Source organism: Actinoplanes sp. CA-051413 (genome assembly GCF_050955795.1).
GTDB lineage: Bacteria > Actinomycetota > Actinomycetes > Mycobacteriales > Micromonosporaceae > Actinoplanes.
Genome location: NZ_CP192100.1, coordinates 5,417,120 through 5,636,667 on the forward strand (window position 1 = coordinate 5,417,120; position 219,548 = coordinate 5,636,667).

The following is a 219,548-nucleotide window of genomic DNA, read 5'->3' on the forward strand; positions in this document are numbered from 1 at the left end:
CCGGGTCCGCGCCCTGGTGATCGATGCGGTGGTCGATCCCGTGGCCTGGTCCACCGGGCACGGCCGCGATGCCCGTACCGTGCCGGTCGGCACCCGGATCGCCAGCGCCGACGGCGCCGGCCGGACCCTCGGCGAGTTCTTCCGGCTGTGCGACGCGGCCGGGCCGGACTGCGCCTTCTCCGGCGACGCGAGCAAGCGGTACGCGCAACTGGCGCACCGCCTGCGCGGGCACCCGGCGACCATCGTCGACCCGTTCTCCGGCGAGAGCTACACCTTCACCCACAGCGACCTGATCGCCACCACGCTGGGCGCCCTGTACAGCCCGCAGATCTGGCCCGACCTGGCCTTCTTCCTCGACGCCGTGCACGATCAGCTGACCCCGGCCGTCCTCGGGCAGCGGCTCGCCACCGTCCGCGCCGGGCTCGGCCTGGCCGCCCAGCCGCAGGAGGAGTATCCGAACGACGTCGAGGGCTCCCCCGGCGTCACCTGTTCCGACACCGTCAACCCGCGGTCCCTGGCTGACTGGCAGCGGTCCGCGGACCGCGCCGAGCAGCGCTACGGCTACTTCGGCCGGATCTGGAACTGGGCCTGGAGTGCCTGCGGCTCCTGGCCGCGCACCGCCGGACAGGACCGGCACCTCGGCCCGTGGACGGCCCGGACCGCGGCGCCTGTGCTGGTCGTCGGCAACTACTTCGACCCGGCCACCCGCTACCAGGGCGCTGTCGCCGCGTCCCGGCTGCTACCGAATTCCCGGCTGCTGTCCTACGCCGGGTGGGGGCACGGCGCCTACTTCATCGCCGGCAACACGTGCGTGGACACGAAGGTGACCCAGTATCTGCTGACCAGCCGGGTGCCGGCCGCGGGCACCGTGTGCCGGCCGGAGGGCTCGCCCTTCGACCCGGCGCCGGCCTCGGAGCTGAGCGCGTCCGCCGCGTCCGCGCTCAGCTCCGTCGTGGTGCCCGAGGCCGTCCGCCGGTCGTTCAGGACAACGGCTGGGTGAACCGGATCGCGTTGCCGAAGGGGTCGCGCAGGCCGCAGTCGATGCCGTACGGGCGCTCGGTGGGCTCGTCGGTGAACTCGACGCCGAGGCCCTTGAGGGTCTCGTAGGTCTTGCGGCAGTCGTCGGTGCTGAAGATCAGGTTACCGCCGGTGGCGCCCTTGCTCAGCAACTCGCGGACCTGCTGGGCGGTCTCCTCGGACATCGAGGGACCGCCCGGCTTCTCCAGCAGGATCTGGCGTTCCGGGCGGCCCGGGACCTGCACGGTGAGCCAGCGCATGAAACCGAGGTCGACGTCGGAGCTGACCTCCAGGCCGAGCTTGCCGACGTAGAAGTCGAGGGCCTCGTCCTGGTCCAGGACGTAGATCTGGGAATGGGTGATCGCGGTGAACATGGTCCTCACGCTAGCGGCCCGGCCGGGGCGGAACTTCTCCGAAACTGCTCACTCGGCCGGGTCCACACCTTGGTGAAGCACGTGGGCACGCCGGTCGCCGTGACCTGCCGGCGGTAGTCGCGCGGCGACCGGCCGACGATGTCGCGGAAGGTGCGGCTGAACGTGCCCAGGCTGCCGAAGCCGACCCGGAAGCAGATGTCGGTCACGCTCTCGCCGGTCTCGCGCAGCAGGAACATCGCCCGCTCGACCCGGCGGCGTTGCAGGTAGCGGTGCGGCGTCTCACCGAAGGTGGCCCGGAACGTCCGGGTGAAGTGCGCCGGCGACACGTGGGCGATCCGGGCCAGGGCGGCGACGTCCAGCGGCTGCGCGTACGCGCGGTCCATGGCGTCGCGGGCCCGCAGCATCCGGCGGTTGCTCTGCTCGACAGCGCGGCTCACGAGGCCATGACACCACGGATCACCGGCCGGGTCAGCCCTTGCTCTCCGTGACGGTCGTCGCGGTGACGGTGCCCTCGGTGTCGGCGGTGCCCTGGACGCTGACCGTGTCACCGGCCTTGAGATCCTTGAGCTTGCCCTTGGTGGCGCTCTGCACCGTCGTGCCGGCGCCGGTCCGTACGGTCACCACCTCGCCGTCCGCCTTCTCGACGTAGACGGTGGTGCCGTTGACCAGCTTGACCTTGCCGGTCGTCGGTCCCGCGGCGGCCGGCGCGGCCGCGGTGGGGGCCGCACCGCCGCCGAACGCTCCCCCGGGGAAACCGCCGGTCCGGGCGCCGGTGCGGCCGGCCGTCGCGGCGGCGGTGCCGGTGCCGTAGTGCTTCTGCACCTCCAGGCCGCCGAGGAAGCCGCCCAGCAGCAACGCGAACGCGCCCAGCACCAGCGTGCCGCGGTTCCACCAGCGCCGCGGGGCCGCCTTGGCGAGCGCACTGGCCAGGCCGTCGTCGCGGTCGTCGAACGGCTCCGGGACGGCCGGGACGGCGGACAGGACGGCGGTGTCGTCGGAAGAAGGGGTCACGGGGTCCTCACTCGTAGCGCAACGCGTCGATGGGGCGCAGCCGGGCCGCCCGGCTGGCGGGCAGGCCGCCGAAGAACAGCCCGATCGCGATGGACACGCCCAGGGCGAGCCCGACCGAACTGGGCACGATCACCGGTTTCACGCCGACGATGGAGAAGCTGCTGCCGATCAGGGCGGCGGCGACGCCGAGCGCGCCGCCCAGCACGCTCAACAGGGTCGCCTCGATCAGGAACTGGGTCAGGATCACCCGGCGGGGCGCGCCCAGGGCCTTGCGGATGCCGATCTCGCGGGTCCGCTCGGTGACGGTGACGAGCATGATGTTGGTGATGCCGATCCCGCCGACGAGCAGGCTGATCGCGGCGACGGCGCCGAGCAGAGTCGTGAAGGTGTCGGCCATCTCGGTCTGGGTGGCGAGCAGCTGCGAGGCGTTCTGGATCCGGTACGGCGTGGTGGCCCCGGCGGACACGTCGAGCCGCTGGTTCAGGATCGTGGCCACCTGCGACTGCACGGCGTCCACCCGGTCCGGGCTGCGCGCCTGCACCAGGATCGAGGTCAGGGCGCCGTACCCGGTGAGCACCTGGCGCACCGCGGACAGCGGGGCGATCGCGGTGTCGTTGCCGTCCTGGAAGCCCGTCGAGCTCTTCTCGGCCAGCACGCCCACCACCGTGAACAGTGCGCCGCCGACGGTGACCTGCTTGTCCAGCGGATCGGTGCCGGGGAAGAGCTCCTCGGCCGCGGTCCGGCCCAGCACCACCACCCGGCGGCCCTGGGCCTCGTCGTCGGCGGTGAAGCCGGCGCCGGTGCCGACCGGCGTGTTGGAGGACGCGAACCAGCTCGGCGTGGTGCCGACGAACTGGCTGACGTCGTGGTCGGTGCCCTCGTAGGTCAGCGTCGCGGCGGCGCTGACCACCGGCGAGACGGAGGCGACGTCCGGGGCCAGCGCCGGGTCGATCAGCGCGTCGGCGATGGTGGTGGTCAGCGCCGTGCTGGTGGAGCCACCACGGCCGGCGCTCATCACGGTGATGGTGTTGGTCCCCAGCGCCTCGATCCGCTGGTTGATCGCCTGCGCGGAGCCGTTGCCGACCGCCACCAGCAGGATCACCGCCGCGACCCCGATCAGGATGCCCAGCATGGTCAGCGCCGAGCGCAGCTTGTTCGCCGACAACCCCCGCAGCGCGAACCGGACGACGTCGTAAAAACTCATCGGCTGTGCCGTCCCTGCAGGGCGCCGACCGGGATCCGGTCCAGCGGCGACTGGCGTACGTCGGTGACGATCCGGCCGTCCACCAGGCGCACCAGCCGCTTGGCGCGGTCGCCGACCTCGGGCTCGTGGGTGATCAGCACGATGGTCCGGCCGGCCGCGCTGAGCTGGTCGAAGACCTCCAGCACGTCGGCGGTGGAACGGGTGTCCAGGTTGCCGGTCGGCTCGTCGGCGAGCAGCAGGGCCGGCTCGGTGACCAGCGCCCGGGCCACCGCGACGCGCTGCTGCTGGCCGCCGGAGAGCTGGTTGGGCTCGTGCCGGGCGCGGTCGGCGAGCCCGACGACCTCGAGGGCGGCCATCGCGCGCTCCCGGCGCTGCCGCGGTCTGACCCCGGCGTACGCCAGTGGCAGCTCCACGTTGGCCACCGCCGAGGTCCGCGGGATGAGGTTGAACGCCTGGAAGATGAAGCCGATGAGCCGGTTACGGGCCAGGGCCAGCTGCCGGTCGGCGAGCCGGCTGACGTCGACCCCGTCCAGCCGGTACGAGCCCGCGCTGGGCACGTCCAGCGCACCCAGGATGTTCATCAGGGTGGACTTGCCGGAGCCGGACGAGCCCATGATGGCCACATAGTCGCCGCGTTCCACCAGCATCGAGACGCCGCGCAGGGCGTGCACGGTGGCTTCGCCCGAACCGTAGATCTTCGTCAGGTCAGAAACCTCGAGTACCGGGCGGCTCATCGGGTGCCCCGGCCCGTACCGCCGCCGGCGGGGAAGCCGCCGCCCGGCGCGCCGCCGGGGAAGCCGCCCGGAAAGCCGCCGGTGGTCCCGCCGGTCGTGGTGCTGGGTGTGGTGATCACGACCTGCTCTCCCGGGGTCAGCCCGGAGGTGACCTGGGTGGCCTGGTCGCCCTCGAGGCCGATCTCCACCGCGCGGACCTCCTGGACCCCATTGGCCAGCACGGTGACGGTGTGCCGGTTGCCGACCGTGGTCACCGCGGCCGCGTTGACGTAGACCGCGTCGCTGACCTCGCCGGTGACCACCGAGACAGAGACCGTCTGGCCCGGTTTGGCCCCGGTGGGGACCTTGTCGAGGCTCAGCGTGACGCCGTAGGTGACGACGTTGTTGGCCGTGGTGGCCTGCGGGTCGACGGCGACCACCTTGGCGCTCTGCCGGGTGCCGCTGAGCGCGTTCCAGGTGACGGTGGCCGCCTGCTTCTCCTTGAGCTTGGTCGCGTCGGCCTCGGCGAAGGCGGCGGTGACCTGGAGCTTGCCCAGGTCGGCGAGGTCGATGAAGCCGCTGCTCGACGAGCTGGCCGAGGAGGAGGACGACGACGAGGAGCCGGTGGTGGAGGAGCCGCCGCCGGGTGCGCTGCCACCGGAGGACGACGAGGAGGACGAGGTCGACGAGCCCGACGACGAGCTGCCGAGCGTCCCGTTGACCGCGACCACGGTGCCGGCCATCGGCGCCTTGAGGGTCGTCCCGGCCACCGCCGCCTCGGCCTCGTCCACGGCCAGCCCGGCCTGCGTGACCTCGTTCTGGGCCGACGAGGTGTCGGAGCCGGCGTCCTCGGCGCGGTCCAGCGCATCCCGGGCCGCGTCCAGGTCGGCCTCGGCGGCCGCCAGGGTCCGCCGGGCGGCGGCCGGATCGACCTTGGCCAGCACCTGACCCTTGGTCACCTTGTCACCGACCCGGACCGAGATCGATGTGACGGTGCCGCCGGTGGTGAAACTCGCGCTGGCCGAGCTTGCGCTCTCCAGAGAGCCGTCGGCGGTGACGGTGGCGGTGACGGTGCCCTGCTGGACGGGTACGGACCGCACGGACGCGGCGGCCGCGTTTCCGGTGTCCGGACCGGACACGATCTCGTACGCCCAGAAGGCACCGGCGACGAGCGCGAGGACCAGGACGGCGTTGATCGCCACCGAGGGACGGCGCAGGGAACCCAGACGGGGCGCAGGCATGACGGACACTGTGGCGACACCTGCTCGGAGGAGCTTCGGGGTTGGCTGGGAGCCACCTCGGAACCCGCGTCAGCCGGCGTCGGCATCCGAGGTGGGCAGCAGGACCCGGAACGTGGCCCCGCGACCCCGGGGCGGGTCGAGCTCGACCCAGCCGCCGTGACCGCGCACGATCGCCGCGACGATGGACAGGCCCAGCCCGGAACCGCCGCCCCGGCCCCGGCTGCGGCTCGAATCGGCCCGGTAGAGCCGTTCGAACACCCGCGGGGCGTGCTCGGCGGGCACCCCCGGGCCGTCGTCGCCGACCTCCAGAACCGCCAGCGGTACGCCGGTGACGACCGTCCCCGCGTGCACGGCTCCGGGCGCCGGCCGGTGCCCGGCGACGCGTCCCACCCGTACGGTGACGCGGGCCCCGGCCGTGGTGTGCTGCAACGCGTTGGCGACCAGGTTGGTGGCCACCTGGCGCAGCCCGTGCTCGTCGCCCAGCACCGTCGGCGGCACGAACGTGTCCGAGTCGTCGTCGAGGGCGGCCAGGCGCACCGGGCGGTCCGGCATCCGCGCGTACGCGTCTCTGATCGTGTCGGCGGCGATCTCCAGCAGGTCCACCGGGCGCAGCACCGGCGGCCGTTCCAGGTCGAGCCGGGCCAGCATCAGCAGGTCCTCGACCAGGACACCCATCCGGCCGGCCTCACCCTCGATCCGGCTCATGGTCTCGTCGAGCTGCGGGCCGGGCGGGGCGCCGCCGCGCCGGTAGAGCTCGGCGAAGCCCCGGATGGACGTCAGCGGGGTCCGCAGCTCGTGCGAGGCGTCCGCGACGAACTGCCGCAGCCGCTGCTCGGAGGCCGTACGGGCGGAGACCTCGGCCTCGATGCGGGCCAGCATCAGGTTGAGCGCACCGCCGAGCCGGCCCGGCTCGGTGTGCGGATCGGTGTCGGCCACCCGGCCGGAGAGGTTGCCCGCGGAGATGTCGGTGGCCAGGCGTTCCATCTCGGTCAGCGGCCGCAGCCCGAGCCGCACCACGAACGCCGCCCCGGCGCCGAGCAGCACCAGGACCAGCACGGTGACCCCGGCGTCGATCAGCAGCAGCCGGTCGCCGGTCTCCTCCACCTCGACCAGCGACGATCCGATGACCGCCACCCCACCCGTGTCGGCGACGGCCACCGCGAGCAGCCGCCAGTCCGCACTGCCGTCGGATGCCGCCACGGTGTACGGCCGCCCGGTGTGCGCGTGGGTCAGCACCTCGGCCAGCGGCGCCACCGCGGGCCGTTGCGCCTCGGCGACGGAACTGCGGTCCAGGTCGAGCGTTCCGGCCGGCGTGTAGACGTAGACCACCGAGTCGGCGCCGAGGCGCAGCTGCCGGTTGCGGGGCGTGGCGCCGTTCGGTGGTGGCAGGGCCAGGCGCTGCGACCCGGCGAACGGGCGGGACATGGCGACCAGCTGCTCGTCGATGCGGTCCTGCAGGTAACCGCGGATCAGCACCAGGCCGGCCACGTTGGCCACGATCAGGGCGATCGCGGCCAGCGCGCCGACGACCAGCACGAGCCGGGAGCGCAGGGTCCAGTGGCCCCACCGCCGCGGACGCCAGCGGAGCCCGGCCCTCATGGCCTGCTCACTCCTCGCCTGCTCACTCCTCGCCGCCGCGGGGCAGGCGCAACGCGTACCCGACGCCGCGGACGGTGTGGATCAGCGGCGGATCGGTCTTGTCGATCTTGCGGCGCAGGTAGTACACGTAGGACTCGACGATGCGCCCGTCGCCGCCGAAGTCGTACTTCCAGACCCGGTCCAGGATCTGCGCCTTGCTGACCACCCGGCCCGCGTTGATCAGCAGGTACTTCAGCAGGTTGAACTCGGTCGGCGAGAGGTCCACGAGCCGGCCGGCCCGGCGCACCTCGTGGGCGTCCTCGTCGAGCTCCAGGTCGGCGTAGCGCAGCACCCCGGCGTCGCCCGGCACCAGCTCGGGCCGGCTGCGCCGCAGGATCGCCCGGATCCGCAGCACCACCTCCTCCAGGCTGAACGGCTTGGTCACGTAGTCGTCGGCGCCCGCGGTGAGCCCGGCCACCCGGTCCTCGACCGCGTCCCGCGCGGTCAGGAACAGCACCGGGGTGGCCCGCCCGGAGGCGCGCAGCCGCCGGGCGACGTCGAAGCCGTCCAGGTCGGGCAGCATCACGTCGAGCACCACCAGGTCCGGCTCGAAGTCCTCGACCGCGACCAGCGCGCCGTGCCCGGACTCGGCGACCCGCACGTCGAAGGCGACCAGCCGCAGTGTGGCGGAGAGCAGCGCGGAGATGTTGGGCTCGTCGTCGACGACCAGGACCCGGGTCGCCCGGGCGGCCGGCGGATCGCTGAGGGCCACGGAACCGCGGTTATCGGAATGCACCGCAAAGGAATATCAGCGCTTCCTTTGAATTGCGTATGAATCCGCTAGGAGGGAGCTGGGCCGCAGGGCGCTCACCAGCTGCGGGCCACCGCGGCGCCCTCGGCGAGACCCGAGGTGATCTCGGTGTACTGGTCGCCGCGCAGCCCCACCCCGACCTTGACCCGCTGTCCCGCGCGCAGCACCGTGCCGGTGTCACCGGCGATGTCGTGCACGGCGGTGCTCGGCAGCCGCAGCACATCATCGGCCGAGCCGGTGGTGACCCGGACCGCGGCGCTCTGCCCGACGAGCAGGTCCTTGGGGGCGTCGGTGAACGAGAGCAGCACGCCGTAGCGGACCATCGTGCCGTCGTCGGTGCCGACCGGGTCGACCTGCACCACCGTCGCGCCGAAGTCCTTGCCGGCCCGGTCGGCCAGGGTCGCGGTGGCTTTCTGGGCCACCGCCAGCCGGTCCGCGTCGGCCTCCGGGAAGTCGGCGCTGATCTGCATGTCGAAGACGTCGGCCAGGGTGAGGAAGGCGCTGCCCCCGCTGACCTGGCTGCCGACCTTGCCGGCGACCGACAGGATCCGCCCGGCGATCGGCGCGGTGATGGTGGTGCCCTCGAGCCGGTCCTCGGCGGTCTGCAACGCCACCTCGGCCTGGTTGACCCGCTGCTGGGCGCTGAGCACCGGGTCTCCCCCGCCCCCGGAATTCTGGCCCCCGGAATTCTGGCCGCTTGAGTTCGCGCCGCCGCCCTGGGCGCAGGTCGTCGCGGCGCCGCCCGGCCGGGCCGGCGCGGTGGTGCGGGCCGGCCCGGCGGTCCGGGTGGGAGACGCAGTCCGGGTGGGAGAGGCGGTCCGGGTCGGTGCCGCGGTACGGGTCGGGGTCGGTGCAGTCGTCGCGGCCGGTGCCGAGGTACGGCCGGCGGTCGGTGTCACGCTAGCCGTGGCGGTCGGCGGGACGGCGTATGCGGCCGGCTGCACCCCGCAGGAGTCGGAGCTGGCTGTGGCGCTCTCCTTGGCGTCGGCCAGGGCATCCTGCGCGTCGGCCAGCGTGTCCTGCGCGGAGTCGACCGCCTCGGCCGCATCAGTGTCGTCGATAGAGGCGAGTTCCTGCCCGGCCGTCACCACCGTGCCCGCCCGGACCTTGACGCTCGCCACGGTGCCGTCGACCGCGAACGAGAGGCTGCGGGTCTGCGCCGGCTCGACGGTGCCGGTCGTGGCCACCTCGGTCGTCACCGCGCCCCGGTCCACCTGCACCGTGCTCACGGCGGCCGGCCGCTCGTCCGCGCCCTCGGTCAACGCGCGGGTCACTCCGGCGGCCAGCAGCAGGGCCACCACGACCCCGGCCACCAGCCACGCCCACCGCCGGTTCACTCCGCGCCAGGCGGTCAGGCCGTTACCCATGGTCGGGAAGTGTTGCCGCACGTCCTCGCCGCCGGCTCGGTCCCACCTCGGAGTTGCCTCGGAGCCGGGCCGCACTCTCATAGCTGATTCCGAGGACGGTCGGAGGTTGCGGCGAGGTCAGCGGTCTTGTCTGGACCGTCGTGTCCGCTTGAACGAGGAGAGAGACCGTGCCGCAGCTCAGAATCACGTCCCCCCGAGGCATCGCCGGGCTGGTCGTCGCATCCGCGGCGCTGCTGTTCTCCGTGGCCGCGTGCGGCGGCGGGTCGGACGGCACCCCGGCCACCGGAGGTGACAACCAGGACGGCGGCGGGCGCAACACCGCCTTCGCCGCGTACACCGAGTGCCTGGCCAAGAACGGTGTCACGATCACCATGCCCTCCGGCGGCCCCCGGGTCCGCCCCTCGGGCGGCCCGTCCGGCATGCCGCGGCCCTCGGGCAGTGCCCGCCCCGGTGGTGGCGGCTTCCCGGGTGGCGGCTTCGGCAAGCCCGAGGGAGTGGACGACGCGACGTGGGAGAAGGCGCAGCAGGCGTGCGCCTCGGTGCTGCCGAGCGGCCGACCGGGCGGCAACGGCCGGAGCAACGGGATGAGCGCGGCCTACCGCAACTGTCTGAAGGACAACGGCGTCACCCTCGGTCAGGGCGCACCGGCCACGAACGACCCGGCCGTCCAGAAGGCGGTCGAGGCCTGCCAGGCGCTGGCCCCCACCGCGAGCGCCGCTCCCCCGAACTGATCGCGCGGTCCCCCACGATCGGACCGGCGTCGCCCCGTGCGGCGCCGGTCCGGTTCAGTAGGCCGGTAGGGAATCCCGCAGGTCGCTCCACCGCTCGGCGAGCTGCCGGCGGCGGCAGGCGACCAGATGACTGGCCAGGATGGCCGCCAGCCCGCCGCGGACGCAGACGTCCGCGCCGGCGGTCAGCACGGCGGCGACCAGCTCGGCCGGGGCGTCCTCGTCGACCAGCGCGACAACCCGGGTACGGCCCGGCAGCAACGCCCGCGCGGCCAGCACATCGGCCTCGGTGGCCCCGCTGAACAGGACGATCTCGCCGGGCCGCACCCCGTCCAGGTTGCCGGGATAACGCAGCACCCACCCGGCCGGCAGGTGCGCCCGCAACGCGGCGACCCGGCCCCGCTGCCCGAGAACGGCGACGACCGGACTGCGCCGCAGCGAGTTCAGATCGGGCACCGGCACCGCGGTGGAGTTCGGGGTGAACGTACGGTTGGTCTCGTTCCGGTTCAGCTGCACAAGCATCTCAATGACCCCCAGGTCTCGCTCTTCGCGTGCTACCTCTCACCCAACGCTGTCCGCCTGGGCCGGCCATGTGCCCAGCCTGTGCGTCTGTTGTCAGTGCGTAGGGTGGCGGCCGTGACGAAGATCGTGGTGTGCGGGCTGGGCGGGACCATCGCGATGACGGCGACCCCCGATGGCGGGGCCGCACCGGCTCTCAGCGCCGGCGACCTGGTCTCGGCGGTGCCCGGAGCGGCCGCGCTGGGGCTCGACCTGGCGCTTGTCGACGTCGCGAACGTACCCAGCGCCTCCCTGCGCCCGGCGGACATCGTGGCGCTGTCGCGGCGGATCAGCGACCTGCTGACGGGCGGGGCGGACGGCGTGGTGGTCACCCAGGGCACGGACACGCTCGAGGAGTGCGCGTACCTGCTGGATCTGCTGCACGAGCGGCCGGAACCGGTGGTGGTGACCGGGGCGATGCGTCCGGCGCTGGTGGCCGGGGCGGACGGGCCGGCGAACCTGCTGGCGGCCCTGACGGTCGCAGCCGACCCGGAAGCGCGCGGGCGGGGTGTGCTGGTGACGTTCGCGGACGACATCCACGCGGCGGCCCGGGTCCGCAAGACGCACACGACCAGCGTGGCGGCCTTCGTGTCGGCGACGGGCGGGCCGGTGGGACAGGTCGTCGAGGGCCGGGCGCGGTTCTTCGCAACGGCCGGGCGCCGGGTGGTGCTGCCCCGGCCGGACGGGGACGTGCTGCCCCGCGTACCGCTGATCGTCGCGGCCCTGGGGGCCGACGCGCCGGACCGGGATCTCGAAGCGGACGGGCTGGTGGTGGCCGCCCTCGGGGCCGGGCACCTGCCGGACTGGTGGGCGGAGCCGCTCGCGGAGCTGGCGGGGCGGATGCCGGTGGTGCTGGCGTCGCGGACGCTGGCCGGGCCGGTGCTGACCGGCACCTACAGCTATCCCGGGTCCGAGCGGGACCTGATCGGGCGGGCGCTGATCCCGGCCGGCTTCCTCGATCCGGCCAAGGCCCGGATCCTGCTGCTCGCCGTCCTCGCCGGAGGCGGCGGTCCGGAGCGCGTCGTGGCTGCATTCGCCGAGGCCGGCTGACGCCCCGGGGGCTGCGGCCGGTCAGGCGGACTCGCGCTGGACCACCTGGACGATCCCGGCCAGCTCGGACGGCGGGACCGGGCGGCCGTTGATCGCCGCCAGCACCGTCGTGGCCAGGTGGGCGGCCACCGCCGCCTGGTCGGTGGTCACCGTGGTCAGCGCCGGTACGGCCAGCCGCGCCGCCGGGATGTCGTCGACGCCGATGACCGCCAGGTCCGCCGGGGCGTGCAGGTCCAGCCGGCGCATCCCGGCCAGCACCGCCATCGCCACGTCGTCGTTGTAGGCGCACACCGCCGTCACGCCCTCGTCGTGCCAGGCCCGCACGGCCGGTGCCGCCGCTTCGGCGTCCAGGGGCACGACGCGGACCGACGGCTCGGCCACTCCCCGGGCGGCGCAGGCCAGCCTCGTGCCCTCGAGGCGGGGCTCGGCGAAGATGCGCACCCGGTCGTCGTCCGGGTAGGCGTACCCGATGGTGGTGTGCCCGGCCGCGACCAGGTGTTCCGCCTGCAGGCGGCCGACCCGCTGCTGGGGCACCTCCAGCTCGCGGCGCGGGGAGGTGCTGCGGCCGAGCAGGCCCACGACCAGGGCGACCCCGGCCGCGCGCATGGCGTCGATCTCGGCCGGGGAGAAGTCGGTGAACGCCAGCACCGCGGCCGGGGTGATCGCCTTCCACAGGTCCGCGATCGGCCGGTCCGCCTGGCTGCCCGGGTGCGCCACGAAGGTCATGCCGCTGCGGGCCAGTTCGGTGGAGAGGTTGCCGAGCAGCGTGCCGACCTCGGGGCCGATCGGCCAGTCCGGCAGCAGGCACAGCACGACGTCGGAGCGGCCGGTGCGCAGGGCCCGCGCGGCCGCCGAGGGCGCGTAGCCGAGGCTGGTCGCCGCGTCGATGACCCGGCCGCGGGTGGCTGCCGAGATGGTCTGGTGCGGGGTGTCGTTGAGCACGTAGCTGACGGTGGCCCGGGAGACCCCGGCCAGCTTCGCGACGTCGGCGCTGGTCACCCGGCGGATCGTGCTGTCTGTCATGACGGACACCTCTTGCCGTGCGCGGCCGCTGCCGTTTACGTTACTGATACGAGCAAGTTACACGTGTCAGCTCCCCCTGGCGAAGAGGCTTCCATGACCACAGCACCCGCGTCCGAGCACGCCGCGCTCCTCAAGTCCCTGGATCTGCCGGCCAAGGTCGCGCTGCTCACCGGCGCCACCTCGTTCACCCTGGCCGCCGAGCCGGCCATCGGCCTGAGCGAGGTGCGCCTGTCCGACGGGCCCACCGGCGTACGCGGGCTGAAGTTCAGCGGTGGCCGCATCGTCGCGCTGTTCCCCAACGCCACCCTGCTGGCGTCCTCCTGGGACGAGAGCGCGCTGGAGGAGACCGGGCGACTGCTCGCCGAGGAGGCACTGGCCCAGCAGATCCACGTGGTGCTCGGCCCGACCATCAACCTGCACCGCACCCCGCTGGGCGGCCGGCTCTTCGAGGCGTACTCCGAGGATCCGCTGCTGACCGGCCGGCTGGCGGCCGCGTACGTACGCGGAATGCAGGCGCACGGCGTCGGCGCCACCCTAAAGCACCTGGTGGCCAACGAGAGCGAGACCGACCGCAACACCGTCGACAGCGTCGTGGACGAGGCGACGCTGCGCGAGCTGTACCTGCTGCCGTTCGAGATCGCCGTCACCGACGCGGACGCCTGGTCGATGATGGCGGCCTACAACGACGTGAACGGCCAGGCCGCCACCGAGCAGATCCACGTCAACAACGAGATCGTCAAGGGCGAGTGGGGCTACCGCGGCCTGATCATGTCCGACTGGTTCGCCACCCGCAGCGCCGGCCCCGCGGCCAACGGCGGCCTCGACCTGGTGATGCCCGGCCCGCGCGGCCCGTGGGGCGACGCGCTGGTGGCCGCCGTACGCGCCGGTGAGGTCGACGAGGCGGTGATCGACGACCACCTGAGCCGGCTGCTGCTGCTCGCCGAGCGGGTGGGCGCCCTGGGCACGCCGCGGGACTACCCGGACGGCCTGCCCGCGCCGGACAGCGCTGTCCGCAAGGAGCAGCTGACCCGGCTGGCCGCGCGGGGCATGACCGTGCTCAGCAACGACAACGCCGTCCTGCCGCTGGAACCGGCGCAGAGCGTGGCCCTGATCGGCCGGCACGCCGTCGAGACCATCGACATGGGCGGCGGCTCGGCCCAGGTCAACCCGCCGTACCAGGTGAGCGTGGCCGAGGGCCTGAGCGCCCGGCTCGGCGACCGCGTCACGGTGGTCGACGGCGTCGAGGTCCGCACCAAGCCGGTGCCGGCCCGGGGCGGCTTCCTGGTCGACCCGATCACCGGCGAGCCCGGCATCCGGGTCACGCTGCTCGACGCGGACGGCAACGAGCTGGAGCAACGGCACGCGGCCAACGCCACCACCATGGTCGGCATGGACGACGACTTCACCGGCACCGTCGCCACCGCGGTCCTGCACGGCCGGATCACTAGGGCCGGCCGGGTCGAGCTCGGTGTCCTCGGCGTCGGCGACTGGTGGATCCGGGTCGGCCACACCGAATCGCGTCCGGAGCTGCGCGTGTCCGGCAAGGGCTTCGGCGAGGAGGTGCTCACGCCGCCGCTGCACACCCAGCTCTACGAGGTCGGCGAGGGCGAGCTGCTGGAGGCGACCGTCACCCTGCTCAACGGCGACCAGTTCGCCGGGGCAGGCCTGTTCGGGCTCATCGGCCACAAGGCCTCCCGGGAGACCGTCGACGTGATCGACGACGCGGTCCGGGCCGCCGCCGGCGCCGACGTGGCGGTGGTCGTGGTCGGCCTCACCGAGGAGCAGGAGACCGAGGCGGTCGACAAGAGCACCCTGAAGCTGCCGGGCGCGCAGGATGCCCTGATCGAGGCGGTGGCCGGGGCGGCCCGCCGTACCGTCGTGGTGGTCAACGCGGCCACGCCGGTGATCATGCCGTGGCTGTCGCGGGTCGACGCCGTGCTCTGGGCGGGCCTGCCCGGCCAGGAGGGCGGCCACGCGATCGCGGCGGCCCTGCTCGGCGAGATCGAGCCGGCGGGCCGGCTCGTCACCACGTTCCCGGCCGCCGACGGCACGTCACCCGCGTGGTCGGTCACCCCGGTCGACGGCAAGCTGGAGTACGCCGAGGGCCGGTTCATCGGCTACCGCGGCCACTACGCGGGCCGGGCACCGGCGGCCCCGGCGTTCTGGCTGGGCCACGGCCTGGGCTACAGCACCTGGGAGTACGCGGACGCCCGGCTGATCTCCGGCGAAGCCCCGGCCGTGACGGTGACGGTGACGAACACGGGTGCCCGGGACAGCCGCGAGGTCGTGCAGGTCTACTTCCAGCCGGCCGGTCCCGACGAGCCGGTGCGCCTGGTCGGCTGGCAGGGCGTCGACGTCCCGGCGGGCGGCTCGACCCGGGTGACGGTCACGCCGGACGCCCGGATGTGGCGCCGATGGGACGCCGCGGCCGGAGCGTGGGACTCGGTCGGCGCGGGCGGCGAACTGCTGATCGCGCGGGGTCTCGGGGACATCCGGGCCACCGTCGAACTGCCGGTCAGCTGAACTGCAGCATCATCCGGTCCTGATGCCCGGACCAGCTCAGGGCCAGCCGCCAGCAGCCGGCGGTGGGCAGCTGGATCGAGGAGGGGCCGGGGCCGCCGGGGACCTCGCGGGTCACGGTGGTGGTCGTGCCCTCGAGGGTCGCCTCGATGACCAGCGGCTGCACCGGCTCCTGCGGGAGCCGGGAGACCCAAAGGATCTTCGTGCCGTCCTGCGGATCGGCGGAGGAGGCGGGCGGGTACTTGAAGAGCACGGCGAGCAGGTCGCCGTGCTCACTGAAGACATGGGGTACGCCGGAACCGTCGTCGCTGAACCCGGCCCTGGCCCAGACCGGCAGCGCGTCACGGGTGACCTCCGACCGGCACGGCCCCGGGGTGGGCGATGCCGTCGGTGCGGTGGCCGCGCTGCTGCCGGACGTGCATCCCGCCGTCGCCAGCAGGAGACTCGCGGCGGTGAGCGCCGCCCAAACCATCCGTCGCATGGTCACCCCTGGAGTGTGAGCTTTCCACGAGTGACACCGCGAGATGCCCCGCGGGTTCCCGCTCGCATCGCCCGGCCCCGCCAGGCGAGGCCCGGCCGGGCGTGGGCCCGGCGGGGTCCGGGACGGGCTCGTCGTGGTCAGACGGTGGCCGGCACCGGGCGGCGGGCGCGGCGCTCGGCGGTGAAGCTCAGCGCCGCCAGCCCCAGCCCGGCCGCCGCCAGACCCACCCCCACCCAGGTCGGGGCGAGGTAGCCGTAGCCGCGCGCGATCACCACCCCGCCCAGGGCCGCCCCCAGGCTGTTGGCCACGTTCATCGCGGACTGGTTCACCGCCGCGCCCATCAGCTGCGCTCCCGGGGCCACCGCGATCAGCCGGGCCTGCAGCGCCGGGCCCAGGAACAGGCTGGTCGCGCCGATCAGGAACGCCCCGGCGAACAAGCCCGGAGCCGTGTCCGCGACCAGCCCGAAGAAGATCACCGCGGCGATCACCGAGCCGAAGCCGATGAGCATGCTGCGCCGCAGGTTCCGGTCGGCGAACCAACCGCCCAGGGCGTTGCCGACGGTCATGCCGAGCCCGACCGCGACCAGCACCCACGGCACGGTGCTCGCGGCCAGGCCGGTGACGTCGGTCGTGACGGGCGCGATGTAGCTGTCCACGGCGAAGAAGCCGGCGAAGCCGACCGCCGCGGTGGCCGCCACCAGCCAGACCTGCGGCTTGCGCAGCGAACGCAGCTCGGCCCGCGGTGAGCCGTCGGCCACCGCGGCCACCGCCGGCACGATCATCAGCACGGCGACCAGGGTCGCCCCGAAGACCAGGGCGATGACCAGGTACGCGACCCGCCAGCCGGCTGCCTGCCCGAGCCGGGTGACCAGCGGTACGCCGACCACGTTGGCCGCCGTCAGCCCGCTGAGCACGGCGGCGTACCCGCGGGCGGCGTTGCCGGGGCCCATCAGGGTGGCCGCGAGCAGGCCGGCCGCACCGAAGTAGGCCCCGTGCGGTAGCGCCGCCACGAACCGCGCGACCAGCACCAGCTCGAACGTCGGCGCGATCGCCGACGCGACGGTCCCGGCCGCGAACAGCACCAGCAGGCCGAGCACCAGCTTCTTGCGGGGTACGCGGGCAGTCAGCGCGGCGATCGTCGGCGCACCGACCACCACCCCCAGCGCGTACGCGGTGATCGTCCACCCCGCCTGCGCGACCGCGTCGGGCGCCGACCGGGCGTACTCCGCGGGCAGCAGGTCGCGTGCCACTTCGGGCAGCAGGCCCATCGCGGCGAACTCGGTCAGCCCGATCGCCACCCCGCCCAGGGCCAGCGCGAGCAGGGCGGCCCAGCGGTGCCTACGGCTCAGATCTTCCACGAGCGCCGACTTTAGCAACGCCGTTGCGTAATAGGGTGTCGACATGGCGGACCTCACGTTCCTGCGCGGCTACAACGAGGCCCTGGTGATGGCCGTCGCCCGTACCCGGCCGGCGTTCGAACGCGCAACAATTGCCGATGCCACCGGACTGACCCCGCAGGCGGTGTCGAAGGTGCTGGGCCGGCTGGTCGAGCACGGCCTGATCGCGCCCGCGGGCGTGCGCCGACCGGCGATCGGCAAGCCCGCCGGTGTCTACGAGCTGGTCCCCGGCAGCCGGTACGCGATCGGCGCGCACGTGGCCCGCCGTACCCTGCGGCTGGTCCTCACCGACCTGGCCGGCGCGGTCCGGCACTCGGTGGTGACTCCCCTACCGGCGGATTTCACTCCCGGGACGCTGCTGGACGAGCTCACGGCCGGTGTGGACCGGATCGCCGCCGCGCACAAGCTCGGCGCGCGGCTGACCGGGGTGGGCATCGGCATGATCGGGCCGCTGGATCACGCCCAGGGCACCGTCCGGGACGCCCACCGGTTGCGGCACTGGCACGACGTACCGCTGCGTGAGCTGGCCGAGCAGGCCCTGGGCCGGCCCGTGCACCTGGACAAGGACGTCACGGCCGGGGTCACCGCCGAGGCGTGGCGGCGCGGCCCGGCCTTCCGGGACGCCGCCCTGATCATGGTGGAGTCGGGGGTGGGTGCGGGTCTGTGGCTGGGCGGGGCGGCCCATCGCGGGTCGCACACGAACGCGGGCGAGTTCGGCCACACAGTCATCGAGCTGTCCGGCCCGCCGTGCGTGTGCGGGCGGCGGGGCTGCCTGGAAGCGGTCCACGACCGGGCGGTGGCGGACGGGGACATCCGGGCGGCCGCGCGGGTCCTGGCCGTCGGCATCGTCAATCTGGTGCAGACCCTGGACGTGGCCCACGTGGTGCTGGCCGGCGCGGACCTGCTCACCCACGCGGAGATCTACCGGGCCGAGGCCGAGGCGGCGATCCGTACGCAGGTGCCCCGGGCCGACTGGCAGACGGTCAGGATCACGCTGTCGAGCCTCGGCGCGGACGTGATCGCGGCCGGCGCCGCGATGCAGGTCCTGGACTCCCGCTACGGCATCCCGGACCTGGCCCCGCTGGAGTCGGCGGGCGCCCGGCCACCTCACTCAGGCTGAGCGGACCGGGGTGCGGCGCGGATGTGTGCCCGTTCGCCCTGCCGTCCGACGAGGCTGAGGAACTCGACGGGCCCGGAGCTGGTGGCCCCGAACCAGTGCGGGGTGCGCGTGTCGAACTCGGCGGCCTCACCGGGCTGCAGGATCAGGTCGTGCTCGCCGAGGACCAGGCGCAGCGTGCCGTTCAGGACGTACGCCCAGTCGTAGCCCTCGTGGGTGCGCAGGTCCGGCTCGCGGTTGTCGTCGCCGGCCGGCAGGACGAACTTGTACGCCTGGATGCCGCCCGGCCTACGGGTCAGCGGCAGCACGACCGACCCGTCCCCGCCGGCGATGGGCCGCAGGTTGACCCGCGGATCGCCGGTCAGCGGCGCGTCGACGAGCTCGTCGAGCGTGACGCCGTGCGCGCGGGCGAGCGGCAGGAGCTGCTCCAGCGTCGGGCGGCGCAGACCCGCCTCCAGCCGGGACAGCGTGCTGACGGAGATGCCGGTCTCCTCCGCGAGCGCGGTGAGCGTGATGTCGCGGCGCATCCGGAGCTGCTTCAGCCGGGGCCCGACGGCGTCGAGGGTGCGGTCCAGTTCCTCATCCATGGCCCCAGTTTTCCATTCGGCAAAGATCTTTGCACATCCGCTTGGTCACACCGCACGCTCACCGGTATGGAATTCGACAGGGACTATTGGGAACACCACTGGCACCAGGCGCACCAGAGCACACCGGACCCGCACCCGTACCTGGCCCGCGAGACGAGCGGCCTGATCCCCGGCACGGCGCTGGACGCCGGGTGCGGCACCGGCGCCGAGGCGGCCTGGCTCGCGTCCCACGGCTGGCAGGTCACCGCGGCCGACATCTCCGCCGCCGCCCTCGCCGGCGCGGCCGAGCGCGCAGCCGCCGAGAACGTGCGATGGGTCCAGGCCGACCTGACCACCTGGCACCCGGACCTGCGGTTCGATCTGGTCACCACCCACTACGCGCACCCGGCGATGCCGCAGCTCGCGTTCTACCAGCGCATCTCCGACTGGGTGGCGCCCGGCGGCACCCTGCTGATAGTCGGCCACCTGCACTCCTCGGCAGCACCGGGACACGGGCACCACCCGCCCGCCGAGGCAGCGGTCAAGCTCGCGGACATCACCGCAAGCCTGGACAGCGCCCAGTGGCACATCGCGACCGCCGAGGAACACGTGCGTACGGTCAGCGACCACCCCCTCCAGGACGTCGTCGTCCGCGCCACCCGGCGGTCCGGACGATGAGCGCCACCGGCACGACGATCCACGACCCGCGCCGCCGCCGGGCGATCCTCGTCGCGGTGTGCATCGCCCTCATGGCGGTCATCGCCTCGGTCTCCGGGCTGAACGTCGCGCAGCAGGAGATCGCGGTCGCGTTCGACGCCTCGCAGAGCACCGTCCTGTGGATCATCAACACGTACACGATCAGCCTCGCCGCGCTGCTGCTCCCGCTCGGTGCCCTGGGCGACCGCTGGGGGCGGCGGCCGGTGCTGCTGGCCGGCCTGATCGTCTTCGGCGCGGCGAGCGCGGTGGCCGGCCTGGCCCCGTCCACCGAGGTCATGATCGTGGCCCGGCTGCTCAGCGGCGTGGGGGCCGCGATGATCATGCCGGTCACCCTGGCCGTCATCACCTCGACGTTCCCGGACGAGGAACGCTCCAAGGCGATCGGCGTCTGGACCGCGGTCGCCGGCGGTGGCGGCATCCTCGGGATGTATCTGTCGGCGGTCCTGGTCGACCTGGCCGACTGGCGGTGGCTGTTCGTGTTGCCCGTCGCGCTCGTCGCGGTGGCCGTCGCCCTGACGCTGCGTTCGGTCCCGGACTCCCGCGAGGAGTCGGCGCACAGCTTCGACATCGTCGGCTCGCTGGCCTCCGTGGTCGCCGTGGTCGGCCTCGTCCTGGTCCTCCACGAGGGCCCGGTACAGGGCTGGACCACCCCGGTGACACTGGTGAGCCTGCTGATCGGCGTCCTCGGAACAGTCGGCTTCGTTGCGTGGGAACTGCGCCGGACGGCTCCGCTGCTGGACGTGCGACTGTTCCGCGAGCGTGGCCTGGCCGGTGGCTCGCTGGCGCTGCTGACGGTGTTCGGCGTGCAGGCCGGGATCTTCGTGGTGCTGTTCCCGTTCCTGCAGGCAGTGCTCGGCTGGTCCGGCCTGCGGTCCACGCTGGCGCTCATGCCGATGGCAGCGATGATGATGCTGGCCTCCGGACTTGCCCCGCGGATGGCCGCCCGCCTCGGTGGCCGCTCGACGATGGCGACCGGCATCCTGCTGGGCGGCGTGGGGCTGGCCCTGATGGCCACCTCGGTCTCCATCGAGGACGGCTACCTCTCGGTGCTGCCCGGAATGCTGGCCATGGGACTCGGCATGGGCCTGACCCAGACGCCCGCCACCGAAGCCATCACGTCCGCCCTGCCCCGCGAACGCCAGGGCGTCGCGTCGGCGCTGAACGATGTCACCCGGGAATTCGGTACGGCACTCGGTGTCGCCCTGCTCGGAGCGGTCCTCTCCGCCGGCTACCGCAACGCCGTCGATTCTCGGCTCGCCGCAGTCCCGGCCGATGCAGCCGGCACCGCCCGCGAGGGCATCGCCAACGCCCTGGCCGCCGCCGACAGCGCCGGTAGCCAGGCGCCGGCGTTGATCCGGGCCGCCCAGGAGTCCTTCGTGGAGGGTTGGCAGCAGGCCATGTGGGCTGGAGTCGGCGTCATGGCGGTGCTGTTCGTCTACGTCCTGGCGCGTGGACCGCTACGCACCGCGCCGGCCGGTCCGTCACCCGCAGCGGCTCCGTCGAGCGACGCGGTCGGCCGATGAGCCTGGCTCACCGCGCCGAACGCCGCCAAGGCCGGCCGGGCTCACCGCGGCGAACGCCCACAAAGGCCAGCCGGGTTTACCGCGGCGAACGCCCACAAAGGCCGGCCGGGCTCACCGCGCCGAACGTTCACAAAGGCCGGCCGGGCTCACCGCAGCGAACGCCGCCAAGGCCGCCCGGGCTCACCGCGCCGAACGCCGGCAAGGCCAGCCGGCCACGCTCACCGGCTGCCAGCCATGCTGATGCCGGCCAGCACCCGCCGGAACGCGGCGACATCCCCGGTCACCCGCACCTCCCCCGCGTCAGTCAGCTCCCGTTCCCCGACCAGGAGCGCAACCAGCGTGGCCGTATCAGTCTCCACAGTGGTCTCCGCCGCGGCCTGACCGGCGCTGACCTCGACGCGCTCCCCGGCGATCCGAGCGACGTAGGACCGTTCGCCCAGGTGCACCTGGAGCGTCGTGGCCCAGTCGTCGGTCGCGCGGTAGTAGGTCCGCAACGTGAGCATGGCCGACACGGCGCTCAGGTGTCCCGCCGGCGCGAGCGGGGAGCGCAGCGCCCAGGAACCGAGGGCGACCAGGATCGGCTCGTCGTCTACGGGGCGGCAGGCGCAGCGGGAAGCGCGGTGGCGCAGGCATTCGCCGCCGAAGGAGCCATGGTCCATCTGGCCGGTCGCAGGCCGGAGGCGCTCCGGAAGGTCGCCGCGAAGATCGCCGGACGCACGGAGATCGCTCAGCTGGACGCGCTGGATCCAGCGGCGGTGGACCGCGATGTGCGCGACGTCGTGGACCGGCACGGGCGGCTGGACGTGTCGATCAACCTCATCTCGGTCGACCACGTGCAGGGCGTGCCTCTCGTCGACATGTCAGCCGATGACTTCGCCCGCGGCCTCGACGCCCGGGCGCGCACCCACTTCATCACGGCGACCGCGGCCGCCCGGCCCATGACCACGCGCGGTGGCGGGACGATCCTCATGCTGACCGCGAGCCCGGACCGCACCGGCATCCCGATGGCCGGCAGCTTCGGGGTGCAGTGCGCGGCCGTCGAGTCGCTGAGCCGGGCGCTGGCGGTCGAGCTGGGCCCGTACGGGGTGCAGGTCGCCTGCCTGCGGTCCGCGGGCTCACCGGACGCCGGCGGCGTCGACCGGGTCTTCGACGTGCACGCCCGCAACGCCGGCACGACCCGCGAGGACTTCGACGCCGCCAAGGCCGGCCGGACGCTGCTGCGGCGCCTGCCGAGCCTGGCCGAGGTCGCTCAGGTCGCGGTGTGGCTGGCCAGCGACCGGGCCGCCGCGGTCACCGCCTCGATCACCAACGTGACCTGCGGCGAACTGCTCGACTGAGGCCGGCGCTCAACCGTTCCAGGTGTCGATGACCTGGTTGCCGTGCTCGAACCCCAGCGTCGACAGGGTCGCCGTGCCCAGCTTCAGCAGCCCGCCGCCGCTGGCCGGCAACCCGATCCACCGGGCGCCCGCCACCCGCAGCGAGTGCCCGTGGGCGATCAGCGCGACGTCGCCCTGGTCCAGGAAGGTGCGGGCGTGGGCGAGCACCCGGTCCAGCCGCTCGCCGACCTCGGCCGGGGACTCCCCGCCGGGCGCGCCGTCGGTCCACAGCGACCAGGCCGGGCTGGTCTCGCGGATGGTGGCGCTGGTGATGCCCTCGTACTCGCCGTAGTTCCACTCGGCGAGGTCCTCGGTGGTCTCCGTGACGGCCAGGCCGGCCAGCTCGGCGGTGCGCAGGGCCCGCTTGCGCGGGCTGGAGATGACGGCCGCGAAGCTACGGCCGGCCAGGCGCTCACCGGCGACCCGGGCCTGCTGCTCCCCCGCTTCGGTCAGATCCAGATCCGTGTACGAGGTGTGCTTACCAACCGCACTCCACTCGGTCTGCCCGTGCCGGATGAGCACGATCTCCGCCATGACGCCCCCTGTTCGCTCCCGCTTGTTCCTACCCCACCCACGCCCCATCCATCCCGCCGCCAGGCCGAAGACCGCCGGCCCGCACCCACCGACCGCGCCGCGCCCGGGCCGGCGGCGGGCCGGTGGGCGCGGCCATCCGCCGGCCATGCACGGACCTGGCATTCGGCGGGAGCGACGGTCAGTGCCATGCAACCAGGCACGACCGCCGTCAGATCTTGATCTCAGATCTTGATCTCAGCGATGACGAATCTCAGCCGCCGGCCAGCAGATCCTCGAACGAGGTCGTGAGCGCGAACGGGTCCTGGACCGTCACCGGCTCGCGCCGGTCGATCTCGCGGGCCAGTTCGCCCGCCGCCCGGCTGATCCGGCCGCGCAGCTGGCCCTCACTCTCGTCGCCACCCCAGTCCTCCGACGCGGCGTAGACCGCCGTCGGCACCGGGACGGCCCGCAGGTAGGCGAACATCGGCCGGACCGCGTGGTCGAGCGCCAGCGAGTGCCGGGCCGAGCCGCCGGTGGCCGCGATCAGCACCGGCTTGTCGGCCAGGGCGTCCTGGCCGAGCACGTCGAAGAACGACTTGAACAGGCCGCTGTAGGACGCGTTGAAGATCGGCGTGACCGCGATCATCGCGTCGGCGGACTCGACGGTGTCGAGGGCTCGCTTCAGCGGTGCCGGCGGGAAGCCGGTGAGCAGGTGGTTCATCAGGTCGTGGGCCAGGTCGCGGAGTTCGATCACCTGGACCGACAGCTGGACGCCGAGGCCGGCGGCCGCCGTCACCGCCGCCGCGGACAGGCGGTCCGCGAGCAGGCGGGTGGACGACGGCTGGCTCAGCCCCGCCGAGACCACGACGAGGGTGCGCTGCTTCATGCCTGCACCTTCTCCTTCGTCTCCGCCTGCGCCGCTTCGAGCAGCGAGACGTGGGTCGGCGCGTCCGGCACGTGGGCCGGCTTCAGCGCGGCGAATTCCTTGCGCAGCACCGGTACGACCTCCTCGCCGAGCAGGTCGAGCTGCTCCAGGACCGTCTTCAGGGGCAGCCCGGCGTGGTCCAGCAGGAACAGCTGGCGCTGGTAGTCGCCGGCGTAGTCGCGGAAGCCCAGCGTGCGGTCGATGACCTGCTGCGGGCTGCCCACGGTCAGCGGCGTCTCCCGGGTGAAGTCCTCCAGGCTCGGGCCGTGGCCGTAGACCGGCGCGTTGTCGAAGTACGGCCGGAACTCCTTGACCGCGTCCTGGCTGTTCCTGCGCATGAACACCTGGCCGCCGAGGCCGACGATGGCCTGGTCCTCGGAGCCGTGGCCGTAGTGGGCGTAGCGCTCGCGGTAGAGGGCGACCATCCGCTGGGTGTGGTCCTTGGGCCAGAAAATGTGGTTGGCGAAGAAGCCGTCGCCGTAGAAGGCGGCCTGTTCGGCGATCTCGGGGCTGCGGATCGAGCCGTGCCAGACGAACGGCGGGATGCCGTCCAGCGGGCGCGGGGTCGAGGTGAACGACTGCAGCGGGGTGCGGAACTTGCCCTTCCAGTCGACGGTGTGCTCACGCCAGAGGCGGTGCAGCAGGGCGTAGTTCTCGACGGCCAGCGGGATGCCGGCGCGGATGTCCTTGCCGAACCAGGGGTAGACCGGGCCGGTGTTGCCGCGGCCCATCATGAGGTCGACGCGGCCGTCGGCGAGGTGTTGCAGCATGGCGTAGTCCTCGGCGATCTTGACCGGGTCGTTGGTCGTGATCAGCGTCGTGGACGTGGACAGCAGCAGCCGCTGCGTACGCGCGGCGACGTGGCCGAGCAGGGTGGTGGGCGACGACGGCACGAACGGCTCGTTGTGGTGCTCACCCAGCGCGAAGACGTCGAGACCGACCTCCTCGGCCTTCTCCGCGATGGCGACGATGGCCTTGATCCGCTCGTGCTCGGTCGGCTGCCGCCCGGTGGTGGGGTCCGGCGTGACATCGCCGACGGTGAAGATCCCGAACTGCATGACCGCTCCTGAGCTCCGGGGCGGGAGCTGACGTCCCGCACTGCCCCGCACAACGCCTTTGACTCGTCAACTATTTCAGATTCAAAGAACTTGGGGGAAGTGGGGTCCCGGTCACACCGCGCGCGGAACCGCCCGGCGGCCGGCCGCGTCGGTGACGGTATGAAACTGCGTCTTTCGAGCCTGCTCACCGTGATGCTGCTGAGTCTCGGCCTCGTTGTGCTGGTCTCCCCCGCCCCGCCGGCCTGGGCCTGCTCCTGCGTGTCCTTCGATGAACAGGACGAACGGGCCGAACTGATCGTCGTCGGCACGGTCACCGACGTCTCGGACAGCGGGATCCGGATGACGGTCGAGTCGGTCGAGAAGGGCGCCGCGGCGGCGGACAACCTGCGACTGAAGGTGGGCCGCGGCGAGGCGAGCTGCGGTTACGACTTCCGGGCCGGCGGGCGGTACCGGGTGAACTCGGTCGACGGTGCCACCGGACTGTGCACCGGCGTCAGCCCGTTGCCGGCCGCTGTGTCCGTACCCCCGGCGGCCGCGCCCGTGGCCGCGCCCGTCGCCGAGTCCTCGGCCTGGGGGTGGTGGCTCGCGGCCGGGGCGGGGGTGGCCGTCCTCGCCGCCGGGCTGGTGATCGCCCGGCGGCGAGGTTAGCTCAGCGGCCCTGCAGGCGCTTCACGTTGTCGCCGAACGTCCAGCCCTTGGAGCCGTCCCAGTTGGCCGACCAGGTCATCAGGCCCTTGAGGCTGCCGTTGAAGCTGTTCCACGACTGCGTCACCAGCGCCGGCGTCATGTAACCGCCGCCCGCCCCGACCTGCGCGGGCAGGCCGGGGACCTGCTTGTCGTACGGGACCCGGATCGTCGTGCCCTGGATGACCAGGCCGTTGTTCAGGCAGGTGGTCTGGGCGACGAAGCCCTGCACCGTGCCGGCGCCGTACGAGTCACCGGCGCAGCCGTACATGCTGCCGTTGTAGTACTGCATGTTCAGCCACCAGAGCCGGCCGTTGTCCGCGTACTTCTTGATGATCGGCAGGTACGAGCCCCAGATCGAGCCGTAGGTGACGCTGCCGCCGGTCACGTACGCGGTCTCCGGCGCCATGGTCAGCCCGAAGTTGGCCGGCATCCGCGCGAGCACGCCGTCGATGATCCGGATCAGGTTGGCCTGCGAGGCCGACAGGGTGGTGATGCTGCCACTGCCGGTCAGCCCGGTCTCGATGTCGATGTCGATGCCGTCGAAGTTGTACTGCTGCAGGATCGGCACGATCGTCGTCACGAACCGGTCGGCGACCGCGCTGGAGCTCAGGTCGATGCCGGCCGCCGCGCCGCCGATCGACATCAGCAGGGTCGCGCCGGCGGCCTTGGCCGCGCACATCTCGGCCGGGGTGGAGACCTTCACACCGGCGTCCATGCCGTTCTCCCACAGCACCGTGCCGTCGGAGCGGATCACCGGGAACGCCGCGTTGATGACGTTGTAGCCGTGCTGGCCGAGCCGGCTGTCGTTGATCGGGACCCAGCCGAAGCCGGGGTGCACGCCGTTGCTCGCGCCGTCCCAGTTCTCCCAGTAGCCGACGAGCACCTTGCCGGCCGGCCGCGACTTCACCGCACAGGTGGAACTGCCGGGCGGCGGGGTCGTGGGCGGCGGGGTCGTCGGCGGCGGAGTGGTCGGTGGCGGGGTCGTCGGGGGCGGGGTGGTGGGCGGCGGGGTGGTCGGGGTGCCGCCGGTGCACGAGCCGAGGTCGCGCCAGAGGGACGGGGTGGCGGCGGGGTTCCAGCCCGCTCCGGCGTACGCCGTGTGCGTCACCAGGGCCGAATAGAGCTTGCCGGCGTAGGTCACCTGGGTGCCCGCGGTGTAGGTGTTGCCCTCGGCCCACGCCGGTGCGGAACAGACCACCGCGGCGGCGCGCACCGGAGCGGCAGTCACCGCCGCCATGCTGCTCGGTGCGAGGGCCACGGCCGTCGCCATGGTCACGGCCGCGCCGGTTACCAGCGCGACAAGGGTACGACGTCTGCTCATGGCCGCTCCTGACCCATCGATGACCTGCCCGGTCCCCCACATCTTCACGGTGATGAACTTAAATATCAAGGATTGTTAACAGAGAAGCAGATCGCCCGAGTGGGCGACGCCCGTTGGGGTGGTGGTCCAAGATGTAAGGAAACCGTGCTGCGCGGCGCGTGCTATCGCCCGCGCCATGTCGTAAGTTGCACCGCAGAACTCGGGGTGTACCGAGGTACTAGAGTGGAGTAGGTCGCCTTCTCGGGGCAGCTTCCACGACCGCGACCGCTACCATCGCCGGAGGAAGTCTCGTGCCCATACGGGATCCGCGTTTCGACTCGGCGATCGACATCGCGCCGCCGCGGGTCGATGCCGAGCCGTCGGTCAATGCCGACTACCCGTGGGACGTCTTCGACTCCGCCGCATACTTCGAGCACAACTACAGCTCCCTGCGCAGCGACGACGAGCAGATCATCGACATCGTCGCCGGCTTCTTCCAGAAGAACGAGCAGCGCCGGTTGAGAGCCCAGGCCATCGACGTCGGTGCCGGCGCCAACCTCTATCCGGCGCTCGCGATGCTGCCCTTCGCCGCCGAGCTGACGCTGTGCGAGCGCGGCTTCTCCAACCGGCAGTGGCTCGAGGCCGAGATCCTCACGCCGCACCCGTCCTGGTGGCAGTTCTGGTCGCACATGAACGCCGGACGCGCGGCCTACCAGCCGATCAAGAACCCGTTCGATCTGCTCGGCCGGCGCGCGCAGGTGACCAAGGGCAACATCTTCAGCCTCCCCGCCGGCAGCTACGACATGGGCACGATGTTCTTCGTCGCGGAGTCGATCACCAACCGCGAGCCCGAGTTCGTCCGCGCGACCCGCTCGTTCGTCAATTCGCTGAAGCCGAGGGCGCCGTTCGCGGCCGCGTTCATGCGCAACTCCTCCGGCTACCGGGTCGGCAACCGCAGTTTCCCGGCGTGCTCGGTCGACGAGGACGACGTCCGGGCGGCGCTGGCCCCGGTGGTGGCCCCCAATGTCACCATCCAGACAGTGGAAAGCAGAAGCCTGCGCGACGGCTACTGCGGAATGATGGTGGCCACCGGCTTCAAGAAGGCGTAACCAGACCCACGGACGGGTAGGTGACGGCGCACCGATGCAGATCCAGCCACGTCAACAGCTCCTCGACATCTGGCGGGCCATCGCCCGCGTCTCCTATGCGGACGGTGGCTGGCGCTTCGGCGGCCGGGACGGTGCGAATTCCATCAGCGACGCCGAGCAGCTGCTGTGTCTGATGGCGCCCGCGACGGAGATCCCGATCTTCCGGCTGGACAATCCCGACGCGGCCAACCGCGACGTGCTCGACGCGCTGGACGCCCTCGGTGAGGACATCCAGGTGCCGCAGCGGTTGATGGAGGCCCTCACCGCGTACATCAAGCGCTACACCGCGCCCGACGGCACGCCGAGCTTCTCCGGCGGCTCGTACTTCCTGCCCGAGTTCGAGGGCGAGGAGATCAAGATCGAGCAGCGCGAGCTCGACGTGGTGGACTCGTTCTCCATCTCCGTGACGCTGATGCTGGCGATCCTCGGCTTCACCCAGGTCTTCCGGCAGATCGTCAGCCGGCCGCAGCTCATCGAGCAGGTGACCGAGCTGGAGGAGCGGGCCAGCCAGCGCCTCACCGCGGCGATGGTGGGCCTGCTGCGCAGCTTCTCCGTCAATGTCTTCCCGGCCGACAAACCCTACGGCCGCGAGCTGATCCGCACGGTCAACCAGGAACGCCGCCCGACCCTGCAGGTGGTCGAGGAGCTGCGCGAGGCCCTGCGGGAGATCAACGCCCGGCTCCGCGACGACGTCACCATCGGTTCCGGTGCCGCCGAGGGCAGCGAGCTGGACCTGCCCAACCGGCTGTTCGAGTGCGGCTGGAGCTGGGGGCTGGTCAGCGACGCCCCGCAGATCGAGACCACCTCCGACGTCGGCGTGCAGCGGGCCGGCGTGGCGCAGAACGCCCCCTATCTCTACTTCACCACCGTGGCCCTGGACGCCATCCAGGCGCTGTCCTCGGAACGCACCCGGCTGCTCGGCCTGCTGGACGAGGCCCAGCTGAAGCTGGCCCAGGCGTTGCAGCTGCGCTTCGAGCTGACCCGCTCGTACTGGGCGACGGTGGCCACCTTCGGATCCGGCCGGTGGCCGCTGGAGGACCTGCCCTGGCGCACCACCGACGGTGTGGAGTTCGACTACTTCAGCCTGCTGGTCAGCGGCATGGTCGTGCAGAACATGGTCGCCGTACGCGCCACCAACGCCGACCTCACCCGGGTCGCGGGCGTGCTGGACGAGCTGGCCAACCGCAGCCGCATCACCCGCCGCTCCTCGGAACGCGAGTCCGCGCTGGACGTGCACCACCCCGGCCTGCGCTTCGTGCTGGAGGGCAGCGAGAGCGTCGGCGGGCCCCGGCTGGCCTGGACGGTCGCCGACATCTCGCCGCTGCTGCTCAAGCGCACGCTCAACCTCGCGAGCCTGCTGTCGGACGGCACGTCCCGCAGCCGGCTGCTCGACCTCTCCGGCGAGCTGTGGAAGCACCTGCAGGAACGGCTCATCGCCGAGGGCTCGCAGCACGGCCTGTGGGACCAGCCGGCCGGCGCCTACCCCCAGCTCAACGTGAAGATGACCGAGGCCTCCTGGTACTACACCAAGCGGGTGGTCGACTGCCTGGTCACCGCGGCCCGGGTGATCAACGAGCCGCCGCTGCGCAGCGAGGTGCTGGCCCAGCTGGCGGCCGAGCTGCTCAACGAGGCCGACCACCTGTACGACCGGGAGCGGCTCAACGGCTCGACCTACAGTGGACAGTCGCTGCGCGAGGAGCTCAAGCAGATCGGCGTGGAGCTGGAACGGGCCCGGACCGTACGCCGCGAGCGTCCGGGCGTGGCCGTCGCGGTGACCCAGGAGGTCCTGCGCCGCCTCGATCACCTGTCCGCGGCCCGCCGGGCCACCATCGGACGCAGCTGACCATGCTCGTCTTCGCGACCTCCGACAAGGGCGGGACCGGGCGTACGGTCACCAGCAGCAACGTGGCCTACCGGCACGCCCTGCAGGGCGGCGACTGCTGCTACCTGGACTTCGACTTCGGCTCCCCCACCTCCGGCGCGATCTTCGACCTGCCCGGCGCGTTCGCCGGGGTGCCGGAGGAGGGCCTGCACAGTTATCTGGTGGACGGCGTTGCCGCGCCCCGGCGGATCGACATCTGGTCCGAGTCCGAACGCGACGTGCTGCGCGGCCGGCCCGCGGGGGCCGGCCGGCTGACGCTGTTCCCGGGCGACCGCGGCAGGGGCGAGTTCCAGGCCCACCCCGGCATCGTGGAGCGCTGTATCGACCTGCTGGTCCGCGCGGACGAGGAGTTCGACCTGGTCATCGTCGATCTCAGCGCCGGACGGTCGTACGCGACCGAGATCGTGCTCGCCGCGACCGCGACGCTGCCCGACGTCGAGGCCCGCTGGCTGGTGTACCACCGCTGGACCCGGCAGCACATCATCGCGGCGAGCGGCCTGGTGCACGGCAAGCAGGGCATCCTGGAGTCCGGCGCGCAGCACGGCCACGACCTCTCGGCGCTCAAGGACGCGATCCGCTTCGTCCGTACGGCGGTGGTCGACCTGGCCTCCCCCGACCAGGCCGGCCTGCGCCCCGAGCAGCTGGCCTGGCTCGACGTCTGCAACGGGCGCCTGCAGGAGCTGGCCAGCCGGCACAAGGTCGGGCGCACCACGGTCCTGGGAGAGATCCCCCTCGACCCGGTGCTGCAGTGGCAGGAGCAGCTGCTGTCCGACGACGACGTGTGGCTGCACCGCACGGCCAACCAGCGCACCGTCGACGCCTTCGACACGCTGGCGAAGAAGGTCGTGGACGACTCCGCCTGGATCGGGCTGTGACCGCCTACGACGGCGTGTTCATCGAGCAGAGCGCCACGCCGGTGGTACGCCGGGTCCCGCTCGCGCATCTGTCCATCGAGCTGGGTCACCTCTACATGGACGACTTCACCGCCGGCCGCGCCCGCCTGGCGGCGCAGTTCGAGGCAGTACGGCCGTGGGCTGACGCCGCGCGGGGGGCGTGCGCCGAGGAGCTGGGCCAGCGGCCGTCCCGGGTGAGCACTTGTTTCCTCATCGACGACTACTTCACCCGCTTCAGCACACCCCCGGCGGTGATCGGCGACCTGGTCGAGGCCGCGCAGGCGGCGGGCGTCGAGATCGACTACGTGGCCCGCGAATCGGGGTGCGCCACCGCCGACGGCGTCGACGTGGCGACGCTCGTACGCCAGCACCTGGTGGCCGAGCCGCCCGAGGGTGACAACGGCAGCCGGCCCCCGACGGCTGTGAGTGGCTGGCTGAGCAACGGCGAACGCGGTGGCGCGGCGCCGGGGTCGGCGATGGCGGCCCCGCGCGCGTGGCGGCCGCCCCGGCAGAGCGCGGTGCGGAACCACTCCATCTTCGTCGACATCGAGCTGTGGAACGGGCCCGCGGATCAGCCGTACTGGTCGTGCCCGTTCCTGGCGGCCGTCTGGCAGCTGCAGCGGCTGGGACTGATCCGGCACCTGGGCGAGCCGGTCGGTGACCCGCAGCTGATGAGCGTGGCCGACGTGCCGGCCGAGTGGGAGCGGATGCCGGCCGTCGTGCAGCTCAACCCGCGGGCGGCGCCGTTCCGGGCGTACCGGACGTTCACCGCGATGGCCGCCCGGTTCCTGCCGATCGAGCTGGCCGTGCGCACGATCCTGGGCCAGGTGGCGGTGGACGCCACGGTCGCGGAGCAGGTGCGGGAGCGGGCCACGGGCGAGGGGATCGACCTGCCCGGCGAGGTCGTCGACCGGATCCGTTACGCGTTCCTGTAGGGCATCGGTCCGCCGTCGGCGCCGCGCGAGACCTCCCACAACTCGCGGAAGAGCTGCGCGCACTCCTTGACCCGCGAGTCGGTCAGCACCAGGCGGGTCTCGGCGATCTGGGCGTGTTTCGGGTCGGCGGTGGTGGTCGGGTTGGTCTCGTACGCCAGGGTGTCGTCGAAGATGATCAGGTCGCGGACCTGGACCCGCAGCGGTGGCGGCACCGCCGCCCGGTCCAGCAGCCGCACGTCGATGCGCATCTCCCGCTGCTCCTCGCAGGCCCGCCGGATGGCCGGGTCGTCGGCCATGGCGGGCGAGTCCAGCACGAAGATGCGCCGGACCCGCTTGCCGCTGCCGGCGGCGCGCCGCTGGGCGTCGAGATACCGCTGGCCGATCTCGCTCTGCCAGAGGTCGTGGTCGACGGCCGTCATGCTGATCGCGTCGATGCTCATCGTGGCGGTGCGGGTCAGGCCCAGCAGCCAGTCCCGGTCCTCGCCGTAGTAGGTGACCGTGCCGCCCTCGGCGAGCTGCTTGAGGAAGTCCGAGGTCTCCCTGATCTTGTTCTGCACGAAGTGGTAGACGATCGGCGGGGAGGCCGGCGAGATCTGCGTCGAGTTGCGCACCAGCTGGGTGACCAGGTCGGTCTGCAGCGCCGACGCCTCGATCAGTCCGAAGAGCTCGGTGGCCTCGCTGATCTCGGAGAAGGCCGAGCCGACCAGCGCCCGCATCTCCGTCATGCCGTCCTTCTCGAGCTGCTCCACCGCCGCGAGCCGGTTCTCGAAGTCGACCAGGAACCGCAGGATCAGCGCGATGCCACCGATCAGGATGGACAGCGTGATCTGCACGTGCTGCGGCTGGTTGAGCGCGTTGGTGATCAGGAAGGTCGCGCCGCCCAGGCCCACGGTCAGCAGCGCCTTGCGGGTGACACTCGAATGCTCGGACGACTGTCCGACCAGCGACATCACCGCGGGCCTGCCGCAGCCAACGCCGTGACCGCGCCGACCGAGAGCTGGTCGCGGATGCGGCGCACCAGGGTGTCCCACTGGCGGCTGAAACCAGGCCGGCGGTCCAGGGCGGCCCAGACGGCGGCCGAGATCTCGTCACCCCGGGCGGCGGGCATCCACAGATGCAGCAGATAGTCGATGGCCGGCAGCAGGCGTTCCAGGGCGGCGCGGCGTTCGACGGCCCCGATGGCGCTCTTGCCGACAATCTCCAGCAGTGTGCTGAGCAGCCAGTCGTGCAGGGCGACGTCCTCGGCGAGCGCGGTCAGCTCCGGCACCGGCGGCGGCTGCTGTTCGCCGGGCACCGACAGCTCCAGCAGGCGCAGGTCGTCGGACCGGACCGAGTAGCGGACCCGCGGCGTGGCCGCCGTGCCGGGATCGAACCGGGCCGTCCAGCGCAGCCGCGTCCGATTCGCCCGCAACCGCACGGTGCCGCCGCGCGAGGCCGAGCGCTGGACCCGGTCGGCCACCCGGCCGGCCATCGCACCCAGGTCGAGGGAGTCGCCCGGCCGGTCGGGCCCGCCGAGCGCAGCGGCGACCTCGTCCCATCGGGTACGGCCGAGCGTCTCGATGACGCCCGGACGGGTCAGATAGTGCGACCACGGCTGCCGGGCACTGCCGTCGCCCCGGACCAGCGTGGTCACCGCGGAACCCTGCACGACATGGCCGCCGGTGATCGCGGCCCGTTGCAGGGCGGTGCCGACGCCGCGCACCCGCCGGGAGTCGGCCGCCGCACCCAGTCCACAGTCGACCCCGACGGGTATCTCCGGGGAACGCGCGTACGCGATCGGGCGGTGGGACACCAGGACCGGCTCGCCGACCACGAGGTCCACCAGGCGGCGGGCCTGGTCGGCGGTCACCGGGTCGGGTGCCCGGAGCAGTCCGGTGTGCACCTCGCCCGCGATCAGCATTCGGCTCCCCCATGCACGGCGGTGCGGAGCACCAGGGAGACACCGGACGGCGCGCAAGGGTCAGCGGTGACCGATGACTCCCCAGCGGCGCGGCCCCGTGCCACGCGTGTCGCCAGCCTGTCGATTGCACCGCATCCGATCCCGGAATGCAACACGCTCAGTATCCGGAATCGAACAGCCGGTAGAGTTCGCTAGCACCTGACGGGCGGGCCGGACAACCTTCGCAGGCCATTGTCCGCAATCGCCGTACATTTACGTTCCTCGACGGGACAACGGCCGATACCCGGTTAGCGTCGGACGATGACCTCTGCCCGACCCGATGTCCTGACCATCGGCGCCGGTGTATCAGGCCTGACCACGGCCGTCCGGCTCGCCGAGGCGGGACTCCGCGTCCAGATCCGCGCGCAGCGCAGACCCGAACAGACCACCTCGGCCGCGGCCGGGGCGATCTGGGACCCCATCTACGCCAACCATCCGCTCGTGCTGAGCTGGAGCACCCGCAGCTACGACGTCTTCCGCGACATGGTCCACGCGGGCCGGCCGGAGGTGCGGCTCGTGCCCGGCGTGGAGGCCTCGCGCCGGCGTATCCCGTCCCCGGACTGGGCGCACGACCTGCCCGGCTTCCGTGAGTGTGCCGCCGCCGAGCTGCCCGGCGGTTTCGCCAGCGGCTGGCGCTACACCGCGCCCATCATCGACATGCCGCCGTACCTGGCCTATCTGGAGCGGCGGCTGGTGGCCGCGGGCGGGACGGTGGAGATCGGGCACGTGCACTCGCTCGACGAGGGGCCCGCGCCCGTGGTGGTCAACTGCAGCGGGATCGGCGCGCGTGAGCTGGTGCCCGATCCGGAGGTCGAACCGATCCGCGGCCAGCTCGTAGCGGTCCGCAATCCCGGGGTGCGGGAGTTCTTCGCCGAGCACACCGAGGAACTGGAGGAGATGACCTACCTGCTCCCCCAGGGCGACGTGCTGCTGCTGGGCGGCAATGCCGACAAAGGACAGAGCGACCCGGAGCCGGATCCGGAGGTGGCCGCCGGGATCATCGCCCGGTGCGCCGGGATCGTGCCCGCCATCGCCGAGGCCCCGGTGCTCGGGCATCGCACCGGCATCCGGCCGCAGCGGCCGGAGATCCGGCTGGAGCACGTCGACCTCGGCGGACGGCACGTGGTGCACAACTACGGGCACAGCGGGGCCGGGGTCAGCCTCTCGTGGGGCTGCGCCGACAGCGTGCTGGAGATCGTCCGGACCCTCGTCTAGAGCCAGCGGACCTGGGCGGGCAGGCCGACGAAGGCCGCGTACGGCTGGAGGGCCTCCTCCGCCCGGGCCCGCTCGGCCGGTCCGAGGTCGATGAGCGGCTGGATCTCGACGGTCACTGCCTTCCTGCCCAGGGTGCGGGTCCAGGTGCCGACCACCCGGCCGCCGCGGACCAGGGTGGAGCGGAAGATGCCGTTGCCGCCCGGGACGACCGCGGCCAGGTGCTCGTCGTCCATCATCAGTGAGCGGTCCTTGTAGCCCAGGACGTACTCGTCGAAGCCGGGCAGCGCCGCCCAGTCGTCGGCCACGTCGGCCGGCGTGGTGTCGAGCAGGGCCGGATCGGCGACCATCTCGGTGCCGTCGACCTGGACAGTGGTGAGCTGGTCGCCGGCCGCCGCGATGCCCGCCCGGGTGTCGGCCATGGTCAGGCCGGTCCAGCGGGCGAAGTCAGCCCGGGTCGCCGGGCCGTGGCTGCGGAAGTAGCGCAGCGCCATGATGCCCAGCGCCTCGGTGCGCTCCGGCCGGTTGGGCTCGGGTGCCCACTCGTCGAGCAGCACGAACGTCTGCTCCTTGCCGATGTGCGGGGCGATGCAGGAGACGCCTTTCTGGCTCGCGTACCAGAGGAGGTGGTAGCCCATCTGCGGGCCGAGCTCGACGCCTGCCTCGGCGAGGGCCGCCAGGCACTCGGCGCGGGTCAGCCGGTGGCCTTTCAGGGCCGTGGCCAGGACCTCGACGCCGTGCTCGGCCGTCGCCTCGGACAGGCCGATGGTCTCGCGGCGCTTCGCCGCCCCGGCCAGGGCGCGCACGCCCATCAGCTCGAGCATCCACCGCGCGTCGGCCGGCGGCACCAGGTGCACGGTGCCGCGCATCGGCCACGTGCGGATCGCCTCGCGGCGCTCCAGGGCGGCCGTGACGTCACCGACCGTCCAGCCGGGCAGGCGCACGCCCAGCGACCACAGGCCGCTCGCCATGTCCTGCGCCTGCATGGCGCCGAACCACTCGACCACCCCGGCGACGTCCGCGACCGGGTGCGGCGGGGTGAGCAGCAAGCTGCGCATGCGCAGGGCCAGCGCCTGCGTCGTCGTCAGATCCACAGACGCAGCTTAGGGCGCCCCTCCGACAGAAAGGGGCGCCCCAGCGATCAGCGGCCGCGCTGGGTGCGGTAGCGGGCGATGAGCGTGTCGGTCGAGGAGTCGTTCTCCGCGCCCGGGGCCTCGGCCGCGGTCAGCAGCGGTGCGAGCTGGTTGGCCATGACCTTGCCCAGCTCGACGCCCCACTGGTCGAACGAGTTGATCTGCCAGATGGTGCCCTGGGTGAAGGTGATGTGCTCGTAGAGCGCGATGAGCTGGCCCAGCACCGACGGGGTCAGCTTCTCGGCCAGGATGGTGGTGGTCGGGTGGTTGCCCGGCATCACCTTGTGCGCGACGATCTCCGCGGCCACGCCCTCGGCCTCGATCTGCTCGGCGGTGCGGCCGAACGCCAGCGCGCTGGTCTGGGCGAAGAAGTTCGACATGAACAGGTCGTGCATCTCGCCGGTGTCGTGGTTGGGCACGGCGAAGCCGATGAAGTCGGCCGGGATCAGCTTGGTGCCCTGGTGGATCAGCTGGTAGAAGGCGTGCTGGCCGTTGGTGCCGGGCTCGCCCCAGAAGACCTCGCCGGTCTGGAAGTCCACGGCGGAGCCGTCCAGGCGGACGTGCTTGCCGTTGCTCTCCATGGTCAGCTGCTGCAGGTACGCCGGGAAGCGGTGCAGATACTGCGAGTACGGCAGCACGGCGTGCGACTGGGCCCCGAGGAACGTGTCGTACCAGACGTTGAGCAGCCCGAGCAGGGCCGGCACGTTGCGCTCCAGCGGCGTGGTGCGGAAGTGCTCGTCCACGGCGTGGTAGCCGGCCAGCAGCTCGCCGAAGCGCTCCTTGCCGATCGCCAGCATCACCGACAGGCCGACCGCCGAGGGCAGCGAGTAGCGCCCGCCGACCCAGTCCCAGAAGCCGAACATGTTCTCGGTGTCGATGCCGAAGTCGGCCACCCGCTGGGCGTTGGTGCTGACCGCGACGAAGTGCTCGGCCACCGCGCTCTGGTCGCCGCCGAGCCCGGCCAGCAGCCAGTTGCGGGCCTCGGTGGCGTTGGTCAGCGTCTCCTGCGTGCCGAACGTCTTGGACACGACCACGAACAGGGTGGTCGCCGGGTCCAGGTCGTGGGTCTTGGCGTACAGGTCGGTGGGGTCGATGTTGGAGATGAAGCGGCACTCCAGGCCCGCGTCGGCGTACGCCTTCAGGGCCTCGTACGCCATGACCGGCCCGAGGTCGGACCCGCCGATGCCGATGTTGACGATCGTCTTGATCCGCTGCCCGGTGGCGCCGGTCCACTCGCCCGAGCGGACCCGGTCGGTGAACGCGCCCATCCGGTCCAGCACCTCGTGCACGTCGTGGGCGACGTCCTGGCCGTCGACGACCAGAGTGGCCTCCCGGGGCAGCCGCAGCGCGGTGTGCAGCACGGCCCGGTCCTCGGTGACGTTGATGTGCTCGCCGGCGAACATGGCCGCCGTGCGCTCGCGCAGCCCGGCCCGCTCGGCCAGCGCGACCAGCGCGGCCACGACCTCGTCGGTGACCAGGTTCTTGCTGTAGTCCACGTAGAGGTCCGCCACCTGGGCGGTGAGCCGCTCGCCGCGCCGTGGATCACTGTCGAACAGTTCGCGCAGGTGCACACTCGAGAACTTCTCGGCGTGCCCCTGCACTGCCTGCCATTCGGCGCTGTCGGAAACGTGTTCGCTCATTGCCTTTGACTCCCGCCTGGACCAGAACTATCGCGTTCATCGTGGCACGGATCGAAGCGGCTCGCCGCGAACTGGAACCGTTCAGAACGCGTACGGTCCGAATCGGCCCCAGGCGACGAAGGCCGCCAGCAGCAACAGCACGATGCTGGGCGCCATGCCCTTGTAGTCGTTCATCCGGGCGTGGGTGATGGCCGCGCCGATCATCACCAGCACCAGGCCGAGCGCGGCCAGCGGGACCAGGATCGGGGCGATGTCGAGGGCCGCGGGCAGGATCAGACCGATCGCGGCGAGGGCCTCCACGGCGCCGATGGCCTTGACCGCGCCGGGCGAGAACAGGTCGACCCACGCCATGCCGGCCTTCTTGAGCTCCTCCTTGGGCCGCAGCACCTTCATGATGCCGGAGGCGAGGAAGACGGCAGCCAGCAGACCGGCGACGATCCACAGCACAGTGTTCATGGAGAGCCCTTCGAGAGTTGAACGTTCTAGTGAACCGTAGGCCCTGGAACTTGAACGGTCAACCCAAAGTGACGTGAACGTTCAGCTACGATGGCCGGGTGGGCGACGAGGTGAACTGGCTCGATGAGCAGCAGCTACGAGCATGGAAGAGCTTCGCCGCGCTCATGGTCGTCCTGCCGGCCACGCTCGACGGCGAGATGCAGCGCCTGGCCGGCATCACCCAGTTCGAGTACGGCGTCATGGCCGGGCTGTCCGAGGCGCCCGGGCGCACGATGCGGATCAGCGCCCTGGCGGAGTTCGCCCAGGGCTCGCTGTCGCGGCTGTCCCACCTGATCAAGCGGCTGGAACGGCGCGGCTGGGTGCGCCGCGAGCTGGACCCGGCTGACGGGCGCTACACCAACGCGATCCTCACCGACGAGGGCTACGCCAAGATCGTGCAGATCGCGCCGGAGCACGTGGCCGGCGTGCGCCGGCTGGTCGTCGACACGCTCACCCCGGCGCAGCTGCGCCAGCTGGGCGAGATCAGCGAGCGGGTGCTGCGCGGCATCGCGCCGGGAAACTGCCCAGGACCCCAACGGTACGGCGAACGGGCCTGACAACCGCACCACCGGGCGCAACGGGTCCGACGACTCCCGGCGGCGCGCTACCAGGCGCGCCGCCGGCTGGTCGTCAGGCGGTTGCGGCGGCTGCGGCTCGGCCGGCGGTGCGGCCGGAGAACAAGCAGCCGCCCAGGAAGGTGCCTTCCAGGGAGTTGTAGCCGTGCATGCCCCCGCCGCCGAAGCCCGCCACCTCGCCGGCCGCGTACACGCCCGGCAGGGGTGAGCCGTCCGCCTGCAGGACCCGGGCCGAGAGGTCGGTGTGCAGGCCGCCCAGGGTCTTGCGGGTCAGGATGTTGAGCCGGACCGCGATCAGCGGGCCCGCCGCCGGGTCCAGCAGCCGGTGCGGCGTCGCCACCCGGATCAGCCGGTCGCCGCGGTAGCGCCGGGCCCCGTGGATGGCGGTGACCTGCGCGTCCTTGCTGAACGGGTTGGTCATCTCGCGGTCGCGGGACTCGATCGTGCGGCGTACCGCATCAAGCTCCAGAGCCGGGCCGTCGCTCTCCGCGGCCAGTTTGTTCATCCCGGTGACCAGCTCGTCCAACCTCGGTGCCACGACGAAGTCGGCGCCGTGCTGTTTGAACGCCTCCACCGGCGGGGTCGCGCCCGCCCGGACCCGGCCCAGCACCTGCCGGATGCTCTTGTTGGTCAGGTCGGGGTTCTGCTCCGAGCCCGACAGCGCGAACTCCTTCTCAATGATCTTCTGAGTCAGCACGAACCAGCTGTAGTCGTAGCCGGTGGCCATCAGGTGCTTGAGCGTGCCGAGGGTGTCGAAGCCGGGGAACAGCGGCGCCGGCAGGCGGCGGCCGGTCGCGTCCAGCCACAGCGACGACGGACCGGGCAGGATGCGGATGCCGTGCTCCGGCCAGATCGGGTCCCAGTTGCGCAGGCCCTCGACGTAGTGCCACATCCGGTCCGGGTTGACGATGCGCCCGCCGGCCTGCTCGGTGATCCCGAGCATCCGGCCGTCCACGTGCGCCGGGACGCCGGCGACCATCCGCTTGGGCGGGGCCCCGAGCCGGGCCGGCCAGGCCTTGCGGACCAGGTCGTGGTCGCCGCCGATGCCGCCCGACGTGACGATCACCGCCTGCGCCTCGTACGCGAAATCGCCGGTCTCCTCCCGCGAGCTGGACTCGCCGCGCCGGACCCCGCTGGCCGCCAGCGTGCGTCCCCGCACCCCGGTGACCACCCCGCCGGTCTTGACCAGGCCGTCCACCCGGTGCCGGAAGCAGAAGCGGACCAGGCCCCGCTCGGCCGCCGCGCGCACCCGGCGCTCGAACGGTTCGACCAGGCCGGGCCCGGTCCCCCAGGTCAGGTGGAAACGCGGCACCGAGTTGCCGTGCCCCTCGGCGGTGCCGCCACCGCGTTCGGCCCAGCCGACCACGGGGAACAGCCGGTGCCCCATGGCCCGCAGCCAGGCCCGCTTCTCGCCGGCGGCGAAGTCCACGTACGCCCGGGCCCACTGCCGCGGCCAGTGGTCCTCCTCGCGGTCGAACGCGGCGCTGCCCAGCCAGTCCTGCCAGGCCAGCTCGACCGAGTCGCGCACGCCCATGCGCCGCTGCTCCGGCGAGTCGACCAGGAACAGGCCCCCGAACGACCAGAACGCCTGCCCACCCAGGCTCTGCTCGGGTTCCTGGTCGAGCAGCAGCACCCGGCGGCCCGCGTCGGCGAGCTCGGCGGTCGCCGCCAGCCCGGCCAGTCCCGCCCCGACCACGATCACATCTGCGTCCATACCCTCACGCTAGGCATCACCGTGCCAAGATGGTGGTCCACCGAGGCGGATTCCTGCCCGAGCTTTATCACCGGGGTGACAAACCGTGCCGGACGCCTTCCTCGACATCGAGCCGCGCGTCGCGGAGCTGCCGGCCGGCGTCGGCGAGCGGTTGCAGGCTGAGCGCGCCGGGTTGCGCGAGCGGGTGCTGCGCACGATGCGTACGGCGATGAGCGTTCAGGGCCGGTCGCTCACCGGTGGCCAGGGGCGCGGCCTGACGCTGGGGGTCGAGACGGCGGTGGACGCGTTCGTCGGGGCGGTGGCCGAGCCGGCCCGGGAGCTCGCGGGTCCCCGGACGGTGTTCGTCGGGCTGGGCCGCACCGAGTTCCGCGAGGGTCACGACATCGACGCGCTGCGCTCGATCCTCACCCTGGGCGGTCGCGCCATCTGGGCGTACCTGGTCGAGCGGGAGCTGCCCCCGGCCGTGCTGTACGTGCTGGCCTCGGCGTTGTTCGGCTTCATCGACGCGCTCGCCGGGGCGGCGGCCGAGGGCTACCTCGACGAGCAGCGCCAGCACGGCCGCGACTGGGACACCACCCGGCGCCGGCTCATCACGCTGCTCGTGCAGCCGGACCCGCCCGGCGGCGCGGCGATCGCGGCCGCCGCGGACGCGGCTCGCTGGCCCGTGCCGGCCTCGGTGGCGGTGGTCAGCGTGGAGGGCACCGACGGCGAGCAGCTGGCCCGGCGGGCGGGCAGCGGCACGATCGCCACGGTCATCGCCGACGCCACCCGGCTGATCCTCCCCGAGCCGGCGACCCCGAGCCGGCTCGCGCACCTGACGGCCGCGCTGGCCGGGCAGCGGGCGGCGCTGGGACCGGCGGTTCCGCTGGGTGAGGCCCGCTTGTCGTACCGGTTGTCGCGCCGGGCCCTGCAGTTGCAGCAGGAGGGGATGCTGCCGGCCGACGCACTGCTGCACTGCGACGAGCACCTGGTCACGCTGGTCACGGCGTGGGAGCCGGGGCTGAGTGACCGGCTCGCCGCGCGGTGGCTGGCGCCGCTGCAACCGTTGGCCCCGGCGGACCGCGAGGTGCTGTCCGCGACCCTGCTGGCCTGGTTGCGGGCCCAGGGTCAGGTGCTCGCCGCGGCGGCCGCGTTGCCGGCGCACCCGCAGACCGTGCGGTACAGGATGCGCAAGCTCCGGCGGCTGTTCGGCGACACGCTGGACGATCCGGACGCGCGGCTGGCGCTGCAGATCGCCCTGCACCAGCAGCGCCTGGACGCTCGCGTATGCAGCGTGGAGTCCCGGGGATAGCCCGCGCGGCACTGCACCGGTTGACTGATCACATGTACACACTGAGGGTGGCGGCACTCCTGGCGGCGACCATGACCACCGGACTGATGGCGGGCGTCTACGGCCTCTACCAGCACACCGTCATGCCGGGGCTGGGCAGCACCGACGACCGCACGTTCGTCGGGGCGTTCCAGGCCGTCGACCGGGCCATCATCAACCCGTGGTTCATGACCGGCTTCGTCGGGGCGGTGCTGTGCACGGCCGCGGCCGCCGGGCTCAACACCGACCGGCGCCTGCTGCCGTGGCTGCTGGTGGCGGTCGCCCTGAACGCCGTGGTGGCAGTCATCACCGTGGTGGTGCACGTACCGCTCAACGACGCGCTCAAGGCGGCGGGCGACCCGGACCGGATCACCGACCTGGCGGAGATCCGCGAACGCTTCGACGCGGCCCGCTGGACGACCTGGAACCTGGTCCGCGCGCTGGCCACCACGGCGGCGTTCGGCTGCCTGTGCTGGGCTCTGGTGGTGCGCGGGCAGGTCCGCTGACGTCAGGCCGGGACGGCCAGTGCCCGCGCCAGGCCTTCGGCGAGCACCCGGCCCGCCTCGGTGGCGGGCAGCGGGCGGGACAGGAAGAAGCCCTGGGCCAGGTCGCAGTCGAGTTCCCGCAGGATCGCCAGCTGGGCGGCGTCCTCGATGCCCTCGGCGACGGTGCTCATGCCGAGGCTGCGGGCCAGCCGCACGATCGTACGGACCAGCGCCTCGTCCTCGCGGTCGCCGCCGAGCCGGTCCACGAAGGAGCGGTCGATCTTCAGGACGTCCATCGGGAAGCGGCCCAGGTACGCCAATGATGAGTAGCCCGTACCGAAATCGTCCATCGCCAGGGTGACGCCCAGCGCCTTCAGCCGCTGCAGCTGGGTGAGGTTCTCGTCGGTGTCGGTGAGCAGCACGCTCTCGGTCATCTCCAGGCACAGCTGGTCCACCGGCATGCCGGTCTCGGCGAGCACCTCGGCGACCATCTCGGACAGGTCGCCGTGCTCGAACTGCCGTACCGACACGTTGACGGCCATCTTGAGCCGCCGGGTGCTGCCCGCGCCCCAGGCCACCGCCTGCCGGCACGCCTCGGTCAGCACCCAGCGGCCGAGCGGCACGATCAGGCCGGTCGCCTCGGCGATGCCGATGAAGTCCAGCGGGGACACCATGCCGCGGGTCGGGTGGTGCCAGCGGACCAGCGCCTCGAAGCCGACGATCTCGCCGGTGCGCAGGTCGACGGTGGGCTGGTAGTGCAGCGCCAGTTCCCCACGTTCCAGGGCGAGGCGCAGGTCGGCCTCCAGCTCGAGCCGCTGCACGAGGCCCGCGAGCATCTCCGGGTCGTACGCGGCCAGCCCGGCGCCGCCCGCCGCCTTGGCCCGGTACATCGCCAGGTCGGCGTTGCGCAGCAGTTGATCGATGTCGCCGGCGTCGGTGCCGCAGGCCAGTCCGATGCTGACCGCCACGCGCAGGTCCCGCTCCCCGACCCGTACCGGTTCCTCCAGGGCCGCCGCGATCCGCCCGGCGACGCTCTCGGCGTCGGCGCGCGCGGTGGGCGACTCGATGACCACGCCGAACTCGTCGCCGCCGAAGCGGGCCACGGTGTCGCCGTCGCGTACGGCGGTGCGCAGCCGGGCGGCGATCTGCACCAGCAGGGCGTCACCGGCGGCGTGCCCGAGACTGTCGTTGATCTCCTTGAAGCCGTCCAGGTCGAGCAGCAGCACGGCGACGCCGCAGCCAGCCGGGTCCCGGGCCAGGGCCTCGAGGGTGCGCTCCCGGAACAGCGCCCGGCTGGCCAGCCCGGTCAGCGCGTCGTGGTACGCCTCGTGCACGAGTTGTTCCTGCAGCTCGGTGGCGTCGTGGATGTCGCGGGTGTTGAGCACGTAGCCGCGGACCGACGGGTCGTGCACGAGGTTGGTGATCGTCATTTCAGCGAGCCGGATCCGGCCGTCGCGATGCCGCAGCGGCACCTCGGCCACCACGACGCCGAGCGGCTGGTCGCGGACCGATTCCAGCGCGGCGGCGATCCGGGGCGCGGCGCGGCGCCCGGCCACGTCGAGCAGCCTGAGACCGAGCAGCATCGAGGCGGGATAGCCGAAGATCCGTTCCACCGACTCGCTCTGGAACCGGATGGTCGAGTCGGCGTCGATCACCGCGACCGACTCGGAGCTCTGCATCACCAGCGCGCGGAAGCGCAGCTCACTGGCCTGCAGGTCGGCGGTGCGCTCGGCCACCCGGGCCTCCAGGTGCCGGGTCAGGTGCCGGTTCTCCAGCAGGGTCAGCAGCTGGCGGGCGATGATCAGCACGATGAGCAGGGTGCGGCAGCCGGCGAAGAACGGGTCCGCCTCACCGGACACGGCATAGTGGACGACGCTGCACGCCAGCGCGGTGAGCACGGCCGCGTACGGCAGCAGGATCGCGAACGACTGCCGGTCGCCCGGGTCGTCGCCGTCCGGGCCGGGCTCGTCCGTACCGGTGCCTGAGCGCAGCGCGGCCAGCAGGACCAGTGCGAAGCCCGCGAACCAGCCGATGTCGAGGATGCCGCCGGAACGGTAGTCCTGGTGCAGGTGCACGTACAGGTAGACGCTGTCGGCGACGCCGAGCGTGACTGTGGCACCCACGATCAGCAGCAGCGGCCTGGTGTCCCGGCCGCCGCGACGCAGCCGGGCCAGCACGTAGAGGGCCACCGTGACCAGCACGACGTCGCCGACCGGGTAGCCGAGCAGCACGAGCCGGCCGAGCCGGCTGTCGGCACCCGCGGCGAGCAGCGGTGCCAGCACGACGATCCAGCTCACCAGCAGCAGCGAGGCGGCGATCATCAGCCCGTCGACGATGCTGCGGATCCGGTGCGCCATCGACTGCCGGCCCACCGGTACCGCCAGCAGACCGGCCGCGACCAGCGGGATCATGGCGAGGTAGCCGAGGTCCGGCAACCCGGGGACCGGGACGTCGCGGCCCTGGACCACCTCGGTGAACGTCCAGCAGGCCCCGCCGAAGCAGTACGCGAGCGCCCCCAGGCCGATGGCGGCCCACGCGACAACCAGCCGGCCGCGGCGACGCGCGGCGCGGACCAGGCAGGCCAGGCCGGCGACCAGGGTCATCAGGACCGTGCCGACGTCGGAGACGGCCCGGGTCACGGCTTCGCCGCCCAGCCCGGTGGCCATCCAGGCGGCGAACACGACCACGGTGAGGCCGACCACGACGGTGGCGGGAGGCCGCTGCCTGACGGTCATCAGAGCCCTCCCCCGCCTCCGGTCACCACCTGGTGGGGTGACGTCACCGTCGAGATCGGGCGGGCGGGCGGCCACCTGAGAAGTTCGGTGCCCGGCTTGCCCTGGGCGGACCGGACGGGCGGCGTCGGTCATCACAACCAGGCGCGGCCGTGATGTCTCAAGTCCGGGGTTCCGCGAACGATGGACAGGCTGCGACTCCGACCGGGAGCGACAGGCTGGAGGAACGGGCGATGGTTCCGCACACGCGCAGACGGACCGCCCCGCCGGTGCCGATGGCACTGCTGCGGGACCGGGGCATGCAGGCGCTGCTGGCCGTCGCCGTGCTCGGCGCCGCCTGGTACGCCTGGCCGGTGGCCGGCCTGCCGGTCCTGATCGCCGGCTACTGGCCCATCCAGGTCGCCCTCGACGTGGTCCTCGCTCTCGGCTCGTGGCGCGTCCACCGGCACCCGGACGCGTCGGCCCCCACCCGCCGGTTCTGGCGGGCGATGGCCATCGCCGCGGTCCTGTTCACCGTCGGCGACCTCGTCCAGACGGTGCAGTCGGCGAACGACCTGACGGTGACCGGACTGGTCAGCGGCAACGTGCACCTGGTCTTCATCGTCGCCGGCGTCTCGGTGCCGCTGTGGGCGATGCTGACCCACCCGATCCGGGCCACCGGCCGCCAGCGCCTGGTGTTCTGGCTGGACGCGGCCACCGTGATGACCGCCGCTGCCGGTTTCATCTGGTCGTTCATGCTCAGCGCGGTGGTCGGCGCGGCGATCAGCCTGGTGCTGCTCAACGGCGTGCTCGCGGCCCTCATGCTGATCCTGTTCTTCGGCATCACCAAGCTGATCCTCGGCGGCGAGGCCCCGTTCCGGCCGGTCGCGGCCGGTATCGCCCTGGTCGGCGTGGCGCTGACCGCGCTCGGCGTCGGCGTGGACGGGCTCGCCGCGAGCGCGAACCCGGCCGTGTTCATGCTGTCGAGCTTCATCCCTTGCGTGATCATGGCGGCCTGCCCGCGGGCGCAAGCAGTGGAGATGCAGCTCGCCGCCACCGCGCCGCAGCGCTCCCGGCGGCGGCCGTTCAGCCTGCTGCCGTACGCGGCGGCGCTGGCCACCTACGCCGCGGGCCTGCTCAGCCTGGCCCAGGACGGGCTGTCGGTCCGCAGCTGGGGGCTGGTCCTCGGCTCGTTGCTGGTCACCCTGGTGGTGCTGGGCCGGCAGATCACCTCGTTCGTCGACAACGCGGTGCTGCTGCGTCGGCTCGGCGAGCAGGAGAGCCGGTTCCGCTCGCTGATCCAGCACTCCTCGGACCTCACGGTGATCACCGACCGGCGGGGCCGGACGACATTCACCAGCCCGGCGGTGACCCGGATGCTGGGCTACGCGCCCGAGGAGCTGCTCGGCACGGTGCTGCGCGACCTGCTGCATCCCGAGGATCTGCCGACCGCCGGGACGGGCGGTTCCTGGCAGGGCCGGGTACGGCACAAGGACGGCTCCTGGCGCTGGCTCGACGTGGTGGCCACCGACCGGCACGACGACCCCAGCGTGCGCGGGCTCATCTCCAACGCCCGTGACATCACCGACGCCCGCGCGTTCCAGGAGCAGCTGCACTTCGAGGCCACCCACGATGCGCTGACCGGCCTGGCCAACCGCACCCTGTTCCACCGCCGGATCGCCGACGCGGCCGGGCAGCCGGATGCCGATGCGCTCACCGGGGTGCTCGCCGTCGACCTGGACGACTTCAAAATCATCAACGACACGCTCGGGCACCACGTGGGCGACCGGGTGCTGGTCACGGCGGCCGAACGGCTGCGCGGCTGCGTGCGCGCCGGCAGCGACACGGTGGCCCGGCTCGGCGGCGACGAGTTCGCCGTGATCCTGACCGGCACGACGCCGGCCGAGGCCGCCGCCACCGCAGAGCGGATCGTCGCCGCGCTCACCGAGCCGGTCACGGTCGAGGGTCACGTGCTGGTCGTACGGGCCAGCGTCGGCGTCGCGACCGGCCCCGGCGGCCAGGCCCGCACGCTGCTGCGCGCCGCCGATGCGGCGATGTACGAGGCGAAGCGCAGCGGCAAGGGCACGATGGCTGTCGCCGGCAGCTGACACGGCACGAGCCGCCCGGCAGGCCCGCCGGGCGGCTCGTGAGCACAGTGGACGACGCTCAGCGCAGCTTCACGTCGAAGATCTTGTCCGCGGCCAGGGTACGGAACGCGGCCAGGGCCGTCTTGGTGCTGTCGATGCTGATGTCGCGGTCACCCTGGTCGTCGCGCTTGGTGTCGAAGTAGACGATCGCCTTGATACCCGGGCGCTTCTTGAGCTCCGGCAGGACGCTGCGGAAACCGGCGGCCTTGTCGGTCACCTTGCCGACGCGGTGGTAGACGCCCCACTCGGCAACCATGACCGGCTTGCTCGCGTGCTTGGTGGCGGCCCAGTCGTACCAGCCGAGGCCACCGTCGGCGGGCTTGCGGTCGAGCAGGTCACCGAACAGACCGAAGTGGTAGTAGCCCTTCTCGGCGCTCACGTACGAGTCGAGGCCCATCCAGTCGACGACGTCGTCACCCGGGTAGAGGTCCTTCCACCACGACTGCGCCATCCACTTCTCGTTGCCCATGTAGGCCATGACGTTGATCGCGTTGGTGACACCCTTGGCCCGCAGGCGCAGGATCGTGTGGCGGTACATGGCGGCGAAGTCCTTGGCCTCCCAGCCGGAGCCGGCCTTGGCCACGACGTCGTTCTCCGGCTCGTGGTTCAGCACGAGGAAGAACTTCTCCGGGAAGCTCGACTTGATCCGGGCGGCGAAACGGTCGATGCGCGCGTCCTGCTCGCCCTTGGCGACCTTGGCCCAGTTGGAGCCGTACGCGATCTTCCAGTTCAGCAGCAGCACGCGCGGCTTGGCGGCGTCGCGGGCCATGTCCATCTCGGACTTGGTCGGGAACGGCTCGTCACCCTTGTGGTACGCGTGGAAGATGCTCGCGGTGCGGCCGCTGAGCTTCTCCCAGTCCTTGAGCGCCTGGTCGCGCGGCGCGTCGGTGAAGCCACCGGCGGCGGCACCCCACAGCACGCCGCAGCTCGGCACGAGCTTGGCGCCGGTGACGCAGTCACCCTTGGGCGGGTCGACCGGCGCGGGCTGGGTCGGGGTGGTCTGGGTCGGAGCGGGCTGGGCCGGGGTGGTCTGGGTGGGGGCGGGCTGGGCCGGGGTGGGCTCGGTGGTGGCCGGCTGGGTGGGGACGGGCTGGGCCGGGGCCGTGGTGGCGGGGGTGGTGGGCTGGGTCGGGGCGGGCTCGGCGGCCGGCGGCGGCATGTCCTCGTCCTCGATCGGCGTGGCCGGCGGCACAGCCGGAGCCGAGTGCGCGGTGGCGGTGGAGACCGTCAGCACCGGACCGCCCCACTTGCCCTCGGCGGAACGCAGGCGGGTGACCGCGTTCGACGCCGACGACTGCACGGCGAAGGAGTAGGTGCCGGGGCCGGTGACCGCGGCGCCGAGGTCGAAGGACAGCTCCTCCGCGCCGGCGGCCGGGGTGGCGGACGCGACGACCGCACCCAGCGCGGGGGCGGTGCCCGAGGTGAGCCGCTGCTCGGTCCAGGCGTTGCCGGCCACCCGGCTCACCGAGACCTTGCCGGCGACGTCACCCACGGTGATCAGCCGCAGCCGGGCGCCGGTGACCTGCGTACCGGCCGGGACCAGGAACTTCAGGAAGGCGATCTTGGTGTCACCGTCGAGGCGGCCGATCGACAGCTTGTCCTCGGCGCCGAAGGTGGCGTCCTTGCGGCCGCTGGACACGTACGTGTCGTCACCGGCGGTGAGCTTCAGCTCCGGACCGGCGGCGGCCGCCGCGGGCGCCGAGGCGACCAGCGCGGTGCCGGCACCGGCCACCAGGGCGGCCAGGGCGGTCACGGACTTCTGCAGCTTCTTGCGACGCAATTCGGATCTCCCCCACGTGTGTCCGGCCGCGTCTCGGCCGGGCATGGAGAGAAGATTCCGGTGCGTACGGTGCGCGCACCGTGCCCGTGCGGGTGCCGGCCGGTTGCGAACGAGCCGAACGGCGGGACTTGAGGATTCCGCGTACCGGCCCGCGCGCGATCCGCCCCGGGCCGACCTATGCTCCGGCAGGTGATCATCGTCCGTTCGGACCGGGCCGGCGCCACCCGCGCGGGCCGCGGCCCACGAGCCTGAGGAGCGCCGGTGTCCGTCGTTGATCTCGCCCTGCGTGCCGCCCCCGTCATCGACGGGCACAACGACCTGCCGATGGCGTTGCGCGAGCGCGCCGGCTACCGCGTCGAGGGTCTGGCCGCGGACCGGCCCGAGTTCCACACCGACATCGCCCGGCTGCGCGCCGGTGGGGTCGGCGGCCAGTTCTGGTCCGTGTACGTGCCGTCGGACCTGAGCGAACCCGAGGCGGTGGTGGCGACCATGGAGCAGATCGACGCGGTGTACCGGCTCGTGGCCGCTTACCCGGAGGATCTGGCCGTCGCGTACTCGGCTGACGACGTCGAGGCGGCCCAGCGCGGCGGGCGGATCGCCTCCCTGATCGGCATCGAGGGCGGGCACAGCCTGGCCACCTCGCTCGGCGTGCTGCGGGCGTTCGCGCGCCTCGGAGTGCGCTACGTGACGCTGACCCACAACCACAACACGTCGTGGGCGGACTCGGCGGCGGACGTACCGGCGGTGGGCGGGCTGGACGACGAGGGCCGGGCCATCGTGGCGGAGATGCAGCGGATCGGCGTCCTGGTCGACCTGTCCCACGTCGCGACCACCACCATGCACGCGGCGCTGGACGTGGCGACCGCACCGGTGATCTTCAGCCACTCGTCGGCCCGGGCCCGCACCGACCACCGGCGCAACGTCGACGACGAGGTCCTGGTCAGGCTGCGGGACAACGGTGGCGTGTGCATGGTCGCGTTCGTACCGGTCTTCGTCTCGGAGGAGGTCGTGGCCTGGACGGCCGCGGCCGACGCGGAATGGCAGCGGCTCGGGCTGCCGGCCGCGCAGGCGCCCTGGCCCAGTGCTCCCCGGCCGGGCCGCGAGGCAGTGCCGGTCCCGCGTACCGGTGGGGGATCTTTCGGCACCGCCCTGCCCGGCGGTGACGCGCCGCCGCCGGAGCTGTTTCGGGCCTGGCTGGCCGAGCACCCCCGGCCGGAGGCGACGATCGCCCAGGTGGCCGACCATGTCGAGCACGTGCGGGCGGTGGCCGGGGTGGACCACGTCGGGCTGGGCGGGGACTACGACGGGTGTGATCGGCTGCCGGTCGGGCTCGAGGACGTGTCGGGGTATCCGCGGCTGCTGGAGGAACTGGCCGGGCGGGGCTGGAGTCAGGAGGAGCTGGAGAAGCTCACCGGGCGCAATGTGCTGCGGGTGCTGCGAGAGACGGAGGAGGCGGCTGAGGAGCCGCTGTGGCCGCTCTCCCCCGCTCGATAGCACAGCGGTGCCTCGGCCGAATGGCCGAACCGGCGCGGGTGGATCTCCGGCCCGCGCCGGATACCCGCTGGTAACGGCAAACGCGACGCTCCCTGTGTCGCCGCGCTCCCGCGGCGCGGACACGGGGGAACAGCAATGGCAGCGAATGTCCGGATCATGCGGCCCAGCCGGCGCGCCGTGCTGCGCGGCGGTCTGCTGGCGGTCGCCGGGGCGGGAATGGGTGCGCTCGGCGCCAGCGAGATACCCCGCTGGTGCGGGTGGGACCGGCCACCGCTCGGCGGCGGCTACGCGGCGGCCGCGGACACACCGGCCGCCGCCCGGCACGCCGACGTGACCGTGCGGTACTACGCCGAGACCGCCGAACCGGTGGTGGCGCTCACCTTCGACGACGGGCCGGGGCCGCGGTGGACGCCGATGGTGCTGGACACGCTGGAGGCGGCCGGGGTGCCGGCCACGTTCTTCATGGTGGGGCGGAACCTGCGCGAGCACGCCGGGCTGGTCCGCGGGCGGCTCGACAACCACGAGGTCGGCAACCACTCCTGGTCGCACGACGACCTGGCCACCCTCGACCTGGCCGGGGTCACCGCCGAGCTGACCCGGACCCACGAGGTGATCCACGAGGTCACCGGCCGGGCGCCGGCCCTGATGCGGCCACCGTACGGGCATCTGGGCGGCTCGACGCTGCTGGCGGCCGACTCGCTGGGCTACGACATCGTGCTGTGGTCCCAGCAGATGCGCGAACGGGCCTTCGCCGACGACCCGGACGCCCAGGTCCGCGCGATCGTCGACGGGGTCCGCCCGGGTGACATCGTGCTGGCCCACGACGTCGGTGCGGACCGGCGGCTGGTGGCTCTGCGACGGCTCGGGGCGAAGATCGAGGGACTACGGGCCCGCGGCTTCCGCTTCGCGACCGTCTCGGAACTCGTCGCCACCGCCCCGGATAGCCCCACGATGCCGCTGGCGACGCGGCGCCGGGTGCACTAGTCGCGGCCCTGCCAGGTGGTGACGCAGGCTTCGTTGCCCTCGGGGTCCGCCAGGATCCAGAAGGACGGCGCCCGGGCCTCGGACAGCAGAATGCCGCCCGCGTTCAGCGCGGCCCGGATCCGCGCCGGCGCCTCGTCGTGCGGCACCGAGACGTCCAGGTGCAGCCGGTTGCGCTCGGCCCGTGGGCCGGTCATCTGCTGGAACCATAGCGCCGGGCCCTGGGCGAGCGGGTCCACGATCGGGTCGCGCGGGCCGCCGCCGCCCGGCTCGTCGGCGTAGCCGAGCACGGCCTTCCAGAACGGCCGGATCTCGGCGATGTCCAGCGCGTCGACGGCGATCTCCAGCGCCTGCACCGACCGCCGGCCGTCGGCGTCCGGCGCGAGCGGCAGGCCCATCTCTGCGGCCGTGGTGGCGATCATGCGGGCGTGGGCCAGCTCCCGGGCGGTCAGTCCGGCCGGGTCCGGCGGATGCAGGGTGAGCTCCAGCCGTCCGGGCCGCAGGTCCAGCCACAGGCACTCGTCGGCACCGGCGCCGCAGGCCCGGATCAGCTCGGTGGCGACCTCGGCGACCTGCCACAGCGGCCCCAGCCGGATCGAGGCGCGCAGGGTGCCCAGGACGTAGCGCCAGCCGAGATCGCCGACCGCCGCCGAGATGTGGGCGGCGCTGAGCACCACGCCGTCGTCGATCGTCTCCTCGGTCATCCCGGCATGGTCTCATCCCGGCCGCACCCTCGGGGCCTGCCTCAGGCCAGGCCGGCGTCGTGGACGAGGAGGGCGATCTGGACGCGGTTGTTCAGGTTGAGCTTGACCAGCAGTCGGGAGACGTGCGCCTTCACCGTCGCGACGCTCATGAACAGTTCCGTGGCGATCTCCGCGTTCGCGCGGCCCTGGCCCAGCAGCAACGCGACCTCCCGCTCGCGCTCGCTGAGGCCTTCGAGCGCGCTCAGCGCCTGCTGCCGTCCACCGTTGGCCTCCGGCGCTGCCACGTGGGCGATCAGGCGGCGGGTCACCGCGGGTGACAGCATCGCCTCGCCCTGGGCCACCCGGCGTACCGCGTGCAGGATCTCCACCGGCGGGGTGTCCTTCAGCAGGAAGCCGCTGGCACCCGCCCGCAGCGCGCGCAGCACGAACTCGTCGGCGTCGAAGGTGGTCAGGACGATGACCTCCGGGGCGCTCGGACGCCGGCGCAGCGATTCGGTCGCGGCCAGGCCGTCGACGCGGGGCATGCGGATGTCCATCAGGACGACGTCGGGGCGGTGGGTGGCCACCGCCGCCGGGACCTCGCTGCCGTCGGCGGCCTCGCCCACCACGGCGATGTCGTCGGCGCCGGACAGGATCATCGTCAGGCCGGCCCGGACCAGGGCGTCGTCGTCGACGATCAGCACACGCAGCGGGGAGGTCACTGCGCCGCTCCCGGCTGGCCCCACGGCAGCCAGGCAGAGAGCGTGAACTCGCCGTCGACCCCGCGGCCGGAGGTGAGCCGGCCGCCGGCCAGGGTGGCCCGTTCGGCCAGGCCGACCAGGCCGGTCCCGGTGCCCGGGATCGGCACGGCCGGGCGGGTGCCGACCGGGGCCGGGTTGCGGATGTCGATGGTCAGGCCGGCACCGGGCGAGCCGATCACGCAGACCCGTACGGCTGTGCCGGGTGCGTGCTTGCGGGCGTTGGTGAGACCTTCCTGCACGATCCGGTACGCCGCCCGCCCGGTCCCCGCCGGCACCTCGGCCGCGTCGTCGACCCGCAGCTCGAGGTTGACCTTGATGCCGGCCGCCCGGGACTCGTCGGCGAGCGCGGGCAGCTCGGCCAGGGTGGGCTGGGGGCGTTCGGGGGCGTCGTCGACGGCCGGCTCGCGCAGCACGCCGATGACCTCGCGCAGGTCCTGCAGGGCCTGGTGGGCGCTGGCCCGGATCACGCCGGCGGCCCCCGCGACCTCGGCCGGGGCGGCGCCGGGGTGGATCTCCAGTGCGCCGGCGTGCAGGCTCAGCAGGGAGATCCGGTGGGCCAGCACGTCGTGCATCTCCCGGGCGATGCGGGTGCGTTCCATCGCGCGGGCCTGGATGACGCGCAGCTGCTGCTCGGACTCGGCCCGCTCGGCGCGGTCCCGCAGCGACATCACCAGCTGCCGGCGGGACCGGACGACCATGCCCCACAGCAGGGTGATGGCCAGGAAGACGGTGCTCCAGGCGATCGACTCGGCGACGCTGGTGCCGGCCTCCGGGCGCAGCAGGCAGAAGGTCGTGTTGGCGCCCAGCGAGCCGACGGCGATCACCGCGGTCACCCCGAAGCGGCGGTGCACCGCCAGGGTGAAGAAGATGATGATGCCGGCGAGGGCGCCCGCGATGGAGAACGCCGCGCCGACCATCGCGCACACGGCGAGCTGCACCGGGAAGCGGCGGCGCCACCACAGTGACACCGCCAAGGCCACGCCGGCGATGAGGTCCGCCCAGGCCAGCCAGGCCGGGGTGCCGACCCACTGCGGGATGACCTCGGGGTCCGTCTGCAGCAGGTCGGTGCCCGCCAGCAGGGCCCAGCTCAGGGCGACGACGAAGCACAGGGAGTCGACGATCCAGTCGCGGGTCGAGCGGCGGGCGCGCGGGTGCTCGGCCGTGTCCCACAGCTGGCCCGGCTGCAGCCAGTGGTACTCCGGTGACCGGCCGGACCGTGACACCGTCAGCTCCCCCACGGCCGTCATGCTACGGGTGGGCGGGTCCGGCCCGATACCGACCAAAGTCGAAGCCGGCCGTGGGCTCAGGTCGCCTCGCGCGGCTCCTCGTGGGAGGGCTCCTCCTTCAGGTACATGTACCAGTACGAGGTGGCGACGAAGACGACCGCGCCGACCAGGTTGCCCAGGAACGCCAGCAGCCAGTTCCGCAGGGTGTCGTCCCAGCCCAGGCCCGGGACCCCGGCGAAGATCGCGGCCGGCAGGAAGAACATGTTGGCCACGACGTGGTCGAAGCCCATCGCCACGAACGCCATGATCGGGAAGAAGATCGCCAGGATCTTGCCCGAGACGTTGTCGGCGGCCAGTGACACCCAGACCGCGAGGCAGACCAGCCAGTTGCAGCCGACCGCGCGCAGGAAGATCTGCCAGTTGCTCTCGTGCAGGCCCTTGGCCTCGGCGATCCCGGCGAGCCGGTCGTAGGTCATCGCGCCCGAGGTGCCGGCGTCGCTGCCGAGGTGGCCGATCACGCCGGTCTGCACGGCCAGGAAGTACGCGACGAACATGGCCCCGATGACGTTGCCGATCAGCACCAGGGTGAGGTTGCGCAGGATGTCGCCCCAGGTGAGCCGGCCCTGCATGGCGCTGATCGGGATCAGCAGCATGTTGCCGGTGAGCAGGTGCGAGCCGGCGATCAGGACCAGGACCAGGCCGAGCGTGAACGCCGCGCCGGTGAACAGGGTGGGCAGGCTGCCCCAGATCTCCGGGTCGAGCCCGGACGACACGGCGATGGCCACGAGCCCGCCGAAGGCGATGTACGCGCCGGCGAGGAACGACCCCACCAGCGTCTTGTCCCACCGCAGATCGGCCTTCTTGACGCCGGCCGCCACCGCGGTGTGGGCGATGTCCGACGGTTCCTTGATCGCCATCGTGTGCTCCCGCCTGCCCTGGTGTCCACGCGCATACCCGTCGATGGCCCGGCTATTCCTGCGGTGTGCACCGACCAAAGTCGTAGCCGGGGCTAGACCAAGGTTCGCGGACACCGACCGGCGGCCGACGCGCCCGGCCGGCCGGCGGCGGCACGCTGAGAGGCATGATCACGGTCGAACATCTGAGCAAGCGGTACGGGAGCCACCCGGCCGTCGACGACGTGTCGTTCACCTGCGAGCCCGGCACGGTGACCGGCTTCCTCGGTCCGAACGGCGCCGGCAAGTCCACCACGATGCGGATGATCTGCGGGCTGACGCCGCCCACCGCGGGCATCGCCACGGTCGACGGGCAGCCGTACCGGCGGCTGGGCAATCCGGGACGGCGGATCGGGGTGCTGCTGGACGCGTCGGCGCAGCACTCCGGGCGCACCGGGCGGGAGGTGCTGACCCTGGCCGCGCTGACCATGGGCGTCGACAAGCGGAGGGTCGACGAGAGCCTGGAGCGGGTCGGGCTGAACAGCACGGCCGCGAAACGACGGGTCAAGGCATACTCGCTGGGCATGCGGCAGCGGCTGGGGCTCGCGTACGCGATGCTCGGCGATCCCGGCATCCTTATCCTCGACGAGCCGGCCAACGGCCTCGACCCGGAGGGCATCTACTGGATGCGCGGGCTGCTGCGGAACTTCGCCGACGCGGGCGGCACGGTCCTGCTCTCCTCGCACCTGCTGCGGGAGGTGGAGGCGGTCGCCGACAAGCTGGTGGTCATCGGCGCCGGGCGGATCGTGGCCCAGGGTGACAAGGCCGAGCTGCTGGCCCGGTCCGGCACGGTGGTGCGGGCGCTGGACATGGCCGCGCTGGAGACGGTGCTGCGGCGCATCGGGCATCCCGGCACGAAGACGACCGACGGGGGCGTCGTCGTGCAGGCCGATGCGGAGACCATCGGGCGGGCGGCGGCCGACGCCGGCCTCGTCCTGCTGGAGTTGCGGCCGGCCGGCAGCGGCGGGCTCGAGCAGATGTTCCTGACCCTGACCGCCGGTGACTCGGTGAAGGAGGCTGTCCGATGACCGCCGTGCAGACAGCGCCGACCTCGGCGCCCGGTGCTGCTCCTGCGTCCGCGGGACGCCGTACCGGAATCCCGCTGGCCCGGCTCACCCTGGTCGAGCTGCGCAAATTGGCCGACACCCGGTCGGGTCTGTGGTTGTTGATCGTGATCGCGCTGGCCGCGGCCGGCGCGGTCGCGCTGGTGATCGCCGCCGCACCGGCCGACGAGCAGGTCTTCGACGGCATGCTCGCCTTCGGCCTGGTGCCCGCCGCCGTGCTGCTGCCGGTGCTGGGCATCCTGTCGATGACCAGCGAGTGGTCGCAGCGCACGGCGCTGACCACCTTCACGCTGACCCCGGCGCGGGGCCGGGTGCTGGCGGCGAAGCTGATCGCCGCGGTGCTGATCGCGATCGCGACCACGGCCGCGACGGTCGCGCTGGCGGCGGCGGGCAATCTGATCGCCATCAGTACGGGCGGCGACGGCAGCTGGCACATCGAGGCCGCCCTGGTCGGTCAGCTGCTGGTCAACCAGGTGGTGTTCGTGCTGATGGGCTCGGCGTTCGGCGCGCTGCTGATGAACTCGCCGCTGGCCATCGTGCTGTACTTCGCCATTCCGACGCTCTGGTCGGTGCTCGGCGAGATGGTGAAGTGGCTGCACACGGCGGCCGGCTGGGTCGACATCAACGTGACCTCGATGCCGCTGAGCGAGCCGGGCATGACCGGCGACCAGTGGGCCCGCTTCGGCGTGGCGGCCCTGGTCTGGGTGGTGCTGCCGCTGGTGGCCGGCACGGTGCGGATGCTGCGCCGCGAGGTGTCCTGAGCTGTCCCCCGCCGGTCCGGGCGGTTAGGGTCGATCCATGCCGATCGGTCCCCAGCCGCCCGGCCGGCGGGGCACCGTCGGCGAGCCGTACAGCGCGTTGAACCTGCGGCTGGTGCTGGCCGCGTTCGGCTTCGTGGTCTGCACGATCCTGGCGATCGTGCTGTGGCGGCAGGGCTGGACGGTGCCGGGCTGGCTGCTCGCCGCCTGGGCGCTGGTCGCCGTGGTGGACATGGTGGTGGTGCAGCTGCGGCGGCGGGCGCGGCGCCGCGAGGACGGCGGCCGGCGGCATTCCCTCTTCGAGTAGCCCGCGTCTTGCCCCTTTTCGCCCGGTACGCCAGGTAGCGTCGCCTTCTGTGCGCGCCTCACCGGCGCGGCGCCGAAGGGAGTTCCATGGCCCGCCTCCGTTTCGCCGCGGTCGCCCTGCTGATCCTGCCGCTGCTGCCGATGGCCTCGTCCGCCTCGGCCGCGCCGCCGGGACCCGCCGCCCCGGTGCTGCCGCCGGCCTCCGACGTCCGGGAACTCACCCGTAAGCATCTCGACGTCTCCGGGCTGCCGATGCGCCGCCGGGTCGCCGAGAACCGGGCACCCGTGGCGGCCGCGCCCACGCCGGCGGTCGGCACGGTCCGCGAGTGGCTGGCGCTGGACGACATCAAGGGCAGCCTCTACCGCAAGGACTACACCCTGCGGGCGGTCGGTTCGCACATCGAGGTGTGGGTGGCCAAGGACGTCGCGTTCCCGGCCGGGGACTGCCGCACCGCCGCCTCCACCGAGGTGACCGATGCGCAGGTCAATGCCCTGGTCCGGGAGTTCGAGGAGACGATCTACCCGCGCGAGACGGCGGCGTTCAGCGTCCCCCGGGAGCGGGACGGCACCAAGGCGATGCTGGCCGGCGCGGACTACACCGGCGCCGGGGACAAGACCGTCACGCTGGTCGACAACGTACGCGACGACAACTACTACGAGTTCCCGGACGTGCCGACCTACATCGCCGGGTTCTTCTCCGCGCAGATCAACGAGCTGGTCGACCGCAACGTCATGACGATCGACGCGTACGACTGGCGGCACCGCTCCGGCGCGACCCCGCCCGACGAGCCGACCGGCGACCTGTGCACCAGCCGCCCGGCCCGCCCCCGGATGTACGAGGGCACGTTCGCCCACGAGTGGCAGCACCTGCTGCAGTCGTACGCGGACCCGTTCGAGGACGTCTGGGTCAACGAGGGCCTGTCCGACTACGCGCAGACGCTGGTGGGCTACGTCGACGGCAACGCCACCGTGTACCACCCCGGCCACGACAGCCACCTGGCGTGCTTCCAGGGCTTCGGGCTGGTGCGCACCCGCTACAACGCCAATCCGCGCGACTGCGGCGGGGCGCAGAACTCGCTGAACCTGTGGAACGAGGGCGCGCCCGCCGAGGTGCTCGCCGACTACGGCATCGCGTACCAGTTCATGCTCTACCTGCGCGACCGCTTCGGCCCGGCGATGCTGGAACGGCTGCACCGCGACCGCGAGCACCAGGGCATGGCCGGAGTGGCCGCGGCGCTGGGGCCCGGGGTCAAGCTGTCCGCGGTGCTGCACGACTTCCAGACGATGAACCTGGTCGACAAGATCGTCGGAGACACCGCCGACGGCGTGATGGCCGGTGTGCCGAAGAGCAAGGTGACCTCGCCGAGCGTGCGCGCGACCGTCAACCTGGCCAACCCGGCGTCCTTCGACTACCCGGGCGCCGCGCCGAACGGCGCCGACTACGTACGGCTGCGCGCCGCGTCGGGCAAGTTCCTGCGCGGGGCAGACCTGACCTCGGTGACGTTCAAGGGCGCGAAGACGCTGCCGCCACAGCCCCTGCAGTGGACAGTGCAGGACGGCGCGCTGTTCTCCGGCAACGCCAGCAGCCTCGACGTCGCCGCCGTCATCCCCGTCCAGGTGCCGGCCACCGATCCGACGCTGCGGCTGAAGGCCAGGTACACCACGGAGCTGGGCTATGACTACGGCTACGTGACCGTGTCCACCGACGGCGGGAAGACGTACACGGCCGTCGCCGGGGACCACACCGTCGACGCGCCGTTCGGGCCGGCCCTCAGCGGTAAGTCCGGCGTCTTCGAGCCGCAGATCTACGACCTGAAGGCGTACGCCGGTAAGCACGTCCTGCTCGGCTTCCGCTACGTCAGCGACGCCTCGGTCAACGAGGGCGGCTGGCTCATCGACGACGTGACCGTGGGCTCGGTGACGGTCAGCGACGGCAGCTCGCTGACCGGCTGGCGCTCTCCCACCCAGATCGTGCCGGCCACGGTGCACGGCTGGCACGTGAAGCTGGTCGGGCTGGACGAGAAGCGCCGGCGGGCCCGGCAGGTCAGCGTGGCCGGGTACGCCGCCCTGCGCGACTACCCCAAGGTGGTCGCGATCGTCGCCTTCGACGAGCCGACCGAGCAGGTCACCCAGTACGCGCGCTACACGCTGACCGCCAACGGCGTCGTTCAGCCCGGCGGTGGCAGCACCCCGTAGATCAGGGCCGTCGAGCCCGAGCCGGCCTTGTTGATCTGCCCGCCGCACAGCACGTACGCGCCGGTGGCGGGCAGGGCGGCGAGGTTGGCGAGGATCTCCAGGCTGATCCGGTGCCGCTGATAGACCAGCAGGGACACGGCGTACGTGGTGTCGGTGCCCAGGTCGGGGCTGAAGGTGTCGGTGCCGGTGCCGCCCCGGTGCCCCAGCCGGCCCGTGTCGACCAGCCACTGCACCGCCTCGAGGCTGAAGCCGGGCTGGTGCATGACCCCGTCGGCGTCGACGTTGAAGAACGCGTCGGTGCCCCAGCGCGACTCCCAGCCGGTCCAGAGGATCACCATGGACTCCTCCGGGATCCGGCCGTGCCGCCGCTCCCAGGCCTTGAGGTCCTTGACCGACAGGGCGAAGTCGGCGTCGCGGGCACACTGCCGCCGTACGTCGATCTTGACCGCGGGCAGGAAGAGGTCGCCCGGTTCGAGGTCGTCGGCCAGGGCGGCGCCCGCGTTGAAGTGCCCGGGCGCACCCCAGTGCGTGCCGGTGTGCTCGCCCTCGCGGACGAACTGCAGGTAGAAGCCGTCCCGTTCGATGGTGGCGATGGTCTCCAGCTCGAAGGCCGGATCGCCGGGGTAGACATTGGTGGTCGCCGGATCATTGACGTGGGAGAGGCTGATCAAGTCGAGGGCGAGCCCCCGCCGGCCACCGGCCCGGGCCGGCCCGCCGATCAATGCCCCCGCCAATCCGGCTCCCGCCGCACCCATCATCGCCCGTCGTCGCATGTGCACCCCGTCCCGGTCATCCTGCCCGATCAAGACACGCGGTTCTTGCTATCGCGGCGCCACCGTCGGTGTCAACGCAGGTGCGCTGGGCAATCAAGGAGCCATGAGAAGTTGGCGTGTGGCGACGGCGGACGAGGTACGCACACGGGTACGCCGGGCGGTGGGTGAGCCGGACGGACGGCCGCCGGTCCTCGCTGTGGACGGGCGGGGTTCCAGCGGGAAGTCGACGTTCGCGGGACGGCTGGCGCAGCTGTGGGACGGTGCCGCCGTGGTGCACACCGACGACATCGCCTGGCGGCATGCGGTGCTGGACTGGACGACGTTGCTGACCGAGGGCGTGCTGGCTCCCGTACGGGCCGGGGAGGCGGTCTCGTACCGGCCGCCGCAGTGGGACGTGGGCAGCCGGCCGGGTGCCATCGAGGTGCCCGCGGACTGCACGCTGCTGATCGTCGAGGGCGTCGGCGCGGGCCGCCGGGAGCTGACCCCGCTGCTGGACGCGGTGGTGTGGGTCGAGGCCGAGAGCCACGACGTCGACCGGCGCAACGCCGAGCGCGTCGCCGCGGGCGAGACCACCCCGGCCGACTTCGCCGCGTGGATGGCCGAGGAGGACCCCTTCGTCGAGGCCGAGCGCACCTGGGAACGGGCCGCCTTTGTCATCGCGGGATGGCCCGCACTGCCGCACGATCCCGCCGCCGAATTCATCATCTGCAGCTGAGGGCGGCCATTCGGTCAGGCGACGCGAACTGTTCGGTTATCGGGGTCCGCGATATCCGCAAACTTACGATCATGGCAACGTCAACGACCGGGGGTTGCCATGGAATCGACGGGCGCGAAGCAGCGGAACGACAGGAGCCGGGAATGGTCCGTACCCCGGCAGGAACGGCGGGCCGGAAACGCGGGCAAGTGGCTGCCCGGCGGCGGGACGTCGCCGGAGCCGCGGGTTTCGATCAATAGAGCACCAGGCCAGCGCGGCGCCGAGCGGGGCCGGCCGGGGATGCCGGCGATCATCGCGGCGGTCGAGGAAATGCGCGAGGATCGGCCTCGGATCGACGTCGGCGGGATTTATCAGCAATTCCGCTGCCGGGGTGGCCGATGGGCGCTGGTCACCCGCGAGGATGTGCGGGTGGCGCTCGCCGGAATCGAATGCGCGGCGCGCCGGGAATTCGCCGCACCGCGTCCGGGAGGGGCGGCACCGCGGCGGACGGCACGCACTCCGCACGGCGCCTGGCCGCAATTCCGGGAGGCGGTCACGGAACTGCAGAACAGCGGCGCGGACCTGCCGGCGATCGTCCGGGAGCTGAGGGCGGCGGGATGGCGGGTGAGTGAGGACGATGTGGCCGGGGCGCTGCGGCGGATCAAGGTGGCGAACGCACCGCGGCACTTCCTGCCGGGACAGTCGCTGCCCGCGCCGCGGCAGGCCGGACCGGGCATCTGCCCGTCCTGCGAGGTTCCGGTCACCGACCTGGGATTGTGCCGCTGCTCCTGAAAGCCGTCACCGGGCCGCTGTCACTGGGCGAGGGCCAGGGCCAGGCGGCCGGTGCGGGTCTTCTTGGCCGTGTACATCGCCGTGTCGGCCCGGGCGATGAGGGCGTCCGGGGCGGAGGTGCCCGAGTCGCCCCAGGCCACGCCGATGCTGGCCTGGGGCAGCAGCTGCGCACCGGCCACCTCCAGGCAGCCCTCGCCCAGCGCGTTCAGCAGTGACTCCCCGATCCGGCGGGCCCGGTCGACGGTAGCCACGTCGGCGCAGATCACCACGAACTCGTCGCCGCCGAACCGCCCGACCACGTCACCGTCGCGGACCGCGCCGCGCAGCCGGTTCGCCACGTGGGTCAGCAGCTGGTCGCCGGCCGCGTGCCCGTACCGGTCGTTGACCTGCTTGAAGTCGTTGAGGTCGATGAAGATCACCGCGGTGCCGCGGGTCCGGCCGGGCCCGGCCAGGGCCTCGCCGAGCGCGCTCAGCGTGGAGGCCCGGTTGCGGCAGCCGGTGAGCGCGTCGAAGCTGGCCCGCTGCTTGAGCTCGTCGCGCAGCCGGACGTCCTCGGTGACGTCGGTGAGGCAGATGATGGCCCCGGTGACCTCGCCGCTCTCGGCGGTCAGCGACCGCAGGTTGGCCCGCACCCGACGCAGGCCGCGCACGCCGCGGTGGCCGTACTCGATGTCGACGTCCGAACCGGCGTCCAGCACCGCGGCGATCGCGGCGTCGATGTCCGGCCGGTCCCCGGGCACGATCGCGCGCAGGTAGTCGTCGCCGAGCACGTCACCGAGGCCCGCGCCGATGGCCCGGGCGGCACGCTCGTTCTGGTAGACGATGCGCCGGGCGGCGTCGATCTGCACGATGCCCATCGGGATGGTCTCGGTGAGCCGGCGCATGAGCTTCTCGCCCGCCCGCAACGCTTCCTGCGCGGCCATCTCGTCGGAGATGTCGAGCATCTCCGCGACGACCCGCGGGTTGCCGGGGTCGGCCAGCAGGTTGTAGTTGGTGATCTCGAACCAGATCGGGTGCCCGTCGCGGTGCGTGTGCCGCAGCCGGACCCGGCGCGCCTCACCTTGCGGGCTGGCCAGCATGTCCATCCAGCTCGCGATGGCGCGCTGCTGGTCGTCGGGGTGCACCAGGTCCAGCGTGCGGGTGCCGGTCAGCTCGGCGGCCGTCCAGCCGAGCACGAGGGCGATCTCCGGGTCGGCGGAGGTGATCACGGCAACCTGGTCCTTGTGCACGGTGACCAGGCGGGGCCGGATCGGCTCGTGCTCCAGCGACTGGCCCTGCGGGTGGCCGGACAGGCCGGTGAGGAACATGAGGAAGACCCCGTACCGGTGGGTCATGTCGACCAGATGCAGCCGGACCAGCTCGGAAGGCGCGGCGACCGGGTGGATCAGGCAGTTCGCGAGTCCCTGGCCGAGGGCGCGCTGCCAGGCGTCGACCGTGATCTTCTGGTCCTCGGTGACCACCAGGGCCAGGGCCGACTGCGCGCCGACGATCGGCCGCAGCCCACCGATGTCCAGACCGTCGGGCAGCGGCACGGCCAGTCCCATCGGCGAGACAGCGCCGACGAAGGCGTCGGGGTGCTGCTTGAGCAGGGCGGCGAAGACCTCGTCGCGGGCGGCCGGATCCATCGCTTCGTCGGGCATACGTCCAGGATCGGCAGGCCCTTGGCGGGATCAAGAGAAATGCATCGGTCGCAACGTTGACAGTGTCACGTTAACAGTGTCATGGTGGTGGGCGTGTGGACGATGGACGAGCTGGTCGAGCGGGTACGCCAGGCCCTGGACGCCGAATACCCCGGCGCGCCCAACGGCCGGGTGCGCGACGTGCCCGACCGCCGGGCGATTCGGTGGTACACGACCACGGGGCTGGTGGACCGGCCCGCCGGGATGCGCGGACGGACTGCTCTGTACGGGCCGCGGCACCTGTTGCAGCTGGTGGCGGTCAAGCGGCGTCAGGCGGAGGGGCACTCGCTGGCTGCTATTCAGGCTGAGCTGGCTGGTGCCAGTGACGCTGAGCTGGCGGTTGCTGCCCGCGTACCGGAAAGTCTGCTGGCCGTGGCCGACGAAGCCGCAGTGGCGGACGGCCCGGCGCGACCCCGCTTCTGGGCGGCCGGGCCGACACCGGCCCCGGCGGCAGAGTCGACGGCCTCGCCGGCGGCGATTCCGGCGGCGGCTCAGCCGGTCGCCGCTGGGGCGGGGGTCGCGGCCGCGAAGGCCGGGCCGCCCGCGGCGGCACGCCCGGTGGGTGGCGTCGCGCTGGGCGGCGGCGCGATCCTGGTGCTTCCGGTACGTCCCGGCGCCGCCGACTACGAGGCCATCGCCACCGCCGCCCGCCCTCTGCTGGACCTGCTGGCCGCCCGTGGCCTGCTCGCCGGCGACACCCTCGACGATGGGAGCCCGTCATGACCTTGTCCGTCAAGCCGATGGATCCGGCGGAGCTCGGCCGCGTCCGCATCCTGCCCGACGCCGGTCTCGGTGCCCTGCTCACTGAGCGCGGCAACCTGCCGCTGGACCGTCTCGACGTGCAAGCCGCGATCAGCGGCCTGGTCGCCCGCACCACGGTGACCGCCGAGTACGTCAACGCGCACGACACCCCGCTCGAGGCCACCTACGTCTTCCCGCTGCCGGACCGGGCCGCGGTGACCGGCATGACGATGACCGCCGACGGCCGCACTGTCGAGGCCGAGCTGCAGGAACGGGCCCAGGCGCGGCAGAACTACGACCAGGCCATCGCGGCCGGTCAGCGGGCCTCGATCGCCGAGGAGGAGCGGCCCGACGTGTTCACCATGCGGGTCGGCAACATCCTGCCCGGCGAGCGGGTCACCATCGCGTTGTCGCTGGTCGGGCCGCTGCCCTGGGAGGACGGCGCGGCGACGTTCCGGTTCCCGCTGGTGGTGGCGCCACGCTACGTGCCCGGGGCGCCGCTGCCCGGGCCGGCGGTCGGCTCCGGCCAGGCGCAGGACACCGATGCGGTGCCGGACGCCTCCCGGATCACTCCCCCGGTGCTGCTGCCCGGCTTCCCGAACCCGCTGCGGCTCAGCATCGGCGTCGACATCGATCCGGCCGGGCTGGGCCTCGGCGAGGTCCGCTCCAGTTTGCACACGGTGACGGGCGAGGGCGGCCGGGTGGAGATCGCGCCCGGCGAGCGCGCGGACCGGGATTTCATCCTGCGGCTGCCGTACGCGGGTGACGGCTCCGGCGCGGTGTGTGTCAGCGACCCCACGGCGGACGGGCCCGAGGGGACGTACCAGGTCGTACTGGTGCCGCCGGACGACGCCGCGACCGCCGGCCGGCCCAAGGACGTGGTGCTGCTGCTGGACCGTTCGGGCAGCATGGGCGGCTGGAAGATGGTCGCCGCCCGCCGGGCCGCCGCCCGCGTGGTCGACACCCTCACCACCGCCGACCGGTTCGCCGTGCTGACCTTCGACCACCAGGTCGACCGGCCGGACGCGCTCGGCACCGGCCTGTCCGAGGCCACCGACCGCAACAGGTTCCGCGCGGTCGAGCACCTGTCGCGCGCCGACGCCCGCGGTGGCACCGAGATGCTCGTCCCGCTGCGTGAGGGGCTGAGCCTGCTCGCCGACTCGGGCTCGCGGGAACGGGTGCTCGTGCTGGTTACCGACGGCCAGGTGGGCAACGAGGACCAGATCCTGGCCGAGATCACCGGCCTGATCGGCACCACCCGGGTGCACACCGTGGGCATCGACCGGGCCGTCAACGTCGGCTTCCTGGGCCGGCTCGCCGCGCTCGGCGCGGGCCGCTGCGAGCTGGTGGAGAGCGAGGACCGGCTCGACGAGGCGATGGCGCAGATCCACCGGCGGATCGCCGCGCCGGTGCTCACCGACGTGACCGTCACTGCGACCGACTTCAGCGTCGAGCCGGCGCCGGCGCAGACGGTGTTCCCGGGGGTGCCGCTGGTGGTGTTCGGCCGCTACACCGGGACCGCCGACGGCACGCTGACCGTGCGTGGCCGGACCCGCGACGACGAGGAGTTCGTGCGGCAGATCCCGGTCCGCGACAGCGCGGAGCCGGCGGTCACCGCACAGTGGGCCCGGGCCCGGCTACGCGAGCTGGAGGACCGGTACCTGACCGGGCAGCGCGAGCTGGAACAGACCATCGTGGCCACTTCGCTGCGGTACGGGGTGCTGTGCCGGTTCACCGCGTACGTGGCGGTGGACAGCCGGGTGGTGACCGAGGGTGGTGAGGTGCGCCGGGTGACCCAGCCGGTGGAGTCACCGTCGGGCTGGGACATGTTCGACGCGCCCGCGGCCGGGGGCATCGTGCTGGCGTCCATGTCGGCGCCGGTCCCACCGCCGGCCGCCGGGCCGCGGATCGGTGGCTTCGCGCCGGCCCGGGCCTCGTCGATGCGTTCCGGGCCCAAGCCGTTCGCCCAGATGCCGGCCGGGCTCCAGACTGCGGGCCGCAGCGGCAAGATGGCGGCACCCGGCAGCTCCCCGCTGACCCTGGCCGACCTGACGGCGATCGTCGCGATCGAGGCGACCCGGCTGCGCGAGGCCGAGGGACGCTCCGCCCTGGAACGCCGCGACCTGCTGGCCGACCTGGCCAGCCGGCTCGGGGCGCTGCTGGAGGGCCGCGACGACGCGGAACTGAAGGGGCTGCGGGACCTCGTCGACCGGCTCAAGGCCGACGGTGGGCTGCCGGCGAAGTGGGCCCTGGCCAGGGAGACGCTGGAGAGCTTCGCGCCGCCACCGCAGCGCAAGGCCTTCTGGAAGCGCTGACCCCGGCACCGGCCGGGCGGCCGGGCGTGACCGATCGAGGTACGGTGCAGATCGATCTTTGCGCGGCACTGGCGATGGGACACGATGACCGACCGGGACGACGAGGCCGATCCGCTGCTGGTTCGTCCGTACCTGCGGGACGAGCCCGGCGGCACGACGCCGCAGCCCTCCGATCACACGTGGCCGGAGGCTGCGGCGGAGCCCGTCGCGCCACCCGCGCCTGACGCCACGCTGCCCGGCGCGGCGCCCGCTCCCCCGGCGCGGGGAGTGCGGCGCCACCGCCCGTTGCTGGTGCTCGCCTTGGTCGTGGTGCTGGCGGTGACCGGCGTGGCCGCGATCGTGTGGGCGATGCTGCCCGAGCCGGGCACCCGGACGGCCCTGCCGGTGGACGTCCCGCTGCCCAGCGTCGCGGTGCCGGAGCCCACCCCGGCCACCACCGATCCGCCGCCGGCCGTGACGGCGCGGACCACCGCTCCCACCCGGAGCCGCAGCACGACCAACTCCACGCCCTCCTCGGCACCGACGTCGACCGCCACCCGGACGAGCCCGGCCCCGGCCCGGACGACGACCAGTGCCCCGACCGACCGGCTCGCGCCGCCCCCGGCGGACCGGGTCGGCCGGATCCACGGCCTGGGCGGGCTCTGCCTGGACCTCAACGGCGCGATCGCCGTCGACGGCAACCACATCCAGGTCTTCACCTGCAACGAGACCGCCGCCCAGGTGTTTACGGTGGCCACCGACGGCACCCTGCGGGTCGTCGGCAAGTGTGCGGTGGCGGCCGACGACGGCGCCGTCCGGCTTGCTGGTTGTGACGGCCGGCGGTCCGGGCAGTGGCAGGCCGGCGCCGACCGTACGCTGGTCAATCTCGCCGGCGGCGGCTGCCTCACCGACCCGGGCTCGGGTTCCCGCTCGGGGGCCGGTGTGCGGATCGAGAGCTGCTCGGGCGCCGATCGGCAGCGCTGGGAGCTGCCCTGACCGGTCCGGCCTCACTTGATCCGCAGGATGCCCCACAGACCGTTCTCCACCGACCAGCGGAACGCCCCCGACCGGTATGCGTGGTCGCCGCGATGCCGGGCGGTCATCCGCAGCGTCCGGGCCATGCCCGCAGTCAGGCCGGAGAACGAGCCCTCCCACGGGCCGTCGCCCTGCCACGGCGCTGCCGGCCAGGCCATGCCGTGCACGGTGAAGGTGTGGTTGCGGGGCTTGTCAGCGGCGCCGACCACGTGCAGCCACAGCTCCTGGCCGGTCTTGGCCTCCCAGAGCGGCGTCGGCGGATCGTCGCGGGTGAGCACGTCGCGCGGGTGGACCACGGCCGAGCCGTAGTTGATGCCCTTCTGGCCCGCGTCCTCGGGGTCGTCACCTGGGACCACGTCGCGCACCGGCAGGTCCGGGTTGCCCGCGACGAAGTGCCGCAGGCCGTCCTGAACCAGCAGCACCTGCTCGTTGGCGACCACCCGGCCGTGCTCGTCGCGCAGCAGCACCTGCGGGCCGGTCCAGCGTTCGCGGCCGGTGACCGGGTCGGCCGGGGTGACGTCGTCCGGCTCGACCACCAGCGCGCCGATCAGGCCGTGGTGGCGGTGGTTGCGCACGTCCGCCAGGTCCTGCAGGCCGCACACCTGCCCCGGCCCGTCGGCGTACGACGGCGGCGCGAGGTGCTCGTCGACGTACCACCAGTACTCGCGCCAGTTCGTCTCCTCGTGCCCGTGTGACGCCGGATCGCGGAAGATCACCTGACCGGTCGCCTCGTGGCCGCCGTGGCCGCCGTCGTGTGCGGGCAACGGGCCGACCGTGCCGTCGTGGTTGGTGCCCACGTTGGCGCCGTCGTCGCTGACCACGTCGTAACGCAGCAGGCTCGGGTGCAGCGACACCCGCGGCGAGACGGTGCGCTCGCTCGGGTTGCCGAGCTCGTCGAGGCGTTCCAGCGGCAGCCGGGGCGGGGCGGGCTCGACTCCGAACGGCGGCAGCACCGGGTCGTCCGGGTCCGGCAGCAGCTCGTTGATCAGCATGACCCGGACCCATTCGCCGGAGCGGGCCCGCAGCACCAGCGGCTCACCGGTGTCGTGCACGCCGACGGCACGCCGGCGCATCCGCTCCGAGCCCTCCTCGACCGGTTCGTCGCGCCAGCCCGCGGCGGTCGCGAAGATCAGTCCCCACGGGTCGGTGAGCCGGCGGCCGTCGTACTCGTGCTCGTGGCGGCGGACGGTGACCACGAACTCGCGGACCCGGTCCCCGCCGGCTCCCCAGGCCACCGCGGGCCGTGGTGGCAGGTCGTTCTCTTGGACGATGCCTGGTAGCGGCGGCAGCTCCTCGAGGTTGCCGGCGCTCGGGGCCAGCGCCCGGACCAGGCCCCAGCAGCCCAGCCACAGGTCGTCCATCGCGGCGAAGTGCCACAGGTGGTCGCCGTAGGAGTAGCCGCCGGCGTCGGCCGGGTCGATGTCCAGCGTGAACGCCTCGGAGATGCCGATGGTCTGCTGGTTGACCAGCACCGAGCGGTCGTTGTGCCACTCCCGGCGCCAGCGCAGCCCGTGCGTGACGAAGCTGTGCTGCTCCTCGTGCGAGCCCTGGATGAGCCGGATCCGCAGCCGTTCCCCCGGATACGTCCGGATGATCTCGGTGTCCGGATCCCCACCGGTGAGGTCGGCGGCGACGGCACCCGGCTCGTCCGGAGGATCCGCAGGATCCGCGACGGCCGGGCCGCCGCTGCTGAACCACTGGGAGGGGTCGTCGCCGCGGAAGGTCAGCGGGGCACAGCGGTAGTTGACCGCCATCGCGCCCGGGTCGTCGTCACCGCTCAGCTCGTGCGGCGGATTCAGCGGCTTACCGTCCGCGTCGACCAGAGGCACGAAGTCCCCGATCGCCAGACAGGCCTCCCGGTACGGCGGCAGCCCGCTGTCCACCGGCGGCAGCACCACAGCCTGCGGCTCCGACCACGCCACCGTCTCCTGATCGGGCAGCAGCCAGCGCGACCCGGGCGGCTCGGCGATCAGCGCGGCGAACAGCCCGTGCTTCTGCCGGTAGTTGGCCAGCAGGTGGTCGTGGAAGAAGCACGGCCCGAACTCCTCGTCGACCACCCAGCGGTGGAAACCGACGTTGGCCGGCGGGTCACCGGGCTCGGCCGGCGCGCCGGCGACCGCCTCCGGGCAGCTGGCCCCGGACAGGTAGTTGAAGCCGGTGGACGAGCCGTCGGCCGCCAGCACGTCGAACTTGACCAGGTGCACGTGCAGGCCGCACTCGACCGGCAGGGTGGGCGGGTCGAAACCGTCCGGGCCGATCGTGCCGAGCTCGTTGACCATGCGCAGCTCGACGATGTCACCGTGGTTGGCCCGGGGGAAGAACGGCTCGATCCGCTCCGCCGGCGGCGTGAACTCCACCGGTGCGCCGTCGCCGACCGCCGGGTCGGTCACCGTGACCTTCGTGATCTGGTAGTGGTGGCCGCGCGGGTCGCGCCAGCCCCGGGAGTTGTAGGGCACCTCGTCGGCGCGGACCCGGATCTCGTAGCTGACGGTCCGGGGCGCGGGCAGCCCGGCGGCGTCGTTCCAAGCGCGGGCGTCGCCGTCCAGGTCCACGAAGAGCGCGCCGGGACGCGGGTTCGCGACGACACCCGGCGCGAACGCCGCCAGCTCTTTGGCCGAGTGCGGCGGCAGGCCCAGGAGCCGGCGGCGGCCACCGAGAAACTCCCGCGTCACCGCGGGCGGCGGCGGCGCCTTCTGCGGGAACTTGGCGTCGATGAACCACGGGAAGCCCGGCTGCTGACCGGTACGCGGCTCAGGGTCGCGCCCCGGCAGCGGCCGCAGCGGGTGCACGGGCGTGCCGTCCGGGTACGCGCTGACCGACCCGTCGACCAGCCGGTCGAAGCTGCGCCACAGTCCCCACATCCCGTGGTGGAAGTGCGGGTACAGGTGGCAGTGCCAGATGACGTCGCCGGGCGCCCGCTGGCGGCTGCCGGAGCCGTACAGGGGGTCGATGGTGACGGCGGTCTGCGGGCCGATCGTGATCGAGTCGATCAGCTGTGAGCCGCGCGGCTCCCCCGGGCGGAACACCGACGGCTGCGCGGTGTCCTGCGGGACGGCCCGCCACTGGTGCACGTGGAGGTGGAAGACGTGGGTCTCCTTGACGCCGGCGTGCACCAGCCGGACCCGGGCCGGGTCGCCCTTGTAGGCCCGGAAGATCGGGGTGACCGGGTCGCCGAACAGCCAGGAGCTGTGGTGCTGTTCCTCGCCGGCGACGCGTTCGAGGAAGTGGCCCTCGTGGTCGCGGCCGATGTGGAAGATCTCGCTGAGCTCGTCGTCGACCTCGATCGCGACGGCGGCGAAGTCGATCTCGCCGGGCGGCGGCAGGGGCCGGCCGGCGGTCGCCTCCGCGTGGCGGCGCATCCGGTGCGGCAGGCGCTGGGGCATCGGCTCGGCCCGGTAGGACAGCGGCATGACGGTGTGCTCGCCGATCAGCATCTGGCTGCTGTGCACCTCGGGCTCATCGTGCATGAAGACGGTGAACTCGCGGTGGCTGTGCGGAACCTCGTCGAGGTGGAAGTCGACGAAGTCGGCCGCCGGCTGGTCGCCGGGCACGATCACGTCCGCGTACGGGCCGTCGGCGAACGCCGTGCCGGTCAGCAGCTCCCCGGTCTCGGGGTCGTGCCAGGTGGCGCCGGCCGGCTCGACGACGAACGCGCCGAACAGGCCGTGCGCGTTGGTGCCCCGCTCGGTGCCGCGGACGTCGCCGAGGTCGTTGACGACCCAGACACCCTCGCGGGCGGCGTGCCAGTGGTACGTGCGGTGCTGTCCCGGCCGTACCGTGGTGGGCTCGTTGCGGCCCACCGCCGCGCCGTCGTCGGTGCGCACCGAGCCGGCTCCGTCGCCCTGCAGGTGCAGGCCGACCCGGCGGCCGCGGATCTGGTTCTCGAAGTGCACGTCGACGCGGGCGCCGAGGGCGGCCCGCAGCACCAGCGGACGCACCACCGGCACCGGGCGCAGCGGGTTGAACCGGTCGTGGGCCGGCGTGAGCTCGCCGAGCCCGCGTACGTCGGTGCGGTGGTCGTTGAGCAGCAGCCGGCGCACCCGGTCGAGGCCGAGACCGCTCTGCCGTGCGAGGTGCCGCAGCGCGACGTGGTCGTCCGCTTCCAGCTTGGCCAGCCGTTCCTCGAACGCGGTCCGGGCCGCCACGAGCCCGGCGGCGAAGCTCGCCGCCCACTGGGCCCGGGTTCCGGGGTCGAGGGTGAGCGCGGTGACGGTGCCGCCGGTGACCAGCTTGAGCGCCTGGACCAGCTCGTCGACCGTCGCCCGCAGGTTCTGCGTGATCGTGTGCCGCCGCGGGTCCAGCCCGCTGTCGTCGCGCTCGCCGATCAGGTCGGCGGGGTCGGTCCCGTACGTCAGCAGCGGGTCGTCCGGGCTCAGCCGCTCGCGCATGCGCTCGTAGCGGTCCAGCCCGTCCACGATGAGCTGCAGGTGCTGGATGCGTTCGTGGGTACGCGGCAGGAACCGGTCGTCGTCGTCCCACCGGGCCCGGGCCCAGTCGAGCAGCGGCACGTACGCCCGCAGCGTGTAGAGCAGTCCGTCGGGATCGTGGTCGCCGTCATTGGTGTAGACGATCGGGAACTGCACGGCGACGACGTCGTAGGTCAGGTCAGGCATCGGGATCTCCGGAAGGGTCAGGCGGTGAAGATCGTGTCCACGCCGAGCAGCAGGGCGCAGCCGACGATGAGGGCCGCGGCACCGGCCGGGCGGACCAGCACGGCACCGTGGCGGGTCAGGCGCTCGGCCGCCATCAACGCGGTGAGCAGCGCCATCGCGATCAGCGAACCGGCCCCGGCGAGCAGGCCGACGGCCATCAGGGCCCAGCAGCAGCCCACACAGGACACCGCGTAGCGCACCGCGATGTCGGCGGCCTCGGCCCAGGCCGGGTGGACGCCGCGCCAGCGCAGCATGGCGACGCCGCGGGGGCTCCGGCAGGCGGTCAGGCACCGGTCCTTGACCGCGCTGAACTGGTACGCGCCGGCCAGCCCCAGGGCCGCGCCGAGCAGGGCCCGCGGGTGGTCGAGCACCCAGGACCGGCGTTCCAGCCAGGCGCCGGCCGCCAGCTGGGCCGTGACCAGGACCGCCCCCGTGCCGGTCCAGACGGCCACGTACCCGGCGGCGACCAGCGCCACGACCGCCGGCGCGGCTCCCCGCGCGGCCAGCAGCCGGCGCATGAGCTCCAGCAGCGGCAGCGTCGTCGGCAGCATCATCGCGACGACCATGACCAGCCAGCCGGTCAGGGCCGGGCCGGCGGTCGTGGGGTGCTGATGCCCGGAGCGGTGCGTCACCGTCATCGCCAGCCAGGCGGCCACGGCGATGACGGTGACGCCGCCCCAGAGCAGGACCCTCCCCCGAAGGACCTGCTGCTGCGGGAAAGTCACCGGGGCACCACCGCGGTTGCGGCGGCGTGGACGTAGCGGAACCGGCCCCGCATGGCCGAGCGGCCGCGCACGTCCAGGTAGGCGCCGGGCAGGGCCGGCACCCGGACCGCGAGCTGGTCCGTGCGGTGCGCGACCACCTGTCCGGGGCCGGCCACGCTGAGCTCGGTGTCCAGCGCGGTGTGGGTCAGGGTCAGCGGCTCGTCCTCGCCGCCGAAGACCGCCGGGTTGCCGGTCACCTCGACCAGTCCGGCCCCGGCCACGGGCGACTGGGCCGGCCGGCCGACGAAGATGTGCCAGCCGGTGCGGTCGGCGCTGACCTCGATGCGGGCCCGGCTGCGCTGCAGCACCGCCCCGCTGACCGCGGCGAGTTCGGCCAGCGGCCCGTCCAGCCGGCCGCTGAAGGCCGCGGCGAGCAGCTCGAACTGCTCGTCGTCGGCGGCCTCGTCGACGAAGACCGCGGTGGTGGTGGCGCCGGCCCGGCGACCGCCGGAGTGGGTCGAGACGCTGACCACCCGCAGGCCGCCGACGGCGGTGCCGCCGATGGTGGCGGCGCCGTCGAGCTGCCAGGCGAACAGCCCGGTGCAGTGGTCCTCGTCGGGGGCGTCGTCGAGCCAGCAGGGACAGATCAGGGTGCAGTCGCAGGCTTCGGTGAAGACGCCGGTGATCGAGTAGCCCATGGTCGCTGTCCCCTCAGTTGCGGATGGTGACCGGGCTCGACCCGGCACCGCCCCGGCTGGTCGTGATGTCCACCCGGGCCCCCGGCGCCGGGGTCAGGCCGGTCTCGCCGGGGATCACCGTGCGGCGCACGTCCCAGGCGAAGGTGGTGTCGACCGGCGCACTGCCGATCTCCAGGCCGTCCAGGGTCACCGTGACTCGGTCCGGCAGCGGGCCGGTGGCCGTGCCCTCGATGCGCCAGCGCCCGGAGTCGGTGCGGAACTCCGCCCGGTCGACGGTGACCGTGTCGGTGCCGGGCACCGACGGGCTGACCTGCACCGACACGGTGTCGGTGGCGCTGCCGGCGGCCGATTGCACGGTGAGCCGGAATTCCAGCGCCCCCGCGGCGGGCGCCACGAAGGTCGCCCGGACCTCGTCGGCGCCGGTCAGGGTGACGGGCGTCCCGGCGATCTGTTCCCAGTGGTACGCGAGCCCGGCACCGGTGCTGGCCCCCGCGTCGAGGGTCACCACCTCGGCCGCCGTCGCCAGCCGGTCGGGTCCCGCCGCGGCGGTGAGCGGGTCGGGGTCCGCGGCCGGCCCGGTGATCAGCACGTGCCGGGTGTCGCTGCCGCCGTGCGAGGACGTCACGGTGATCGTGGTGGGTGGCACGTCGACCGCGGCGAACTCCTGCTTGCCGGCGGTGAGCGGGCCGAACCCGGCCACGGTGAGCACCGGCGGGTCGTCCAGGTCGGACGAGACCGCCTCGACGCTGAGCCGCTGCTGGGTGAGGTCGTAGTCGGCGACGGTCACGGTGACCGCGTCGGTGACCGCGATGGTGGTGACGGTCGGCGGGACGTCGGTGGTGTTGACGATGTCTGCGGTGGCCGGCACGGCGGTCGCGGCGGCGCGGACGTGGTAGCCGGTGCCCGAGCCGGTCATGGTGGCGCCGGCCGCGTGCAGGGTCTGGCCCGGCTCGCTGGTCGCGAACACGTCCAGCACCAGGCTGCCGGAGCTGCGCGAGTACACCGCGCGGGTCGCCTCGGCGCCGGCCACGGTGGAGATCCGGCCCTGGAGGGTGAACAGGTCGGTGAAGACCTTGTCCAGGTTGCCGGGGTCCGCCGGGTCGGGGGTCGCGCCGGCCACGTCGCCGACGCCGGGGCCCTCGACGCGGAAGAAGTCGAAGCCCAGCGGGCTGCCGGTGACGGTGTGCTCCACCCCGCCGTCACCGAGGTAGCCGCCGGGCGCGTCCGCGCTCCAGCGCAGGAACGGTGCCACCTCGCCGTCGGTCACGGCGGTGTCGAACAGCAGCGGCGCGGCGCCGACGTCGTCGGTGACGAACACCCGGCCGTTCTCGTCGGCCACCAGCGGGTCGGTCTGCCCGTACGGGTGGGTGAAGGTGTAGGCGGCGCCGGGGATGCCGCCGTCGAGGCGCACCCGGACCCGCGCGAAGACCTGCTGCTGTCTGTCGGCGACCGCGCCGGTGCCGGCGAAGGCGGCCTCCAGGGCCAGCACGACCCGTGCCCGGCCCGGCCGGGCGGAGCCGCCGATCGGCAGCTCCGCCTCGGCGAGGAAGTAGAACGCCTCGTCCGGGAAGTTGCGCGGGAAGCTGACCGGCGCGGCCGGGTCGGGCAGGTCGCCCATGGCCGGGGTACGCGGATCGAGCGGATCGAACGCCAGCTCCAGCCGGACCCCGGCCGTGTCCTTGTACCAGCGTGGAAAGCCGTGGCGCGGGTCGATCGGCCCGCGCGCGGACAGCCGGCTCGGATTGTGCTGCATACCGGTTCCTCCCGTGGTGTCGCACCGGTGGTAGCGGTGAGAAGGAGCACCGGGAGGTCCCGTTTGATACAGCTAGGGCACAAAAACGGCCCGTACGCAGTTGTCCTCCTTCTCCTTGAAGATCCGGTAGCCCTCGGGGGCCTGGTCGAGCGGCATGACGTGGGTGGCCAGGTGCTCGGTGATCAGCTCACCGCGGGCCATCCGGTCGAGCAGCATCGGGATGTAGCGCTGCCCGTGCATCTGCGCCCCGCGCATCGTCACGCCCTTGTTCATCAGCGCGCCGAGGGGGAACTTGTCGACGAAGCCGGCGTAGACACCGAGCACGAAGACCGAGCCGCCCTTGCGGCAGGCGTGCACCGCCTCGCGGACCGCGACCGGCCGGTCGGTCTGCAGCCGCAACTGCTGCTTGAGCTGGTCGTACGCATACTGCGGGCCCTTGCCGGCGGCCTCCATGCCGACCGCCTCGATGCAGACGTCGGGTCCCCGGCCACCACTGCGTTCGCGCAGCTCCAGGGCCACATTGGTCCGCTCGAAGTTGAGCGTCTCGGCACCGATGTACTTCTCGACCTGCTGGAGGCGGTTGTCGAGGCGGTCGATGACGATGACCCGTTCCGCCCCGAGCAGCATCGCGGCGCGCGCCGCCATCTGCCCGACGCCGCCGGCGCCCCACACCGCCACCACGTCACCGGGCTTGACGCCGCCCAGGTCCGCGCCCATCCAGCCGGTGGCGGCGGCGTCCGAGGCGAACAGCGCCCGTTCGTCGCTCACCTCCTCCGGCACCGCGAAGGCGCCGACGTCGGCGAACGGCACCCGGATGTATTCGGCGTGACTGCCGGGGTTGCCGCCCATGGCGTGCGAGTAGCCGAAACAGCCACCGGGGGCCTGGCCCCACAGCGTCTCGGTGATCGCCGGGTTGGTGTTGCCGTTGTCGCAGAGGGAGTAGAGCTCCTGTTCGCAGAACCAGCACTTGCCGCAGGAGATGAACGACGACACGACGACACGGTCACCGACCTTGTGGCGGCGGACCTCCGGGCCCACCTCCACCACCTCGCCGAGGAACTCGTGGCCCAGCACGTCGCCCTTCTCCATGAACGGGATGTAGCCGCCGAGCAGGTGCAGGTCCGAGCCGCAGGTGACGGTGCGCCGGACCTTGACGATGATGTCGCCGGGGTTGCGCAGCTGCGGGTCGGGCACCTCACCGACCGCGAGCTTGTTGACCCCCTGCCATTGCAGTGCCTTCACAGCAGACCTCCTTCGCGGCCGTGGGCGGTGGCCTCGCGCAGCGGCTTGTTGAGCGGGGTGGGCCGGGTGGTCGGGCCGCCGGGCAGCAGGACGTAGCCGATCTCGAGCTCCGAGCGGGCCTCGCGCAGCGCCCGCCGGATCTCGCCGCCGGACACCTTGCCGGACCGTGCCCGGGCCGAGAACTCGGTGCCCCGGCCGCCCGGCGCGGGCTGCCGCCGGATCTCCACGGCCTCGCCGAGGGCGGCCAGCGGGGCGGGCAGGCTGCCGGTGCCGGCCTCGTCGAACGCGCGGTTGACGGTGATGACGTGGTGGCGCCCGGTCTCCCGGTCCTTGTTGCGGCGGGCCACCGCGATCCTGGATGCCGTCACGGCCCCGGCGGCTACGGCGCCGGCCGTGAGGAGTGCTTTTCCGCTGATTCGCATCGATGGGGAATACCTGCGACAGCGTGCTCTAAACAGCGTTTGTGCGCGCTCCGGCACGGGCATCCGGGCGTTCCCTCACGACAAGGAGTGAACCATGGCCAGTACTTCTTCCGCGGCCGCCCGGACGCGGACCCGCATCCAGACCGCCGCGCTCGCCGTCGGCGCGGTCTTCGTGCTCGTCGGCATCCTGGGCTTCATCCCGGGCATCACCAGCGACTACGACACGATGAGCTTCGCCGGGCACCACTCGGAGGCCAAGCTGCTCGGCATCTTCCAGGTGTCGATCCTGCACAACATCGTCCACCTGCTGTTCGGGGCGGCAGCCTTCGTGCTGGCCAAGACCGTCTCCGGCGCCCGCATGTACCTCATCGCCGGCGGCGCGATCTACCTCGTGCTGTGGCTGTACGGCCTGATCGTCGGCCAGGACAGCTCGGCCAACTTCGTGCCGCTCAACACCGCCGACGACTGGCTGCACCTGGTCCTCGGCCTCGGCATGATCGGGCTGGGCCTGGCCCTGTCCCCCAAGTCCGTCCGCCGCTAGTCCCGGTTCTTTCGGACACAAAGGAGCCGGGTCGCCTCCGTGGCGACCCGGCTCCTTGGATTTCCCGGTGCTGCTCAGTCGAGCGCTCCCTTGATCTTGTTGACCACGTTGGCCACACCCTGGGCGTGCGCGCCGGCACCGGTGCCCGGCTTGCCCTTGCCCATCGAGCCGTCGTAGGTGACGTACAGCTTCGGGTCCGGGGCCGGTCCGAGCGGCTGGTCGTCGGTCAGCGGCTGGGCGTCCGGCACGTACTCGAGCTGCTCCTCCGGGTTGAGCAGGCTCGGGCCCTGGGCCCAGCGGCCCTCGCCCGCGGTGCTGGCCGGGTCGAAGCTGTAGAACGTCCGGCGGGCGAAGTCCTTCTCGTCCTCGCCGTTGGAGTTCTCGATGCCGCTCTCGGTGAGACCGTCCTCGATCAGCTGCTCGATGCCCAGCAGCCACTGCTGCTGGTGGTACGTGTCCCGGGCCAGGTTGAACTGGAGCATGTCCTTGACCCCGCGGTCGTCGGTCATGTTGTAGACCCGGCTGGTCATCAGCCGGCTCTGCGCCTCGGCGGCCACGTTGGACCGGAAGTCGGTGAGCAGGTTGCCGCTGGCAGCGATGTAGCCGGCGTTCCACGGCACGCCCTGCGAGTCACGGGGCAGCGCGCTGCCGCCGCTGACGATCGCGTGCTGCGGGCTCTGCCCACCCAGCACCGCGGCGAGCAGCGGGTTCGCCGCGGCGGCCTTCTCGGTCGCCACGGACGGCGCACCCTCGAGCAGCCGGGCCAGCATGGTCGTGAGCATCTCCACGTGACCGATCTCCTCGGTCGCGATGTCCATGATCATGTCCTTGTACTTGCCCGGCACCCGGCAGGACCAGCCCTGCCACAGGTACTGCATCATCACGGTCATCTCACCGAACTGGCCACCGACCAGCTCCTGCATCTTCGCCGCGAGCAGGGCGTCCGGCTTCTCCGGCTTGGCCTGGAACTGCAGGTAGTCGACGTGCTTGAACATCAGAACCTCCATAGCGGTGGGATCGGCACGACGACTCAGCTACCCGGCCCGATGGCCCGGCCGGGCCCGGCCCCGGCCCTTCGGGGCCGACCGGTGGCCCGCCGCGCACACATGAACGGCCACCGCGCGGGTAGGCGCAGCGCATGGCGAGACTTCTGCGTGCTCCCGGGCTCCTGCTCGGCATCGGCCTCGGCGGCTTCGTCGACGGCATCCTGCTGCACCAGCTGCTGCAGTGGCATCACCTGCTGACCGGCACCGACTCCGACCGCATCGGCGTGCGCTACTACTCCCCGGACACCGTCGACGGCCTGCGGATGAACACCCTGTGGGACGGGCTGTTCCACGTCGTGACGTGGCTGTTCGTGCTCGGCGGGATCGGGCTGCTCTACTCGCGGGTCACCCGCGACCGGCGGGCCGCCTGGACGTCGCGGGCGCTGTGGGGCTGGATGCTGGCCGGGTGGGGCCTGTTCAACCTGGTCGAGGGCATCATCGATCACCAGATCCTGGGCGTGCACCACGTGCGTGAGGGCGCCGATCGGCTGTGGTGGGACCTCGCGTTCCTGGCGCTGGGGGCGGTGCTGGTGCTCGCCGGCTGGGCCTTGCAGCGCGGCGCGGACGACCGCGTCCCGGTCCGGTGACGGGACACGCCCCCGGATACGGGCTGCCCCTCCTCGTGGTGCTGATCGGCCTCGGCTACGAGTGGCAGTGCTTGCGGGTGGCGGGCTGGAGTGCCTGGCGGGGTGCCGCGTTCCAGACCGGTGCTGCCGTCCTGATCGTCGGGCTGGTCCTGCCGGTGCACGACTTCGCCGGGCACGCGCTGCAGCATCTGCTGGTGGCCATGGTGGCGCCGCTGGCCCTGGTGCTGGGTGCGCCGGTGACGCTGCTGCTGCGTACCCTCCCGGTCCGGACGGCCCGCCGCCTGACCCGCCTGCTGCGCAGCCACCCGGCCCGGGCCTTGGCCCATCCGGTCGCCGCGCTGCTGCTCACCACCGGCGGCCTGGTGGCCCTCTACCTGACCCCGTTGTACGCCCGGATGCTCACCGAACCGGCGCTGCACCAGCTGGTCACGATCCACTTCATCCTGTCCGGCTGCCTGTTCGCGTGGGTGGTCGCGGGCGCGGACCCGGCCCCGCACCGGCCGTCGGTGCTCGCCCGGCTGGTGCTGCTCGGGGTGGCGATCGCGGCCCACGCCACCCTGTCGCAGCTGCTCTACGCGGGCGCCTACGTGCAGGTCCCGGCGACCGCCGCGGACCGGCAGGCCGGTGCGACCCTGATGTACTACGGCGGCGATGTGGCCGAGCTGCTGCTCGCCTTCGCCGTGGTTCAGTCCCGCGCCGCGAGCCGCAGGGTCGCCCGCCGCCCGCACCGGCCTGTTCTCCTGGCCCGGTGACGCCTGGCCCCGGCGGGTCAGTGCCTGGCCCGGCTGTGCCGCCGTACGGGGAAGGTGACAGGCCATGGTCGTCCTGGATTCCGCCGCTCAGCTCATGCTCCCGCTGCGCCGGCGTGCCGCGCGGGTGGCTCCCTGGTTCGGCCCCGCGTTCGTGGCCGCCATCGCCTACGCCGACCCCGGTAACTTCGCCACCAACTTCACCGGCGGGGCCACGTTCGGGTACCAGCTGGTCTGGGTGATCGTCGCGGCCAATCTGATGGCCATGCTGATCCAGTCGCTGTCGGCCAAGCTGGGCCTGGTGACCGGGCGCGACCTGGCCGAGCTGTGCCGCGAGCACCTGCCCCGGCCGGTGTCGCGCGGGCTGTGGGTGCAGGCCGAGCTGGTCGCCATGGCGACCGACCTGGCCGAGATCATCGGCGGGGCACTGGCACTGTACCTGCTCTTCGGGGTGCCGCTGCCGGTCGGTGGCCTGATCACCTGCGTGGTGGCCTTCGCCCTGCTGGGGCTGCAACAACGCGGGGTACGGCGCTTCGAGACGGTGATCGCCGGGCTGCTCGGCGTGATCCTCCTCGGTTTCCTCTACAACGCCTGGCGGGCCGGCGCCGACCCGGCCGGTGTCGCCGGCGGCATGGTGCCGTCCTTCGCCGGTGTCGACAGCCTGCTGCTGGCCACCGGCATCCTGGGCGCCACAGTGATGCCGCACGTGATCTACCTGCACTCGGCGCTGACCAAGACCCGTTCGGACGCGGCCACCACTGGCCCGGGGCAGCTTCGGCACGCGCTGCGCTACCAGCGCGTCGACACCCTGGTGGCTCTGGGCCTGGCGGGACTGGTGAACCTGGCGATGCTGGTGATCGCCGCGCGGCTGTTCTTCGGGTCCGGCATCCCGGGCACCGACACCCTCGAGGGCATCCACGCCGGGCTCGGGCTCACCCTCGACCAGTACGCCGCGCTGGCCTTCGCCCTGGCCCTGCTCGCCTCGGGCTTCGCGTCCTCCAGCGTGGGCACGTACGCCGGCCAGGTGGTCATGCAGGGCTTCATCGGCCGCAGCATCCCGCTGACCCTGCGCCGGGCGCTGACCATGGCCCCGGCTCTGCTGGTGCTGGTGCTCGGCGTCGACCCGACCTCCGCGCTGGTCTGGTCGCAGGTGGTGCTGAGCTTCGGGGTGCCGTTCGCGCTGATCCCGCTGGTCTGGCTGACCCGGCGCCGCGACATCCTCGGCGAGCACGTCAACCGGCCGGCGACCACCGTCGTGGCGGCGATCGTCGCGGCCCTGATCGTCGCGCTGAACGTCTTCCTGTTGATCAGGACATTCACTGTTTCATGACGACTTGGCCGGGCAACCGCTCGCCATGTCAGTGCGTCAGAGGATCCCGGCACTGCCGGCCAGCGCCGCCGCCTCGGTGCGGCTCGACACCCGCAGCTTGCGCAGCAGGGTCGCGGTCAACCGCTTGACGGTCCGCTCCGAGACGTGCAGCTGCAGAGCGATCTCCGTGGTCGTCGCGCCGGCCGCAATGAGCTGCAGCAACTGCCGCTCCGGCGCGTCCAGGTCCACCGGTGCGGGCCGGTTCCCACGGCCCGGGCCCAGCAGCGCGCCGAGCAGTTCGGCCGGCAGCACCGCCCAGCCGTCGAGAATGGACAGCAGGGGCTGCAGCACGTCGGCGACCTCGCTGGTCTTCGGCAGGAAGCCCTCGGCGCCGGCCCGCAGCGCCTCCAGCGCCGGGGCCGGGTCCTCGTCGCCGGACATCGCCACGATCCGCACCCGCGGGCTGGACCGCCGGATCGCGGCGATCGCCCTGACCCCGCCCGGCGGCGGCATGTGCAGATCGACCAGGACCAGGTCGGGCACCGTACGCCGGACCAGGCTGGCGGCCGCCGCGGCGTCTCCGGTGGCCGCCACCACCTCGGCCCGGCCATCGCTGACCTCGGGCAGGAGCAGCTCCAGACCCCGGACGAACAGAGGATGGTCGTCGACGACGATGACGCGAATGTCCTTCTGCATGGCGCGCGTATGCCCACCCGAGGTCCAGTCATGCGTCTGAGGCGAACCCCACGGCCCGACCCCGCGCTCCTGCTGCTGCGCAGCGTCTGCCACGAACTGCGCCCGCCGGTGGCCACGCTGACCTCACTCGTACGCGCACTGGAGTCACAGCCCTCGGAGCTCCGCCGCTGCGAACTCGCCCGGCTCGCCGGTGAACACGCGTCCCACGCCGAGGCGGTGCTGAAGCAGGCAGCCGCTGCCGCAGCCGGACTCGCCGAACCGGCTGACACCGCCGTACCGCTGCATCGTGTCCTGCCGGTCGTCGCCGCGACCGTGCCCACCGACCGGCTCGCCGTGTCGGTCAGTGCCGGCGCGGGCCGCTGCCTGGTCTCGGGCCGGCACACCCGGCAGATCCTGCTGAACCTGCTGTCGAACGCCGCCCGCTACTCCCCCGGCGAGATCCGGTTGATCGCCGCGGTCCGGCGGCGCCGGCTGCGCCTGACGGTGGCTGACCAGGGCGGGCTGACCGAGGACCTGCTGCACGCGCTGCACCGGCGCACGCCCCCGGCGGGCACGAAGGGCCTGGGCCTGTGGGTCGTCCGCCACCTGGTCGACGCCCAGGGCGGGACGTTGCGGGCCCGGGCGCTGTCCCCGCGCGGGGTGGCCCTGGAGGTCACCCTGCCACGCCGCCGACGTTGACCCGTTCGGGCCACCCGCTGGCCTGGAGAGGACGCCCGGACGGGCATGGTGAAGTCGTGTTCAACCACGTCAAGCAACTGCGGTTCGAGGCCCGGCCGGACGGACCGGACGCCGCCTTCGCGCGGCGCCTGCAGGATGCCCTCGGGGGCCGGTGGGGGGCGCTCACCGTCGCGAATCAGTACCTGATGCAGGGCTGGACCTGCCGGCTGCCGGGCAAGTACCGCGACCTGCTGCTCGACATGGGCACCGAGGAACTCGCCCACGTCGAGATGCTGAGCACCATGATCACCCGGCTGCTGCAGGACGCGCCGCTCACCGCGAACGAGAACGAGGACAACCCGGCCCAGTGCGCCGAGATCTACTCCGCCCACCTCGTGCAGGCCGGGTCCGGTCCGCTGCTGGCCGACAGCAACGGGGTGCCGTGGAACGGCTCCTACGTGACCGCCAGCGGCAGCCTGCTCGCCGACTTCCACCTCAACGTGAGCGCCGAGGCGCAGAGCCGGCTGCGGCTGGCCAGGCTGTTCCACATGACCGGCGACCCCGGGGTCAAGCAGATGCTGCGCTACCTGCTCGCCCGCGACACCATGCACCAGAACGTGTGGCTGGCCGCCATCGAGGAACTGCGCGAGGACGGCATCGAGCACATGCCGGTGCCGGAGGCGTTCCCCGACGCCGTGCCCGACGACGCGTACGCCCGTACCTACCTGAGCTTCTCCGACGGCGAGGACGCCGCGGCCGGCCGGTGGGCGAACGGGCTCACGTACGAGTCCACCCCGTCCTCCGAGGGCCGGCCACCGGTGCTGCCCCCGGCCGATCCCCGCCTGTACTGCTCGTGAGAGGAGTTCCCGTCGTGCGCAACGCCCCCTTCTTCCGCACGTTCGTCGCGTGTGCGTACCTGCTGGCCCTGGTGCTGCACGGCCGCTGGGACGCGCGCACCGCAGCGCTGGCCGTGGCCGTCCTGGCGGTGTGGGCCGTGCCGGTGATCCGCGACGCCCGACGCCACCGCGGCGTGGTCCGCGCCGCATCGACGCCCTGACACCTCCTCGGCCACTGACGCCAGGTGGGCGGCGAACCCCGCGGGCGCCCGCGCACTGCGGCGAGCGCTGGTGAGCACCGGGCTCGCGGTGTCGCTGCTCGTAGGCGTGCCGGACGGCCACCGGCCACGGGGACCAGTCGGGCACCTCGACCGTGCCGACGAGCACCTCGGTCCCGCGCTCCGCGTGCCGGGCGTGCCACTCCAGCCATCCGGGCCCGACCCGGCTGTCGGCGTCGGTGGTGGCCAGCCACAGCCCCGCGGTGCCGTGCCGCAACGCGTACGCCATCCCGGCCGCCCGGGCCTGCCCCACGTTTCCCGCGGTCACCCGCACCACCGCCGCTCCCGCCGCGGCCGCGATCGGAGCCGTGGCGTCGGCGCAGTCATCGGCGACGACGATCACTTCGGCCGCGACGGCGCTGCCGGCGACGGCGATCCGCAGCGCGGCCAGACAGTGCGGGAGCAACTCCTGCTCGTCGTGGGCGGGCACGACGACGGCGATCCGGCTCAGCACAGACCCTCACGCTCGGCGACCGACCGGGCCGCCGGGGGCGTACGCGCGTAGACCTCCAGGAGGAAGTCGGCCTCGGTGTGCTGCGCCGTCAGCTCCAGCCCCGGGGTGGCATCGAGCCGGGCGTGGACCTCCTCACCGGGGCGGGCGTGCTCGGCAACCGGCCGCCGCCAGTGCACCGCGACCAGATCGCCGCCGGGCTCGAGCGCGGCCACGCTCTGGGCGATGAGCGCGTCCAGGTCGGTGTCGTCGAAGTAGTAGCCGAGCTCGGAGAGCACGATCAGGTCGAAGGTCTGCCGGGGCCAGTCGTAGGGCATCCGGGCCCGGGCCACGGTGACGTGCGGCTGGGAGGCCAGCCGGTGCGCGGTGGTGGTCACCGCGGACTCGACCGCGTCCACGGCGAGCAGGGCGGCGCAGCGCGGGGCCAGCCGGGCGGTCAGGCTGCCGGTCGAGCAGCCCGGCTCGAATGCGGAAAGGTAGCGGGCGCGGGGCAGCGCGGCCACGGTGAGCTGGTGCTTGCGGTTGTCGTACCAGCGGGACTCGAAGCTCCAGGGGTCGGGGCTGTCGGCGTACATCTGCTCGAAGTAGCCCAGGGGGGTGCTCACGCGAACACCACCTCGAACGGCCGGCGGAAGCGGGCCAGCACGTGCGGCGGCAGGATGGCCGCGTCGGCGGGCTCCGGCCCCAGGTCCGCGATCTGGCTCGGGAACGCCTGGATCGCCGCCTCCTTGGCGTGGCGCGCGGCGCTCGGCAGGTCGAGGCGCCGGGCCCGGTCCCACGGCACCCGGTCGTCGCCGGGCTGCGCCCAGTGCCAGGTCCAGATCGGATACTCCAGCAACCGGGCCCCGGTGGCGGCGCAGGCGGCCGCGGCGGCCCGGCCGACACTCTCGTGATCGGGGTGCCCGTCGCCGCGCCAGGTGGCCAGGCACCAGCGCCCCGGCGTGAGCCGTTCGGTCAGGGCAGCGGTCAGGGCGTCCTCGTCGATGCCGCCGTCCGGCTGACCCAGGTGCACCACGGCTGTGCGGCCGAGGCCGAGCCGGCGCAGCGCCTCGGCGGTCTCCTCGCGGCGCAGGGCCGCGAGCTCGGCTTGGGTGTGCACTGTGGAGCCGGGGTGGGAGGCTTCGCCGTCGGTCACCGCGACCACCTCGGCGTCGCCCAGCAGCGCCAGCAGCCCGCCGACCCCGAGCACCTCGTCGTCCGGGTGCGGGGCGACCACCAGCGGCGGGCCGGGCGGGTCGACGGTCAGCGCCGGCCAGCCGCCGACGGTCGGCCAGGAGCGCCAGCGGGTGTCGTCCGTGCCGGCTCCCTCGATCACGGTCACCATGCGGGTGGTTCCTCCTTCAGCAGTGCGCCGAGATGGGCGAGGTCGGCTTCGGCGTGGCTCTGCCGCAGGTACACAGTCAGGTCACTCACCCGGCGGGCGTGCGCCTCGTCGTGGCCCAGCGGCCCGGCACCCAGCGCGCGGCCGACCCGGTCGATGACCTCGGACGCCGCCGACTCGACCGTGCACCGGACCCGCACAGCGAGCTGCTCGGCGTCCGCGGTCGGCTCGGCGTCGATCCGGGCGGCGGCCTCGCGCAGCACCGCCCGGGCCGAGCGCAACAGCACGTCGACGGCGCCGAGGTGGGCCAGGGCGTGCGGACCGCGCGCCCGGTGCAGCAGGGTGTCCGCCACGCCGGTGGCACCGCCGTACCAGCAGGCCGCGACGCCGACGCCGCCGTGCCAGAAGCCGGGCCGGCCGACGTAGGAGCCGGGACCGCCCACCGGCCGGGCCGGGGCGTCGGTGAAGCGGACGGTACGGCTGTCACTGCCGGCCATCCCGACCGCGGGCCACGTCCCGTCCAGCGGCACCGCCCAGGGCGCGCGGTTGGCCACGGCGAACAGCCGGATACCGTCCGGCGCGGTGGCGGTGACCAGGGCATGTGTACAGGAGCCCGCGCCCGAGCACCACGGGCGGTCGCCGCTCAGCGCCCACTCGCCGTCCTTCTTGATGGCGGTCACCGAGGCCGGCGCGGCAGCCCAGACACCCCAGCTCTCGTCCGGGGCGAGCGGGCCGAGGTCGCCGAGCTCGGCGCGGATCGCGATGGCATCGGCATGGCCCTCGCACAGCCGGGCCGCGACCGGGTCGCGGCGGGCGATGGCCGCGAGCCGCTCGAACCGTTCCAGGGTTCGGCCGGACCCGGGTAACGGGAGATCAGCGACTTCGAGCACGAGCGCTTCTCTACCCGGGCCGGACCGGCCGCAAACGACGCAGGAAACGACGCAACCAGCGTGGCGTCTAAGTGATGCCAGCATGGCTTTACATGGCGCCATAGTGATGCCATGATGGCGTCATGGACCTCACATCATATGTCGCACGGCTCCGCGAGGAGCTCGCCGGCGCGGCCGAGCTCGGCGGCTCCGACGCCCGCGAGCTGGCCGAGCGGCTGACCGCGCCGATGGAGTCGGCCTTCCGGCTCGCCCTGCTCGATGCCCTGTCCGCCGCGGCGGACGAGATCACCCGCGACCTCGCCCCAGGCTCGGTCGAGCTGCGGCTGCGCGGCGGCTCCCCCGGTTTCGTCGTGACGCCACCGCCGGCCGAGCACCCGGTGGAGACGACGGCACCCGAGCCGGTCGAGGCCACCGACGTCCCCGACGACGGAGCCGTGTCGCGGATCAACTTCCGGCTGCCGGACCAGCTCAAGACCCGGATCGAGGAGGCGGCCGGCCGCGAGGGCCTCTCGGTCAACGCCTGGCTGGTCCGGGCCAGCACCGCCGCCGTGCAGGCCGGTGACCGGCCGCGCACCTCCCGCGCCCCGCTCGGCGGGCAGCGCTACACCGGCTGGGCCCGCTGACCGTGCCCGTCTTCCCTCCGCGAAAGGACCAGGACATGCCCACCTTCGACACCCCCGCGCCGATCCGGGCGACGCTCGAGCTGCTCGTCGCCGACGTACGGATCACCGCCACCGACCGCGCGGACACCCTCGTCGAGGTCCGGCCCAGCGACCCCTCCGCCGCCGCCGACCTGCGCGCCGCCGAACAGACCCAGGTCCAGTTCGCCGACGGGCAGTTGCTGGTCAAGACCCCGAAGACGCTCAAGACCATGGGGCTCCTGCGCCGCAGCGGGTCGATCGACATCGAGATCAACCTGCCCACCGGCTCGCAGCTGCGCGCCGACGCGGCCCTCGGCTCGTTCCACTGCACCGGCACGCTCGGCGAGACCGCGGTCCGCACCGCCGCCGGTGACGTGGAGCTGCAGCACACCGGGCCGCTGGAGGTGAACACCAGCGCCGGCTCCGTCGTCGCGCGGTCGGTGAACGGTGCGGCCCGAGCCACGACCGGCAGCGGGACGATCCGGATCGGCACGGTCAGCGGGGCCGCGGTGATCAAGAACTCCAACGGCGACACCGCGGTGGACTCCGTCGGCGGCGATCTGACGGCGAAGATGGCCAACGGTGGTGTCGTCGCCGGGCAGGTGGGCGGCTCGGTCGACGCCGCGACCGCCAACGGCAGCATCCGGATCGGCGCGGTGCGCCGTGGCACGGTCGCGGTCCGCAGCTCGATGGGTGAGCTGGAGGTCGGCATCGCGGCGGGCACGGCGGCGTACCTCGACCTGCACACCCAGTTCGGCAAGGTGCTCAACCACCTCGACGGCGCCGGCGCCCCGGAGCCCGGCGAGGACAACGTGCAGGTGCGCGCCCGCACCTCCTTCGGCGACATCATCGTGCGCCGCGGCGACACCGAGGAGCTCCGATGATCACCGTGACCGGCCTGCGCAAGGCGTACGGCGACCACACCGTCCTGGACGGCATCGACCTGCACGTCCCGGCGGGCTCGATCTTCGCCCTGCTGGGCCCGAACGGCGCCGGCAAGACCACCACCGTCCAGATCCTCTCCACGCTGATCGACGCCGACGCCGGCGAGATCCGGGTGGCCGGCCACAACCCGGCGACCGAGCCGGACGCGGTCCGGGCGGCGATCGGGGTCACCGGCCAGTTCGCCGCCGTCGACGGGCTGCTCACCGGCCGGGAGAACCTCATTCTCATGGCCGACCTGCACCACCTGGGCCGGGCCCGGGGCCGGCGGCGGGCGGACGAGCTGCTGGAGCAGTTCGACCTGACCGACGCGGCCGGCAAGCAGGCGTCGGCGTACTCGGGGGGCATGCGGCGGCGGCTGGACATCGCGATGGGCCTGGTCGGTGAGCCGCGGCTGGTGTTCCTCGACGAACCGACCGCCGGGCTGGACCCGCGCAGCCGGCAGGCGATGTGGCAGACCGTCCGGGCGCTGGTGGCCGACGGTGTGACGATCTTCCTGACCACCCAGTACCTGGAGGAGGCGGACCAGCTCGCCGACCGGATCGCGGTGCTCGACGGCGGGCGGCTGGTCGCCGAGGGCACGGCCGACGAGCTCAAACGGCTGGTGCCGGGCGGGCACATCACCCTGCGCTTCGCCGACGGGCCGGCACTGCGGGCGGCGGCGGTGGCCCTCGACACCGCCGACGTCGACTCCGCCCAGCTCACCATCCAGGTGCCCGGGGACGGCAGCGTGCGCACGCTGCGCGCCCTGCTGACCACCCTGGACGAGGCCCGCGCCGAGGTGGAGAGCCTGACCGTGCACACGCCCGACCTCGATGACGTCTTCCTGGCCCTGACCGCGAAGGAGCCCGTGCGATGACCACCCTGAGCCTCGCCGTCCGCGACTCGAACACCATGCTGCGGCGCAATCTGCGGCACATGCAGCGCTATCCGGCGATGATCTTCTACCTGGCCGGGATGCCGGTGATCTTCCTGCTGCTGTTCGTCTTCGTCTTCGGCGGCACGCTCGGCGCCGGCCTGGGCGGGGGCCGGACCGAATACCTGGCGTACGTGGTGCCGGGCATCCTGCTGATGACCGTCGGCGGGGCGGCGGCCGGCACCGCGGTCTCGGTCGCCACCGACATGACCGAGGGCATCGTGGCCCGGTTCCGCACCATGGCGATCGCCCGGGTGTCGGTCCTGACCGGGCACGTGGTCGGCAGCATGATCCAGACCCTGGTCAGCCTGGCCATCGTGCTGGCCGTGGCGCTCGCGATCGGTTTCCGGCCCAGCGCCGGATTGGCGGAGTGGCTGGGCGTGCTCGGCGTGCTGGCGATGACCTCGTTCGCGATCACCTGGCTGGCCACCGCGCTGGGGCTGGTGGCCAAGACCGTGGAGGAGGCGAGCAACACGCCGCTGCTGCTGACCCTGCTGCCCTTCATCGGCAGCGGTTTCGTCCCGACCGATTCGATGCCGAACGGGCTGCGGCAGTTCGCCGAGTACCAGCCGTTCACGCCGATCATGGAGACGATCCGGGCCCTGCTGACCGGCGGAACGGTCGGCGACTCGATCTGGTGGGCGACCGCCTGGTGCGCCGCCATCGCCCTGGCCGGCTATCTCTGGGCCCGCAAGCGCTACAACGCCCGCTGACCGAAAGGCAGACGGCCCGCCGGAGGTCCGGCGGGCCGTCGCGACGTGCGAATGGGATCAGGGGCCGCTGACCAGGTTGGTCACCTGGTGACCGCTGTTCACCGCGGCGCCCGTGTTGTTGATGACGTGGGCGATCGTGCCGGTGCCGCCCAGCGAGACGGTCACCATGTTGTGGAACTTGATGCCCGGCTTCACCGGCACCTCGAAGGCACGGGCGTTGACCACGCTGGGATTGACGTTGAAGAACGCGTACGACCCCAGGCCCCACGCCTCGTGGTTGTTCACCGAGTCGGCCACCTTGTACGCCGCCCAGCCCTGCGTCGAGCCGTTCATGTAGGCGGCCTGGTTCGGCGGGTCGTAGGGCATCTCGTTCTGGTAGAAGTACGTGCGCCCGTTCTCGCCGTTCCAGATGGTCTGGTACTGCTGGTAGTGCTCGACGAACAGGCCGTAGAACGTCACGTTGTCGCCGTTGACGGTCAGTCCGTTGGCGGCCGGGTTGACGGTCCAGCCGTGGGTGCCGTTGTCGCTGTGGTCGGCGCGCCAGATCCAGGCGTGGTCACCGATCACGTGGTCGCTGTTGATCCGCAGGCTGACCGAGGCCTTGCCGGCGATCGCGCCGCCGATCCGGAAGAACACGTCGGACAGCACGGTCGGGTTCGCCGCGTGGTTCGCCGACGAGCCGTTCGGGCCGACCTCCATGAGCACCGGCGAGTTGGTGGTCCCGGCGTCGAAGAGCAACCCGGCGACCCGTACGCCGTCGACGTCGGCCACGGTCATCGCGGTGATGCCGTTCTGCGGGACGAAGGTCGCCAGGCCCAGGCCGAGCACGACGGTGTTGGGCCGGGTCACGTTGATGGTCTGGTTCAGGTTGTAGACACCGGGCGTGACCAGCAGGTTCTTGCCGGAGGCGAGGGCCGCGTTGATGTTTGCCGCGGTCTCACCGGGCTTGACGACGAAGAACGTGCCGATCGGCAGCGACTGGCCCGCCGGGTTGCCGTTGGCCCAGGTCGTGCCGGCCGAGTTGGTGCGCAGCGCGGGGACGAACACCTGGTACGCGCCCGCCGAGTCGACGTACAGGTACGGCTTCTCCGCCACCACCGGCGTCTGGCCGACCGTGGTGTACGGCGGCGTCGGGAAGCTGTTGGCCGGGGCGCCCTGGGCACCGACGAAGACCTGGTTCCAGTTGGAGCCGTTCCAGCTGCCCATCTGCGAGTTGCGGGTGATCCACTGCTGCTGCGAGCCGGACTGGATCTGCCCGTCGATCTTCGTGTCGGCCATGAAGCCGCCGGACGACCAGCCGCCGTCGGAGAGCGCCAGGTTGCCGCGGACGTGCATCCGGCGGTACGGCGCCGCCTGCGACACGGCCCAGCGGTCGAGGCCGCCGTTCGGCGTCACCGACAGGCCCTCGGCCGAGCGCCAGAAGTTCTGGGTGGCGTTCTGCGAGCCGTCCGGCCACCAGTCCGCCTCGGTGTGCACCGCGCCGTTGATGTTCACCGCGTCCGGGGTCAGGCCCAGCCCGGCGACCTGGGTGAAGAAGCCGACGTTGGCGTCGACGTTGTACGAACCGGGCTTGAACAGCAGCGCGTAGCGGGCGTTGCCGAACTGGTTGCGGACCTGCTGGTTGAAGACGGTGTTCAGGCGGTTCTGGATGGTCGACTGTGACATCGACGGGTCGAAGATCGTCACGTTCGGGCCCAGGTCGGGGTTGCCGCTGCCCGGCGGGACCGTCGTCGGGGTCACCGGCGGGGTGGTCGGGGGCGTCGAGGCACCGTTGACCGTCCACTTCTGGTTGGCGCCGCCGCCGCAGGTCCACAGCTGGAGCTTGGCGCCGTCGGCGAGGTTGTTGTCCTTGATGTCGAGGCACTTGCCGGCCTTGACGTTGACCAGGTCGCGCCCGGCCGTGTACGTCCACTGCTGGCTGGTCAGCCCGGCGAAGCAGTCCCACAGGTGCACGACTGCGCCGTCGGTGGTGGCGCCGCCGGCCACGTCCAGGCACTTGCCGAGGCCCTTGAGCGACTTGTCGTCGCCGTAGGTCCAGGTCTGGTTCGGCCCGCTCACGCAGGACCACATCTGCGGCAGGTTGCCGTTGGCGGTGGAGCCGTTGGTGACGTCGAGGCACTTGCCGTTGGCGCTGCTCACCACGGAACCGGTGGTGGCGGCCAGGGCGTTGGTGATGCCGGCGACGCCGAGCACGCCGACGACCAGGGCAGTGACGGAGACGGCGAGGACACGCCGTCGTCGGGGGATGGGGATCATCGATTTCCTTCGGGGATCAGGCGGGGTTGCCGGCGTGGGTGAGCGTTTCCCACGCCACGAACAGGTTGTTGCTGCCCTGCGGGCGCCGGGCCTCGGTGTAGGTGCCGGTGTTGGCCATCGCGATGCCGAGCCGGTTGTGCAGGGCGTTGTAGGCGACCTCGCTGATCGGGCCGAGGCCCCTGGTCACCGAGCCGCCGCAGATCGAGGCCGGCACTGCGGTGCCCTCGAACTTGGTGTGCAGGCCGAGCGCGTGCCGCAGCCGGTCCTGCAGCTCGGGGTAGAGGTCGCCGCCCTGGATGCGGCTGGTCTCGGCGACGTGCGCGATCGCGGAGATGCCGTAGCCGGTGTGCACGAAGTCGCGGCAGGTCTCCTGGGAGAGCCCGTCGACGAAGGTGCTCTGGCCCTGCCAGTAGCTGATCAGCTCGGCCCGGGTGTCGATGCCGCCGGCCGGCGGGTACTTCGGCTGGGCGCCGTCGGCGGTGACGTAGATGTAGGCGGCGGCCCGCAGCTTGAAGCGGGCGACGGCCCGGTCGTAGCTAGCGCGGTCGTCGAGGTGGACGGCGATGCCGACGGCCGCCTCCATCATCGACAGCTCCCAGTTGCCGTTGCTGGCGCTGCCGGCCAGGACCACCGGGAGATAGACGGTGCGCAACATGGTGGCGAAGCGGGCCTGGTTGGGCCAGTTCCCGTACGCGTGCTTGATGATCTCCGCGGCCCGGGGCCACACCGAACCGGCCCAGGCGGTCTGCAGCGGGCCGTTGCTGTTGGTGTGTGTTCTGAGCGTGGCCGACCAGGCGTCCATCAGCGCGATGGCCTTGGTCGCGTACGCGGTGTTCCCGGTGATGTACCAGGTGAGCGCGTCGGTGTACGCGGCGATCGCGTCCTCGCGCTCGTCGGTGCAGCCGTTGTTCGGGTTGGAGTAGGAGCCGCACTCGACGGTCGCGCGGGGCTTCGGCGTACGCGACAGCGAGGCGTACCGGCTCGCGGCCATCTGGTTGTAGGCGGTGGTCCAGGGCTGGGCCTTGGCGGCGACCTTGGCCTTGACGAAGTCGAGCTGGGCGCGACTGAGCAGCACGCCGGGGTGGGAGAACGTGGCGGCGGCCGTGATGCCGGCCGGGGTGGGGGCTGCGTCCGCGTTCGCCACGAAGCGGACGCCGGTGGTGGCGATGAGGGCGACGAGCACTGTGCCGGCGGCGAGCAGCCAGCGGCGTGGGGAGTGAGGCACTGCGGACTCCGGATGGGGGAACGGGGAACCGGAAGGTGACTTAACAGTGCCGAACTCAACCGTGACGAACGGGACGGGGTCAAGGACGTATCGATGGACTTAAGGATGACGAAAGGTTCGGTGGACGGAGAGCGCTTTCCGGTGCGGGGGCGCATGTTCGGACCACCGGAACCGGTTACGGCGAGAAAGCGCTCTCACGGAGTCAGCAGCTGCCTTACATCGATCCGCTGACCCAGTGGGGCGCCGCCCGGCCCCGGCGCCGCCGACGCCCGGGCCGCGATCTGCAGCGCCCGCTCCTCCGACTCCACGTCCACGACCCGGTAGCCGGCGAGCTCGGGCAGGGCGCCCCGCTCCCCCGCGACCTGATGCGAACGGCCGCCGAGCCCCTGCGCCTCGACCAGCTCACCGGCCGCGGTGAGCTCGGCGTCCAGGTCACGCTGATAGTCGAAATGCCGCCGTACGTCGGCCGGCGCCCAGGTGCCCATCGCGGTGTGGTGCTGGATCAGCAGAAACTTCGTCATACCGGGGGGTCGGTGCCGGCCGGCCGTTCTCGACATGATGGGCGGGAGACCGCGGACGCCGCGGGCCGCCGGACCGGGAGGCATCATGGCAATCGGCCGTCTGCACCACGTGATCGTCGACTGCCCGGAGCCGCTGGCCCTGGCCCGGTTCTACAGCGAGCTGCTGGGCCTGCCCGTCACCTACCACGACGACGACTTCGCGGTCGTGGCCAGCAGCGACCGCGCCTCCGGGCTGGGCTTCCAGCGGGCCCCCGGCAATCCGGCGCCGACCTGGCCGGACCCGGCGACACCCCAGCAGCTCCACCTGGACGTGATGGTCGATGACGTCGCCGCGGCGTCCGCCGCTGTCCTCGCACTGGGCGCCACTGCCCTGCCCGGCGCGGGCGTGTTCGCGGACCCGGCCGGGCACCCGTTCTGCCTCATCCCCCGGCCGGGATGGGCGCCCCCGGTCGCGGACGGCACATTGCCGGCGTGAAGATCACGCCCTGGGCGACCCGCACCTGGGCTCCGACGCGGTTGATAGACACTGTCTACGGCGTCTGGTAGACAGTGTCTATGCCGGATGACCTGCGCGCGCATCTCGTCGCCACCGGCGTCGAGCTGGTCGCCGCCGAGGGCACCGACGCGCTGAGTCTGCGTGAGATCGCCCGCCGCGCCGGCGTCTCCCACGGCGCACCCCGGCGCTACTTCCCCACCCACCGCGAGCTGCTGGCAGCCGTGGCCCGGGTCGGCTACGACCGGCTGTCCGACCAGATCGCCGCCCTCGGCGAGCAGCGCGACCCGCGCGCCGGGCTGCTCGCCCTCGGCCGGCTCTACCTCGACTTCGCCCGCACCGACCGGGGCATGTTCGAGCTGATGTTCCGGCACGAGCTGCTGCGCGGTAACCAGGAAGGGCTGCGGGCGGCCAGCAAGCCGCTGTTCGCCGTCCTGGTCGAGCTGGTCGCCCGGGCCCGGCCCGGCCGCGACGACGCCGCCGTGGCCGCCGGCGCCCTGTGGGCCAACCTGCACGGCATCGCGCAGCTGTGGTCCTGGGGCAGCCTGCAGATGACGGTCGAGACCGAGGAAGCCGACGCGCTGCTGCGCACGGCGATCGACGCGTACGTGGAGTCGTGACATGTTGCCGCAGCTGACCCGTGCCCTGCTCGTCCCGGTGTCCCGGCTGGCGTTCCGGACGGTGGTCGAGGGCCGCGAGCACGTACCCCGCGAAGGCCCGGTCATCCTGGCCGCCAACCACCTGTCCTTCCTGGACAGCTTCCTGATCCCGCTGGTGTCACCCCGGCCGGTGGCGTTCCTGGCCAAGGCGGAGTACTTCACCCGGCCCGGCTTGCTGGGCCGGCTCAGCGGCTCGACCCTGCTGGGTCTGGGCGCGGTCGCCGTGCCGCGCGGCGAGCACCGGGCGGCCCAGGCGGCCCTGGAGACGGCGCTGGGTGTGCTGCGGGACGGCCGGGCGTTCGGCATCCATCCCGAGGGCAGCCGGTCCCGCGACGGCCGGCTCTACCGCGGGCGTACGGGGGTGGCTTGGCTGGCCCTGGCCTCCGGGGCGCCGGTCGTACCGGTGGCCGTGATCGGGACCGACCGGATCCAGCCCGTCGGGGCGCGGTTTCCGCGGCCCGGCCGGGTCACCGTGCGGTTCGGCGCGCCGCTGCGTTTCGCGGCCCCGGCGGGCAACGCCGCGCGGGCCCGGCGGACGGCGACCGACGAGATCATGGCCGAGATCGAGAAGCTGTCCGGCCAGGAGAACGCCGGCTGCTACAACGAGCTGTCCGCCGGGACGTGAACCGGCCGGTGCGGCTCAGCGCAGGGCCGGCAGCACCTTCGCGCCGAAGGTCTCCACGAACGGCAGCAGGTCCTGGCCCACGTGGTGCAGGTAGATGCGGTCGAAGCCCAGGGCCGCGTACCCGCGCAGCCACTCGATGTGCCGTTCCAGGTCGGCCGAGATGTTGACGACCTCGCGGACCTGCTCCACCGTCACGTTCTTGGAGACCACGTCGAAGTGGTCCACGGTCTCCAGGTCCCAGCAGACCGGCGGCGGGAAGATGTTGCTGCGCCACTGGTCGTGGGCGATCTGCTCGGCCTCGGCCTCGGTCGGCGCCCAGCTCAGGTGCACCTGCAGGCTGATCGGCCCGCGCCCGCCCGCGTCCCGGTACGCCGCGATCATCTCGCGCAGCTTCTCCTCGGGGGCGTTCACGGTGACCAGGCCGTCGGCCCAGCCGGCGCACCAGGCCGCCGTCTTCGTGCTGACAGCCGCGCCGATCAGCGCCGGGGGTGTCTCGGGCCGGGTCCACAGCTTGGCCCGGTCGACCTTGACCAGGCCGTCGCGGGTGACCTCCTCGCCGGCGAGCATGTCGCGGATGACGCCGACGCACTCCAGCAGCCGGGCCTCCCGGACCTCCTTGCGGGGCCACGGCTCGCCGGTGATGTGCTCGTTGCTGTACTCCCCGCTGCCCAGCGCCGTCCAGAACCGGCCCGGATACATGGCGCCGAGAGTGCCGATGGCCTGCGCGATGATCGCCGGGTGGTAGCGCTGGCCGGGTGCGTTGACCACGCCGAAGGACAGGTTGGTGGCCTGCAGCGCGGCGCCGAGCCAGGACCAGGCGAACGCCGACTGGCCCTGCCGGGCGCTCCACGGCGAGAAGTGGTCGGAACACATCGCGGCGTCGAAACCGGCGCGTTCGGCGGCGACCACGGCGGCGAGGAGCTCGGCGGGCGGGATCTGCTCGTGCGAGGCATGGATGCCGTAGTCCGTCATGCCGCAGGTCGTACCCAGGCCGGCCCGGGGACAACCCCCGCGCACCCGGACGGCTTAGCCTGAGCCCGTGACTCGATCGGTCTATTTCGACTGCGACACCGGCGTGGACGATGCCCTGGCCCTCGCCCTGCTGCTCGCCCAGGGCGGATCCGTTTTGGCGGGCATCGGCACGGTCAGCGGCAACACGGCCGCCGGCCAGGCCGCCCGCAACACCCTGGACCTGCTCGCCCTGGCGGGCCACGACGACATCCCCGTCGCCGTCGGCGCCCACCACCCGCTGGCCGGCGACTTCCACGGCGGCGCGGACCGGGTGCACGGCGGCAACGGCATCGGCGGGATCGAGCTGCCCGCTGCCACCCGGCAGCCGCAGGACCAGGACGCGGCTGAGCTGCTGCTCAGGCTGGCCCGCGAGCACGCCGGTGAGCTGCGGATCGTGGCGACCGGGCCGCTGACCAACCTGGCGCTGGCGCTGCGCCGTGACCCGGAGCTGCCCGGCCGGGTCCGCGACGTCACCGTCATGGGCGGGGCGGTCCGGGTGCCGGGCAACGTGACCGGGCGGGCCGAGGCCAACATCGCCGGCGATCCCGCCGCGGCGACCGCCGTGTTCGACGCGGCCTGGCCGGTGACGGTGGTGCCGCTCGACGTCACCATGCGGCACCGCTTCGACGAGTCCGACCGGGCCGCACTGGCGGCCGGCCCGCCGCTGACGGCGGCACTGGGCGCGATGCTGACCGGCTACTTCGACTACTACGAGCCGGTGCTGGGCGAGCGGCAGGTGCCGCTGCACGACCCGATCGCCGCCGGTGTCGCGATCGGCCTCCTGCACCCGGCCGACGCACCGCTGGTCGGGCTGCGGGTCGAGCCGGACGGACACCTCGTGGAGGACGACACCGCCGCTCGCCGGACCCGGGTGGTCCTTTCCCTGACCGCGGACGCCGCACCGGTCATTCTCCGGACCATCCTCCAGCAGTCCGCCGGCTGAGGGGACCGCCGATATGCTGCTGGCGTCGTCCCACCGCATCGGAGGGTCCGCATGACCGATCCGCATCTGGCCCCGCATTGGGAGTCGTCCGCGCTGGTCACCATCGACATGCAGCGGGACTTCCTGTCCGGGCAGCCGTACGGGCTGGCCGGCACCACCGAGATCATCCCGTCGCTGCGCGCGCTGATCGACGCGTTCCGGGCCGCGCGCCGGCCGATCGTCCACATCGTCCGGCTGTACCAGGGTGACGACGTCGACCGGGTGCGGCGCACGCTCATCGACGGCGGTGGCCAGCTCGCCCGGCCGGGCACCGACGGCCGGCTGCTCGCGCCCGGCCTGCTGCCCGGCGACGGGACGGACCTGGACGACAAGCTGCTGTTCGACGGGCGGGCGCAGGAGCTCGGCCCCGACGAGTTCGCCCTGTTCAAGCCGCGCTGGGGCGCCTTCTACCGCACCCCGCTCGACGAGTTGCTGCGCGAGCGGGGCATCGACACCGTGGTCTTCGCCGGCTGCAACCTGCCCAACTGCCCGCGGGCCAGCATGATCGAGGCCAGTGAGCGGGACTTCCGGGTCGTGCTGGCCACCGACGCCATCTCCCAGGCCACCGAGCAGAGCTTCCGGGAGATCGCCGGGATCGGCGTCGTGCTCGCCGCCACCGCGGACATCGTGGCCCGGGTCACCACGCCGGGTTGAGACCGGGCGCGGCCGGCGTCGCGGCTGGAAGGAGCACCATGCGAGCCGTTCTGGCGGACCTGTCGATACCCCGGTATCTGGCCACCGCCGCCGCCCGGGCGCTGCCTGGGGGCCTGGGCGGTGACGCCGGCTGGGGCGCGGCCGGCCTGCTCGCCCTGCGCGAGGACGTGCCGGTGCCGGTGCTGCCCAGCGCCCCCGGCTGGGTGCTGCTGCGTCCGGAGCTGTCCGGCATCTGCGGCAGCGACACGGCCGTCGCCCACGCCAAGTCGTCGCTGGTGCTCAGCGCGTACTACACCGCGCGGCGGCAGATCCTGGGGCACGAGATCGTCGCCGTGGTCGAGTCGGCCGGGCCGGGTGTCACCTCGGTGTCCGCGGGTGACCGGGTCGTCGTCGACCCGGTGCTGTCCTGCGTGCACCGCGGTTTCGCTTTGTGCCGGTCGTGCCGGGACGGCTTCCCGTACGTCTGTGAGCGCTTCGACGAGCCCGGTGTGTCCGGCTGCCGGTCACCCACCCAGGGCTTCGACGCGGCGCTGGGCGGGGGCTGGGGCGAGTACGTCGCCGCCCACGAAAGTCAGCTGCACCGGGTCGGGGCGCTGCCGTCGTACCGTGCGGTCCTCGCCGAGCCCGCGGCTGTCGCCCTGCACGCGGCGCTGCACTGGCAGCGCCGCGGTGATCGTGCCGTGGTCATCGGCCCGGGGACCATCGGCCTGCTCGTGACGGCCGCCCTGCGCCGGCTGCACCCGGATCTGGACATCACCGTGGTCGGCCCGGGTGAGTTCAGCCGGGCGGCGGCGGTGCGCACGGGGGCCAGCCGGGCGCTGGAGCCGGGTCCGCAGGTGGTCGAGTCCCTCGCCCGCGTGCACGGCGGCCGGGTCGTCCGGCCGCGGCTGACCCGGACCCCGATCCTGGAGCAGGGCGTCGACGTGGTCTTCGACTGCGTGGCCCACAGCGAGACGATCGACCTCGCCCTGCACCTGCTGCGACCGACCGGCATGCTGGTGCTCGTCGGCGGGGCCGGCCGGCAACGGGTCGACTGGTCGCTGGTCTGGAACCGCCAGCTCACCGTGCAGGGCACCGTCAACTCGGGTCCGGAGCCGGCCCTGGCCGGGCGGACGACGATGGCCGAGGTGGTGGAGTGGCTCGCCGACCCGGCCTACCCGGTGGACGGGCTGGTGACGCACACCTTCGCGCTGGACGACTGGCGGCTCGCGCTGCGGACCGCGTCGGCCGCGGCCCGGGCCTACGCCGTCAAGGTCACCCTGCGGCCGAATCCCGACGTCCCGCTGGTGCCGGGTCCCGAGCCAGCTCGGTGAGGAACGTGACCAGCGCCTTCCGGTACGGGCCCACGGTGCGCAGGTCCGCGTACTCGACCGGGCCGTGCTGGCCGTCGCCGCCCGGGCCGAAGATCACCGCGTCGATGCCACGCGCGGAGTAGAACCGGCCGTCGGCGGCGCCGTGCTTGCGCAGCAGCTCTCCCGGGTAGCCGGCCGAGCTCGCTGCCGCCCGCAGCAGTGTGACCTCGCGGCTGTGCGGGTCAGCGTGGTGCGGCGCACCGAGGCTGTCCACGGTGACCGGCACGCCGCTGACCGACTGCAGAAGCGCGGCGATCTCCTCGCTCGTGCGGCCGGCGAAGTCGGTGTCCTGCGGCGGGAAGCGGATGTCGAGCCAGGCGGTGGCCTCGGCCGGCACCTGGTTGACCGCGCGGTTCGTGGTCTCGATCCGGGCCACGTTGACCGTCGTGCGCCACTGCTCGTCCGGCGGCACCGGCCATCGGCGCAGCACGGCGTCGACCGCACCGGTCAGGGTGAGCAGGGCGTTGTCGCCGAGCCACGGGTAGGCGGCGTGGGCGGCGGTGCCGGTGGCGTGCAGGCGTACCTGGAGGATGCCCTTGGAATCGGTGACCACGCGCAGGCCGCTCTGCTCGCCGATGAGCACGAAGCCGGCGGTGACGCCGGCGGCGAGCTGGTGCGCGGTGCCGTCGAAGCCACCGACCTCCTCGTCGGTGACCAGTTGCAGACCCAGCGGGTACGGCAGCGACGGCGCCAGCGAGCGGAAGACCTCGGCCAGCACCAGCGCGGCCACCTTCATGTCCTGCGCGCCTCGGCCGTAGAGCCGGTCGCCGTCCAGCCGGGCCGTGAAGCTCTCGGCGGGCACGACGTCGAGGTGGGCGTTGAGCATCACCCGGAAGTGGGGACGCGGACCGGGCACGTGGACCAGGGCGCTGGGCTTGCCGCGCGAGGCGAAGCGCTCCACCGTGAAGCCGGGCCCGACTACGTCCAGCACGAGCTCCAGCGCGCGGTGCAGCTCCTCGGGCCGGTCCGCGGTGGAGGGCACGGCGATCAGCTCGGCGGCGCGGGCCGGCAGGTCCATGCGCCGACCCTATCGAGTAAATCGGTTGCGGCCACGCCGGGCGGCGGATAGAACTGGCGGCCGGACCGACGAAGGAAGGAGGGCTGAGCCATGTACGCCACGCACATCGCGCCCACGTCCTCCCGGGGCCACCAGCCGAGCTGATCCCGGCGGGACAGGGCGCCTCCAGACGGAGAATGCCTTGACTCTGCACCACCACGACCTGACCCTGCGCCCGATCACCGGGCCCGACGAGCTGGACCTGTTCACCGCCTTCCCGTACGTCCTCAACGGCGAGCTCGCCAAGGACCTGGAAGCCGGCCGCCGCCACCCGCGGTGGCTGTGGCTCGCCCTGCGCGGCGAGCGCGTCGTCGCCCGGGCCGCCTGGTGGTCCCGCCCCGGCGAGGAACACCCGTTCCTGATGGACATCCTCGATCTCGACGGTGACCCCGACGACGCTTTCCAACTCGTCCGGACGGCTCTGTCCACCTTGGTCGCTGCGGGCACCACTCCGCCCGACTACCTGCGGTACGTGCCGGGCGACTGGCGCGAGCAGCCCGAGGTCCGCCGCGGCCTCGAGCAGCGGATGGGTGTGCTGGAACGCCTGGGCGCCAAGCTCTTCGTCGAGCGGCTGCGCCTGGAGTGGCGGCCGGGCACTCCGGTCCCGGAGCCGGCCGGGCGTCTGACGTTCCGCCCGGTCCGCGACGCCGAGGAGCTCATCACCCTGATGACGCGGGTGCTGGAGGGCACGCTGGACGCGCACAGCCTCGACGATCTGAGCCGGATGAGCGCCCGGCAGGCCGCCGAGGAGCAGTACCGCGACGAGCTGGAAGGCTATGCCAGCCCGCACGAGTGGTGGCGGGTGGCGACGCTGCCGGACGGGGAGCCGGTCGGCTTCGTGATCCCGGCGCACAACGGCTACAACCCGATCATCGCCTACATCGGGGTCGTGCCGGAGCACCGCGGCCACGGATACATCGACGAGGTGCTGGCGGCGGGCACGCGGCTGCTGGCGGACGAGGGCGTACCCCGGATCCGGGCCTCCACCGACGTGGGCAACCAGCCGATGGCCCGGGCCTTCGCCCGGGCCGGCTACGACGCGTTCGAACGCCAGCTCGACATGACCTGGCGCTGATCGGGGGCGCGCCGGGCCCGTCCGGGCTCGGCGCGTGATCAGCTGGAAGCGGCCCCGGCGGTGGCCACGCCCGCGAACGGGATGCTCGTCGCCCCGGTGTTGCCGTCGCCGTCCGGGTGCCGCCAGAGGCCGCGGCGGCGCAGCTCCGGCAGGACACCCTCGCCGAACCAGTACGCCTCCTCCAGGTGCGGGTAGCCGGACAGGATGAACTCGGTGATGCCGAGGTCGGCGTACTCGGCGATGCGGTCGGCGATCTCGGTGTGGCTGCCGACCAGGGCCGTGCCCGCGCCGCCGCGGACCAGGCCGACGCCCGCCCACAGGTTCGGCGAGACGACCAGCCCGTCGCGGCTGCCGCCGTGCAGGTCGAGCATCCGCCGCTGGCCCTCGGACTCGCTGCGCCGCAGGCCCGCCTGCACCGCCTCGATGTCGGCCGGCGAGACGCCCTGCAGCAGCCGGTCCGCCTCGGCCCAGGCCGCCTCGGCTGTGTCGCGGGCGATGACGTGCAGCCGGATGCCGAAGCGCAGCGCCGGGTTCAGGCCGCGGATCCACGCGATCTTCTCCGCCACCTGGGCCGGCGGCTCGCCCCAGGTGAGATAGACGTCGGTGTGCCGGGCGGCGACCGGGCCGGCCGCGGCCGACGAGCCGCCGAAGTAGATCTCCGGCGCCGGGTCGGGCAGGCGGCTCAGCCGGGCGCCCTCGACGCGCAGGTGCTCGCCGACGTGGTCGACGGTCTCGCCGCGCCACAGGGCCTTGATGATGCCGAGGAACTCGTCGGTGCGGGCGTACCGGGCGTCCTTGTCGAGGAAGTCGCCGTAGCCGCGCTGCTCGCTGGACTCGCCGCCGGTGACGACGTTGAGCAGCAGCCGGTTGCCGGACAGCCGCTGGAACGTGGAGGCCATCTGGGCGGCGAGGGTCGGCGAGATCAGCCCGGGGCGGAACGCGACCAGGAACTTGAGCCGCTCGGTCACCTCGGTCAGCATCGCCGTGGCCAGCCAGGCGTCCTCGCACCAGGCCCCGGTCGGGGTGAGCGCGCCGACGAAGCCGAGCTGCTCGGCGCTGCGGGCGATCTGGCCGAGGTAGCCGATGGTCAGCGGGCGGATGCCCCCGGCGGAGCCGACCGGCGTGCCGTGCCCGCCGCCGACGATGTCGCGGCTGTCGCCGTTGGTGGGCAGGAACCAGTGGAAGTCGAGCGACGTCATGGGCCCAGGGTACCCACATCTCCTATCGACTAGATAGAGTGACGGCCATGCATAGACGGAGTGCGATCGCCGCCCTGCTGGCCCTCACCGTGTCGGTGGCGCTCGGCGGCTGCGCCGACGACGACGCCGGCACCGGCCCGGCCGACAACGGCCCCCTGCGGATCGGCTACCAGCGGTTCGGCGGGCTGAGCCTGGTTAAGGCCCGGGCCGCCGCCCCGGACGCGCAGTGGTCGCTCTTCGAGAGCGGCCCGGCGGTCACCGAGGCGCTCAAGGCCGGCGCCATCGACATCGGCCAGACCGGCGAGGCCCCGCCGATCTTCGCGGCCGCCGCCAAGATCCCCTTCGCCATCGTCGGCACCAGCGCTCCCATCCCCAAGGGCGAGGCCGTCCTGGTCAAGCAGGCCAAGGGCTACAAGAGCTTCGCCGACCTGCGCGGCAAGACCGTCGCGCTCAACAAGGGGTCGAACGTGCACTGGCTGCTGGTCAAGCTCCTGGAGGCCAACAAGATGACCCTGGCCGACATCAACGTGAAGTACCTCAAGCCCGCCGAGGGGCGGCCCGCGTTCGACAACGACCAGGTCGACGCGTGGATCATCTGGGACCCGTACTTCGCGCTGGCCGAGCAGCCCGGGGTGCAGGTGCTCGCCGACGCCACCGGGCTGGCCAACAACCGCGAGTACATCCTGGTCCACCCGGACGCGGTCAAGAACAAGGCGCCGCAGATCCGGACGTTCCTGGACACGTACCAGAAGACCACGACCTGGGGCATCGCCAACCCGGAGGAACGCGCCAAGGTCCTGGCCCCGGAACTGAAGATCGACGAGGCGGTGACCACCCGGGCCCTGGCCCGCGCGGCCCAGCCGCTGGCCCCGCTGACCCCGGAGGTCGGCACCGAGCTGCAGAGCATCGCGGACGGCTTCACCGAGCTGAAACTGATCCCGGGCAGCGTCGACATGAAAGCCCGGATCGACGACCAGTTCACCGCGGAGCTGCAATGACCGCCGTCGCCACGGCACCGGACGTGGCGGTTCGCCCGCGCCCGGTCAGGAAGACCCGGCGGCTGCGCTGGCAGCGCATCGTCAGCCCGGTGGCGATCCTGCTGGTGTGGGAGGCGCTGTCGCGCGGCGGCGTGCTGGCGCCGGACAAGCTGCCCGCCCCGAGCACCGTGCTGCGCACCGGCTGGCGCCTGACCGCCGACGGCACGCTGGGCGCGCACCTGCTGGACTCGCTGACCCGCGCCGGCATCGGGCTGGTCATCGGCGGGGTGCTCGCGCTGGCGCTGGGCGCGACGGCCGGCCTGCTGCGCCTGGGCGACGACGCCATCGACCCGCCCGTGCAGATGGCCCGGATGCTGCCGCACCTGGCCCTGGTGCCGCTGCTGATCATCTGGGTCGGCATCGGCGAGTCGATGAAGATCACCCTGGTCGCGCTGGGCGTGTTCTTCCCGCTCTACTTCAACACGTACGCCGGCATCCGCGACATCGACGAACGCCTGGTCGAGGCGGCCCGGACCTGCGGGCTGGGCACCTGGGCCCGGCTGCGGCACGTGATCCTGCCCGGCGCCCTGCCGTCGCTGTTCCTCGGCCTGCGGCTGGCGATCGGCGCGGCCTGGCTGAGCCTGGTGGTCGGCGAGCAGACCAACACCCAGAACGGCATCGGCTTCCTGATGATGGAGGCCCGCGAGTTCAGCCAGACCGACGTCGTGGTCCTGGGGCTTTTCGTGTACGCGGCCCTGGGCCTGCTGTCGGACCTGCTGCTGCGGGCGGCGGAAAGGAGGGCCCTGGCATGGCGACGCGGGCTGCGAGCGGCATGACGGACTGCACCGAACCAAACGGCGCGGTCGTCGCGGACGGCCGCGACGGTGAGGGCCAGGAGGGCATGCCGAAGGTGGGCCCAGCATGACCCCGGTGGTACGGGCGCAGGGAGTGCACCGGGCGTTCGGCCCGGCGGTCGTCCTCGACGGCGTGGACCTGTCCATCGCCCCGGGCGAGGTGGTGGCTCTGCTCGGCGGCAGCGGCTCGGGCAAGAGCACGCTGCTGCGCATCCTGGCCGGCCTCGACCCGGACGCGACCGGCACGGTGACCGTCCCCCGCGAGCACGCGGTCGTCTTCCAGGAGCATCGCCTGCTGCCCTGGAAACGGGTGGCCGGCAACGTCGGCCTGGGGGTGACCGGTGGCGACGTCCCGGCCCGTACGGCGGCGGCGCTGGCCGAAGTTGGCCTGGCCGACCGGGGCCACAGCTGGCCGGCGGAACTGTCCGGCGGGCAGTCCCAGCGGGTGGCGTTCGCCCGCGCCCTGGTCCGCGAGCCGCGGGTGCTGCTGCTCGACGAACCGTTCGGCGCCCTGGACGCGCTGACCCGGCTCAAGATGCAGGACCTGTTCGGCCGCCTGCGGGCCCGGCACGGCTTCGCGGCGTTACTGGTCACCCACGACGTCGACGAGGCGCTGCTGCTCGCGGACCGGGCGCTGGTGCTCGACGGCGGAAAGATCGCCGAGGAGCTGGTGATCCCCCTGGAACATCCGCGGGCCCCGGACGACGCGGGCTTCGGACCGCTGCGGCGCCGGCTGCTGGACCGGCTGGGGGTGCCACTCGCCCGCAACTAGCGCCGCGCTCCTCCGCTGTCTCAGGTGTCCCGGCGGGGGCCGGAGTGCCGCACCGGCTGCACGGCCCGGCCGCCGCGGAACTCGTCACCCCAGCGGGACGTCTTCGGCCGGGAGCGGATCGCCGGCCCTCGCCAGTCCGGACGCCAGCCGGCCGTCAGCGCCTGGTCGATGCTCGCGGCGACCGTCGACGAGGACACGGGCCGGCCCGCCGGCGCGGAGTGTTCCGGCAGCGTGACCATCAGCAGAGCGCCGTGGCCGGTGGCCTGCTCCACCACGAAGGGCAACAGATTCCAGCCGTCGCCCTGGTGGTAGGCCGCCCGCCGGCGGACCGTCCAGCGGTACGCCGTTCCCCCGACCGTGATCGGCTGCGATCGCCTCCGTGCCACTGCCATCCGTCGTCCCTCCCGCATCCCCGTCATGCTCGGATGCCCGACCCTACGTCAGGCGTGGCCGGACCCGCCGCCGTATTTCGGCGGGGTCACCATCAGCCCAGCCACTCCTTGGCGAGCAGTTCGAAGGAGTGCACCCGGTCCGCGTGGTCGTACGTCACCGTGGTGACGAGCAGTTCGTCGGCCCCCGTCGCCCGTTGCAGGGTCCGTAGCTTGTCCGCCACGGTCTGCGGCGAGCCGACGAACTGCGTCGCCACCCGGTCGGCGACCAGGTCCCGTTGCTCCGCTGTCCACACGTGCGCCGCCACCTCGGCCGGCGACGGGTACGGCCGGGCCCCCGCCCCCGTCCGGATGCTGTGCACCCACAGGCCGAAGCCCGCCGCCAGTTCCCGCGCCGTCTCGTCGTCCGCGGCCACCACCACGTCCGCGGAGACCATGACGTGCGGTGCGGGCAGGACCGACGACGGCTGGAACGCCGACCGGTAGGCGTCGACCGCTTCGAGGACCTTCGCGGGTGCGACGTGGTAGTTCGCCGCGAACGGCAGGCCGCGCCGGCCCGCCTCCCGGGCGCTCTGGCCGCCGCTGCTGCCCAGGATCCACAGCTGGAGGTCCGCGCCTTCGCCCGGCACCGCGCGCGCCTCGTTGCCGTCGGTGTCGGTGATCGGGCCCGCCAGCAGCGCCTCGATCTCGTCCAGTACGTCGGGGAAGTCCGGGGGTTCCGCGCCCGGCTGCTGCAACAGCCGCACGAACAGGGCCGTGCGGGCGGAGGCCAGCAACGGGGCGAACGAGAACGGCTTCGGGATCAGCAGGCCGTCGACCACGTGCTCCTCGGCCGGCGGCGGCGGGGCGCCCAGTTCGCTCAGCGCTTCCTTGCGGCGCTGGCCCGAGCGGCCCAGGCCGAGGTCGAAGCGGCCCGGATAGAGGGCGTCGAGCAGGCCGAACTGCTCCACGATGGACAGCGCGGTCTGGTGGCCGGTCTGGACCGCGCCCGAGCCGAGCCGGATGTGGTCGGTCACCGCGGCGATCTGGCCCAGCAGCAGGGCCGGCTGGGAGCTGGCCACACCGGGCGTGAAGTGGTGCTCGGCCACCCAGTAGCGGGCGTAGCCGAACTGCTCGGCGTGCCGGGCCAGGTCCAGCGTGCGGCGCAGGGCGTCGCCGGCCGTGCCGCCGGCCAGGATCGGGGCGAGGTCGAGGATCGACAGGGGTACGGGCATGGTCACTGTCCTCCCAGGGGACGGCTGGGGATGCTCCGGCGCAGTTCGGGGGCGATGTCGCTCTGGAAGAGCTCCAGCGTGGCGCGGTGCTGTTTCTCGGTGAGCCCGTCCGCGTCGGCGCTCAGGTGCATCACCTCGTGGCCGAACTCGGCGTGGTAGCGGTGCACCTTGTCGATGATCTGCTGCGGGCTGCCGACCAGGATCGAGCCGCGGGCGATGGCGTCCTCCAGGGTCGGGAAGACCGGGGTGAGCCCGAGCCGGGTGAACGCGGCCAGCCGGGCGTCGAAGATCGGCCGGTACGTCGCGATCGCCTCCTGCGAGGTCCGCGCGGCGTAGTACCCGGCGGAGCCCGCACCGACGAGCGCGTCCGCGGGGTCGTGGCCGTAGTGGGACCAGCGTTCGCGGTAGTAGCGGATGAGATCGGCGTACGGCTCGATCGGGTTGGTGACGTTGGCGGAGAACAGCGGGTCGCCGTAGCGGGCGGCCAGGTCGACCGAGGCGCGGCTGGTGGCGCTGCCGTGCCAGACCCGGATCGGCTGCTGCAGCGGGCGGGGCCACGTCTCGGCGTCCTTGAGCGGCGGGCGGAAGCGGCCCTGCCAGGTCACCTTCGGTTCGCGCCACAGCCGGCGGAACAGCTCGTACGACTCGCGGTTGCGGTCCCACTGGTCCTCGGCGGTGACGTGGAACAACTCGGCCTGGGCGGCGCCGTTGCCCTTGCCGATGATCAGGTCCAGCCGGCCGTCGGCCAGGTTGTCCAGGGTGGCGTAGTCCTCGTAGGCGCGTACCGGGTCGAGCAGGCTGAGCGTGGTGACCGCGGTGAAGAGCCGGATCCGGCTGGTCCGGGCGGCGATGTGGCTGAGCACGACCGGCGGGGACGAGGAGATGAACGGGCGTTCGTGGCGCTCGCCCACGCCGTACCCGTCGAAGCCGAGCTCCTCGCCCAGCACCGCGTTGTCGACCACCTCGCGGAACCGCTGCCGGGTCGTCCTGGCCGGATCCAGGTGGGTGATCAGGGTGATGAGCAGGAACTTCATGCCAGCCCCAGGTGCCCGCGCAGCGTGCTGGTGGTGTATTCGGTGCGCAGCACGCCGCGTTCCTGCAGCAGCGGCACCACCGTGTCGACGAAGTCGTCGAGCCCGCCCGGCGTGAGGTGCGGGACGAGGATGAAGCCGTCGCAGGCGTCGGTCTGCACGTACGTGTTGAGCTCGGCCGCGACCCGGGCCGGGGTGCCGATGAACGACTGCCGCCCGGTCACCTCGATGATCAGCTCGCGGATGCTGAGGTTCTTCTGTTCCGCGCGGGCCCGCCACTCGGCCGCGGTGGCCAGCCGGTCGGGGTACATGCCGGCCCGGCCCTGGATGATCGACTCGTCGGAGACGTCGGGGTCGACCACGGGCAGCGGGCCCTCGGCGTCGTAGCCGGACAGGTCGCGGTTCCAGAGCTGTTCCAGCAGCAGGATGGCGGTCTGCGGGCTGACCTGCTGGCGCCGGATGTGGTGGGCCTTCTCCTGGGCGTCGGCCTCGGTGTCGCCGAGCACGAAGGACACGCCGGGAATGATCTTCAGGCTGTCCGGGTCGCGGCCGTGGCGGGCCAGCCGGGACTTGACGTCGCGGTAGAACGCCCGGCCGTCCTCGAGCTCGTGGTGCCGGGAGAAGACGGCGTCGGCCTTGGCGGCGGCCAGTTCCCGGCCGCCGTCGGAGTCGCCGGCCTGCAGGATCACCGGGTGGCCCTGCGGGCTGCGGGGGACGCCGAAGCGGCCCTCGATGCCGAACTGCGGGCCGTGGTGAGCGAAGGAGCCGGTGTCGGCGAACAAGCCGCGGTCACGGTCGGGCGCGAGCTCGGCCCACGAGTCCCACAGCTCGCGGGCGGTGTCGATGAACTCGCCGGCCCGTTCGTAGCGCTGGGCGTACTCCAGGAAGCCGCCGCGCCGGAAGTTCTCGCCGAAGAACGGGCCCGACGAGGTGACCACGTTCCAGGCCGCGCGGCCGCCGGAGAGATGGTCGAGCGTGGCGAGCTGACGGGCCAGCTCGTACGGCTCGTGGAAGGTGGCGTTGAGGGTCCCGGCGAGCCCGAGGTGGGTGGTGACGGCGGCCAGGCCGGCCAGCACGGTCAGCGTGTCCGGGCGTCCGACCACGTCCAGGTCGTGGATCAGTCCGCGCTGCTCGCGCAGCCGCAGCCCCTCGGCCAGGAAGAAGAAGTCGAACTTGCCCCGCTCGGCGGTGCGGGCCAGGTGCACGAACGAGTCGAACTCGATCTGGCTGCCGGCCGCCGGGTCGCTCCACACGGTGGTGTTGTTCACGCCGGGGAAGTGCGCGGCGAGAATGATCTGCTTAGCCAAGGCGGGCCCCTTCGTAGCGGTTGACGGCGTGCGGCAGGCCGAGGCGCTCGCGCAGGGTGCCCGGCCGGGGTGCGGTGCGGAAGACGCCGCGGTCCTGCAGCGTCGGCACCAGCAGCCGGGTGATCGCCTCCAGGTCGTACGGCAGGGCGCCGGGCCGCAGCCGGAAGCCGTCCAGCCCGGCCTCCCGCCAGGCCAGCAGCAGGTCGGCGAGCTCTTCCGGGGCGCCGGCGAAGATCAGCGCGTCGGAGGGCACCGGCGCGCCCGCGAGCTCGTCCAGGCGGGCCCGGCGGCGCAGCGCTGTCCCGCCGTGCTCGTCCAGGAACACCACCAGGTCGGCGTAGATCTTGAGCGGGCCGGCCGCGCGGACCTGGGCGACGATCTCCGCGGCCTCGGCGGGTGAGGACGGCGTCACGAAGACCACGTCGGCCGAGCGGGCCGCGAACTCGTACACCGCCGGGGTGTGCGCGAGGGCGGCCACGACGGGCTGGCCCTGCGGCGGCCGCGGCACGATCGAGGGTCCCTTGACGCTGAACCACCGGCCCGCGAAGTCGATGTAGTGCAGCCGGTCCCGGTCGATGAACCGTCCGGTGGCGATGTCCTTGATGACGGCGTCGTCCTGCCAGCTGTCCCACAGCCGGCGGACCACCTCGACGGCGTCGGCGGCCTCGTCGAGCAGGTCCCAGAGCTGCTCGTCGCCGGAACCGGGCGGGCGCCGGCCCAGCAGGGCCGCCTCGGCCGGGGAGGCGGAGATCCGGGCCTGCCAGCCGGCCCGGCCGGTGCTCAGGTAGTCGAGGGTGGCCAGGGCCGTGGACAGGTGGAACGGCTCGGTGTGGGTGGTGGTGGCGACCGGGATCAGCCCGACGTGCCGGGTCACCGGGGCCACCCGCGAGGCGACCAGCACGGCGTCCAGCCGCCCGTTGATCCGGCCGGGGTCGTCGGCCGGCGGCCCGAACGTGTCCTCGAACGTGACGAAGTCCAGCAGCCCGGCGTCGGCCTCCCGGGCCAGCTGCGTCCAGTAGCCGGCGGTGAAGACCGCCGCGGCGTCCAGCGGCGAGGTGCGCCAGGCGGCGGGGTGCCAGCCGAGCCCGTCGAGGGCCACGGCGAGGTGCAGATCGGTCATGGGACGGCCTCCAGGGTGGGCACCGCGGCCAGCAGGGCGCGGGTGTATTCGTGCCGCGGACGGGTGAAGACCTCGGTGACCGGGCCGCGCTCGACGACCGTGCCGTCGCGCATGACGAGGACCCGGTCGGCCAGGTGGTGCACCACGCCCAGGTCGTGCGAGATGAACAGCAGGGCGGTGCCGTCGGTGGCCCGGATGTCGGCCAGCAGGTCCAGCACCTGGGCCTGCACCGACACGTCCAGCGCGGAGACCGGCTCGTCGCAGATGATCAGGCTGGGCCGCGGCGCGAGGGCCCGGGCGATGGCGACCCGCTGGCGCTGGCCGCCGGAGAGGTGCCGCGGATAGCGGTCCAGGACGGTGGCGTCCAGGCCGACGCGTTCCAGCAGCGGGACGACGGCGGCGCCGGGCGGCAGGGCCTCCCCGACGATCCGGGCCACCGTCCAGCGGGGGTCGAAGGAGGACAGCGGGTCCTGGGAGATGAACTGCATCCGGCGGCGCCGTGGTCGCCGGCCGCGCTCGGGCACACCGGACCAGGGCGCGCCCTCGAAGGTGACGGTGCCGGCGGTCGGCTCCACCAGTCCGAACAGCAGCTGCGCCACGGTGGTCTTGCCCGAGCCGGACTCCCCGACCAGGCCCACGATCTCGCCGCGCCCGATGCTCAGGTCGACGCCGGCGACGACGGTGCTGCGGCCGTACACCTTGCCCAGTGCGGTGGCCTCGGCCACGACGCCGGCCGGCGGCCGGACCGCCGGGCTCTCCCCCGATCCGGCCAGCCGGCGGCCGCGGGACGCCGCCGACGGGACCGCGGCCAGCAGCTTCCTCGTGTACGGGTGCTCCGCGCCGGACACGAGCAAGGACGTGGCCCCCGACTCGACGAGGCGGCCCTCCCGCATCACCAGCACGCGGTCCGCTATCCGGCCGACGACCGCGAGATCGTGGCTGATCAGCAGCAGCGTCTCCCCCGCGGCCTTGCGCTCGGCCAGCAGCGCCAGGATCTGCGCCTGCACGGTGACGTCGAGGGCCGTGGTCGGCTCGTCGGCGATCAGCAACGGCGGCTCGCCCGCGATGGCGGAAGCGATCAATGCGCGTTGCCGCAGGCCGCCGGAGAGCTGGTGCGGATACTGCCGGGCCCGCCGGGCCGGCTCCGGCACGTGCACGTCGGCGAGCAGCTTCTCCACCGGGGTCCGGCGCCGGTGGGTGCGCAGCACCTCGCCGATCTCCGCGCCGACCGTGCGCAGCGGGTCCAGCGACACCAGCGCGTCCTGCAGGACCAGGCCCGCGAAGCCGCCGCGCACCCGGCGCCAGTCCCGCTCGGTGTGCCGGCGCGCGTCGCGGCCGTCGAGCTCCAGCGCGGCGGCGCGGACCTCGGCGCCGGGACCGGCCAGCCCGACAAGGGTACGGGCGGTGACGCTCTTACCCGACCCCGATTCCCCGACGATGGCCACGCACTCACCGCGCTCGACGGTGAAGCTGATGCCCCGCACGGCCTCGACCCGGTGCCGTCCGGTGTCGAAGGTGACGTGCAGGTCCTCGACGCGGACCAGGGGTGTGCTCATCGTTGCTCCCGTCCCTCGAAGCGGCGCTGCAGGTGCCGTCCGGTGACGGTCAGCGCGATGACGGTGAGGGTGACGACGACGCCCGGCAGCACGGATGCCCACCAGGCGATCCGTAGGTAGCCGCGGCCCTCGGAGAGCATCGCGCCCCACTCCGGCGAGGGCGGCTGCGGTCCCATGCCGAGGAAGCTGAGCCCGGCGGCGGCCAGCACGGCCTCGCCCAGGCCGATCATGGCCAGCACCGGGATCGGCCCGAGCACGTTGGGCAGCACGTGCCGCAGCACCAGCCGGGTCCGCGAGTGCCCGAAGGCGACGGCCTGGGTCACGTAGCCGGCCCGGCGCACGACCAGCGTCTGGGCCCGGACGACCCGGGCGTAGTGCGGCAGGGTGGCGATGCCGATGGCCACCACCAGGCTCACCGTCCCGGGGCCGGCGATGGCGATGAACAGCAGCGCCAGCAACAGCAGCGGGAACGCCGACAGCGCGTCGAACGAGCGGCTGAGCGCCTCGTCGGCGTACCGGTGGGCCAGGCCGGCCAGCACGCCGAGCAGGATCCCGGCGGTGACCGCGATCAGGGTGGCGGCGACGCCGATGGCCAGCGAGTGCCGGGCGCCGTGCACCACCCGGTCGAAGACGTCCCGGCCGAGCTGGTCGGTGCCGAACCAGTGCCCGGCGTCCGGCGGCCGCAGCACCTGGAAGGGGTCGGCGGCCAGCGGGTCCCCGGCGAACAGCCCGGGCCACAGCGCCGCGACCAGCATGAGCAGCAGGAAGCCGGTGGCCGTGGCGACGCCCGGGCGGGGGCGGCGGGTGGTGCGGCGCGCCCGGCCGATCAGCGGCCGCTCGGTGGCGAGGGTCATCATTCAGCTCCTGCGCAGCCGCGGGTCGACGATCAGGTACGCGAGGTCCGCGGCGGTGTTGAGCACCACGTAGACGGCTGCCGAGAGCACCACGACGGCCAGCACCACCGGCATGTCCTTGCTGGTGACGGCGGCCAGGGTGACTTGGCCGAGGCCGGGCCGGCCGAACACCGACTCGATGATCACGGCCCCGCCGAGCAGGATGCCGAAGAGCCAGCCGGTGAGCGTGACGGCCGGCAGCAACGCGTGCCGCAGCGCGTGCCGGAGCAGCACCGCGCTCTCCCGCAGGCCCCGGGAGCGGGCCGTGACCGCGAACGGCTCGTCCAGCGCCCGGTCCAGCCCGTCGCGCAGCACCTGGGTGAGGATCCCGGCGATCGGCAGGGCGAGGGTGACGGCCGGCAGCACCAGCGCGGCGAACCCGCGGTCACCGGCGACCGGGAACAGCCCGAGGCGGAACGAGAAGACGCTGAGCAGGATGATGCCGATCAGGAACGGCGGCGTGGACACCAGCACCAGCTCGGCGGTGGAACTGACCCGGCGTGCCCACGGCCGGCGGGTGCTGATCGCCAGCAGCAGCGACAGCACGACGCCGAGCAACGCGGCGGCCAGGGCCAGCTTCAGCGTCGGCCACAGCTGCTCGCCGACGACGTCGCGGACCGGCCGCTGCAACAGGTACGACCGGCCGAGGTCACCGTGCGTGGCCCGCCACAGATAGTCGACGTACTGCACGACGGCTGGGCGGTCGAGGCCCCACTCGGCGACGATCTGCGCCCGGATCAGCGGGGTGTCGGCCCCGTCGCCGACGATGCTGTCCACAGTGTCCCCGGGGGCGGCGAGCAACGCGAGATAGCCGGCTGTGGCCGCCGCCCAGAGCACGACCAGTCCCGTCACGAGGCGCCGCAGCACGGCGGCGGCCAGGCTCACTTGCGCACCCAGACCCCGTAGGCGCTGTTCGGCACCCCGGCGGTCGGCTCGAAGGAGAGACCGCCGACCGTCCTCGCCGCGGCGATCTGGTCGTTGGGGGCGTACAGCGGCAGCACGATCGCCTGCTCCCGCACGACCCGCTGCTGGACCGCCCGGTACGTCGTCCGGCGCTGGTCCGCGTCACCCGTGGCCTGCCCGGCGGCCAGCAGCCGGTCCAGTTGCGGATCCTTGCTGCCGGTGCGGTTGATCGCGCCGTCGGAGGCGAGGAGCAGGTTCAGCGCCGCGCCCGCGTCGGTGTCGGCGCGGGAGTTGTCGAAGACCTCGTACTCGCCGTCGGCCAGGGCCTTGGTCGCGGTGCCCTGGTCCACGGTCGACACGGCCAGGTCGATGCCGGCGCTCTTGCGGACCGCGGCCTGCACGGCCTGGGCCAGGATGTCGCGCCGGTCGCGGACGAACGGGGCCGACTGCACGAGCCGGACGGTGAGCCGCCGGCCCGCCCTGGTCCGGAAGCCGTCGCCGTCGCGTCCGGTCCAGCCCGCCTCGTCGAGCAGGCGGTTGGCGCGGGTCGCGTCGTTGCCGTACGAGCCCTCGAGGGACTTGTCGTAGAGCGGGCTGGTCGGACCGATCACGCTCCAGGCGCGGGTGGCGGTGCCCTGGTAGACCGCGTTGAGCACGGTGGGCACGTCCAGCGCGTCGCGCAACGCCTGGCGCACCCGCAGGTCGTCGAACGGCGGGTGGGCGACGTTGAGGTAGTACGAGTACGCGGAGCCCGAGTTCAGGCCCCGGGTCAGGGCGAGCCGTGGGTCGCCGGTGATCAGCGGCTGGTCGGTGGCGGGCACACCCTCGCTGACCTGCACCTGGCCCGAGGTGAGGGCGCCGACCCGGACCGAGGACTCCTTGAGGAAGCGGTAGGTCACCTCGTCGAGATAGGCCGGGCGGCTCCCCCAGTACGAGGGATTGCGTTTGAAGTGCACCTCCTGGCCGGCGGCGTACCGGTCCAGGATGAACGGCCCGGTTCCGGCCAGCTCCGGGCCGCCGGCCTTGAGGTTGGCGGCCTTGCGCAAGGACGTCGGCGAGACCACGGCGCCCTGCGGGGACGAGATGAAGTCGAGCAGCAGCACGTCGGGTCTCGTCAGGTGGTACACGACCGTTCCGGGGTCGGGCACCTCGACGCTCTTGAGGTTCTTCAGCTGGACGGCGGCGACCGTGGGCGCGTAGTCGGGGGCCAACAGCTGGTCGATGTTGGCCTTGACGGCAGCGGCGTCGAACGGCGTGCCGTCGGAGAAGGTGACGCCGGTCCGCAGCTTGAACGTGTAGGACCGGCCGTCCGCCGCGGCCTGGTATCCGCCGGCGAGCAGCGGCACGTACCCGCCGTTCGCGTCGTGGGTGAGCAGGCCCTCGTACGCGTTGGCGACCAGCAGCCGGGCCTTGGCCTGAGCGTACTGGTGCGGGTTGAGGGTGATCGGCTCGGTCTCGATGCCCCAGGTCAGCGAACCGCCGCTGACCGGCTGCCCGGCGTCGGCGCCGGCCTCGGCGGAGCTGGTGGTGCCGGAGCAGGCGGCGAGCAGCAGGAGGGTGGCGGCGGCGAGGGCGGTGACCCGGGATCGATCGCGCAACATATCTAATTCCTATAGCTAAACTGGGATATAGGCAAGGGGTGGACGGTGTTGTCCCGCTTACTGGATCGCCGGCCGTAGGGTTAGCCCTACCCCGGATCCGGGGGACCGCCGCAACGCTATTCGCGGGCCGCCGCCATACGTTCGAGCAGTGACGATGACGACGACCCCCACCCCCACCACGACCGCGGTCGCCCTGCGCGGCGTGAGCCGCGGCTACGGCCGCGGCGCCACCGCCGTCCGGGCTGTCGACGACGTCGACGTCGAGTTCCGGCGCGGCACCTGGACCGCCGTGATGGGCCCCTCCGGCTCCGGCAAATCCACCCTGCTGCACCTGGCCGCCGGCCTGGAACGCGCGGACAGCGGCCGGGTGCTGCTCGGCGACACCGACATCACCGCCGCGAGCGACAACGAGCTGACCGCCCTGCGCCGGACCCGGATCGGGTTCGTCTTCCAGAGCTTCAACCTGATCGGCTCGCTGAGCGCCGAGCAGAACGTGGCCCTGCCGCTGCGCCTGGCCCGCCGCCGCCCGGGACGCGCCCAGGTCCGCCAGGCCCTCGACGACGTCGGGCTGGGCGACCGGGCCCGGCACCGCCCGCGCGAGCTCTCCGGCGGCCAGCAGCAACGGGTGGCGATCGCCCGGGCCATGGTCACCGCGCCCGAGGTGCTCTTCGCCGACGAGCCGACCGGGGCGCTCGACTCGACGGCCGCCCGTACCGTGCTGGATCTGTTGCGGGCCATGGCCGACCGCGGCCAGAGCATCGTGATGGTGACCCACGACCCGGCCGCCGCGGCCCGCGCCGACGGGGTGTTGTTCCTGCGAGACGGCCGGCTGGTCGACCACCTCGCCGGTGCGAGCGCCCGCGAGGTCGCCGACCGCCTCGTCGCCCTGGAGCGCTGACATGCTGCGGATGAGTTTCTCCGGCCTGGCCGAACGCTGGCAGCTGTTCGTCGGCGCCACCCTGTCGGTGTGCCTGGGCGTCGCGCTGGTGCAGTCGTCCCTGCTGCTGCTGATCTCGGCAGCCACCCTGGACCCGCCGGCCGGGCTGTCCCCGGCCGAACGGCTGCACTTCAGCGACAGCGCCGAGGCGTCGGTGGCACTGCTCGGCGTGACGCTGGGCTTCTCGACGTTCCTGGCCGTGTTCATCATCAGTTCCACGTTCGCCTTCACCGTGGCCCAGCGCCGCCGTGACCTGGCGCTGCTCCGGCTGGTCGGCGGCGGTCGCCGGCACGTACGCCGGCTGCTGATGGGCGAGGCGCTGCTACTGGGCCTGGTCGGGACAGTCACCGGCGTACCGGCCGGGCTGGCCGTGATGGCCCTGCAGACCCGGCTGCTGGTCGGCTTCGGCTTCGTACCGGACGGCTTCACCGGGCAGTGGCGCGACTGGATCCTGGGCGCCTCGGCCGGGGTCGGCCTGGGCCTGGCGCTGGCCGGGGTGCTGGTCGCCGCCCGGCGGGCCGCCCGGGTCCGCCCGCTGGACGCCCTGCGCGATCCCGACGCGGGCCGGGTGATGACCGCCGGGCGCTGGCTGACCGGAATGTTCTTCGCCGCCGGAACGGTGGCCCTGATCATCCTGGCCCCGGTGGGCGGCGCGGCCGGCGGTCAGGCCCTGACGATGAACGTGTCGCTGTGCGCGGCGGTCGCCCTGTCGCTGCTGGCGCCGGTGCTGGTCCCCGCGGTCGCCCGGCTGATCCCGGCCGCCGGGGTGACCGGCATGCTGGCCCGGGCCAACCTGCGCGACGAGGTCCGGCGCAGCGCGGCCACCGCGGCCCCGCTCATCGTGCTGATCGGCGTCGTCTTCGGGCAGGTCGGGGCATCCGCCTCGTTCGCCGCCGCCGGCGTGGCCGAGCAGCGCCGCGGCACGGCCGCCGACCTGGTGGTCGAGACCGCCGGACCGGGCTTCCCGGCCGTGGCCGGGGTGGCCTCCTTCTCGTCGGAGACCGAGACCCCGGTCCGCATCACCACGGGCCACGGCGACACGGCGGACACCCTGATCGAGTCCGCCCTGGTCGTCGAGCCGGCGGCCTTCGAACGGGCCCATCCCGGCAGCGGCTCCCTGCAGGCGTTGCGCGGCAACGCCGTGGCGGGCGGCCCGGCCCGGGAGGGCTTCTCCCGCGGCGACACCGTGACGGCCCACTTCGCCGGCACCGGCCACTCGCTGCCGGTCGTCGCCGAGGTGCCGGCCACGATCGGTGGCGGGGCGGCCCTGCTGGTGCCGGTGGGCCTGCTCCCGGCGGACCAGCTCGCCGAAGCACCGACCCGGACGTTCGTCACCCTCGCGCCCGGTGCCGACACCGCCCGGGTCACCGCGGCACTGTCCGCAGTGGGCACTGTGACCAGCGTGGACGAATGGCTCCGGGCCGACGCCGAGGCCCGGACCAGCACGAGCGACAACATCATGCTGATCGTGCTCGGCCTCGGCGGCCTGTACGCGCTGATCGGCGTGGTCAACGCGGTCGTGATCGCCGCGGCCGCCCGGGGCCGGGAGTTCGCCGCGGCCCGGGCGACCGGCCTGACCCGCCCCCAGGTGCTGCGCGCGGCCCTGCTGGAGTCGTCGGCGGTCACCATGATCGGCGTCTTCCTGGGCGCGCTGGCCGCGGCCGGCACCTACATCGCGGTGCTGGCCACGACCTCGGCGGTGACCGGCACCGCGACCCTGGACCTGCCGTGGACCCTGATGGCGGTGCTCGCGGTGGTGGCGTTCGTGGTCACCGGGCTGACCAGCCTGCTGACCTCCTGGTCGGCGACCCGGGCGGCGCCGGTCTCTTTGCTCGGCGCCCGCGAGTAACGGTCAGGACCAGCCCGCCCGCGCAGCCATCAGGGATGGGTCACCACGAGGACCGGGCGGGACGCCTTCTCGATCAGTTGCAGGGGGACGCTGCCGAGGAGTCGTTCCGCCAGCGCCGGCCGGGAGCTGGCCCCGACCACGATCACGTCGGCCTGCTGCTGCGCCGCGAACTCGATGATGCGTTCCAGCGGGCGGCCGGGCAGCACCGTGCCCTGCGCCTCGACCCCCACGTCGGCCAGCCGCCGGATCGCCGTGTCGACCGCCTCCCGCGCGCCCTGGACGAAAACGCTGCGCGGGGCCGGGGAGAACCGCTCCAGCTCCACCTCGTCGACCGCGACCACGGAGACCGTGGCGTCGGTCTGTTTGGCCAGCCGGGCCACCGCGTCGGTGATCCAGGGCTGGTCGGCGTCGGGCTTGGCAGCCAGCACGATGTGCATGTCGTCCTCCGGCAGGTGGGATCACGTGGGTCGATCCTCACCCGTGCGCCGCGCGGGAACAAGCCTCAGCGGCGGCGCGTTCGCCGCTGATCGCTTACCGTGAGGCCAGGCATGTCGATGTGGAGGTACGCGGCTATGGCGGACGCGGGAACACGGGACAGCACCGAAGCCAACGAACAACCCACTCTCAACCGGGTCATCGGCCCCTGGCTCCTGCTGCTCTTCGTCGTCGGGGACATCCTGGGGACCGGGGTCTACGCCCTCACCGGCAAGGTCGCGGGCGAGGTCGGCGGGGCGGTCTGGCTGCCGTTCCTGATCGCGTTCGTGGTCGCGCTGCTGACGGCGTTCAGCTATCTGGAGCTGGTGACCAAGTATCCGCGCGCGGCCGGCGCGGCGCTGTACACGCACAAGGCCTTCGGCATCCACTTCTTCACGTTCATGGTCACCTTCGCGGTGATGTGCTCGGGCCTGACCTCGGCGTCCAGCGCGTCGAAGGCGTTCGCCGGCAACTTCGCCGAGGCGTTCGACCTGACGCTGGGCGAGGGGCTGGGACTGACCGCGGTGGCGGTCGGCTTCATGACCCTGATCGCCCTGGTCAACTTCCGCGGCGTCGGCGAGAGCGTCAAAGCCAACGTCGTGCTGACCTGCGTCGAGCTGACCGGCCTGCTGATCGTCATCGCCATCGGCGCGTGGGCGCTCGGCGGCGGCAACGGCGACCTGTCCCGGCTGGTGCAGTTCGACTCGCCCCCCGGCGAACACGCGTTCTTCTCGGTCACCGCGGCCACCGCGCTGGCGTTCTTCGCGATGGTCGGCTTCGAGGACTCGGTCAACATGGCCGAGGAGACCAAGGACCCGGTGCGGATCTTCCCCAAGGTGATGCTGACCGGCCTGTGCATCACCGGGGCGATCTACGTCCTGGTGGCGATCTCCGCCGTGGCGCTGGTCTCCCCGGCCGACCTCAACGAGGGCGACGCGCCGCTGCTCAAGGTGGTCGAGGCCGGGGCGCCCGCGTTCCCGCTGACCGTCTTCGCTTTCATCACCATGTTCGCGGTGGCCAACTCGGCGCTGATCAACATGTTGATGGCCAGCCGGCTGCTCTACGGCATGGCCAACGAGCGGGTGCTGCCCAAGGTGCTCGGCAAGGTCCACCGCACCCGGCGTACGCCGTGGGTCGGCATCGTCTTCACCACGCTGATCGCCTTCGGGCTGATCTGGTTCGCCGACCTGACCGCCCTCGGTGGCACCACCGCTCTGCTGCTGCTCTGCGTCTTCACCGTGGTGAACATCGCGGTGCTGGTGCTGCGCCGCGACAAGGTGGAGCACAAGCACTTCAAGGCCCCGACGATCATCCCGATCATCGGGGCGATCAGCTGCGCCTACCTGGCCAGTCCGCTGTCCGGCCGGGCCAGCGCCGACTACAAGGTGGCCGGGGTGCTGCTGATCATCGGCGTCGTGCTGTGGGCGATCACCTACGCGACCAACCGCTTCATCCTGCACCAGGACACCACCATCGACCCGGCCAAGCTGGACAAGTAGGCGGGTCAGCCCAGCCGGCGGACCGGTGAGGTGCCGTACTGCCGGGCCATGGCCTCCTTGAGGCCGCCCGGCAGGGCCTTGGCCGCGCGCTCGGTGCGCAGCACGACGTGCTGTGCGGCGGCGTCGCGCTCCCAGGCGGCCAGGCACTGCTCCGGTACGAGGTTCGCCGCCGCCACGATGCCCCCGGTCGCGCCCAGCCAGCTCGCGTAACCCAGCAGCGCCGAGGCCCCGCTGTAGACGGCGAGGTCCCCGTCGAGGCTGAGCTCATGCCCGAGCCGGATCGGGTCACCGCTGGAGTCCTTGATCCCGGCCAGGTTCAGCTCGCCCAGCGCCTCGACCGGCACCGGCCCGCCCGCGACGCCCGGATAGTGGTAGGCCAGCACCGGCACCGTGCCGGCGGCCTCCACCACGTGCGCGAAATAGCTGCCCAGCGCTCCGCCCAGCCGCGGCGGGGCGACCAGCACGCCGTCCGCGCCGGCCTCGATCGCCGCGGTGACCCGGGCGGCGGCGGGCTGCCACCACTCCCCGGAGGCGCCGGCGATGACCGGCACCCCGGGGCAGGCCGCGCGGACGGCGGCGACCAGCTCCACCCGTTCGGCGTCGGAGAGGGTGGCGGCCTCACCGGTGCTGCCGTTCACCAGCACCGCGCGGATCCCGGCGTCCACGAGCCGGGCGGCGTGCTCGGCGGTGCCTTTCGCGTCGACCGCGGCATCGGCGTCGAACAGGGTGACCAGGGCGACGGCGGGCCCGGTCCAGAGCGGCTCAGTCATGCCTCCACCCTCCCCGACTCACGGCCCGGCGGCCACCCGAACCCCGCTCAACCGAGGTGGGACGCGGCCCAGGTGCGGAAGTCCGTCATCGGCAGGCCGTACGCGTGGGCCTGCTCAGGGCGCGCCGGACTGCCCACGACCTCGGTCCATTCCTGCATCGGCACCATCATCTCCGGCAGCCCCCGCGCCACCGCCTCGTCCGCGGTCAGCACCGGCGCCGGGACGGGGCGCCCGAGCACCTCGGTCAGGGTGGCGGCGACCTCGGTCATCGTCAGGCGCTCGCCGGCCAGGTCCAGGTCGACGCCGTGCCAGCGCGCGGGATCGGCGAAGGCGGCCGCGGCGGCGGTGCCGATGTCGTCGACGGCCACCCAGCTCAGCTTCGTGTCCGGGCCGAACGTGGTGACGAAGCCGTCCTGCGCCCAGTTGCCGAACATGAAGGACCAGCCCAGCAGGTTCTCCATGAACGTGGAGGGTTTGAGGACGGTCCAGGAGGCGAAGCCCGCCGTACGCACGGCCTCGTCGATCGCGGCCTTGCTCTCCCAGTAGTGGGTGTTCCAGCGGCCCTCGTCCCAGCCCGGTGCGCTGCGGGCGAACTCCCCCGCGCCGGCCACCGACGTGTGCACGAACTGCGGCACCCCGGCTGTCAGGGCCGCCGCGACGAGATTGCGGCCGCGGACCACCTCGGCGTCCGAGCCCAGATCGGTGATGTCGGGGGTCTGCACCGAGAAGACGCCGCGGGCGCCGGTCGCCGCGGGCACCAGCGTGCCGGGCTTGTCGAGGTCGCCCACGACCAGTTCGGCGCCGAGCGTCTCGAGCGCCTTGGCCGCTTCGGCCTGCGGATCCCGCACGAGGGCCCGGACGGCGACACCCCCGGCGAGCAACGCCCGCGCGACAGCCCCACCCTGCTTGCCGGTGCCTCCTGTGACCAGAACCGGTGCCATGACACGTCCTTCCGCAGAAACGGGGCGTCCCCCCGTTTATCGTTCGCTACGATACGGAGGGGCACCCCAGTTCCACAACCCACCCCGCACAACCCATCAGGTCGGGACGGTGAGCATGCGACCCAGACGCGCGGACGCCCGGCGCAACTACGACCAGTTGGTGGCCGCGGCTGCCACGGCGTTCGCCCGCGAGGGGGCCGACGCCTCGCTGGAGGAGATCGCCCGGCAGGCCGGGGTGGGCTCGGCCACGCTGCACCGGCACTTCCCGTCCCGGCAGGCGCTGCTCAACGCGGTCTTCCACGGCCGAGTGGAAGCGCTGTGCCAGCAGGCTCACGAGCTCGCCGAGGGCTCGGACCCCGGCCCGGCGCTGACGATCTGGCTGCGCGCGCTCGGGGCCTACGTCGCGTCGACCCGCGGGCTGGCCTCGTCGCTGGTGCCGAGCACCGACAACGAATGTCACCGCATGATCGTGCAGGCCGGCGACGAACTGGTCATCCGGGCCCGCGCGGCGGGCGCGGTCCGCCCGGAGGTGTCGATCGACGACCTGCTGACCCTGGTGACCGCCATCTCGATGGCCGTCGAGCACAACCCCGGCGAGAACGGCACCGAGGCGGAACGCCTGCTGGGCCTGGCCATCGACGGCATCCACCCACGCACCGGGGCGTAGCGGCTCAGCCCCGGGCGAAAGGCTCGCCCACGGCTCTCCGGCCCAGCGGCTCACCCGCGTTCGTCGGGGCGCCGGCGCAGGGACCGGCTGCCGGCGACTGATCCGCCGCCGGCAGCGCTCGACCCCGCCGGTCAGTCGGTGCCGGCCACCAGGTTCTTGCCGCTGGCCCCGTCGAACACCTGGATCTTCGACGTGTCGTACCAGAGCCGGGCGGTCTTGCCGCGCTGGACGTTCGCGGCCGCGTCCAGCCGGGCCGTCACGTCGACGCCGCCGCTGTGCAGGTCGTTGCCGGTGTCCTTGGCCAGGTCCTCCAGGTCCTTGGACCGGGCCTGGTCGCCCTTCATGGTGAAGTAGGCGTAGACGTCCGAGCCCATCGCCTCGACGATGTCGATCGGCGCGTCGAAGGTGGCGCCCGGCTTGTCGCCGACCAGGGACGCCTCCTCGAAGTGCTCCGGGCGGATGCCGACGATCACCTCGCGTTCGCCGGTCGAGCCGTTGAGGGCCTGCCGGACCTGGTCGGGCAGCTTCGCCTCGCCCAGCGCCGTCACCACGCCGTCGGGGCGCAGCCGGCCGGGGAAGAAGTTCATCGACGGGCTGCCGATGAAGCCGGCCACGAACAGGTTCGCCGGGTGGGCGTGCAGGTGGGCCGGCGAGCCGACCTGCTGGACCACGCCGCTGCGCATGACCACGACGCGGTCGCCCAGGGTCATCGCCTCGGTCTGGTCGTGGGTGACGTAGAGGGTGGTCGTGCCCAGGTTCTTCTGGATCCGGGCGATCTGGGTGCGCATCTGCACCCGCAGCTTGGCGTCCAGGTTGGACAGTGGCTCGTCCATCAGGAACGCCTTGGGCGACCGGACGATGGCCCGGCCCATCGCCACCCGCTGGCGCTGGCCGCCGGAGAGGTTGGCCGGCTTGCGGTCCAGGTGCTGGGTCAGCTCCAGCATCTCGGCCGCCTGCTCGACCTTCTTGCGGATGGCCGCCTTGTCCATCCCGGCCAGCCGCAGCGGGAAGCCCATGTTGTCGCCCACGGTCATGTGCGGGTACAGCGCGTAGGACTGGAACACCATGGCGATGTCGCGGTCCTTGGGGGCTTTGTCGTTGACCACCTGACCGTCGATGATCAGCTTGCCGGCGGTGATGTCCTCGAGGCCGGCCACCATGTTCAGCGTGGTCGACTTCCCGCACCCCGACGGGCCGACCAGGATGATGAACTCACCGTCGGCGATCTCGAGGTTGAAGTCGTCCACGGCCAGGGCGCCGTCGGGGTAACGCTTGACCACATGGTCCAGAACGATCTCGGCCACGTCAGCTCCTCGGTGTATCGGTACGTGGGATGGGTCAGCCCTTGACGGCGCCCGAGGTCAGCCCCGCGACGATCCGCCGCTGGAAGACCAGCACGAAGATCACGATGGGGATGGTGATGACCACGGCGGCGGCCGCGATCGGTCCGGTCGGCTTCTCGAACGTGGTGGCGCCGGTGAAGTAGCTCATCGCCGCCGGGACGGTCCGCGCGTTCGAGGTCGAGGTGAGCGAGAGGGCGAACAGGAAGTCGTTCCAGCACGAGATGAAGACCAGGATGGCCGTGGTGAAGATGCCGGGCATGGCCAGCGGGGTGATCACCCGGCGGAAGGCCTGGTACGGCGTCGCCCCGTCCATCTTGGCGGCCTTCTCCAGGTCCCAGGGGATCTCCCGGAAGAAGGCCGACAGCGTGTAGATCGCCAGCGGGAGCGCGAAGGCGATGTACGGGATGATCAGCCCGGGCCAGGTGTCGAACAGCCCGACCGCCGTCTCGATCTTGAACAGCGGCGTGACCAGGGCGATCTGCGGGAACATCGAGACCAGAAGCGCCATTGCCACGATGGTCCGCTTGCCCGGGAAGTCGAGCCGGGCGATCGCGTACGCGGCCATCGTCCCGAACGCGATGGCGATCAGAGTGGCGATGATGCAGATGCCGATCGAGTTGGCCAGGGCCCGCAGGAAGTCCGGATTGTTGAAGATCGCGGAGTAGCTGTCGTTGCTCGGCGAGGTCGGGATGTAGTTGCCGTCGTTGAGGGTCGCGTCGTCCTTCAGTGACAGGGACACGATCCAGAGCACCGGGACGAACGCGTACAGCAGGACGATCGCGTTGACACCCCACCACATCAGCTTGCGGTTCGTGGTCTCCGGCTGCATGACTACCGCCTCCCCTCAGCGTCGGATCCGGGCGCTGCCGCCCCGAAGAACTTGATGAACGCGAACGCGATGATCCCGGTGGTGATGAAGATCAGCACCGACATCGCCGACCCGATGCCGAGGTTGAGCCCCCGGATCAGGTTGCTGTAGGCGACCATCGACACCGAGCTGGTCTTGTTGGACCCGCTGGTGAGGATGAAGATGTTGTCGAACACCCGGAACGCGTCCAGGGTGCGGAACAGCAGGGCGACCAGGATGGCCGGCTTGATCAGCGGCACGGTCACCAGCCAGAACCGTTTCCACGGGCTCGCGCCGTCCATCGAGGCGGCCTTGAGCAGGTCCTCGGGCACCAGCGCCAGGCCGGCCATCAGCAGCAGCGCCATGAACGGGACGGTCTTCCAGACCTCGGCCAGGATGATGATCCCGATCGACGGCCAGAACTCGGTCAGCGGCGCCGAGTTCTCCGGGGCCAGCCAGCCCAGCCCCTGGGTCCAGGCGAAGCGCCAGGAGAACGCCGCCACCACGGTGACGATCGCGTACGGCACCAGCGCCGAGGTGCGCACCAGCCCCCGTCCGACGATCGTGCGGTGCATGACGATCGCGAGCAGCATGCCGAGGATCAGCTCGAGGGTGGCGCCGACGATGGTGATCAGCATGGTGACGCCGAACGCGGTCCACCAGATCGGGCTGGACAGCACGGTGACGTAGTTGTCGAACCAGATGAACTTGTTGGCGTCCGGCTGGCGCAGGTCCGCCTTGTTCAGCGAGAGCCAGAACGCGTAGATGATCGGGTAGGCGGCCACCGCGAGCATGATCACCACGGCCGGGCCGACCAGCATCAGCCCCAGCTTGCGCTCGGCCCGTTTGGCGTCGGTGTGGCGCTGGCGGGCGATCTCGGTGGTGCCATCATCCATGCGGTCCTCGGCCGCCTCAGCGGCTGCCGCGGTCGGTGTAGCGGTCATGGCACGATCCCCTTGCCCTCGATCGCGTCCTTGATGGAGTCGCGCAGCTCGTCCGCCGCCTTCTGCGGGTTGATGCTCTGCGGCGGGGACAGCGTGGTGGATACGAGCGTCGAGATGTTCTGGTACACCGGTGACACCGGGCGGGGCACGGCGGCCTCCAGCTCGGTCCGCATGACGTCGGCCATCGGGTACGCCTTCTTGAACTCCGGGAGCTCGAAGACCGTGGCGAGCGCCGGCACGTCACCGGCGTCGAGAGCGGCGCTGAGCGCGTTCTTCTCGTTGCGCAGGCACATGGCCGCTTCGAACGACTCCTCCGGATGCTTGCTGTAGGTGCTGATGGCGTAGTTCATCCCGCCCAGCGTCACCTTGGGCGGCCCGCCGTCGACCGACGGGTAGGGCGCGTAACCGAGGTCGTCGACCAGGTCCGGGTTGGCCTCACGCATGGCACTGAGCACGTACGGCCAGTTGAGCGAGAAGGCGGACCGTTCGGCCTGCAGGTCGGCGAAGACCTCGGGCTCCTGGGCGTTGGACAGCGACGCGCTCGTGACTCCCGAGGTGGCGAGCTTGCGCAGCAGCGTCAGCGCCTGCACGGTCTTGTCGTCGATGGTGGGCTCGGAGCTGTCCTCGTTGACCAGCGTGCCGCCGTACGCGGTGATCAGGTTGTTGACGTTGACCACGTAGCCCTCGTACTGGGCCGCGGTGAGCCCGATCTCGTAGGGCTTGCCCTGGGCCTTGAGCTGCTGGGCCATCGCGATCATCTCGTCGAAGGTCTTGGGCGGGGTAGGCACCAGCGACTTGCGGTACCACAGCAGCTGCACGTTGGTCGTGCGCGGTACGCCGTAGAGCTTGTCCTTCCAGGTCGCCGTGTCGATCGGCGGCTGGAGGGTGTCCTTGGTCGCCTGGGCCTTCTGTTCCCCGGTCAGTTCGCGGATCCACTTGGCCTCGGCGAACTCCGCGGTCCAGGTGACGTCCATGCCGAGAAGGTCCATGCCGTCGTCCTTGGCGGCGAGCCGCCGGACGAACTGGTCGCGCTGGCCGTCGGCATCGCTGGGGAGCAGATTGCCGACGATGGTGTAACGGCCGGCCGCCTGTTTGTTGCAGTCGGCGATGATCTTGTCGAAGCCGGTGCCGCTGGCTCCGCCGTAGAGGTTGACCACCGTGCCCTCAGGTCCGCTGGAGCAAGCCGCGAGCGAGGCGAAGAGGGCCGTCACCCCGATCATCGCGGTCCACCGTGACGGCCGCCGGGGCGTCGTCGGTCGTGGAATCATCATCGATCCTCCGTCCGGGCAAACCGCTGGCTCAAAGTGGCCCAGCTCACAGCCCTGACCCCGACATTGCCAGATATCGCTGGCAGGCGCGAGGGGAGGAGAGCAATCTTCTGTAACAAGGTGTTCATGGACGGTGACAACGTGGTAGCACGCCCGAAACGCGGTGGTGGGGCGGGAATTGCCCGCCCCACCGACCCGATGTCCGACCTTTACGGCAGACGCAGCTCGCAGGTCGCCACGTCGGCGTCCACGTCGGCCACCACGTCACCGGCACGCACCCGCCACTGCGCCGCCGCCCCGCTGCGGGCGACCCGCACGGTGCCGCCCGACCGGGTCACCTCGAAGGTCGTCGCCGGCTCCCCCGCCGGCCCCGGCACGGTCGTCGTCCGGGTGCCCTCGGCCAGCTCGTAGAGCTGCAGCGTGATGCCGTCGCGGTAGTCGTAGTCCGGCCGGTCCGTGCGGGCCCCGATCGCCAGCACCGAGTCCGGGCGCACCAGCAGCGGCACGCTGGCGAAGCCGTGCGTCTCGTGCACCCAGCCCGGCCCCTCGACGACCTCCCCGGTGCCGAACCGGGTCCAGCGCCCGGCCGGCACGTAGTACGACGTGTCCCCCGCCTCGCTGAACACCGGCGCGACCAGCAGGTTGTCGCCGAGCAGGTACTGCCGGTCCAGGTGCGTGACGGCCGGGTCGTCCGGGAAACCGAAGACCATCGGCCGCATCACCGGCAGGCCCTCGCGGTGCGCGCGCCCGGCGGCTTCGAACAGGTACGGCATCAGCGACAGCTTCAGCCGGGTGAACGAGCGCAGCACGTCGACGGCCTCCTCGTCGAACAGCCACGGCACCCGGTACGTCTGGTTGCCGTGCAGCCGGCTGTGCGAGGAGAGCAGCCCGAACGGGATCCAGCGCTTGAACACCGCCGGGTCCGGCAGCCCCTCGAAGCCGCCGATGTCGTGGCTCCAGAAGCCGAAACCCGAGGCCGCCAGGGACAGCCCGCCGCGCAGGCTCTCCGCCATCGACTCGTACGTGGAGGAGTTGTCGCCGCCCCAGTGCACCGGGAACTGCTGGCCGCCGACGGTCGCGGAGCGCGCGTACACCACGGCTTCGCCCTCGCCGCGGTGCTCGCGCAGCACGTCGAAGACCACCCGGTTGTAGAGCTGGGTGTAGTAGTTGTGCATCCGTTCCGGGTCCGAGCCGTCGTGCCAGACCACGTCGAGCGGGATGCGCTCACCGAAGTCGGACTTGAACGCGTCGACGCCCATCTCCAGCAGGGCCCGCAGCTTGCCGGCGTACCACTCGCAGGCGTCCGGGTTGGTGAAGTCGACCAGCGCCATCCCGGCCTGCCAGCGGTCCCACTGCCACACGTCGCCGTCCGGCTTGCGCACCAGGTAGCCGGCCGCCATGCCCTCGGCGAACAGCGACGAGCGCTGCGCGATGTACGGGTTGATCCACACGCAGGTCCGCAGTCCCCGGTCGGAGAGCCGCTTGAGCATGCCCGGCGGGTCGGGGAAGATCCGCGCGTCCCACTCGAAGTCGCACCAGCTGAACTCGCGCATCCAGAACGTGTCGAAGTGGAAGACGCTCAGCGGCAGGTCCCGCTCGGCCATCCCGTCGACGAAGCTGGTCACCGTCTCCTCGTCGTAGGAGGTGGTGAACGAGGTGGTCAGCCACAGCCCGAAGGACCAGGCCGGCGGCAGGGCCGGTCGCCCGGTCAGCGCGGTGTACTTGCGCAGGATGTCGGCCGGGGTGGGGCCGTAGATGACCAGATAGGACAGTGACTGCCCGGCCACGCTGAACTGGGTGCGGGAGACCAGCTCGGAGCCGACCTCGAAGGACACCTTGCCGGGGTGGTCGACCAGCACGCCGTAGCCGCGGTTGGTCAGGTAGAACGGCACGTTCTTGTACGCCTGCTCGCTGCTGGTGCCGCCGTCCTCGTTCCAGATGTCGACGGTCTGGCCGTTCTTGACCAGCGGGCCGAAGCGCTCGCCGAGCCCGTAGACGGCCTCCCCCACGCCGAGGTCGAGCTGCTCGTGCACGTAGTGCTCGCCCTCGGCGGTGTCGACGACCCCCATGCCCTTCCACCCGCTGCCGGTGAGGCGCTTGCCGTCGGCCAGGAAGTCCAGCCGCCACGCGTCGCCGTCGGCGAAACGGGCGGTGAGCGCGCTCGAGGTGAGCTCGTTGCCGTGCACCTGCGCCTGGAAGTCCGGGTCGGCGGCGATCTCGAAGTCCGGCTTACGCGGCCGGTGGCCGGCGAAGTGGCTGATCGACACCCGGATGACGTCGGGCGCCGGCGCCGAGCACGTCACCGTGATGATCGGGGCGTCCAGGGTGTCCCCGCGCCCCTGCACCCGCTTGGCGGTGGCGAAGGCGGTCAGCGTGCCGGCGCCGGCCGACGTGTCCTGCAACTGCACCGGGTGCAGCACCGTCAGGCCGTCACGCTTGCGCCAGTAACCGTCGGTGAACTTCATGCACAATCCTTTACTGCTTCGGGGCCTTCGGCGGACTACTTGATGGCGCCGGCGGTGATGCCGCGGGTGAGGGTGCGCTGGAAGATGAGGAAGAACAGCATCGCGGGCAGGATGCCGATCAGCGCCGAGGCGCTGGTGGTCGTGGCGTCCATCTGCCGGTCGCCCTGGAGCACGCCGAGCGCGACCGGGACGGTCTGGTTGGCGTTGGAGATCAGGAAGACCAGCGGCAGGAAGAACTCGTTCCACGTCCAGATGAAGAAGAACGTGAACAGCACGGCCAGCGTCGGCCGGCTGACCGGCACGACGACCCGCCACAGCGTGCGGAAGCGGCCGGCCCCGTCGACCGCGGCGGCGTCGAGCAGTTCGGTCGGGAACTCGGCGTAGACCGAGGAGAGCAGGTACGTGCCGAACGCGCTCTGGATCACCGTGAAGATGATGATGATCGAGAACAGGCTGTCGTACAGGTGCAGGCTCTTGGACAGGTAGTACAGCGGGTAGACCAGCACCTCCTGCGGCAGCAGGTTGGCGACCAGGAAGAAGACCAGGAACCAGACCCGGCCGCGGACCCGGCCGATGCCCAGCGCGTACGCGTTGAGGACCGACAGGATCACCGCCAGCACCGACACGACGGCGCTGGTGATGAAGCTGTTGAGCAGCTTGCGGCTGAAGTCCACCCGCTGCCAGAAGTCGACGATGCCGTCCCAGTGCAGCGACTCCGGGATGGACAGCGGCCCGTTGCTCGCGTAGTCGGCCGGGCTCTTGACCGCGTTGAGCGCGACGACCAGCAGCGGCGCCACGACGAGCAGCAGCAGGATGACCAGCACGCCCAGCACGATGTAGCGGGCCGGGTACCGCCGCCGGTTGACCCCCGCCTGCGTGGGGGCCGCCTGCTTCTCGGGTGCGGTGGCCAGAGCGGTCATGTCAGGCTCCCTTGCGCTCGTCGCGGGTCTGCAGGCGCAGGAAGACGAACGCCAGCACCACGATCAGGACCGTGAGCACTGTGGAGATCGCCGAGCCGTAGCCGACCTGGGCCTTCTGGAAGAAGTTCTGCCAAGCGAAGTACGACGGCACCAAGGTCGCGTTGCTCGGCCCGCCCCGGGTCAGCACGAAGATCTGCCCGAAGATCTTCAGCGCCGCGATGGTGGTGGTCACCAGCACCACGTAGAACTCCGGTTTGATCAGGTAGACGGTGATGTGCCGGAACCGCTGCCACCAGCCGGCCCCGTCCAGGTCGGCCGCCTCGTACAGCTCGGGGTCGATGCGCTGCAGGCCGGACATGAACATGACGATCGGGTAGCCGAGCTGGAACCAGACCATCACCGCCATCACGCTGTAGAGCGCGTACTTCGGGTCGCCGAGCCAGTTGCGGCTCAGCGAGGAGAGTCCGACAGAGTCCAGGATCCGGTTCAGCGCGCCGTAGCTCGGGTGCAGGATCCAGCCCCAGACGATGCCGGTCACCGCGACCGGCAGCACCTGCGGCAGGTAGAACCCGGAGCGGAACACGCTGGCCCAGCGCGGCCCGAAGATCTTGGCGATGTAGTCGAACAGCACCGCCGCCATCAGCAGGCCGAGCAGAGTGGGGATCACCGCCATCGCGATGATCAGCAGCAGGATGTGCCCGAACGAGGCCCAGAACCGCTCGTCGTGGAACAGCCGGGTGTAGTTCTCGAAACCGACCCACACCGGGCTGCCGATGCCGGACCAGCGGGTGAAGCTGATGCCGACGGTCATCACCAGGGGCACCACGATCACCGCGAGGGAGGCCAGCACCCCCGGGACGAGGTACCAACCGAACCCGGCGGTGTGCCGGCCTCCCTGCCGGCTCATTTGCCCAGGTCGGTCAGGTTGTCCTGGTACGGCTTGGCGACCTCGTCGAGCATCTGCTGCGGGGTCTTCGAGCCGTTGATCAGCCCCTGCACGCCGCCGACCATGACGTCGTAGTAGCCGGGCGCGGGCCAGTCCGGGTAGAACGCCAGCCCGTCACTGGAGGAGATCTTGGCGAAGTTGTCGATGAGCTCCTTGTTCTTCGCGTCGGTGATCCCCGCGGTGTCCGCCGCGACCGGGACGCCACCGTTGTTGCCGAGCAGGTTCTGCACCTCGGGCTGCATGGTGATGTCGATGAAGTCGTACGCCAGGCTCTTGGCCTTGCTCTTGGTCGGCACCACCCACAGGTTGCCGCTGGAGCCGGGGTGCAGCGTGTTGCCGGGGAACAGGAACGTGCCCCACTGGAAGTTCTTGATCTCGGAGGAGAACCGGCCGTACCACCAGCTGCCCGAGATCATGATCGGGAACTTGCCCTGGGTGAAGGCGACGCCCATGTCCTCGGCCTTGATGCCGGCCGAGTTCTTGGCGATGTAGCCCTTCTTGACCCAGTCGGCGAAGGTCTGCGCGCCGAAGGTGAGCTCCGGGCCCTGGAAGTTGACCTTGTTCTTGTAGAGCTGGTAGTCGTCCACGAAGGCCCGGTTGGCCTTGGACAGGGCCAGCTCATAGAAGATCTGCTGGGCCGGATACTCGGCGCCGCCGACCGACAGCGGCGTGACCTTGGCCTTGACGAAGGTGTCCATCGCGGCCTCGAACTCGGCCAGCGTGGTGGGCACGGCGACCTTGTGCTTGGTGAACAGGTCCTTGTTGTAGTAGACCATCACGTACTCGCCGTAGTTGGGCACGCCGAACGTCTTGCCGCTGCCCATGATGCCGTCGCCGTCGTACTTGGTGGTGGTCTGCAGGCTCGGGCTCAGCTTCTTGTCCCAGCCCCGCTTCTCCGACTCCTCGGTGAGGTCGGTGAGCAGGCCCTGCTTGGACAGCAGGCCGGCGGTGGCGTTGCCCTTGTTGTACTCGAGGATGTCCGGGGTGCTGTCGGAGTTGAGGATCATGCCGGCGTTCTGCTGGATCTGCTCGAAGCTCTTCTCCTCGAACTTCACCTCGACGCCGGGGTGGCTAGCCTTGAACAGCTCGATCGCCTTGGCCCAGGCGACGCCCATGGCGCTGGTGGGGCCCTCGTAGTGCCACAGAGTCAAAGTCTTGGCGTCGGCGCCCTCGTCACTGGAGCCGGAATCACTGCACGCGGTAAGGCCGAGGGACGCCGCCAGTAGCAGCGCGCCCGCGGCGAGGCTCATACGGGATCTGACCATGCCGTCCTCCCAGGGGAAACCGTGTTTCGTCGAAGCGCTTCGACACGTAGCCGTCGAAGCGCTTCGACGATGGGGCTTGGGCAGACGCTAGGGAACGGCTCACCTACATGTCAACAGTGTGACGGCGAGATTTCCTCAGTCGCGGGAAGAGCAGCTGTCCCGCTCGACGATGGTCGGCGCCAGCAACCGGGTGCCCGGCGTACGGCGGCCGTCCAGCAGGTTCATCGCCGTCTCCACGGCCAGCGTCCCGACGTCGTGGGCGGGGATGTCGGCCGAGGTCAGCCGTACCGGCAGGCTCACCGCCACGTCGCGCGGGCACACCGCGACGATGGACAGATCCTCGGGCACCCGGCGGCCGCTGGCGCGCAGCTCCTCCAGCAGCGGCACCAGCGCCTCCTCGTTGTGCACCACCAGCGCCGACACCTCAGGCAGCTCGGCGTCGATCTCGGCGAGGCACTCGCGCACCCCCGCGGCGCCCGGCCCGCACGGATGGGCCACGGTGTCGAGCCCCAGCTCGGCGGCAGCATCGGTGAAGCCGGTCAGGAACCGGGAGGCGTACGTGGTGCCGCGCTCGTACACCGCCGGGGAGGGGCCGACGAGGGCGATTCTGCGGTGCCCGTGCCCGGCCAGGTGCCGCAGGCACTCGGCGGCGGTGGCCGCGAAGTCCAGGTCGACGCAGGCGATGCCGGCCGCGTCGTCGGGCAGCCCGATCAGCACCGAGGGCTGCTTGAGCCGGCCCAGCGCCGGGATCCGGACGTCGTCCCGCTCGACGTCCATCACGATCAGCGCGTCGACCATGGTGGCGCCGGCGACCCGTTCCAGGCCCGCCGTGCCCTCGTCCTTGGTCAGCAGCAGCACGTCGTGGTTGTACGTGCGCGCCGCGGTCACCACCGCCGTCACGAACTGCATGATGACCGGCACGCTGACGTCCACCCGCAACGGCACCACCAGGGCCAGCACGCTCGTGCGGCTGCTGGCCAGGGCGCGGGCCCCGGCGTGCGGGTGGTAACCCAGCTCGGCGATGGCCGCCTTGACCCGGGCCTGGGTCTCGGCGGAGATCGGCCGGCGCCCGCTGAGCACGTACGAGACCGTGCTCATCGAGACGCCCGCCGCCCGGGCGACGTCGCTGATCGTCGGCATCGCCCTCCCCGTTCTGCTCGCTGTCGGCCTGCCGATCCTACTGACCGTCACCACGTGCACCCCGGCACCGCCGCGCCGGGGTGCCGGTGATCACCCGGCGGCCCGGAAGGTGGCCAGCCGTACCCCGTCGCTCAGGACCAGATACACGTCGTGCCGGCCACGGACCCGGTCCAGCTGGGCGTTGACCGTGGCATAGGTGTACTTGTCGCCGGTGCTCGCCACGGTGGCCGTACCCAGCAACCGGCCGGTCGGTGAACCGAGGCGGACCTCGACGGTGCCCGGGCCCGCGCTCGCCTTGGCCACCCGGGCGGTGAAGGCCGTACCGAGCCGCGAGTCCTCGAACGCGATCCAGTCGCCGGCTTTCGCGGCGCCCACCGCGGTGCCGCGCGGCTTGCTCTCATCGACGAGCTGCGCACCGCCGTACGCGTCGAAGCTCTCCGCCCGGGTGGTCCGGGTCAGGTCCCGGGCCGGGATCGTCTCGCCACGCACCCGCAGCGAGCCGCGCTGCCGGATGTCCGCCGACGAGGAGCCGGCGAGCAGGTCGTGCACGGACGACTCGAGCACCCAGCGGCCCCGGGTGACGTCCCAGTGCGCGAGGTCGGCGAGCGGGAAGCTCAGCGTGACGGTCCTCGTGGCGCCGGGCGCGAGACTCACCCGCTGGAACGCCCGCAGCTGCTTGACCGGCTGCTTGTCCCGCGAGGTGCGCTGGTGGCTGTAGAGCTGCACGACCTCGTCCCCGGCGCGGGTCCCGGTGTTGGTCACGTCGACACGCACGGTCACAGTGCCGCCGGACGTGCGGGCGCGCAGCGGTGAGTAGCGGAACTTCGTGTACGACAGGCCGTGGCCGAACGCGTAGAGCGGCCGCTGCCTGCTGTACAGGTAGGTCTGCTCCGAGGCGATGATGTCGTAGTTCAGCAGGTCGGCGGGGAGCTGGTCGTCCGAGCGGGGCCAGGTCTGGGTGACCCGCCCGGCCGGGTTGACGTCGCCGAAGAGCACGTCGGCCACGGCGTGGCCGGTCTCGGCGCCGGCGTGGGTGGTCCACAGGATCGCCGGTACGTGCTCCTGCTCCCAGGCGATCGAGTCGGGATAGCTGGTCTGCAGCACCACCGTCGTACGCGGATTCGCCTCGAGCACCGCCTCGACGAGCGCGTGCTGGCTCTCCCCCAGCGCCGTCGTGGTGCGGTCGTGCGCCTCGCGCCCGTTGATGAACGGGTTGCTGCCGACCACGACCACCGCGGCGTCGGCGCCGGTCACGGCAGTGACTGCCTCGTCCACGCCGCTGCTGATCACCTCGCGGGTGAAGTGCGCGGCGCCCGCGGCGGTGGCGGAACCGAGCGCCAGCTTGCCGTCCGCGCCGACCGTGACGTACGTGTTCGCGCCGAACCAGCTCTCCTTGGTCTCGTAGCCCGCGTAGTGCAGGACGTAGCTGCCGTCGCCCTGCCGCTCGAGCTTGAACTGCTGCTGCACGAACCAGCCGTTGGGCTGCTCGTCGCGGGTCAGCAGCGGACCCCAGTTGTAGCCGAGGTACCGGCCGTTGGCGACGTTGCGCAGCGTGGCGACGCCCTGGCCCCAGTCGACCGTGTCGAACTGCGCGGCGGTGCCCGCGCCGGCGCCGGTGGCGGTGACCGCGTCGGCGTCGGTGGTCCCGGTGGCGGTCACGTACCGGCCGGTGGTGGTGTCCTTGAGGGCGATCCGGTCGGCGCCGTCGCTGGTGGTCACGCTCTTGGCGCGCTCGCGGATGCCGTCCAGGGCGGTGACCTCGTAAGGCAGCTTGCCGCCGTACCAGTCGGTGTAGAGGGTGTCGGCCAGCGGGCCGACCACGGCGACCTTGCCGCCGGGCCGCAGCGGCAGCGCGCCGCGGGAGTTCTTGAGCAGCACCGCGGCCTTGCCGGCGGTCTCGCGGGCCAGCGCGCGGTGGGCCGGGCTGTCGATGACGGCGGGGGTGATCGACGCGTACGGGCCGCCGTCCGGATCGAACTCGCCCAGCCGGAAGCGGATGCTCAACGCGTGCCCGGCGGCCTCATCGATGTCGTCCTCGGACAGCAGTCCCTGGGCCAGGGCATCCTTGATGGCGGTCACGGTCGGCCCGCCGTTGCCGTCGTCCACGGTGAAGCTGTCCAGCCCGGCCTTGAGCACGGCGGCGTCCGCCTCGGGCTGGGTGGCGAAGTACGCCTGCGACCGGGTCAGGTTGTACGGCGCGCCGGCGTCGCTGACGTTGAACAGCGGCCGGTCGCTCCAGCCGCGGACCAGGTCGGAGAAGTCGGGGTCCACGGTGGCCGGACGGCCGTTGACGAGGTTGTAGGACGCCATCACGCCGGTCGCGGCGCCGGCCTGCAACGGGATTCGGTACGCCGGGCGCTCGTACTCGTTGAGCACCCGCTGCGGCACGTTCGACGACGTCACATCGCGCCCGGCCTCGTTGTTGTACGCCGCGTAGTGCTTGAGCGTGGGCGCGGTCCGCAGGTGGTCCGGGTCGTCGCCCTGCAACCCCCGCCCGTACGCGGTGGCGATCGCGCCGGTCAGCAGCGGGTCCTCGGAGTAGCCCTCCTCGTTGCGGCCCCAGCGCGGATCGCGCAGCGGATTCACCACCGGCGCCCACAGGTTGAGGCCGAACACCCGCGGGTTCTGCGCGTGGTAGCCGCGGGCCTCGGTGCCGACCACCGAGCCGACCCGGCGCAGCAGGGCCTGGTCCCAGGTGCTGGCCAGGCCGACGGCCTGCGGGAAGGCGGTGCCCTGCGCGGTCACCACCGCGCCGCCGGCGTCGATGTCGTTGGACCAGGCCACCCCGTGCAGCGCCTCGGTGCCGGCCTTGAACATCTTGATGCCCAGCCGCGGCACGGCCGGCTGGTACTGGTGCAGCAGTGAGATCTTCTCGTCCAGGGTGAGCCGGCCGAGCAGATCGTCAACCCGGGCGTCGAGCGCCAGGTGCGGATCCCGGAACGGGTAGGACGGCTCGGCGGCGGCCGCGGCGGGCACCGCCGGCAGCGTGATCACCGCGAGCGCGACGACGGCGAGGATGCGCCGCAGGGGCCTGTTTCGCATGTCTGTCTCTCCTGGCGGAGCCGTTAGCGGCTCATCGAAGCGCTTCGACGATGGCCTGAAGGTCACCGATGGGGAATCACGGGGATGAATACCGACCATAGATGCCGGGCCGGGGCAGGGCAACCATCGGATGTCGCACGACCGAAACGCCCCCGAAACCGCAGCCTGCGGCGGCTCCCTAGTGGAGCGTGCCCCGCACAGCCCAGGCCCGAGCGGTCAGCCGGATCGAGCCGTCCGGCTCCACCGGCAGCCGGGAACGCAGCAGCTCCCGCAGAGCCGTGCGCTGCTGCTCGGTCAGTGACGCCACGTAACCGGGAGCGGAGCCCTGCCGGCCGAGGAACGGCCGCCAGAAGTCGGTGAAATCGGCGAACACCGTCGGCACCTCGATCGCCCTGGTCGCAACCGCGTCGAAGCCCGCCCCGGACCACAGCTCGGCGAGCGGCCCGGGCGCGCACAGCGCGAAGCGGCGGCCCTCGTCGAACTGCACGGAACCGGGATCGAGCGTGACGGCGGCCTCCCAGAAGTGCCGCATCATCGCCATGCCGTCGCCGTAGTCCCAGACGTACGCGGCGGCCACTCCCCCGCTCGCGGTGACCCGGGCGAACTCGGCGGCGGCCCGGGGCGGCTCGGGCACGAAGTTGAGACAGAGCCCGCTGACCACGACGTCGAAGCAGCTGTCCGGCACCGGCAGCGCGCGGGCGTCACCGGCGGCGAATCCGGTCCGCGGACCGCCGGCGCGGGACCGGGCATCGGCCAGGAAGCCCGGCGAGCGGTCGACGCCGGTGACCCGGCCCGGTGCGGTGGCGAGCGCGGCCGTGGTCAGGGCGCCCGGTCCGCAGCCGACGTCCAGCCAGGACCGGCCGGCGGGCACGGCGAGCCAGCTGACGAACTCGCGGGCGACCGGACGGCTCCACCGGCCGACGTACGCCTCGTACGCGTCGCCGACCTCCCACACCTCGTGGCCCATGCGACGACCTTACGACCGGCCGCACGCACGTCGCACCGGTTGCCGGGCGCCGGAATCCCGATAAGGTTCATCCCCGATGCGGGTCAGCCGGGGAGAGCACCAGGAGCGTAGGCGTGCCCTCAGCGGGCCGGCCCTGCGGGACCTGCTGCCCTGGCTGCCGACGCTGCTGGGCGTCTGCGCGCTGATCGCGCTGCTGATCATCGCCGCGACCCGCTTCACGTCGTCCCCCGAGGTCCGTGCTGTGCCGCCGGCGCCGCCGTTCCTCCCCACGCCGGCCCAGACGCCGGAGATGCCGATCCTCGAGCCGTCCTCCGCGCCTGCGTCAGCCCCGCCGAGCGCCCGCCCCGGCTCGCAGATGCGACCGGCGACGGCCACCACCTCGCCGCGGCCCGCTCGCAGCTCGAGCCGGGCCACCACCGCCCCGGCGCCTGCCCCCGGCCCGGTGAGCGGCCGGTACCGGCTGGTCGACTCGTACGACAACGCGTTCATCGGGGAGGTGCTGGTGGCCAACTCGTCCGGGCGGGACAGCGACTGGCGGGTCGAGCTGCGGTTCCCGCCGGCCGTCGGCGACCTGATCACCTCCTGGGTCGAGTCGGCCCCGCAGGCGACCCTGCGCCGCTCGGGGGACAGCTTCATCTGGTCCTCCGGCGTGCCGGTCCCTGCCCGCGGGCAGGTCGCGCTGCGTTTCCACTTCTCCCGTTCCGGCTCGGGCAACCTGCCCTCGGCCTGCACCGTCAACGGTCAGGGCTGCTCCGGCCTCGGGTGACCCCGATCTCATCGCGGCCCCGGGTGCATCCACCACCGGGTCCGGCACCGAAGCCTGGTCATGCCCCCCACTCTGTCCTCGGCATTGCGGCAAGTGCGCCAGGCTCCGCGCCTCGTGGAGGTGCTCGGTGACGGCGTCCGCGCCGCCGCCGCGGTGGGCGGGCCCGGCACCATCGGCCTGCTCCGGGAGGCGATCGCCGGCCCGGACGAGCTCACCGCGGTCGCTGCCGTGCACGCGCTGGGTGCGGTGGACGACGACGCCGCGGGCGCGGTGCTGTCCCAGTTGCTCCGGCACCCGCGCGGTTTCCTGCGGGAGCACGCCTCCTGGGCTCTGATGACGCAGTCACCGCGCACCGACGCGATGGACCCGCTCGTGGCGGCCGTGGCGGCGGGCGGCTTCGCCGGGATGCTGGCCCAGCGGACCCTCGCCCGGTGGGACGCCACCGGCGGGCTCCGCGAGGTCGCGGTGCTCGCCGCCCTGCTGGTGGCGCTGGCCGGCGAGCGGGACACGCCGGCCCGTACCCGGCTGGTGGAGACGCTCGGGCTGCTCGGCGGTGAGCACGCCGGGCGAGCGGTCGCGGAGATCGCGCTCGACCTCACCGAGCCGCTCCCGGTCCGGATCGCCGCCACGGCTGCGCTCAGTGACCGCCCGGGCGACCTGGCCGCGGCGCGAACCGTCGGCGAACTGCTCGCGGCGGGCGGCGAGCTCGGCGCGGTGGCCCGGCTTGCGGCCTTCGACCTGGGACTCGTGTCGGCCGGGGCTGGGTGCGTACCGGAGGACGGCCTGACCGTCGCTCAGCTCTTCCTGCACGCCGACCTGGACCGGGAGCTCAGCCGGGCGGGAGCCGGCGACAACGGCGGCATCGCCACGCTGCTGGTCCGTCTCGGCGACGCCCTCGCGGCCGAACCCGGCATCGCCCGGGCCTTGACCCTCTCCCGGGGCACGGCGACCGCCGCCTTCGACGCGCTGCGGCCCGGCCCCGGTCACCAGCTCGCGGCCGTACCGCTGCTCAGCCCGGCCGTCGGCGCGGCGGCGGCCTGGCCCACCTGGGTCGCGGCCCGCCGCGGCATCCGCCGGCTGTTGCGCGCCCACCGGGTCGACCTGCTGCACCTGCGGATGGCCGACGTCGGCAGCCTGGCCGCGGCCGAGGCGGCCACCGAGCTCGGCATCCCGGTCGTGTTCACGCTGGCCCCGGACCCGCACGGCGCGATCGACGCGCTCGACCGCAGCGGCGCCCTGGACCGGGCCGGCTTCGGCGCGATGGACGAACGCGAGCACTTCTGGTTCCGTTCGCGCCTGGTCCGGCGGCTGACCGCCGACGCGGCTCACGTCGTGCTCTTCCCGCGCCCGCGGGTCCGCGACGACCTGCGCCGCCTCGTAGGCATCGACGTCGGCGCCGAACCGGACCGCTACACGGTCGTGCCTGAGGGCATCGACCTCACCGTCATCGAGGCCGCCGAGACGGCGGCGGAGCCGGCCGAACTGGCGGCGCTGGTCGCGGCGCTGCCGCCGCACCGGCAGGGGCTGCCGCTGGTGCTCAGCGTCGGGCGCCTGCACCGGGTCAAGGGCATGGCAACCCTGGTACGCGCCTGGGCCGACCACCCCCACCTGTGGCAACGCAGCAACCTGGTCCTCGTCGGCGGCGACCTGAGTGACCCGTCCCCGGATGAACGCGAACAGCTCGACCAGATCGCCGCGATCGTCGCCGGCAGTCCCGCCGCGGACGGCCTGCTGCTGCCCGGCCACCGCCCCAACGACGAGGTCGCCCGCTGGCTGGCGCTGGCCCGTGCGGGCGGATCCCCGGCGATCGGCCCCGGCGGCGTGTACGTGTGCGCCAGCCTCAAGGAGGAGTTCGGCCTGGCCCTGCTCGAAGCGCTCGCCGCGGGCCTGGTGGTGGTCGGACCGGACGCCGGCGGACCGCCCACCTACATCGAGAACGGGCACACCGGACTGCTCGTCGACACCAGCAACCCGGCCGCACTCGCCGCGGCCGTGACCGCCGGGCTTGATCTTGCGGCCGCCCCGCACCAGGCTGCGCGGGTGGACCGGGCCCGGGAACGGATCCGGTCCGGCTTCACGGTCAGCGCGATGGCCGCCGCCCTGCGCACGATCTACACCGCCGTGACCAAGGAGGTCGACCCGTGACACTGCTGGTGATCAGCCCGGACTACGCCTCACACCTGCTGCCGCTGGTCACCCTCGCGACCGCCTGGCGGGACGCCGGCGAGCGGGTGGTGGTCGCAACCGGCCCGGCGACCGCCCCGATCGTGCGGGCGGCCGGCTTCGCCTGGACCGATCTGCCGCTGGGCCGCGGCTCCAACCCCGGCGTCATCCGGGCGGAGCAGCAGCCCGCCGGCGAGGACGAGGCACTGCGCGGCTTCTTCGCCGCGACCCGGCGCGGCCTGGTCGAGACGCTGCTCTTCCAGGCCCGGGCCCGGCGCGCGGACCTGCTCTGGGATCCGGTCGGCCGCGCGTACGCGGTCCGCGAGGCGGTCGCCGCGGTACGCCCGGACCACGTCATCGTGGACCACCTCGCGTTCAGCGCCCGCCTCGCCCTGTCGGCGGACCGGGTGCCGCACGCGGACGTGGTCCTCGGGCACCCGTCGGCGCTGCCGGTCGGCGGTGAGGTCTACGGCTTCCCGACGGACTGGCCGGCCGCCTTCACCCCGGCGCCCGCCGAGCTGGCCGAACTGCACAAGGCCTGCCGCGACGTACGGGCCGCGTTCACCGCCGAGTGGAACGTGGCGTTGCGCAGCCTGTCCCGGACGGCGCCGCTGGTCTCCGACGCGCTCGCCGAGCACGGCGACCGGCTGCTGTTCAACTACCCGGAGGCGCTGCACGACCCGGCCCGTACCGCGCTGCTGCCCCCGCACGTCTTCCTCGGCTCGGCGGTGCGGACCGAGACGGTGCCCGACGACATCCGGGCCTGGCTGGACGCGGACGACCGGCCGGTGGTCTACGTCAGCTTCGGCAGCTTCCTGTCGGCCCGCGGCGACGTGTTGGCCACGGTGCTGACGGCGCTGCGCTCCCTCGACGTACGGGTGGCGGTCGCGACCGGCTCGGCCCGGGACCTCCCCGAACCGGGCAAGGACTGGCTGGTCCGCGACTTCCTGCCGCAGACGGCACTGCTGGCCCGGGCCGCGCTGGCGGTCACCCACGGCGGCAACAACAGCGTCACCGAGGCGCTGACCTTCGGCGTACCGATGCTCGTGCTGCCGTTCTCGACGGACCAGTTCGCCGGGGCCGCGGCCATCGAGCGCGGCGGGGCCGGCGTGGCTCTGGACCCGAACGCGGCGTCGGCCGCCGACGTGATCGACGCCGTACGGGATGTGCTGGCCGGCACCGCGCCGGAGGTCGCCGCGCAGCTCGGTGTGCAGCTGCGGACGACTCCCGGAGCGGTCTCGGCCCGCCGTGCGCTCTGCTGATTCGCCCTCGCCGTCCCTGTTCGCCCTCGCCGTCCCTGTTTTTGCGTCGCGGTCAGGTCAGGACCTCGTCCCATTCGCGGATCTCGTAGGAGCGGACCACGCCCTCCAGGACGAACGGGTCCCCGGCCACGAAGGCCTCGGCGGACTCGCGGGTCGGGAAGATGGCCATCGAACCCTGGTTCACCGGGTCGCCGAAGGTGCCGACCATGAGGATGTCGCCGCGGTCGTGGAACTGCCCGATCCGGCTCTGGTGCGCCGGAAAATGCAGCGGCGCCTTCTCCATGACGTCCTCGGCCGGGGTGTAGAACAGCACATACTTCACGACGCCAACTCCTTGGTCCGGGCTTACGTTCGTCTCGACTAACCGTAAGCTACGACTTACGGATCTTCCGCGCAAGCCCCTCGTCGCTCGCGATGCAGGTCACATCTCCAAGGCGGTCGATGGGATTACGATGAGGCTCAAGTGACACGTTCAGCGCGCTCCGGGGTCGGTGCAATTCCGAACCGGCGGTGACAGTCCGCGACCCGACCGCAGCCGGCGGCCGGTTGACCCGGTGAAACTCCGGGACCGACGGTGAAAGTCCGGATGGGAGGCGGCGCGCGGACGGTACGGCTATCCGCGTGCGCGGTCCTCCCCGGCGTGCACCTCTGTCCCCCCGGAGGTGCAGACGGTGCACTGGCTCGATCAACTGCTCACCGCGTTCTACGACGCCAAGTGGCAGGTAACCGACTCCCAGGCCATCTACTGGCGAGAAATAGTCGGCAATGCGTTCGGCCTCGGCTCAGCCCTGTTCGGCCTGCGCCGCAACTGGTGGGCGTGGCCGGTCGGCATCGTCGGGAATGTGCTGCTGTTCACGGTGTTCCTGGGCCAGGCTCTCGGCAACGACCAGGGCACTCCGCTGTACGGCCAAGCATCGCGGCAGGTCTTCTTCATCATCACGAGCGTGTATGGCTGGTGGCTCTGGCGGCAGAACAGGCACTCGGCCGGTGGGGCTGCGGTCGTACCGCATTGGGCTTCCGGGCGGCAGCGGGCTCTGTTCATCCCTGTTGCGTTGGTCGCGGTCGTGCTGTGCTTCTACGCCTTCCGGGGCATCGGGGCGGGGTTTCCGGTTCCTTGGTGGTATTACCTGGCCGATTCGTGGATCTTTGTCGGGTCGATTCTGGCTACTTATGCCATGGCTCGGGGGTGGGTCGATTTCTGGCTTTGCTGGATTGCCGTCGACCTCGTCGGGGTGCCGGAGTTGCTGCATTTCGGGTACTATCCTTCGGCGATTCTCTACGCCGTTTATGCCGGGTTTGTGATCTGGGGTTTTGTGGTGTGGTTGCGCATTTCTCGTCGCGAGGAGCCTCCTCGGGTTGATTCTCCCGCTATGGAGACCGTGGGCTGAGCCGGATTTTCTTGCGGTGGACGGTTGGAGGCCGGGGGTGACCAAGAAGGCGGTAAAGCATCTATGCCGTCTTGGTCACCCCCGGCCTCCAACCTTGCATGGTTTCCACTTGGGGCCAGGATTTTGGTTGCTCGCTGCTGGTTGCAGCGCTTCGTGAGTGGTCCCCTTGCGATTGGTGGTCTGGCTGCCGCGCTGTGGGCGCGGTAGGGGATTTCTGTCGGGCAGGCCGGCCTTGGTGGTGGGTCTTGCGTACGCACCTCGCCGGTTTCGGTGATTGCTTGGTGGGCGACCGGCACGGCGGCGGCCTCATCCGACGCCTGTTGCACGCCCCCGTCTGAGTGGCGGCCAATTCGCCGTCATGCCTCCGACGCCGGCATGCCTCCAACGCCGGCTTGCCGTCGATGCCGCGATCTCCGTCCACGGCAGAGCACCAGCTCAGCCAGCGTCACCGTCACCGTTACCTGCAGCCTTGCCGATTTTTTAGGCGCTGTTGAAGGGCGACGTTGCGGTCCGCCGGGCAAGGTGGTGCGGTCGTTGGTGGTTGCGGTGGCTCGTCCGTTGCGTTGTGGGCGGGCCGTCGCTGGGGTATTTGCGGTTAGGCGAGGGCGGTGCGCCATAGGCGGGATGGGTTGCCGTCGCAGCGGTATTGGACGATTGTCGCGTTCAGGGTGGTGCTGCCGCCGGCTGGGGAGAGGCATAGGCCTGTGCTGACGTTTTGGAGGAAGGAGAAGTAGCCGTTCGGGACCAGGCGCCAGGTTCGGGCCGGGTTGCCGTCGCAGTGGTATTGGACGATTGCGATGTTGTCGCCGCCGGCGCCGCCGGCTGGGGAGAGGCATAGGCCGCTGTTGACGTTCTTCAGGTAGAAGCCGCCGGTGTAGTCGTCGACGAGGTTCCACAAGCGGGCGGGGTTGCCGTCGCATTCGAACTGGACAGCGGTGACGTTGAGGACGCTGCTGCCGCCGGCGACGGTCAGGCAGAGACCGCTGTTGGAATTCGGGATGTGGTACGCGCCGAGCAGACTCCATCCCCGGGCCGGGTCCTGGTCACAGGCGTACTGGACGAGGAGCACGTTGATCGTGGTGCTGCCGCCCGCGGGAGACAGGCACAGGTTGCTTCGCACGTTGCGGATGAGGAAGCCGTTCGGGCTGCTTATTTGCTGCCAGTAGCGGGCCTGATCCGCGTCGCAGGTGTACTGCACGATGGTCTGGTTGAGGCCGCTGCCACCGCCGGCGGGAGACAGGCATTGGCCGGTGGCCACGTTCTGGATGCGGAACCGCCCGTCGGTGCCGGGGCTGTAGAGCTGCCGCCAGGCCCGGTTGGTGTTGTTGTCGCAGTAGTACTGGACGATGGCGGTGTTACTGGCGCCGCTGCCGCCAGCCGGGGCGAAACAGAGGCGGCTTTTCGCGTTCTGAATCCTGATGTTGTCGGCGGGATCGGCGGCGCCGGCGGGTGCGGCCGACAGGAAACTCGCGAGCAGAGCAATCGCCGCCACCACAATAATGGACCGGCGCCTTCGTCGAAACATGGACTGCCCCCTTTTCGTTGCCGCTGACGCTACGGAGTCCGACGCTTTCGCTGATCCTCAAATCGTGCCAGCCGACGTATTTCGTTTCGCCGCCACCATCTCGTCGTGGCGGCGGTGGTCGGCTTCTACGCGCTGGCCGTAGTAGGTGCCGGCGAGGACGAGGGTGATTCCGGCGACGGCGGTCGCGGTCAGGTGCTCGCCGGCGATGCCCACTCCGATCAGCACGGCCCACACCGGTTCGGTGCCCAGCAGCAGGCTCGCCCGGGCCGCCGACGTACGGCGGATCGCCCACAGTTGCACCAGGAACGCGAACACGCTGCAGCCCAGCGCGAGATACAGCACGCCGAGCCACTGTCCCGGCCCGAAGGCCCGTACCGCCGATGGCAGGGCGGGTGCCGCAAGCACCGTGAACAGGACCGCGCCGACCATCATCTGCAGCCAGGTGAGCGTCACCGTGTCGTACCGCCGGCCGTCGGTCAGCCGCCCGGACAGCGTGACGTGCGCCGCGCGGACGACGGCAGCGGCGAGCATCAACGCGTCGCCGGCCGTCGGTGCCCGCAGGCCCGGCCCGGCGACGAGCAGCACCACGCCGACCACCGCCACCGCCGCGGCCACGAAGAACCGGGGCGGCAGCCACCGCCGGCGCACAGCACCCTCCAGCGCCGGCGTCAGCAGGATCGTCAGGCTGATCAGCACTCCGGCGTTGGTCGCGCTGGTCAGCGCCACCCCGTACGTCTCCAGCACCAGCACCGTCGCCTGGGTGAGGCCGAGCAGCGCCCCGACCCGTACCTCCGGACGGCTCAGCCGTCGCACGGCCATGACCGGCGCCAGCGCGACCGCCGAGACGAGAAAGCGCAGGGCCAGCACGGCCAGCACCCCACCGGCCAGGACGAGGGTCTGGGCGACCAGATAGCTGCTGCCCCACACCACCGCCACGGCCAGCAACAACAAATCGCTGCGGCGTATCGACATGGACGCAGCCTGGAGCCGGTCTATCGTGAAGACAAGACGCGTACCTCTCAACTGATGGTGTAGTGACGCCTAATGGATCTGCACCACCTGCGCCTGCTCAGGGAACTCGGCGACCGCGGCAGCCTCGCCGCCGTCGCCCGAGCGATGCACATCACGCCCTCGGCCGTCTCCCAGCAACTACGGTCGCTGCAAGGCTCGGCGCGCGTGCCACTGACCGAGCGCCGCGGCCGCCGCCTCGTGCTGACCGAGGCGGGCCGAGCCCTCGCCGCCGCGGCCATCGAGGTCTCCACCGCCCTCGACCGCGCCGGGCGGGCCGTGGACGCGTACCTCGACAACCCGGCCACGCCGGTCACCGTGGCCGCCTTCCACAGCGCCGGGCTCACCTACTTCGGCCCGCTGCTCAGCCGGGCCGGCCTGCCACCGCTGCGGTGCTCGGACCAGGACGTACCGCAGGCCGGCTTCCCGGCCCTGGTCGCCGACTACGACCTGGTGCTGGCGCACCGGCTGGCCCACAGCCCGCCCTGGCCGGCGGACCGGCTCACCGTCGTGCCGCTCGTCCACGAGCCGCTGTACGTCGCGATGCCCGCAGGCCACCGGCTCGCTTCGAAGACATCCCTCACCACTGACGACGTCGCCGCCGAGCCGTGGATCAGCGTCCGCGAGGGATTCCCGATCGAAGGCGTCCTGACGGCGATCGCAGCGGCCGCCGGTCGGCCCGTCGATATCGTCCACCGGGTCAACGAGTTCACCGTCGTGGCCGCGATCGTGGCCGCGGGCGGCGGGCTCGCGCTCCTGCCCGGCTACACCAGCCGGCCCGATCCCGGCGTGGTCCTGCGGCCGCTGGCCGACCTGCCGGTCGGGCGCCACATCGACGTTCTCACCCGCCCGGAGAGCCTGCACCGGGTCGCGGTACGCACGGTCCTCGACGCGCTGCACGAGATCGCAGCCGAGCATGGGCGCCCGCCTCGAGCGTGACGGCAGCGCCAGGTTGTAGACCTCGGCGGTTGCCAGCGGATATCGACGAACATCAGTAGGGTCGGGCACTGTGAACAGACTGACGATCTCCTGGGCCTTTGGTGCCGTTGCCGTTGCGCTCCTCAGTGGGTGCTCCTCGGATGAGCCCCCTCGGGCCGGCACGGCTGCGCCCGCAGCGTCCACGATTTCCGTGGTGCCAAGCTCCGCTTCCGTCGACGGGCCTTCGGCGTCGGCTCCGGCCGCCGCGAAGGGAGGGAGCGCGGCGCTGTGCGAGAAGGTGGCTGCGGCGAAGGTGGCGTTGAATGAGGAGCTCAAACGGGTGGTCGCTCCCGGCGGGAAGGTGCCGCCAGCGGAAGGCAAGAGGGTGATGACGGGCCTGGCCGCCGCGCTGAGCGATCTCGCCGCTCCCGGCGATGGCGAGCTGAGCGACGCGCTGAATGGACTCTCGGCCGAGGCCAAGAAGGCGGCTGGTGCCGCCGACCCGGTACAGGCGGCTATGAGTCCCTCGTTCGACGCGGCGGGCCAGAAGGTCGACAAGGCCTGTACGAAGCCTTGACCGAAGTCAGTGGTTCCGTGCGCGAACGCCGGGGTCGGCGGTCACGATTCTGAGCGGCCGGTCCAGTGGTCCGGGTTGGTGGCGCCGGCATGGGGGCGTCAGTTGGCTGGTTATTGGTAGGGGTCGGTTATCTCGCGGAGTTTGGTGAGGATCTGGTGCAGGCGGGCGGTGGTCCGGCCGCCCAGGTGACGGGTCCATTCCTGCTGGACGACGACTTCGGTGCGGCGGGCCACCTCCCGGGCGGCGAGTCCGCGTTCGGCGAAGACGACCCGCCGCGCGCGGGCGTCGCTGGCGTCCGGGACGCGGCGCACGTATCCGGCGCGCTCGAGCTGGTCGACCATGAAGGTGACGGTCTGCTTGGTGACCCGCGCCCGCTCGGCGAGGTCGGTGACCCGGGTGCCTTCGGCGCTCACCCGGGCCAGCACTCGCGCCTGGGCGACGGTGATGTCGTCGAATCCGGTCGCGGCGAGGTCGGCCGGCACCCGGTCCTCCATGGCGCGCTGGACGATGAAGCACAGCAGCCCGATGTTGAGCGCGCCGTCGTCGGCCGAGGCGCTCGCAGCCGTTGCGGAGACCCGGGCCGGGGGCGGCGAAGCTGGCCGGGACGTTCGCGAGCGACGCGGGGCCGGACCGGTCAGCTCGTCCCTCGACCACCACGGACGCCGGTGCCTCCTCTCCGAAGGAGCGGTCATGACCTACTACGCGCACGTCGTCGACGTACCGGCCCCGGCCGAGGTCTACGACGCCACCCATGCCGAGCTGCTGCGCCGCACCGGCGGGGACGTCGAAGGGCTGATCGTGCACCTGTGCCGGGCCACCGAGGGTGGCTTCCAGGTGCTGGAGGTGTGGACCGATCGGGCGGCCAGCGAGCGCGCCGATCGAGAGCTCGTCGGGCCGATCCTCGCCGCGCAGGCACCGGACGCGCCGTTCGTGCCGCCCCGCGTCGAGGAGTTCACCGTTCGCGGGCTGGTCGTGCCCGCCGGCGGCATTGCGACGTGAGCCATGCCGAGGATCACCGGCGATGTCGAGTCCGCCACGCTCACCGGCCTCGGCCTGGGCCCGCGACCGGTGTCGCAGCTCGAGGCGATGGTGGCGGCGCAGTCCGGCCGGCAGATGCACCTCCTGACCGTCCGGCTGGAGGCCCACCCGTACTCCCGGCCGGCCTTAACCACGGCGGCTCGTTACCTGGTCAGCGGCGTCGCCGCCGACGACACCGGCCGGACCCGGGACTACGCCTTCTTCGTCAAGCTCGTTCAGGCCTGGACCCGGTCACCGCTGTCCGAGCAGGTGCCCGCGCCGCTGCGCGCGCAGCTGGCGCCACTGTTGCCCTGGCGGAGCGAGCCGGACGTCTACCGGGGCGACCTCGGCCGGCGCCTGCCCCACGGGATCAGCCTTCCCCACGCCCGTCTCGTGACCGGCCTGGACGACGAGTCCGCGGCCATCTGGCTCGACCGCGTCCCGGGGCGTCGGTCCCTATCTGCTGTTCCTGCGTACACCTGATACGAAGACCGGGTGGAACCGCGTTCACCTCGACGTGCGCCCGTACCCGGGCGACGACACGGCTGCGGAGGCAGCCAGGCTGCGGGCCCTCGGCGCCACCGCCGTCGGCGTGGACCCGGCCGAAGTCCACTGGACGGTCCTCACCGACCGGGAGGGCAAGGAGTTCTGCCTGCTGGCCCCGGCCTGACGTGGACGCGGCCGCACGAATCGCAGGCATGGTCGGCCAGTCGACGGCCGGCGGCCGGCGGCCGGCGGCCGCGATGATCAGGCTGAGGACTCCGCCGGTGACGCCGCTGCCAGTCGCCAGCAGACTGGCGACCGCGCCTGGGCGGGGGACCTCGAACAGCAGCACCACCACGATCACCGGGAACAGGAACGAGTACACGCACAAGGCGGTGCCCGCGGCGGCGACGGGACCCATCCGCCCGGGAAGTAGGACTCTCTGCCTGCTTCTACTCGCCTGCGGCGGAACTAGCCCGGCTCCGGCCGCAGGCCGGCTTCCCTGAGGGCACGTCGGCACGCGTTCCTCTCCTGGTCGGTGTAGGCCAGGAAGTAGACGGTCTCGACCCGGGTGACCGGCGCCGCGCGCAGGTAATTGCGGGCCTCGTGGACGAGCGAGGTCGCGACGCGGCTGACATCGCCACCGGCGTTGCCGGTCCCGAGCAGCGGAAAGAGGATGGAAATCGGCATCTGCAGACGCTCGACCGCCTGAAGGACGTTCGACACGCATCGGCCGACGTCCCGCATCGGATGGAATCCCGAACCCGGCTCGGCGTGGACCGACGCGACGTGCACGACGTAATGGACGCCGTTGAGCTCCCGCAGCCGGCCGGCGCCGGTCATGACGACGGCGCCCGGCTCGAACGGGCGCTGATCGGCCACCTTCGCGGTCAGCTCGTCGGCGATCAGGTCCTCGGCAACGCGACCACGCGCATCGTGCGTCGCCCCCGCGTACCGGATGATCGCTGAGATCGAGAACTCGTGGACACGGGCCATCTCCATCTCGGTGCTCTCCGGATTGACCCAGACGTTGGCACATCGCACCTGGCGGATGTCCCCTGTCACGACGCCGATCCGGCGGTTGTCGTGCACGACGTGATGGGTGATGTCCTGGACGGTCAGCACCTGACCGCGTGCCTTGCCGTACCGATCAGCGAACAGATCGGCCGAACGCTGCTCCCGCCGGTGCATCTTGCTGAGCTGGGCGAGCTTTTGGTACTCCACTTCCCAGTCCGCCGGTTGGGCGGACATTCCAAGATCGACGTTATGCGCCTGTGCGTATCGCGCACACCGCTGAACGAAGGCCTCGACGAATTTCCAGGTCGGCGGCTGAGAAATTTTGCCGGCCAGGGTCGCGTAAATGTGAGCCCGGCGGAGCGGGAAGTTGCGATCGGCGTGCAGGGATTCCACTGACGGTCCGCCCGCCGTCCGATGCAGTTCCCTGAGACGCGCGCTGAACGCGCGGAGTGAGGTCGGCAGGTCGCTGTCCGGGTTGGTCATGCCCATCCGGTCTCCTCGATGTCCGCTGCTGGACTGGGCCGGACCCCTCGTACGCAGGCGTCAGGACGGGCCACGTCCGCAGTTGGTCTGGTGGACTTGCGTACCCCGCCGGCCACGGGGAAATCTCGATGTCGTTCGTGCAGGATCGCCGGCTCACTTGTTGATCACTCATGGTCCTGCCCGGCCTCGGCAGCACAATGGCTCCCGGCCGCGGTGAGGAGCGTAAATGAACGGCAGTGAATTGCCGCTGTTCGAGCGCCATTCGTCAATCAAGGAGCACAAGTGACCACGGCAGTTGCGTCACCGCGCGAGCGGATCGAGCAGGCACCGATTCGCCGCCGTACGGTGAACCAGACACTGTGCGCGGCTACCCATGTTTCGGAAGGCTTCGCGGATTATGTCGTCCGCATTCTCGACGGCTGGCCTCGGGGTGGCGCGCCATCGGTCACCGAGGACCCGGTGGCGTTGGTGCGCCACGCCGCCGCCGCACGGCGGCTGCGACTCGGCCGGGAGATCGCGTGTTGCGTCATCGCGGTGGTGGTGATCTGCGCAGTGATCGGCCGCCTGTCCGAACCGCTCGGCTTCCGCCTCGCGGTCGCGGCGGTGGCACTCGTCATCGGGGTCTACGCAGGACGCAGGCTGCTGACTCGCGGAATAAAAGCAGTGGTCGGCTGGGCCTGGCGGAGCAAGCGCGACCGTAGGCATTCCGGACCACTGCGATGGGTCGCCGGCCTGGCCATGGCGACGATGCTGATCCTCGCTCTGGCCCTGAGTCAGGCGGCTCTTTGGGACTGCGCCGCCATAGTGCTCGTCGGCCTGGTCACCGGTGGGGTGGTCGTCGTCGCCGAGTCCGCCGTGGCGCACCGGCGGGCAGCCGCGATCGTTGCCGATCGCTCGCACGATCCGCGCAGCCTCGCTCCCCCGGTCCGTGGGCGTCTGGAGCAGCGAATCGAGAGCCTGACGGGGGCGAACGTGGTCGCTTACTCCGAGCAGCGGGCGTCTGCGCCGTTCGTGGGTAACGGGCTCGTCGTCCGGCCCTGGAAGCTCGACATCGACATTCATCGCCGGCCGCCGGACGCCGCCGAGGACACCTTCGAGATGTTCGACGTGGTCGCCTTCCACGAGTGGCTCGAAGGCCAGTTCGTCGTGGAAACCGCCGTTGAGAGCACGGCGTCCCGGCAGATGGCGGCCGGGCATCGCATCTACGTCGACGGACGGAAGATCGCCTGGGACTCCCCACTGGTCGCGGACGGTCGGCCGATTCCGCGCCTGGACTGGAAGGACTTGGCCGAGGAGCTGCGCCATCCGGAGCGTGCCGACGACCAGCGGGTCTATTTCTACCTTCAGGAAATCTGCAGGGACGGGGAAATCGGCGTCTGCACGTTCGTCCGCCCACTGCTGCAGGGCGGCAGTCTGTCGATCGAGTTCGTGCCGTTGGTGCTCACACCGGTGCATCCCGACGTCGAGGCGCTGGTTGCCGGTCTACCGCTCAACCTGCGGGACCAAATCGGTCGGGCGCTACGGTTGTGGACCTTCCGCACCGCGGCGGCAGTGTTCGGCAGTCCCCTGCGCTGCGTGAGGCGGACTGCGGCATGGGGCACGAGGCTGTCCGCACGTGCGCACTGGCGACTGGCGGTGCGATGGCGCTGGTTCTACGACCTCGGCGCGGTCATGTCGGTCCGCGAGGGCGTGAGCTGGCGGACACCCGAGGAGCTCGACCACTTCGTGATCCGGGATCTGATCCGCATCAATGACCAGCTGCGCGAGCGGCTGGTCACGTCGATCAAGTCGTACCTGGCGGCCCACGGCATCGACCCGGATCAGCTGGAGACGGCCGTGACGATCAACCAGATTCAGAACTGGAGTGTCGGCAACGTGCGAGCCGACATGGTGGGTTTCGGTAACAACAACACGTTCGGCAACCCCGGCCGCGGTGAAGGATAGGCGATGGCTGATCAGACGTTCAACATCCACGGAGCGCTCGACGGCGGCATCGTGGTGTTCGGCAACAACAACGAGAACCGCCTGTACCTGCCCACCGCCTCGGCTGACAGCGTGGCCCGTACCCAACCCGTCTTCGGTATCGTGACCGCGCTTCCGGACGAGTTCGCAGCGGCGAGCGTGCTCCTCGACGACGCGCAGAATCCCTCCACGATCGCCGACGACCGGGCCCAGTACGTGTTCGGCACGATGCCCAGCCGAGACGCGCAGCGGCCGCACGACGTGGTGCTGACGCTGCTCGGAGACACCGGAAACACCGCCGCGGCCGAGTCCTGCGCCAACCTCATCCGCAGTTTCCCCAGCGTGGACATCGTCATCATGTGCGGGATCGCCTGCGGTGTGCCGGTGCCGGTGCCGGTGCCGGACCGGCCAGAACGCAACGTGGGACTGGGCGACATCGCCGTGGCGACCTGGGGGATAGCCGACTACGACCACGTGGTCGAGCACGACGACGGACGGCGGCCCCGGCAGTCGTTTCCGCTGCCCTCACCACTGCTCGTACGACTCGCCCGCTACCTGGAAGCCGTGGAGATGCGCGGTGACCGGCCTTGGGAGCCGTACATCGACCGCGCCCTGACGGTCATTCCCTCTTTCGCCCGTCCGGACCTCGTCGGGGACAGGTATCCACAGGTGCGGTACGGCATGATCGGCAGCGCCGACCGGTCGCTGCGCAGCGCGCGGGTCCGTGACGAACTGGCCTCGTCTCACCGACTGATCGCCATCGAGATGGAGGGCAAGGGCGTCGGCAGCGCCGGTTTCGCGGGCGGGCTGGAATGGTTCGTGGTGCGTGGCATCAGCGACTACGGTGACGCGAACACCACCCGCCTCTGGCGCGGGTACGCGTCGGTAGTCGCCGCCGCCTACGTCCGAGCGCTGCTCGCCGAGTGCCCGCCACTGACCCCTCGAGGCGGACACCCGCAGGCGACCGGCGGCGCACGGCAGCGGTGACGTTCTCCTACGTCAAAACGGCTCGCTGTACACGACCGGCTCAGCTGCGGGTCACCCAGCTGGGGTTGGCGATGACGAACCCATCAACGGTGTCGGTCTTCACCGACTTCAGCAGGTCCATGCTCGTGTCGCTCAGAATCTCCGCGCTGCCCACGCCAGGGATGTTCTCGCTGTTGAACTTGCCGTTGTTGGTTTTGATGGTGATCAGGTCCTCCGGGCGGATCCCCCGCAGCGCGAACACCCAGTCCTGCAACGGGATACCGCCGTCGTCGACCGTCATGGTCTTACCGACCGCCTTCAGCAGACCGGGCAGCTTCGTCGGTGAGTCCAGGCCACTGTCCATGATGTTTTTGATCAGCGCCTTCAAGAACTGCTGCTGGTGCCGCTGGCGGCCGTAGTCGTAGCTGTCGTCCTCCAGCAGGTCGCGTTGGCGGACGAAGTCCAGGGCTTCTGATGGGGTGAAGCAGCGGTTGCCCTTGCGGTAGATGTTCGGGGTCACGCCGCGGATCTTGGCGCGCAGCGTGCCGTCCGGGTTGATCCGGTACGGCGCGGTCAGTTTTCCGGTCTTGTTGTCGTGGCCGTAGTGGATCGATGTTGTTGTGGTGTCCACGTACATGCAGACCTTGCCGAGGACGTCGACCACCTTGCGGAAGCCCTGGAAGTCGATGATCGCGCCGGCGTCGGGGGTGATGCCGGTCAGGCTTTTCACCGTTTTGGCGAGCAGGGTGAAGCCGCCGGTGAGGGCCTTCTCGCCGGTCAGGCCTCGGCTGCCGTAGGCGAACGCCGCGTTGATCTTGTTGCGGCCGCCGGCGTACCGCTGGGCGCCGTTGTCGAATTCCGGGATGCGTACGTAGCTGTCGCGTGGCAGCGACACCAGGTACGCCTGTTTGTGGTCGGCCGGGATGTGCAACAGGATGATCGAGTCCGACCGGGTCGGCTTGCTCGGGTCCTGGCCGGGCCGGGTGTCCAGGCCCACCAGCAGGATCGTCTTCGCGCCCTTGACGCTGACCCGCTTGGTCTCCACCCGCGTCTCGCCCAGCAGGTTCTGCTTGGTGACCGTCTCGGTGGCCGTGCCCAGCAGCACCCGGGTGCCCGCGACCGCCGCCCCGCTGCCGGCCATCAGCAGCGCGCCGACCACCAGACACCACAGCGCCCAGCGCGGCGAATGCCTCGTACGGCCTTTCTTCGCCGGCGCGGGGGCGCGGTCGCCCTGCTCCCCTGCCGTCTGCGCTTTACGGCTCGCACGCTTGCTCACAGCACCTGCTCCCGGCTCAGGACGCGCTCCGGCCGCAGCCGTGCCGCGGTCGCCGCGAGCCGTCGGGCCCGGGCGTCGGCGGTGGCGCGCGGCGTTCCGGCCGCGTATCCCCGCACCGCGTCACGGCGTGCGAACGCGGTGCGCCGTTCTCGTTCGATCATGGTTGCCCCCTCGATGGAGACGACGGGTACGGAACATGAGAACGTTGCGAAATTCTGGATGAACAATCGAGGAGCGTCGCCCTCATCACGTCGCGGGCAACCGGGCACCCACCGCGAGTAGCGTCGCGACCATGAGCACCCCCGGGCCCGAGCAGAGCGGTCGTCCCAGCGGGCCGCTGTCCCGTGCCGGCGGCTCCGGCCGCGCCGGCGACGACCGTCCGCCCGCCCCGCCGCCGTGGCGGGTCGAGGGTGCGCCGCCGGGCAGCAACGGTGCCAAGACCCCGCGTCCCGCCTGGCAGCGCTTCGGCTGGATGCTGCTGGTGCTGCTCGCGCTCAACTGGATCATCTCCTCGACCCTGTTGGCGCCCGAGCCGCGCACCGCGGTGTCGTACACGTTCTTCCTGACCCAGGTCGACGCCAAGAACATCGCGGACATCACCTCGACGGCCGACACCATCGAGGGCACGTTCACCGCCAAGACGTCGTACACGCCGGTCGGTGGCAAGGCGGTGAAGGTCGATCGGTTCACCACTCAGCGGCCGTCGTTCGCCGAGGACAACCTGTTCGCCAAGTTGCAGGCGAACGGCGTACCGGTGAATGCCAACCCGCCGGACGCGCCGCGGCCGATCTGGCAGCAGGTGCTGCTCGGTTTCGGGCCGACCCTGCTGCTCGTCGGGCTGCTCGTCTGGTTCCTGCGCCGGGCCGCCGCCGGGGCCGGCGGCGGCATCGGCGGGTTCGGCAAGTCGCGGGCCAAGCTCTACCAACCCGAGGGCGGCCCGCGTACGACGTTCGCCGACGTGGCCGGCATCGAGGAGGTGGAGCAGGAGGTCACCGAGATCGTCGACTTCCTGCGCGAGCCGGAGAAGTACCGCAAGCTCGGCGCGCAGATCCCGCACGGCGTGCTGCTGTCCGGCCCGCCCGGCACGGGCAAGACGCTGCTGGCCCGGGCGGTGGCCGGCGAGGCCAAGGTGCCGTTCTTCTCGATCTCCGCCTCCGAGTTCATCGAGATGATCGTCGGGGTCGGCGCCAGCCGGGTGCGGGACCTGTTCGAGCAGGCCAAGAAGGTCTCCCCGGCCATCATCTTCATCGACGAGCTGGACGCGATCGGCCGGGCCCGGGGCGGCGCGCAGTCGCTCGGCGGCAACGACGAACGCGAGCAGACCCTCAACCAGATCCTCACCGAGATGGACGGCTTCACCGGCAGCGAGGGCGTCGTGGTGCTGGCGGCCACCAACCGGCCGGAGATCCTCGACCAGGCGCTGCTGCGCCCGGGCAGGTTCGACCGCCGGGTCACGGTCAGCCCGCCCGACCTCAACGGCCGGCGCAAGATCCTCGAGGTGCACACCCGCGGCGTGCCGGTGGCGCCCGAGGTGGAGCTGGGCGCGATCGCCTCGGCGACGCCAGGCATGGTCGGTGCCGACCTGAAGAACCTGGTGAACGAGGCGGCGCTGCTGGCCGCCCGGCGCAAGCACGAGCAGGTGGCCGTCGCCGACTTCAGTGACGCGCTGGAGAAGATCGTGCTGGGCACGGTCCGCGGCATCATGCTGACCCCGGAGGAGAAGGAACGCACGGCGTTCCACGAGTCCGGCCACGCGCTGCTCGGCATGCTCACGCCGGGCGCCGACCCGGTCCGCAAGATCTCGATCATCCCGCGTGGGCAGGCCCTGGGCGTGACGTTCCAGAGCCCTTCGGCCGACCGGTACGGCTATTCGGCGAAGTATCTGCGGGGCCGGATCATCGGCGCGCTCGGCGGGCGGGCGGCCGAGGAGGTCGTCTACGGCGACATGACCACCGGCGCTGAGAGCGACCTCGACCAGGTCAGCAGCATCGCCCGGCAGATGGTGGGCCGCTGGGGCATGTCCGAGGCGATCGGCCCGGTGACCGTGCTGCCGCCGCCGGGCAGCGAGTCGCCGCTGGGCCTCGACGGTGTCGCGCCGGCCACCAAGGAGCTGGTCGACGCCGAGGTCCGCAAGATCGTGGACGAGTGCTACGACGAGGCGCTGAGCCTGCTGCGGGGGCACCGCGAGCAGCTGAGCGCGCTGGCGCACCGGCTGCTGGAGGCGGAGACGCTGGACGAGGCGGACGCCTATGCCGCGGCCGGCATCGACCGCGAGCAGGCGCCGGGAGCGGTGGCCCGCGGCGAGATCCCTGGCAAGCCACCGGCGCCCGGCCTGCCACCCGAGGACGCGCCGGCAACAACCCAGGACGGCCGACCGGTAGCCGCGACCCGCGACTGATCAAGCGAGGAAGGTCGACCGCGAACAGGCTGGACGAGCAACCGCGAGCCCGCGGTCGGTCAGGGGCGTTGCCAGCCGGCCATCGCGGTGAGGAGTTCCAGCAGCGTGATCGGCGCGGTGGCCGGGTCCAGCGACTGGTAGGCGCAGTACAGGTTGGCGACCGTGCGTTCGGTCTCGCCCCAGGCGGCGTAAGGACCGAGGTCCACGACCGCGGCGGCCTCGCGCCAGGTGCGGCCGGCGGCGATGCTGCTGACGGCGTACCCGTGCAGGAAGGTCAGATAGTCACGGACCTGGCGGATGCCGTCCGGGCCGGTGACCGGGCCGTGGCCCGGCACGACCGTGACCGGGTCCAGGGCCAGCATCCGGTCGCAGGCCGCGATCCAGTTCTCGACCGGCCCGGACCAGATCATCGGGGTGCCGCCGATGAAGAGCAGGTCCCCGGCGAAGAGCGTCCGCGCATCCGGCACCCAGACCACCACGTCACCGCGGGTGTGCGCGGGCCCGAGCGGCAGCACCTCGACAGCCCGGCCGCCGACCTCCAGCGTGGTGGGCGCGGTGACCGTCTCGTCGGCGCCGCGGACCGGGATGTCCGCGAAGGTGTACGCGCCGAAGTTGCGCCGCAGGTAGGGGCCGAGCACCGGGCCCAGTTCCGCGGTCATGAGCTGGGCCAGCAACGCCGGCGGCACCTCGTGCAGGTCCTCGTCGAAGTGCGGGCCGGCGTGGATGACCGTGCCGGCCGGCAGCAGCGCGTTGCCGTAACAGTGGTCGCCGTTGGCATGGGTGTTGACCGCGTGGCGCAACGGGCTGCGTTCGGTGACCGGGGCCATCGCGGCGAGCATCTCGCGGGTCATCGGCAGGTCGAAGAGGGTGTCGACCAGCAGCGTGCTGCCGGCGCCCTCGATCAGGCCGGCGTTGCTCAGGCCCCAGCCGCCGTAGGGGGCGAGCCAGGCGTGCACGCCCTCGGCGATCTCGTGCAGACCTTTGCGGTACGCAATGCGGTCAGCGGACATGGCTCCTCCGACGGAAGTAGGGGTCAGGCGCGCAGGTAGGCGAGGACGGCCAGGACGCGGCGGTGGTCCTGCTCGTCCTGGGGCAGGTCGAGTTTCTGCAGGATGGCCCGGATGTGCTTGGCCACGGCCGCCTCGGTGACGACCAGCCGCGCCGCGATCGCCGCGTTGGAGCGGCCCTCCGCGATCAGCGCGAGCACCTCCCGCTCGCGGGGTGTGAGCGCGCCCAGCGGGTCCCGGCGGCGGCGCAGCAGCTGCCGTACGACTTCCGGGTCGACGACCGTGCCGCCGGCCGCGACCCGGTGCAGCGCCTCGACGAACTCCTCGACCCGGCCGATCCGGTCCTTCAGGAGGTAGCCCACGCCGGTGCCGTCGCCGGAGTCGAGCAGGTGGGTGGCGTACGTCGTCTCCACGTACTGGCTCAGCACCAGGATCGGCAGGGCCGGGTGGCGGCGGCGCAGCTCGACCGCGGCGCGCAGTCCCTCGTCGGTGAAGCCGGGCGGCATCCGTACGTCGGTCACCACGATGTCGGGGCAGGCGGTCTCGACCGCCTCGGGCAGCGCGGCGGCGTCGTCGATCGCGGCCACGACCTCGTGACCGAAGCGGGCCAGCAGCCCGGCCAGTCCTTCGCGGAGCAGGACGCTGTCCTCCGCGAGGACTACGCGCAGAGTGGCAGTGGCCGGCACGGGAGCTCCACGGTCAGGACGGTCGGGCCGCCGGGCGGGCTGGACAGGGTCAGTCTCCCATCGACCACGGACACCCGGTCACCCAGCCGCAGCAGCCCGGTGCCGCCGTCCGGGTCGGCGCCGCCGCGGCCGTCGTCGCGTACCCGGACGGTCAGCGTGCCGTCCGCGTAGCCGCCGGTGATCTCCGCCTGCGCCGCGCCGCTGTGCCGGGTCAGGTTGGCCACCGCTTCGCAGACGACGAACCAGGCGGTCGACTCGATCGGGGCCGGGAAGCGGCCCGGCAGGTCCAGGCCGACGGTGACCGGGAGCACCGAGCGGTCGGCGAGCTCGTGCACCGCGGCGGGCAGGCCGAAGTCGGTCAGCAGCGGCGGGTGGATGCCGCGGATCAGCTCGCGCAGCTCGGTCAGGGCCCGCTCGGCCTCGTCCTGGGCCCGGGTCAGCAGGGTGGTGAGCGGACCGGCGGGCGCGTCGAGGCGGGCCAGCCCGAGCATCATGGTCAGCGCGACCAGCCGCTGCTGAGCGCCGTCGTGCAGGTCCCGTTCGATGCGCGCGCGTTCGGCCTCGAAGGCGTCGACCAGCCGGACTCGTGAGCGGGTCAGCTCGGTGATCCGCGCGTCCGGGCCGGTGAGCAGGGTCCGGGCCAGCGCGGCGCGGGCCCCGGCATAAACCGTCATCCCGTACGCGGCCAGCGCGAACACCGGCGCGGCGAGGGCCGCGACGGCCACCGCGAGCGGCCATGAGGTCACCGGCCAGGCCTTGAGCACGTTGACCTGGTCGCCGTCCACGCCCAGCAGGATCGGGGTGGCGAGCAGCGCCAGCGGCACCGCGACGGTGAGCACCACCGCGAGCACGTCGAACGGCCAGAGCAGCGCGAGCAGCAGCGCGTGGCCGAGCTCGCGCCAGGTGACCGGCTCGGTGTAGCGCGTGTGCAGCCAGGACCGCAGGCCCGGCCGGGGCGGTGTGCGGTGCGCGTCCGGCAGCGGCCGGTCGTCGAGGAGCCGCCGTACCCGGCGTTCGGCCCGCGCGACCGGCAGGCCGGCCAGGGTGAAAGCGGCGGGGCCCAGCACGACCAGCGCACCGGCGGTCAGCAACAGCAGCCCGGCGAGCAGCACGAGGGCACCGGTCAGGGCGCCGCCGAGGAGATAGGCCGCGGCTCGCCACGGCCACGCGGACAGCAGGAAACGCCGGCTGCCCAGTGCCTGCCACACGTTCACGCGGCACACCGTAGACCGTAGTGCCAGCGCTACCGGGAAGACTCCTCTCCGGGAGACTGTGCGGCGGCGCCGGCGTCGGCAGGGTGAAGCGATGATCGTGACACTGGCGAGCCTGCGTACGCGCTGGGTGACCCTGACCGGCAGCTTCGTCGCCCTGACGCTCGGCGTCGCCCTGCTGGCCACCATGGGCCTCGCCCTGGCGTCCACGTTGGATGCTCCTACGCAGCGGCCGGAACGGCTGGCTGGCGCCCCGGTCGTGGTACGCGGACCGGACGAGTTGCGGGTCGGCGACAAGCACCGGCCGCTCACGAACTACCGGGGCGTCCCGGCCGGGGTCGCCACGCGGCTGGCGGCGGCCGTCCCGACTGTCGCCGACCGGTCGTTCGCCGTGCGCGACGGTTTCACCGGCCATCCGTGGTCGGTGGCCCGGTTCGGCGGCTATCGGCTCACGGCGGGCCGGGCACCCGCCGCGCCCGGCGAGGTCGTGGTGAGCGGCGAGCCGGCCCTGCTGGGCTCGGAGATGCAGGACCGCCGGGTGGTGGGGACGGTCGAGCTCGCGGGGTACGAGCGGGCCCTGTTCTTCACCGACACGGAGGCCGCCCGGTTGTCCCCGCGGATCGACAACCTCGTCGTGGACGCTGATCCCGGCCCGGTCCGGACACTGATCGGGGCCGCGCCGGGGATCCAGGTGCTGACCGGCGACGAGCGGCGCCGGGCCGATCCCGACCCTGATCGCGACGCCGAGGCGCTGATGACGGTGAACGCGCTGCTCGGCACGGCCGGCGGGATCACCACGTTCGTGTCGGTGTTCGTGGTGGCGTCCACGTTCGCCTTCGCGGTCGCCCAGCGCCGGCGGGAGCTCGGCCTGCTGCGGACCGCCGGGGCGACGCCCGGTCAGGTCCGGCGGATGGTGCTCGCGGAGGCGGCGGTGGTCGGGGTGCTGGCGTCGGCCGCGGGCTGTGCGCTGGGCGCGCGGGGTGCGCCGCTGCTGGCCCGGTTGCTGGTCGACGAGCGGCTCGCGCCACCGTGGTTCGTCATCGGCGCGCACCGGTGGCCGTTCCACGTGGCCTTCTGGACCGGGCTGCTGGTGGCGCTGGCCGGGGCGGTGACCGCCGCCGTACGGGCCGGGCGGGTCGGGCCGCTGGAGGCGCTGCGGGAGGCCGCGGTGGACACCGGCAGCATGCCGCCGGGACGCCGGATCGCGGGTGCGCTGGTGCTGGCGACCGGGCTGGGGCTGCTGGTCTGGCGGGTGATCGTGGAGCCCGCCGAGGCCCTTCATCGTAAGACCTACACCACCCAGCCGATGCTGCTGATCATCGCCGTCGCCCTGCTGTCGCCCATGGTGGTCCGGCCGCTGGTCCGCGCCGTCCGGCTGCCCGGCGTGACCGGTCTGCTGGCCCGCGAGAACGCCGCCGCGGGGATCCGGCGCACCGCGACGATCGCGGCGCCGGTGCTGATCACGGTCGCGTTGACCGGGTCGCTGCTGGGCGCGACGGCCACCATCACCACCGCGAAGGCCGACGAGCTGCGCGAGCGGACCCGGGCCGACGTGATCGTCGAGCAACCGGACGCCGCCACGGTGGCCAAGGCCCGGGCCGTACCGGGTGCCACCGTCATGACCAGCGCGCAGACGGCGGTCTACGTCCTTCAGGAGGGCGTCGCGCTGGTCGGCTTCCCGGCGTCGGCCGTGGACGCGGGCGCGCTGGCGTCGGTCCGGCGGCTGCCGGTGGTCGCGGGCAGCCTGGCCGAGCTGGACGACTCCAGCATCGTGGTCACCGACGAGTGGGCGCAGCACACCGTGGGCAGCCGGATCAACGTCTGGCTGGGCGACGGGACGCCGAAGACACTGCGCATCGCGGCGGTCCTCGCGGCCGGTACGGGCAGCGACGGCGCGTACCTGACCCCGGCCAACGCGCCTGGCCTGGCACCGGACCGCCTGGAGATGACGGTCCCCGAGCCGTCGCTCGTGGCCGGGCTCGGCCTGACCCGGGAGCAGTGGCTCGCGGAACAGGCGCCGCGCACCGGACGGCAGACCCGGGTGGGCTTCCTGGTGGTGCTCGGCATCGCGTTGCTCTACACGGCCATCGCGCTCGCCAACACGCTCGTCATGGCGACCACGGGCCGGGTGCCGGAGTTCGCCGCGCTGCGCCTGGCCGGGGCGACCCGCGGTCAGGTGCTGCGGCTGGTCACGGTAGAAGCCCTGCGGGTGGTCGGCGTGGGTGCGGTGCTCGGGGCGGCCGTCACGCTGCTCAACCTGGCGGGCATCTGGGCCGCGCTGGGCCGGCTGTCGGTGTGGTCGCCGATGGTCGTGCCGTGGCAGCCGCTGGCCGGTGCCGCGGGGGCCTGCGCTGTCATCGCGATGACGGCGGCCCTCGCCACGGCGGTTCGGCGCGCGAGGTGACGGCTCAGTGCCTGCGAACCACCGCAGAGGCGGCCAGCCCGGCGAGGGCCTCGCGGGCCTCGCCGGTCAGCGGCGCGTCAGCGAGGGCAGTCGTCGCCTGGGCGGCGCGCTGCGCGATCAGGTCCTCGGTGCGTTCCCGGGCGCCGGTCGCGGTGATGATCGACCGCAGCTCCGCGGCGCCGGCCTCGTCCAGCTCGGGGTCGCCGAAGAGCCGGCGGATCCGGGCCGCCTGGGCGCGGTCGGCGCCGTCCCGGGCCATCGCCACCATGACGGTGGGCTTGCCCTCGCGCAGGTCGTCGATGACGGGTTTGCCGGTGACGGCCGGGTCGCCGAAGACGCCCAGTACGTCGTCGCGCAGCTGGAAGGCGTCGCCCAGCGGGTCCCCGAACGCCTGCAGTGCGTCCTGCAGCGCCGGGTCGCCGCCGGCCAGCGCCGCGCCGATCTGCAGCGGACGGGTCACCGTGTAGCGGGCCGCCTTCATCCGGATGACGGTCAGGGCTCCCGCCACCGAGCCGTCGCCGACGCCGGAGACCAGGTCCAGGTACTGCCCGGCGATGACCTCGGTGCGCATCACCGTGAAGAGCCGGTAGCCGCGGTGGATCCAGTCGATCGGCAGGCCCGACTCGTGCAACATGTGGTCGGCCCAGGCCGCGCAGAGGTCGCCGCAGAGCAGGGCCGCGCTGTGGCCGTAGCGGGTGGCCTCGCCCCGCCACGAGTGCCGGGTGTGCACCTCGGCGAAGTGCCGGTGCACGGTCGGCTGGCCGCGGCGCAGGGTGCTGCCGTCCATGATGTCGTCGTGGATCAGCGCGAACGCGTGGAACAGCTCCAGGGCGGCCGCCGCGATGACGATCTGCGGGGTGTCCGGCTGCCCGGCACCACGCCAGCCCCAGTAGCAGAACATCGGGCGCAGCCGTTTGCCGCCGGAGAGCACGAACCGGCGGACCGCGTCGAGCACACCCGCCGGGGTGCCGTCCGGCCAGTGCGGCCGCTGCCGGTCCAGGTACGCGACCAGCGCGGCCTCACACCGGCGGGCCAGCTCGGCGTCGGTGCCCGGGTCGGTGCCGACGCTCATGACGGCAGGCCGGCCAGGGTGAGCAGCAGCTCCTTCACCTCGGTGGCCTGGATCGAGTCCCGGGCGGCGGAGGCGTCGGAGCAGATCAGCACCGGCGCGTCCCGCGGGTCGGTGGGCAACCGGCCGTGCGAGCCGCGGACCGCGCGGGCGCCGGCATCCAGGCCCACGACGCTCATCATGTACCGCATGCCGGCCTTCTTGCGCAGCAGAGCCACCGCGGCCCGGCCCTTGGCGGCACCGGGTCCGGCCGGGTCGAAGAACAGCTCGGCCGGGTCGTAGCCGGGCTTGCGGTGGATCTCGACCAGCCGGGCGAAGTCCGGGGCGGCCGCGTCGTCCAGCCAGTAGTAGTACGTGAACCAGGCGTCCGGCTCGGCGACCAGCACCAGCTCGCCGGAGCGGGCGTGGTCGAGCCCGTGCCCGGCCTGGGCGCCGGCGTCGAGGACCTCGGCGACCCCGGGCAGCGCGGCGCAGAGTTTGGCCACGGCCGGGATGTCGGCGGGGTCGCGGACGTAGACGTGGGCGATCTGGTGGTCGGCGACGGCGAACGCCCGCGATCGCCACGGGTCGAGGTACTCCATGCCGGCCTGGGTGTACACCTCCAGCAGGCCCTCGGCGCGCAGCAGCCGGTTGATGTCGACGGGGCGGGAGACGTCGGTGATCCCGTACTCGGAGAGGACCACGACGGTGGCATCCCGGGCCGCGGCGGCGTCCAGCAGCGGGCCCAGGGTGACGTCGAGCTCGGCGGCGGCCACGGCGGCCTGCGGCGAGGACGGGCCGTGGCGTTGCAGGTCGTAGTCCAGGTGCGGGACGTAGACCAGGGTCAGGTCGGGCTGGTGGCGGTCCATGATCTGCTCGGCGGCCCGGCAGATCCAGGCCGACGAGGGCAGCCCGGCGTTGGCCCCCCAGTAACTGAACAGCGGGAACGTGCCGAGCTTCGCGGTCAGCTCGTCGTGCAGCTCCGGCGGGTACGTGTAGCAGTCCGGGTCCTTGCGCCCGTCGGCGTGGTAGATCGGCCGGGGCGTGACGGTCCAGTCCACGTCGGCGCCCATCGCGTACCACCAGCAGACGTTGGCCACCGTGAAGCCGGGCCGGCGCGCCCGGGCCGCGTCCCACAGCTTCTCCCCCTGCACCAGCGCGTTGTGCTGCCGCCAGAGCAGCACCTCGCCGAGGTCGCGGAAGTACCAGCCGTTGCCGACGATGCCGTGCTCGGCGGGCAGCGTGCCGGTGAGGAAGGTGGACTGCACCGAGCAGGTGACCGCCGGCAGCACGGTGCCGAGCGGGGCCTGGAATCCGGTGCGGGCCAGCCGGGCCAGGCGCGGCATGTGCTCGAGCAGCCGCGGCGTCAGGCCGACGACGTCCAGGACGACCACGGGCTTCACGACGTCACTCCTTGATCGGCGGTGAGACCCAGCGCGGTGAGCTGGGCCCGGGCGAAGAACAGCTCGGACGCGATCCCGGCGGCGAGCTCGGCCGGGCCGTGCGGGCGCGAGGCCGGCGGCAGCACGTGCCAGGTGTACGTCTCCACGTCGAAGTGGTCGCACAGCGCCTCGGGCCCGCCCACCAGCAGCCGCAACGAGTCGACGAGCACCCCGACCGTGCTCTGCAGCGGCGGTACGGGCGGCGCGTGCAACGGCACGTGGTAGTGCACCCGCCAGGGCTGGTCACCGCCACCGGGCAACGCGAGCGCCTCGTCGAGGTCGTCTGTGGACAGTCCCTGCGGACCCCTGGTCTGGTGCAGGAAACGTGGTTCGACGTACTCGCCCAGCACGGCCGCGTCGGCGCGCGGATCGGCACTGGCCAGCGCGGCCGAGACCTGCACCTTGACGATCGGCAGGCCCGCGTCGGCGAGGTGGCGCAGCGCGTCGGCCGGATCCTCCCACGAGCAGGCCAGGTGCGCGAGGTCGAGGCAGACGCCCAGCCGGGTGGTGTCGACGCCGGCGAGCAGCTCCGCCGCCTGCACGGTGTTCTCGATGACGCAGCCCGGCTCGGGTTCGATGGCGACCCGGATCTGGCGGTCCAGCAGCGCCAGCGAGCGGGCGAGCTCGTCCAGGTTGTGCCGGCAGTCGGCGGCCCGGCCCGCGTTCCAGGGGTCGCGCCAGGCCAGCGGCAGGGTGGAGACCGAACCCCGGGCAGCGCCGGCGGGCAGCAGGTCGGCGAGGACCCGGGCCAGGTCCAGGGTGTACGCGAGCCGCTGCGCGGTGCTCCAGTCGGGCTGGTAGACGGCGTGCTTGACGACCGGCGCCTGGAACGCCTGGTACGGGAACCCGTTGAGCGTGACCACCTCCAGCCCGCGCACGTCGAGCTCGTGGCGCAGCCGTTGCCGGTCGGCGAGGTCGGAAGCGAGCCCCGCCGCGACCGGCGCGGCCAACCACAGGCCGAGCCCGAGTACGTCGGTGCCGAGCCGTTCCCGGATCGGCACCGCGTACGTGTCGAGCTGCTCCAGGATGCCGGCGAGGTCCTCGGCGGCGTGCACGTTGGTGCAGTAGGACAGGTGCACGGTCTGCCCGTCGCGGTGGCGCAGCCGCATCAGCTGCCTCCGCGGGCTATCGAGCTGCCGGCGAAGGACGGGCCCGGCGTGGTCGCGGACAGGTCGAGGCGCCCGGACTGGCCGTAGAACTCGATCGGGTTGCGCCACAGCACCCGGTCCACGTCGTCGGCGGTGAAGCCCGCGGCCAGCAGCGCCTTGCCGGTCTCCACGGTCAGCAGCGGGTCGGAGTGACCCCAGTCCGCCGCCGAGTTCACCAGGATCCGCTCGGTGCCGTACGCCTTGATGATCTCCACCATCCGCGGCGGCGACATCTTGGTCTCCGGGTAGATGGAGAAGCCCATCCAGCAGCCGGAGTCGCGGACCAGCCCGACGGTGACCTCGTTGAGGTGGTCGACGGCGACCCGGCCGGGCTCGATGCCGGACTCGGCGACCACGTCCAGGGTGCGCTTGGTGCCGGCGGCCTTGTCGCGGTGCGGGGTGTGCACGAGGGCGGGCAGCTCGTACTCGATCGCCAGGGCGAGCTGGGCGGCGAAGGCCTCGTCCTCGGCCGGGGTCATCGAGTCGTAGCCGATCTCGCCGACCGCGACCACGCCGTCCTTGTCGAGGTAGCGCGGCAGCAGATCGAGCACGCCCCGGCAGCGCGGATCGTTGGCCTCCTTGGGGTTCAGGGCCAGCGTGGCGTGGTGCCGGATGCCGAACTGGGCCGCCCGGTACGGCTCCCAGCCGATCAGCGAGTCGAAGTAGTCGGCGAACGAGCCCGGGTTGGTGCGCGGCTGCCCGAGCCAGAACGCCGGCTCCACCACGGCCTGCACGCCGTGGGCGGCCATCGCCCGGTAGTCGTCGGTGGTGCGCGAGGTCATGTGGATGTGCGGGTCGAAGATGCGCATCACGCCTGCTTCCTCGAGGTGTTGGCGACGGTGAGCCGGTTGAGCAGGGCGAGCGCGTCGTCCGGCATGCGGCGGCCGGCGGCGGCGCGTTCGGTGGCCAGCGCCCCGAGCATGGCCGCCAGTTCCTGGTCGGCCCGGTCGTCGAGCCGGTCGACCGCGCTGAGCGGGACGCCCATGAAGACGCACTTGACCACGCCCTGGCGCCAGGTAGCGGCGCCCAGGTGCGCGGCGTAGGGGCCGAGCGCGGCGGCGACGAGCCGGGTGTCGTTGGTGCGCAACGCGTCGTGCAGCAACGGCACCCCGGCGTCGCCGACCTCCAGCAGCGGCAGGGCGGCCAGCACGGCGAGCCGCTCGGCGGCGTCCCCCTGCTGGTACAGGGTCACGATCCGCTGCGGGTCGGCCAGTTCGGCCAGCAGGAGCACGCGCCCGGCCCGCCCGGCCGTCCAGGCGCTGTCGTCGGCCAGCGGCTCCCGGCCGAGCTTGCGCTCGGCGCGGGCGAACAACGGCCCGGCGGCGTCCGGGTCGGTGCGGACGCGGGCCAGGGCGTCGTCCAGCCAGTCCCGTCCCGGTACGGCGGCCAGCGCCGCGCGCAGGTCGTCAAGGGTCATGGCTGAGCCTCCTTTGCGATGCCCTGGCCCTCGCGGTCCCGGCCGTCGGCAGGTTTCGCACGGCGATGCTCGGTGCAGGCGGTCATCGCGCCTCCTCGTCGGCCGCTCGCAGGAAGGCCAGGGACTCGCGCGCGACGGCCGGAGCGGCGTGCGAGTGCCGGGGCAGTTCGACGGCGACCAGGCCTCGGTAACCGCTCTCACGAAGGGCCCGCAGCACCGGCGGGAAGTCGATCTCGCCGGTGCCGAACTCGAGGTGCTCGTGCACGCCCCGGACCATGTCGTCGATCTGCACGTTGACCAGGTGCCCGGCGACCGCGGTCACGCAGTCGGGCACGGGTATCGGTTCCAGGCAGCGACAGTGTCCGATGTCGAGGGTCAGACCGAAAATCGCCGGGGCGCCGAGCTCGGCGTGCAGCCGCCGCCAGTCCGCGATGTCGGCCACCAGCATGCCCGGCTCCGGCTCGAAGCCGAGCGGCACGGATGCCGCGGTGGCTGCCTCGGTGACCTCGGCGCAGCCGTCGACCAGCCGGTGCCAGGCGGTGCGTTCGTCGACGTCGTCCGGGCGTACCCCGGCCCAGAACGAGACGGCCTCGGCACCCAGGTCGGCGCCCACCGCGACCGCCCGCCGCAGGAAGTCGAGCCGCAGCTTGCGATCGTCGTGCAGCAGCGTGGGCGCGTGTTTGCGCCAGGGGTCGAGCAGATAGCGGGCGCCGGTCTCGATGACGACCGCGAGGCCCAGGTCGCGGAGCTGGTCGGCGGTCCGGGTCACCCGGGCGGCCAGGCCGGGCGCGAACGGGTCGAGGTGGTCGTGGTCCAGCGTCAGCGCCACCCCGGTGTAGCCGAGCCCGGCGATCACGGTGAGCGCGTCGGCGAGGCGGTGGTTGGCGAACCCGTTGGTCCCATAGCCGAACCGCAGCCCGGTCATGTGGGTGAGACCTTGCGGGCGAGCAGCCGGGCAAGTGGCGCGGCGGCAGCGAGCGCCAGGCCGGTCCAGCCGCGGCCGGCCCGGGCGGTGAGAGCGCCCTGCAACGACGGCAGCGCGGTGATGCCCGCGCCGACCGCGGCGCGCACGGTCGCGGCGCCGGGTTCGGTGAACAGGCGGGCCTGGGCACGGCCGTAGCTGGTCGCGTACTCGCCCGCGAGCAGGCCGGTCGCCGCGCTGCCCCGGGACGCGACGGCCGCCGCCAGGGCGACGGTGGCGCCCAGTGTCGTGGCGGGCAGGGCGCTGCTGTCGCTGCCGGAGACCTCGCGGCGGGACAGCTCGGTCACCGTGTACGTGTGGGCGGCGACGGCCAGGGCGGCCGGCAGCGCCCGTACCGGATCGCCGGGGGTCGCACCGAGCAGGACGTCGAGGGCGCGGCAGGCGGCCATGCCCGCCGGTCCGGCCGCGGTGTTCTTGGCCCGCAGGTCGTAGGCCCAGACCGCGGCGGCCAGCGGCACGGCCACCGCCAGGGCCCGCGCTCCCCCGGCCTTCGCGGCGACAGCCAGGCCGGCCGCGGTGAGCCCGGCGGCGATGCCCAGCGCCGCCGGGGCCGAGATCCGGCCGGACGGGATCGGGCGCTCGGGTCGTTCGACCGCGTCGAGGTCGCGGTCGGCCCAGTCGTTGGCGGCCATGCCGGCCCAGTAGAGGCAGACCGACGCGCCGGCCAGTCCCGCGGTGCGGGCGCTGAGCGTGCCGGCCGCGGCCGCGCCGGCCACCACGTCACCCGGCACGGACAGCGCCGCCGGGGCCCGGACCAGCTCCGCGAGGGTACGCAGCGGCGCCTTCATCGCGTCAGCCCCGCCGTGAACGCCGCCAGGGTGGCCCACTGCTCGGCCAGCGCGGACGGCCCGGCGCCCAGCGGGTCCTTGAAGAAGAAGCCCAGCTCGCTCAGCGGCCCGGCCCGTCCGGCGCGGTGCGCGGCGGCGGTCAGCCGGGCCAGGTCGAGCACCAGCGGGGCGGCCAGCGCGGAGTCGCAGCCGTGCCAGGTGAACTCCATCCGCATGCCGGTGCCCAGGAAGCCCTCGAAGGTGACCAGGTCCCAGGCCGTCTTGAAGTCGCCGATCTCGGCCACGTAGTCGATGCGGCTGGTGCCCTCGGGCTGGTAGCCCAGGGCGTCGCCCAGCACCCGCTGCTTGCTGGCCACCTTCGCGGCGTTGGCGGCGGGGTCGGCCAGGTTCGCGCCGTCGCCGCCACCCAGCAGGTTGATCCCCGACCAGCTGCGCACCCGCAGGTTGCGCAACGCGAACATCGGCGCCAGCACGGACTTGACCAGCGTCTCGCCGGTCTTGCCGTCGTTGCCCGCGTACGGCACGCCCGCGCTCTCGGCCAGCTCGGCCAGAGCGGGCAGGCGCGCGCCGGTGGACGGGGTGAAGTCGATGAAGGCGCAACCGGCGGTGAAGGCGGCGTACGCGGCCAGCGCGCTGGGCGGCAGGACCGGGTCGGGCCCGTCCAGCGCCTCGGTCAGCGCGGCGAGCGAGGCGTGGGCGGGGTGCGGCTCCGGCAGCGGCTCGGTGGTCGACACGTTGATGACCACGATCTGCGCCAGGTCGTGCCGCGCCCGGAACTCGCGCAGGTCGGCGGCGATCCGCTCGGCGGTGTCGGCCTGGGTCGGCGCGGCGGGCAGCGGCCGCAGGTCACTCTCGATCGCGGTCAGCTCGTCGGCCAGGGCGGCGACCAGCCGGCCGGGCACGACACCGGCGGCGGCCAGCGCGTCGGCCTTCTTCAGCACCGGCGTGGTGACGATGTCGTGGCCGCCGAAGACCAGCTCGCCCCAGCCGGGCAGCGCCGCGCTGCGCAACTGCGGCAGCTCGGTGACGCAGCCGGTGGGCTCGACCAGGCGGGCCCGCAGAGCGGTGGCGCCGACCATGGCCGTCACGGCGACTGAGCCGCGTGCGCCGATCAACCAGATTCCCGTGCGCATACGGCATCCCTTCCGATCGCAGGCAGAGACGTACTTCCGCTAACACCATGTGTCTTCCGTGTTACGTGAGGCGACGCTAGCCCAGGGCGCGGGACAAAGGAAAGGCTCGATATGAAGAAAGTTCTCCATGTGCGATCAAAACTTTTCCGTGCCTCGTACGAAAGTCGATCGGCGGCTGTGGACGCTCGCGTATGGACGGGCGACTCCGGACCATGGCCCGTCCCGGCAGGCGGCGGTTGACTGAGGTCATGACAACTTTGGTGCTCGGCGGCACGGGCAAGACCGGCCGGCGGATCGCGTCCCTGCTCACCCGGCAGGGCCGGCCCGTTCGGATCGGCTCGCGCTCGGCTCAGCCGCCGTTCGACTGGGACCGGCCGCAGACCTGGGACGCCGCCCTCGACGGCGTCCACGCGGCCTACCTCAGCTTCTATCCCGACCTCGCGCTGCCCGGCGCGGCGGAGACGGTCGCCGCCCTGGTGGACCGGGCGGCGGCCCGCGGCGTACGCCGGCTGGTCCTGCTCTCCGGGCGCGGTGAACCGCAGGCGCTCATCAGTGAGGACACCGTGCGCCGCTCCGGTCTCGAGTGGACAGTAGTGCGGTCCAGCTGGTTCAACCAGAACTTCAGCGAGGGCTTCCTGCTCGACGCCGTGCTCTCCGGCGAGCTGGCGCTGCCCGTGGGCGACGCCGCCGAGCCGTTCACCGACGCGGACGACATCGCCGAGGTGGCGGTGGCCGCGCTCACCGACGCGCGGCACGCCGGGCAGACCTACGAGCTGACCGGCCCCCGCCTGCTCACCTTCGCCGACGCGGCCGCCGAGATCGCCAAGGCCACCGGCCGGCCGCTGAGCTTCACGGCGTTGCGGCCCGAGGAGTTCACCGCGGTGCTGCGCGAGCACGGCCTGCCCGAGGACCTCGGCGACCTGTTCCACCTGATCACCGACGGTCGTAACGCCAGCGTGGCCGATGGGGTGCAACGCGCGCTGGGCCGCCCGCCGCGGGACTTCGCCGACTACGCGCGGGCCACGGCGGCCACCGGCGTCTGGGACGTGGCGCTACGGTGACCGGGTGGACACCTTGACCGGGCTGCTGGACGGGCCGCGGGCGCGGGGGGCGTTCCTGCTGCGGTCGCTGCTCGAACCGCCGTACGCGCTGCGGATCGAGGACGAGGCGCCGCTGACCGTGATGACGCTGGTGCGGGGGTCGGCCTGGGTGCTGCCCGACGACGGGGAGCCGATGCTGCTGCACCCGTACGACGTGGCGCTGGTCCGCGGGCCGGGCCACTACACGGTCGCCGACGATCCGGGCACGCCGTGGCAGACGCTGATCGGTCCCGGACAGACGTGCACCACGCTGGCCGGCCCCGACCGGACCGCCACGGTGGACGCGGGCGGGCGCACCTGGGGCGACGGGCCGGACGGCAGCACCCTGCTGCTGACCGGGACCTACCAGCTGCGCAGCGAGGTGAGCCGGCGGCTGCTCGACGCGTTACCGCCACTGCTGGTGCGCCCGGGCGCGGCCGGCCCGGTGGAGCTGCTCGCCGCCGAGATCTCCCGCCCGGAGCCCGGCCAGGAGCTGGTCCTGGACCGGATCCTGGACCTGCTGCTGGTGGCGGTGGTGCGGGGCTGGCTGGCCGCGCCGGAGTCCGGAGCACCGGCCTGGTACCAGGCGCGGAACGACACGGTGGTCGGGCCGGTCCTGCGGCTGCTGCACGAGGAACCGGCCGAGGCGTGGACGGTGGCGACCCTGGCCCAGCGGTGCGGGGTGTCGCGCTCGGCGCTGGCCCGGCGCTTCACCGAGCTGGTCGGCGAACCACCGATGAGCTACCTGACCACCTGGCGGCTGACGCTGGCGGCGGACCTGCTGCGCGAGCCGGAGTCGACGATCGGGGCGGTGGCCCGCCGGGTCGGCTACGGCAGCGCGTTCGCCCTGAGCGCGGCGTTCAAGCGCGAGCGCGGCATGAGCCCGCAGGAGTACCGGCGGCTGGCCTGAGGGTCAGCCCTTGCCCTTGCCTTTGTCCTTGCCCTTGGATTTCGCCTTCTCCGGAGCCTTGGGTTTGGACTTGCCCTTGGAGTCGTCCTTGGGGCCGGCCTTGGGCTCGGGCGCCGGTTCGGGCTTGGGCTTGGCCTTGGTGGCCACCACCGGCCTGGTCACCGTCGTGCGACGGCCGGCCGGGCGGTCGGTCGTCGTCCCGGACGGCTTCGGGGCCGGCGTGGCACTCGACGGAGCCGGAGCGGACGCCGACGGCACCGTCGAGGCCTCGGCCTCGGCCGACCGGGGCGCGCCCGAGGGCCACCAGGTGAACGACGACATCATCGCCACAGCCGCGACGCCCGCGGCGATCAGCAGCCCCGGACGGCGGGGCCGGCCGGGACGGCGCGGAGCCGGCACCGTCAGGGCGACGGTCGGCGCGCCGGCCTGGACAGCGACGGTCGGCAGGGCCAGCGGCTCCGGAACCGGCTGACCCACAGCCGCACCGAGGATCCGCGCCGCCTCGGCCGCGGTCGGCCGGTCCTGCGGGCGTTTGGCCAGGCAGCGCCGCACCAGCTCGGCCACCCGGGACGGCAGCCCGGCGATCCGGGGCAGCGGCGCCGGGTCGACGTAGAGGTGGTTGCCGACCATCTGGGTGACCGTCGAGCCGGTCCACGGCAGCCGGCCGGCCAGCGCGCGGTAGAGCAGCAGGCCGAGCGCGTACACGTCGGTGGCGACCCGGACCGGGCCGCCGTCGAGGCGTTCCGGGGCCAGGTAGGCCGGGGTGCCCAGCACCTCACCGTCGGTCTCGTCGACCGCGCCGGCGGCGGCCGAGATGCCGAAGTCGACCAGCTTCACACCGTCCGGGGTGACCATCACGTTGCCGGGCTTCACGTCGCGGTGCACGACCCCGCGGGCATGCGCGGCCGCGAGCGCGGCGGCGACCTGCGCGCCGATCCGGGTGGCGGCGGCCCACGGCAGGGCCCGGTCCTTGAGCAGGTCGTCCAGGGTCGGGCCCTCGACCAGCTCCATCACCACGTACGGGCGGGCCTGCCCGGCGCCGTCGGTGGCCTCGCCGTAGTCGTAGACCTCGACGATGTTGGGGTGCCGCAGACCGGCGGCGGCGCGCGCCTCGAGCCGGATGCGGGCCGGGCGTTGCGAGTCGGCGGGCGCGCCGGGAGCGATCACCTTGACCGCCACGTCCCGGGCGAGCACCTGGTCGTGGGCGCGCCACACCTCGGACATGCCGCCCACGCCGAGCCGTCCCACCAGTCGATACCGTTCGTCCACGCGGAGGCTGTGCCCACCGCTCCGGCGGTGAAACCCGGAGGCCGGGTTCGCACCCCGAGCGAGACCTGTGAGCATTACATTGCGTTTTGTGAGCATCGAGGTCGCTGAGCTGGAGCTGCGACCGGTCACCGATTTCCGGGCCACGGCCGCCGCGGCGGCACCGCTGGAGCGTGACGGTGACGAGCGCACGGCGATGCGCGCCCGGCTGATCCGGGCCGACGCGGCGCTGCGCGAGGGGCGTACGGCCGAGGGCGGCACCCTCGCCCAGCAGGTCAACGCCTGGGCGCTGGAGCGCGGGGACGCGTACGTGCTGGCCTGCAGCCACCGCACGCTGACCCACTTCCACTACTACATCGGCGACCTGGCCGGCGCTCTCGGACACGCAGTGCAGGCGGTCGCCCACCTCGGCGCCGACGACCCGGTGGCCGTACGGGTCCGGCACCTGATGACCCTGGCCGTGGTGCTCGGCGAGAGCGGCTCTCCCGACGAGGCCGCGCAGCGCTACCGCGAGGCCCTCGAGCTGGCCGCCACCGCCGGCGACCACCAGCAGATGCTGATGATCCTCGGCAACCTGGCCAACCTGGCCACCCAGCAGGACGATCCCGGCACCGCGGCCCGGGCGGTCGAGCGGATGACCGAGGTCCAGGCCATCGCCGGGATCCCGCTGGACGGGCCGCAGCTCATCACGATCGCCCGGGTCCGGCTGGCCGGCGGTGACCACCGGGCGGTCGAGGAGATCCTGCGCCCGCTGACCCAGGATCCCGAGTACCTGCACAGCACCAGCGCGGCGCTGCCCGAGGCGATGCTGACCCTCGGCGAGGCGCACCGGCTGGCCGGCGAGTTCATTGCCGCCCAGGCCGATCTGGACGCCGCCCGCCGGCTCGCGCAGGAACGCGGACTGCGGGCCACCCAGGCCGCGATGCTGGAGCAGCAGGCCGCCCTGTACGCGGCGATGGACCTGCACCGCGAGGCGTACGACGCGCATGTGGCGTACCACCGGTTCTTCGCCGAATTGCAGTCGGCACAGCGCGACGCCCAGGCCCGCACGCTGCAGGCGGTGTTCGAGGCGACCGAGGCCCGCCGGGTCGGCGAGCACTTCCGCGAGCTGGCCCACCGCGACGCGCTGACCGGCCTGCACAACCGCCGCTACGCCGACGAGCGGTTGCCGGCGCTGCTGGGTGAGGCGGTGGCGGCGGGCCGCCCGCTGGCGGTGGCGATCGCCGACCTGGACCACTTCAAGCGGATCAACGACACGCTGTCGCACGACGCGGGTGACCTCGTGCTGCGCCAGGTCGGCCGGCTGCTCACCGAGGCGCTGGCCGAGCCCGCGTTCGCCGCCCGGCTCGGCGGCGAGGAGTTCCTGCTGGTGCTCCCCGGCACGGACACGGCCGCGGCGGTCCGAGTCTGCGAGCAGCTGGCCGCGCAACTGCGCGGGCACGACTGGGCGCCGATCACCGGCCGCCTGCCGGTCACCGCCAGCATCGGCGTGACGGCCACAGCGGACGCGCGGGTCACGCCGGCGATGCTGCTGTCCCGCGCCGACCGGCACCTGTACGCGGCCAAGCACGCCGGCCGCGACCGGGTGGTCGCCGACGCCGAGTGACCCTCAGACCGGCTTGGGCTCGGCCGCCGCCCTCGCCGTCCGGACGGTGACGCCCAGCGACCCGGTGTCCAGCCGGCCGTCCGGATGCAACGTGAGCTGCACCGCCTCGGTCCTGGCCCGGCCCAGCACGACGACAGCCCATGGCCGTCCCTCCCGCGCCACCAGCTCCCGCACCCGGTCCGCATCGCGCCCTGCCGGCACGGCCCCGAGCAGCAATACGGAGAGCCACCCGTCGTCCGGCGCCGTCTCGCCGGTGGCCTGGGTGACGGCGTCGTCGAGGGCGGGCACGGACAGCACCGGGCCCGCGTCGCGTACCTCGGGCAGCAGGCCGCCGGCCACCACCCGGACGCCGGACGACCAGGGACTGCCGGTCAGCTCGGTGGCCCAGGCCCCGAGCAGCGCCCGGGTGGCCGGCGCGTCTCCCCGCAGGCTCACCGGCCCCGCGACCCGGCCCAGGTCCAGCAGCTCGCGCGTGCCGTCCTGGACGCCGAGCGTCACCAGCCGCGGGCACAAGGCGGCGAGTTGCTGGTCGGCGGGCAGGGCCTGCAAAGCACGTAGCGCGGCGACCCAGAGCGTGCCGTCCTCGCGCGCCTCCCAGGGCTCGCACGGAGCCGCGTCGGCCTCGGCGAGCCGCAGGCCGATCCAGCTCTCGCCGACGCTGACCCGCAGGACGGGCGGCACCGGCCGGCCCGCCGCGACGGCGGAGGTGGCCAGCACCCGCAGGGCCCGGTCGATGGTCCAGGAGGCGGCCGCGTCGAAGGCCGGGGTCTCCTCGCCGGTGCGCTGGCGTGGCACCACGACGCCGGCGGCGGGCGGCGCAGTCCGTCGGCGGCGGGCCAGCAGGACCGCGAGTACGGCACCGGCCACGACCAGGAGCAGCCCGGCGATGAGCAGGATCGGCGACACCCCGGACTTCTGTGGGGTGGTGGTCGCCCGCAGTGCGGGCGCGGAGGCGGCAGGGGCGCTGGGCGCCACGGCCGGCAGCGGGCCCGTCTCCAGCCCGGGACCCTCGGCGTCGGCGGGCATCCGCAGCACCCAGCCGGACTCGATCTCGTCCGGGACGGTCAGGCGGTTGCCGTCGGCCTGCAGCCGGCCGCGGTTGAGCTCGAAGATCTCGTCCAGGCGGTCGCCGTCACCGAGGAAGCGCTCGGCGATCTCGTAGAGATACTCGTTCTCACCGTCGTAGCTGGGCCGGACGCGGTACCACTTCACCGACTCGGCCGCGGCGGTGGGCGCCGGTGAGGCGGACGGGGTGGGCGCCTGCGCGGCGGGTGAGGCCGCGGTGGCCGGGCCGGTCGCCGCGAGGAGCGGGCCGGTGAGGGCGAGAGTCAGCGCCAGGAGCACGGCCCGCGGAAGCATGCCGGTCACCCTACATTTCATCGACGTCCGCAAGACTCTCCGGCCGCCGTAATGCGCCCGGCGGCGTCAGTCTTCCGGCGGCCGCCGGGGCCCGGGCAGGTGACCGACGGACAGGGCCGCGACCACCGCCGCGGCGAACGCCTCCCGGTCGCCCGGGGAGCAGCCGTGCTCGGTGGCCGCATCCGTCGCCGCGGCCCAGACCGCGCGCAGCTGACCCTGGTCGAAGGCGGGCACCGGCTGGTCCGGCACCTGCGCCAGGTGGTCGATGCGCGAGCGGCGCCACCGGCTGAGCAGCGCCGCGAGCCGGCCCCGCCGGGCGGGCACGGTCTCCGGTTCGCCGGCGGCGAGCGTGACCACCGTCTCGGCGACGAAACCCAGCACGAACGGCGCCCACCCGAGCTGCCGGCCACCGGCCAGACCGGTCAGGGTCCAGGGCTCGATCCGGTACGCCTCCAGCACCGTCCCCACGTACGGCAGCTCGGCGGGGGCCAGCGCGGCCAGCACCTCGCGGACGACATCCTGTCCGGTCCGCAGCTCTTCGTCGTCATCGTCCACGCTTGTCCCCGTTCGTCGTGTCCGCGCTGACCATAAGCGCGCCGCGCGGGACGGGACCACGGTGGTCATTCGTTCGGCGGACGGCGGCTCAGGCCGGTTCGAGGGCCAGGGCGACGGTCAGTTGCAGCAGCCACTGCGGGTCGCGCAGGCGGTCGCCGTACAGCTCGCGCAGCCTGGTCATCCGGTAGCGGACCGTCTGCGGGTGCACGAACAGCGCCGCGGCGACCTCGTCGCGGCGGCCCTGGTGCTGCAACCAGGCGCGCAGTGTCTCGGCCAGCTTGGCCGCCGCCGGTTCTTTCTCGTCCGCCAGCGGGGCCAGCACCTTGGCCCGCAGGTCGGCCAGGGCCTGCGGGTCCGCGGTGACGATGAGCGCGACGAGGTGGTCCTCGGTGTCGACCACCGCTCCCCCGGCGCTGGGCGCGAACCGAGAGGTCCGCACGGCCCGGGCCAGCGAGTCGCGGGCCTGCAGCCAGGGCCGGACCGGTCCGACGGTCGCGCCCCGGCCGGCCAGCAGCCGCGTCAGGTGGATGCGCGACGGGCCCTGGGCGTCCGGGACCAGCAGCACCGAGGTTTCGTCCGGGCCGGCCTCGGCGACCTGCAGGGTGCGGGCGTCGAGCAGGTCGAGCACCGAGCGGGCGAACGGCTCGGGCACCAGCACCGCGGTGAGGGTCTGTGGCGGCACCCACTCCGCCCGTTCGGCCGCCGCGGTCACCACGTGCGCGGGCTCACCGGCCAGCAGGGCCTGGGCCAGGCGTTCCAGCAGGTGCCGGCGGACCCGGCCGGAGCTGGCCAGCTCGTCCGCGTGCCCGGCGACGCTGGCCGCGGAGAGCTCGTCGATGTACGCGAACACCTGCTCGGCGAAGTGCGCGATGGTCGCCGAGTCCTGCCCGGCCCGGACGCTGATCGCCGCCAGTTCCCGCCAGGCCACCCGCGCCCCCAGCCGGTACGCCGCCAGCAACGAGTCCAGGCTGCGCCCGTTGCGGGCCTCGCCCCGGCCCAGCGCGTACGCTGCCTCCAGCGCCGGGGTCAGCGGTGAGCCCCGCCCCTTGCCGGCCGACCGGGACACCAGGTTCAGAAAAGTGGCCAGCGCGGCCCTGACCGCCTTCTCGATCTGCGGACCGAGCTCCCCGGCGAAGGCCTTCGCGTACGCCGGCACCCCCTCGGTGATGGCCTCCACGGTCTGGGTGGCGACCGCCGGGAGCGCGTGCCGCAGCGGGGCGGCCGCCTCGGCGGACAGGCGGAAGTCCTTCACATCGCTCACCGCGACCCCCTTTTGTTCGTAGGGAACAATAACCTGCCGCCAAATTCTCTTGACCGGGTCAGGCATTCGTGCCGAGATCACCGCAGGCTTGAGACATGGCGGTGACTCATACCCTGCGATCGGGTGCTTGGCGGGTCGTGGAGCTCCTCACGACACCGATGGTGCCGGCCGATTACCTCGACGTGATCGCGCCGCTGCGCAACCCGACCGTGCTGCGCGCCCGGATCGAGGCGGTACGGCCCGAGACCCGCGACGCGGTGACCCTGGTGCTGCGGCCCGGTCGCGGCTTCCGCCGGCACGAGCCCGGTCAGTACGTCCGCCTCGGCGTCGACGTGGACGGCGTACGGCTGTGGCGCGCGTACTCGGTGACCAGCGCACCGGGCCGGCTCTCGGTGACCGTCAACGCCGTCAAGGACGGCGCGGTCAGCAACCACCTGATCCGCCACGCCCGGCGCGGCATGCTGGTGCACTTGGACCAGCCGGCCGGCGACTTCACACTGCCCGCCACCCGCCCGGCCAAGGTGCTGTTCGTGACCGCCGGCAGCGGCATCACCCCGGTGATGGGCATGCTGCGCAGCGCCCTGCACGAGCTGGACGACGTCGTGCTGGTGCACTCGGCCCGGGAACGCGAGGCCGTCGTCTTCGGCGACGAGCTGCGCACGCTGGCCGCCGCGGGCCGGATCCGCTTCGTCGAGCGGCACACCGCCACCGCCGGCCGGATCGCCCCGCCCGAGCTGGCCACCCTGGTCCCCGACCTGGCCGAGCGGCACACCTGGGCCTGCGGGCCCAACGAGATGCTGGACGACCTGGGCGCGCACTTCGCCGAGGCCGGCATCACCCAGAACCTGCACGTCGAACGGTTCCGCCCGACCGTCATCGCCACCGGTGACGGCGGCAAGGTCACCTTCGGCCGCTCCGGCACGGTCGTCGACGCCGACGGCAGCACGCCGCTGCTGGAGGCCGGCGAGGCCGCGGGCGTGCTGATGCCGTCCGGCTGCCGGATGGGCATCTGCTTCAGCTGCGTGCTGCCGATGACCGAGGGCGCCGTGCGTGACCTGCGCGACGGCTCGATCACCACCGCCGTCGAAGGCGACAACGTCCTGGTGCAGACCTGCGTGTCGGCCGCCGCCGGCAACTGCCACCTGGACCACTGAGACTCCGCTCCCGCTCCCCGCTCCAGCTTCAGCTCAGCTTCACAAAGAAACCGAGGACTGCCGTGACCACTCTGCAGCGCAAGCCGAAGAACCCGATCGCGCACCTGACCGCCGAGGACATCGAGGCCATCGGCCGCGAGCTGGACGCCCTGCGCGACGAGATCGTGGCGAGCCGCGGCGAACGCGACGCCCGGTACATCCGCCGGGTGATCACCACCCAGCGCCGGCTCGAGCTGGCCAGCCGCGCGGTCCTGCTCGTGTCGATCTTCCCGCCGGCCTGGCTGCTGGGCACGGCCGGCCTGTCGGTCGCCAAGATCCTCGAGAACATGGAGATCGGGCACAACGTCATGCACGGCCAGTGGGACTGGATGCGCGACCCGAAGATCCACTCGACCACCTGGGAGTGGGACAACGCCTCGCCGTCGGAGCAGTGGAAGCACTCGCACAACGAGCTGCACCACACGTACACCAACGTGATCGGCAAGGACAACGACCTCGGTTACGGCATCATGCGCGTGGACGAGCAGCAGCGCTGGCACCCGATCCATCTCGGTCAGCCGCTCTGGAACTTCGTCAACGCCTGCTTCTTCGAGTACGGCATCGCCGCGTACGACCTGGAGCTGGGCAAGAACCTCAAGACCAAGAAGCGCCGCCAGTCGCCGCAGTTCAAGGAGCGGCTCAAGCAGGTCCGCCGCAAGATCGGCAAGCAGATCCTGAAGGACTACGGCGTGCACCCGGCCCTGTCCGCGCTGACCGGCTCCTGGCTGACCACGATCGCCGCCAACGCGACGGCCAACCTGGTGCGCAACCTGTGGACCCACTCGGTGATCATGTGCGGTCACTTCCCGGAGGGCGTGGAGACCTTCGAGCGCACCTCGATCGAGGGCGAGACCCGCGGCGAGTGGTACCTGCGCCAGATGCTCGGCTCGGCCAACATCGACGGCAACCGGGCGATGCACATCATGACCGGCAACCTGTCGTACCAGATCGAGCACCACCTGTTCCCGGACCTGCCCAGCAACCGGTACCAGGAGATCGCGCCGCAGATCCGCGACCTGTTCCAGCGCTACGGGCTCTCGTACACCAGCGGCTCGCTGCCCCGGCAGGTCGGCTCCGCCTGGTACAAGGTCTTCCGGCTCTCCCTGCCCAACCGCGGCGAGGCCAAGGCCCTCGCGGACGGCCCGCGCCCGGCCAGCGGCCGCAAGGTGAAGGCAACGCGCTGGCAGCGCCCGGCCACCGAGACCCAGACCGAGCCCGTAGCTGTGAACTCCTGACTCGCACGGCCTAGGCTGGTCCGGTGAGCAACGTGGTGACCAACTGGGCCGGCAACATCACCTTCGGCGCCCGCCGGCTGCACCGGCCGGCGGCGCTGCCGGAGCTGCAGGAGATCGTCCGGGCCGGCGGCCCGCTGCGCGTGCTGGGCAGCGGCCACTCCTTCAACCGGATGGCCGACACGACCGGCGACCTGGTCAGCCTGATCAGCCTGCCCCGGGTCGTGGAGATCGCCGAGGACCGCCGGACGGTCCGGGTCGACGGCGGCATCCGGTACGGCGAACTCGTCGACCGCCTCGACGCGGAAGGCCTGGCGGTGCACAACATGGCATCGCTCCCGCACATCTCAGTGGCCGGCGCGGTCACCACGGCGACTCATGGCTCGGGCGTCCGCAACGGCAACCTGGCCACCTCGGTAGCGGCGATCGAGCTGATCCGCGGCGACGGCGAGTTGGTGACGCTGCGCCGCGGCGACGAAGACTTCCCCGGCGCGGTGGTCGGCCTGGGCGCCCTCGGCGTCGTGACGGCACTGACGCTGGACGTGGTGCCGGCGTTCGAGATCCGCCAGTACGTCTACGACGACCTGCCCCGCGCGTCACTGGAACAGCACCTGCCGGAGATCCTCGCGGCCGGATACAGCGTCAGCCTGTTCACCAATTGGCAGACCGGGGACATCAACCACGCCTGGTTCAAGCGTACGGACGAGCTGCCGGAAGGCCCGCTGTTCGGCGCCCGCCCGGCCGACGGGAAGCGCCACCCGGTGCCCGGGGTGGCGGCGGACAACAGCACCGACCAGTTCGGCGTACCGGGCCCGTGGCACGCCCGGCTGCCGCACTTCAAGATGGAGTTCACCCCCAGCACCGGCGCGGAGCTGCAGTCGGAGTGGATGGTGCCGTTCGACCGAGCACTGGAAGCGATCGACGCGGTGGCCCGGGTCCGCGAGAAGATCGTCCCGGTCCTGCAGGTGAACGAGATCCGTACGGTGGCGGCGGACGACCTGTGGCTGAGCATGAACTACGAGCGCGACAGCCTCGGCCTGCACTTCACCTGGATCGCCGACACGGCAGCGGTCCTCCCGGCGGTGGCGGCGCTGGAGGAACAGCTCGCGCCGCTGGAGGCCCGCCCCCACTGGGGCAAGGTCTTCACCCAGGACGCGGCGACGGTGCGCAGCCGCTACCCCCGCTTCTCCGACTTCCAGGCCCTGGTCGCGAAGTACGACCCCAAAGGCACGTTCCGCAACCCCTGGCTCGACGACATCCTGGGCCACTGACCCGGCCGGCCTTTTACGGCGCTACCGGCTTGTCGCCTCCCTATCGTGGTGTCATCGACCGCCGCGAGATCATGCGGGAGTAGAAGCGGATTGCGGCGGCGATGCCGTTTGGCTCTATGCCGCGGATCCCTGTCAAGTGCTGTGCGGATGTCCTGGACGCGGCACATATCACGCTGTTCAGCGGACCACATTCCGATGTTCTGGAGAACGGCCTTCTGTTGCGGGCCGACCTGCACCGGTTGTTCGACCGCCACTTGTTCAGCTTCAACGGAAACAGGCTCCTGAGCGCACCCGGTGCCCGTGGCGGTAGCGTGTCGTCCGGCACGAACTTGTTGCGAGGTGCCCCGCCCGCGGGTGGGGAGAATCGGGAAGCCGGTGCGAATCCGGCACGGGCCCGCCGCGGTGACCGGGGAGCTGCCGCCCACGCGCATCCCTGTGCGCAGCCACTGGCCGACCGGCTGGGAAGGCGGGCGGTGAGGCGCTGATCCGGAAGTCCGAAGACCGGCCTCGCGTCGATGACCCCGGCCTGCCCGGGGCACGAGCGCAGCGGGAGCCTGCCCATGATCCACGACCTGTACGAGACCATCAGCCGCCGCCGCGACGTCCGGGGCCAGTTCACCGGTGCGCCGGTCCCCGGCGACGTCCTGGACCGGATACTCATGGCGGCGCACGAGGCGCCCAGCGTCGGACTGTCGCAGCCGTGGGACTTCATCCTGGTCCGCGACCGCGAACTCCGGCAGACATTCCACCGGCACGTGCACACCGAACGCGAAACCTTCGCCGCCACCCTCGACGGCGACGCGGCGCGGCGGTTCGCCCGCATCAAGATCGACGGGATCCTGGAGTCGACGCTGTCGGTTGTGGTGACCTACGACGCCGCCCGGGGTGGGCCGGCGGTGCTGGGGCGACATGCGATTGCGGACGCCGGGCTCTATTCGGTGTGCCTGGCGATCCAGAACCTGTGGCTGGCGGCGACCGCCGAAGGACTGGGCGTCGGGTGGGTGTCCTTCTACCGCGAGGACTTCCTGCGCGGCCTGTTGGCCATCCCGGGCTCGGTGCGGCCGGTCGCCTGGTTGTGCCTGGGTCCGGTCAGCCACCTCGAGGAGGTGCCGGATCTGGAACGGCACGGCTGGCGCCGACGGCGGCCATTGCAGCTGGCCCTGCACGCGGACCGCTGGGGCGGCTGAGCGGAGCCCGCCCGGGCCGTGACCAGGCACGGCGGCCGGCCGTGGCGGGGGCTGAGCCGGGCGAGCCGCATCCGGGCGTGGCGGACGAAAGCCCCGGCTCAGGCCGGGGTGATCCGGCCCCCGATCTGCTGCGCCACCTCGAGGTCGTTGCCCTCGAACCAGCTCTCGGCCACCTTCCCCCCGGCCAGCCGGAAGATGATGATCCCGGTCTCCCGCACCCGCTGGTCGTCCGGCGGCAGATCCAGATAGCCACCCCGGTACGTCGACCGGATCGTGTACCGCACCACCAGCCTGTCCCCGCTGACGATCACGTCCTCCAGCACCGGTTCCTGGTCGGCGAAAGCCGCCGGGTACCAGCGCAGCCACGTCGTGAAGGCGGCCAGGTCGCCGCTGCCGCCCGGTCCGTGCGCCACGAAGTCTTCGGTGACCAGGTCGGTCAGCCGTTTTTCGTCCCCCGTGCGGCACATGGCGAACCACGCGCGCGCGATCTCCGTCGCTTCCATGCATCAATTTCTATGCCATGTCGACCTTCGGCGCACTGCAAACCGGCGGCCAGGGGAAACCCCCCGGCCGCCGGCTGCGCCGTCAGTCCGTGACGGTCGGTGCGGTCCGCGCGGCTTCGCGCAGGTCGGCCTTTTCCGCCGTGTACGGGTTGTACGCGTAAGCCCGCGCCAACTCCCCCGGCACAGTGAAGTACTCGGCGGACAACTTCGCCGGGTCCGTGGCGATCTCCCCGCGACCCGGCAGGTCGTCGCCGTCGTCCCAGCCCCACGGCGCGTTGGCCGAGTTGGTGCCACAGGAGTACGTGCCCACGCCGCAGCCCCCTGAGGTGTCGCCGGCGAAGGTGCCCAGGTTGGCGTACAGGTTGGTGTTGTCCCGTTGGGCCCACAGGCCGCCCGCCGCGAAGATGTCGATCAGCTCGTAGCGGACGTCGCGGTCGTTGGTGCTGCTCGGCGCTTCGCCCTCGGTCGACGGGTAGTAGACGAGTCCGTCGCCGTTGATGGCGTACTGCGGGTACGCCTTGAGGCCGTGACCCTGGACCTCCTGCGCGGTGACGGGGTGCTGGAACGAGTCGTGCGGTGACGACTGCATCTGCAGCGTGCCGTCGACCGTTTCGCGGCCGGTGGTCCAGGTGCTGCCGCTCGGCGTGTACGAGTAGAAGCTCGTGTGCGCCACGGTGACCGCGGAGCGCAGCACCCCGTACGTGGAGCCGTCCTTCTGGATCGCCAGCAGGACGCCCTCGCCGTCGTTCTCGTGCTCGGTCTCGAAGAACGGGTGGTCGACCCAGTCCCGGGGGTGGAAGAAGAAGTAGGTGACGTACCAGTGGGTGCTGGTCTCCGCCACCGAGTAGTACGCCGCCGCCGAGAACGACGCGCCGGACTCGGCTGCGCGGTCCCAGTTGTTGCGGCCGTTCCAGTCGCCGTCGAAGTTCACTTTGGTCAGGTAGTCCGCCTTGCCGCCCAGGGCGTGGCTGCCGGTGGCGTCGACGTCCTGGTAGTGGATGGGCGCCCAGCGCAGAGCCAGGTCGGCCCGGCTGATCGCCGCGCCGGCGGGTGCCGGTGCCGCGAGCCCGATGGATGCCAGCGCTACCGACAGCGCGGCCGCGATTCTGCCCCTACCGACCATGTGTGCCCACCTTCACCGAATGGATAGACCACGGGCAATGTATGAGTTCCACGGTGGTGGATGCATGGCCGCGCCGCAACGCCCGGATGGCCGCCGACCGAAGAGTCGGCACGGCGCCACCCCGCCGCGCCCGGGGCGGTCGGATTGGGCGCGACGGAGTGGCGGATCAGGTGCCGGAGGTTCAGGCAGGTGCGCCGGCGGGAACAACTGGCGGCGGGGTAACCGCCGCGGGCGGGTCGTCGTGCTCGTCGAGCATCGTCGCCTCGTCGAACGGGTCCTCCCCGGCCAGCACGCGCTGGGCCCGGTCCCGGTCGAACTCGCTGGTCCAGGTGCCGATCAGCACGGTGGCGACCGCGTTGCCGGCGAAGTTGGTCAGGGCCCGCGCCTCGGACATGAACCGGTCGATGCCGACGATCAGGCCGACGCCGTCGAGCAGTTCCGGGCGGTGGCTCTGCAGGCCGCCGGCCAGCGTGGCCAGGCCCGCGCCGGTGACGCCGGCCGCACCCTTGGAGGCGATGATCATGAAGACCAGCAGCGAGATCTGCTCGCTGACCGACAGCGGGTCGCCGACCGCCTGGGCGACGAACAGCGAGGCCATGGTGAGGTAGATGGCCGTGCCGTCCAGGTTGAACGAGTACCCGGTCGGCACGGTGATGCCGACGACCGGCTTGCTGACGCCGACGTGCTCCATCTTGGCGATCAGCCGGGGCAGCGCCGACTCCGACGACGAGGTGGAGACGATGAGCAGGAACTCGCGGCCCAGGTAGCGCAGCAGCTTGAGCAGGTTGATCCGGGCCACCAGCCACAGCAGCGTGCCGAGGATGAGGAAGACGAAGATCGCGCAGGTCGCGTAGAAGCCGAGCATGATCTGGGCCAGGCTCTTGAGGGCGTCGACGCCGGTCGCGCCGACCACCGCCGCCATCGCGCCGAACGCGCCGATCGGGGCCAGCCACATGATCATCGCGAGGACCTTGAAGACCAGCCGCTGCAACACGGTGACCGCACGCAGCACCGGTTCGCCGCGCGAGCCCATCGACTGCAGGGCGAAGCCGACCAGCAGCGCCACCAGCAGGGTCTGCAGCACCTGGCCCTCGGTCAGCGCCGAGAACAGTGAGGTCGGGATGATGCCGAGGATGAAGTCGGCGGTGCCCTCGCTCGCCGAGTCACCGACCGCCTTCTGGCCGGCCTCGGCGACCGAGGCGTCCAGGTTGAGGCCGGAGCCGGGGTGGATCAGGTTGCCGACGACCAGGCCGATGGCCAGGGCGACGGTCGACATGATCAGGAAGTAGCCGAGCGCGAGCCCGCCGACCTTGCCGACCTTCGCGGCCTGGCGGACGGAACCGACACCCAGCACGATGGTGCAGAAGATGACCGGGCTGATCATCATCTTGATGAGGTTGACGAAGCCGGTGCCGATCGGGCGCAGTTCGACCGCGAAGTCGGGCACGAGGAAACCGACGGCGATGCCGAGGATGACGGCGACGATCACCGCCAGATACAAGTAGTGGGTGCGGTCCCGCTTCGCCCCCGGGGTCGGGGCGGGCGGGGCGGGGCTCTGACTCTCCATGCCGCAGACTGTGTCCTGGGTCTCACCCCCGGGCACCATTGCGTTCATTCTGTTCACCGCGGCGAAACGCGACGACGACGACTGGAAACACGCCGATGAGACGACGCCCCATGAGACAGCGCTGGAGCATCGCCGGGCAGCTGTTCGCGTTGCAGGTGCTGGTCGTCAGCCTGCTCGTGGCCGGCGGCACCACCGGCGCCGTGCTGCTGGCCCGCAACGACGCCCACGACGCCGCGGTCGAGGAGGTCAAGGCCGTGGCGGAGGCCATCGCCCTCTCCCCCATGGTGGCTGACGCGTTGCGCTCGCCGCGGCCCAGTGCCGTGCTGCAGCCGTACGCGGAAGCCACCCGGATCGCCACCGGGACCGACTTCGTCGTGGTGATGGCCACCGACCGCACCCGGTACACCCACCGCAGCCCCGACCTGATCGGGCAGAAGTTCGCCGGCACGGTGGCCGGCGCGCTGGCCGGCGGCACAGTCGTGGAGCAGTACCGCGGCAGTCTCGGCGAGTCGGTGCGCACCGTCGTGCCGGTGCGGGCGGCCGACGGCACCGTCATGGGCCTGGTCTCGGTCGGTATCACCACCAAGGAGATCAACCGTAAGCTGCTGGGCCAGGCGCCCCCGGTCGCGCTGGCCACGGTGGCCGCGCTGCTGCTGGCCGCGGCCGGGGCCTGGCTGCTCAGCCGGCGGCTGCGCCGGCAGACGCACGGCCTGGGCCCGGCCGAGATGACCAGGATGTACGAGTACTACGACGCGGTGCTGCACGCCGTACGGGAGGGGCTGGTGGTGGTCGACCGGGACGGCCGGGTGGCCCTGATCAACGACGAGGGCCGGCGGCTGCTCGGCATCGACCAGGACGCGCGCACCGACCGCCGCGTCGGCGAGCTGGAGCTGCCCGCCGAGGCCGCGGCCCTGCTGACGTCGCGCCGCACCACGGTCGACGAGCCGGTGCTGGCCGGTGACCGGGTGCTGGTGGCCAGCCAGCGCGAGACCCGGTTCGAGGGCCGCACCCTGGGCACGGTGCTGACCCTGCGCGACCACACCGAGCTGCGGGCACTGACCGGGGAGCTGGACTCGGTGCGCGGGCTTACCGAGGCGTTGCAGTCGCAGGCCCACGAGGCCGCCAACCGCCTGCACACCGTCCTGACTCTGGTCGAGCTGGGCCGCACCGACGAGGCGATCCGGCTGGCGACCGACGAGCTGGCGCTGGCCCAGCAGCTCACCGACCAGGTGGTCGGCGCGCTCACCGAGCCGGCCCTGGCGGCGCTGCTGCTGGGCAAGTCGGCCCAGGCCAGCGAGCGCGGCGTGGAGCTGACCGTGGACGACTCGTCCCGGCTGGAGGGCGAGCCGCTGCCGAGCCGGGACCTGCTCACCGTCGTCGGCAACCTGGTCGACAACGCCCTGGAGGCGGTCGCGGCCGCGCCGCCGCCGCGCCGGGTGCGGGTGCTGGTCCGCGAGCAGGACGCCGCGGTGCTGGTCCGGGTCAGCGACACCGGTCCGGGCATGTCCGCCGACCAGGCCGCGGCGGCGTTCCGCCGCGGCTGGACCACCAAGGACGGGCCGGGCCACGGGGTCGGGCTCGCCCTGGTCCGCCAGGTCACCGAGCGGTACGGCGGCAGCTACGACGTCACCCCGGCGACCGGCGGCGGCGCGGTGCTGACGGTCCGGCTGCCGGTGCCGTCATGACCCCCATCCGGGTGCTCGTGGTCGACGACGAGCCGTTGATCGCCGACGCGCACCGGGCGTACACCGAGCGGATCGAGGGTTTTGAGGTCGTCGCCGTCGCGCACTCCGCCCGCGACGCGATGGCCGCACTGCGGGCCGGCCCGGTCGACCTGGTGCTGCTGGACCTCAACCTGCCGGACAAGCACGGCCTGGAGGTCGCAAGGGCGTTACGGGCGGCCGGCAGCGGCACGGACGTGCTGGCCGTGACCTCGGCCCGGGACATCGCGATGGTCCGGGCCGCCGTGGCCCTCGGCGTGACGCACTACCTGCTCAAGCCGTTCACCTTCGCGGCGTTCCGCGACAAGCTCGACGGCTACGCGCGCTACCGCAGCCAGCTGCGCGACACCGGGGAGGTCGCCGCCCAGCACGAGATCGACCGGGTGCTGGCCACGCTGCGCGGCGCCCCGCAGGACTCGCTGCCCAAGGGCCTGGACGCCCGTACCCTCGATCTGGTCCTGGCCGCGCTGCGGGCGGTGACCGGCCCCACCGGGCTCTCCGCCGCCGAGGTCGCCGGCAGCATCGGGGCCTCGCGGGTCACCGCACGCCGCTACCTGGAGCACCTGGCCGACGCCGGCCGGGTCGTCCGCAGCTCCCGCTACGGCGGCCCGGGCCGGCCGGAGGTCGAATACCGGCCGGCCTGAGCAGGCCGGTGCGAGCTCAGCCGGGCTTCTTGAACTCTTCCTCCGGCTTGCCGTCCATGTAGTCGGCCACGGTGCGGTAGACCGCCGGGTTCACGATGCCGTGCGACATCCGGTCGGTGTGCCCGGCCCAGTCCGGGTTGACCAGGTAACCGGCCACCACGAGCTGCTGGGTGCCGACCACCAGCGCGGCGGTCTTGTCGTCGTCGGTCGTACCGGTCTTGCCGAAGATCGGGTGACCGACGACGCGGCGCGCGTTCGCCTCGGTGGCGCCGCCGCAGTTGCCGAGCTGCGCGCGGTCCCCGACCGGGCAGCGGGCCGCGTCCAGCGCCTTGCGGGCGACGTCCTTGCTGGTCGCCCGGTTGCACTTGGGCTGGCCGATGTCGCTCTTCTTGCCGTCCTGGGTGTAGATCTGCTGGATCGGGGTGGGCGCGCAGTACATGCCGTCACCGGCGAGCGTCGCGTACGCGTTCGCGATGTCCAGCGGCGTCGAGGCCGAGACGCCGAGGGTGAACGCGCCCCACTGGTTCGCGGCCTCCTCGTTGTCGGCCATCTCCGCGTCCTTCTGCGCCCGGAACTTGACCCCGAACCGCTTGGCCACGTCGACCACGTTCTCCGCGCCGACCTTCTCCTGCAGCGGCACGAAGTACGTGTTCACCGAGCGGCCGAAGCCGGTCCACATGTTGAACGGGCCGACCTCGCTCTTGGAGGAGTTGCCGGGGCAGTAGAAGTGCGTGCCCGGGCAGGCCGCGTCCGAACTCGGGTCGATGATGTAGCCGGACTTGTACCGTTCCTGCGCGTTGATCGTGAAGTCCGGCTCGAGCCCGCTCTCCAGCGCCGCGACCATGGTGAACATCTTGAACACCGAGCCGGCCTGGTAGCCGGTGATGTCGCCGCCACCGGTGATGATCGGGTTGGTGGTGTTCGGGTACGTGCCGCGGATGCCCTCGGCCGCCTTCGCCGGGTCGGAGGAGATCTTGTTCTCCGGATCGGCGGCGTTGTCCAACTTGTACTTGCGGTTCGCCGCCAGGGTGCGCACCCGGCCGGAGCCGGGCTCGACGCCGGCCAGCAGCAGCGCGTTGCGGTTGGTGTCCTTGATCAGCCCGGTGATCTCCTTGCGGGCCGCGCTCTGCGCCTTGACGTCGAGCGAGGTGACGATCCGGTAGCCGCCGGTCTTGAGCTGGCGCTCCCGGTCGTACGTGGTCTTGCCGAACGCCTCCTGGCTCAGCCACCAGCGGTAGAAGTAGTCGCAGAAGAAGCCCCAGTTGTTCTTCGCGACCGACACGCAGCCGTTGCCGGGCCGGTTGGTGGTGCGCCCGAGCTTGACCGCCTTGGCCTTGGTCGCGTCGTCCGGCTTCAGGTAGCCCAGGTCCAGCATGTTGTCGATGATGTAGTTGCGCCGGTCCACCGCCTGCGGGTAGCCGCTGGCGGTGGTCGGGTCGAACGAGGTCGGCGCCTTCACCATGCCGGCCAGCAGGGCCGCCTCAGCGACCGTGAGGTCCTTGGGCTTCTTGCGGAAGTACACCTGGCTGCCGGCGTAGACCCCGTACGCGCCGTTGCCGAACGGGGCGATGTTCAGATAGCGCTCGAGGATCTCCTGCTTGGTGAGCTCCTTCTCGAGCTGCAGGGCGTACTTCATCTCGGAGAGCTTGCGCTCGGGGGTGTCCTTGGTGGCGTCGACGGCCTCCTGCGGGGTCTTCGCCGAGTACGCCAGGGTCATCCGGACGAGCTGCATCGTCAGCGTCGAGGCGCCCTGCTTGTCGCCGCCCTGCTTGTTGTTGACGAAGGCGCGGGCGACGCCCTTGAGGTCGACCCCGTTGTGCTTGTAGAACTGGTGGTCCTCGGCGGCGACGATCGCGTTCTGCATGTTGACCGAGATGTCCTTGAGCGGGACGTCACTGCGGAACTCGTCGAACATGACCGCGAGCTGGGTCTTGTTGTCGGCGGCGAAGACTCGCGTCACCTGCGGCGCCGTCTGCTGCTCGAGCTGGCTGGGCAACTGCGCGAACGTCTCCGACCCGGCCTTGGCCGCCAGCCCTGACATGGCGACGGCCGGGAACGAGGCTGCGGCGACCACCACGCCCGCCAGCAGCCCGCAGATCAGCAGTGATCCGGCGCTGGCGAACTTGTTGCGGTCGCGGGGAGGCGTAGGGGAAGTCACTCGAACCAGGTTAGTCATGAAGATCCAAGGCTGCCTCTCAGAGGTCGGTCTCGAGAGTGGCCACGTCACCGGTCCGGGCGGCCCCCGGGATGCGGGCCTTGGCGGCGGTGTCGCCGTGCAGGGCCCAACGCAGGAACTCTGTGGAGGTCACGGTGGTCGCCTCGAAATCGCCGGCCCGGGTGACGTGCCCGCCGTCGGTGATCGACAGCATCGCGCGTGACCAGGGAACCGCCGCGAACACGGCGTGTCCGGCCCGGTAGGTCACGGTGTTGTCCTTGCGGCCGTGCACGAAGAGCATCGCGGCGGACGGGCCGGTGAAGGGCATTCCCTGGAAGTCGGTGCCGGCCAGGACGACGCCTGCTTTGAGACGTTCGTCACGATGCGCGCTGAACAACCCGACCGTGGTGATTCCCCCGCCGGAGTGACCGGCGGCACCCAGCCGGTCCGGGTCGATGATCGCACCCAGCGGGTCGGTCAGCGCGAGCAGCGAGTCCAGCACCGCCGACGCGTCCTGCGGCTGGTTGACGATGTCCGGCGCGTAGAAGTCGGCCGCGCCGTACGAGGTGCGCGGGTAGGTCGGGCCGGCCACGACGAAGCCGGCCTGGGCCCAGCGGGTGAGCATCGGGGCGTAGTCGCCGGGCTGCGCGGTCAGGCCGTGGCTGAACAGCACCAGCGGGAAGCGGCCCGGGGCGGCCGGCGCTTCGTCGACCGGGTCGGGGCTGGGCTGCGCCTCGCCGGTGGCGGGATACCAGACCGTGGTCGGCAGCGGCCGGTCCGCGCCGCGGGAGAACTCCAGCACCCGCTTGCCGACGGCGAAGGCACCGGCCGGTGCGGTTCCCGGCGCCGGGGCGTACGGCGCCGTGACGTTCTGCGGCGCCAGCGACGACGCGGTCGTGGAGGCCAGGATCGGAGCCGCCGAGACGGAGGCCGACGCCGACGCCGAGGGCAGGGCGGTGGCACTGGCGGAGGCCGTGGCCGACCCGCCCGTGCCGCTCGGCGACGTGCACGCCGTCAGGGCGCCGGCGCCGGCGGTGGCGGCCAGTCCGGCCAGCATTGTCCGTCTACGCATGGTCACCATCTTGCGATACGAACCTGTGCTGACCTTGAGAATCCCCCGAGCGGTAGATCACACTCCGTACGGGATTAGGCTGCGATCATGACCTCCAGGCCGGTAAGGATCGGGCTGCAGCTCCAGCCCCAGCACATGGATTACGCCACCATCCGCCGCACGGCGGCCGAGGCCGAGGAGCTCGGCGTCGACGTGCTGTTCAACTGGGACCACTTCTATCCGCTCTACGGCGAGCCCGAGGGTCTGCACTTCGAGTGCTGGACGATGCTCGCCGCCTGGGCCGAGGCGACCTCCCGCGTCGAGATCGGCGCCCTGGTCACCTGCAACAGCTACCGCAACCCGGAGCTGCTGGCCGACATGGCCCGCACGGTCGACCACATCAGCGACGGCCGGCTGATCCTCGGCATCGGCTCGGGCTGGTTCGAGAAGGACTACCAGGAGTACGGCTACGACTTCGGGACGGCCGGTGGCCGGCTCGACGATCTGGCCGAGGCGCTGCCGCGGATCGAGTCCCGCTGGGGCAAGCTCAACCCGCCGCCGACCCGGGACATCCCAGTGCTGATCGGTGGCGGTGGCGAGAAGAAGACGCTCAAGCTGGTCGCCAAGCACGCCGACATCTGGCACAGCTTCGGTGACGCCGAGACCATCGAACGCAAGCTCGGGGTGCTGCGCGGGCACTGCGCGGACGTGGGTCGCGACGCCGCCGAGATCGAGGTGTCGGCCGGCGCGCCGAAGGGCGACCCGGCGGCCGGCGGGCCCGAGCTGCGCGAGAAGGGCGTCTCGCTCTTCACCGTCGGAGTCGGCGGGCCCAAGCCGGATCTGGGCCCGCTGAAGCAGTGGCTGGCCTGGCGCGACGAGCAGAACGCGTGAACACGGCGGCCGGGCCCGCGGGCCCGGCCGTCCCGTTCAGGAAGTGCGCTCGCGGCCGTCCAGGTAGCGCAGCACGGCGGCGACCCGGCGGTCCGAGCGGTCGTCGGGCGCCATGTCGAGCTTGTTGAAGATGCTGCGGATGTGCTTGTGCACGGCCCCCTCGCTGACGAAGAGCCGCTCGGCGATGGCCAGGTTGCCCAGCCCCTCGGCCATCAGCGCCAGCACGTCACGCTCACGGGGGCTGAGCCGGTCCAGCCGCGAGTCCGGGCGGTTCCGGGCGAACAGCTGGGCCACCACCTCCGGGTCGACGGCCGTGCCGCCGCCGGCCACCCGGTGCAGCGCCTCCAGGAACTCCTCGACCCGGCCCACCCGCTCCTTGAGCAGGTAACCCAGGCCCCGGGCCCCGCCGGCGAGCAGCTCGGTGGCGAACATCTGCTCGACGTACGCGGACAGCACCAGCACCGCCAGGCCGGGACGCCGCCGCCGGGCCTCGACCGCCGCCACGATCCCCTCGTCGGAGTGGGTCGGCGGCATCCGCACGTCGACGATGGCCACGTCCGGAGCGTGCTCGTCGACGGCCGCCAGGAAGGCGTCCGGGGTGCCCGCGGTGGCGACCACGTCCAGCGACTCGGCGCGCAGCAGCAACGCCAGTCCCTCCCGCAACAGGGCATCGTCCTCGGCGATCACAATCCGCACGGCAGCTCCACCTCCAGGGTCGTCGGCCCGCCGGGCGGGCTGGTCATGGTCAGGGCGCCGTCGAGGGCCTCGATGCGGCGCCGGATGCCGATCAGGCCCGAGCCGCCGGTCTCGTCGGCGCCGCCCCGGCCGTTGTCGGTGATGCGCAGCCGGAGCCGGCCGCCGCGGCTGCGCACCTCGACCGTGGCGTGCGTGGCGCCGCTGTGCTTGGCGATGTTGGTCAGGGCCTCGGCCACGACGAAGTAGGCGGTGGACTCGACGGAGGCGGCGCAGCGGTCCGGCACGTCGACCTCCATCCGGCACGGCACGGCGCTGTCGGTGGCGAGCCCGTTCAGCGCGCCGGCCAGTCCACGGTCGGCCAGCACCGGCGGCAGGATGCCCCGGGCCACCGCGCGCAGCTCGGCCAGGGCCAGCTCGGCCGAGCTCTGGGCGCGTTCCAGCAGCGCCTCGGCCTCGGCGGGATCGCGGGTGAGCATGCGACGGGCGGCGCCGAGCAGCACGGTGGTGGCCACGAGCCGGTTCTGGGTGCCGTCGTGCAGGGACCGTTCGATGCGGCGCAGCTCGATGGCGTGCGCGTCCAGGGCGGCGGCGCGGGTCGCGGTGAGCTGGGCGACGCGCAGCGAGAGGTCGACCTCCGGGCCGGGTGCGAGCAGCCGCCGCCCGTACGCGCCCTGCAGGCGGGCCATCGCCGGGGTCAGGCCGATCGTCACCACGGCCCAGCAGAGGCCCAGCAGCGTGACGGTGACGACGCCCGCCCAGTCGTGCACGGTCCACAGGCCGAGTCCCGGCGTCCGGTCGCCCTCGGGGATCAGCTGCCACCAGAGGGCGAACGTGCTGTCCCGTACGGCCCAGACCGGCAGCTGGATGCCCAGAACGCCGAGCAGCAGGCCCAGGGTGGCGTGCCGGGCCGCCCAGGCCACCTCGCGCCGCGTGCCCGGGTCGGCCAGCGCCGCCCGCCATCCGGCCGGTGGCGGGCCGGGGCTGAGCACCTCCTCGCCGCGGCGCGAGAGCCGGTTGCGTTCGAGGTCGGCCACGGCGTGCAGCAGGCGCAGGGCCGAGGGCAGCAGCAGCAGTCCGATGCCGATCAGGCTCGTGGCGGCCACCAGGAGCAGCCAGGACAGCGCGCCCAGGGCCAGGGTGGCGGTGCCCAGACCGACGAGCAGGTCGCGCAGCGCCCGCAGGGTCGACCTGCGTGCCTCGCCGGCCAGCCGCCGGATCCTCGCCTCCATGGCCGCTGACCCTAGGGCCAAGCCGCCACCGGTGGCAGGGCCGGGGCCCGAAAGTACAGCCTGCTGTACCCCGGCAGGGCAGATGACGGGATCGGCACGGCCCGCCCGGCTGCCTAGCGTCGATGGCAACGGATGCACACCGCGTCCCGTCCCCACCGAGGAGTCAGCCATGACCGACATCGACCGTTCCAGCACATCCCCCGCCACCCGGGCTCTGGTCTGGACCCTGCTGCTGCTCTGCACGGTCGGCAACCTGGCGCTCTCGATCTACGGCGGGCCGCTGGTCGTGCACCTCGGCCTGGGCGTGGTCACTCTGCTGTGCATCGCCGCGCTGGTTGTGCCGTACCTGCGCACCAAGCGGTGACCGCGCCCACCGAAACGGGCGCGGTCACCGGAGGAAAGGACCTGGGTCAGACGAAGATGTCGAGGATCAGCACGCAGGCGAAGCCGACCACCGAGATGATCGTCTCCATCACCGACCAGGTCTTGATGGTCTGCCCGACCGTCATCCCGAAGTACTCCTTGACCAGCCAGAAGCCCGCGTCGTTGACGTGCGAGAAGAACAGCGAGCCACAGCCGATGGCCAGCGCGAGCAGCGAGATCTCGGGCTTGTCCAGGGTCGCGGCGAGCGGGGCGACGATGCCCGCGGCGGTGATCGTGGCGACGGTGGCCGAACCGGTGGCCACCCGGATGCCCACCGCGACCAGGAAGCCGAGCAGCAGCGCGGAGATGTTGGCGTCCTTGGCCGCGTCCGCGACCACGTTGCCGACCCCGGCGTCGACCAGCACCTGCTTGAAACCGCCACCGGCGGCCACGATGAGCAGGATGCCGGCGATCGGCGGCAGCGAGCCGCCGATGACCGCCGAGGTCTGCGCCCGGTCGAAACCGGCCCGCTTGCCCAGCGTCCACATGGCCAGCAGCACGCCGGCCAGCAGCGCCACCACCGGGGTGCCGGCGATGTCGAGCGCCTTGCGCAGGCCGGTGTCCTCGTCGAGGGTCAGCTCACCGATCGCGCGGATGAGCATCAGCACGATCGGCAGCAGGATGGTGAGCACCGCCGGCAGCACGCCCGGGTTGCGCCGCCGGGACGGCAGGTCACTGTCGACCGGCTTGTCCGGCTCCGTGGAACCGGCGTTGGCCAGGTCGTCGCGGTCGACGAAATCCTGACCGCCGGCCGGGCCGGAACCGGCGGTCCGGCCACCGCTGCCCGCGGGCACGAGCTGGGCCGGCACCGCCAGCGGCACCCGCTTGGCGATGAAGTTGCCGAAGATCGGGCCCGCGATGATCACCGTCGGGATGGCGCAGATGAGCCCGAAGGCGAGGGTCAGGCCGAGGTCCGCGCCGAGGCTGGAGATCGCGACCAGCGGGCCGGGGTGCGGCGGGACCAGGCCGTGCAGGACCGACAGGCCGGCCAGCGCCGGGATGCCGATCTTGAGCAGCGGTACGTCGGTGCGCTGGGCCACCAGCAGCACGATCGGCACCAGCAGCACGACGCCGACCTCGAAGAACAGCGGCAGGCCGATGAGCGCGGCGACACCCGCCATGGCCCAGGGCAGCGCCGATCCGGAGAACTTGCGGACGATCGTGGTGACGATGCTGTCGGCGCCGCCGGACTCGGCGAGCAGCGCCCCGATCATGGAGCCCAGCGCGATCAGCAGTCCGACGCTGCCGACCGTGCTGCCGACTCCCGTGGTGAACGACTTGATGGTGTCCTCGGGCGCGACGCCGGCCACGACTCCGAGCACGGCCGCGCCCATGATCAGGGCGAGGAAGGGATGCCACTTGGCCCAGGCGATGAGCAGGACGACGACCGCGATGCCGAGCACCGCGGCCAGGACGAGTTGGCCAGTTCCGGCGGAGGTTATCGCTTCCGCGGCCAACACCGGGGCAGAGAGCGAGGTCATGGGCGTGCCCTACCCGATGCCGGCGTTTTCCAACCGTTCGTTCAGGAGCGGTCCAGCGCGGCGATGACCTTTCCCAGCGCCGTCGCCACGGTGCGTGACTCCGCGGCGGCGAGATGGGCGGTGAAGTGGCGTTCGATGCCGCCGAGATAGACCGGCGCGGCGGCGCGCAGCCGGGCCCGGCCGGCCTCGGTGATCGTCGCGTACGCGGACCGGCGGTCGTCGGGATTGGCCTCGCGCGTGACGAGCCCGTCGGCGGCGAGCTGGTCGACGACCCGGCTCACCCGGGACCGGCTGACCACGGCCACGGCCCCCAGTTCGCCCATGCTGAGCCGGCGCCCCGGTGCCGCGTTGAGCTCCAGCAGGACGTCGTACCAGGTCAGCGGCAGTCCGCAGGCCGCCTGCAGTTCGCGGTCGAGCTGCGGGACGAGAGCGGCGTGCACGCGCAGCAGGGCGCTCCAGGCCGCAACTCCAGTGTCGCTCATCACCGCAGCCTAGCGACTCTTGTGCGTGCGCACGCATCGGCGTAAGAATGTGCGTGCGCACGCATTTAAGTCGAGCCGAGGAGAGCCACCATGACCAAGCTCCTGCACATCTCCGCCTCGCCGCGCGGCGAGCAGTCCGAGTCGCTGGCGATCGCCGCGTCCTTCCTGGACACGTTCCGGGCCGAGCACCCGGACATCGCCGTCGAGACGTACGACCTGTGGGACGGCACCCTGCCGGCGTTCGGCCCGGACGCCGCCGCGGCCAAGATGGCGATCTTCACCGGCGAACAGCCGCAGGGCGCGGCGGCCGAGGCCTGGCAGTCCGCCGTCGACACCTTCCACCGCTTCGACGCCGCCGACCGCTACCTGTTCAGTGTCCCCATGTGGAACGCCGGCGTGCCGTACGTGCTCAAGCAGTTCATCGACGTGGTGAGCCAGCCCGGCCTGGTCTTCGGTTTCGACCCCGAGCAGGGGTACACCGGCCTGCTGACCGGCAAGCGCGCCGCGGTCGTCTACACCAGCGCGGTCTACGGCCCCGGCCGCGGCCCGGCCTTCGGCGCCGACTTCCAGGCGCCGTTCTTCACCGACTGGCTGCGCTGGGCCGGCGTCGCCGACGTCGGCGAGGTGCACTTCCGGCCCAACCTGGCCACCGCCGACGCGGCGACCGCCCGCCGGCTCGCCCACGAGCAGGCCCGCGACCTGGCCAAGCGCTTCGCCTGAGCGCGATCGGGCGGCCGTCCCGGGCCCGGCCGGGACGGCCCCGCGGGTCAGTCCTGCAGGGCGGTCGACAGTCCGGCCTTGACCGTACGGCTGAACTCGTCGGCCACGATCTCGGGCCTGCCCGCCGCGATGCCGTCCAGGGCCAGGGTCGCCACGACGGCCGGGTCGATCTTCTGGTCCGCGGGAACGGCGGCCGCCATGTCGGTGTCCATGAAGCCGACGTGCAGCGCCGACAGCGTGATGCCCTTGGGCGCCAGCAGGTCGCGCAGGGCGTTGCTCTGCGCCCACTCGGCCGCCTTGGCCGCGCTGTACGCCCCGAACGGGCCCGGGTGCAGCCAGGACAGCACGGACAGCACGTTGAGCACCGCGCCGCCGCCGTTGCGCTCCAGCACCGGCGCGAAGGCCCGGGTGACGGCGAGCGTGCCGAAGTAGTGCGTCTCCATCTCCAGCCGGATCGCGTCGAGGTCGCCCTCCAGCAGGTTCACGCCGAGGCTGGTGCCGGCGTTGTTGACCACCACGGTGGCGTCGTCGGCGATCTTGGCCGCCTGGGCCACCGACTCCGGGTCGGTGATGTCGAGCTGCACAGGGATCACCCCGGGCAGATCGATGGTCTCGGGGCGCCGGGCCGCCGCGTACACCTTGGCGCCGCGCTGCACGAGCTGGGCGGCGAAGTGCCGGCCGAGGCCGCGGTTGGCCCCGGTGACGAGGGCGACGGAGTTCTCGAGCTGCATGGTGGTTCCTTCCGTTGATCCGACGAGTTTTAGATTATGAGCATCATCTATCAGCGGCAAGGTTAGATGACGAGCGTCATATAAGATGAGTGCCGGAGGTGCGGGATGGCACGGGTGACCCAGGCACAGGCACAACAGAACAGGGAACGGGTGATCGCCGAGGCGGCGCGGCTGTTCCGTGAGCGCGGCGTCCAGGGGGTCAGCGTCACCGACCTGATGGCCGCGGCCGGGCTCACCCACGGCGGCTTCTACAAGCAGTTCGCGTCCAAGGAAGCGCTGGTCGCGGAGGCGACCGGCCGGGCCTTCGGCGAGCTGGGCGAGCGGCTGACCGCCCTGGACGCCCAGCATCCCGGCGACCACGCGGCCGCCCGGCGGGAGCTGCTGGACTACTACTTCTCCCCCGAGCACCGCGACCACGCCGGTCAGGGCTGCCCGACCACGGCCTTCGGCGGCGACATGGCCCGGGAGGCGCCGGACAGCCCGGCCCGCGAGCCGTACGCCGACGGGGTGCGCGACTTCGCCCGCTGGATGGCCGCCGGCGACGACGAGGACCTGGTGGCGATCGCGACGATGGCGGGCGCCCTGATGCTGTCCCGGGCGACGGCCGGCACCGAGCTCTCCGACCGCATCCTCACGGCCGCCCGCCGGTCACTGGATGACCACGCTCCAGAGCCGGGGCAGGTCCCCGGCTAGCCCGCGGAAGGCCCGACCGGGAGGCCGGCCTGGAGCAGGGCCAGCGCCCGGTCGAAGTCCTCGAAGTACACGGCGCCGTCGGCCATGCTCTTGCCACCGCGGTTGGCGGCCAGCGCCGCGCCCATGACCGCGCCCGCGACCACCCGGGAGGCGAAGTCGTCGCTCGGCAGCCCGGCCCGCTCGGCGACCACCTCGGCCAGCAGCGTGATCGAGTCGGCGTACTGCTGCTGGGTGCGCATCCTCAGCTCGGGCACGCTCGCGATGAGCTGCTGGCGACGCCGCTCCTGCTGCCACTGCGCGTCGGTGAGCTGCGCGAACAGCTCCCGGACACTGCGCCGGATCGCCTCGATCGGGGACAGCTCGGCCGGCTGGGCCCGCAGCGCCGCGACCATCAGCGGGTCGTAGTCGTCGGTGAGGACCACGTCCTCCTTGGTCGGGAAGTACCGGAAGAACGTGCTCGGGGAGACGTCCGCCGCCGCGGCGATCTGGTCGACCGTCGTGGCGGCGTACCCCTGCTCGTGGAAGAGCCGCATCGCGTGCTCGCGGATCGCGGCCTTGGTCCGGGCCTTCTTGCGCTCACGCAGGCCGGCCGGCGGGGTCGACGTCATACCACCGATTCTGCCGGTGCCGGCAGCGTCGTGGGTGGCAGGGGGGCGCTCGCCGGATCCGCCGCCGGGCGGGCGGGCAGGAAGAGCAGCGAGAGTACGGCCCCAGCAACCGCGACCCCGCCCGCGACGACCAGCGCCAGGTCCATGCCGGACGTGAAGGCGGCCTGCACCGATCCCAGCAGGGCCGCGTCACCCAGCCCACCGGCGACGGCGACCCCGGCGGTGGCGCTGTCCCGGACGGCGTCGGCCGCCGTGGTGCTCAGCCCGGTCACGTCGACCCCGTCCCGGTACGCGCCGTTGAGCACCGTGCCCAGCACCGTGACCCCGATGGCCCCGCCGACCTGGCGCAGCGCCTGGATCAGTCCCGACCCCACACCGCTGCGCTCGGGCGAGAGCGCGCCGAGGGCGGCGTTCATGGCGGGCGGCATGGTGAAGCCCAGCCCGACGCCCGCGACGGCGATCCAGGCCGCGACGAAGCCGTACCCGGTGCCCGGACCGGTGGTGGCGCCGGTGAACAGCCCCGCCGCCATCAGCAGGAGTCCGGCCGTCACGACGGTCTTCGCCCCCAGGCGCGGTTCCAGCCGGCCCGCGATGCGCGCACCCACCAGCAGCCCGCCGATCACCGGCAGCAGGCGCAGCCCGGTGCCGAGCGCGTCGTTGCCGCCGACGGCCTGGAAGAACTGCGGCAGCGCGAAGAGCATCCCGAACATGCCGAAGCTCGCGACCGTGGCCAGCAGCGATCCCCAGGTGAAGGCCCGCGACCGGAACAGCGCGAGGTCCACCAGGGGTGCCCGGGCGCGCCGCTGCCAGGCCAGGAAGAGGGCCAGGACGGCGATCCCGCCCACGGCGGTGAGCAGGGACCGCGGGTCGGTCCAGCCGCGTTCGCCGGCCTCGATGACCCCGTACGTGAGAGCGACCAGCCCGGCCGCCGACAGCACGATGCCGAGCGGGTCGAAGCGCCGCGCCCGGTCACCGTGCGACTCCGGCACCCAGAGCAGCACCGCGATCAGCCCGGCCAGCACCATCGGCACGTTGATCAGGAAGACCGAGCCCCACCAGAAGTTGTCCAGCAGCCAGCCGCCGACGACCGGGCCGAGCGGGATGCCGAGCGCGCTGGCCGTCACCCAGATCGTCAGTGCCTTCGGTCGTTCCGCGGGGTCGAAGATCACGGTCAGCACGGCCGAGGTCAGCGGCATGAGGACGGCGGCGCCGAGACCGAGGGCGGCCCGGGCGGCGATGAGCTGGCCGGTCGAGACCGCGTACGCGCAGGCGACCGACGCGGCGCCGAAGAGCACCAGCGCGCCGACCAGCATCCGCTTGCGGCCGAACCGGTCCCCCAGCATGCCGGCCGGCAGCAGGGCGGCCGCCATCACCAGCAGATACGACGTGGTGATCCATTGCAGGTCACCGGTGGTGGCGTGCAGGTCGCCGGCCAGGGTCGGCAACGCGACGCTGAGCACCGTGCTGTCGAGCCCGATGGCGAGGGTGCAGAGGGCGAGCGCGCCGAGCGCCCACCAGCGTGAAGTGGAAGTAGCCATGAAATGACAGTAACACTCAAAAGCTACCGGCTATCAGAATGTGAGGTAGGCGATGATCGGGTGGTGAACGACTTCCTCCGCGAGCTCGGCCTGCCCGGCCTGGCCGACGTGCACACCCACTTCCTTCCCGAGCGGATGCAGCGCCGGGTCTGGGCCCACTTCGACCAGGCCGGACCGCTGATCGGCCGGGCCTGGCCGATCCGCTACCGCGGCACCGAGGCCGAACGGGTGGCCGAGCTGGGCGCGCTGGGCGTACGGGTCTTCTCGGCACTGGCGTACGCCCACCGCCCCGGGATGGCCGCCGATCTCAACACCTGGACGCTGGACTTCGCGGCGCGTACCCCCGGCTGCCTGCCCAGCGCGACCTTCTTCCCGGAGCCGTCCGCGGCCGCCGATGTCCGCGCGGCGCTGGACTGTGGCGCCCGGATCTTCAAGCTGCACCTGCAGGTCGGCGGCTTCGACCCCCGCGACGAGCAGCTGGACGAGGCGTGGGGCCTGCTCGCCGAGAGCGGCACCCCGGTCGTCGTGCACGCCGGCTCCGGCCCGGTCCCCCACGGCTTCACCGGTCCGGGCCCGATCGGCGAGGTGCTCGCCCGCCACCCGCGCCTGGCCATGCTCACCGCCCACCTCGGCGGCCCCGAGTACGAGGGCTTCCTCGAGCTGGCCGAGCGCTACGAACGGGTCGGCCTGGACACCACCATGGCCTTCACCGACTTCTTCGAGGAGCTGGCGCCGTTCCCGCCGGCGCTGCTGCCCCGGCTGCGCGAGCTCGGCCTGGCGGGCAAGGTCCTGCTGGGCAGCGACTTCCCCAACATCCCCTACCCGTACGCCCACCAGCTCGAGGCCCTGCGCCGGCTGGAACTCGGCGACGACTGGCTGCGCGCGGTCTGCTGGCACAACGCGGCCCGGCTTTTCGGTATCGATAGCGCGTAGATCCACGTCCGGGGTGCGCGGCTGTGCCACGATCACATCGATCAAGACCCACGGGACGAGGTGTGCCATGAAGAAGGCCGTCGGCTGGATCGTGCTGATCCTGGTCATCTTCTACATCGGCACCAACCCGGGCCCCGCGGCGGACATCGCCCAGGGCATCGGCGACGGCATCGCCGAGGTCTTCCGCAACGTCGGCACGTTCTTCTCCGAACTGGCGAACTGAGCCCCGGGCCCACCGTGCACATCGTCTGCGTGGGCCTGGCCACCGTGGACCTGGTGCAGCGCGTCGACCGGCTGCCCGGCGTGGACGAGAAGGCCGAGGCGCTCACCGCCGAGGTGGCCGCGGGCGGCCCGGCCACCAACGCCGCGATCACCGCGGCCGCGCTGGGCGCGCAGGTCACGCTGGTCACCGCGGTCGGCGCACATCCGCTGGGCGGGTTGATCCGGGCCGACACCGAGGCGTACGGGGTTACGCTGCTCGACGCGACGCCGCTGGCGCGTACGCCACCGCCGGTCTCGGCCGTCACCGTGCTGGACGCGACCGGCGAGCGCACGATCGTCAGCCGTAACGCCGGCGCCGCCGAGGCTCCGGTGCCCCCGGTCTTCGCTGAGCTGCTGGCCGCCGCAGACATGGTGCTGGTGGACGGGCACTATCCGCGGCTCGCTCTGGGTGCCGCGCGCAGCGGTCGCCCGTTGCTGCTGGACGCGGGCAGCTGGCGTCCGGTCTTCGCCGACCTGCTGCCCCGGGCCGACGTCGTGGCGTGCTCGGCCGCGTTCCGTCCGCCGGGCAGCGCACCGGTCCGCGAGGCGCTGCGGTCCGCCGGTGTGCCGCGCGGCGCGATCACCCGCGGATCGCAGCCGGTGAGCTGGTGGAACGGCGACGAGCACGGCGAGCTCACCGTGCCGGCCGTCCCGGCGGTCGACACGGCCGGCGCCGGGGACGCGTTCCACGGCGCACTCGCGGTCGCCCTCGGCCGCGGCGACGATCTGCTGCCGGCTCTGCGGTACGCGGTGGGCATCGCCGGCATCCGGGTCCGGCACACCGGGCCACGCTCGTGGCTCCGGGCCCTGCCGGACTGACCCGCGCACCTGACGTGACCGGCTACGCGCCCGGCGACGGCCCGAAGCTGTCCAGCACCACGGCCAACCGCTGCAACTCCCCGGCCCACGCCGCGCCCGGCGCGTGCCACTCCACCACGTACGTGTCGCCGTCCACGCTGACCACCCGGCGCAACCCGTGCATCAGCCCGGCGTCCGCGTCCCGGAACGTGTACTCCCAGACCGCGTCCGGTGGTTGCGCCAGCGCCTCGATCCGCACCCGCCGGTACGAGGCCAGCCGGGTGGCGCTCTCCGCGGTGATCAACCCCGCGACGACGTTGCGCGGCGGCGGATCCCACCGGCCGATCCGCAGGCTCAGCTCGCCCCGCGCGGCCCGGAACACGAGGTCACCGGCGGCGTTGCGGCTGCGGCGCCAGCCCGCCGGCACGGCCACCCGGTACTGCCCGGTCTCGGTCCACCAGCGGAAGTCCTCCGGCAGCACGAACCGGGCCCGGGCCACCGGGGAGGCGGCGATCGCGGGCCGGTCGCCGGGCCTGCCGTCCTGCCGTACGGCCGCAGCCGTCCCACCGAGCGCGGCCAGCACGACAAAAGCCACCACGACGGCCACCCTCCGCCGCTCCCGCCGACGTGGCACGGCGGCCACCTCGCGCAGCCGGTCCTCCACCTCGGACGCCGTGAGCCGCTCCGCGGGCTCCCGCCGCAGCAGACCCTCCAGCACGTCGGTCAGCGGACCGGCCTGCACGGGCGGGTCGGGAGCGCCGGTGGTCAGCGCCCGCAACGTGTCCTCGGTGCTCTCCCCCGCGAACGGGGGCCGGCCCTCCACCGCGTGGTAGAGCGTCGCGCCCAGCGACCACAGGTCGGCCCGGGCGGTCGACACCTGGCTGAGCAGCCGCTCCGGCGCGACGTACTTCGGGGAGCCGAGCGTGATCCCGGCGCTGGTCAGCGCCCGGACGCCGGCCTCGGTGCCGGCCGGGCCGAAGTCGGCGAGCACGATCCGCCCGTCGTCGGCGATGAGCACGTTCGCCGGTTTCACGTCGAGGTGCAGCACCCCGGCGCGGCCGGCCGCGTTCAGGGCGTGCAGCACGGCCAGCCCGATGGCGGCCGCACGGGCCGGCGGGAGAGGCCCCGACTCCTGGAGGACCTCGAGCAGTGAGCGGGAGGCGACGTACTCCATGACGATCCAGGGGTCCTCGTCGTCGGACAGCACGTCGAGGATGCGGATCACGTGCGGGTGCCGGACCCGGGTCAGCGCCCGCGTCTCGCGCAGTGTCAGATCTCGGACGAGGTCGCGCTGCGCCGGGGTGAGGCCCTCGGGTGGCACGCATTTCTTGATGGCGACCGGGCGGGACCGCCGCTCGTCGTCGGCCAGCCAGACCTCGCTCATGCCCCCGGCGGCGAGGGCCCGCAGCAGCCGGTAGCGGCCGCCCACCAGGTGTCCTTGCGCCATGCCACACCCCGGACGTTTGCGAAGGTCAGCAGCCACTTCGACGATACTGGACGGGGCCGCGGATGTCGGCCCCCCGAACGCGGAGTTCGGACGATCCGGGGCTGTCCACACAGGCGCCCGGTCGCGCCACTCGGAGGACTCGAACCTCATCGATGCGCGCGTATCGTGGCTGCCGCATCACCAAGGGCAACCGTCCCGGTTGTCCTTGGTCACCGGCCCGCCGGCACTCCCGGCCGCCTCCCGGTGCGGTGGCGGTCCGCGCGTGGCCCGGCCGGGCGACGAGACGCTGGGCGATGAGGCGTATGCGGGAACATCGACCGACCCGACGACTGTTGCCGATGCTCTGCCTGGGGCTGACCGCGATCCTCTCGACGGGCCCGGCCGCCGTCGCCACCCGCGGCCCAGTTTCGCCGGTCGTGGCGCACAGCGATGCCGCGCACGTTCACCAGCTGACCCGCGTCTCCGCCGCCGACCAGGCCATCCGGTTGCAGGGCCTGCTCGGGCAGCACTCGATCCTGGCCGCCGATCTGATGCGCAGCCGGATCCGCGGCGACGACAGCTTCGTCCAGGCCGCCGACGCCGCACTCGGCGAGAACACCGACGCCATGACCGGCCTGATCGGACAGCTCTTCGGCGCCGCGGCGGCCACCCAGTTCGGGCCGATGTGGTCCGACCACGTCGTCGACCTGGTGGCGTACGCCGCGGGCGTCGCGGACCAGGACACCGGCGCGCTGGCCCGCGCCCGCGCACAGCTGACCGGCTCGGAGCAGGCACTCGCCGACTTCTTCGCCGGCGCGTCACAGGGCCGGCTGCCCCGGGCCGCCGCCCGCGACGCGGTCCTCATGCACGTCAACCACCTGACCCAGCAGGCGGACGCGTATGCGGCGGGCGACTACGCCACAGCCGACCGGCTGTACCGGCAGAGCTTCCAGCACACGTACGACCTGGGCCTGACCCTGGCCGAGGCGCTGCTGCCGGCGGCCGACCGGGCCACGCTGCGGGAGCCGGTGTGGCGGCTGCGGTCCCAGCTCGGCAAGCTGCTGGCCGAGCACGCCGCCCTGGTCGAGGACGTGAGCCGGGCGGCGGTCACCGGCACACCCGACTTCGACGCCGCCGCGGAAATGATCAACGGCAACACCCGCGACGTGGCGGCCGCGGTCGACACCCTGTTCGGCGCGCCGGTCGCCCGGCGGTTCCAGGCCCAGTGGGCCTCCCACGTCGAGCAGCTCGTGGCGTACGCGGACGCGACCGGGGCCGGGCAGAACGACCGCAAGCAGCGCGCCCGCGAGGCGTTGCACAACTTCGAGCGGGGCCTGGCGGCCATCCTCGCCCCGGCCACCGGCGGCCGGATGACCCCGGCCGCCCTGACCGCGGCGCTGGTCCAGCACGACGAGATGCTGCTGCGCCACGCCGACCTGTACGCCGCCAAGGACTACCAGGGCGCTCACGAGGTGGCCGGGCAGATCTACGAGCACATGTTCGAGCTCGCCCGCCGGCTCGCTGACGGCTTCGGAGCCCAGGTGGCGGCGCGCCTGCCGCGTGGTGGACCGGAGACCGGCCACGGCGGGCTCGCCGGTGGGCATCGCTGACATGCAGGCGTACGCCCGTACCGTGTCGCTCGCGAGTCTGGCACTGGCCGTGATCGCCGTCCTGGCCGGCGCCCAGCCGGAGGCGACCGCGCGGCCGGCCACGGGCAGCGCCACGCCGTCCGCCGCCGCGCCGGCGCGGGCGGACACCTTCCGCTCGGCCCGCACCTATCCCACCGTCGCGGCACCGGTCCGGCTACGGATCCGGGCGCTGCACGTAGACAGCACCCTGCAGCGCCTCGGCCGGCAGGACGACGGAACGGTCGCCGTCCCGGAGCGGGCCGACGTCGCCGGCTGGTACGAGGACGGCCCCCGCCCCGGCCAGCCCGGCCCCGCGGTGATCCTCGGCCACGTCGACTCCCGCACCGGCCCGGGCGTCTTCGTCGACCTGAGCAAACTCAAGCGCGGCACGGAGATCCGGGTCGACCGCGCGGACGGCAGCACCGTGACGTTCCGGGTGCGCAAGGTGGCGCAGACCGCCAAGACCCGATTCCCCACCGACCTGGTGTACGCCCCCAGCCTCGACCCCTCGTTGCGGCTGGTCACCTGCGGCGGAAGCTTCGACCGCACTCGAGGAAGCTACCGGGACAATGTCATCGTGTACGCGGACCAGGCCTGACCGCCGCAGCACCCGAGCCGCCGCCCTGCTGCTGGCGGCGGGCACGCTGCTGGGTGTGAGCCCGGCGGCAGCGGCCGCCCCGGTCCCGCTGCCGGTCACCGCCGTCCTGGTCGACGGCGCGCGGACATCGCTGGTGGTCGACCTGAGCGCGAGCACCCGGCCGGCAGCCGTCACGGTGACGCACAACGGCAAGCGCCAGCAGGCCACCGTGGAGCCCGTCATGGCGGACGGCCTCGCGGTCACCCTGGTCGTCGACACGTCAGCGGCCGGCGCCACCGCACTCCCGGCGTGGCTGAGCGCGGCCGCCCGGTTCATCCTCGAAGCACCGGCCACGACCCGCTCGGCCGTGATCGCCGACTCGGCGCCCGCCTCGGTCACCGCCGGCGGCGAACGCGGGCGGGCCGGGGTGATCCGGGCCCTCACGTCCCTGCGACCCCGCGGCGAACGCGACACCGCGGCGGCGCTGGGCCTGGCGGAACGGCAGTTCCCGACGGCCGAGACCGGGCGGCGGGTGGTGGTGCTCTACACGACCGCGGCCGACGCGGGCGGCGAGCGGGCGGAGGTGCTGGCCGGCCGGTTCCGGGCGAGCGGCACGATCCTGGTCGTGGTGGCCACGGCCGCCGGGGGCTCGTACTGGGCGAGCGCGGCGGCAGGCACCGGAGGCTTCTTCGCGCCGGCGGGCGATCCGGTGGTCATTCCCGCCCTGGACCAGGTGACGACCACGCTCCGGGGGCGCCATCTGATCCGCTTCCCCACCCCAGCGTCGTTGCCGGCGACGGTGTCCGTCCGCGTCGATGCGGGCGACCTCGAACTCGCCGGTGACGCGGTGGTGCCGGCGCCGGCGGTCAGGCCGCCCGCGGCGGATCGCCCGTGGAGCGCGGTGGTGCTGGGCCTGGTCGCCGCCGGCGTCATGGTCGCGATCATGGCAATGCTTTGGTGGCGGCGGCGCCGATACCGGCCAACGCCGTCCGGGGAGCAGGCAGCACCGCCTGCGGTGATCCGCGAGCCAGGTCCAGGAGGACCGCCGGCCGACCACCGAGCAGCACCGGCGACCGTCAGTCACCTGCCTGCGCCGCCGCCCGGGGTGGTCCGGGGGCAGGCCAGGGTGCCGGGAGCGGTGGTGCGTGGCCGGGCCAAGGTGCCGCCGAGTTCCCGGGCCGATGAGCGGGACCAGTGCTGACAGATCGCCACGGCCCTGCGCTGAGCACGGAGAACCGGCAAGATCGGGCTGTGGAGTTGTTCGCGGAGTCGGGACGGCCGGGGTCGGGGCGGCCGGCGAAGAAGCCGTGCGCCCGGTGCGGGCACCCCACCCGGGTGGACCGGATGATCCACGGCTTCGGCGAGGACTGCGCGCTCAAGCTCGGACTGATCGTCGCGGTACCGCGGCTGCGCACCGATGAGCAGACCGGCACGGATCTGCTCGATCTGCTGGCCGAGGAGCCGGAGGACTGCTGCGACGGCTGGGACCGCTGATCAACCCGTACGGGTGAATCGCCGGTGTTTGGATGATCTCTGCGTTTTTGCCCCGGTGATGGCGGGGATCCCGTGGTCACCGAAGTGGACGAACGCCTCAGAGGAGACCACGATGACGACCTCCCCCATCACCGGTAACCACGCCGCCACCGGACTGCGGGCCGACGCCGACCGTGACACCCGGCACTACGCCCGTCCGGTGCAGGGCGACGAGACCAAGCCTTCCTGGAAGACCACCGAGCTGTTCGTGTATCTCGCCGCGGTGGCCGGTGTCCTGCTCGCCTCGCAGTTCGTCGGCGACCGTGGCGTCAACGACGGCAGTGACTACTTCGCCGCCGACAAGGCCTGGTGGTACGTCACCCTGCTGACCATCGGCTACCTGCTCAGCCGGGGGCTGGCCAAGTCCGGCACGCGCAGCCGCGACGCTGACCCGCGTACCCGATAGGCGCTCGCAGGCCTGGAACGACACGAAGCCGGCCCCGCCGGACCGCCGCAGCTCCCCCCGACCGTGCGGCGGTCCAGCGGGGCCTCGTCGTGCTGTCCGCGGCCCCTGCTTCCGCCCGGGAGAGGGGCCGCGGCCATACCTGGACCAGGGACGGCAGCCCACGGCCAGGTCAGGGACGGCGGCCCACGGCCAGGTCACGACGGGCTGGGCTCGATCGGGCGGGCGGCGGCGATGACCCGGGTGAGGGCCGCGTGCAGGCTCCGCAGTTCCTCGATCGGCATGCCGAGGCGCTGCACCACAGCCGGCGGGATCTGCTCGGCCTGGCTGCGCAGCGCCTGCCCGGCGGGCGTGAGCGTCACCGCCAGGCTGCGCTCATCGGCCGGGTCCCGCTCGCGGCGCAGGTAGCCGATCGCCTCCAGCCGCTTGAGCAGCGGTGACAGCGTGCCCGGGTCGAGCTGCAGCAGCCCGCTGAGCTCGCGTACCGACAGCGGGGCGTGCTGCCACAGCGCCAGCATCACCAGGTATTGCGGGTGGGTCAGGCCCATCGGCTCCAGCAGCGGCCGGTACACGGCCACCACGCCGCGGGCCGCGACGGACAGCGCGAAACAGACCTGCTGTTCCAGGGCCAGCGGGTCCTCGGTGTCGACCGGGTCACTCATGCGCGTTCTCCTCAGCTCCATGGTTAGACTACCAATAGTTGGTGTACAAACCATTGGTGCGGCAACGGTCGGTCGGAGCCGCGAGACCTGGAGGGGCGCAGGTATGCCGAAGGATGCGAACGGCCGGAGCGGCAACCGGCTCGTGCGGTGGTTCCACGAGACGTTCGACAACTGGTTCTTCCGGTCGATGATCGGGCCGGCTCAGACCCGCAACGCCGTGCACGGCGCCGAGGCGTACGCCCGCGAGCAATGGAAGCTCGATCTCGAGGCCCGCAAGCGCTACACCCGTGAGCAGCGCGAGCGCAGGCGCCAGGCCCGCGAGGCGGGGCGCAGCGGCTGAGCCGTCGAGGGTCGTCATATCGGCGAAACATGATGACAGTGGGATTACCGGCGAGTAACCAATGTGACAGAGCATTGATCTGCCTCGATGGCGAGGCCGCCGGAACGTCCGTCCCCACGGGCCAACCCCGCAGTGCCGGACGACGTCGGTGAGTTCCTCCCCCACCCTAGGGAGCTCCGGACATGCGAAATCCCGCCAAGCACCTGCTCGCCGCCGCCACCCTCACCGCCGCCCTCGTCACCGCCCCAGCCGGCCCAGCCCTCGCAGCCGCCCCAGCCGACACCGCACGCCTGCTCAGCGCCGGGGCCGCCCTCGCGGCCAACCCGTACGAGCGGGGACCCGCCCCCACCGTGGCCAGCATCGAAGCCAGCCGCGGCTCGTTCGCCATCACCCAGACCACCGTGGCCCGCTCCAGCGTCTCCGGCTTCGGCGGCGGGACCATCTACTACCCGACCAGCACCACCGCCGGCACCTTCGGCGCGGTCGCGGTCTCCCCCGGCTTCACCGCCTCGCAGTCCAGCGTCGCCTGGTACGGCCCCCGCCTCGCCTCGCAGGGCTTCGTGGTCATCACCATCGACACGCTCAGCGTCTACGACCAGCCGGCCAGCCGCGGCACCCAGTTGCTGGCCGCGCTCGACTATCTGACCCGCACCAGCTCCGTACGCACCCGGATCGACGCGACCCGGCTCGGGGTCATGGGCCACTCGATGGGTGGCGGCGGCAGCCTCTCCGCCTCGCGGACCCGTCCGCAGCTGCAGGCGTCCATTCCGCTGACGCCGTACCACACCACCAAGAACTGGTCGTCGGACACCGTGCCGACCCTGATCATCGGGGCCGAGAACGACACCGTGGCGCCGGTGGCGTCGCACTCGGAGCCGTTCTACACCAGCCTGCCGAGCAGCTCCGACAAGGCGTACCTGGAGCTGAACAACGCCTCACACTCGGCGCCGACCTCGGCCAACGTGACCATCGCGAAGTACAGCATCTCGTGGCTCAAGCGGTTCATCGACAACGACACCCGCTACGAGCAGTTCCTCTGCCCGGCCCCGAGCGGCTCGGCGATCCAGGAATACCGCGACACCTGCCCGCACTCCTAGAGATCCCGGACATGACAGCGGCCCGCCACCGGAACGCCGGTGGCGGGCCCGCCGGAAAGTGGATCAGGCGATCTTGACCAGGACCTTGCCCAGGCCGTCGCCGCGCAGCATGGCCAGGAAGGCCTCCGGGGCCTGGTCCAGCCCCTCGTACACGGTCTCGTGGTGGCGGATGCGGCCGTCGGCGGCCAGCGGCGCCATCTCCTCGATGAACGCGGCCCGCAGGTCGCCGTGGTCGCGGACCAGCATGCCGCGCATGGTGAGCCGCTTGCCGATGAGCATGGCCAGGTTGCGCGGCGCCGGGGTCGGCTCGGTGGCGTTGTAGACGCTGATCATGCCGCAGATGGTGATCCGGCCGTGCACGTTCAGCGCCGAGATGGCGGCCTCGAGGTGGTCGCCGCCGACGTTGTCGAAGTACACGTCGATGCCGTCCGGCGCGGCCCGCTTGAGCTGCTCGCGGATCGGGCCGTCGTGGTAGTCGAACGCGTCGTCGAAGCCCAGCTCGTCGGTGAGGAAGGCGACCTTCGCCGCCGATCCGGCGCTGCCGATGACCTTGGCGGCGCCCCGGTGCCGGGCCAGCTGCCCGACGACCTGGCCGACCGCGCCGGCGGCGCTGGAGACGAAGACGACATCGCCGGGCTTGAACTCGGCGGTGCGCAGCAGACCCGCGTACGCGGTCAGCCCGGTCATGCCCAGCACCCCGAGGTACGCACCCAGCGGCGCCCGCGACGGGTCGATCTTCGCGGCGGAGCGGGCGTCCACCAGGGCGTACTCGCGCCAGCCGAGCCCGTGCAGCACCGTGTCACCGGGCTTGAACCCGTCGACCGTCGACTCGACGACCTCGCCGAGCGCCCCGCCCTCCAGCGCCTCGCCGACCGTGAACGGCGCCACGTACGACTTGCGGTCGTCCATCCGGCCGCGCATGTACGGGTCGACGCTCATCAGCAGGTTGCGCACCAGCAGCTGACCGGGCGCCGGGTCGGCCACCTCGACGCGGGTGAACTCGAAGGTCTCGGCGGTGGGCCAGCCGTGCGGGCGGGCCGCCAGGCGTACCTCGGTGGAGTGGACGGACACTGGCCCTCCCGGAGATCGCGAATGTATACACTGCGCACATTAGGAAGGCGGTGTGTGCAGTGTCAACTTTGCGTCCCTATCACCACGGCGATCTGCGGGCCGCATTACTCGACGCCGCGCTGGAGCTGCTGGAGGAGGACGAGACGTTCTCGCTGCGCGCGGTGGCGCGGCGGGCGGGTGTCTCGCCGAACGCCCCGTACCGGCACTACGCGGACAAGGAGGCCCTGCTCGCCGCGCTGGCGACGTACGGCTTCGCCCAGCTCGCGGACCGCCTCGAAGCCGCCGCCGAACTGACCGACATGGCCGAGCAGTACGTGGCCTTCGCCCTTGCCCACCCCGGCCTGTTCCGGCTGATGTACGGCCGGCCCACCGCCAACGCCGCCTCCGCGCGCACGGCGGAGATCCTGGCGAGCCGGCTCGCCGCCCCGGCCCTGCAGATCGGCGCCTGGGCGATGGTGCACGGGCTGGCGGTCCTGCTCCTCGACGGCAAGCTGACCTGTCCCGACCCGGCCCAGCTGGTGCGGACCACGGTGGCGGCCGCCCTGACCCCCGCGGCCCCGCCCGGAAATCGGCTCGACACGTGATCGCCGATGCCCTGTGATCGACTCGTGAAAATGCACGCGGACCAGGTCGACATCAGCCCCGCCGAAATCGCCGGCCTCGTCGCCGCCCAGTTCCCGCAATGGCGTGACCGGCCCGTGCGGCCGGTCACCTCGCACGGCACGGTCAACGCCCTGTTCCGCCTCGGCGACGACCTGGTCGCCCGCGTCCCCCTGCGACCCAGCGCCGCGGCCGACCGGCGCGACGAGCTCACCCACGAGCAGGAGCAGGCGGAACGGCTGGCCGCGCATCTGCCGCTGGCCGTGCCCGAACCGGTCGCCCTGGGTGCACCGGGCGCCGGCTACCCGGGCTGGTGGACGGTGTACCGGTGGATTCCCGGCGAGACCGCGAGTCACCACACCATCGGTGACCCCGCCGCCTTCGCCCGGGAGCTGGCCGGCTTCGTCACCGCGCTGCACGCCGTGGACACCGGCGGCCGCACGTGGAACGGCCTCACCCGGGGCGGCCCGCTGGCCGGCCAGGACGATGACGTGCAACGGGCGCTCGCGGAGAGCTCCCAGCTCGTCGACACCGTCCGGCTGGCCGACATCTGGGCACGGTGCCGCGACGCCGAACCCGCCGCGACCGACGTCTGGCTCCACGCCGATCTCATGCCGGGCAACCTGCTCGTGCGCGACGGCCACCTGGCTGCGGTCATCGATCTGGAGGCAGTCTGTGTCGGCGACCCGGCCGTCGACCTGATGCCGGCGTGGAACTTGCTGCCCGCCAGTGCCCGCGACGTCTACCGGCAGGCGCTGGGCGTCGACGACGCCGGCTGGGCGCGCGGGACCGGCTGGGCGATCGTGCAGGCGATCGTCGCCCTGCCGTACTACGTCGACACCAACCCGGTGATGGCCGCGACGGCCCGGGAAACCCTGACCGCGATCCTCGACTGATCGCCCGCCTGCGGCAGCGCAGGCGGGCGAGCGTCGAGGCGGTCAGACGGTACGGGCCAGCCGGTCGGCCAGCAGCTTCGCGAAACGCGCCGGGTCGGCCAGGTCGCCGCCCTCGGCCAGCAGCGCCGTGCCGTACAGCAGCTCGGCGGTCTCCGGCAGGTTCGGGTCGTCGGCGCGCTGCTCGTGAGCCGTGCGCAGGCCGCTGACCAGCGGGTGGTCCGGGTTCAGCTCGAGGATCCGCTTCACCGGCGGCACCTGCTGGCCCATCGCCCGGTACATCTTCTCCAGCGTCGGGGTGATGTCGTCGGCGTCGCTGACCAGGCAGGCCGGGGAGGTGGTCAGCCGGGTGGAGAGCCGGACCTCCTTGACCTCGTCGGTCAGCGTCTCACCGAGCCAGGTCAGCAGCGGCGCGAACTCGCCCGACTTCTCCTCCGAGGCCGGCTCCGAGGCCAGGTCCACCGAGCCGCGGGCGATGGACTGGAGCTTCTTGCCGTCGTACTCGGGGACGGCGTCGACCCAGATCTCGTCCACCGGGTCGGTGAGCAGCAGGACCTCGTACCCCTTGGCCGTGAAGGCCTCCATGTGCGGCGAGTTCTCCACCTGCGCGCGGGTCTCGCCGGTCATGAAGTAGATCTCGTCCTGGCCCTCGGGCATCCGCTCGACGTAGGCCGCCAGGGTGGTCGGCTCGCTGCCGGCGGTGGAGGCGAACGACGCGACGTCGAGGATGGCCTTCTGGTCGTCGGCGTCGCTGAGCAGGCCCTCCTTGATCGCGCGGCCGAACTCGCGCCACAGGGTCGCGTACTTCTCCGGCTCCTTGGTCTGCAGGTCCTTGATGGTGCTGAGGACCTTCTTGGCCAGCCGGCGGCGGATCAGCTGGATGTGCCGGTCCTGCTGCAGGATCTCGCGGGAGATGTTCAGCGACAGGTCGGCCGCGTCCACCACGCCCTTGACGAAGCGCAGGTAGTCGGGCATCAGCTCACGGCTGTCGTCCATGATGAAGACGCGCTTGACGTAGAGCTGGATGCCCCGGCGGCCGTCGCGCTGGAACAGGTCGTGCGGGGCCCGCGACGGGATGAACAGCAGGGCCTCGTACTCGAAGGTGCCCTCGGCCTTCATCTGGATGGTCTCGAGCGGGTCGGTCCAGTCGTGGCTGATGTGCCGGTAGAACTCGGTGTACTCCTCGTCCTTGACCTCCGACCGGGGGCGCGCCCACAGCGCCTTCATCGAGTTGAGGGTCTGGTCCCCCATCCGGATCGGGAACGCGATGAAGTCGGAGTACCGCTTGACGATCTCCTTGATCTTCGGATCGTCGGTGTAGTCGTAGAGGGCGTCCTCCTCGTCCTTGGGACGCAGGTGGACGGTCACCGCGGTGCCCTGCGGGGCGTCGGCCACGGACTCGATCGTGTAGGTGCCCTCGCCGGCCGACTCCCAGCGCGTACCCTCGCTCTCGCCGGCCTTTCGGGTCACCAGGGTGACCTTGTCGGCGACCATGAACGTGGAGTAGAAACCCACGCCGAACTGGCCGATCAGCTCGGCCGATTCCTTGCTCTCCTTGAGCCGGCTGAGCATCTCGGCGGTGCCGGACTTGGCGATGGTGCCGATCAGGGCGACGACCTCGTCCCGCGACATGCCGATCCCGTTGTCCCGCACGGTCAGCGTGCGCGCCTCGGCGTCCACCTCCAGCGCGATGTGCAGATCGCTGGTGTCGGCTTCCAGCTCGCTGGTCAGCACCGCGAGCCGCAGCTTGTCCAGCGCGTCGGAGGCGTTGGAGATCAGCTCCCGCAGGAAGATGTCCTTGTTCGAGTAGATCGAATGGACCATGAGCTGCAGCAGCTGCCGCGCCTCGGCCTGGAATTCCAGCGTCTCCGAACTCATAACACCCTCCGTGCCGGTTTGTCGTTCCGCAGCGATCGTATGACCTGACAGTGACCGGCCTTCCCCCGGATCGCCCCGCCGTGCTGAACTGACGGCCTTCCGTCCGGACTGGGAGTCACCATGACCGCAGCGCACCACGCCACCGCCCCCGCCGGGTTGTCCCCCGCGCTGACCGGTCGCCTGGTCCTGTGGTCGGTCGTCGCGGTCAACGTACTCATCGTCGAGACGGTGTTCCTCACCGCCGACCCGGCCAAGAACGCCATCCTCGGCTTCGGCAAGTGGCTGGGGCTGCACCTGGCGCTGGTGATGATCCTCCAGCTCCTGCTGGTGGCCCGGATCGGCTGGCTGGACCGGCGGATCGGCATGGACCGGCTCACCTCGTGGCACCGGTGGACCGGCTTCACCCTGTTCTGGCTGGTCCTGCTGCACCCGACCTTCGTCCTGCTGGGCTACGCCACCGAATACAGCAGCACGCCCCTGAAAGAGTTCAAGACCCTGAGCGGGCAGCTGCCGGTCCTGCTGGGCATGCTGGCCGCCGGCATCGTGCTGGTCGCGGCGGGCCTTTCGGTACGCGTGGCCCGCCGCCGCCTGTCGTACGAGGCCTGGCACACGGTCCACCTGCTGCTGTACGTGGCCATCGTCTTCGCCCTGATCCACCAGCTGACCGAGGTCTCGACGTTCACCTCGTCACCGCTGGCCGAGGCGTACTGGTGGGCGCTGTGGGTCTTCGCCCTGGGCTCCCTGATCGCCGGCCGGATCGTGCTGCCCCTGGTCCGCAACGCACGCCACCAGTTCCGGGTCGCGGCCGTGGTCCCCGAGTCCGACAATGTCGTCTCCGTCTACGTGACCGGCAAGCACCTCGACAAGCTGCCGGCCCGCGCGGGCCAGTTCATGATCTGGCGGTTCCTGGGCCACGGCCGCTGGTGGGAGGCCAACCCGTTCTCCCTGTCGGCCGCCCCGGACGGCCGCACCCTGCGCCTGACGGCCAAGGCGGTGGGCTCGGCGAGCGCCCGCCTGCGCACGGTCCCGGTCGGCACCCGGGTCTTCGCCGAAGGCCCGTACGGCGCCTTCACCGCCCTCAGCCGCACCAAACAGGCCACCCTGCTGATCGCCGGAGGTGTCGGCATCACGCCGATCCGGGCCCTGCTGGAGGAGGCGACCGGCCCGACGACGGTGCTGTACCGCGCGGCCACGACCGAGCAGGCGGTCCTGCTCGGCGAGCTGCAGAACCTGGCCAAGTCGCGGGGCGCCCAGCTGCACGTCCTGACCGGCCGCACCGGTGCGGGCACCCCGCCGAACACCCCGTTCGCCCCGGAGAACCTGCTGGCGCTGGTCCCGGACATCACCGACCGGGACGTCTACGTCTGTGGCCCGGCGGCGATGACCGACGCGGTGCTGCGCAGCCTGCGCGCCCTGAAGGTGCCGGCGGCCCAGGTGCACTCGGAACGCTTCAGCCTGGCGAGCTGACTATTCGCAGGCGACCCCGTCGCCGTCGCGGTCCAGCTTGCGGCTGTAGCCCGGGTCGCCGCGGTAGATCGGGTCCGCGCCGGCCGCCCGCACCGCCGTGCAGTTGGCGTAGTAGACCTCGGCCGGGGCGGGCTTGGTCGTCTTCTTCGGCTTCGGCTTCGGCTTCGGCTTCGGCTTGGGCTTCGGTTCGGGCGTGGGCTTGGGTTTCGGCTTGGGTTTCGGCTTCGGCTCGGCCGGCAGGGTCAGCGTGGGCGTCGCTGCGGGCGTCGCGCTCGAGGTCACCGGTGCGGGCTCGGGTGTGCTGGTGGCCGGCAGCGGTGAACCGCTGGCCGGCTGCCCGGCCTGGCCCAGGATCCGGGCCTGCTCGGCGGCCGTGTCCGTGGTGCGGGTCGAGGTGGGTGAGCCGGAGTCCTCGGCGGCGGCGCCGATTCCGAGGACACCCGCGCACAGGCTGACGACCAGGAGCGCGCCGAGGCCGGTGATCACCTGCTTGTCACCCTTGGTGAGTCTGCTCATGGTTCCTCCAGGGGGAACGGTCCGGCGGGACGACGCCGGTGTCCATGAAGGATCCACCGTGGACCGGCAGCGCGTAAGAACTGTTCGGCCGACGTTTCTGTCCGATCCGCAAGCCGGCCGCCCGCTGGAGGTGAGGCTCAGGCGGGCGGTGGCGGGAGGATCTCGACCAGGCGGAAGCGCTTGGCGACCATCAGGGTGTCATCGTCCACGGTGAAGGCCGGGTCGTCCAGGTCCGCGCGGGCCTCGGCGCTGTGCCAGAAGTCCTCGTGGTCCGCGCGCCACGCGGCCACCGACTCGAAGCCCTCACCCTCGTCGATCGCGTGCTGCAGGTCGACGTCGCCCAGCCGCACGACCCGGACCTCGGTCGTCTCGATGACCGCGACCGGCCGGTCCTGCGAGTCCATCACCACCGACCGTTCGCCGACCTGCGGCAGCGGCTCGTTGTGGTGCTCGTAGTCGGCGACCAGGCCGGAGGTCGAGGTCTTGGCGCCGGTCAGGATCGCGCCGACGAGCTGGTCGCGCAGCGGGCCGGGGAAAGCGAAGTATGCCGGTTCGACGTCGAGGTCCATGCCGGCAGCCTACGGATCCCTCGACGGCCGCGCCGCTCGGTTACGCTGCCGGGCGTGCCGACGGAGGAGCCACCCAGGGAGTTCCAGCCGCTGCCGGGCCGGACCGTCGATCGTTCCGCCGCCTACGAGGTCCTGCTGCGGGAGCTGCTGCGGCTCACCGGCGCCGAGCCTCCACTGTGGTCGGACGAGCCGGCCGAACGCCGGCTGTGGCGGCACCGCGCCCGCCGGGTCGTCGGCAAAACCATCAAGGCCCGCGCCGAGGCGGGCCCCGGGCCCGACGAGTGGTTCGAGCCGCTGATGCTGGCCGCGGTGCACGAGCCGGACCCGAGCCACGTCAGTCAGCTGATCCGGCCCGCCCTCGACGCGTACGGCCGGCGCCGGGTCCGGGTGGCCCTGACCGAATACCTGGAGGACGGCACCGTCGCCGACGCGGCCGGCGCCATCCGCGCCATGTATTGGACGTCCATCGGCCTGCGTTACCAGCCCGGCACCAGGATCCTGACCCCGGAGAGCGCCGCCGAACGCGACAGCTACCGGGAGCTGAGCCGGCGCACGGCGAAAGCCGCCCTGCGCCGCTTCGTCGACGAGGACGACCTCGATCTGCGCCGATGCATCCTGCCGAACCTGTCACTGCGACGCGCGTCGCACCCGGCGGAGCTGCAGGATCTCGTGACCCGGGCGCTGGAGATCGCCCGGACCTCCGACGACGAGTATCTCCGCCACCGGGTCGAGATCCAGGCCGACCCGCAACCCTGATTCAGCAGCCGGGTCCGGCGGCCCGGCCCTTGACGATCCGGTACGCCGAGATGTCGCCCTTCGCCCAGGGCTCGATCTGCTTGATCGTGGTGGGCGCGGTGCCGTGCTGCGCCACGTATCCGAGGATGGCCTGGTCGACGGTCCGGCACGAGGCCTGGCCCGCCACGGTCTCGGCGGTACTGCGGATCCGATCGGTGTTCAACGCAGCGTAAGAAACGCCGGCGATACTCATGGTGATAGCCGCGGCCATGGCGACTTCGCTCAAATGCACGGTTATCTCCTGCTCAGTACGTCAGCAGCTGCCGACCGGACCACTCTAGGCGATGTAACAGCCCGTAGTCTAGCCACCGTTGTCGGTCAGATGATCAACTAAGCGTAATCACTCTGAACAACCGCGGCGCGGAGCAGGCCACGTACGGCCGCGGTCAGGTCCGCCCGGTTCTGCGGCGTGCCGGGTGGGGGCGCGGCGAGCGAGCCCGCACCGGCCAGCCGGTCGAAGAGCAGCCCGTCGACGGCGGCCACCAGGTGACTGCCGCGCTGCTCGGCGTCGGGCGCCCCGGCCGCGGTCAGCAGCGCCTGCGCCTGGGCCCGCATGGCCACCCCGTACGCCAGGATCGGCCGCAGTTCGGGGTGATGGGTGGCTTCCAGCAGGCAGGCGTACCGGGCCAGGGTGCGCGTGCGGCCGGTGGTCAGCCAGTCGTCGAGCAGTGCGGCGATGCTCGCGGCGAGCGCGTCGAGGTCCGGGGCCGCGTCGACGGCTCCGGTGGGCACCTCACGGGCGGCCAGGTCCGCGGTGTCCAGGTCGGCGATGCGCTGCACGACTGCCTCGACCAGCGCTTTACGCGTACGCAGGTAGGCCGAGGCGGTCCCGGCCGGCAGCCCGGCCCGGGCGTCGACGGCGCGATGGGTCAGGCCTCGCATGCCCAGCTCGGCGATCAGCGCGATCGCCGCGTCGGTGAGAGCGGCGAAGCGCTCGGGTGAGGTGGTGGCCACGACTGCGTAGTATGGCTTTCTACAGATGTAGAAGGGTGGCACGACATGAAGGCTGTCATCGTCGGTGGCGGGATCGGGGGCCTGTGCGCGGCCCTGGCGCTGCGCCGGACCGGGTGGGACGTGACCGTGCTGGAACGCGCGCCGCGGATCGGAGCCGTCG

The 219,548-nt window shown here is 72.4% G+C and carries 210 protein-coding genes, 2 pseudogenes and 2 riboswitches (2 of these 214 running past the window's edge); of the genes and pseudogenes, 96 read left to right on the plus strand and 116 right to left on the minus strand.

Going from position 1 to position 219,548, the window contains the following annotated elements:
• Nucleotides 1–1,000 carry the 3' portion of an alpha/beta hydrolase gene (locus ACQP2Y_RS25555; protein WP_433717557.1) on the plus strand. 677 nt of this gene lie to the left of the window's left edge, so the window shows 1,000 of its 1,677 coding nt (coding positions 678–1,677); the start codon falls outside the window, past its left edge; the stop codon is at nt 998–1,000.
• Here the strand turns inward: ACQP2Y_RS25555 and ACQP2Y_RS25560 are convergent.
• The 9 genes from ACQP2Y_RS25560 to ACQP2Y_RS25600 all read right to left on the minus strand — a co-directional run bounded on the left by ACQP2Y_RS25560 (nt 981) and on the right by ACQP2Y_RS25600 (nt 9,316).
• Nucleotides 981–1,391: a VOC family protein gene (locus tag ACQP2Y_RS25560; RefSeq protein ID WP_433717558.1), complete on the minus strand. Its 411-nt coding sequence runs from the start codon at nt 1,389–1,391 to the stop codon at nt 981–983. The genes ACQP2Y_RS25555 and ACQP2Y_RS25560 overlap by 20 nt on opposite strands.
• 5 nt (nt 1,392–1,396) lie before the next feature.
• Nucleotides 1,397–1,828: a helix-turn-helix domain-containing protein gene (locus ACQP2Y_RS25565; RefSeq protein WP_433717559.1), complete on the minus strand. Its 432-nt coding sequence runs from the start codon at nt 1,826–1,828 to the stop codon at nt 1,397–1,399.
• A gap of 31 nt (nt 1,829–1,859) precedes the next feature.
• Nucleotides 1,860–2,402 carry a hypothetical protein gene (locus ACQP2Y_RS25570; RefSeq protein WP_433717560.1) on the minus strand — a complete coding sequence of 181 codons (543 nt, stop codon included), beginning with the start codon at nt 2,400–2,402 and terminating at the stop codon, nt 1,860–1,862.
• Between the two features lie 7 nt (nt 2,403–2,409).
• Nucleotides 2,410–3,606, minus strand: a complete 1,197-nt coding sequence (locus ACQP2Y_RS25575) for an ABC transporter permease (RefSeq protein WP_433717561.1) — start codon at nt 3,604–3,606, stop codon at nt 2,410–2,412.
• A complete protein-coding gene (locus ACQP2Y_RS25580; RefSeq protein ID WP_433717562.1) occupies nt 3,603–4,340 on the minus strand; it encodes an ABC transporter ATP-binding protein in 738 nt (245 codons plus the stop codon). Before ACQP2Y_RS25580 ends, ACQP2Y_RS25575 begins: the two co-directional genes overlap by 4 nt.
• Nucleotides 4,337–5,560 carry an efflux RND transporter periplasmic adaptor subunit gene (locus ACQP2Y_RS25585; RefSeq protein ID WP_433717563.1) on the minus strand — a complete coding sequence of 408 codons (1,224 nt, stop codon included), beginning with the start codon at nt 5,558–5,560 and terminating at the stop codon, nt 4,337–4,339. The genes ACQP2Y_RS25580 and ACQP2Y_RS25585 overlap by 4 nt, the downstream gene beginning before the upstream one ends.
• Nucleotides 5,561–5,629: 69 nt before the next feature.
• A complete protein-coding gene (locus ACQP2Y_RS25590) occupies nt 5,630–7,159 on the minus strand; it encodes a sensor histidine kinase (RefSeq protein ID WP_433717564.1) in 1,530 nt (509 codons plus the stop codon).
• A gap of 22 nt (nt 7,160–7,181) precedes the next feature.
• A complete protein-coding gene (locus ACQP2Y_RS25595; RefSeq protein WP_433717565.1) occupies nt 7,182–7,910 on the minus strand; it encodes a response regulator transcription factor in 729 nt (242 codons plus the stop codon).
• Between the two features lie 95 nt (nt 7,911–8,005).
• Nucleotides 8,006–9,316, minus strand: coding sequence for an efflux RND transporter periplasmic adaptor subunit (locus ACQP2Y_RS25600; RefSeq protein WP_433717566.1), 1,311 nt, complete (start codon nt 9,314–9,316; stop codon nt 8,006–8,008).
• A 167-nt stretch (nt 9,317–9,483) separates the two neighbouring features.
• On the opposite strand from ACQP2Y_RS25600, the gene ACQP2Y_RS25605 reads away from it, so the two are divergent.
• Nucleotides 9,484–10,047 (plus strand): hypothetical protein, encoded by a 564-nt coding sequence (locus tag ACQP2Y_RS25605; RefSeq protein ID WP_433717567.1) that lies wholly within the window; start codon nt 9,484–9,486, stop codon nt 10,045–10,047.
• Nucleotides 10,048–10,101: 54 nt separating this feature from the next.
• Here the strand turns inward: ACQP2Y_RS25605 and ACQP2Y_RS25610 are convergent, their stop codons facing one another.
• Nucleotides 10,102–10,566, minus strand: coding sequence for a hypothetical protein (locus ACQP2Y_RS25610; protein ID WP_433717568.1), 465 nt, complete (start codon nt 10,564–10,566; stop codon nt 10,102–10,104).
• Between the two features lie 114 nt (nt 10,567–10,680).
• Here ACQP2Y_RS25610 and ACQP2Y_RS25615 point away from each other — a divergent pair, with 114 nt between their 5' ends.
• Nucleotides 10,681–11,652, plus strand: a complete 972-nt coding sequence (locus tag ACQP2Y_RS25615; RefSeq protein WP_433717569.1) for an asparaginase — start codon at nt 10,681–10,683, stop codon at nt 11,650–11,652.
• Between the two features lie 21 nt (nt 11,653–11,673).
• On the opposite strand, the gene ACQP2Y_RS25620 is transcribed toward ACQP2Y_RS25615, so the two are convergent.
• Nucleotides 11,674–12,675: a LacI family DNA-binding transcriptional regulator gene (locus tag ACQP2Y_RS25620; RefSeq protein ID WP_433717570.1), complete on the minus strand. Its 1,002-nt coding sequence runs from the start codon at nt 12,673–12,675 to the stop codon at nt 11,674–11,676.
• Between the two features lie 93 nt (nt 12,676–12,768).
• Here ACQP2Y_RS25620 and ACQP2Y_RS25625 point away from each other — a divergent pair, with 93 nt between their 5' ends.
• Nucleotides 12,769–15,198: a beta-glucosidase family protein gene (locus ACQP2Y_RS25625; protein ID WP_433717571.1), complete on the plus strand. Its 2,430-nt coding sequence runs from the start codon at nt 12,769–12,771 to the stop codon at nt 15,196–15,198.
• On the opposite strand, the gene ACQP2Y_RS25630 is transcribed toward ACQP2Y_RS25625, so the two are convergent.
• Complete coding sequence (locus ACQP2Y_RS25630) at nt 15,191–15,676, minus strand: hypothetical protein (RefSeq protein ID WP_433732061.1); 486 nt, start codon at nt 15,674–15,676, stop codon at nt 15,191–15,193. The two genes, ACQP2Y_RS25625 and ACQP2Y_RS25630, sit on opposite strands and share 8 nt — an antisense overlap.
• 137 nt (nt 15,677–15,813) lie before the next feature.
• A complete protein-coding gene (locus tag ACQP2Y_RS25635; protein ID WP_433717572.1) occupies nt 15,814–17,034 on the minus strand; it encodes an MFS transporter in 1,221 nt (406 codons plus the stop codon).
• Between the two features lie 43 nt (nt 17,035–17,077).
• Between ACQP2Y_RS25635 and ACQP2Y_RS25640 the strand changes: the two genes are divergently transcribed.
• The gene (locus ACQP2Y_RS25640) at nt 17,078–18,193 is read left to right on the plus strand and encodes an ROK family transcriptional regulator (RefSeq protein ID WP_433717573.1); all 1,116 of its coding nucleotides are present in this window, start codon (nt 17,078–17,080) and stop codon (nt 18,191–18,193) included.
• Here ACQP2Y_RS25640 and ACQP2Y_RS25645 read toward each other — a convergent pair.
• A complete protein-coding gene (locus tag ACQP2Y_RS25645; protein WP_433717574.1) occupies nt 18,181–18,777 on the minus strand; it encodes a helix-turn-helix domain-containing protein in 597 nt (198 codons plus the stop codon). The genes ACQP2Y_RS25640 and ACQP2Y_RS25645 overlap by 13 nt on opposite strands.
• Nucleotides 18,778–18,843: 66 nt before the next feature.
• Between ACQP2Y_RS25645 and ACQP2Y_RS25650 the strand changes: the two genes are divergently transcribed.
• Together ACQP2Y_RS25650 and ACQP2Y_RS25655 are read left to right on the plus strand one after the other, a co-directional pair.
• Nucleotides 18,844–19,434, plus strand: a complete 591-nt coding sequence (locus ACQP2Y_RS25650) for a class I SAM-dependent methyltransferase (RefSeq protein ID WP_433717575.1) — start codon at nt 18,844–18,846, stop codon at nt 19,432–19,434.
• The gene (locus ACQP2Y_RS25655; protein WP_433717576.1) at nt 19,431–20,996 is read left to right on the plus strand and encodes an MFS transporter; all 1,566 of its coding nucleotides are present in this window, start codon (nt 19,431–19,433) and stop codon (nt 20,994–20,996) included. The genes ACQP2Y_RS25650 and ACQP2Y_RS25655 overlap by 4 nt, the downstream gene beginning before the upstream one ends.
• 218 nt (nt 20,997–21,214) lie before the next feature.
• On the opposite strand, the gene ACQP2Y_RS25660 is transcribed toward ACQP2Y_RS25655, so the two are convergent.
• A complete protein-coding gene (locus tag ACQP2Y_RS25660) occupies nt 21,215–21,655 on the minus strand; it encodes a hypothetical protein (RefSeq protein ID WP_433717577.1) in 441 nt (146 codons plus the stop codon).
• Between ACQP2Y_RS25660 and ACQP2Y_RS25665 the strand changes: the two genes are divergently transcribed.
• Nucleotides 21,617–22,333: an SDR family NAD(P)-dependent oxidoreductase gene (locus tag ACQP2Y_RS25665; RefSeq protein ID WP_433717578.1), complete on the plus strand. Its 717-nt coding sequence runs from the start codon at nt 21,617–21,619 to the stop codon at nt 22,331–22,333. The genes ACQP2Y_RS25660 and ACQP2Y_RS25665 overlap by 39 nt on opposite strands.
• Before the next feature lie 9 nt (nt 22,334–22,342).
• Here the strand turns inward: ACQP2Y_RS25665 and ACQP2Y_RS25670 are convergent, their stop codons facing one another.
• The 3 genes from ACQP2Y_RS25670 to ACQP2Y_RS25680 form a co-directional block, all read right to left on the minus strand.
• A complete protein-coding gene (locus tag ACQP2Y_RS25670; RefSeq protein WP_433717579.1) occupies nt 22,343–22,906 on the minus strand; it encodes a histidine phosphatase family protein in 564 nt (187 codons plus the stop codon).
• A gap of 250 nt (nt 22,907–23,156) precedes the next feature.
• Nucleotides 23,157–23,771, minus strand: coding sequence for an FMN reductase (locus ACQP2Y_RS25675; RefSeq protein ID WP_433717580.1), 615 nt, complete (start codon nt 23,769–23,771; stop codon nt 23,157–23,159).
• Nucleotides 23,768–24,868, minus strand: a complete 1,101-nt coding sequence (locus ACQP2Y_RS25680) for an LLM class flavin-dependent oxidoreductase (RefSeq protein ID WP_433717581.1) — start codon at nt 24,866–24,868, stop codon at nt 23,768–23,770. The genes ACQP2Y_RS25675 and ACQP2Y_RS25680 overlap by 4 nt, the downstream gene beginning before the upstream one ends.
• A gap of 159 nt (nt 24,869–25,027) precedes the next feature.
• On the opposite strand from ACQP2Y_RS25680, the gene ACQP2Y_RS25685 reads away from it, so the two are divergent.
• A complete protein-coding gene (locus tag ACQP2Y_RS25685; protein WP_433717582.1) occupies nt 25,028–25,516 on the plus strand; it encodes a hypothetical protein in 489 nt (162 codons plus the stop codon).
• 1 nt (nt 25,517) lies between these two features.
• Here ACQP2Y_RS25685 and ACQP2Y_RS25690 read toward each other — a convergent pair whose 3' ends face one another.
• Complete coding sequence (locus tag ACQP2Y_RS25690) at nt 25,518–26,876, minus strand: carbohydrate-binding protein (protein ID WP_433717583.1); 1,359 nt, start codon at nt 26,874–26,876, stop codon at nt 25,518–25,520.
• 290 nt (nt 26,877–27,166) lie between these two features.
• On the opposite strand from ACQP2Y_RS25690, the gene ACQP2Y_RS25695 reads away from it, so the two are divergent.
• Genes ACQP2Y_RS25695 through ACQP2Y_RS25710 form a run of 4 tightly spaced genes read left to right on the plus strand, consistent with a single transcriptional unit; the run spans nt 27,167 to nt 31,713 of the window.
• Nucleotides 27,167–27,964 carry an SCO2525 family SAM-dependent methyltransferase gene (locus ACQP2Y_RS25695; protein ID WP_433717584.1) on the plus strand — a complete coding sequence of 266 codons (798 nt, stop codon included), beginning with the start codon at nt 27,167–27,169 and terminating at the stop codon, nt 27,962–27,964.
• Nucleotides 27,965–27,998: 34 nt separating this feature from the next.
• Nucleotides 27,999–29,846 carry an SCO2524 family protein gene (locus tag ACQP2Y_RS25700; protein ID WP_433717585.1) on the plus strand — a complete coding sequence of 616 codons (1,848 nt, stop codon included), beginning with the start codon at nt 27,999–28,001 and terminating at the stop codon, nt 29,844–29,846.
• 2 nt (nt 29,847–29,848) lie between these two features.
• Nucleotides 29,849–30,760, plus strand: a complete 912-nt coding sequence (locus ACQP2Y_RS25705) for an SCO2523 family variant P-loop protein (RefSeq protein WP_433717586.1) — start codon at nt 29,849–29,851, stop codon at nt 30,758–30,760.
• Entirely contained in the window at nt 30,757–31,713 is a 957-nt protein-coding gene (locus ACQP2Y_RS25710) for an SCO2522 family protein (RefSeq protein ID WP_433717587.1), read from the plus strand. The genes ACQP2Y_RS25705 and ACQP2Y_RS25710 overlap by 4 nt, the downstream gene beginning before the upstream one ends.
• Here ACQP2Y_RS25710 and ACQP2Y_RS25715 read toward each other — a convergent pair.
• Both ACQP2Y_RS25715 and ACQP2Y_RS25720 read right to left on the minus strand, forming a co-directional pair.
• Nucleotides 31,698–32,663, minus strand: coding sequence for a DUF6879 family protein (locus ACQP2Y_RS25715; protein WP_433717588.1), 966 nt, complete (start codon nt 32,661–32,663; stop codon nt 31,698–31,700). The two genes, ACQP2Y_RS25710 and ACQP2Y_RS25715, sit on opposite strands and share 16 nt — an antisense overlap.
• Nucleotides 32,663–33,613: an SCO2521 family protein gene (locus ACQP2Y_RS25720; RefSeq protein WP_433717589.1), complete on the minus strand. Its 951-nt coding sequence runs from the start codon at nt 33,611–33,613 to the stop codon at nt 32,663–32,665. The genes ACQP2Y_RS25715 and ACQP2Y_RS25720 overlap by 1 nt, the downstream gene beginning before the upstream one ends.
• Nucleotides 33,614–33,913: 300 nt before the next feature.
• Between ACQP2Y_RS25720 and ACQP2Y_RS25725 the strand changes: the two genes are divergently transcribed.
• Nucleotides 33,914–34,867: an FAD-dependent oxidoreductase gene (locus tag ACQP2Y_RS25725; RefSeq protein ID WP_433717590.1), complete on the plus strand. Its 954-nt coding sequence runs from the start codon at nt 33,914–33,916 to the stop codon at nt 34,865–34,867.
• Here the strand turns inward: ACQP2Y_RS25725 and ACQP2Y_RS25730 are convergent.
• From ACQP2Y_RS25730 to ACQP2Y_RS25740, 3 genes are all read right to left on the minus strand, one after another.
• Nucleotides 34,864–35,922, minus strand: a complete 1,059-nt coding sequence (locus ACQP2Y_RS25730; protein WP_433732063.1) for a winged helix DNA-binding domain-containing protein — start codon at nt 35,920–35,922, stop codon at nt 34,864–34,866. The genes ACQP2Y_RS25725 and ACQP2Y_RS25730 overlap by 4 nt on opposite strands.
• Nucleotides 35,923–36,005: 83 nt before the next feature.
• Nucleotides 36,006–37,637 (minus strand): glucose-6-phosphate isomerase, encoded by a 1,632-nt coding sequence (gene pgi, locus ACQP2Y_RS25735; protein WP_433717591.1) that lies wholly within the window; start codon nt 37,635–37,637, stop codon nt 36,006–36,008.
• An 81-nt stretch (nt 37,638–37,718) separates the two neighbouring features.
• Nucleotides 37,719–38,093 carry a DoxX family protein gene (locus tag ACQP2Y_RS25740; protein ID WP_433717592.1) on the minus strand — a complete coding sequence of 125 codons (375 nt, stop codon included), beginning with the start codon at nt 38,091–38,093 and terminating at the stop codon, nt 37,719–37,721.
• Between the two features lie 98 nt (nt 38,094–38,191).
• Between ACQP2Y_RS25740 and ACQP2Y_RS25745 the strand changes: the two genes are divergently transcribed.
• Nucleotides 38,192–38,689, plus strand: a complete 498-nt coding sequence (locus ACQP2Y_RS25745; RefSeq protein WP_433717593.1) for a MarR family winged helix-turn-helix transcriptional regulator — start codon at nt 38,192–38,194, stop codon at nt 38,687–38,689.
• 73 nt (nt 38,690–38,762) lie between these two features.
• Here ACQP2Y_RS25745 and ACQP2Y_RS25750 read toward each other — a convergent pair whose 3' ends face one another.
• Nucleotides 38,763–40,421 carry an FAD-binding dehydrogenase gene (locus ACQP2Y_RS25750; protein ID WP_433717594.1) on the minus strand — a complete coding sequence of 553 codons (1,659 nt, stop codon included), beginning with the start codon at nt 40,419–40,421 and terminating at the stop codon, nt 38,763–38,765.
• 85 nt (nt 40,422–40,506) lie between these two features.
• On the opposite strand from ACQP2Y_RS25750, the gene ACQP2Y_RS25755 reads away from it, so the two are divergent.
• Complete coding sequence (locus ACQP2Y_RS25755; RefSeq protein WP_433717595.1) at nt 40,507–41,712, plus strand: helix-turn-helix domain-containing protein; 1,206 nt, start codon at nt 40,507–40,509, stop codon at nt 41,710–41,712.
• Between the two features lie 32 nt (nt 41,713–41,744).
• Entirely contained in the window at nt 41,745–42,236 is a 492-nt protein-coding gene (locus tag ACQP2Y_RS25760; RefSeq protein WP_433717596.1) for a DUF1772 domain-containing protein, read from the plus strand.
• Between the two features lie 2 nt (nt 42,237–42,238).
• On the opposite strand, the gene ACQP2Y_RS25765 is transcribed toward ACQP2Y_RS25760, so the two are convergent.
• Nucleotides 42,239–44,950: a putative bifunctional diguanylate cyclase/phosphodiesterase gene (locus ACQP2Y_RS25765; protein ID WP_433717597.1), complete on the minus strand. Its 2,712-nt coding sequence runs from the start codon at nt 44,948–44,950 to the stop codon at nt 42,239–42,241.
• A gap of 230 nt (nt 44,951–45,180) precedes the next feature.
• Between ACQP2Y_RS25765 and ACQP2Y_RS25770 the strand changes: the two genes are divergently transcribed.
• Entirely contained in the window at nt 45,181–47,034 is a 1,854-nt protein-coding gene (locus ACQP2Y_RS25770; RefSeq protein ID WP_433717598.1) for a diguanylate cyclase domain-containing protein, read from the plus strand.
• A 58-nt stretch (nt 47,035–47,092) separates the two neighbouring features.
• On the opposite strand, the gene ACQP2Y_RS25775 is transcribed toward ACQP2Y_RS25770, so the two are convergent.
• Entirely contained in the window at nt 47,093–48,853 is a 1,761-nt protein-coding gene (locus tag ACQP2Y_RS25775; protein ID WP_433717599.1) for a CBM96 family carbohydrate-binding protein, read from the minus strand.
• 261 nt (nt 48,854–49,114) lie between these two features.
• On the opposite strand from ACQP2Y_RS25775, the gene ACQP2Y_RS25780 reads away from it, so the two are divergent.
• Both ACQP2Y_RS25780 and ACQP2Y_RS25785 read left to right on the plus strand, forming a co-directional pair.
• Nucleotides 49,115–50,347 carry a dipeptidase gene (locus ACQP2Y_RS25780; RefSeq protein WP_433717600.1) on the plus strand — a complete coding sequence of 411 codons (1,233 nt, stop codon included), beginning with the start codon at nt 49,115–49,117 and terminating at the stop codon, nt 50,345–50,347.
• Nucleotides 50,348–50,482: 135 nt separating this feature from the next.
• Nucleotides 50,483–51,331 (plus strand): polysaccharide deacetylase family protein, encoded by an 849-nt coding sequence (locus ACQP2Y_RS25785; protein WP_433717601.1) that lies wholly within the window; start codon nt 50,483–50,485, stop codon nt 51,329–51,331.
• Here ACQP2Y_RS25785 and ACQP2Y_RS25790 read toward each other — a convergent pair.
• The 4 genes from ACQP2Y_RS25790 to ACQP2Y_RS25805 form a co-directional block, all read right to left on the minus strand.
• On the minus strand, nt 51,328–52,032 hold the full coding sequence (locus ACQP2Y_RS25790) for a VOC family protein (protein WP_433717602.1): 705 nt from the start codon (nt 52,030–52,032) through the stop codon (nt 51,328–51,330). The genes ACQP2Y_RS25785 and ACQP2Y_RS25790 overlap by 4 nt on opposite strands.
• 41 nt (nt 52,033–52,073) lie before the next feature.
• The gene (locus ACQP2Y_RS25795; protein WP_433732065.1) at nt 52,074–52,670 is read right to left on the minus strand and encodes a response regulator; all 597 of its coding nucleotides are present in this window, start codon (nt 52,668–52,670) and stop codon (nt 52,074–52,076) included.
• A 59-nt stretch (nt 52,671–52,729) separates the two neighbouring features.
• Nucleotides 52,730–54,010: a sensor histidine kinase gene (locus ACQP2Y_RS25800; protein WP_433717603.1), complete on the minus strand. Its 1,281-nt coding sequence runs from the start codon at nt 54,008–54,010 to the stop codon at nt 52,730–52,732.
• Between the two features lie 65 nt (nt 54,011–54,075).
• Nucleotides 54,076–54,915, minus strand: coding sequence for a formate/nitrite transporter family protein (locus ACQP2Y_RS25805; protein WP_433717604.1), 840 nt, complete (start codon nt 54,913–54,915; stop codon nt 54,076–54,078).
• Nucleotides 54,916–55,079: 164 nt separating this feature from the next.
• On the opposite strand from ACQP2Y_RS25805, the gene ACQP2Y_RS25810 reads away from it, so the two are divergent.
• The 4 genes from ACQP2Y_RS25810 to ACQP2Y_RS25825 all read left to right on the plus strand — a co-directional run bounded on the left by ACQP2Y_RS25810 (nt 55,080) and on the right by ACQP2Y_RS25825 (nt 59,275).
• A complete protein-coding gene (locus tag ACQP2Y_RS25810; RefSeq protein ID WP_433717605.1) occupies nt 55,080–55,979 on the plus strand; it encodes an ABC transporter ATP-binding protein in 900 nt (299 codons plus the stop codon).
• Complete coding sequence (locus ACQP2Y_RS25815; protein ID WP_433717606.1) at nt 55,976–56,776, plus strand: ABC transporter permease; 801 nt, start codon at nt 55,976–55,978, stop codon at nt 56,774–56,776. Before ACQP2Y_RS25810 ends, ACQP2Y_RS25815 begins: the two co-directional genes overlap by 4 nt.
• 37 nt (nt 56,777–56,813) lie before the next feature.
• Nucleotides 56,814–57,080 carry a hypothetical protein gene (locus ACQP2Y_RS25820; protein ID WP_433717607.1) on the plus strand — a complete coding sequence of 89 codons (267 nt, stop codon included), beginning with the start codon at nt 56,814–56,816 and terminating at the stop codon, nt 57,078–57,080.
• Nucleotides 57,081–57,166: 86 nt separating this feature from the next.
• On the plus strand, nt 57,167–59,275 hold the full coding sequence (locus ACQP2Y_RS25825) for a peptidase M6 immune inhibitor A (RefSeq protein ID WP_433717608.1): 2,109 nt from the start codon (nt 57,167–57,169) through the stop codon (nt 59,273–59,275).
• On the opposite strand, the gene ACQP2Y_RS25830 is transcribed toward ACQP2Y_RS25825, so the two are convergent.
• Nucleotides 59,248–60,048 (minus strand): cyclase family protein, encoded by an 801-nt coding sequence (locus tag ACQP2Y_RS25830; RefSeq protein ID WP_433717609.1) that lies wholly within the window; start codon nt 60,046–60,048, stop codon nt 59,248–59,250. The two genes, ACQP2Y_RS25825 and ACQP2Y_RS25830, sit on opposite strands and share 28 nt — an antisense overlap.
• Nucleotides 60,049–60,151: 103 nt before the next feature.
• On the opposite strand from ACQP2Y_RS25830, the gene ACQP2Y_RS25835 reads away from it, so the two are divergent.
• Nucleotides 60,152–60,763, plus strand: a complete 612-nt coding sequence (locus ACQP2Y_RS25835; protein ID WP_433717610.1) for a uridine kinase family protein — start codon at nt 60,152–60,154, stop codon at nt 60,761–60,763.
• Between the two features lie 99 nt (nt 60,764–60,862).
• A complete protein-coding gene (locus tag ACQP2Y_RS25840) occupies nt 60,863–61,534 on the plus strand; it encodes a hypothetical protein (protein ID WP_433717611.1) in 672 nt (223 codons plus the stop codon).
• A gap of 20 nt (nt 61,535–61,554) precedes the next feature.
• Here the strand turns inward: ACQP2Y_RS25840 and ACQP2Y_RS25845 are convergent, their stop codons facing one another.
• Entirely contained in the window at nt 61,555–63,174 is a 1,620-nt protein-coding gene (locus ACQP2Y_RS25845) for a diguanylate cyclase domain-containing protein (protein ID WP_433717612.1), read from the minus strand.
• A 102-nt stretch (nt 63,175–63,276) separates the two neighbouring features.
• Here ACQP2Y_RS25845 and ACQP2Y_RS25850 point away from each other — a divergent pair, with 102 nt between their 5' ends.
• From ACQP2Y_RS25850 to ACQP2Y_RS25860, 3 genes are all read left to right on the plus strand, one after another.
• Nucleotides 63,277–63,936, plus strand: a complete 660-nt coding sequence (locus ACQP2Y_RS25850; RefSeq protein WP_433732068.1) for a MerR family transcriptional regulator — start codon at nt 63,277–63,279, stop codon at nt 63,934–63,936.
• Nucleotides 63,933–66,269 carry a VIT domain-containing protein gene (locus ACQP2Y_RS25855; protein WP_433717613.1) on the plus strand — a complete coding sequence of 779 codons (2,337 nt, stop codon included), beginning with the start codon at nt 63,933–63,935 and terminating at the stop codon, nt 66,267–66,269. Before ACQP2Y_RS25850 ends, ACQP2Y_RS25855 begins: the two co-directional genes overlap by 4 nt.
• 84 nt (nt 66,270–66,353) lie before the next feature.
• Nucleotides 66,354–67,244: a ricin-type beta-trefoil lectin domain protein gene (locus ACQP2Y_RS25860; RefSeq protein WP_433717614.1), complete on the plus strand. Its 891-nt coding sequence runs from the start codon at nt 66,354–66,356 to the stop codon at nt 67,242–67,244.
• Between the two features lie 11 nt (nt 67,245–67,255).
• Here ACQP2Y_RS25860 and ACQP2Y_RS25865 read toward each other — a convergent pair whose 3' ends face one another.
• The 6 genes from ACQP2Y_RS25865 to ACQP2Y_RS25890 all read right to left on the minus strand — a co-directional run bounded on the left by ACQP2Y_RS25865 (nt 67,256) and on the right by ACQP2Y_RS25890 (nt 76,700).
• Complete coding sequence (locus ACQP2Y_RS25865; RefSeq protein ID WP_433717615.1) at nt 67,256–71,896, minus strand: multicopper oxidase domain-containing protein; 4,641 nt, start codon at nt 71,894–71,896, stop codon at nt 67,256–67,258.
• A gap of 17 nt (nt 71,897–71,913) precedes the next feature.
• On the minus strand, nt 71,914–72,660 hold the full coding sequence (locus tag ACQP2Y_RS25870) for a DUF2182 domain-containing protein (RefSeq protein ID WP_433717616.1): 747 nt from the start codon (nt 72,658–72,660) through the stop codon (nt 71,914–71,916).
• Entirely contained in the window at nt 72,657–73,337 is a 681-nt protein-coding gene (locus ACQP2Y_RS25875) for a DUF1326 domain-containing protein (RefSeq protein ID WP_433717617.1), read from the minus strand. Before ACQP2Y_RS25875 ends, ACQP2Y_RS25870 begins: the two co-directional genes overlap by 4 nt.
• A 13-nt stretch (nt 73,338–73,350) precedes the next feature.
• On the minus strand, nt 73,351–75,090 hold the full coding sequence (locus ACQP2Y_RS25880; RefSeq protein WP_433717618.1) for a PKD domain-containing protein: 1,740 nt from the start codon (nt 75,088–75,090) through the stop codon (nt 73,351–73,353).
• A gap of 72 nt (nt 75,091–75,162) precedes the next feature.
• Nucleotides 75,163–76,332 carry a zinc-dependent alcohol dehydrogenase gene (locus ACQP2Y_RS25885; RefSeq protein ID WP_433717619.1) on the minus strand — a complete coding sequence of 390 codons (1,170 nt, stop codon included), beginning with the start codon at nt 76,330–76,332 and terminating at the stop codon, nt 75,163–75,165.
• A complete protein-coding gene (locus ACQP2Y_RS25890; RefSeq protein WP_433717620.1) occupies nt 76,329–76,700 on the minus strand; it encodes a hypothetical protein in 372 nt (123 codons plus the stop codon). Before ACQP2Y_RS25890 ends, ACQP2Y_RS25885 begins: the two co-directional genes overlap by 4 nt.
• A 148-nt stretch (nt 76,701–76,848) precedes the next feature.
• Here ACQP2Y_RS25890 and ACQP2Y_RS25895 point away from each other — a divergent pair, with 148 nt between their 5' ends.
• Nucleotides 76,849–77,295, plus strand: a complete 447-nt coding sequence (locus tag ACQP2Y_RS25895; protein ID WP_433717621.1) for a DUF4383 domain-containing protein — start codon at nt 76,849–76,851, stop codon at nt 77,293–77,295.
• Between the two features lie 74 nt (nt 77,296–77,369).
• Here ACQP2Y_RS25895 and ACQP2Y_RS25900 read toward each other — a convergent pair whose 3' ends face one another.
• A complete protein-coding gene (locus tag ACQP2Y_RS25900) occupies nt 77,370–78,290 on the minus strand; it encodes a manganese catalase family protein (protein WP_433717622.1) in 921 nt (306 codons plus the stop codon).
• A 143-nt stretch (nt 78,291–78,433) separates the two neighbouring features.
• Between ACQP2Y_RS25900 and ACQP2Y_RS25905 the strand changes: the two genes are divergently transcribed.
• From ACQP2Y_RS25905 to ACQP2Y_RS25915, 3 genes are all read left to right on the plus strand, one after another.
• The gene (locus ACQP2Y_RS25905; RefSeq protein ID WP_433717623.1) at nt 78,434–78,928 is read left to right on the plus strand and encodes a DUF2243 domain-containing protein; all 495 of its coding nucleotides are present in this window, start codon (nt 78,434–78,436) and stop codon (nt 78,926–78,928) included.
• Nucleotides 78,925–79,680, plus strand: coding sequence for a cytochrome c oxidase assembly protein (locus tag ACQP2Y_RS25910; RefSeq protein WP_433717624.1), 756 nt, complete (start codon nt 78,925–78,927; stop codon nt 79,678–79,680). The genes ACQP2Y_RS25905 and ACQP2Y_RS25910 overlap by 4 nt, the downstream gene beginning before the upstream one ends.
• 64 nt (nt 79,681–79,744) lie before the next feature.
• Nucleotides 79,745–81,007: an Nramp family divalent metal transporter gene (locus ACQP2Y_RS25915; RefSeq protein WP_433717625.1), complete on the plus strand. Its 1,263-nt coding sequence runs from the start codon at nt 79,745–79,747 to the stop codon at nt 81,005–81,007.
• A 36-nt stretch (nt 81,008–81,043) separates the two neighbouring features.
• Here the strand turns inward: ACQP2Y_RS25915 and ACQP2Y_RS25920 are convergent, their stop codons facing one another.
• Nucleotides 81,044–81,682: a response regulator gene (locus ACQP2Y_RS25920; protein ID WP_433717626.1), complete on the minus strand. Its 639-nt coding sequence runs from the start codon at nt 81,680–81,682 to the stop codon at nt 81,044–81,046.
• 30 nt (nt 81,683–81,712) lie between these two features.
• Here ACQP2Y_RS25920 and ACQP2Y_RS25925 point away from each other — a divergent pair, with 30 nt between their 5' ends.
• The 3 genes from ACQP2Y_RS25925 to ACQP2Y_RS25935 are packed head-to-tail and all read left to right on the plus strand — an operon-like array spanning nt 81,713 to nt 83,396.
• Complete coding sequence (locus tag ACQP2Y_RS25925) at nt 81,713–82,360, plus strand: sensor histidine kinase (RefSeq protein WP_433717627.1); 648 nt, start codon at nt 81,713–81,715, stop codon at nt 82,358–82,360.
• 56 nt (nt 82,361–82,416) lie between these two features.
• The gene (locus ACQP2Y_RS25930) at nt 82,417–83,196 is read left to right on the plus strand and encodes a manganese catalase family protein (RefSeq protein ID WP_433717628.1); all 780 of its coding nucleotides are present in this window, start codon (nt 82,417–82,419) and stop codon (nt 83,194–83,196) included.
• 14 nt (nt 83,197–83,210) lie between these two features.
• On the plus strand, nt 83,211–83,396 hold the full coding sequence (locus ACQP2Y_RS25935; protein WP_433717629.1) for a hypothetical protein: 186 nt from the start codon (nt 83,211–83,213) through the stop codon (nt 83,394–83,396).
• 148 nt (nt 83,397–83,544) lie between these two features.
• Here the strand turns inward: ACQP2Y_RS25935 and ACQP2Y_RS25940 are convergent.
• The 4 genes and pseudogenes from ACQP2Y_RS25940 to ACQP2Y_RS25955 form a co-directional block, all read right to left on the minus strand.
• Nucleotides 83,545–83,907, minus strand: a pseudogene (locus ACQP2Y_RS25940) (glycosyltransferase family A protein); the annotation flags it as partial.
• Complete coding sequence (locus ACQP2Y_RS25945; RefSeq protein WP_433717630.1) at nt 83,901–84,509, minus strand: SAM-dependent methyltransferase; 609 nt, start codon at nt 84,507–84,509, stop codon at nt 83,901–83,903. The pseudogene ACQP2Y_RS25940 and the gene ACQP2Y_RS25945, both read right to left, overlap by 7 nt.
• The gene (locus tag ACQP2Y_RS25950) at nt 84,506–85,228 is read right to left on the minus strand and encodes a PIG-L deacetylase family protein (RefSeq protein WP_433717631.1); all 723 of its coding nucleotides are present in this window, start codon (nt 85,226–85,228) and stop codon (nt 84,506–84,508) included. The genes ACQP2Y_RS25945 and ACQP2Y_RS25950 overlap by 4 nt, the downstream gene beginning before the upstream one ends.
• Nucleotides 85,222–86,115 (minus strand): acyl-CoA dehydrogenase, encoded by an 894-nt coding sequence (locus ACQP2Y_RS25955; RefSeq protein ID WP_433717632.1) that lies wholly within the window; start codon nt 86,113–86,115, stop codon nt 85,222–85,224. Before ACQP2Y_RS25955 ends, ACQP2Y_RS25950 begins: the two co-directional genes overlap by 7 nt.
• Before the next feature lie 122 nt (nt 86,116–86,237).
• Between ACQP2Y_RS25955 and ACQP2Y_RS25960 the strand changes: the two genes are divergently transcribed.
• Genes ACQP2Y_RS25960 through ACQP2Y_RS25975 form a run of 4 tightly spaced genes read left to right on the plus strand, consistent with a single transcriptional unit; the run spans nt 86,238 to nt 89,327 of the window.
• On the plus strand, nt 86,238–86,738 hold the full coding sequence (locus tag ACQP2Y_RS25960; RefSeq protein ID WP_433717633.1) for a hypothetical protein: 501 nt from the start codon (nt 86,238–86,240) through the stop codon (nt 86,736–86,738).
• A 35-nt stretch (nt 86,739–86,773) separates the two neighbouring features.
• Nucleotides 86,774–87,640, plus strand: a complete 867-nt coding sequence (locus ACQP2Y_RS25965; RefSeq protein WP_433717634.1) for a DUF4097 family beta strand repeat-containing protein — start codon at nt 86,774–86,776, stop codon at nt 87,638–87,640.
• Nucleotides 87,637–88,557 carry an ATP-binding cassette domain-containing protein gene (locus ACQP2Y_RS25970; protein ID WP_433717635.1) on the plus strand — a complete coding sequence of 307 codons (921 nt, stop codon included), beginning with the start codon at nt 87,637–87,639 and terminating at the stop codon, nt 88,555–88,557. Before ACQP2Y_RS25965 ends, ACQP2Y_RS25970 begins: the two co-directional genes overlap by 4 nt.
• A complete protein-coding gene (locus tag ACQP2Y_RS25975; protein ID WP_433717636.1) occupies nt 88,554–89,327 on the plus strand; it encodes an ABC transporter permease in 774 nt (257 codons plus the stop codon). Before ACQP2Y_RS25970 ends, ACQP2Y_RS25975 begins: the two co-directional genes overlap by 4 nt.
• Before the next feature lie 57 nt (nt 89,328–89,384).
• On the opposite strand, the gene ACQP2Y_RS25980 is transcribed toward ACQP2Y_RS25975, so the two are convergent.
• The 3 genes from ACQP2Y_RS25980 to ACQP2Y_RS25990 form a co-directional block, all read right to left on the minus strand.
• A complete protein-coding gene (locus ACQP2Y_RS25980) occupies nt 89,385–91,583 on the minus strand; it encodes a ricin-type beta-trefoil lectin domain protein (protein WP_433717637.1) in 2,199 nt (732 codons plus the stop codon).
• Nucleotides 91,584–91,599: 16 nt separating this feature from the next.
• Nucleotides 91,600–92,808: an alginate lyase family protein gene (locus ACQP2Y_RS25985; RefSeq protein ID WP_433717638.1), complete on the minus strand. Its 1,209-nt coding sequence runs from the start codon at nt 92,806–92,808 to the stop codon at nt 91,600–91,602.
• 194 nt (nt 92,809–93,002) lie between these two features.
• Entirely contained in the window at nt 93,003–93,329 is a 327-nt protein-coding gene (locus tag ACQP2Y_RS25990; RefSeq protein ID WP_360824167.1) for a YciI family protein, read from the minus strand.
• An 85-nt stretch (nt 93,330–93,414) separates the two neighbouring features.
• Between ACQP2Y_RS25990 and ACQP2Y_RS25995 the strand changes: the two genes are divergently transcribed.
• The 3 genes from ACQP2Y_RS25995 to ACQP2Y_RS26005 all read left to right on the plus strand — a co-directional run bounded on the left by ACQP2Y_RS25995 (nt 93,415) and on the right by ACQP2Y_RS26005 (nt 95,106).
• Nucleotides 93,415–93,804 carry a VOC family protein gene (locus ACQP2Y_RS25995; RefSeq protein WP_433717639.1) on the plus strand — a complete coding sequence of 130 codons (390 nt, stop codon included), beginning with the start codon at nt 93,415–93,417 and terminating at the stop codon, nt 93,802–93,804.
• A gap of 80 nt (nt 93,805–93,884) precedes the next feature.
• Nucleotides 93,885–94,442 carry a TetR/AcrR family transcriptional regulator gene (locus tag ACQP2Y_RS26000; protein WP_433717640.1) on the plus strand — a complete coding sequence of 186 codons (558 nt, stop codon included), beginning with the start codon at nt 93,885–93,887 and terminating at the stop codon, nt 94,440–94,442.
• Nucleotide 94,443: 1 nt separating this feature from the next.
• Nucleotides 94,444–95,106, plus strand: coding sequence for a lysophospholipid acyltransferase family protein (locus tag ACQP2Y_RS26005; RefSeq protein WP_433717641.1), 663 nt, complete (start codon nt 94,444–94,446; stop codon nt 95,104–95,106).
• 15 nt (nt 95,107–95,121) lie between these two features.
• Here ACQP2Y_RS26005 and ACQP2Y_RS26010 read toward each other — a convergent pair whose 3' ends face one another.
• Complete coding sequence (locus tag ACQP2Y_RS26010; RefSeq protein WP_433717642.1) at nt 95,122–96,078, minus strand: TIGR03885 family FMN-dependent LLM class oxidoreductase; 957 nt, start codon at nt 96,076–96,078, stop codon at nt 95,122–95,124.
• Nucleotides 96,079–96,145: 67 nt separating this feature from the next.
• On the opposite strand from ACQP2Y_RS26010, the gene ACQP2Y_RS26015 reads away from it, so the two are divergent.
• Genes ACQP2Y_RS26015 through ACQP2Y_RS26025 form a run of 3 tightly spaced genes read left to right on the plus strand, consistent with a single transcriptional unit; the run spans nt 96,146 to nt 99,066 of the window.
• Nucleotides 96,146–97,060: a nucleoside hydrolase gene (locus ACQP2Y_RS26015; protein ID WP_433717643.1), complete on the plus strand. Its 915-nt coding sequence runs from the start codon at nt 96,146–96,148 to the stop codon at nt 97,058–97,060.
• A gap of 51 nt (nt 97,061–97,111) precedes the next feature.
• Nucleotides 97,112–97,753 (plus strand): cysteine hydrolase family protein, encoded by a 642-nt coding sequence (locus tag ACQP2Y_RS26020; protein ID WP_433717644.1) that lies wholly within the window; start codon nt 97,112–97,114, stop codon nt 97,751–97,753.
• Nucleotides 97,754–97,791: 38 nt separating this feature from the next.
• Nucleotides 97,792–99,066, plus strand: a complete 1,275-nt coding sequence (locus tag ACQP2Y_RS26025; protein WP_433717645.1) for a zinc-dependent alcohol dehydrogenase — start codon at nt 97,792–97,794, stop codon at nt 99,064–99,066.
• Here ACQP2Y_RS26025 and ACQP2Y_RS26030 read toward each other — a convergent pair.
• A complete protein-coding gene (locus ACQP2Y_RS26030) occupies nt 99,008–100,123 on the minus strand; it encodes a M20 family metallopeptidase (RefSeq protein ID WP_433717646.1) in 1,116 nt (371 codons plus the stop codon). The genes ACQP2Y_RS26025 and ACQP2Y_RS26030 overlap by 59 nt on opposite strands.
• 181 nt (nt 100,124–100,304) lie before the next feature.
• Between ACQP2Y_RS26030 and ACQP2Y_RS26035 the strand changes: the two genes are divergently transcribed.
• Complete coding sequence (locus ACQP2Y_RS26035; protein ID WP_433717647.1) at nt 100,305–101,237, plus strand: GNAT family N-acetyltransferase; 933 nt, start codon at nt 100,305–100,307, stop codon at nt 101,235–101,237.
• Between the two features lie 38 nt (nt 101,238–101,275).
• Here ACQP2Y_RS26035 and ACQP2Y_RS26040 read toward each other — a convergent pair whose 3' ends face one another.
• Nucleotides 101,276–102,436, minus strand: a complete 1,161-nt coding sequence (locus ACQP2Y_RS26040) for an LLM class flavin-dependent oxidoreductase (protein WP_433717648.1) — start codon at nt 102,434–102,436, stop codon at nt 101,276–101,278.
• 47 nt (nt 102,437–102,483) lie between these two features.
• Here ACQP2Y_RS26040 and ACQP2Y_RS26045 point away from each other — a divergent pair, with 47 nt between their 5' ends.
• The 3 genes from ACQP2Y_RS26045 (at nt 102,484) to ACQP2Y_RS26055 (ending at nt 105,039) form a co-directional block, all read left to right on the plus strand.
• Entirely contained in the window at nt 102,484–103,434 is a 951-nt protein-coding gene (locus ACQP2Y_RS26045; RefSeq protein WP_433717649.1) for an aliphatic sulfonate ABC transporter substrate-binding protein, read from the plus strand.
• A complete protein-coding gene (locus ACQP2Y_RS26050) occupies nt 103,431–104,249 on the plus strand; it encodes an ABC transporter permease (RefSeq protein WP_433717650.1) in 819 nt (272 codons plus the stop codon). Before ACQP2Y_RS26045 ends, ACQP2Y_RS26050 begins: the two co-directional genes overlap by 4 nt.
• Before the next feature lie 85 nt (nt 104,250–104,334).
• Nucleotides 104,335–105,039: an ABC transporter ATP-binding protein gene (locus ACQP2Y_RS26055; RefSeq protein ID WP_433717651.1), complete on the plus strand. Its 705-nt coding sequence runs from the start codon at nt 104,335–104,337 to the stop codon at nt 105,037–105,039.
• A 20-nt stretch (nt 105,040–105,059) separates the two neighbouring features.
• Here the strand turns inward: ACQP2Y_RS26055 and ACQP2Y_RS26060 are convergent, their stop codons facing one another.
• From ACQP2Y_RS26060 to ACQP2Y_RS26100, 9 genes are all read right to left on the minus strand, one after another.
• Nucleotides 105,060–105,431, minus strand: coding sequence for a hypothetical protein (locus ACQP2Y_RS26060; RefSeq protein ID WP_433717652.1), 372 nt, complete (start codon nt 105,429–105,431; stop codon nt 105,060–105,062).
• A gap of 92 nt (nt 105,432–105,523) precedes the next feature.
• A complete protein-coding gene (locus tag ACQP2Y_RS26065) occupies nt 105,524–106,642 on the minus strand; it encodes an LLM class flavin-dependent oxidoreductase (protein ID WP_433717653.1) in 1,119 nt (372 codons plus the stop codon).
• Nucleotides 106,643–106,644: 2 nt separating this feature from the next.
• The gene (locus tag ACQP2Y_RS26070; RefSeq protein ID WP_433717654.1) at nt 106,645–107,676 is read right to left on the minus strand and encodes an LLM class flavin-dependent oxidoreductase; all 1,032 of its coding nucleotides are present in this window, start codon (nt 107,674–107,676) and stop codon (nt 106,645–106,647) included.
• Nucleotides 107,673–108,980 (minus strand): NtaA/DmoA family FMN-dependent monooxygenase, encoded by a 1,308-nt coding sequence (locus tag ACQP2Y_RS26075; protein WP_433717655.1) that lies wholly within the window; start codon nt 108,978–108,980, stop codon nt 107,673–107,675. Before ACQP2Y_RS26075 ends, ACQP2Y_RS26070 begins: the two co-directional genes overlap by 4 nt.
• Complete coding sequence (locus ACQP2Y_RS26080; RefSeq protein ID WP_433717656.1) at nt 108,973–110,100, minus strand: LLM class flavin-dependent oxidoreductase; 1,128 nt, start codon at nt 110,098–110,100, stop codon at nt 108,973–108,975. Before ACQP2Y_RS26080 ends, ACQP2Y_RS26075 begins: the two co-directional genes overlap by 8 nt.
• Entirely contained in the window at nt 110,097–111,656 is a 1,560-nt protein-coding gene (locus ACQP2Y_RS26085) for a dipeptide ABC transporter ATP-binding protein (RefSeq protein WP_433717657.1), read from the minus strand. Before ACQP2Y_RS26085 ends, ACQP2Y_RS26080 begins: the two co-directional genes overlap by 4 nt.
• Nucleotides 111,653–112,510: an ABC transporter permease gene (locus ACQP2Y_RS26090; protein WP_433717658.1), complete on the minus strand. Its 858-nt coding sequence runs from the start codon at nt 112,508–112,510 to the stop codon at nt 111,653–111,655. The genes ACQP2Y_RS26085 and ACQP2Y_RS26090 overlap by 4 nt, the downstream gene beginning before the upstream one ends.
• 3 nt (nt 112,511–112,513) lie before the next feature.
• Complete coding sequence (locus tag ACQP2Y_RS26095; protein ID WP_433717660.1) at nt 112,514–113,434, minus strand: ABC transporter permease; 921 nt, start codon at nt 113,432–113,434, stop codon at nt 112,514–112,516.
• Nucleotides 113,431–115,053 (minus strand): ABC transporter substrate-binding protein, encoded by a 1,623-nt coding sequence (locus tag ACQP2Y_RS26100; protein WP_433717661.1) that lies wholly within the window; start codon nt 115,051–115,053, stop codon nt 113,431–113,433. Before ACQP2Y_RS26100 ends, ACQP2Y_RS26095 begins: the two co-directional genes overlap by 4 nt.
• A 154-nt stretch (nt 115,054–115,207) precedes the next feature.
• Here ACQP2Y_RS26100 and ACQP2Y_RS26105 point away from each other — a divergent pair, with 154 nt between their 5' ends.
• Nucleotides 115,208–115,951, plus strand: a complete 744-nt coding sequence (locus ACQP2Y_RS26105; RefSeq protein ID WP_433717662.1) for an ABC transporter ATP-binding protein — start codon at nt 115,208–115,210, stop codon at nt 115,949–115,951.
• Nucleotide 115,952: 1 nt separating this feature from the next.
• On the plus strand, nt 115,953–117,839 hold the full coding sequence (locus tag ACQP2Y_RS26110; RefSeq protein ID WP_433717663.1) for an FtsX-like permease family protein: 1,887 nt from the start codon (nt 115,953–115,955) through the stop codon (nt 117,837–117,839).
• 29 nt (nt 117,840–117,868) lie between these two features.
• Here the strand turns inward: ACQP2Y_RS26110 and ACQP2Y_RS26115 are convergent, their stop codons facing one another.
• A complete protein-coding gene (locus tag ACQP2Y_RS26115) occupies nt 117,869–118,276 on the minus strand; it encodes a universal stress protein (RefSeq protein ID WP_360554798.1) in 408 nt (135 codons plus the stop codon).
• A gap of 111 nt (nt 118,277–118,387) precedes the next feature.
• On the opposite strand from ACQP2Y_RS26115, the gene ACQP2Y_RS26120 reads away from it, so the two are divergent.
• Nucleotides 118,388–119,812 (plus strand): APC family permease, encoded by a 1,425-nt coding sequence (locus tag ACQP2Y_RS26120; RefSeq protein WP_433717664.1) that lies wholly within the window; start codon nt 118,388–118,390, stop codon nt 119,810–119,812.
• Between the two features lie 5 nt (nt 119,813–119,817).
• Here ACQP2Y_RS26120 and ACQP2Y_RS26125 read toward each other — a convergent pair whose 3' ends face one another.
• Together ACQP2Y_RS26125 and ACQP2Y_RS26130 are read right to left on the minus strand one after the other, a co-directional pair.
• A complete protein-coding gene (locus ACQP2Y_RS26125; protein ID WP_433717665.1) occupies nt 119,818–120,582 on the minus strand; it encodes a dihydrodipicolinate synthase family protein in 765 nt (254 codons plus the stop codon).
• A 47-nt stretch (nt 120,583–120,629) separates the two neighbouring features.
• The gene (locus ACQP2Y_RS26130; protein ID WP_433717666.1) at nt 120,630–121,523 is read right to left on the minus strand and encodes an NmrA/HSCARG family protein; all 894 of its coding nucleotides are present in this window, start codon (nt 121,521–121,523) and stop codon (nt 120,630–120,632) included.
• Between the two features lie 115 nt (nt 121,524–121,638).
• On the opposite strand from ACQP2Y_RS26130, the gene ACQP2Y_RS26135 reads away from it, so the two are divergent.
• Nucleotides 121,639–122,190, plus strand: a complete 552-nt coding sequence (locus tag ACQP2Y_RS26135) for a TetR/AcrR family transcriptional regulator (protein WP_433717667.1) — start codon at nt 121,639–121,641, stop codon at nt 122,188–122,190.
• Between the two features lie 131 nt (nt 122,191–122,321).
• Here the strand turns inward: ACQP2Y_RS26135 and ACQP2Y_RS26140 are convergent, their stop codons facing one another.
• From ACQP2Y_RS26140 to ACQP2Y_RS26190, 11 genes are all read right to left on the minus strand, one after another.
• Nucleotides 122,322–123,494 carry an ABC transporter ATP-binding protein gene (locus ACQP2Y_RS26140; RefSeq protein WP_433717668.1) on the minus strand — a complete coding sequence of 391 codons (1,173 nt, stop codon included), beginning with the start codon at nt 123,492–123,494 and terminating at the stop codon, nt 122,322–122,324.
• Between the two features lie 34 nt (nt 123,495–123,528).
• On the minus strand, nt 123,529–124,362 hold the full coding sequence (locus ACQP2Y_RS26145; RefSeq protein ID WP_360821852.1) for a carbohydrate ABC transporter permease: 834 nt from the start codon (nt 124,360–124,362) through the stop codon (nt 123,529–123,531).
• 2 nt (nt 124,363–124,364) lie between these two features.
• Nucleotides 124,365–125,324 (minus strand): carbohydrate ABC transporter permease, encoded by a 960-nt coding sequence (locus ACQP2Y_RS26150; protein ID WP_433717669.1) that lies wholly within the window; start codon nt 125,322–125,324, stop codon nt 124,365–124,367.
• Nucleotides 125,321–126,544, minus strand: coding sequence for an ABC transporter substrate-binding protein (locus ACQP2Y_RS26155; RefSeq protein ID WP_433717670.1), 1,224 nt, complete (start codon nt 126,542–126,544; stop codon nt 125,321–125,323). Before ACQP2Y_RS26155 ends, ACQP2Y_RS26150 begins: the two co-directional genes overlap by 4 nt.
• A 257-nt stretch (nt 126,545–126,801) precedes the next feature.
• On the minus strand, nt 126,802–129,057 hold the full coding sequence (yicI, locus tag ACQP2Y_RS26160; protein WP_433717671.1) for an alpha-xylosidase: 2,256 nt from the start codon (nt 129,055–129,057) through the stop codon (nt 126,802–126,804).
• A gap of 35 nt (nt 129,058–129,092) precedes the next feature.
• The gene (locus ACQP2Y_RS26165) at nt 129,093–129,977 is read right to left on the minus strand and encodes a carbohydrate ABC transporter permease (protein WP_433717672.1); all 885 of its coding nucleotides are present in this window, start codon (nt 129,975–129,977) and stop codon (nt 129,093–129,095) included.
• 1 nt (nt 129,978) lies between these two features.
• Complete coding sequence (locus tag ACQP2Y_RS26170) at nt 129,979–130,884, minus strand: carbohydrate ABC transporter permease (RefSeq protein WP_433717673.1); 906 nt, start codon at nt 130,882–130,884, stop codon at nt 129,979–129,981.
• Nucleotides 130,881–132,188, minus strand: a complete 1,308-nt coding sequence (locus ACQP2Y_RS26175; RefSeq protein ID WP_433717674.1) for an extracellular solute-binding protein — start codon at nt 132,186–132,188, stop codon at nt 130,881–130,883. Before ACQP2Y_RS26175 ends, ACQP2Y_RS26170 begins: the two co-directional genes overlap by 4 nt.
• A gap of 135 nt (nt 132,189–132,323) precedes the next feature.
• A complete protein-coding gene (locus tag ACQP2Y_RS26180; protein WP_433717675.1) occupies nt 132,324–133,328 on the minus strand; it encodes a LacI family DNA-binding transcriptional regulator in 1,005 nt (334 codons plus the stop codon).
• Between the two features lie 90 nt (nt 133,329–133,418).
• Nucleotides 133,419–136,370: a glycoside hydrolase family 3 C-terminal domain-containing protein gene (locus tag ACQP2Y_RS26185; protein WP_433717676.1), complete on the minus strand. Its 2,952-nt coding sequence runs from the start codon at nt 136,368–136,370 to the stop codon at nt 133,419–133,421.
• A gap of 178 nt (nt 136,371–136,548) precedes the next feature.
• Nucleotides 136,549–137,337 (minus strand): class I SAM-dependent methyltransferase, encoded by a 789-nt coding sequence (locus tag ACQP2Y_RS26190; protein WP_433717677.1) that lies wholly within the window; start codon nt 137,335–137,337, stop codon nt 136,549–136,551.
• A gap of 76 nt (nt 137,338–137,413) precedes the next feature.
• On the opposite strand from ACQP2Y_RS26190, the gene ACQP2Y_RS26195 reads away from it, so the two are divergent.
• The 3 genes from ACQP2Y_RS26195 to ACQP2Y_RS26205 are packed head-to-tail and all read left to right on the plus strand — an operon-like array spanning nt 137,414 to nt 141,528.
• Nucleotides 137,414–138,103 carry a hypothetical protein gene (locus ACQP2Y_RS26195; protein WP_433717678.1) on the plus strand — a complete coding sequence of 230 codons (690 nt, stop codon included), beginning with the start codon at nt 137,414–137,416 and terminating at the stop codon, nt 138,101–138,103.
• 60 nt (nt 138,104–138,163) lie between these two features.
• A complete protein-coding gene (locus ACQP2Y_RS26200; protein ID WP_433717679.1) occupies nt 138,164–140,248 on the plus strand; it encodes a glycosyltransferase in 2,085 nt (694 codons plus the stop codon).
• Entirely contained in the window at nt 140,245–141,528 is a 1,284-nt protein-coding gene (locus tag ACQP2Y_RS26205; protein ID WP_433717680.1) for a glycosyltransferase, read from the plus strand. The genes ACQP2Y_RS26200 and ACQP2Y_RS26205 overlap by 4 nt, the downstream gene beginning before the upstream one ends.
• 52 nt (nt 141,529–141,580) lie before the next feature.
• Here the strand turns inward: ACQP2Y_RS26205 and ACQP2Y_RS26210 are convergent, their stop codons facing one another.
• On the minus strand, nt 141,581–141,850 hold the full coding sequence (locus tag ACQP2Y_RS26210; protein ID WP_433717681.1) for a YciI family protein: 270 nt from the start codon (nt 141,848–141,850) through the stop codon (nt 141,581–141,583).
• Between the two features lie 151 nt (nt 141,851–142,001).
• Nucleotides 142,002–142,130: riboswitch (FMN riboswitch) on the plus strand.
• 69 nt (nt 142,131–142,199) lie between these two features.
• On the opposite strand from ACQP2Y_RS26210, the gene ACQP2Y_RS26215 reads away from it, so the two are divergent.
• Nucleotides 142,200–142,916, plus strand: a complete 717-nt coding sequence (locus tag ACQP2Y_RS26215; RefSeq protein WP_433717682.1) for a nicotinamide mononucleotide transporter family protein — start codon at nt 142,200–142,202, stop codon at nt 142,914–142,916.
• A gap of 595 nt (nt 142,917–143,511) precedes the next feature.
• Here the strand turns inward: ACQP2Y_RS26215 and ACQP2Y_RS26220 are convergent.
• Entirely contained in the window at nt 143,512–144,408 is an 897-nt protein-coding gene (locus tag ACQP2Y_RS26220; RefSeq protein ID WP_433717683.1) for an RICIN domain-containing protein, read from the minus strand.
• A 90-nt stretch (nt 144,409–144,498) separates the two neighbouring features.
• Entirely contained in the window at nt 144,499–145,413 is a 915-nt protein-coding gene (locus ACQP2Y_RS26225; protein ID WP_433717684.1) for a DMT family transporter, read from the minus strand.
• 72 nt (nt 145,414–145,485) lie between these two features.
• Between ACQP2Y_RS26225 and ACQP2Y_RS26230 the strand changes: the two genes are divergently transcribed.
• Both ACQP2Y_RS26230 and ACQP2Y_RS26235 read left to right on the plus strand, forming a co-directional pair.
• Complete coding sequence (locus ACQP2Y_RS26230) at nt 145,486–146,388, plus strand: LysR family transcriptional regulator (protein WP_433717685.1); 903 nt, start codon at nt 145,486–145,488, stop codon at nt 146,386–146,388.
• A 193-nt stretch (nt 146,389–146,581) separates the two neighbouring features.
• Nucleotides 146,582–146,944, plus strand: coding sequence for a hypothetical protein (locus tag ACQP2Y_RS26235; RefSeq protein ID WP_433717686.1), 363 nt, complete (start codon nt 146,582–146,584; stop codon nt 146,942–146,944).
• Nucleotides 146,945–147,054: 110 nt separating this feature from the next.
• Here the strand turns inward: ACQP2Y_RS26235 and ACQP2Y_RS26240 are convergent, their stop codons facing one another.
• Nucleotides 147,055–147,438, minus strand: coding sequence for a MarR family winged helix-turn-helix transcriptional regulator (locus ACQP2Y_RS26240; RefSeq protein ID WP_433717688.1), 384 nt, complete (start codon nt 147,436–147,438; stop codon nt 147,055–147,057).
• 196 nt (nt 147,439–147,634) lie between these two features.
• Here ACQP2Y_RS26240 and ACQP2Y_RS26245 point away from each other — a divergent pair, with 196 nt between their 5' ends.
• From ACQP2Y_RS26245 to ACQP2Y_RS26255, 3 genes are read left to right on the plus strand one after another with little or no spacing between them, the layout of a single operon-like run.
• Nucleotides 147,635–147,943, plus strand: coding sequence for a hypothetical protein (locus ACQP2Y_RS26245; protein WP_433717689.1), 309 nt, complete (start codon nt 147,635–147,637; stop codon nt 147,941–147,943).
• A gap of 3 nt (nt 147,944–147,946) precedes the next feature.
• The gene (locus ACQP2Y_RS26250; RefSeq protein WP_433717690.1) at nt 147,947–148,444 is read left to right on the plus strand and encodes a hypothetical protein; all 498 of its coding nucleotides are present in this window, start codon (nt 147,947–147,949) and stop codon (nt 148,442–148,444) included.
• Entirely contained in the window at nt 148,431–148,631 is a 201-nt protein-coding gene (locus ACQP2Y_RS26255) for a VOC family protein (RefSeq protein ID WP_433732070.1), read from the plus strand. The genes ACQP2Y_RS26250 and ACQP2Y_RS26255 overlap by 14 nt, the downstream gene beginning before the upstream one ends.
• Nucleotides 148,632–148,915: 284 nt before the next feature.
• On the opposite strand, the gene ACQP2Y_RS26260 is transcribed toward ACQP2Y_RS26255, so the two are convergent.
• On the minus strand, nt 148,916–149,950 hold the full coding sequence (locus ACQP2Y_RS26260) for a macro domain-containing protein (protein WP_433717691.1): 1,035 nt from the start codon (nt 149,948–149,950) through the stop codon (nt 148,916–148,918).
• 276 nt (nt 149,951–150,226) lie between these two features.
• Here ACQP2Y_RS26260 and ACQP2Y_RS26265 point away from each other — a divergent pair, with 276 nt between their 5' ends.
• Nucleotides 150,227–151,888 (plus strand): hypothetical protein, encoded by a 1,662-nt coding sequence (locus tag ACQP2Y_RS26265; protein ID WP_433717692.1) that lies wholly within the window; start codon nt 150,227–150,229, stop codon nt 151,886–151,888.
• Nucleotides 151,889–151,891: 3 nt separating this feature from the next.
• Nucleotides 151,892–152,893, plus strand: a complete 1,002-nt coding sequence (locus ACQP2Y_RS26270; protein WP_433717693.1) for a hypothetical protein — start codon at nt 151,892–151,894, stop codon at nt 152,891–152,893.
• A 40-nt stretch (nt 152,894–152,933) separates the two neighbouring features.
• Here the strand turns inward: ACQP2Y_RS26270 and ACQP2Y_RS26275 are convergent, their stop codons facing one another.
• Together ACQP2Y_RS26275 and ACQP2Y_RS26280 are read right to left on the minus strand one after the other, a co-directional pair.
• The gene (locus ACQP2Y_RS26275) at nt 152,934–154,148 is read right to left on the minus strand and encodes an LCP family protein (RefSeq protein WP_433717694.1); all 1,215 of its coding nucleotides are present in this window, start codon (nt 154,146–154,148) and stop codon (nt 152,934–152,936) included.
• Nucleotides 154,145–154,309: a hypothetical protein gene (locus ACQP2Y_RS26280; RefSeq protein WP_433717695.1), complete on the minus strand. Its 165-nt coding sequence runs from the start codon at nt 154,307–154,309 to the stop codon at nt 154,145–154,147. Before ACQP2Y_RS26280 ends, ACQP2Y_RS26275 begins: the two co-directional genes overlap by 4 nt.
• A gap of 131 nt (nt 154,310–154,440) precedes the next feature.
• On the opposite strand from ACQP2Y_RS26280, the gene ftsH reads away from it, so the two are divergent.
• On the plus strand, nt 154,441–156,546 hold the full coding sequence (gene ftsH / locus ACQP2Y_RS26285) for an ATP-dependent zinc metalloprotease FtsH (RefSeq protein WP_433717696.1): 2,106 nt from the start codon (nt 154,441–154,443) through the stop codon (nt 156,544–156,546).
• 59 nt (nt 156,547–156,605) lie between these two features.
• Here the strand turns inward: ftsH and ACQP2Y_RS26290 are convergent, their stop codons facing one another.
• Genes ACQP2Y_RS26290 through ACQP2Y_RS26300 form a run of 3 tightly spaced genes read right to left on the minus strand, consistent with a single transcriptional unit; the run spans nt 156,606 to nt 159,453 of the window.
• Entirely contained in the window at nt 156,606–157,556 is a 951-nt protein-coding gene (locus ACQP2Y_RS26290) for an MBL fold metallo-hydrolase (RefSeq protein WP_433717697.1), read from the minus strand.
• Nucleotides 157,557–157,579: 23 nt separating this feature from the next.
• Complete coding sequence (locus ACQP2Y_RS26295) at nt 157,580–158,239, minus strand: response regulator (protein ID WP_433717698.1); 660 nt, start codon at nt 158,237–158,239, stop codon at nt 157,580–157,582.
• The gene (locus ACQP2Y_RS26300; RefSeq protein WP_433717699.1) at nt 158,212–159,453 is read right to left on the minus strand and encodes a sensor domain-containing protein; all 1,242 of its coding nucleotides are present in this window, start codon (nt 159,451–159,453) and stop codon (nt 158,212–158,214) included. Before ACQP2Y_RS26300 ends, ACQP2Y_RS26295 begins: the two co-directional genes overlap by 28 nt.
• A 91-nt stretch (nt 159,454–159,544) precedes the next feature.
• On the opposite strand from ACQP2Y_RS26300, the gene ACQP2Y_RS26305 reads away from it, so the two are divergent.
• On the plus strand, nt 159,545–161,854 hold the full coding sequence (locus tag ACQP2Y_RS26305; protein WP_433717700.1) for an FtsX-like permease family protein: 2,310 nt from the start codon (nt 159,545–159,547) through the stop codon (nt 161,852–161,854).
• 4 nt (nt 161,855–161,858) lie between these two features.
• Here the strand turns inward: ACQP2Y_RS26305 and ACQP2Y_RS26310 are convergent, their stop codons facing one another.
• From ACQP2Y_RS26310 to ACQP2Y_RS26345, 8 genes are all read right to left on the minus strand, one after another.
• Nucleotides 161,859–162,926, minus strand: coding sequence for a polyprenyl synthetase family protein (locus tag ACQP2Y_RS26310; RefSeq protein WP_433717701.1), 1,068 nt, complete (start codon nt 162,924–162,926; stop codon nt 161,859–161,861).
• Complete coding sequence (locus tag ACQP2Y_RS26315) at nt 162,923–164,248, minus strand: alkaline phosphatase family protein (protein WP_433732072.1); 1,326 nt, start codon at nt 164,246–164,248, stop codon at nt 162,923–162,925. The genes ACQP2Y_RS26310 and ACQP2Y_RS26315 overlap by 4 nt, the downstream gene beginning before the upstream one ends.
• 53 nt (nt 164,249–164,301) lie before the next feature.
• Nucleotides 164,302–165,453 carry a metabolite traffic protein EboE gene (gene eboE / locus ACQP2Y_RS26320; protein ID WP_433717702.1) on the minus strand — a complete coding sequence of 384 codons (1,152 nt, stop codon included), beginning with the start codon at nt 165,451–165,453 and terminating at the stop codon, nt 164,302–164,304.
• On the minus strand, nt 165,453–166,301 hold the full coding sequence (locus ACQP2Y_RS26325) for a TatD family hydrolase (protein ID WP_433717703.1): 849 nt from the start codon (nt 166,299–166,301) through the stop codon (nt 165,453–165,455). The genes eboE and ACQP2Y_RS26325 overlap by 1 nt, the downstream gene beginning before the upstream one ends.
• The gene (locus tag ACQP2Y_RS26330; protein WP_433717704.1) at nt 166,301–166,909 is read right to left on the minus strand and encodes an EboA domain-containing protein; all 609 of its coding nucleotides are present in this window, start codon (nt 166,907–166,909) and stop codon (nt 166,301–166,303) included. Before ACQP2Y_RS26330 ends, ACQP2Y_RS26325 begins: the two co-directional genes overlap by 1 nt.
• 82 nt (nt 166,910–166,991) lie before the next feature.
• Nucleotides 166,992–167,834 carry a sugar phosphate isomerase/epimerase family protein gene (locus ACQP2Y_RS26335; protein ID WP_433717705.1) on the minus strand — a complete coding sequence of 281 codons (843 nt, stop codon included), beginning with the start codon at nt 167,832–167,834 and terminating at the stop codon, nt 166,992–166,994.
• Complete coding sequence (locus ACQP2Y_RS26340) at nt 167,831–168,679, minus strand: SCO3242 family prenyltransferase (protein WP_433717706.1); 849 nt, start codon at nt 168,677–168,679, stop codon at nt 167,831–167,833. Before ACQP2Y_RS26340 ends, ACQP2Y_RS26335 begins: the two co-directional genes overlap by 4 nt.
• Entirely contained in the window at nt 168,676–169,812 is a 1,137-nt protein-coding gene (locus ACQP2Y_RS26345; protein ID WP_433717707.1) for an inositol-3-phosphate synthase, read from the minus strand. Before ACQP2Y_RS26345 ends, ACQP2Y_RS26340 begins: the two co-directional genes overlap by 4 nt.
• A 248-nt stretch (nt 169,813–170,060) precedes the next feature.
• Here ACQP2Y_RS26345 and ACQP2Y_RS26350 point away from each other — a divergent pair, with 248 nt between their 5' ends.
• Both ACQP2Y_RS26350 and ACQP2Y_RS26355 read left to right on the plus strand, forming a co-directional pair.
• The gene (locus tag ACQP2Y_RS26350) at nt 170,061–170,873 is read left to right on the plus strand and encodes an NAD(P)H-binding protein (RefSeq protein WP_433717708.1); all 813 of its coding nucleotides are present in this window, start codon (nt 170,061–170,063) and stop codon (nt 170,871–170,873) included.
• Nucleotides 170,874–170,877: 4 nt separating this feature from the next.
• Nucleotides 170,878–171,801: an AraC family transcriptional regulator gene (locus ACQP2Y_RS26355; RefSeq protein ID WP_433717709.1), complete on the plus strand. Its 924-nt coding sequence runs from the start codon at nt 170,878–170,880 to the stop codon at nt 171,799–171,801.
• A 3-nt stretch (nt 171,802–171,804) separates the two neighbouring features.
• On the opposite strand, the gene ACQP2Y_RS26360 is transcribed toward ACQP2Y_RS26355, so the two are convergent.
• Nucleotides 171,805–173,070, minus strand: a complete 1,266-nt coding sequence (locus ACQP2Y_RS26360; RefSeq protein WP_433717710.1) for a serine/threonine-protein kinase — start codon at nt 173,068–173,070, stop codon at nt 171,805–171,807.
• Nucleotides 173,071–173,158: 88 nt separating this feature from the next.
• Between ACQP2Y_RS26360 and ACQP2Y_RS26365 the strand changes: the two genes are divergently transcribed.
• The gene (locus ACQP2Y_RS26365) at nt 173,159–174,673 is read left to right on the plus strand and encodes a diguanylate cyclase (protein WP_433717711.1); all 1,515 of its coding nucleotides are present in this window, start codon (nt 173,159–173,161) and stop codon (nt 174,671–174,673) included.
• 3 nt (nt 174,674–174,676) lie between these two features.
• Here the strand turns inward: ACQP2Y_RS26365 and ACQP2Y_RS26370 are convergent, their stop codons facing one another.
• The 3 genes from ACQP2Y_RS26370 to ACQP2Y_RS26380 all read right to left on the minus strand — a co-directional run bounded on the left by ACQP2Y_RS26370 (nt 174,677) and on the right by ACQP2Y_RS26380 (nt 177,848).
• Nucleotides 174,677–176,032: a hypothetical protein gene (locus ACQP2Y_RS26370; protein ID WP_433717712.1), complete on the minus strand. Its 1,356-nt coding sequence runs from the start codon at nt 176,030–176,032 to the stop codon at nt 174,677–174,679.
• A 66-nt stretch (nt 176,033–176,098) separates the two neighbouring features.
• Entirely contained in the window at nt 176,099–176,587 is a 489-nt protein-coding gene (locus ACQP2Y_RS26375) for a hypothetical protein (RefSeq protein WP_433717713.1), read from the minus strand.
• A gap of 88 nt (nt 176,588–176,675) precedes the next feature.
• The gene (locus ACQP2Y_RS26380) at nt 176,676–177,848 is read right to left on the minus strand and encodes a PucR family transcriptional regulator (protein WP_433717714.1); all 1,173 of its coding nucleotides are present in this window, start codon (nt 177,846–177,848) and stop codon (nt 176,676–176,678) included.
• A gap of 95 nt (nt 177,849–177,943) precedes the next feature.
• Here ACQP2Y_RS26380 and ACQP2Y_RS26385 point away from each other — a divergent pair, with 95 nt between their 5' ends.
• The 5 genes and pseudogenes from ACQP2Y_RS26385 (at nt 177,944) to bluB (ending at nt 182,731) form a co-directional block, all read left to right on the plus strand.
• Entirely contained in the window at nt 177,944–179,002 is a 1,059-nt protein-coding gene (locus tag ACQP2Y_RS26385; protein ID WP_433717715.1) for a ferredoxin reductase, read from the plus strand.
• A 62-nt stretch (nt 179,003–179,064) separates the two neighbouring features.
• Nucleotides 179,065–180,276, plus strand: coding sequence for a fatty acid desaturase family protein (locus tag ACQP2Y_RS26390; protein WP_360832141.1), 1,212 nt, complete (start codon nt 179,065–179,067; stop codon nt 180,274–180,276).
• Nucleotides 180,277–180,299: 23 nt separating this feature from the next.
• Nucleotides 180,300–181,544, plus strand: a complete 1,245-nt coding sequence (locus ACQP2Y_RS26395) for a D-arabinono-1,4-lactone oxidase (protein WP_433717716.1) — start codon at nt 180,300–180,302, stop codon at nt 181,542–181,544.
• A gap of 116 nt (nt 181,545–181,660) precedes the next feature.
• Nucleotides 181,661–181,756, plus strand: a pseudogene (locus ACQP2Y_RS26400) (hypothetical protein); the annotation flags it as partial.
• Between the two features lie 108 nt (nt 181,757–181,864).
• Nucleotides 181,865–182,068: riboswitch (cobalamin riboswitch) on the plus strand.
• A 36-nt stretch (nt 182,069–182,104) separates the two neighbouring features.
• On the plus strand, nt 182,105–182,731 hold the full coding sequence (gene bluB, locus ACQP2Y_RS26405) for a 5,6-dimethylbenzimidazole synthase (RefSeq protein ID WP_433717717.1): 627 nt from the start codon (nt 182,105–182,107) through the stop codon (nt 182,729–182,731).
• 98 nt (nt 182,732–182,829) lie between these two features.
• Here the strand turns inward: bluB and ACQP2Y_RS26410 are convergent, their stop codons facing one another.
• From ACQP2Y_RS26410 to ACQP2Y_RS26420, 3 genes are all read right to left on the minus strand, one after another.
• Nucleotides 182,830–183,234 carry an ester cyclase gene (locus tag ACQP2Y_RS26410; RefSeq protein WP_433717718.1) on the minus strand — a complete coding sequence of 135 codons (405 nt, stop codon included), beginning with the start codon at nt 183,232–183,234 and terminating at the stop codon, nt 182,830–182,832.
• An 82-nt stretch (nt 183,235–183,316) separates the two neighbouring features.
• On the minus strand, nt 183,317–184,357 hold the full coding sequence (locus tag ACQP2Y_RS26415; protein ID WP_433717719.1) for a hypothetical protein: 1,041 nt from the start codon (nt 184,355–184,357) through the stop codon (nt 183,317–183,319).
• A 181-nt stretch (nt 184,358–184,538) separates the two neighbouring features.
• The gene (locus tag ACQP2Y_RS26420) at nt 184,539–185,924 is read right to left on the minus strand and encodes a cation:dicarboxylate symporter family transporter (RefSeq protein WP_433717720.1); all 1,386 of its coding nucleotides are present in this window, start codon (nt 185,922–185,924) and stop codon (nt 184,539–184,541) included.
• A 110-nt stretch (nt 185,925–186,034) separates the two neighbouring features.
• On the opposite strand from ACQP2Y_RS26420, the gene ACQP2Y_RS26425 reads away from it, so the two are divergent.
• Nucleotides 186,035–187,609 (plus strand): sensor histidine kinase, encoded by a 1,575-nt coding sequence (locus ACQP2Y_RS26425; RefSeq protein WP_433717721.1) that lies wholly within the window; start codon nt 186,035–186,037, stop codon nt 187,607–187,609.
• On the plus strand, nt 187,606–188,289 hold the full coding sequence (locus ACQP2Y_RS26430) for a response regulator (protein ID WP_433717722.1): 684 nt from the start codon (nt 187,606–187,608) through the stop codon (nt 188,287–188,289). Before ACQP2Y_RS26425 ends, ACQP2Y_RS26430 begins: the two co-directional genes overlap by 4 nt.
• A gap of 16 nt (nt 188,290–188,305) precedes the next feature.
• On the opposite strand, the gene ACQP2Y_RS26435 is transcribed toward ACQP2Y_RS26430, so the two are convergent.
• Together ACQP2Y_RS26435 and ACQP2Y_RS26440 are read right to left on the minus strand one after the other, a co-directional pair.
• Nucleotides 188,306–190,465: a transglycosylase domain-containing protein gene (locus ACQP2Y_RS26435; protein WP_433717723.1), complete on the minus strand. Its 2,160-nt coding sequence runs from the start codon at nt 190,463–190,465 to the stop codon at nt 188,306–188,308.
• A gap of 19 nt (nt 190,466–190,484) precedes the next feature.
• Nucleotides 190,485–191,516, minus strand: coding sequence for an alpha/beta hydrolase family protein (locus tag ACQP2Y_RS26440; RefSeq protein ID WP_433717724.1), 1,032 nt, complete (start codon nt 191,514–191,516; stop codon nt 190,485–190,487).
• An 87-nt stretch (nt 191,517–191,603) separates the two neighbouring features.
• On the opposite strand from ACQP2Y_RS26440, the gene ACQP2Y_RS26445 reads away from it, so the two are divergent.
• On the plus strand, nt 191,604–192,386 hold the full coding sequence (locus ACQP2Y_RS26445) for an LLM class F420-dependent oxidoreductase (protein ID WP_433717725.1): 783 nt from the start codon (nt 191,604–191,606) through the stop codon (nt 192,384–192,386).
• A gap of 36 nt (nt 192,387–192,422) precedes the next feature.
• On the opposite strand, the gene ACQP2Y_RS26450 is transcribed toward ACQP2Y_RS26445, so the two are convergent.
• Together ACQP2Y_RS26450 and ACQP2Y_RS26455 are read right to left on the minus strand one after the other, a co-directional pair.
• On the minus strand, nt 192,423–193,082 hold the full coding sequence (locus ACQP2Y_RS26450) for a response regulator (protein ID WP_433717726.1): 660 nt from the start codon (nt 193,080–193,082) through the stop codon (nt 192,423–192,425).
• Nucleotides 193,070–194,311, minus strand: a complete 1,242-nt coding sequence (locus tag ACQP2Y_RS26455) for a sensor histidine kinase (protein WP_433717727.1) — start codon at nt 194,309–194,311, stop codon at nt 193,070–193,072. The genes ACQP2Y_RS26450 and ACQP2Y_RS26455 overlap by 13 nt, the downstream gene beginning before the upstream one ends.
• Before the next feature lie 169 nt (nt 194,312–194,480).
• Between ACQP2Y_RS26455 and ACQP2Y_RS26460 the strand changes: the two genes are divergently transcribed.
• Nucleotides 194,481–194,675: a hypothetical protein gene (locus tag ACQP2Y_RS26460; protein ID WP_360832598.1), complete on the plus strand. Its 195-nt coding sequence runs from the start codon at nt 194,481–194,483 to the stop codon at nt 194,673–194,675.
• A 46-nt stretch (nt 194,676–194,721) separates the two neighbouring features.
• Here ACQP2Y_RS26460 and ACQP2Y_RS26465 read toward each other — a convergent pair whose 3' ends face one another.
• A complete protein-coding gene (locus ACQP2Y_RS26465) occupies nt 194,722–196,215 on the minus strand; it encodes a GntP family permease (RefSeq protein ID WP_433717728.1) in 1,494 nt (497 codons plus the stop codon).
• Between the two features lie 41 nt (nt 196,216–196,256).
• A complete protein-coding gene (locus ACQP2Y_RS26470) occupies nt 196,257–196,697 on the minus strand; it encodes a MarR family winged helix-turn-helix transcriptional regulator (protein ID WP_433717729.1) in 441 nt (146 codons plus the stop codon).
• A gap of 90 nt (nt 196,698–196,787) precedes the next feature.
• Here ACQP2Y_RS26470 and ACQP2Y_RS26475 point away from each other — a divergent pair, with 90 nt between their 5' ends.
• A complete protein-coding gene (locus ACQP2Y_RS26475) occupies nt 196,788–197,417 on the plus strand; it encodes an FMN-dependent NADH-azoreductase (RefSeq protein ID WP_433717730.1) in 630 nt (209 codons plus the stop codon).
• A gap of 47 nt (nt 197,418–197,464) precedes the next feature.
• On the opposite strand, the gene ACQP2Y_RS26480 is transcribed toward ACQP2Y_RS26475, so the two are convergent.
• A complete protein-coding gene (locus tag ACQP2Y_RS26480; protein ID WP_433717731.1) occupies nt 197,465–198,148 on the minus strand; it encodes an SDR family oxidoreductase in 684 nt (227 codons plus the stop codon).
• A 105-nt stretch (nt 198,149–198,253) separates the two neighbouring features.
• Between ACQP2Y_RS26480 and ACQP2Y_RS26485 the strand changes: the two genes are divergently transcribed.
• On the plus strand, nt 198,254–198,841 hold the full coding sequence (locus ACQP2Y_RS26485) for a TetR family transcriptional regulator (RefSeq protein ID WP_433717732.1): 588 nt from the start codon (nt 198,254–198,256) through the stop codon (nt 198,839–198,841).
• On the opposite strand, the gene ACQP2Y_RS26490 is transcribed toward ACQP2Y_RS26485, so the two are convergent.
• Both ACQP2Y_RS26490 and ACQP2Y_RS26495 read right to left on the minus strand, forming a co-directional pair.
• On the minus strand, nt 198,838–199,449 hold the full coding sequence (locus ACQP2Y_RS26490; protein WP_433717733.1) for a TetR family transcriptional regulator: 612 nt from the start codon (nt 199,447–199,449) through the stop codon (nt 198,838–198,840). The two genes, ACQP2Y_RS26485 and ACQP2Y_RS26490, sit on opposite strands and share 4 nt — an antisense overlap.
• The gene (locus ACQP2Y_RS26495) at nt 199,446–200,987 is read right to left on the minus strand and encodes a DHA2 family efflux MFS transporter permease subunit (protein WP_433717734.1); all 1,542 of its coding nucleotides are present in this window, start codon (nt 200,985–200,987) and stop codon (nt 199,446–199,448) included. The genes ACQP2Y_RS26490 and ACQP2Y_RS26495 overlap by 4 nt, the downstream gene beginning before the upstream one ends.
• Before the next feature lie 3 nt (nt 200,988–200,990).
• On the opposite strand from ACQP2Y_RS26495, the gene ACQP2Y_RS26500 reads away from it, so the two are divergent.
• From ACQP2Y_RS26500 to ACQP2Y_RS26510, 3 genes are all read left to right on the plus strand, one after another.
• Nucleotides 200,991–201,920, plus strand: a complete 930-nt coding sequence (locus ACQP2Y_RS26500; protein WP_433717735.1) for an amidohydrolase family protein — start codon at nt 200,991–200,993, stop codon at nt 201,918–201,920.
• Between the two features lie 67 nt (nt 201,921–201,987).
• A complete protein-coding gene (locus ACQP2Y_RS26505; protein ID WP_360830816.1) occupies nt 201,988–202,143 on the plus strand; it encodes a hypothetical protein in 156 nt (51 codons plus the stop codon).
• A gap of 14 nt (nt 202,144–202,157) precedes the next feature.
• Nucleotides 202,158–203,000, plus strand: coding sequence for a PfkB family carbohydrate kinase (locus tag ACQP2Y_RS26510; protein WP_433717736.1), 843 nt, complete (start codon nt 202,158–202,160; stop codon nt 202,998–203,000).
• 22 nt (nt 203,001–203,022) lie between these two features.
• Here ACQP2Y_RS26510 and ACQP2Y_RS26515 read toward each other — a convergent pair whose 3' ends face one another.
• A complete protein-coding gene (locus ACQP2Y_RS26515) occupies nt 203,023–204,426 on the minus strand; it encodes a serine/threonine-protein kinase (protein ID WP_433717737.1) in 1,404 nt (467 codons plus the stop codon).
• Between the two features lie 302 nt (nt 204,427–204,728).
• Here ACQP2Y_RS26515 and ACQP2Y_RS26520 point away from each other — a divergent pair, with 302 nt between their 5' ends.
• From ACQP2Y_RS26520 to ACQP2Y_RS26540, 5 genes are all read left to right on the plus strand, one after another.
• Entirely contained in the window at nt 204,729–206,015 is a 1,287-nt protein-coding gene (locus ACQP2Y_RS26520) for a hypothetical protein (protein ID WP_433717738.1), read from the plus strand.
• Nucleotides 206,002–206,631, plus strand: a complete 630-nt coding sequence (locus tag ACQP2Y_RS26525; protein WP_433717739.1) for a class F sortase — start codon at nt 206,002–206,004, stop codon at nt 206,629–206,631. The genes ACQP2Y_RS26520 and ACQP2Y_RS26525 overlap by 14 nt, the downstream gene beginning before the upstream one ends.
• Nucleotides 206,603–207,811: a VWA domain-containing protein gene (locus tag ACQP2Y_RS26530; RefSeq protein ID WP_433717740.1), complete on the plus strand. Its 1,209-nt coding sequence runs from the start codon at nt 206,603–206,605 to the stop codon at nt 207,809–207,811. Before ACQP2Y_RS26525 ends, ACQP2Y_RS26530 begins: the two co-directional genes overlap by 29 nt.
• A gap of 50 nt (nt 207,812–207,861) precedes the next feature.
• Nucleotides 207,862–208,104 (plus strand): hypothetical protein, encoded by a 243-nt coding sequence (locus tag ACQP2Y_RS26535; protein ID WP_433717741.1) that lies wholly within the window; start codon nt 207,862–207,864, stop codon nt 208,102–208,104.
• Between the two features lie 112 nt (nt 208,105–208,216).
• Entirely contained in the window at nt 208,217–208,549 is a 333-nt protein-coding gene (locus ACQP2Y_RS26540; protein ID WP_433717742.1) for a hypothetical protein, read from the plus strand.
• Between the two features lie 194 nt (nt 208,550–208,743).
• Here the strand turns inward: ACQP2Y_RS26540 and ACQP2Y_RS26545 are convergent, their stop codons facing one another.
• Nucleotides 208,744–209,208 carry a MarR family winged helix-turn-helix transcriptional regulator gene (locus tag ACQP2Y_RS26545; protein ID WP_360825055.1) on the minus strand — a complete coding sequence of 155 codons (465 nt, stop codon included), beginning with the start codon at nt 209,206–209,208 and terminating at the stop codon, nt 208,744–208,746.
• Nucleotides 209,209–209,311: 103 nt separating this feature from the next.
• Here ACQP2Y_RS26545 and ACQP2Y_RS26550 point away from each other — a divergent pair, with 103 nt between their 5' ends.
• Nucleotides 209,312–209,548, plus strand: a complete 237-nt coding sequence (locus ACQP2Y_RS26550) for a hypothetical protein (protein WP_433717743.1) — start codon at nt 209,312–209,314, stop codon at nt 209,546–209,548.
• 182 nt (nt 209,549–209,730) lie between these two features.
• Nucleotides 209,731–210,645 carry an alpha/beta hydrolase gene (locus tag ACQP2Y_RS26555; RefSeq protein WP_433717744.1) on the plus strand — a complete coding sequence of 305 codons (915 nt, stop codon included), beginning with the start codon at nt 209,731–209,733 and terminating at the stop codon, nt 210,643–210,645.
• 63 nt (nt 210,646–210,708) lie between these two features.
• Here ACQP2Y_RS26555 and ACQP2Y_RS26560 read toward each other — a convergent pair whose 3' ends face one another.
• Nucleotides 210,709–211,716, minus strand: coding sequence for an NADP-dependent oxidoreductase (locus tag ACQP2Y_RS26560; RefSeq protein ID WP_433717745.1), 1,008 nt, complete (start codon nt 211,714–211,716; stop codon nt 210,709–210,711).
• Nucleotides 211,717–211,775: 59 nt separating this feature from the next.
• Between ACQP2Y_RS26560 and ACQP2Y_RS26565 the strand changes: the two genes are divergently transcribed.
• Together ACQP2Y_RS26565 and ACQP2Y_RS26570 are read left to right on the plus strand one after the other, a co-directional pair.
• The gene (locus ACQP2Y_RS26565) at nt 211,776–212,300 is read left to right on the plus strand and encodes a TetR/AcrR family transcriptional regulator (protein WP_433717746.1); all 525 of its coding nucleotides are present in this window, start codon (nt 211,776–211,778) and stop codon (nt 212,298–212,300) included.
• Nucleotides 212,301–212,330: 30 nt separating this feature from the next.
• The gene (locus ACQP2Y_RS26570) at nt 212,331–213,212 is read left to right on the plus strand and encodes an aminoglycoside phosphotransferase family protein (RefSeq protein WP_433732074.1); all 882 of its coding nucleotides are present in this window, start codon (nt 212,331–212,333) and stop codon (nt 213,210–213,212) included.
• Nucleotides 213,213–213,254: 42 nt separating this feature from the next.
• On the opposite strand, the gene htpG is transcribed toward ACQP2Y_RS26570, so the two are convergent.
• Entirely contained in the window at nt 213,255–215,087 is a 1,833-nt protein-coding gene (gene htpG, locus ACQP2Y_RS26575) for a molecular chaperone HtpG (protein ID WP_433717747.1), read from the minus strand.
• 120 nt (nt 215,088–215,207) lie between these two features.
• Between htpG and ACQP2Y_RS26580 the strand changes: the two genes are divergently transcribed.
• A complete protein-coding gene (locus ACQP2Y_RS26580) occupies nt 215,208–216,554 on the plus strand; it encodes a ferredoxin reductase family protein (protein WP_433717748.1) in 1,347 nt (448 codons plus the stop codon).
• Here the strand turns inward: ACQP2Y_RS26580 and ACQP2Y_RS26585 are convergent, their stop codons facing one another.
• On the minus strand, nt 216,555–217,070 hold the full coding sequence (locus tag ACQP2Y_RS26585; RefSeq protein ID WP_433717749.1) for an excalibur calcium-binding domain-containing protein: 516 nt from the start codon (nt 217,068–217,070) through the stop codon (nt 216,555–216,557). It lies immediately after the preceding gene.
• 137 nt (nt 217,071–217,207) lie between these two features.
• A complete protein-coding gene (locus ACQP2Y_RS26590; protein ID WP_433717750.1) occupies nt 217,208–217,639 on the minus strand; it encodes an ASCH domain-containing protein in 432 nt (143 codons plus the stop codon).
• A 54-nt stretch (nt 217,640–217,693) separates the two neighbouring features.
• Between ACQP2Y_RS26590 and ACQP2Y_RS26595 the strand changes: the two genes are divergently transcribed.
• Nucleotides 217,694–218,395, plus strand: coding sequence for a hypothetical protein (locus tag ACQP2Y_RS26595; RefSeq protein WP_433717751.1), 702 nt, complete (start codon nt 217,694–217,696; stop codon nt 218,393–218,395).
• A gap of 1 nt (nt 218,396) precedes the next feature.
• On the opposite strand, the gene ACQP2Y_RS26600 is transcribed toward ACQP2Y_RS26595, so the two are convergent.
• Nucleotides 218,397–218,597 carry a hypothetical protein gene (locus ACQP2Y_RS26600; RefSeq protein ID WP_433717752.1) on the minus strand — a complete coding sequence of 67 codons (201 nt, stop codon included), beginning with the start codon at nt 218,595–218,597 and terminating at the stop codon, nt 218,397–218,399.
• A gap of 167 nt (nt 218,598–218,764) precedes the next feature.
• Complete coding sequence (locus ACQP2Y_RS26605) at nt 218,765–219,388, minus strand: TetR/AcrR family transcriptional regulator (RefSeq protein WP_433717753.1); 624 nt, start codon at nt 219,386–219,388, stop codon at nt 218,765–218,767.
• Nucleotides 219,389–219,433: 45 nt separating this feature from the next.
• Between ACQP2Y_RS26605 and ACQP2Y_RS26610 the strand changes: the two genes are divergently transcribed.
• Nucleotides 219,434–219,548, plus strand: partial view of an FAD-dependent oxidoreductase gene (locus tag ACQP2Y_RS26610; protein ID WP_433717754.1) — the beginning only. The gene runs 1,004 nt beyond the window's last position; 115 of the gene's 1,119 nt are visible here — the first part of the coding sequence; the start codon lies at nt 219,434–219,436; the stop codon falls past the right edge of the window.

What these genes read in the sequence shown, in the direction of transcription:
- ACQP2Y_RS25560 (WP_433717558.1), bottom strand. Translation starts at nt 1,391, where the DNA reads ATGTTCACCGCGATCACCCATTCCCAGATCTACGTCCTGGACCAGGAC.
- ACQP2Y_RS25575 (WP_433717561.1), bottom strand. Translation starts at nt 3,606, where the DNA reads ATGAGTTTTTACGACGTCGTCCGGTTCGCGCTGCGGGGGTTGTCGGCG.
- ACQP2Y_RS25580 (WP_433717562.1), bottom strand. Translation starts at nt 4,340, where the DNA reads ATGAGCCGCCCGGTACTCGAGGTTTCTGACCTGACGAAGATCTACGGT.
- ACQP2Y_RS25585 (WP_433717563.1), bottom strand. Translation starts at nt 5,560, where the DNA reads ATGCCTGCGCCCCGTCTGGGTTCCCTGCGCCGTCCCTCGGTGGCGATC.
- ACQP2Y_RS25590 (WP_433717564.1), bottom strand. Translation starts at nt 7,159, where the DNA reads ATGAGGGCCGGGCTCCGCTGGCGTCCGCGGCGGTGGGGCCACTGGACC.
- ACQP2Y_RS25600 (WP_433717566.1), bottom strand. Translation starts at nt 9,316, where the DNA reads ATGGGTAACGGCCTGACCGCCTGGCGCGGAGTGAACCGGCGGTGGGCG.
- ACQP2Y_RS25610 (WP_433717568.1), bottom strand. Translation starts at nt 10,566, where the DNA reads ATGCTTGTGCAGCTGAACCGGAACGAGACCAACCGTACGTTCACCCCG.
- ACQP2Y_RS25620 (WP_433717570.1), bottom strand. Translation starts at nt 12,675, where the DNA reads ATGACAGACAGCACGATCCGCCGGGTGACCAGCGCCGACGTCGCGAAG.
- ACQP2Y_RS25625 (WP_433717571.1), top strand. Translation starts at nt 12,769, where the DNA reads ATGACCACAGCACCCGCGTCCGAGCACGCCGCGCTCCTCAAGTCCCTG.
- ACQP2Y_RS25630 (WP_433732061.1), bottom strand. Translation starts at nt 15,676, where the DNA reads ATGCGACGGATGGTTTGGGCGGCGCTCACCGCCGCGAGTCTCCTGCTG.
- ACQP2Y_RS25640 (WP_433717573.1), top strand. Translation starts at nt 17,078, where the DNA reads ATGGCGGACCTCACGTTCCTGCGCGGCTACAACGAGGCCCTGGTGATG.
- ACQP2Y_RS25645 (WP_433717574.1), bottom strand. Translation starts at nt 18,777, where the DNA reads ATGGATGAGGAACTGGACCGCACCCTCGACGCCGTCGGGCCCCGGCTG.
- ACQP2Y_RS25650 (WP_433717575.1), top strand. Translation starts at nt 18,844, where the DNA reads ATGGAATTCGACAGGGACTATTGGGAACACCACTGGCACCAGGCGCAC.
- ACQP2Y_RS25655 (WP_433717576.1), top strand. Translation starts at nt 19,431, where the DNA reads ATGAGCGCCACCGGCACGACGATCCACGACCCGCGCCGCCGCCGGGCG.
- ACQP2Y_RS25660 (WP_433717577.1), bottom strand. Translation starts at nt 21,655, where the DNA reads ATGGACCATGGCTCCTTCGGCGGCGAATGCCTGCGCCACCGCGCTTCC.
- ACQP2Y_RS25670 (WP_433717579.1), bottom strand. Translation starts at nt 22,906, where the DNA reads ATGGCGGAGATCGTGCTCATCCGGCACGGGCAGACCGAGTGGAGTGCG.
- ACQP2Y_RS25675 (WP_433717580.1), bottom strand. Translation starts at nt 23,771, where the DNA reads ATGAAGCAGCGCACCCTCGTCGTGGTCTCGGCGGGGCTGAGCCAGCCG.
- ACQP2Y_RS25680 (WP_433717581.1), bottom strand. Translation starts at nt 24,868, where the DNA reads ATGCAGTTCGGGATCTTCACCGTCGGCGATGTCACGCCGGACCCCACC.
- ACQP2Y_RS25685 (WP_433717582.1), top strand. Translation starts at nt 25,028, where the DNA reads ATGAAACTGCGTCTTTCGAGCCTGCTCACCGTGATGCTGCTGAGTCTC.
- ACQP2Y_RS25690 (WP_433717583.1), bottom strand. Translation starts at nt 26,876, where the DNA reads ATGAGCAGACGTCGTACCCTTGTCGCGCTGGTAACCGGCGCGGCCGTG.
- ACQP2Y_RS25700 (WP_433717585.1), top strand. Translation starts at nt 27,999, where the DNA reads ATGCAGATCCAGCCACGTCAACAGCTCCTCGACATCTGGCGGGCCATC.
- ACQP2Y_RS25705 (WP_433717586.1), top strand. Translation starts at nt 29,849, where the DNA reads ATGCTCGTCTTCGCGACCTCCGACAAGGGCGGGACCGGGCGTACGGTC.
- ACQP2Y_RS25715 (WP_433717588.1), bottom strand. Translation starts at nt 32,663, where the DNA reads ATGTCGCTGGTCGGACAGTCGTCCGAGCATTCGAGTGTCACCCGCAAG.
- ACQP2Y_RS25720 (WP_433717589.1), bottom strand. Translation starts at nt 33,613, where the DNA reads ATGCTGATCGCGGGCGAGGTGCACACCGGACTGCTCCGGGCACCCGAC.
- ACQP2Y_RS25725 (WP_433717590.1), top strand. Translation starts at nt 33,914, where the DNA reads ATGACCTCTGCCCGACCCGATGTCCTGACCATCGGCGCCGGTGTATCA.
- ACQP2Y_RS25730 (WP_433732063.1), bottom strand. Translation starts at nt 35,922, where the DNA reads ATGCGCAGCTTGCTGCTCACCCCGCCGCACCCGGTCGCGGACGTCGCC.
- pgi (WP_433717591.1), bottom strand. Translation starts at nt 37,637, where the DNA reads ATGAGCGAACACGTTTCCGACAGCGCCGAATGGCAGGCAGTGCAGGGG.
- ACQP2Y_RS25740 (WP_433717592.1), bottom strand. Translation starts at nt 38,093, where the DNA reads ATGAACACTGTGCTGTGGATCGTCGCCGGTCTGCTGGCTGCCGTCTTC.
- ACQP2Y_RS25750 (WP_433717594.1), bottom strand. Translation starts at nt 40,421, where the DNA reads ATGGACGCAGATGTGATCGTGGTCGGGGCGGGACTGGCCGGGCTGGCG.
- ACQP2Y_RS25760 (WP_433717596.1), top strand. Translation starts at nt 41,745, where the DNA reads ATGTACACACTGAGGGTGGCGGCACTCCTGGCGGCGACCATGACCACC.
- ACQP2Y_RS25765 (WP_433717597.1), bottom strand. Translation starts at nt 44,950, where the DNA reads ATGACCGTCAGGCAGCGGCCTCCCGCCACCGTCGTGGTCGGCCTCACC.
- ACQP2Y_RS25770 (WP_433717598.1), top strand. Translation starts at nt 45,181, where the DNA reads ATGGTTCCGCACACGCGCAGACGGACCGCCCCGCCGGTGCCGATGGCA.
- ACQP2Y_RS25785 (WP_433717601.1), top strand. Translation starts at nt 50,483, where the DNA reads ATGGCAGCGAATGTCCGGATCATGCGGCCCAGCCGGCGCGCCGTGCTG.
- ACQP2Y_RS25790 (WP_433717602.1), bottom strand. Translation starts at nt 52,032, where the DNA reads ATGACCGAGGAGACGATCGACGACGGCGTGGTGCTCAGCGCCGCCCAC.
- ACQP2Y_RS25795 (WP_433732065.1), bottom strand. Translation starts at nt 52,670, where the DNA reads ATGATCCTGTCCGGCGCCGACGACATCGCCGTGGTGGGCGAGGCCGCC.
- ACQP2Y_RS25805 (WP_433717604.1), bottom strand. Translation starts at nt 54,915, where the DNA reads ATGGCGATCAAGGAACCGTCGGACATCGCCCACACCGCGGTGGCGGCC.
- ACQP2Y_RS25810 (WP_433717605.1), top strand. Translation starts at nt 55,080, where the DNA reads ATGATCACGGTCGAACATCTGAGCAAGCGGTACGGGAGCCACCCGGCC.
- ACQP2Y_RS25815 (WP_433717606.1), top strand. Translation starts at nt 55,976, where the DNA reads ATGACCGCCGTGCAGACAGCGCCGACCTCGGCGCCCGGTGCTGCTCCT.
- ACQP2Y_RS25820 (WP_433717607.1), top strand. Translation starts at nt 56,814, where the DNA reads ATGCCGATCGGTCCCCAGCCGCCCGGCCGGCGGGGCACCGTCGGCGAG.
- ACQP2Y_RS25825 (WP_433717608.1), top strand. Translation starts at nt 57,167, where the DNA reads ATGGCCCGCCTCCGTTTCGCCGCGGTCGCCCTGCTGATCCTGCCGCTG.
- ACQP2Y_RS25830 (WP_433717609.1), bottom strand. Translation starts at nt 60,048, where the DNA reads ATGCGACGACGGGCGATGATGGGTGCGGCGGGAGCCGGATTGGCGGGG.
- ACQP2Y_RS25835 (WP_433717610.1), top strand. Translation starts at nt 60,152, where the DNA reads ATGAGAAGTTGGCGTGTGGCGACGGCGGACGAGGTACGCACACGGGTA.
- ACQP2Y_RS25840 (WP_433717611.1), top strand. Translation starts at nt 60,863, where the DNA reads ATGGAATCGACGGGCGCGAAGCAGCGGAACGACAGGAGCCGGGAATGG.
- ACQP2Y_RS25845 (WP_433717612.1), bottom strand. Translation starts at nt 63,174, where the DNA reads ATGCCCGACGAAGCGATGGATCCGGCCGCCCGCGACGAGGTCTTCGCC.
- ACQP2Y_RS25850 (WP_433732068.1), top strand. Translation starts at nt 63,277, where the DNA reads ATGGACGAGCTGGTCGAGCGGGTACGCCAGGCCCTGGACGCCGAATAC.
- ACQP2Y_RS25855 (WP_433717613.1), top strand. Translation starts at nt 63,933, where the DNA reads ATGACCTTGTCCGTCAAGCCGATGGATCCGGCGGAGCTCGGCCGCGTC.
- ACQP2Y_RS25860 (WP_433717614.1), top strand. Translation starts at nt 66,354, where the DNA reads ATGACCGACCGGGACGACGAGGCCGATCCGCTGCTGGTTCGTCCGTAC.
- ACQP2Y_RS25865 (WP_433717615.1), bottom strand. Translation starts at nt 71,896, where the DNA reads ATGCCTGACCTGACCTACGACGTCGTCGCCGTGCAGTTCCCGATCGTC.
- ACQP2Y_RS25875 (WP_433717617.1), bottom strand. Translation starts at nt 73,337, where the DNA reads ATGGGCTACTCGATCACCGGCGTCTTCACCGAAGCCTGCGACTGCACC.
- ACQP2Y_RS25880 (WP_433717618.1), bottom strand. Translation starts at nt 75,090, where the DNA reads ATGCAGCACAATCCGAGCCGGCTGTCCGCGCGCGGGCCGATCGACCCG.
- ACQP2Y_RS25895 (WP_433717621.1), top strand. Translation starts at nt 76,849, where the DNA reads ATGGCCAGTACTTCTTCCGCGGCCGCCCGGACGCGGACCCGCATCCAG.
- ACQP2Y_RS25900 (WP_433717622.1), bottom strand. Translation starts at nt 78,290, where the DNA reads ATGTTCAAGCACGTCGACTACCTGCAGTTCCAGGCCAAGCCGGAGAAG.
- ACQP2Y_RS25905 (WP_433717623.1), top strand. Translation starts at nt 78,434, where the DNA reads ATGGCGAGACTTCTGCGTGCTCCCGGGCTCCTGCTCGGCATCGGCCTC.
- ACQP2Y_RS25915 (WP_433717625.1), top strand. Translation starts at nt 79,745, where the DNA reads ATGGTCGTCCTGGATTCCGCCGCTCAGCTCATGCTCCCGCTGCGCCGG.
- ACQP2Y_RS25920 (WP_433717626.1), bottom strand. Translation starts at nt 81,682, where the DNA reads ATGCAGAAGGACATTCGCGTCATCGTCGTCGACGACCATCCTCTGTTC.
- ACQP2Y_RS25925 (WP_433717627.1), top strand. Translation starts at nt 81,713, where the DNA reads ATGCGTCTGAGGCGAACCCCACGGCCCGACCCCGCGCTCCTGCTGCTG.
- ACQP2Y_RS25950 (WP_433717631.1), bottom strand. Translation starts at nt 85,228, where the DNA reads ATGGTGACCGTGATCGAGGGAGCCGGCACGGACGACACCCGCTGGCGC.
- ACQP2Y_RS25960 (WP_433717633.1), top strand. Translation starts at nt 86,238, where the DNA reads ATGGACCTCACATCATATGTCGCACGGCTCCGCGAGGAGCTCGCCGGC.
- ACQP2Y_RS25965 (WP_433717634.1), top strand. Translation starts at nt 86,774, where the DNA reads ATGCCCACCTTCGACACCCCCGCGCCGATCCGGGCGACGCTCGAGCTG.
- ACQP2Y_RS25970 (WP_433717635.1), top strand. Translation starts at nt 87,637, where the DNA reads ATGATCACCGTGACCGGCCTGCGCAAGGCGTACGGCGACCACACCGTC.
- ACQP2Y_RS25975 (WP_433717636.1), top strand. Translation starts at nt 88,554, where the DNA reads ATGACCACCCTGAGCCTCGCCGTCCGCGACTCGAACACCATGCTGCGG.
- ACQP2Y_RS25980 (WP_433717637.1), bottom strand. Translation starts at nt 91,583, where the DNA reads ATGATCCCCATCCCCCGACGACGGCGTGTCCTCGCCGTCTCCGTCACT.
- ACQP2Y_RS25990 (WP_360824167.1), bottom strand. Translation starts at nt 93,329, where the DNA reads ATGACGAAGTTTCTGCTGATCCAGCACCACACCGCGATGGGCACCTGG.
- ACQP2Y_RS25995 (WP_433717639.1), top strand. Translation starts at nt 93,415, where the DNA reads ATGGCAATCGGCCGTCTGCACCACGTGATCGTCGACTGCCCGGAGCCG.
- ACQP2Y_RS26000 (WP_433717640.1), top strand. Translation starts at nt 93,885, where the DNA reads ATGCCGGATGACCTGCGCGCGCATCTCGTCGCCACCGGCGTCGAGCTG.
- ACQP2Y_RS26005 (WP_433717641.1), top strand. Translation starts at nt 94,444, where the DNA reads ATGTTGCCGCAGCTGACCCGTGCCCTGCTCGTCCCGGTGTCCCGGCTG.
- ACQP2Y_RS26010 (WP_433717642.1), bottom strand. Translation starts at nt 96,078, where the DNA reads ATGACGGACTACGGCATCCATGCCTCGCACGAGCAGATCCCGCCCGCC.
- ACQP2Y_RS26020 (WP_433717644.1), top strand. Translation starts at nt 97,112, where the DNA reads ATGACCGATCCGCATCTGGCCCCGCATTGGGAGTCGTCCGCGCTGGTC.
- ACQP2Y_RS26025 (WP_433717645.1), top strand. Translation starts at nt 97,792, where the DNA reads ATGCGAGCCGTTCTGGCGGACCTGTCGATACCCCGGTATCTGGCCACC.
- ACQP2Y_RS26030 (WP_433717646.1), bottom strand. Translation starts at nt 100,123, where the DNA reads ATGGACCTGCCGGCCCGCGCCGCCGAGCTGATCGCCGTGCCCTCCACC.
- ACQP2Y_RS26040 (WP_433717648.1), bottom strand. Translation starts at nt 102,436, where the DNA reads ATGACGTCGCTCGACTTCCACTGGTTCCTGCCCACCAACGGCGACAGC.
- ACQP2Y_RS26045 (WP_433717649.1), top strand. Translation starts at nt 102,484, where the DNA reads ATGCATAGACGGAGTGCGATCGCCGCCCTGCTGGCCCTCACCGTGTCG.
- ACQP2Y_RS26050 (WP_433717650.1), top strand. Translation starts at nt 103,431, where the DNA reads ATGACCGCCGTCGCCACGGCACCGGACGTGGCGGTTCGCCCGCGCCCG.
- ACQP2Y_RS26055 (WP_433717651.1), top strand. Translation starts at nt 104,335, where the DNA reads ATGACCCCGGTGGTACGGGCGCAGGGAGTGCACCGGGCGTTCGGCCCG.
- ACQP2Y_RS26060 (WP_433717652.1), bottom strand. Translation starts at nt 105,431, where the DNA reads ATGGCAGTGGCACGGAGGCGATCGCAGCCGATCACGGTCGGGGGAACG.
- ACQP2Y_RS26065 (WP_433717653.1), bottom strand. Translation starts at nt 106,642, where the DNA reads ATGCCCGTACCCCTGTCGATCCTCGACCTCGCCCCGATCCTGGCCGGC.
- ACQP2Y_RS26070 (WP_433717654.1), bottom strand. Translation starts at nt 107,676, where the DNA reads ATGAAGTTCCTGCTCATCACCCTGATCACCCACCTGGATCCGGCCAGG.
- ACQP2Y_RS26080 (WP_433717656.1), bottom strand. Translation starts at nt 110,100, where the DNA reads ATGACCGATCTGCACCTCGCCGTGGCCCTCGACGGGCTCGGCTGGCAC.
- ACQP2Y_RS26085 (WP_433717657.1), bottom strand. Translation starts at nt 111,656, where the DNA reads ATGAGCACACCCCTGGTCCGCGTCGAGGACCTGCACGTCACCTTCGAC.
- ACQP2Y_RS26090 (WP_433717658.1), bottom strand. Translation starts at nt 112,510, where the DNA reads ATGACCCTCGCCACCGAGCGGCCGCTGATCGGCCGGGCGCGCCGCACC.
- ACQP2Y_RS26100 (WP_433717661.1), bottom strand. Translation starts at nt 115,053, where the DNA reads ATGTTGCGCGATCGATCCCGGGTCACCGCCCTCGCCGCCGCCACCCTC.
- ACQP2Y_RS26105 (WP_433717662.1), top strand. Translation starts at nt 115,208, where the DNA reads ATGACGACGACCCCCACCCCCACCACGACCGCGGTCGCCCTGCGCGGC.
- ACQP2Y_RS26110 (WP_433717663.1), top strand. Translation starts at nt 115,953, where the DNA reads ATGCTGCGGATGAGTTTCTCCGGCCTGGCCGAACGCTGGCAGCTGTTC.
- ACQP2Y_RS26115 (WP_360554798.1), bottom strand. Translation starts at nt 118,276, where the DNA reads ATGCACATCGTGCTGGCTGCCAAGCCCGACGCCGACCAGCCCTGGATC.
- ACQP2Y_RS26120 (WP_433717664.1), top strand. Translation starts at nt 118,388, where the DNA reads ATGTCGATGTGGAGGTACGCGGCTATGGCGGACGCGGGAACACGGGAC.
- ACQP2Y_RS26125 (WP_433717665.1), bottom strand. Translation starts at nt 120,582, where the DNA reads ATGACTGAGCCGCTCTGGACCGGGCCCGCCGTCGCCCTGGTCACCCTG.
- ACQP2Y_RS26130 (WP_433717666.1), bottom strand. Translation starts at nt 121,523, where the DNA reads ATGGCACCGGTTCTGGTCACAGGAGGCACCGGCAAGCAGGGTGGGGCT.
- ACQP2Y_RS26135 (WP_433717667.1), top strand. Translation starts at nt 121,639, where the DNA reads ATGCGACCCAGACGCGCGGACGCCCGGCGCAACTACGACCAGTTGGTG.
- ACQP2Y_RS26145 (WP_360821852.1), bottom strand. Translation starts at nt 124,362, where the DNA reads ATGCAGCCGGAGACCACGAACCGCAAGCTGATGTGGTGGGGTGTCAAC.
- ACQP2Y_RS26150 (WP_433717669.1), bottom strand. Translation starts at nt 125,324, where the DNA reads ATGACCGCTACACCGACCGCGGCAGCCGCTGAGGCGGCCGAGGACCGC.
- ACQP2Y_RS26155 (WP_433717670.1), bottom strand. Translation starts at nt 126,544, where the DNA reads ATGATCGGGGTGACGGCCCTCTTCGCCTCGCTCGCGGCTTGCTCCAGC.
- yicI (WP_433717671.1), bottom strand. Translation starts at nt 129,057, where the DNA reads ATGAAGTTCACCGACGGTTACTGGCGCAAGCGTGACGGCCTGACGGTG.
- ACQP2Y_RS26165 (WP_433717672.1), bottom strand. Translation starts at nt 129,977, where the DNA reads ATGACCGCTCTGGCCACCGCACCCGAGAAGCAGGCGGCCCCCACGCAG.
- ACQP2Y_RS26170 (WP_433717673.1), bottom strand. Translation starts at nt 130,884, where the DNA reads ATGAGCCGGCAGGGAGGCCGGCACACCGCCGGGTTCGGTTGGTACCTC.
- ACQP2Y_RS26175 (WP_433717674.1), bottom strand. Translation starts at nt 132,188, where the DNA reads ATGGTCAGATCCCGTATGAGCCTCGCCGCGGGCGCGCTGCTACTGGCG.
- ACQP2Y_RS26180 (WP_433717675.1), bottom strand. Translation starts at nt 133,328, where the DNA reads ATGCCGACGATCAGCGACGTCGCCCGGGCGGCGGGCGTCTCGATGAGC.
- ACQP2Y_RS26185 (WP_433717676.1), bottom strand. Translation starts at nt 136,370, where the DNA reads ATGCGAAACAGGCCCCTGCGGCGCATCCTCGCCGTCGTCGCGCTCGCG.
- ACQP2Y_RS26190 (WP_433717677.1), bottom strand. Translation starts at nt 137,337, where the DNA reads ATGGGCCACGAGGTGTGGGAGGTCGGCGACGCGTACGAGGCGTACGTC.
- ACQP2Y_RS26195 (WP_433717678.1), top strand. Translation starts at nt 137,414, where the DNA reads ATGCGGGTCAGCCGGGGAGAGCACCAGGAGCGTAGGCGTGCCCTCAGC.
- ACQP2Y_RS26200 (WP_433717679.1), top strand. Translation starts at nt 138,164, where the DNA reads ATGCCCCCCACTCTGTCCTCGGCATTGCGGCAAGTGCGCCAGGCTCCG.
- ACQP2Y_RS26225 (WP_433717684.1), bottom strand. Translation starts at nt 145,413, where the DNA reads ATGTCGATACGCCGCAGCGATTTGTTGTTGCTGGCCGTGGCGGTGGTG.
- ACQP2Y_RS26230 (WP_433717685.1), top strand. Translation starts at nt 145,486, where the DNA reads ATGGATCTGCACCACCTGCGCCTGCTCAGGGAACTCGGCGACCGCGGC.
- ACQP2Y_RS26240 (WP_433717688.1), bottom strand. Translation starts at nt 147,438, where the DNA reads ATGGAGGACCGGGTGCCGGCCGACCTCGCCGCGACCGGATTCGACGAC.
- ACQP2Y_RS26245 (WP_433717689.1), top strand. Translation starts at nt 147,635, where the DNA reads ATGACCTACTACGCGCACGTCGTCGACGTACCGGCCCCGGCCGAGGTC.
- ACQP2Y_RS26250 (WP_433717690.1), top strand. Translation starts at nt 147,947, where the DNA reads ATGCCGAGGATCACCGGCGATGTCGAGTCCGCCACGCTCACCGGCCTC.
- ACQP2Y_RS26260 (WP_433717691.1), bottom strand. Translation starts at nt 149,950, where the DNA reads ATGGGCATGACCAACCCGGACAGCGACCTGCCGACCTCACTCCGCGCG.
- ACQP2Y_RS26270 (WP_433717693.1), top strand. Translation starts at nt 151,892, where the DNA reads ATGGCTGATCAGACGTTCAACATCCACGGAGCGCTCGACGGCGGCATC.
- ACQP2Y_RS26280 (WP_433717695.1), bottom strand. Translation starts at nt 154,309, where the DNA reads ATGATCGAACGAGAACGGCGCACCGCGTTCGCACGCCGTGACGCGGTG.
- ftsH (WP_433717696.1), top strand. Translation starts at nt 154,441, where the DNA reads ATGAGCACCCCCGGGCCCGAGCAGAGCGGTCGTCCCAGCGGGCCGCTG.
- ACQP2Y_RS26290 (WP_433717697.1), bottom strand. Translation starts at nt 157,556, where the DNA reads ATGTCCGCTGACCGCATTGCGTACCGCAAAGGTCTGCACGAGATCGCC.
- ACQP2Y_RS26305 (WP_433717700.1), top strand. Translation starts at nt 159,545, where the DNA reads ATGATCGTGACACTGGCGAGCCTGCGTACGCGCTGGGTGACCCTGACC.
- ACQP2Y_RS26310 (WP_433717701.1), bottom strand. Translation starts at nt 162,926, where the DNA reads ATGAGCGTCGGCACCGACCCGGGCACCGACGCCGAGCTGGCCCGCCGG.
- ACQP2Y_RS26315 (WP_433732072.1), bottom strand. Translation starts at nt 164,248, where the DNA reads ATGCCGCGCCTGGCCCGGCTGGCCCGCACCGGATTCCAGGCCCCGCTC.
- eboE (WP_433717702.1), bottom strand. Translation starts at nt 165,453, where the DNA reads ATGCGGCTGCGCCACCGCGACGGGCAGACCGTGCACCTGTCCTACTGC.
- ACQP2Y_RS26325 (WP_433717703.1), bottom strand. Translation starts at nt 166,301, where the DNA reads ATGCGCATCTTCGACCCGCACATCCACATGACCTCGCGCACCACCGAC.
- ACQP2Y_RS26330 (WP_433717704.1), bottom strand. Translation starts at nt 166,909, where the DNA reads ATGACCCTTGACGACCTGCGCGCGGCGCTGGCCGCCGTACCGGGACGG.
- ACQP2Y_RS26335 (WP_433717705.1), bottom strand. Translation starts at nt 167,834, where the DNA reads ATGACCGGGCTGCGGTTCGGCTATGGGACCAACGGGTTCGCCAACCAC.
- ACQP2Y_RS26340 (WP_433717706.1), bottom strand. Translation starts at nt 168,679, where the DNA reads ATGAAGGCGCCGCTGCGTACCCTCGCGGAGCTGGTCCGGGCCCCGGCG.
- ACQP2Y_RS26345 (WP_433717707.1), bottom strand. Translation starts at nt 169,812, where the DNA reads ATGCGCACGGGAATCTGGTTGATCGGCGCACGCGGCTCAGTCGCCGTG.
- ACQP2Y_RS26350 (WP_433717708.1), top strand. Translation starts at nt 170,061, where the DNA reads ATGACAACTTTGGTGCTCGGCGGCACGGGCAAGACCGGCCGGCGGATC.
- ACQP2Y_RS26370 (WP_433717712.1), bottom strand. Translation starts at nt 176,032, where the DNA reads ATGCTTCCGCGGGCCGTGCTCCTGGCGCTGACTCTCGCCCTCACCGGC.
- ACQP2Y_RS26385 (WP_433717715.1), top strand. Translation starts at nt 177,944, where the DNA reads ATGGCGGTGACTCATACCCTGCGATCGGGTGCTTGGCGGGTCGTGGAG.
- bluB (WP_433717717.1), top strand. Translation starts at nt 182,105, where the DNA reads ATGATCCACGACCTGTACGAGACCATCAGCCGCCGCCGCGACGTCCGG.
- ACQP2Y_RS26410 (WP_433717718.1), bottom strand. Translation starts at nt 183,234, where the DNA reads ATGGAAGCGACGGAGATCGCGCGCGCGTGGTTCGCCATGTGCCGCACG.
- ACQP2Y_RS26415 (WP_433717719.1), bottom strand. Translation starts at nt 184,357, where the DNA reads ATGGTCGGTAGGGGCAGAATCGCGGCCGCGCTGTCGGTAGCGCTGGCA.
- ACQP2Y_RS26420 (WP_433717720.1), bottom strand. Translation starts at nt 185,924, where the DNA reads ATGGAGAGTCAGAGCCCCGCCCCGCCCGCCCCGACCCCGGGGGCGAAG.
- ACQP2Y_RS26425 (WP_433717721.1), top strand. Translation starts at nt 186,035, where the DNA reads ATGAGACAGCGCTGGAGCATCGCCGGGCAGCTGTTCGCGTTGCAGGTG.
- ACQP2Y_RS26430 (WP_433717722.1), top strand. Translation starts at nt 187,606, where the DNA reads ATGACCCCCATCCGGGTGCTCGTGGTCGACGACGAGCCGTTGATCGCC.
- ACQP2Y_RS26435 (WP_433717723.1), bottom strand. Translation starts at nt 190,465, where the DNA reads ATGACTAACCTGGTTCGAGTGACTTCCCCTACGCCTCCCCGCGACCGC.
- ACQP2Y_RS26440 (WP_433717724.1), bottom strand. Translation starts at nt 191,516, where the DNA reads ATGCGTAGACGGACAATGCTGGCCGGACTGGCCGCCACCGCCGGCGCC.
- ACQP2Y_RS26445 (WP_433717725.1), top strand. Translation starts at nt 191,604, where the DNA reads ATGACCTCCAGGCCGGTAAGGATCGGGCTGCAGCTCCAGCCCCAGCAC.
- ACQP2Y_RS26455 (WP_433717727.1), bottom strand. Translation starts at nt 194,311, where the DNA reads ATGGAGGCGAGGATCCGGCGGCTGGCCGGCGAGGCACGCAGGTCGACC.
- ACQP2Y_RS26460 (WP_360832598.1), top strand. Translation starts at nt 194,481, where the DNA reads ATGACCGACATCGACCGTTCCAGCACATCCCCCGCCACCCGGGCTCTG.
- ACQP2Y_RS26465 (WP_433717728.1), bottom strand. Translation starts at nt 196,215, where the DNA reads ATGACCTCGCTCTCTGCCCCGGTGTTGGCCGCGGAAGCGATAACCTCC.
- ACQP2Y_RS26470 (WP_433717729.1), bottom strand. Translation starts at nt 196,697, where the DNA reads ATGAGCGACACTGGAGTTGCGGCCTGGAGCGCCCTGCTGCGCGTGCAC.
- ACQP2Y_RS26475 (WP_433717730.1), top strand. Translation starts at nt 196,788, where the DNA reads ATGACCAAGCTCCTGCACATCTCCGCCTCGCCGCGCGGCGAGCAGTCC.
- ACQP2Y_RS26480 (WP_433717731.1), bottom strand. Translation starts at nt 198,148, where the DNA reads ATGCAGCTCGAGAACTCCGTCGCCCTCGTCACCGGGGCCAACCGCGGC.
- ACQP2Y_RS26485 (WP_433717732.1), top strand. Translation starts at nt 198,254, where the DNA reads ATGGCACGGGTGACCCAGGCACAGGCACAACAGAACAGGGAACGGGTG.
- ACQP2Y_RS26490 (WP_433717733.1), bottom strand. Translation starts at nt 199,449, where the DNA reads ATGACGTCGACCCCGCCGGCCGGCCTGCGTGAGCGCAAGAAGGCCCGG.
- ACQP2Y_RS26495 (WP_433717734.1), bottom strand. Translation starts at nt 200,987, where the DNA reads ATGGCTACTTCCACTTCACGCTGGTGGGCGCTCGGCGCGCTCGCCCTC.
- ACQP2Y_RS26500 (WP_433717735.1), top strand. Translation starts at nt 200,991, where the DNA reads ATGACAGTAACACTCAAAAGCTACCGGCTATCAGAATGTGAGGTAGGC.
- ACQP2Y_RS26505 (WP_360830816.1), top strand. Translation starts at nt 201,988, where the DNA reads ATGAAGAAGGCCGTCGGCTGGATCGTGCTGATCCTGGTCATCTTCTAC.
- ACQP2Y_RS26515 (WP_433717737.1), bottom strand. Translation starts at nt 204,426, where the DNA reads ATGGCGCAAGGACACCTGGTGGGCGGCCGCTACCGGCTGCTGCGGGCC.
- ACQP2Y_RS26520 (WP_433717738.1), top strand. Translation starts at nt 204,729, where the DNA reads ATGCGGGAACATCGACCGACCCGACGACTGTTGCCGATGCTCTGCCTG.
- ACQP2Y_RS26530 (WP_433717740.1), top strand. Translation starts at nt 206,603, where the DNA reads ATGTCATCGTGTACGCGGACCAGGCCTGACCGCCGCAGCACCCGAGCC.
- ACQP2Y_RS26540 (WP_433717742.1), top strand. Translation starts at nt 208,217, where the DNA reads ATGACGACCTCCCCCATCACCGGTAACCACGCCGCCACCGGACTGCGG.
- ACQP2Y_RS26545 (WP_360825055.1), bottom strand. Translation starts at nt 209,208, where the DNA reads ATGAGTGACCCGGTCGACACCGAGGACCCGCTGGCCCTGGAACAGCAG.
- ACQP2Y_RS26550 (WP_433717743.1), top strand. Translation starts at nt 209,312, where the DNA reads ATGCCGAAGGATGCGAACGGCCGGAGCGGCAACCGGCTCGTGCGGTGG.
- ACQP2Y_RS26555 (WP_433717744.1), top strand. Translation starts at nt 209,731, where the DNA reads ATGCGAAATCCCGCCAAGCACCTGCTCGCCGCCGCCACCCTCACCGCC.
- ACQP2Y_RS26570 (WP_433732074.1), top strand. Translation starts at nt 212,331, where the DNA reads ATGCACGCGGACCAGGTCGACATCAGCCCCGCCGAAATCGCCGGCCTC.
- htpG (WP_433717747.1), bottom strand. Translation starts at nt 215,087, where the DNA reads ATGAGTTCGGAGACGCTGGAATTCCAGGCCGAGGCGCGGCAGCTGCTG.
- ACQP2Y_RS26580 (WP_433717748.1), top strand. Translation starts at nt 215,208, where the DNA reads ATGACCGCAGCGCACCACGCCACCGCCCCCGCCGGGTTGTCCCCCGCG.
- ACQP2Y_RS26585 (WP_433717749.1), bottom strand. Translation starts at nt 217,070, where the DNA reads ATGAGCAGACTCACCAAGGGTGACAAGCAGGTGATCACCGGCCTCGGC.
- ACQP2Y_RS26590 (WP_433717750.1), bottom strand. Translation starts at nt 217,639, where the DNA reads ATGGACCTCGACGTCGAACCGGCATACTTCGCTTTCCCCGGCCCGCTG.